The 230,686-nt window shown below is 37.8% G+C and carries 217 protein-coding genes, 3 pseudogenes and 2 riboswitches (2 of these 222 only partly in view); of the genes and pseudogenes, 173 read left to right on the top strand and 47 right to left on the bottom strand.

What is annotated here, in order from left to right; genetic code table 11:
* On the bottom strand, window positions 1-306 hold the 5' end (the start) of the coding sequence (locus tag KHA97_RS13985) for an ABC transporter ATP-binding protein (protein ID WP_213125326.1). Its footprint begins 417 nt before the window's first position; only the first 306 of its 723 coding nucleotides appear in the window; its start codon is at window positions 304-306; its stop codon lies off the left edge, out of view.
* 289 nt (window positions 307-595) lie between these two features.
* Here KHA97_RS13985 and hprK point away from each other — a divergent pair, with 289 nt between their 5' ends.
* Window positions 596-1,510, top strand: a complete 915-nt coding sequence (hprK, locus tag KHA97_RS13980; protein WP_213125325.1) for an HPr(Ser) kinase/phosphatase — start codon at window positions 596-598, stop codon at window positions 1,508-1,510.
* Window positions 1,511-1,552: 42 nt separating this feature from the next.
* On the opposite strand, the gene KHA97_RS13975 is transcribed toward hprK, so the two are convergent.
* On the bottom strand, window positions 1,553-3,409 hold the full coding sequence (locus tag KHA97_RS13975; RefSeq protein ID WP_325167456.1) for an exo-beta-N-acetylmuramidase NamZ family protein: 1,857 nt from the start codon (window positions 3,407-3,409) through the stop codon (window positions 1,553-1,555).
* 176 nt (window positions 3,410-3,585) lie between these two features.
* Between KHA97_RS13975 and KHA97_RS13970 the strand changes: the two genes are divergently transcribed.
* Window positions 3,586-4,203, top strand: coding sequence for a class I SAM-dependent methyltransferase (locus KHA97_RS13970; RefSeq protein WP_213125324.1), 618 nt, complete (start codon window positions 3,586-3,588; stop codon window positions 4,201-4,203).
* Between the two features lie 82 nt (window positions 4,204-4,285).
* Here the strand turns inward: KHA97_RS13970 and KHA97_RS13965 are convergent, their stop codons facing one another.
* On the bottom strand, window positions 4,286-4,996 hold the full coding sequence (locus KHA97_RS13965; protein WP_213125323.1) for an anti-sigma factor domain-containing protein: 711 nt from the start codon (window positions 4,994-4,996) through the stop codon (window positions 4,286-4,288).
* Complete coding sequence (locus KHA97_RS13960; protein WP_213125322.1) at window positions 4,993-5,574, bottom strand: RNA polymerase sigma factor; 582 nt, start codon at window positions 5,572-5,574, stop codon at window positions 4,993-4,995. Before KHA97_RS13960 ends, KHA97_RS13965 begins: the two co-directional genes overlap by 4 nt.
* A 146-nt stretch (window positions 5,575-5,720) precedes the next feature.
* On the opposite strand from KHA97_RS13960, the gene KHA97_RS13955 reads away from it, so the two are divergent.
* From KHA97_RS13955 to KHA97_RS13945, 3 genes are read left to right on the top strand one after another with little or no spacing between them, the layout of a single operon-like run.
* A complete protein-coding gene (locus tag KHA97_RS13955; protein ID WP_213125321.1) occupies window positions 5,721-6,881 on the top strand; it encodes a COG1470 family protein in 1,161 nt (386 codons plus the stop codon).
* A gap of 2 nt (window positions 6,882-6,883) precedes the next feature.
* Window positions 6,884-7,828 carry an ABC transporter ATP-binding protein gene (locus KHA97_RS13950; RefSeq protein WP_213125320.1) on the top strand — a complete coding sequence of 315 codons (945 nt, stop codon included), beginning with the start codon at window positions 6,884-6,886 and terminating at the stop codon, window positions 7,826-7,828.
* Complete coding sequence (locus KHA97_RS13945; protein ID WP_213125319.1) at window positions 7,825-8,820, top strand: ABC transporter permease; 996 nt, start codon at window positions 7,825-7,827, stop codon at window positions 8,818-8,820. Before KHA97_RS13950 ends, KHA97_RS13945 begins: the two co-directional genes overlap by 4 nt.
* A 66-nt stretch (window positions 8,821-8,886) precedes the next feature.
* On the opposite strand, the gene KHA97_RS13940 is transcribed toward KHA97_RS13945, so the two are convergent.
* A complete protein-coding gene (locus KHA97_RS13940; RefSeq protein WP_213125318.1) occupies window positions 8,887-9,609 on the bottom strand; it encodes a YebC/PmpR family DNA-binding transcriptional regulator in 723 nt (240 codons plus the stop codon).
* A gap of 516 nt (window positions 9,610-10,125) precedes the next feature.
* Window positions 10,126-10,227, top strand: a riboswitch (purine riboswitch).
* A gap of 288 nt (window positions 10,228-10,515) precedes the next feature.
* Here KHA97_RS13940 and KHA97_RS13935 point away from each other — a divergent pair.
* The 9 genes from KHA97_RS13935 to KHA97_RS13895 all read left to right on the top strand — a co-directional run bounded on the left by KHA97_RS13935 (window position 10,516) and on the right by KHA97_RS13895 (window position 18,122).
* Window positions 10,516-11,820, top strand: coding sequence for an NCS2 family permease (locus tag KHA97_RS13935; RefSeq protein WP_213125317.1), 1,305 nt, complete (start codon window positions 10,516-10,518; stop codon window positions 11,818-11,820).
* An 89-nt stretch (window positions 11,821-11,909) separates the two neighbouring features.
* Window positions 11,910-13,700, top strand: a complete 1,791-nt coding sequence (gene ade, locus KHA97_RS13930; RefSeq protein ID WP_233713479.1) for an adenine deaminase — start codon at window positions 11,910-11,912, stop codon at window positions 13,698-13,700.
* A gap of 150 nt (window positions 13,701-13,850) precedes the next feature.
* Complete coding sequence (locus KHA97_RS13925) at window positions 13,851-15,047, top strand: trypsin-like peptidase domain-containing protein (protein ID WP_213125316.1); 1,197 nt, start codon at window positions 13,851-13,853, stop codon at window positions 15,045-15,047.
* A gap of 146 nt (window positions 15,048-15,193) precedes the next feature.
* Window positions 15,194-15,724: an RNA polymerase sigma factor SigY gene (gene sigY / locus KHA97_RS13920; protein WP_213125315.1), complete on the top strand. Its 531-nt coding sequence runs from the start codon at window positions 15,194-15,196 to the stop codon at window positions 15,722-15,724.
* Window positions 15,724-16,059: a YxlC family protein gene (locus KHA97_RS13915; RefSeq protein ID WP_213125314.1), complete on the top strand. Its 336-nt coding sequence runs from the start codon at window positions 15,724-15,726 to the stop codon at window positions 16,057-16,059. Before sigY ends, KHA97_RS13915 begins: the two co-directional genes overlap by 1 nt.
* A complete protein-coding gene (locus tag KHA97_RS13910) occupies window positions 16,049-16,258 on the top strand; it encodes a transcriptional regulator (protein WP_233713477.1) in 210 nt (69 codons plus the stop codon). The genes KHA97_RS13915 and KHA97_RS13910 overlap by 11 nt, the downstream gene beginning before the upstream one ends.
* A gap of 1 nt (window position 16,259) precedes the next feature.
* Window positions 16,260-16,448, top strand: a complete 189-nt coding sequence (locus tag KHA97_RS13905) for a PLD nuclease N-terminal domain-containing protein (protein ID WP_213125313.1) — start codon at window positions 16,260-16,262, stop codon at window positions 16,446-16,448.
* Window positions 16,449-16,461: 13 nt separating this feature from the next.
* Window positions 16,462-17,349: an ABC transporter ATP-binding protein gene (locus tag KHA97_RS13900; protein ID WP_213125312.1), complete on the top strand. Its 888-nt coding sequence runs from the start codon at window positions 16,462-16,464 to the stop codon at window positions 17,347-17,349.
* Complete coding sequence (locus tag KHA97_RS13895) at window positions 17,346-18,122, top strand: ABC transporter permease (protein ID WP_213125311.1); 777 nt, start codon at window positions 17,346-17,348, stop codon at window positions 18,120-18,122. The genes KHA97_RS13900 and KHA97_RS13895 overlap by 4 nt, the downstream gene beginning before the upstream one ends.
* Before the next feature lie 377 nt (window positions 18,123-18,499).
* On the opposite strand, the gene KHA97_RS13890 is transcribed toward KHA97_RS13895, so the two are convergent.
* A complete protein-coding gene (locus tag KHA97_RS13890) occupies window positions 18,500-19,420 on the bottom strand; it encodes an aldo/keto reductase (RefSeq protein WP_213125310.1) in 921 nt (306 codons plus the stop codon).
* A 153-nt stretch (window positions 19,421-19,573) separates the two neighbouring features.
* Between KHA97_RS13890 and KHA97_RS13885 the strand changes: the two genes are divergently transcribed.
* A complete protein-coding gene (locus tag KHA97_RS13885; protein WP_213125309.1) occupies window positions 19,574-20,290 on the top strand; it encodes a sulfite exporter TauE/SafE family protein in 717 nt (238 codons plus the stop codon).
* A 30-nt stretch (window positions 20,291-20,320) separates the two neighbouring features.
* Here the strand turns inward: KHA97_RS13885 and KHA97_RS13880 are convergent, their stop codons facing one another.
* On the bottom strand, window positions 20,321-21,850 hold the full coding sequence (locus tag KHA97_RS13880) for an ATP-binding protein (RefSeq protein WP_213125308.1): 1,530 nt from the start codon (window positions 21,848-21,850) through the stop codon (window positions 20,321-20,323).
* 136 nt (window positions 21,851-21,986) lie between these two features.
* Between KHA97_RS13880 and KHA97_RS13875 the strand changes: the two genes are divergently transcribed.
* Window positions 21,987-23,642 carry an FAD-binding dehydrogenase gene (locus KHA97_RS13875; protein ID WP_213125307.1) on the top strand — a complete coding sequence of 552 codons (1,656 nt, stop codon included), beginning with the start codon at window positions 21,987-21,989 and terminating at the stop codon, window positions 23,640-23,642.
* Window positions 23,643-23,823: 181 nt separating this feature from the next.
* Window positions 23,824-24,753 carry a metallophosphoesterase family protein gene (locus tag KHA97_RS13870; protein ID WP_213125306.1) on the top strand — a complete coding sequence of 310 codons (930 nt, stop codon included), beginning with the start codon at window positions 23,824-23,826 and terminating at the stop codon, window positions 24,751-24,753.
* Between the two features lie 50 nt (window positions 24,754-24,803).
* Here the strand turns inward: KHA97_RS13870 and KHA97_RS13865 are convergent, their stop codons facing one another.
* Window positions 24,804-25,130, bottom strand: a complete 327-nt coding sequence (locus KHA97_RS13865; RefSeq protein ID WP_213125305.1) for a DUF192 domain-containing protein — start codon at window positions 25,128-25,130, stop codon at window positions 24,804-24,806.
* Between the two features lie 237 nt (window positions 25,131-25,367).
* On the opposite strand from KHA97_RS13865, the gene KHA97_RS13860 reads away from it, so the two are divergent.
* The 14 genes from KHA97_RS13860 to KHA97_RS13795 all read left to right on the top strand — a co-directional run bounded on the left by KHA97_RS13860 (window position 25,368) and on the right by KHA97_RS13795 (window position 38,656).
* On the top strand, window positions 25,368-25,547 hold the full coding sequence (locus KHA97_RS13860) for a Flp family type IVb pilin (protein ID WP_213125304.1): 180 nt from the start codon (window positions 25,368-25,370) through the stop codon (window positions 25,545-25,547).
* Between the two features lie 81 nt (window positions 25,548-25,628).
* Window positions 25,629-26,135 carry an A24 family peptidase gene (locus tag KHA97_RS13855; protein WP_213125303.1) on the top strand — a complete coding sequence of 169 codons (507 nt, stop codon included), beginning with the start codon at window positions 25,629-25,631 and terminating at the stop codon, window positions 26,133-26,135.
* Window positions 26,132-26,506 carry a TadE/TadG family type IV pilus assembly protein gene (locus KHA97_RS13850; RefSeq protein WP_213125302.1) on the top strand — a complete coding sequence of 125 codons (375 nt, stop codon included), beginning with the start codon at window positions 26,132-26,134 and terminating at the stop codon, window positions 26,504-26,506. Before KHA97_RS13855 ends, KHA97_RS13850 begins: the two co-directional genes overlap by 4 nt.
* Window positions 26,506-27,471: a TadE/TadG family type IV pilus assembly protein gene (locus KHA97_RS13845; protein WP_213125301.1), complete on the top strand. Its 966-nt coding sequence runs from the start codon at window positions 26,506-26,508 to the stop codon at window positions 27,469-27,471. Before KHA97_RS13850 ends, KHA97_RS13845 begins: the two co-directional genes overlap by 1 nt.
* Before the next feature lie 29 nt (window positions 27,472-27,500).
* Window positions 27,501-28,079 (top strand): Flp pilus assembly protein CpaB, encoded by a 579-nt coding sequence (gene cpaB / locus KHA97_RS13840; protein WP_213125300.1) that lies wholly within the window; start codon window positions 27,501-27,503, stop codon window positions 28,077-28,079.
* Window positions 28,079-29,254, top strand: coding sequence for an AAA family ATPase (locus KHA97_RS13835; protein WP_213125299.1), 1,176 nt, complete (start codon window positions 28,079-28,081; stop codon window positions 29,252-29,254). Before cpaB ends, KHA97_RS13835 begins: the two co-directional genes overlap by 1 nt.
* The gene (locus KHA97_RS13830; RefSeq protein ID WP_213125298.1) at window positions 29,254-30,585 is read left to right on the top strand and encodes a CpaF family protein; all 1,332 of its coding nucleotides are present in this window, start codon (window positions 29,254-29,256) and stop codon (window positions 30,583-30,585) included. Before KHA97_RS13835 ends, KHA97_RS13830 begins: the two co-directional genes overlap by 1 nt.
* Complete coding sequence (locus KHA97_RS13825; RefSeq protein ID WP_213125297.1) at window positions 30,586-31,554, top strand: type II secretion system F family protein; 969 nt, start codon at window positions 30,586-30,588, stop codon at window positions 31,552-31,554.
* A 2-nt stretch (window positions 31,555-31,556) separates the two neighbouring features.
* Entirely contained in the window at window positions 31,557-32,486 is a 930-nt protein-coding gene (locus KHA97_RS24470) for a type II secretion system F family protein (protein ID WP_213125296.1), read from the top strand.
* Between the two features lie 261 nt (window positions 32,487-32,747).
* Window positions 32,748-33,200, top strand: coding sequence for a MarR family winged helix-turn-helix transcriptional regulator (locus KHA97_RS13815; RefSeq protein WP_213125295.1), 453 nt, complete (start codon window positions 32,748-32,750; stop codon window positions 33,198-33,200).
* A gap of 44 nt (window positions 33,201-33,244) precedes the next feature.
* Complete coding sequence (locus KHA97_RS13810) at window positions 33,245-34,975, top strand: ABC transporter ATP-binding protein (RefSeq protein ID WP_213125294.1); 1,731 nt, start codon at window positions 33,245-33,247, stop codon at window positions 34,973-34,975.
* A complete protein-coding gene (locus tag KHA97_RS13805; protein WP_213125293.1) occupies window positions 34,968-36,812 on the top strand; it encodes an ABC transporter ATP-binding protein in 1,845 nt (614 codons plus the stop codon). Before KHA97_RS13810 ends, KHA97_RS13805 begins: the two co-directional genes overlap by 8 nt.
* 128 nt (window positions 36,813-36,940) lie before the next feature.
* Window positions 36,941-37,873 carry an aldo/keto reductase gene (locus KHA97_RS13800; RefSeq protein ID WP_213125292.1) on the top strand — a complete coding sequence of 311 codons (933 nt, stop codon included), beginning with the start codon at window positions 36,941-36,943 and terminating at the stop codon, window positions 37,871-37,873.
* Window positions 37,874-38,089: 216 nt separating this feature from the next.
* Window positions 38,090-38,656, top strand: a complete 567-nt coding sequence (locus tag KHA97_RS13795; RefSeq protein WP_213125291.1) for a zinc metalloprotease — start codon at window positions 38,090-38,092, stop codon at window positions 38,654-38,656.
* A 104-nt stretch (window positions 38,657-38,760) separates the two neighbouring features.
* On the opposite strand, the gene KHA97_RS13790 is transcribed toward KHA97_RS13795, so the two are convergent.
* The 3 genes from KHA97_RS13790 to KHA97_RS13780 all read right to left on the bottom strand — a co-directional run bounded on the left by KHA97_RS13790 (window position 38,761) and on the right by KHA97_RS13780 (window position 42,527).
* Window positions 38,761-39,066, bottom strand: a complete 306-nt coding sequence (locus tag KHA97_RS13790; RefSeq protein WP_213125290.1) for a histidine phosphatase family protein — start codon at window positions 39,064-39,066, stop codon at window positions 38,761-38,763.
* An 800-nt stretch (window positions 39,067-39,866) separates the two neighbouring features.
* Window positions 39,867-41,150, bottom strand: coding sequence for an MFS transporter (locus tag KHA97_RS13785; protein WP_213125289.1), 1,284 nt, complete (start codon window positions 41,148-41,150; stop codon window positions 39,867-39,869).
* Window positions 41,151-41,219: 69 nt separating this feature from the next.
* Window positions 41,220-42,527, bottom strand: coding sequence for an alkaline phosphatase family protein (locus KHA97_RS13780; RefSeq protein WP_213125288.1), 1,308 nt, complete (start codon window positions 42,525-42,527; stop codon window positions 41,220-41,222).
* A 304-nt stretch (window positions 42,528-42,831) separates the two neighbouring features.
* On the opposite strand from KHA97_RS13780, the gene KHA97_RS13775 reads away from it, so the two are divergent.
* From KHA97_RS13775 to KHA97_RS13765, 3 genes are read left to right on the top strand one after another with little or no spacing between them, the layout of a single operon-like run.
* Window positions 42,832-43,299, top strand: coding sequence for an RNA polymerase sigma factor (locus tag KHA97_RS13775; protein ID WP_213125287.1), 468 nt, complete (start codon window positions 42,832-42,834; stop codon window positions 43,297-43,299).
* Window positions 43,299-44,510 carry a hypothetical protein gene (locus tag KHA97_RS13770; RefSeq protein WP_213125286.1) on the top strand — a complete coding sequence of 404 codons (1,212 nt, stop codon included), beginning with the start codon at window positions 43,299-43,301 and terminating at the stop codon, window positions 44,508-44,510. The genes KHA97_RS13775 and KHA97_RS13770 overlap by 1 nt, the downstream gene beginning before the upstream one ends.
* A 12-nt stretch (window positions 44,511-44,522) precedes the next feature.
* Window positions 44,523-44,690 (top strand): hypothetical protein, encoded by a 168-nt coding sequence (locus KHA97_RS13765; RefSeq protein ID WP_213125285.1) that lies wholly within the window; start codon window positions 44,523-44,525, stop codon window positions 44,688-44,690.
* Window positions 44,691-44,732: 42 nt separating this feature from the next.
* Here the strand turns inward: KHA97_RS13765 and KHA97_RS13760 are convergent, their stop codons facing one another.
* The gene (locus KHA97_RS13760) at window positions 44,733-44,858 is read right to left on the bottom strand and encodes a small acid-soluble spore protein P (RefSeq protein WP_213125284.1); all 126 of its coding nucleotides are present in this window, start codon (window positions 44,856-44,858) and stop codon (window positions 44,733-44,735) included.
* Between the two features lie 154 nt (window positions 44,859-45,012).
* On the opposite strand from KHA97_RS13760, the gene KHA97_RS13755 reads away from it, so the two are divergent.
* Window positions 45,013-46,011, top strand: coding sequence for an asparaginase (locus KHA97_RS13755; RefSeq protein WP_213125784.1), 999 nt, complete (start codon window positions 45,013-45,015; stop codon window positions 46,009-46,011).
* 46 nt (window positions 46,012-46,057) lie between these two features.
* A complete protein-coding gene (nagA, locus tag KHA97_RS13750; protein WP_213125283.1) occupies window positions 46,058-47,203 on the top strand; it encodes an N-acetylglucosamine-6-phosphate deacetylase in 1,146 nt (381 codons plus the stop codon).
* Between the two features lie 16 nt (window positions 47,204-47,219).
* Here nagA and KHA97_RS24465 read toward each other — a convergent pair whose 3' ends face one another.
* Together KHA97_RS24465 and KHA97_RS13740 are read right to left on the bottom strand one after the other, a co-directional pair.
* Window positions 47,220-47,849, bottom strand: a complete 630-nt coding sequence (locus KHA97_RS24465) for a phosphatase PAP2 family protein (protein WP_213125282.1) — start codon at window positions 47,847-47,849, stop codon at window positions 47,220-47,222.
* 84 nt (window positions 47,850-47,933) lie between these two features.
* Window positions 47,934-48,947 (bottom strand): LLM class flavin-dependent oxidoreductase, encoded by a 1,014-nt coding sequence (locus tag KHA97_RS13740; RefSeq protein ID WP_213125281.1) that lies wholly within the window; start codon window positions 48,945-48,947, stop codon window positions 47,934-47,936.
* A gap of 263 nt (window positions 48,948-49,210) precedes the next feature.
* Between KHA97_RS13740 and KHA97_RS13735 the strand changes: the two genes are divergently transcribed.
* The 9 genes and pseudogenes from KHA97_RS13735 to KHA97_RS13695 all read left to right on the top strand — a co-directional run.
* Entirely contained in the window at window positions 49,211-50,833 is a 1,623-nt protein-coding gene (locus tag KHA97_RS13735) for a Na/Pi cotransporter family protein (protein ID WP_213125280.1), read from the top strand.
* A gap of 250 nt (window positions 50,834-51,083) precedes the next feature.
* Window positions 51,084-51,854, top strand: coding sequence for a gluconate 2-dehydrogenase subunit 3 family protein (locus KHA97_RS13730; RefSeq protein ID WP_213125279.1), 771 nt, complete (start codon window positions 51,084-51,086; stop codon window positions 51,852-51,854).
* A 38-nt stretch (window positions 51,855-51,892) separates the two neighbouring features.
* The gene (locus KHA97_RS13725) at window positions 51,893-53,608 is read left to right on the top strand and encodes a GMC family oxidoreductase (RefSeq protein WP_213125278.1); all 1,716 of its coding nucleotides are present in this window, start codon (window positions 51,893-51,895) and stop codon (window positions 53,606-53,608) included.
* Window positions 53,609-53,623: 15 nt separating this feature from the next.
* Window positions 53,624-53,839: a twin-arginine translocase TatA/TatE family subunit gene (gene tatA, locus KHA97_RS13720; protein ID WP_213125277.1), complete on the top strand. Its 216-nt coding sequence runs from the start codon at window positions 53,624-53,626 to the stop codon at window positions 53,837-53,839.
* A gap of 9 nt (window positions 53,840-53,848) precedes the next feature.
* Entirely contained in the window at window positions 53,849-54,580 is a 732-nt protein-coding gene (gene tatC, locus KHA97_RS13715) for a twin-arginine translocase subunit TatC (protein ID WP_233713476.1), read from the top strand.
* A 21-nt stretch (window positions 54,581-54,601) separates the two neighbouring features.
* A complete protein-coding gene (locus tag KHA97_RS13710) occupies window positions 54,602-55,336 on the top strand; it encodes a polysaccharide deacetylase family protein (protein ID WP_213125275.1) in 735 nt (244 codons plus the stop codon).
* A 67-nt stretch (window positions 55,337-55,403) separates the two neighbouring features.
* A complete protein-coding gene (locus KHA97_RS13705; RefSeq protein ID WP_213125274.1) occupies window positions 55,404-56,111 on the top strand; it encodes a pseudouridine synthase in 708 nt (235 codons plus the stop codon).
* A 213-nt stretch (window positions 56,112-56,324) separates the two neighbouring features.
* The gene (locus tag KHA97_RS13700; RefSeq protein ID WP_213125273.1) at window positions 56,325-56,870 is read left to right on the top strand and encodes an NADPH-dependent FMN reductase; all 546 of its coding nucleotides are present in this window, start codon (window positions 56,325-56,327) and stop codon (window positions 56,868-56,870) included.
* A 464-nt stretch (window positions 56,871-57,334) separates the two neighbouring features.
* A pseudogene (locus KHA97_RS13695) lies at window positions 57,335-57,682 on the top strand (YciI family protein); the annotation flags it as partial.
* Between the two features lie 235 nt (window positions 57,683-57,917).
* Here the strand turns inward: KHA97_RS13695 and KHA97_RS13690 are convergent.
* The gene (locus KHA97_RS13690) at window positions 57,918-59,618 is read right to left on the bottom strand and encodes a M3 family oligoendopeptidase (RefSeq protein WP_213125271.1); all 1,701 of its coding nucleotides are present in this window, start codon (window positions 59,616-59,618) and stop codon (window positions 57,918-57,920) included.
* Between the two features lie 195 nt (window positions 59,619-59,813).
* On the opposite strand from KHA97_RS13690, the gene KHA97_RS13685 reads away from it, so the two are divergent.
* The 10 genes from KHA97_RS13685 (at window position 59,814) to KHA97_RS13640 (ending at window position 71,902) form a co-directional block, all read left to right on the top strand.
* Window positions 59,814-61,580 carry a cache domain-containing sensor histidine kinase gene (locus tag KHA97_RS13685; protein ID WP_213125270.1) on the top strand — a complete coding sequence of 589 codons (1,767 nt, stop codon included), beginning with the start codon at window positions 59,814-59,816 and terminating at the stop codon, window positions 61,578-61,580.
* The gene (locus tag KHA97_RS13680; RefSeq protein WP_213125269.1) at window positions 61,577-63,118 is read left to right on the top strand and encodes a response regulator; all 1,542 of its coding nucleotides are present in this window, start codon (window positions 61,577-61,579) and stop codon (window positions 63,116-63,118) included. Before KHA97_RS13685 ends, KHA97_RS13680 begins: the two co-directional genes overlap by 4 nt.
* A gap of 135 nt (window positions 63,119-63,253) precedes the next feature.
* The gene (locus tag KHA97_RS13675) at window positions 63,254-64,570 is read left to right on the top strand and encodes an extracellular solute-binding protein (protein ID WP_213125268.1); all 1,317 of its coding nucleotides are present in this window, start codon (window positions 63,254-63,256) and stop codon (window positions 64,568-64,570) included.
* Window positions 64,571-64,620: 50 nt separating this feature from the next.
* Window positions 64,621-65,493 (top strand): carbohydrate ABC transporter permease, encoded by an 873-nt coding sequence (locus tag KHA97_RS13670; protein WP_213125783.1) that lies wholly within the window; start codon window positions 64,621-64,623, stop codon window positions 65,491-65,493.
* A gap of 21 nt (window positions 65,494-65,514) precedes the next feature.
* On the top strand, window positions 65,515-66,396 hold the full coding sequence (locus KHA97_RS13665) for a carbohydrate ABC transporter permease (protein ID WP_213125267.1): 882 nt from the start codon (window positions 65,515-65,517) through the stop codon (window positions 66,394-66,396).
* Between the two features lie 160 nt (window positions 66,397-66,556).
* Window positions 66,557-67,645, top strand: a complete 1,089-nt coding sequence (locus tag KHA97_RS13660) for an alanine racemase (RefSeq protein ID WP_213125266.1) — start codon at window positions 66,557-66,559, stop codon at window positions 67,643-67,645.
* A gap of 14 nt (window positions 67,646-67,659) precedes the next feature.
* Window positions 67,660-69,264, top strand: a complete 1,605-nt coding sequence (locus tag KHA97_RS13655; RefSeq protein ID WP_213125265.1) for an N-acyl-D-amino-acid deacylase family protein — start codon at window positions 67,660-67,662, stop codon at window positions 69,262-69,264.
* A 17-nt stretch (window positions 69,265-69,281) separates the two neighbouring features.
* Entirely contained in the window at window positions 69,282-69,746 is a 465-nt protein-coding gene (locus KHA97_RS13650) for a RidA family protein (RefSeq protein ID WP_213125264.1), read from the top strand.
* Between the two features lie 32 nt (window positions 69,747-69,778).
* Entirely contained in the window at window positions 69,779-70,774 is a 996-nt protein-coding gene (locus tag KHA97_RS13645; RefSeq protein WP_213125263.1) for an N-acetylglucosamine kinase, read from the top strand.
* A gap of 30 nt (window positions 70,775-70,804) precedes the next feature.
* On the top strand, window positions 70,805-71,902 hold the full coding sequence (locus tag KHA97_RS13640; RefSeq protein ID WP_213125262.1) for a polysaccharide deacetylase family protein: 1,098 nt from the start codon (window positions 70,805-70,807) through the stop codon (window positions 71,900-71,902).
* A gap of 564 nt (window positions 71,903-72,466) precedes the next feature.
* Here the strand turns inward: KHA97_RS13640 and KHA97_RS13635 are convergent.
* Window positions 72,467-72,841, bottom strand: a complete 375-nt coding sequence (locus KHA97_RS13635) for a VOC family protein (RefSeq protein WP_213125261.1) — start codon at window positions 72,839-72,841, stop codon at window positions 72,467-72,469.
* Window positions 72,842-72,951: 110 nt separating this feature from the next.
* Between KHA97_RS13635 and KHA97_RS13630 the strand changes: the two genes are divergently transcribed.
* Together KHA97_RS13630 and KHA97_RS13625 are read left to right on the top strand one after the other, a co-directional pair.
* The gene (locus KHA97_RS13630; protein WP_213122867.1) at window positions 72,952-73,518 is read left to right on the top strand and encodes a helix-turn-helix domain-containing protein; all 567 of its coding nucleotides are present in this window, start codon (window positions 72,952-72,954) and stop codon (window positions 73,516-73,518) included.
* A complete protein-coding gene (locus KHA97_RS13625) occupies window positions 73,419-74,345 on the top strand; it encodes an IS3 family transposase (RefSeq protein WP_213124256.1) in 927 nt (308 codons plus the stop codon). Before KHA97_RS13630 ends, KHA97_RS13625 begins: the two co-directional genes overlap by 100 nt.
* A 40-nt stretch (window positions 74,346-74,385) precedes the next feature.
* Here the strand turns inward: KHA97_RS13625 and zupT are convergent, their stop codons facing one another.
* Together zupT and KHA97_RS24460 are read right to left on the bottom strand one after the other, a co-directional pair.
* Window positions 74,386-75,195, bottom strand: a complete 810-nt coding sequence (gene zupT, locus KHA97_RS13620; RefSeq protein ID WP_213125260.1) for a zinc transporter ZupT — start codon at window positions 75,193-75,195, stop codon at window positions 74,386-74,388.
* Window positions 75,196-75,585: 390 nt separating this feature from the next.
* Window positions 75,586-75,693, bottom strand: coding sequence for a putative holin-like toxin (locus KHA97_RS24460; RefSeq protein WP_325167455.1), 108 nt, complete (start codon window positions 75,691-75,693; stop codon window positions 75,586-75,588).
* Window positions 75,694-75,854: 161 nt separating this feature from the next.
* On the opposite strand from KHA97_RS24460, the gene KHA97_RS13615 reads away from it, so the two are divergent.
* The 16 genes from KHA97_RS13615 to KHA97_RS13540 all read left to right on the top strand — a co-directional run bounded on the left by KHA97_RS13615 (window position 75,855) and on the right by KHA97_RS13540 (window position 98,299).
* Window positions 75,855-76,319: a hypothetical protein gene (locus KHA97_RS13615; RefSeq protein ID WP_213125259.1), complete on the top strand. Its 465-nt coding sequence runs from the start codon at window positions 75,855-75,857 to the stop codon at window positions 76,317-76,319.
* A 12-nt stretch (window positions 76,320-76,331) separates the two neighbouring features.
* Window positions 76,332-76,976 (top strand): ThuA domain-containing protein, encoded by a 645-nt coding sequence (locus KHA97_RS13610; protein WP_213125258.1) that lies wholly within the window; start codon window positions 76,332-76,334, stop codon window positions 76,974-76,976.
* A gap of 380 nt (window positions 76,977-77,356) precedes the next feature.
* Window positions 77,357-78,328, top strand: a complete 972-nt coding sequence (locus KHA97_RS13605; RefSeq protein ID WP_213125257.1) for a LacI family DNA-binding transcriptional regulator — start codon at window positions 77,357-77,359, stop codon at window positions 78,326-78,328.
* Between the two features lie 60 nt (window positions 78,329-78,388).
* Window positions 78,389-79,768 carry an ABC transporter substrate-binding protein gene (locus KHA97_RS13600; RefSeq protein WP_213125256.1) on the top strand — a complete coding sequence of 460 codons (1,380 nt, stop codon included), beginning with the start codon at window positions 78,389-78,391 and terminating at the stop codon, window positions 79,766-79,768.
* A 26-nt stretch (window positions 79,769-79,794) separates the two neighbouring features.
* A complete protein-coding gene (locus KHA97_RS13595; protein WP_233713474.1) occupies window positions 79,795-82,737 on the top strand; it encodes an extracellular solute-binding protein in 2,943 nt (980 codons plus the stop codon).
* Window positions 82,727-83,620 carry a carbohydrate ABC transporter permease gene (locus KHA97_RS13590; RefSeq protein WP_213125255.1) on the top strand — a complete coding sequence of 298 codons (894 nt, stop codon included), beginning with the start codon at window positions 82,727-82,729 and terminating at the stop codon, window positions 83,618-83,620. Before KHA97_RS13595 ends, KHA97_RS13590 begins: the two co-directional genes overlap by 11 nt.
* 386 nt (window positions 83,621-84,006) lie before the next feature.
* Window positions 84,007-84,888 (top strand): carbohydrate ABC transporter permease, encoded by an 882-nt coding sequence (locus tag KHA97_RS13585; protein ID WP_213125254.1) that lies wholly within the window; start codon window positions 84,007-84,009, stop codon window positions 84,886-84,888.
* Between the two features lie 15 nt (window positions 84,889-84,903).
* Complete coding sequence (locus KHA97_RS13580) at window positions 84,904-86,925, top strand: YIP1 family protein (RefSeq protein WP_213125253.1); 2,022 nt, start codon at window positions 84,904-84,906, stop codon at window positions 86,923-86,925.
* Window positions 86,918-89,182 carry a DUF5696 domain-containing protein gene (locus KHA97_RS13575; protein WP_213125252.1) on the top strand — a complete coding sequence of 755 codons (2,265 nt, stop codon included), beginning with the start codon at window positions 86,918-86,920 and terminating at the stop codon, window positions 89,180-89,182. Before KHA97_RS13580 ends, KHA97_RS13575 begins: the two co-directional genes overlap by 8 nt.
* Entirely contained in the window at window positions 89,179-90,036 is an 858-nt protein-coding gene (locus KHA97_RS13570) for a carbohydrate ABC transporter permease (protein ID WP_213125251.1), read from the top strand. Before KHA97_RS13575 ends, KHA97_RS13570 begins: the two co-directional genes overlap by 4 nt.
* A gap of 362 nt (window positions 90,037-90,398) precedes the next feature.
* Window positions 90,399-91,334 carry a carbohydrate ABC transporter permease gene (locus KHA97_RS13565; RefSeq protein WP_325167454.1) on the top strand — a complete coding sequence of 312 codons (936 nt, stop codon included), beginning with the start codon at window positions 90,399-90,401 and terminating at the stop codon, window positions 91,332-91,334.
* 21 nt (window positions 91,335-91,355) lie between these two features.
* Window positions 91,356-92,558: a glucoamylase family protein gene (locus tag KHA97_RS13560; protein ID WP_213125250.1), complete on the top strand. Its 1,203-nt coding sequence runs from the start codon at window positions 91,356-91,358 to the stop codon at window positions 92,556-92,558.
* A 14-nt stretch (window positions 92,559-92,572) separates the two neighbouring features.
* Complete coding sequence (locus KHA97_RS13555; RefSeq protein WP_213125249.1) at window positions 92,573-94,984, top strand: beta-galactosidase; 2,412 nt, start codon at window positions 92,573-92,575, stop codon at window positions 94,982-94,984.
* 587 nt (window positions 94,985-95,571) lie between these two features.
* A complete protein-coding gene (locus KHA97_RS13550) occupies window positions 95,572-96,057 on the top strand; it encodes a GNAT family N-acetyltransferase (RefSeq protein ID WP_213125248.1) in 486 nt (161 codons plus the stop codon).
* Between the two features lie 22 nt (window positions 96,058-96,079).
* A complete protein-coding gene (locus tag KHA97_RS13545) occupies window positions 96,080-97,453 on the top strand; it encodes a S8 family serine peptidase (protein WP_213125247.1) in 1,374 nt (457 codons plus the stop codon).
* A 120-nt stretch (window positions 97,454-97,573) separates the two neighbouring features.
* Window positions 97,574-98,299, top strand: coding sequence for a YwaF family protein (locus KHA97_RS13540; protein ID WP_213125246.1), 726 nt, complete (start codon window positions 97,574-97,576; stop codon window positions 98,297-98,299).
* A 49-nt stretch (window positions 98,300-98,348) separates the two neighbouring features.
* Here KHA97_RS13540 and KHA97_RS13535 read toward each other — a convergent pair whose 3' ends face one another.
* The gene (locus KHA97_RS13535; protein WP_213125245.1) at window positions 98,349-98,792 is read right to left on the bottom strand and encodes an SRPBCC family protein; all 444 of its coding nucleotides are present in this window, start codon (window positions 98,790-98,792) and stop codon (window positions 98,349-98,351) included.
* 518 nt (window positions 98,793-99,310) lie between these two features.
* On the opposite strand from KHA97_RS13535, the gene KHA97_RS13530 reads away from it, so the two are divergent.
* From KHA97_RS13530 to KHA97_RS13520, 3 genes are all read left to right on the top strand, one after another.
* Complete coding sequence (locus KHA97_RS13530) at window positions 99,311-99,772, top strand: GyrI-like domain-containing protein (RefSeq protein ID WP_213125244.1); 462 nt, start codon at window positions 99,311-99,313, stop codon at window positions 99,770-99,772.
* 100 nt (window positions 99,773-99,872) lie between these two features.
* Entirely contained in the window at window positions 99,873-100,361 is a 489-nt protein-coding gene (locus tag KHA97_RS13525; protein WP_213125243.1) for a sigma-70 family RNA polymerase sigma factor, read from the top strand.
* A complete protein-coding gene (locus KHA97_RS13520) occupies window positions 100,354-101,514 on the top strand; it encodes an anti-sigma factor (protein ID WP_325167453.1) in 1,161 nt (386 codons plus the stop codon). Before KHA97_RS13525 ends, KHA97_RS13520 begins: the two co-directional genes overlap by 8 nt.
* A 40-nt stretch (window positions 101,515-101,554) precedes the next feature.
* On the opposite strand, the gene KHA97_RS13515 is transcribed toward KHA97_RS13520, so the two are convergent.
* Window positions 101,555-102,388 carry an aminoglycoside 6-adenylyltransferase gene (locus tag KHA97_RS13515; protein ID WP_213125242.1) on the bottom strand — a complete coding sequence of 278 codons (834 nt, stop codon included), beginning with the start codon at window positions 102,386-102,388 and terminating at the stop codon, window positions 101,555-101,557.
* Between the two features lie 152 nt (window positions 102,389-102,540).
* On the opposite strand from KHA97_RS13515, the gene KHA97_RS13510 reads away from it, so the two are divergent.
* The 10 genes from KHA97_RS13510 to KHA97_RS13465 all read left to right on the top strand — a co-directional run bounded on the left by KHA97_RS13510 (window position 102,541) and on the right by KHA97_RS13465 (window position 112,059).
* Window positions 102,541-103,314, top strand: a complete 774-nt coding sequence (locus tag KHA97_RS13510) for a class I SAM-dependent DNA methyltransferase (protein WP_213125241.1) — start codon at window positions 102,541-102,543, stop codon at window positions 103,312-103,314.
* Between the two features lie 162 nt (window positions 103,315-103,476).
* Window positions 103,477-104,934: a 4-hydroxyphenylacetate 3-monooxygenase, oxygenase component gene (hpaB, locus tag KHA97_RS13505; protein WP_213125240.1), complete on the top strand. Its 1,458-nt coding sequence runs from the start codon at window positions 103,477-103,479 to the stop codon at window positions 104,932-104,934.
* Window positions 104,935-105,226: 292 nt separating this feature from the next.
* A complete protein-coding gene (locus KHA97_RS13500) occupies window positions 105,227-106,033 on the top strand; it encodes a phosphotransferase family protein (RefSeq protein ID WP_213125239.1) in 807 nt (268 codons plus the stop codon).
* A 134-nt stretch (window positions 106,034-106,167) separates the two neighbouring features.
* Entirely contained in the window at window positions 106,168-107,748 is a 1,581-nt protein-coding gene (locus tag KHA97_RS13495; RefSeq protein WP_213125238.1) for a M3 family oligoendopeptidase, read from the top strand.
* 27 nt (window positions 107,749-107,775) lie between these two features.
* Entirely contained in the window at window positions 107,776-108,240 is a 465-nt protein-coding gene (locus KHA97_RS13490) for a hypothetical protein (protein ID WP_213125237.1), read from the top strand.
* A gap of 91 nt (window positions 108,241-108,331) precedes the next feature.
* The gene (locus KHA97_RS13485; protein ID WP_213125236.1) at window positions 108,332-108,700 is read left to right on the top strand and encodes a cytochrome-c oxidase; all 369 of its coding nucleotides are present in this window, start codon (window positions 108,332-108,334) and stop codon (window positions 108,698-108,700) included.
* A gap of 97 nt (window positions 108,701-108,797) precedes the next feature.
* Window positions 108,798-109,367 carry a histidine phosphatase family protein gene (locus KHA97_RS13480; RefSeq protein ID WP_407658025.1) on the top strand — a complete coding sequence of 190 codons (570 nt, stop codon included), beginning with the start codon at window positions 108,798-108,800 and terminating at the stop codon, window positions 109,365-109,367.
* Window positions 109,368-109,372: 5 nt separating this feature from the next.
* Window positions 109,373-110,089 (top strand): nucleotidyltransferase domain-containing protein, encoded by a 717-nt coding sequence (locus KHA97_RS13475; protein WP_233713558.1) that lies wholly within the window; start codon window positions 109,373-109,375, stop codon window positions 110,087-110,089.
* Between the two features lie 101 nt (window positions 110,090-110,190).
* Entirely contained in the window at window positions 110,191-111,111 is a 921-nt protein-coding gene (locus KHA97_RS13470; RefSeq protein WP_213125233.1) for a helix-turn-helix domain-containing protein, read from the top strand.
* Window positions 111,112-111,555: 444 nt separating this feature from the next.
* Window positions 111,556-112,059, top strand: coding sequence for a hypothetical protein (locus KHA97_RS13465; protein ID WP_213125232.1), 504 nt, complete (start codon window positions 111,556-111,558; stop codon window positions 112,057-112,059).
* Between the two features lie 177 nt (window positions 112,060-112,236).
* Here the strand turns inward: KHA97_RS13465 and KHA97_RS13460 are convergent, their stop codons facing one another.
* Window positions 112,237-112,749, bottom strand: coding sequence for a GNAT family N-acetyltransferase (locus KHA97_RS13460; protein WP_213125231.1), 513 nt, complete (start codon window positions 112,747-112,749; stop codon window positions 112,237-112,239).
* Between the two features lie 159 nt (window positions 112,750-112,908).
* Here KHA97_RS13460 and KHA97_RS13455 point away from each other — a divergent pair, with 159 nt between their 5' ends.
* Window positions 112,909-113,316, top strand: coding sequence for a GNAT family N-acetyltransferase (locus KHA97_RS13455; RefSeq protein ID WP_213125230.1), 408 nt, complete (start codon window positions 112,909-112,911; stop codon window positions 113,314-113,316).
* Window positions 113,317-113,372: 56 nt separating this feature from the next.
* Here the strand turns inward: KHA97_RS13455 and KHA97_RS13450 are convergent, their stop codons facing one another.
* Window positions 113,373-114,341 (bottom strand): LacI family DNA-binding transcriptional regulator, encoded by a 969-nt coding sequence (locus KHA97_RS13450; RefSeq protein ID WP_213125229.1) that lies wholly within the window; start codon window positions 114,339-114,341, stop codon window positions 113,373-113,375.
* 111 nt (window positions 114,342-114,452) lie between these two features.
* Window positions 114,453-117,797: a GH36-type glycosyl hydrolase domain-containing protein gene (locus KHA97_RS13445; RefSeq protein ID WP_213125228.1), complete on the bottom strand. Its 3,345-nt coding sequence runs from the start codon at window positions 117,795-117,797 to the stop codon at window positions 114,453-114,455.
* 281 nt (window positions 117,798-118,078) lie between these two features.
* Between KHA97_RS13445 and KHA97_RS13440 the strand changes: the two genes are divergently transcribed.
* The 15 genes from KHA97_RS13440 (at window position 118,079) to KHA97_RS13370 (ending at window position 134,375) form a co-directional block, all read left to right on the top strand.
* The gene (locus tag KHA97_RS13440; protein ID WP_213125227.1) at window positions 118,079-118,741 is read left to right on the top strand and encodes a carboxylesterase family protein; all 663 of its coding nucleotides are present in this window, start codon (window positions 118,079-118,081) and stop codon (window positions 118,739-118,741) included.
* 107 nt (window positions 118,742-118,848) lie between these two features.
* The gene (locus KHA97_RS13435) at window positions 118,849-119,871 is read left to right on the top strand and encodes a Gfo/Idh/MocA family protein (RefSeq protein ID WP_213125226.1); all 1,023 of its coding nucleotides are present in this window, start codon (window positions 118,849-118,851) and stop codon (window positions 119,869-119,871) included.
* An 89-nt stretch (window positions 119,872-119,960) separates the two neighbouring features.
* A complete protein-coding gene (locus tag KHA97_RS13430) occupies window positions 119,961-120,929 on the top strand; it encodes a sugar phosphate isomerase/epimerase family protein (RefSeq protein WP_213125225.1) in 969 nt (322 codons plus the stop codon).
* A gap of 350 nt (window positions 120,930-121,279) precedes the next feature.
* Window positions 121,280-121,382, top strand: a riboswitch (SAM riboswitch).
* A 223-nt stretch (window positions 121,383-121,605) separates the two neighbouring features.
* On the top strand, window positions 121,606-122,685 hold the full coding sequence (locus tag KHA97_RS13425) for a M42 family metallopeptidase (RefSeq protein ID WP_407658037.1): 1,080 nt from the start codon (window positions 121,606-121,608) through the stop codon (window positions 122,683-122,685).
* 26 nt (window positions 122,686-122,711) lie between these two features.
* The gene (locus tag KHA97_RS13420) at window positions 122,712-123,638 is read left to right on the top strand and encodes an ABC transporter permease (protein ID WP_213125223.1); all 927 of its coding nucleotides are present in this window, start codon (window positions 122,712-122,714) and stop codon (window positions 123,636-123,638) included.
* 1 nt (window position 123,639) lies between these two features.
* Entirely contained in the window at window positions 123,640-124,581 is a 942-nt protein-coding gene (locus KHA97_RS13415; RefSeq protein ID WP_213125222.1) for an ABC transporter permease, read from the top strand.
* Between the two features lie 12 nt (window positions 124,582-124,593).
* The gene (locus KHA97_RS13410; RefSeq protein WP_213125221.1) at window positions 124,594-125,613 is read left to right on the top strand and encodes an ABC transporter ATP-binding protein; all 1,020 of its coding nucleotides are present in this window, start codon (window positions 124,594-124,596) and stop codon (window positions 125,611-125,613) included.
* The gene (locus KHA97_RS13405; protein ID WP_213125220.1) at window positions 125,606-126,562 is read left to right on the top strand and encodes an ABC transporter ATP-binding protein; all 957 of its coding nucleotides are present in this window, start codon (window positions 125,606-125,608) and stop codon (window positions 126,560-126,562) included. Before KHA97_RS13410 ends, KHA97_RS13405 begins: the two co-directional genes overlap by 8 nt.
* A gap of 43 nt (window positions 126,563-126,605) precedes the next feature.
* Entirely contained in the window at window positions 126,606-128,237 is a 1,632-nt protein-coding gene (locus tag KHA97_RS13400; protein WP_213125219.1) for a peptide ABC transporter substrate-binding protein, read from the top strand.
* A gap of 23 nt (window positions 128,238-128,260) precedes the next feature.
* Complete coding sequence (locus tag KHA97_RS13395) at window positions 128,261-128,629, top strand: DUF3899 domain-containing protein (protein WP_213125218.1); 369 nt, start codon at window positions 128,261-128,263, stop codon at window positions 128,627-128,629.
* 322 nt (window positions 128,630-128,951) lie between these two features.
* Window positions 128,952-130,073 carry an NAD(P)/FAD-dependent oxidoreductase gene (locus KHA97_RS13390; protein WP_213125779.1) on the top strand — a complete coding sequence of 374 codons (1,122 nt, stop codon included), beginning with the start codon at window positions 128,952-128,954 and terminating at the stop codon, window positions 130,071-130,073.
* A gap of 105 nt (window positions 130,074-130,178) precedes the next feature.
* Window positions 130,179-131,363, top strand: a complete 1,185-nt coding sequence (locus KHA97_RS13385) for a chromate transporter (protein ID WP_213125217.1) — start codon at window positions 130,179-130,181, stop codon at window positions 131,361-131,363.
* Between the two features lie 67 nt (window positions 131,364-131,430).
* A complete protein-coding gene (locus KHA97_RS13380; RefSeq protein ID WP_213125216.1) occupies window positions 131,431-131,838 on the top strand; it encodes a DUF1259 domain-containing protein in 408 nt (135 codons plus the stop codon).
* 219 nt (window positions 131,839-132,057) lie between these two features.
* A complete protein-coding gene (locus KHA97_RS13375) occupies window positions 132,058-133,212 on the top strand; it encodes a Gfo/Idh/MocA family protein (RefSeq protein ID WP_213125778.1) in 1,155 nt (384 codons plus the stop codon).
* A gap of 59 nt (window positions 133,213-133,271) precedes the next feature.
* The gene (locus KHA97_RS13370) at window positions 133,272-134,375 is read left to right on the top strand and encodes a Gfo/Idh/MocA family protein (protein WP_213125215.1); all 1,104 of its coding nucleotides are present in this window, start codon (window positions 133,272-133,274) and stop codon (window positions 134,373-134,375) included.
* A gap of 250 nt (window positions 134,376-134,625) precedes the next feature.
* Here the strand turns inward: KHA97_RS13370 and KHA97_RS13365 are convergent, their stop codons facing one another.
* Entirely contained in the window at window positions 134,626-136,116 is a 1,491-nt protein-coding gene (locus KHA97_RS13365) for a catalase (protein WP_213125214.1), read from the bottom strand.
* A gap of 142 nt (window positions 136,117-136,258) precedes the next feature.
* Entirely contained in the window at window positions 136,259-136,897 is a 639-nt protein-coding gene (locus KHA97_RS13360) for a bifunctional 4-hydroxy-2-oxoglutarate aldolase/2-dehydro-3-deoxy-phosphogluconate aldolase (RefSeq protein ID WP_213125213.1), read from the bottom strand.
* Window positions 136,898-137,032: 135 nt separating this feature from the next.
* On the opposite strand from KHA97_RS13360, the gene gndA reads away from it, so the two are divergent.
* Window positions 137,033-138,451, top strand: coding sequence for an NADP-dependent phosphogluconate dehydrogenase (gene gndA / locus KHA97_RS13355; protein ID WP_213125212.1), 1,419 nt, complete (start codon window positions 137,033-137,035; stop codon window positions 138,449-138,451).
* A gap of 35 nt (window positions 138,452-138,486) precedes the next feature.
* Here the strand turns inward: gndA and KHA97_RS13350 are convergent, their stop codons facing one another.
* On the bottom strand, window positions 138,487-139,650 hold the full coding sequence (locus KHA97_RS13350; RefSeq protein ID WP_213125211.1) for an ROK family protein: 1,164 nt from the start codon (window positions 139,648-139,650) through the stop codon (window positions 138,487-138,489).
* 343 nt (window positions 139,651-139,993) lie between these two features.
* Here KHA97_RS13350 and KHA97_RS13345 point away from each other — a divergent pair, with 343 nt between their 5' ends.
* The gene (locus KHA97_RS13345; protein ID WP_213125210.1) at window positions 139,994-141,451 is read left to right on the top strand and encodes a gluconokinase; all 1,458 of its coding nucleotides are present in this window, start codon (window positions 139,994-139,996) and stop codon (window positions 141,449-141,451) included.
* 12 nt (window positions 141,452-141,463) lie between these two features.
* On the opposite strand, the gene KHA97_RS13340 is transcribed toward KHA97_RS13345, so the two are convergent.
* Both KHA97_RS13340 and KHA97_RS13335 read right to left on the bottom strand, forming a co-directional pair.
* Window positions 141,464-142,594 carry an ROK family transcriptional regulator gene (locus tag KHA97_RS13340; protein WP_213125209.1) on the bottom strand — a complete coding sequence of 377 codons (1,131 nt, stop codon included), beginning with the start codon at window positions 142,592-142,594 and terminating at the stop codon, window positions 141,464-141,466.
* Window positions 142,595-142,755: 161 nt separating this feature from the next.
* On the bottom strand, window positions 142,756-144,036 hold the full coding sequence (locus KHA97_RS13335) for a DegT/DnrJ/EryC1/StrS family aminotransferase (RefSeq protein ID WP_213125208.1): 1,281 nt from the start codon (window positions 144,034-144,036) through the stop codon (window positions 142,756-142,758).
* Between the two features lie 147 nt (window positions 144,037-144,183).
* Here KHA97_RS13335 and KHA97_RS13330 point away from each other — a divergent pair, with 147 nt between their 5' ends.
* Window positions 144,184-145,005 carry a polysaccharide deacetylase family protein gene (locus KHA97_RS13330; protein WP_213125207.1) on the top strand — a complete coding sequence of 274 codons (822 nt, stop codon included), beginning with the start codon at window positions 144,184-144,186 and terminating at the stop codon, window positions 145,003-145,005.
* Window positions 145,006-145,534: 529 nt separating this feature from the next.
* On the opposite strand, the gene uraA is transcribed toward KHA97_RS13330, so the two are convergent.
* The 3 genes from uraA to KHA97_RS13315 all read right to left on the bottom strand — a co-directional run bounded on the left by uraA (window position 145,535) and on the right by KHA97_RS13315 (window position 148,756).
* Window positions 145,535-146,815, bottom strand: coding sequence for a uracil permease (uraA, locus tag KHA97_RS13325; RefSeq protein WP_213125206.1), 1,281 nt, complete (start codon window positions 146,813-146,815; stop codon window positions 145,535-145,537).
* Window positions 146,816-147,096: 281 nt separating this feature from the next.
* Window positions 147,097-148,332 (bottom strand): peptidase T, encoded by a 1,236-nt coding sequence (gene pepT / locus KHA97_RS13320; protein ID WP_213125205.1) that lies wholly within the window; start codon window positions 148,330-148,332, stop codon window positions 147,097-147,099.
* Between the two features lie 91 nt (window positions 148,333-148,423).
* Complete coding sequence (locus KHA97_RS13315; RefSeq protein WP_213125204.1) at window positions 148,424-148,756, bottom strand: winged helix-turn-helix transcriptional regulator; 333 nt, start codon at window positions 148,754-148,756, stop codon at window positions 148,424-148,426.
* Window positions 148,757-148,887: 131 nt separating this feature from the next.
* Between KHA97_RS13315 and KHA97_RS13310 the strand changes: the two genes are divergently transcribed.
* From KHA97_RS13310 to KHA97_RS13300, 3 genes are all read left to right on the top strand, one after another.
* On the top strand, window positions 148,888-149,727 hold the full coding sequence (locus KHA97_RS13310; RefSeq protein ID WP_213125203.1) for a VOC family protein: 840 nt from the start codon (window positions 148,888-148,890) through the stop codon (window positions 149,725-149,727).
* A gap of 16 nt (window positions 149,728-149,743) precedes the next feature.
* Window positions 149,744-150,352: a nitroreductase family protein gene (locus tag KHA97_RS13305; RefSeq protein ID WP_213125202.1), complete on the top strand. Its 609-nt coding sequence runs from the start codon at window positions 149,744-149,746 to the stop codon at window positions 150,350-150,352.
* Between the two features lie 77 nt (window positions 150,353-150,429).
* Window positions 150,430-151,467 (top strand): lactonase family protein, encoded by a 1,038-nt coding sequence (locus KHA97_RS13300; RefSeq protein ID WP_213125201.1) that lies wholly within the window; start codon window positions 150,430-150,432, stop codon window positions 151,465-151,467.
* A gap of 373 nt (window positions 151,468-151,840) precedes the next feature.
* Here KHA97_RS13300 and KHA97_RS13295 read toward each other — a convergent pair whose 3' ends face one another.
* Genes KHA97_RS13295 through KHA97_RS13280 form a run of 4 tightly spaced genes read right to left on the bottom strand, consistent with a single transcriptional unit; the run spans window position 151,841 to window position 153,861 of the window.
* Entirely contained in the window at window positions 151,841-152,098 is a 258-nt protein-coding gene (locus KHA97_RS13295; RefSeq protein ID WP_213125200.1) for a DUF2651 family protein, read from the bottom strand.
* A 20-nt stretch (window positions 152,099-152,118) separates the two neighbouring features.
* Window positions 152,119-152,841 carry a YfjL-like protein gene (locus tag KHA97_RS13290; RefSeq protein ID WP_213125199.1) on the bottom strand — a complete coding sequence of 241 codons (723 nt, stop codon included), beginning with the start codon at window positions 152,839-152,841 and terminating at the stop codon, window positions 152,119-152,121.
* Window positions 152,838-153,371, bottom strand: a complete 534-nt coding sequence (locus KHA97_RS13285) for a zf-HC2 domain-containing protein (protein ID WP_213125198.1) — start codon at window positions 153,369-153,371, stop codon at window positions 152,838-152,840. The genes KHA97_RS13290 and KHA97_RS13285 overlap by 4 nt, the downstream gene beginning before the upstream one ends.
* Window positions 153,364-153,861 (bottom strand): RNA polymerase sigma factor, encoded by a 498-nt coding sequence (locus tag KHA97_RS13280; RefSeq protein ID WP_213125197.1) that lies wholly within the window; start codon window positions 153,859-153,861, stop codon window positions 153,364-153,366. Before KHA97_RS13280 ends, KHA97_RS13285 begins: the two co-directional genes overlap by 8 nt.
* 151 nt (window positions 153,862-154,012) lie before the next feature.
* Between KHA97_RS13280 and KHA97_RS13275 the strand changes: the two genes are divergently transcribed.
* A complete protein-coding gene (locus tag KHA97_RS13275; RefSeq protein ID WP_213125196.1) occupies window positions 154,013-154,603 on the top strand; it encodes a biotin transporter BioY in 591 nt (196 codons plus the stop codon).
* Window positions 154,604-154,614: 11 nt separating this feature from the next.
* Window positions 154,615-155,622, top strand: a complete 1,008-nt coding sequence (gene bioB / locus KHA97_RS13270) for a biotin synthase BioB (RefSeq protein ID WP_213125195.1) — start codon at window positions 154,615-154,617, stop codon at window positions 155,620-155,622.
* A 111-nt stretch (window positions 155,623-155,733) separates the two neighbouring features.
* On the opposite strand, the gene KHA97_RS13265 is transcribed toward bioB, so the two are convergent.
* Window positions 155,734-156,387, bottom strand: a complete 654-nt coding sequence (locus KHA97_RS13265) for a DUF3995 domain-containing protein (protein ID WP_213125194.1) — start codon at window positions 156,385-156,387, stop codon at window positions 155,734-155,736.
* Window positions 156,388-156,747: 360 nt separating this feature from the next.
* Between KHA97_RS13265 and KHA97_RS13260 the strand changes: the two genes are divergently transcribed.
* The 4 genes from KHA97_RS13260 to KHA97_RS13245 all read left to right on the top strand — a co-directional run bounded on the left by KHA97_RS13260 (window position 156,748) and on the right by KHA97_RS13245 (window position 160,750).
* Window positions 156,748-156,948 carry a cold-shock protein gene (locus KHA97_RS13260; RefSeq protein ID WP_213125193.1) on the top strand — a complete coding sequence of 67 codons (201 nt, stop codon included), beginning with the start codon at window positions 156,748-156,750 and terminating at the stop codon, window positions 156,946-156,948.
* 128 nt (window positions 156,949-157,076) lie between these two features.
* Window positions 157,077-158,444 (top strand): FAD-binding oxidoreductase, encoded by a 1,368-nt coding sequence (locus KHA97_RS13255; RefSeq protein ID WP_213125192.1) that lies wholly within the window; start codon window positions 157,077-157,079, stop codon window positions 158,442-158,444.
* A gap of 33 nt (window positions 158,445-158,477) precedes the next feature.
* Window positions 158,478-159,326 (top strand): polysaccharide deacetylase family protein, encoded by an 849-nt coding sequence (locus tag KHA97_RS13250; RefSeq protein WP_213125191.1) that lies wholly within the window; start codon window positions 158,478-158,480, stop codon window positions 159,324-159,326.
* Window positions 159,323-160,750 (top strand): serine hydrolase domain-containing protein, encoded by a 1,428-nt coding sequence (locus KHA97_RS13245; protein ID WP_233713473.1) that lies wholly within the window; start codon window positions 159,323-159,325, stop codon window positions 160,748-160,750. The genes KHA97_RS13250 and KHA97_RS13245 overlap by 4 nt, the downstream gene beginning before the upstream one ends.
* Window positions 160,751-160,800: 50 nt before the next feature.
* Here KHA97_RS13245 and gdhA read toward each other — a convergent pair whose 3' ends face one another.
* Entirely contained in the window at window positions 160,801-162,183 is a 1,383-nt protein-coding gene (gdhA, locus tag KHA97_RS13240; RefSeq protein WP_407658024.1) for an NADP-specific glutamate dehydrogenase, read from the bottom strand.
* A 167-nt stretch (window positions 162,184-162,350) separates the two neighbouring features.
* On the opposite strand from gdhA, the gene KHA97_RS13235 reads away from it, so the two are divergent.
* The 9 genes and pseudogenes from KHA97_RS13235 (at window position 162,351) to KHA97_RS13195 (ending at window position 172,354) form a co-directional block, all read left to right on the top strand.
* Window positions 162,351-163,250 (top strand): LysR family transcriptional regulator, encoded by a 900-nt coding sequence (locus KHA97_RS13235; protein WP_213125190.1) that lies wholly within the window; start codon window positions 162,351-162,353, stop codon window positions 163,248-163,250.
* Window positions 163,251-163,378: 128 nt separating this feature from the next.
* The gene (locus KHA97_RS13230; RefSeq protein ID WP_213125189.1) at window positions 163,379-164,068 is read left to right on the top strand and encodes a phosphoribosylaminoimidazolesuccinocarboxamide synthase; all 690 of its coding nucleotides are present in this window, start codon (window positions 163,379-163,381) and stop codon (window positions 164,066-164,068) included.
* A gap of 21 nt (window positions 164,069-164,089) precedes the next feature.
* Entirely contained in the window at window positions 164,090-164,539 is a 450-nt protein-coding gene (locus KHA97_RS13225) for a nucleoside deaminase (RefSeq protein ID WP_213125188.1), read from the top strand.
* A gap of 559 nt (window positions 164,540-165,098) precedes the next feature.
* The gene (locus KHA97_RS13220; protein WP_213125187.1) at window positions 165,099-166,136 is read left to right on the top strand and encodes a SepM family pheromone-processing serine protease; all 1,038 of its coding nucleotides are present in this window, start codon (window positions 165,099-165,101) and stop codon (window positions 166,134-166,136) included.
* Window positions 166,137-167,051 (top strand): DUF1002 domain-containing protein, encoded by a 915-nt coding sequence (locus KHA97_RS13215; protein ID WP_213125186.1) that lies wholly within the window; start codon window positions 166,137-166,139, stop codon window positions 167,049-167,051.
* A gap of 487 nt (window positions 167,052-167,538) precedes the next feature.
* Entirely contained in the window at window positions 167,539-168,615 is a 1,077-nt protein-coding gene (locus KHA97_RS13210) for an RNA-guided endonuclease InsQ/TnpB family protein (protein WP_213125185.1), read from the top strand.
* 142 nt (window positions 168,616-168,757) lie between these two features.
* Window positions 168,758-169,787, top strand: a pseudogene (locus KHA97_RS13205) (NAD(P)-dependent alcohol dehydrogenase).
* Window position 169,788: 1 nt separating this feature from the next.
* On the top strand, window positions 169,789-170,961 hold the full coding sequence (locus KHA97_RS13200) for an acyl-CoA dehydrogenase family protein (protein WP_213125184.1): 1,173 nt from the start codon (window positions 169,789-169,791) through the stop codon (window positions 170,959-170,961).
* A gap of 13 nt (window positions 170,962-170,974) precedes the next feature.
* Window positions 170,975-172,354 (top strand): M17 family metallopeptidase, encoded by a 1,380-nt coding sequence (locus KHA97_RS13195; RefSeq protein WP_213125183.1) that lies wholly within the window; start codon window positions 170,975-170,977, stop codon window positions 172,352-172,354.
* 218 nt (window positions 172,355-172,572) lie between these two features.
* Here KHA97_RS13195 and KHA97_RS13190 read toward each other — a convergent pair whose 3' ends face one another.
* A complete protein-coding gene (locus tag KHA97_RS13190) occupies window positions 172,573-173,589 on the bottom strand; it encodes a DUF1646 family protein (protein ID WP_213125182.1) in 1,017 nt (338 codons plus the stop codon).
* A 131-nt stretch (window positions 173,590-173,720) separates the two neighbouring features.
* On the opposite strand from KHA97_RS13190, the gene KHA97_RS13185 reads away from it, so the two are divergent.
* Window positions 173,721-174,278 carry a YybS family protein gene (locus KHA97_RS13185; RefSeq protein ID WP_233713472.1) on the top strand — a complete coding sequence of 186 codons (558 nt, stop codon included), beginning with the start codon at window positions 173,721-173,723 and terminating at the stop codon, window positions 174,276-174,278.
* 131 nt (window positions 174,279-174,409) lie between these two features.
* Here KHA97_RS13185 and KHA97_RS13180 read toward each other — a convergent pair whose 3' ends face one another.
* A complete protein-coding gene (locus KHA97_RS13180; RefSeq protein ID WP_213125180.1) occupies window positions 174,410-176,002 on the bottom strand; it encodes an acetolactate synthase large subunit in 1,593 nt (530 codons plus the stop codon).
* A gap of 156 nt (window positions 176,003-176,158) precedes the next feature.
* Entirely contained in the window at window positions 176,159-176,356 is a 198-nt protein-coding gene (locus KHA97_RS13175; protein WP_213125179.1) for a hypothetical protein, read from the bottom strand.
* A gap of 209 nt (window positions 176,357-176,565) precedes the next feature.
* On the opposite strand from KHA97_RS13175, the gene KHA97_RS13170 reads away from it, so the two are divergent.
* The 3 genes from KHA97_RS13170 (at window position 176,566) to KHA97_RS13160 (ending at window position 181,190) form a co-directional block, all read left to right on the top strand.
* Entirely contained in the window at window positions 176,566-178,368 is a 1,803-nt protein-coding gene (locus KHA97_RS13170) for an ABC transporter substrate-binding protein (RefSeq protein WP_213125178.1), read from the top strand.
* 107 nt (window positions 178,369-178,475) lie between these two features.
* Complete coding sequence (locus KHA97_RS13165; protein ID WP_213125177.1) at window positions 178,476-179,399, top strand: S66 peptidase family protein; 924 nt, start codon at window positions 178,476-178,478, stop codon at window positions 179,397-179,399.
* Window positions 179,400-179,513: 114 nt separating this feature from the next.
* A complete protein-coding gene (locus tag KHA97_RS13160; RefSeq protein WP_213125176.1) occupies window positions 179,514-181,190 on the top strand; it encodes a methyl-accepting chemotaxis protein in 1,677 nt (558 codons plus the stop codon).
* Window positions 181,191-181,430: 240 nt separating this feature from the next.
* On the opposite strand, the gene KHA97_RS13155 is transcribed toward KHA97_RS13160, so the two are convergent.
* Window positions 181,431-181,571 carry a hypothetical protein gene (locus KHA97_RS13155; protein WP_213125175.1) on the bottom strand — a complete coding sequence of 47 codons (141 nt, stop codon included), beginning with the start codon at window positions 181,569-181,571 and terminating at the stop codon, window positions 181,431-181,433.
* A 165-nt stretch (window positions 181,572-181,736) separates the two neighbouring features.
* Here KHA97_RS13155 and KHA97_RS13150 point away from each other — a divergent pair, with 165 nt between their 5' ends.
* The 4 genes from KHA97_RS13150 to KHA97_RS13135 all read left to right on the top strand — a co-directional run bounded on the left by KHA97_RS13150 (window position 181,737) and on the right by KHA97_RS13135 (window position 184,922).
* Window positions 181,737-183,122, top strand: a complete 1,386-nt coding sequence (locus tag KHA97_RS13150) for an L-cystine transporter (RefSeq protein ID WP_213125174.1) — start codon at window positions 181,737-181,739, stop codon at window positions 183,120-183,122.
* Between the two features lie 148 nt (window positions 183,123-183,270).
* Window positions 183,271-183,597, top strand: coding sequence for an ArsR/SmtB family transcription factor (locus KHA97_RS13145; protein ID WP_213125173.1), 327 nt, complete (start codon window positions 183,271-183,273; stop codon window positions 183,595-183,597).
* A complete protein-coding gene (locus tag KHA97_RS13140) occupies window positions 183,584-184,282 on the top strand; it encodes an SRPBCC domain-containing protein (RefSeq protein ID WP_213125172.1) in 699 nt (232 codons plus the stop codon). Before KHA97_RS13145 ends, KHA97_RS13140 begins: the two co-directional genes overlap by 14 nt.
* An 85-nt stretch (window positions 184,283-184,367) precedes the next feature.
* On the top strand, window positions 184,368-184,922 hold the full coding sequence (locus KHA97_RS13135; RefSeq protein ID WP_213125171.1) for a GNAT family N-acetyltransferase: 555 nt from the start codon (window positions 184,368-184,370) through the stop codon (window positions 184,920-184,922).
* An 84-nt stretch (window positions 184,923-185,006) separates the two neighbouring features.
* Here the strand turns inward: KHA97_RS13135 and KHA97_RS13130 are convergent, their stop codons facing one another.
* Genes KHA97_RS13130 through KHA97_RS13120 form a run of 3 tightly spaced genes read right to left on the bottom strand, consistent with a single transcriptional unit; the run spans window position 185,007 to window position 187,824 of the window.
* The gene (locus tag KHA97_RS13130) at window positions 185,007-185,810 is read right to left on the bottom strand and encodes a YihY/virulence factor BrkB family protein (RefSeq protein WP_213125170.1); all 804 of its coding nucleotides are present in this window, start codon (window positions 185,808-185,810) and stop codon (window positions 185,007-185,009) included.
* A gap of 23 nt (window positions 185,811-185,833) precedes the next feature.
* Window positions 185,834-186,811 (bottom strand): NAD(P)H-quinone oxidoreductase, encoded by a 978-nt coding sequence (locus KHA97_RS13125; RefSeq protein ID WP_213125169.1) that lies wholly within the window; start codon window positions 186,809-186,811, stop codon window positions 185,834-185,836.
* A complete protein-coding gene (locus KHA97_RS13120; protein WP_213125168.1) occupies window positions 186,811-187,824 on the bottom strand; it encodes a phosphotransferase in 1,014 nt (337 codons plus the stop codon). The genes KHA97_RS13125 and KHA97_RS13120 overlap by 1 nt, the downstream gene beginning before the upstream one ends.
* Window positions 187,825-187,903: 79 nt before the next feature.
* On the opposite strand from KHA97_RS13120, the gene KHA97_RS13115 reads away from it, so the two are divergent.
* The 28 genes and pseudogenes from KHA97_RS13115 to KHA97_RS12980 all read left to right on the top strand — a co-directional run bounded on the left by KHA97_RS13115 (window position 187,904) and on the right by KHA97_RS12980 (window position 216,644).
* A complete protein-coding gene (locus KHA97_RS13115; RefSeq protein WP_213125167.1) occupies window positions 187,904-188,089 on the top strand; it encodes an SE1832 family protein in 186 nt (61 codons plus the stop codon).
* A gap of 146 nt (window positions 188,090-188,235) precedes the next feature.
* Complete coding sequence (locus KHA97_RS13110; protein ID WP_213125166.1) at window positions 188,236-189,141, top strand: BadF/BadG/BcrA/BcrD ATPase family protein; 906 nt, start codon at window positions 188,236-188,238, stop codon at window positions 189,139-189,141.
* A gap of 1 nt (window position 189,142) precedes the next feature.
* A complete protein-coding gene (gene anmK, locus KHA97_RS13105; protein WP_213125165.1) occupies window positions 189,143-190,315 on the top strand; it encodes an anhydro-N-acetylmuramic acid kinase AnmK in 1,173 nt (390 codons plus the stop codon).
* Complete coding sequence (locus KHA97_RS13100; RefSeq protein ID WP_213125164.1) at window positions 190,312-191,265, top strand: GNAT family N-acetyltransferase; 954 nt, start codon at window positions 190,312-190,314, stop codon at window positions 191,263-191,265. Before anmK ends, KHA97_RS13100 begins: the two co-directional genes overlap by 4 nt.
* Window positions 191,266-191,277: 12 nt before the next feature.
* Window positions 191,278-192,321 (top strand): serine hydrolase domain-containing protein, encoded by a 1,044-nt coding sequence (locus tag KHA97_RS13095; RefSeq protein WP_213125163.1) that lies wholly within the window; start codon window positions 191,278-191,280, stop codon window positions 192,319-192,321.
* 207 nt (window positions 192,322-192,528) lie between these two features.
* Window positions 192,529-193,650, top strand: coding sequence for an ROK family transcriptional regulator (locus KHA97_RS13090; RefSeq protein WP_213125162.1), 1,122 nt, complete (start codon window positions 192,529-192,531; stop codon window positions 193,648-193,650).
* A gap of 120 nt (window positions 193,651-193,770) precedes the next feature.
* A complete protein-coding gene (locus tag KHA97_RS13085) occupies window positions 193,771-194,577 on the top strand; it encodes a sugar phosphate isomerase/epimerase family protein (protein WP_213125161.1) in 807 nt (268 codons plus the stop codon).
* Window positions 194,578-194,609: 32 nt separating this feature from the next.
* Complete coding sequence (locus tag KHA97_RS13080) at window positions 194,610-195,734, top strand: Gfo/Idh/MocA family protein (protein ID WP_213125160.1); 1,125 nt, start codon at window positions 194,610-194,612, stop codon at window positions 195,732-195,734.
* A gap of 87 nt (window positions 195,735-195,821) precedes the next feature.
* Window positions 195,822-196,766, top strand: coding sequence for an ROK family protein (locus KHA97_RS13075; protein WP_213125159.1), 945 nt, complete (start codon window positions 195,822-195,824; stop codon window positions 196,764-196,766).
* A 15-nt stretch (window positions 196,767-196,781) separates the two neighbouring features.
* Window positions 196,782-197,513: a glucosamine-6-phosphate deaminase gene (locus KHA97_RS13070; RefSeq protein WP_213125158.1), complete on the top strand. Its 732-nt coding sequence runs from the start codon at window positions 196,782-196,784 to the stop codon at window positions 197,511-197,513.
* Between the two features lie 15 nt (window positions 197,514-197,528).
* Window positions 197,529-198,593 carry a Gfo/Idh/MocA family protein gene (locus tag KHA97_RS13065; RefSeq protein ID WP_213125157.1) on the top strand — a complete coding sequence of 355 codons (1,065 nt, stop codon included), beginning with the start codon at window positions 197,529-197,531 and terminating at the stop codon, window positions 198,591-198,593.
* Between the two features lie 68 nt (window positions 198,594-198,661).
* Window positions 198,662-199,870, top strand: coding sequence for an MFS transporter (locus KHA97_RS13060; protein ID WP_213125156.1), 1,209 nt, complete (start codon window positions 198,662-198,664; stop codon window positions 199,868-199,870).
* 190 nt (window positions 199,871-200,060) lie between these two features.
* The gene (gene murQ, locus KHA97_RS13055) at window positions 200,061-200,987 is read left to right on the top strand and encodes an N-acetylmuramic acid 6-phosphate etherase (protein WP_213125155.1); all 927 of its coding nucleotides are present in this window, start codon (window positions 200,061-200,063) and stop codon (window positions 200,985-200,987) included.
* A 102-nt stretch (window positions 200,988-201,089) separates the two neighbouring features.
* Complete coding sequence (locus KHA97_RS13050; RefSeq protein ID WP_213125154.1) at window positions 201,090-201,791, top strand: PIG-L deacetylase family protein; 702 nt, start codon at window positions 201,090-201,092, stop codon at window positions 201,789-201,791.
* A 76-nt stretch (window positions 201,792-201,867) separates the two neighbouring features.
* Entirely contained in the window at window positions 201,868-202,842 is a 975-nt protein-coding gene (locus KHA97_RS13045; protein ID WP_213125153.1) for an ABC transporter permease, read from the top strand.
* 13 nt (window positions 202,843-202,855) lie between these two features.
* On the top strand, window positions 202,856-203,749 hold the full coding sequence (locus KHA97_RS13040; RefSeq protein WP_213125152.1) for a carbohydrate ABC transporter permease: 894 nt from the start codon (window positions 202,856-202,858) through the stop codon (window positions 203,747-203,749).
* Window positions 203,750-203,840: 91 nt separating this feature from the next.
* Window positions 203,841-205,439: an extracellular solute-binding protein gene (locus KHA97_RS13035; protein WP_213125151.1), complete on the top strand. Its 1,599-nt coding sequence runs from the start codon at window positions 203,841-203,843 to the stop codon at window positions 205,437-205,439.
* A gap of 72 nt (window positions 205,440-205,511) precedes the next feature.
* The gene (locus KHA97_RS13030) at window positions 205,512-206,660 is read left to right on the top strand and encodes an exo-beta-N-acetylmuramidase NamZ family protein (RefSeq protein WP_213125150.1); all 1,149 of its coding nucleotides are present in this window, start codon (window positions 205,512-205,514) and stop codon (window positions 206,658-206,660) included.
* Window positions 206,661-206,672: 12 nt separating this feature from the next.
* Window positions 206,673-207,626, top strand: a complete 954-nt coding sequence (locus tag KHA97_RS13025) for a GNAT family N-acetyltransferase (RefSeq protein WP_213125149.1) — start codon at window positions 206,673-206,675, stop codon at window positions 207,624-207,626.
* Window positions 207,627-207,638: 12 nt separating this feature from the next.
* Complete coding sequence (locus KHA97_RS13020) at window positions 207,639-208,517, top strand: MurR/RpiR family transcriptional regulator (RefSeq protein WP_213125148.1); 879 nt, start codon at window positions 207,639-207,641, stop codon at window positions 208,515-208,517.
* A 124-nt stretch (window positions 208,518-208,641) separates the two neighbouring features.
* The gene (locus KHA97_RS13015; protein ID WP_213125147.1) at window positions 208,642-209,586 is read left to right on the top strand and encodes a carbohydrate kinase family protein; all 945 of its coding nucleotides are present in this window, start codon (window positions 208,642-208,644) and stop codon (window positions 209,584-209,586) included.
* 325 nt (window positions 209,587-209,911) lie between these two features.
* Window positions 209,912-211,015, top strand: a complete 1,104-nt coding sequence (locus KHA97_RS13010; RefSeq protein ID WP_213125146.1) for a hypothetical protein — start codon at window positions 209,912-209,914, stop codon at window positions 211,013-211,015.
* Between the two features lie 143 nt (window positions 211,016-211,158).
* Window positions 211,159-211,878: a GntR family transcriptional regulator gene (locus tag KHA97_RS13005; RefSeq protein WP_213125145.1), complete on the top strand. Its 720-nt coding sequence runs from the start codon at window positions 211,159-211,161 to the stop codon at window positions 211,876-211,878.
* 18 nt (window positions 211,879-211,896) lie between these two features.
* Complete coding sequence (locus tag KHA97_RS13000) at window positions 211,897-212,127, top strand: hypothetical protein (protein WP_213125144.1); 231 nt, start codon at window positions 211,897-211,899, stop codon at window positions 212,125-212,127.
* Window positions 212,037-213,041: an SIS domain-containing protein gene (locus KHA97_RS24455; RefSeq protein ID WP_325167473.1), complete on the top strand. Its 1,005-nt coding sequence runs from the start codon at window positions 212,037-212,039 to the stop codon at window positions 213,039-213,041. Before KHA97_RS13000 ends, KHA97_RS24455 begins: the two co-directional genes overlap by 91 nt.
* 1 nt (window position 213,042) lies before the next feature.
* Window positions 213,043-213,893 (top strand): annotated as a pseudogene (gene gatY, locus KHA97_RS12990) (tagatose-bisphosphate aldolase subunit GatY).
* Window positions 213,894-214,103: 210 nt separating this feature from the next.
* Window positions 214,104-215,294, top strand: coding sequence for a glycine C-acetyltransferase (locus KHA97_RS12985; protein WP_213125142.1), 1,191 nt, complete (start codon window positions 214,104-214,106; stop codon window positions 215,292-215,294).
* Between the two features lie 381 nt (window positions 215,295-215,675).
* Complete coding sequence (locus KHA97_RS12980; protein ID WP_213125141.1) at window positions 215,676-216,644, top strand: L-threonine 3-dehydrogenase; 969 nt, start codon at window positions 215,676-215,678, stop codon at window positions 216,642-216,644.
* Between the two features lie 46 nt (window positions 216,645-216,690).
* Here the strand turns inward: KHA97_RS12980 and KHA97_RS12975 are convergent, their stop codons facing one another.
* Window positions 216,691-217,446 (bottom strand): hypothetical protein, encoded by a 756-nt coding sequence (locus KHA97_RS12975; RefSeq protein ID WP_213125140.1) that lies wholly within the window; start codon window positions 217,444-217,446, stop codon window positions 216,691-216,693.
* Window positions 217,447-217,521: 75 nt separating this feature from the next.
* Entirely contained in the window at window positions 217,522-218,493 is a 972-nt protein-coding gene (locus tag KHA97_RS12970) for a methyltransferase (RefSeq protein ID WP_213125139.1), read from the bottom strand.
* A gap of 205 nt (window positions 218,494-218,698) precedes the next feature.
* On the opposite strand from KHA97_RS12970, the gene recQ reads away from it, so the two are divergent.
* The 13 genes from recQ to KHA97_RS12910 all read left to right on the top strand — a co-directional run bounded on the left by recQ (window position 218,699) and on the right by KHA97_RS12910 (window position 229,278).
* Complete coding sequence (gene recQ, locus KHA97_RS12965) at window positions 218,699-220,846, top strand: DNA helicase RecQ (RefSeq protein WP_213125138.1); 2,148 nt, start codon at window positions 218,699-218,701, stop codon at window positions 220,844-220,846.
* Window position 220,847: 1 nt separating this feature from the next.
* A complete protein-coding gene (locus tag KHA97_RS12960; RefSeq protein WP_213125775.1) occupies window positions 220,848-221,432 on the top strand; it encodes a histidine phosphatase family protein in 585 nt (194 codons plus the stop codon).
* 269 nt (window positions 221,433-221,701) lie between these two features.
* Window positions 221,702-222,418: an SDR family NAD(P)-dependent oxidoreductase gene (locus KHA97_RS12955; protein WP_213125137.1), complete on the top strand. Its 717-nt coding sequence runs from the start codon at window positions 221,702-221,704 to the stop codon at window positions 222,416-222,418.
* Window positions 222,419-222,428: 10 nt separating this feature from the next.
* On the top strand, window positions 222,429-223,463 hold the full coding sequence (locus KHA97_RS12950) for an S-adenosylmethionine:tRNA ribosyltransferase-isomerase (protein ID WP_213125136.1): 1,035 nt from the start codon (window positions 222,429-222,431) through the stop codon (window positions 223,461-223,463).
* Window positions 223,463-223,828, top strand: coding sequence for a VOC family protein (locus KHA97_RS12945; protein WP_213125135.1), 366 nt, complete (start codon window positions 223,463-223,465; stop codon window positions 223,826-223,828). The genes KHA97_RS12950 and KHA97_RS12945 overlap by 1 nt, the downstream gene beginning before the upstream one ends.
* A gap of 271 nt (window positions 223,829-224,099) precedes the next feature.
* A complete protein-coding gene (locus KHA97_RS12940; protein ID WP_213125134.1) occupies window positions 224,100-224,549 on the top strand; it encodes an NUDIX domain-containing protein in 450 nt (149 codons plus the stop codon).
* Window positions 224,550-224,621: 72 nt separating this feature from the next.
* Entirely contained in the window at window positions 224,622-225,329 is a 708-nt protein-coding gene (locus tag KHA97_RS12935; protein ID WP_213125133.1) for a class I SAM-dependent methyltransferase, read from the top strand.
* A 25-nt stretch (window positions 225,330-225,354) separates the two neighbouring features.
* A complete protein-coding gene (locus tag KHA97_RS12930) occupies window positions 225,355-225,591 on the top strand; it encodes a DUF3977 family protein (RefSeq protein WP_213125132.1) in 237 nt (78 codons plus the stop codon).
* A gap of 131 nt (window positions 225,592-225,722) precedes the next feature.
* On the top strand, window positions 225,723-225,830 hold the full coding sequence (locus tag KHA97_RS24645; RefSeq protein WP_407658022.1) for an HIT domain-containing protein: 108 nt from the start codon (window positions 225,723-225,725) through the stop codon (window positions 225,828-225,830).
* Window positions 225,824-226,369 carry a DUF402 domain-containing protein gene (locus tag KHA97_RS12925; RefSeq protein ID WP_213125131.1) on the top strand — a complete coding sequence of 182 codons (546 nt, stop codon included), beginning with the start codon at window positions 225,824-225,826 and terminating at the stop codon, window positions 226,367-226,369. The genes KHA97_RS24645 and KHA97_RS12925 overlap by 7 nt, the downstream gene beginning before the upstream one ends.
* A 69-nt stretch (window positions 226,370-226,438) precedes the next feature.
* Complete coding sequence (locus tag KHA97_RS12920) at window positions 226,439-226,912, top strand: HIT family protein (RefSeq protein ID WP_213125130.1); 474 nt, start codon at window positions 226,439-226,441, stop codon at window positions 226,910-226,912.
* A 328-nt stretch (window positions 226,913-227,240) separates the two neighbouring features.
* Window positions 227,241-228,173, top strand: a complete 933-nt coding sequence (gene mraY, locus KHA97_RS12915; protein ID WP_213125774.1) for a phospho-N-acetylmuramoyl-pentapeptide-transferase — start codon at window positions 227,241-227,243, stop codon at window positions 228,171-228,173.
* Window positions 228,174-228,552: 379 nt separating this feature from the next.
* Window positions 228,553-229,278, top strand: a complete 726-nt coding sequence (locus KHA97_RS12910) for a class I SAM-dependent methyltransferase (RefSeq protein WP_213125129.1) — start codon at window positions 228,553-228,555, stop codon at window positions 229,276-229,278.
* Between the two features lie 140 nt (window positions 229,279-229,418).
* On the opposite strand, the gene KHA97_RS12905 is transcribed toward KHA97_RS12910, so the two are convergent.
* On the bottom strand, window positions 229,419-230,195 hold the full coding sequence (locus KHA97_RS12905; protein ID WP_213125128.1) for a class I SAM-dependent methyltransferase: 777 nt from the start codon (window positions 230,193-230,195) through the stop codon (window positions 229,419-229,421).
* Window positions 230,196-230,322: 127 nt separating this feature from the next.
* On the opposite strand from KHA97_RS12905, the gene KHA97_RS12900 reads away from it, so the two are divergent.
* Window positions 230,323-230,686, top strand: partial view of a LysR family transcriptional regulator gene (locus tag KHA97_RS12900; RefSeq protein ID WP_213125127.1) — the start only. Its footprint extends 512 nt past the window's final position; the window shows 364 of its 876 coding nt (coding positions 1-364); it begins with the start codon at window positions 230,323-230,325; its stop codon lies beyond the right edge, outside the window.

The raw sequence follows: 230,686 nt of genomic DNA, 5'->3' as shown, positions 1-230,686 counted from the left end.
TAATGAAGCAAAGAATGCAAGATTTTCTTCACCTGTTAAATCACTGTATAAGGCATCGGCTTGGGCCATATAGCCCATTTCCTGCAATAAATTTAAATTTGGTACGGCTGTACCAAGTACGTGAACATTTCCTTCAGTAGGACGATCCATTCCAACGATGATCTTAACTAAAGTTGTTTTTCCTGATCCGGAGGGACCGATTAGTCCGTATATTTGCCCAGGCTCAACGGTTAAATCAATCTTGTTTAAGACTACTTTATTACCAAAGCTTTTGCTTACGGAATCAACAATAATAGTCGATGGCATTTTCAAGTCTCCTTTTAGTGAGTGATTACTCACTTTAATTATAAAGAATCAAATTCTCTTTTTCAATTGTTGAAGAAAATATATTTTTTTGGGGGGAAATAATTTTTTTAAAATAATATTTGACGATTTTGTAAATGCTTCCAAACTTTAGTTGAAATGTGTTATAATTTTGCACTAAGATGCAAGAAAATGTTCGGATCAATGTGTTTTATATTTTTTAGTAGGTTTAAGTTTGTGATGTGTCGAACAAAGTATTGTTTTGATGATATAAGGAATGGGTGTGGGGTATATGAGTGTGATAACGATAGAAAGATTAGTAAGAAAATTTTCATTGAAAGTATTGGCGGGAGAAAATGAACTGCAGCGAACAGTTACGAAACCAAAGGCACATCGTCCAGGTTTGGAATTTGTCGGATATTTTGATTTTTTTCCAATGGAACGAGTACAGATTCTCGGCAGAACAGAAATAACTTACTTACATACTCTTAATAAAAGTGAAAGGAAACTTCGGATTGGGAATATTGTCAAATACCATCCACCTTGCTTTATCGTGACTGCGGGTCAGGAAGGGCTGGAGTATTTAACACGATATTGCTCGGAGGAAGGAATTCCGTTGCTGCATACACAAGAACGAACATCTGAATTTATTGCCAAGCTCGATGCTTTTATGATAAAAGAATTGGCGCAAGAAATGTGTATCCATGGTGTTTGTGTTAATGTGTCAGGGATGGGTATTTTACTCCGTGGGAAATCAGGTGTCGGCAAAAGTGAAACGGCACATACTTTGATTCGGCGTGGGCATCGGCTAATCGCTGATGATATCGTTATGCTTAAGAAACTTAGCCCACAAACTCTTCTTGGAACACATAACGAAAGTAATAAGGAATTTCTTGCCCTCCGCAGCATTGGGCTACTAAATGTAGTCCGCTTATATGGAAGAAGGGCATTCCAAGATGAAACACGCATTGCATTAGATATTGAGCTGACAAAATGGCGGGAGAATTCGTTGTATAATGATTTGGAAGTAGAGCCGAAATTTACTGAATATATGGGAGTCCGCATTCCTCACATTGAAATTCAGCTTCAGCCAGGACGCGATGTCGCTGGACTAATTGAAGCAGCGGCTAATAATTGGTATTTAAGGCAACAAGGGTATAGCCCGATGGAAGAGTTTATGAGCCGATTGGAACCGGATTCGAATTAATTTAGTTAAGCAGGTGAGAACATTCTCACCTGCTTTTTTGGTCTAATTATTCATTAAATCAATGACAATTCGGTTTGAAAAATAGGGATCCTCATATCTTACTTTGTCCACTTTTAAGTGGAAGCGTGCTTCAAATGTATGCCCGTTTACGATATCAAACGTTACCTTAGAAATGATAGGGCTGTTTGCGATTGTAATCGTCTTATTTTCATTGGTCGAGAGGGGAGGGCCAATTTCTGCATAAGGGACAGTTAAAATAAGTAATCCCTTTTCTTCTGAAATTTGGTAATCTGTATTTTTATTTAGGTCGAACACGACCCTTGCATAGCCTGGATTAACGCTATGTCGAATATTGTTAATGATGTTTTGGGCAACGATAACAGATCGTTTGCCTTGTAAATCTTTATAGTTGAGGGTAACTAAGCCTGTGCCTGCTTTCTCCGCGGTAAATGTATTTCCATTAATCGAACCAACATCTCCTTCAACTTTCCATGATAATAAGGAAGGTTCGATATTAATTTTTTTTCCATCTTTATCAAAACTTATCACGGTCAAATCCTTGGACTGCCCGGGCGCCAATTCTAAATCATACGGAAAGATTCCTAACACACCCTTATTTTTATATGGTTGAGCTTTTTCTGGATAAGGACCGTACAATAAATAATGATTTCTAACATTATGAACCCAATCATTCAATTCATCTTTCCATAGATTTGTAATCTCCTCAACAGAACGGTCCTCTAATATCATTGGGCGAACCCTTTTGTCCCCAATTAAAGAATCATAAGAGGAGGTAATTTTGAATTTTTCAGGATGTTGATCCTTCATTGCATCCACTATATGAAGCCCTAATTCAACTAAATTTATAGCGCTTTCATTTTCAATATGAACTTGTACACCACCCAAACGCTGGCCTTGGTAATTGCCAAACATCGGAGTAAAATAAGCGGCTCGGAAAGAAACACCTTTTATTTTTCGTCCATTCAGATCATCTGCTAAATCTTCGCCGTTAATCCAAGGAGCACCCAGTAATTCGAACGGTTTTGTTGTCCCAAGTCCTGTCGATAGAGAGGTATCATCTAGCAATTCAGTACCTGTATATAAAAATGCTGTTTCAGTTGTTGGTATATTAGGGGATGTCAAAACGAAAGGAAGCCCAGTGTCTTCGAAGTGCATCGTTCTTTTCCAACCTTTCATTTTTGCTACCTTTAAATTGACACCAAGGTTATATTCATGATTCCACATCGTTGCGAGTTCTCCAACTGTCATCCCGTGACGAACAGGAAGGAGGAATCTTCCCATGAAGCTAACTGTATCAGGTGTACGAACAGGACCTTCAACACGAACGCCTCCCGTTGGATTTGGCCGATCAAGCACAATGACTTCTTTATCGTACTCGGCCGCTGCTTCCATCACAAATCCAAGAGTATAAATGTATGTATACACATTGGAGCCAACGTCTTGAATATCGAATAAAAGTACATCCACGTTTTCTAGCATTTTTTTCGACGGCTTCCAAGTCGAACCATATAGGCTATAAACAGGCAGTCCTGTGCGTTCATCAATATATGACTCTACATAAGCGCCTGCTGGCTGATCACCACGAATTCCGTGTTCAGGCCCAAACAATGCAGTTAAGTTTATATCAGGGTGTTCATATAATATATCGACCGTACTAACAAGATTGCTGTCAACACCTGTTGGATTCGTAACGAGTCCGACTCGTTTTCCTTTAATCCAATCGAGATGGCTTTCCAATAACACTTCAATTCCTGGCTGAACCTTTGTGGATCCTTCATTTTCTTTTGCTTTTGTAAGATGTGTATTTCCTGGAAGTGAACAAGCTAAAACTACTAAAATGGCAAAAATCATATAAAAGCCCCTTCTAAATCTTTTCACTATTTAACACACCTCCTCGAAATTACAAATATTATAACGAAAAGACTTTGGAAAAAAATGAGACTTATGAACCGTTCTATTAATAATTGATTACAAGGTCCCATCGTTATCTAGGAAAAAGGAATTCTGTCATGTACTATTGAAATTAAATAGAACGAAGAAAGGGAGAGGGAAGGGTGGAAAAGAAAAAACTCGTTCGTATATTTGATAAACAAGCAATTCGGTACGAAAAAAATAGAGAATCAGAGAAACAACAAAAAATGCGAAAAAGTCTCATTAATAAAGCGGAGGGAGAAGTGCTTGAGTTAGCAGTTGGAGCAGGGGCTAATTTTCCGTATTATCCACCTGAGGTAAAAGTGACAGCTGCTGATTTTAGTAAGGCGATGTTAGAAAGGGCAAAGGACGCCGCTAAAATTAATCATGTAAATGCGGAATTCATCTGTTCAGATATAGAAGAACTCCAATTTGAGGATCATTCCTTTGATACGATTGTTTCCACTCTATCATTTTGCAGCTATGAAAATCCTCTGATCATGATGGGGAAAATCCAGCAATGGTGCAAGCCCAGTGGGAAGATTTTGCTTCTGGAGCACGGAATTAGCACTAATCGATTCGTGGCATCCATTCAAAAAATACTTAACCCTATTCTATATCGAACGATTGGGTGTCATCATACGAGAGATATTTTAGAAATGACTAGGGAATCGGGTTTATCCGTTGATCGAATCGAAAGTTATTATTTTAATATGATCCGCGTTATATGGGCTAAGCCAGGTACAAGGAGATTTTCTTGAAGTGACTGTATTTTTTAAAATAAATATAGGACGAGAAATATCTCGTCCGGTTTTTATTAGATGGAATTTAATAGTGCTTCATTTAATAATCGGATTTTTTCGCCTTAACCTTAATGACCTGTAAATATTCCTCCGTAGGGACGCGGCTTCCTCCTTTAGGTTCCACACTTACGATAATATACTCTATTCTTTCTAGCTGTTCACTTTTTCGATACAATTGTCCTCTTTCGCCTAGCAACTGTATAATTCCCGCATCATATAACCCGTTATAAGTTTTCACCCAGGCTTGATAATCTTTATTTTCCAGCGGTGGCAGTCCATCAACAAACAAATAAACTTCTTTTGTTCGGTTGTTTATCCATGCATATCCTTTTGTTGGCGTTGGCTGGCTCATTTGGGGTTGCAATTCATAAATATCTGTATCATCATTCATGACAAACATTGAATGATCTGTAATAGGATCTGTACTTTGTTTTGGAAATACGTCAAATAAAACAACGAATAGTAATGCCATTCCTATGACGGCAATACTTGATACTTTCCAGAAGAGGGATGGTCGAAAACGCAGCTTCTCCTTCGTATTTGATCTATAGCTGTTCATTACTCGCTTCTTCAAAAGTTTAGAAGGCTCTAACAATTCCTCATGAGGAAGAGTATCCTTCCATACCAAATAATTGGCGTGGCATTCTTCACAACCCGTTATTGATTTCTGAATCGCTACTCTATGTTCTTCACTTGACTTACCAAGGATAAAATCAATCATTTGTTCATCGGTCCAATGAGGACAACTCATGATTTATCATCTCCTTTCAAGGAGCTGGGCAGTAATTGTTTGCGCAGATTTTTAATACCGTATCGAACAAGAGACTTAACCGTTCCAAGTGGGACTTTTAAGTACGAAGAAAGTTCCTTTTGTGTGTATTGTTGAAAGTAGCTCCCATAGATAGCGTTTCTCTGAGAGTCTGGCAAACTATTCATTGCGTTTACAATTAGCTGTTTATCTAAATTTTGTATGACTATTTCATCGACGGGAAGATAACTTTCATTAGATGCCTTTTCTTTCTTCGCCTCGACCTCATCTGATAAAACGTCCCTTTTTTTCCTGATTAGATCTACGCAGCGGCTTCGTGTCCTAATTGCGAGCCATGCCTCGACACTTCCTTTCGAAGAGTCATATGTGTGTGCTTTCTGGCTTATTTCTATAAAAATATCATGACACATATCCTCTGCTTCCAGTTTGTCTTGTAAAATTTTATACGCAACTGAATATACAAAGGCATAGTACCGATCGTAGAATAATTCGAACGCGCTGGCTGAGCCATTTGCAATTCCTTCTAACAAATTTCGGCTTTCCACTGATACATCACTCACAATGTCACCGCCATTCTAAAAATATCCTTACCATATATTTAACAAAAATTTTTTAATCTGAGAAGTTATAAAAATGTTAAAAAAGTAAATCCAAAATCGAGAGTTATGCGTACCGAAAATAAAAAGCTAATTAAGGGGGCATAACCATGTTAAAAAAATTATTTTCCATTTTTGCCTTGTTGTTATTGCTAGTACCTTTTTCTCTTCCGACGAAAACGACGTTTGCGGCAGAAGGAATTGAATTGTACACTCCTTACACAGGAATATCGGTGACACCAGGCGAATCCATTTCCTATGCTTTTGACGTGACCAATCATACATCTTCCATCCAGCAAGTGAAAGTATCCTTGGAGGACATTTCAAAAGATTGGAAGTATACTGTCACATCAGAAGGATGGGATCTTAAGGAATTATCCGTTAAGCCCGGTGAAACGAAATCATTAACGATTGAATTATCTGTTCCTTTAAAGGTAGAAAAGGGAGATTATAAATTTAATGCAGTGGCTACGTCATCCAATGGTATAAAGTCTAATCTTCCTATGTTAGTGACAGTGAGCGAACAAGGTACATTTACGACGGAATTTACAACTGAACAGCCGAATTTACAAGGACATTCTGATACTAAATTTGAATATACAGCACAATTAAAAAACCGTACCGGCCATGAGCAAAACTATGCATTAGTTGCAAAAGCTCCTAGAGGATGGGCAGTTGATTTTAAAGCAGATGGAGATAGTGTTTCATCAGTTAAAGTTGAATCAAATGCAACAAAAAGTATAACCATTAGCCTCACACCTCCAACAGAAGTTGAAGCGGATACGTATAAAATCCCTGTAGGAGCCATCAATGATTCAACTTCAGCAGATATGGAGCTTGAAGCTGTTATTACGGGAACATATGGAATTGAATTATCTACCCCTTCGGGTAAACTTAGTGAGAATATTACGGCAGGTCGCGAAAAAACAATCAGCGTTGCTGTGAAAAACACAGGAACAGCACCGTTAAATGACGTTACACTTTCGGCAAATACACCACAAGGCTGGGATGTAAGCTTCTCACCAATGAAAATTTCATCAATAGAGCCAGGAAAAACTGAGACTGTTAAAGCGACGATTCAAGCAAGTGACAAAGCCATTGCTGGAGACTATGTCGTCGAAATGACGGCTTCAGCTCCAGAAAAAAGCTCAAATGCCCAGTTTCGTATTTCTGTAAAAACATCGCTCGTTTGGGGATGGGTTGGTATTTTAATTATTGTTGGAGTAATCGGAGGCATTTTTTATCTAATCCGTAAATATGGGAGGAGATAAAAATGAATGAGATTATTTCCATTCAAGGGTTAACGAAGAAATATGGAGAGAAGATGGCGGTAAATAAACTTGATTTAAAAATTAATAAAGGGGAAGTTTTTGGACTTCTTGGCCCAAATGGGGCAGGAAAATCTACTACGATTTTAATGATTTTAGGACTTGCGGAACCGACTGAAGGGAAAGTCCTCGTTTGTGGGCATAACTCAACAAATGAGCCACTACTCGTAAAAAGAAAGGTAGGATATCTCCCAGATCAAGTTGGTTTTTACGAAAATCGAACTGGATTGGAAAACTTAATGTTTACTGCCGCATTAAATGGAAAGTCACGAAAAGAAGGACGTGAAAAAGCATTATCTCTTCTTGAACAAGTTGGATTATCGTATGCAGCCAATCAAAAGGCAGGCACCTATTCAAGAGGGATGAAGCAAAGACTTGGGCTTGCCGATGTATTAATAAAAGATCCAGAAGTGATTATTTTGGATGAGCCAACACTTGGAATTGACCCTAAAGGTGTGCAGGAATTACTTGATCTCATTAGAACATTGAGCAAGGAGCAGGGGATCACCGTCATGTTATCGTCTCACCAGCTTCATCAAGTACAGCAAATTTGTGATCGGGTAGGCTTATTTGTAAATGGTAATCTTCTTGCTGAAGGAACAGTTGATTCATTGGCGAATCAGCTGTTTGGTGAGGAAGGGCATCAAATCAAATTAAAGGCAACACAGCTTAACTCACTAATTATAGAGGAAATTAAATTAGTCGATGGGGTTCACAGAGTAAGCCTTGATCATGATGAACTGAAAATTTGGACCGAGAAAGAAAGTTCATTACAACATATTTTAGAGATAATCATGGCAAAAGGCTGCAGGCTAACCTCTGTATCCCAAGAGCAGCTTGGCTTAGATGAAATTTATCAGCGCTATTTTGAGGGGGCTGGTGAAAAGTGAAAATAATTGAATCATATAAAAATGGTATAGAGCTGCCTCAAAAGAGAGCAGGAAAATCCTACCCCCATTCTTTTTGGGTGCTTGTTCAAAAGGAAGTTTCTGATCATATTTTGAGCTGGCGTGTGAATATTTTGGTCGTATTACTTGCCTTGACATGTTTTGGCTCACTGTATACGGCGCTCTCTGGAATTCGCGATGCTGCTGAGAGTATTGATGCGAACGATACATTTTTGTTTTTAAAATTATTTACAATCTCGGATGGCTCGTTACCGCCGTTTTTCGTATTCGTCAGTTTTATCGGTCCTTTACTCGGAATCGCTCTTGGCTTTGATGCGGTCAACTCCGAGTATAGTAAAGGGACATTAAGTAGGGTAGTGTCTCAACCAATCCCTCGCGATTATATCATCAATGCAAAATTCGTTGCGGCCATCTTGGTGATTAGTGCTTTATTATTTTCCTTAGGATTTTTAGTCATTGCCCTAGGCGTCTTGATGATTGGAATTCCGCCAACACCAGATGAATTCTTACGGATTATCAGTTTTCTTGTTTTAAGTATTTGTTATATCGCGTTTTGGGTTAATTTATCGATTCTTTTCTCGATTCGCTTTAAGCAGGCAGCTACTTCAGCATTAAGCAGCATAGCGGTTTGGTTATTTTTTTCAATTTTTTATTCCATGATCGTCAATCTTATATCCAAAGTGTCCCAAAGCCAGGATGCACTTGATCCATCAACAACAGAACTGGTCCAAAATTTAATGCGGATTTCACCGAGTCAATTGTTTAGCGAAGCAACGACGATTTTATTGACTCCTTCTATTAGAACACTTGGGCCGATGACAATGGAGCAAGTGGTGGGTGCCATTCCGGGTGCACTTCCATTAAGTCAAAGTCTATTATTGATCACGCCACAACTTATTGCACTTATTGCTGCGACACTAATTTGCTTTGGAATATCATATGCGCTTTTTATGAGGAAAGAAATAAGGAACTAGAAAGCGTTGGTGCAGAAATCAACAAAAAAGCAGACCCTTATTCGTAGCTAGGGTCTGCTTTCATTCTTATTCTTCTGGGAAATCAACATTGTGGTAAACTTGGCTAACATCTTCCAGATTATCTAATGCGTCGATCATTTTTTCGAATTGTGCTTGTGCATCTTCCGGTAAAGTTATATGGTTTTGAGCTAGCATAGTAAGCTCTGCAACTGCAAATTCGGTGATTCCTGCTTCTTTTAAAGCTTCCTGAACTGCATGGAACTGATCTGGCTCAGCATATACAATGACCGTTTCATCTTCTTCAGTAATATCTCTAACATCAATATCTGCTTCCATTAATAGTTCGAGCACTTCATCCGCTGTTTTTCCTTCTATCCCAATGACGGCTGTTGCGTCAAACATATAAGCAACAGATCCACTGACACCCATATTGCCGCCGTTCTTTCCAAAAGCAGCGCGGACTTCAGACGCGGTACGATTTACATTATTGGTCAAAGCATCAACGATGACCATCGACCCGTTTGGTCCAAACCCTTCATAGCGAAGCTCATCATAATTTTCCTCAGATCCGCCTTTTGCTTTTTCAATCGCTCGATCGATAATCGCTCTCGGAACATTATATGTTTTTGCGCGTTCCAGCACGACTTTTAACGCCTGATTCGATTCTGGATCAGGTTCCCCTTGCTTAGCAGCTACATATATTTCACGCCCGAATTTTGCATAAATACGACTTGTATTCGCATCCTTAGACGCTTTCTTTTCTTTAATATTGTTCCATTTACGGCCCATTCTGAACACTCACTTTCAAAATAAAAAGTATACAACATTTTGGATAGGTTCAATTGATGCGTGTTGAACAAATTGCATCATTTTCTAGGTTATTATAACACATGATTTGTAGTGAAAAAATAATTCAGAAGGAAAGGAATGTCAAAAATTTAACATGAAACATATCAATTGTTTCCAGTATTAAGAATATCATATAACAATTGTGCAACATCTGATTGATCTTTTAAATCGTCTAGTAGAATTTCAAAAAATCTAATAGAAGTCATTAAACTTCATTAAAGGCTGATTGTATTTAACTTAAAATAGGATAAAACATTTATTGTTCAATAAAGAATCTATTTCTGTTATCATTTTATTAATCTAGATTTGACATCGTAGTCATCCGACAAATTTCGCTAAGTAATACTAGAAAAATCATATGATTCACGAACATTACCTAATTTAAAAATAAAAATATTCGTCTTTTGTATTGACCAATATAGGACTTTTATGCTATTAATAGAAATATAGAAAACAATTAAATAAAAGTTCATTCAATGTATATGCTTGAGAATATGGCTCAAGTGTCTCTACCAGGTAACCGTAAAATACCGGACTACATGAAGAACAGTGAAAATGATATGTTTGGCTGTTGTCATTATTTTTCTTTTTTAACGTCATTTTCTTCGTTCATCAACGTAGATCGGAACCTGGGTAGACATTGTACCCGGGTTTTTTGTGTTTAGCTATAGCGCCTATCGACTAGCAAACTTCTTGTCCATCTCCCTACGATAAGTCAACATCGACTCGCCTTTTTGGCTCGTCGTGTTTCCTTTATCTCAGTCGATAGCCCTGAAGTTTGTACGTCGATGGGCAAGGCGCTTGCGCTTTTCTTAGCATTTTACATTGGAACTTAGGAGGAAAATCATGGATCGTTATTTTAATTTTAAGGAATTGAACACGAACTACCGTCAAGAATCGGTTGCAGGTCTTACAACATTTCTTGCGATGGCATACATTCTGTTCGTTAATCCATCCATTTTAAGTGCAACAGGTATGGATCAAGGTGCTATTTTCGTAGCAACAGGTCTTGCTTCTGCTCTTGCATGTTTAATCATGGGGTTATGGGCGAAATATCCGGTTGCTCTAGCACCTGGAATGGGAATTAATGCTTTCTTTGCTTTTACAGTTGTATTAGGAATGGGTATTCCTTGGCAAACAGCTTTAGCAGGAACATTTATTTCTGGTCTTATTTTCTTCATTTTAACATTAACAAAAATTCGCGAAACAATTATCAATGCAATTCCTGAACAATTGAAGCTTGCAGTTGCATCTGGTATCGGTTTGTTTATTGCTTTTATCGGTTTTCAAAATGCCGGGATTGTAAAAGAAGCTCAGCCTGGTACAACGATTGTCGCTCTTGGGGACATCACTGCTCCAACAACATTACTAGCTATCTTTGGTTTGATTGTTACTGCATTTTTTATGATTAGACGTTTTAGAGGAGCAATCTTTTACGGAATGATCGTTACTTCCGTTGCAGGTATCATTTTTGGCCTTATCGATTTGCCATCTGGAGTGATTGCGCCAATTCCAAGTCTTGAGCCAACTTTTGGTGCTATGTTCAGTCATTTAGGTGATATATTCACACCTCATATGCTTGTTGTTATTTTTACATTATTGTTTGTAGATTTCTTTGATACAGCAGGTACATTATTAGCTGTTACTCGTCAAGCAGGATTATTAGTCGATGGAAAATTGCCTAGAATCGGACGTGCTTTGTCTGCTGACTCAATTGCAACGATGATTGGTGCTGTTTTAGGAACTTCTACAACTACTTCTTATGTAGAATCAACTTCTGGTGTTGCAGCAGGTGGACGTACTGGTTTTACATCTATCGTAACAGCAGGACTATTCATCTTAGCGTTGTTCTTCTCACCTTTGCTAAGTGTTGTTACGCCGCAAGTTACGGCTCCTGCCTTAATCGTAGTTGGTATCTTGATGTCTTCAGCATTGGCTGAAATCAAATGGAATGAATTTGAATTTGCGATTCCAGCTTTCTTGACTGTCGTTACTATGCCTTTAACTTATAGCATTTCAACGGGTATCGCCCTAGGATTTATCCTTTATCCATTAACAATGGTATTCAGAGGTAAATATAAAGAAGTTCATCCGATTATGTACGTGTTATTTGTAGTATTCATTGCATATCTAGGTTGGGCTGTAGAATAATATAAAGTTTTTTGAGAATCCAAAGAATGGGAATGCACATAATATATGGGCATTCCCTATTTTCTAATATCGATGGGAGAGTGACATCTATGCAAAGCAATAGAAAAAAACTATATGAGGTTAGTCAGCAACTTTCCAAGGTTGCGAGAGGAATAGAAAAGGCTGATTTAGTGATAAAAAATGGTACGTTAGTGAATGTATTCACTGGTGAATTACTTGAAAACATGGATGTCGCTGTCTCTCAAGGAAGAATTGCGTATATAGGGAATGCAGATCATACGATTGGTGATCAAACAAAAGTGATTGATGCTAATCAAAAATACATTGCTCCAGGCTTATTGGATGGTCATATGCACGTGGAAAGTACGATGCTTTCTGTAACGGAATTTGCAAAAGCCGCTTTGCCTAAAGGAACAACGGGTATATTCATGGATCCACATGAAATTGCTAATGTTTTTGGTGTTGAAGGTGTTCGTTTGATGCATGAGGAAGGGCAACAGCTCCCATTAAAAGTGTTCACAACGTTTCCGTCATGTGTTCCAGCAACAACAGACTTTGAAGATACGGGTGCATCACTAAGTGTAGAAGATATAAAAGCTGGTTTACAATGGGAAAATGTAGCTGGGCTTGGTGAGGTAATGAACTTCCCTGGGGTTGTTTTCGGAGATCCACTTATGTGCGGAGAAATTGAGGAAACAATTAAAGCGAATAAAACGGTAACGGGGCATTTTCCTGCAGATGATCCACAAATGCTTCAAGCTTATATTGCAGCAGGAGTCACCTCTGACCATGAAACTGTCACGAGAGAACAGGGACTTGAGAAGGTTAGAATGGGTATGCATCTCATGATCCGTGAAGGTTCTGCTTGGCATGATGTCAAAGAAGTGATCAAAGTAGTCACAGAAGATAAAGTGAACACCGACAATATCAGCTTAGTAACAGATGATGTTTATCCACAAACACTTATTGAAAAAGGGCATTTAAACCATGTCGTCCGCCGCGCGATTGAAGAAGGTGTTGATCCTGTAACAGCAATTCAAATGGCAACAATTAATGTGGCACGATATTATAAATTAGATCAAGATTTAGGGGCGATTGCACCTGGAAAATGCGCAGATATTTTAATCATCGAAGATCTTCATAAAGTCGAGCCGGAGACAGTCATTACGGATGGGGAAGTCGTTTTTAATAACGGAGCACTTGTAAAACAATTCCCTACATTTATTTATCCAGAGCATGTGCGTAATTCAATTAATCTTAAATCAGAACTTAATCCTAATGACTTTTTGTTAAAAAGTAAAACCGAAGGAACAACAGAGGTTAATGTCATAAAAATCATTGAAAACAGCGCTCGTACTGAAAAAATGACATCGAACTTGCAAGTAGTGGATGGTGTAATCCAACCGCATGTAGAAAAAGATATTTTACAGCTTGCTTGTATTGAGCGTCATCATGCGACGGGACAAATTTCACTCGGTTTTGCTCATGGGTTCCAGTTGAAAAAAGGAGCAGTCGCTTCTACAGTTGCCCACGATAGCCATAACTTGCTAGTGATGGGGACGAATCCCGAAGATATGGCATTTGCTGCAAATGAACTTGCTAAAATGGGAGGAGGCATGATTGTAGTAGAAAATCAAAAAGTCCTTGCAAAAGTAAGCATGCGAATTGCAGGTCTCATGTCCGACCAGCCTCTGGAAACTGTTGTTAAAGAGGTTCAAGAGCTCGAACAAGCATGGAAAGAAATTGGTTGCCCGATCCATGCACCATTTATGACATTTTCACTAATTGCACTTCCGGTCATACCAGAAATTCGTATCTCTAATAGAGGAATTGTGGATGTTACGGAATTTAAATTAATAGAAACTGAGATTTTAAAATAAATCCTATTCATTGACAAAATTGATTTTAAATAGCTTCATTCCTTTTAGCTAAGGAGTGAAGCTTTTTTTTATAAATATAATAGAAAAATAGATTGAATGGTCAATGATTTCCAAATAAACTAGTAATAGGTAAATAGTCCTCTGACAGGAGTGGTTAATTTGTATTGCACAAAGTGCGGGGCCTCCCTTGAGCAAAAATCTAAGTATTGTTCCGAATGTGGAAAAAAGGTAAATGGGAAAAATAAAGTATGGGTTCCGCTTATAGCTTTGACAGCTTTACTTTGTATTGGGGTTTTTTATTTTCTTAGTTTGGAATTAAATAAAAATAGGCAAGAGATACGGATAGAACAAGTTAAAAAAGAGGATTCAGAATCTGCCTCAACACAGCTTGTAGAAGTGAAAACTCAAGAAACTTCACCTCCGCCAAAAGAAGTTTCAAAAATTATAGAAGAAGCACAACCAAAAGTGTTTACTATATTCAATGACTTTGGCCAAGGATCGGGATTCCTGATAAATAGGAATGGAGACATTTTGACGAATGCGCATGTTGTGGAAGGTAGTGTAAACGTTTTAATCCGCAATTACGAAGGAAGAGAATTCGATGGAAAGGTTATTGGTTATAGTAATGAAATTGATATTGCTGTTATTCGAGTCGATCATTTGGCGGGAAGGACTCCGCTTGAATTAGAGGAAGGAAATGGAACAAAGTTAGGAGACGAAGTTATTGCTTTAGGAAGTCCGAGAGGTTTTGAAAATACGGCAACGTTAGGAAATATTAGTGGTATAAATCGGAGCTTCGTTATTCCGCCACATACATATGATGGAATTTATCAAATTTCCGCTCCAATTGCACCTGGAAGCAGTGGCGGACCACTCATTGATAAAAAAACCGAAAAAGTAATCGCCATTAATTCAGCCCGTGATAATCGTGAAACAAATATTGCCTTTAGCATCCCAATTATACAAGTAATAGATATTATTAACGGATGGGTTAGTTCTCCAATGAGTTTTGAAGAAATTGCTGCTCTCTTCAACAATGATGCAGGACAATTGTTTTATCAAGATCTATTTGGCAATGACTATTATTTTGACGGTGGAGAATACAGTGATGAATATGAAGATTACCATCAATATGAGTTTCCGTATTGGGGTGAGTATGGAGATAGCTATGAAGATGAGTATGACTGGGATTATACCGATGATTATATAGATGACGAATACCAAGACGATGACGACTACTATGATTACGAAGATTATGAAGATGATGATTACGATTATTATGATGATGAGAGCTATGAAGATGAATACTATTATGATGATGATGAAAATTATAACGACGATTTTTAATTACGATTTATGAGTTGCAAATACGTTTTGGCAACTCTTTTTTGTTAATTATTAAAGAAATAATAAATTTTTAAATCAAAATGAACGATTGCTAAAAATTGAGCGTCAAATGATTAGAAGCGAATAAAGAGGGGGTTCGTCTTTCGTTGGAGCAGGTAGAAGAGAGAAAGTTAATAGCATCAGCGAAAAAGGGGAATGATGAAGCTTTTACATCACTTTTTCAAAATAACTATACGTTCCTATATAAATATTTAATTAAGCTAAGTCTCGATCCTGGACTAACGGAAGATTTAACCCAGGAAACAATGTTGAAAGCTTATATTCATTTACAACATTTTAAAGGTGATTCAAAGTTTTCAACTTGGCTTATATCTATTGCTTCACGGGTTTATATCGATCATCAACGAAAAATAAAACGTGAACGGAAACGTTTAGAAAAGGCAAAAGATGATGTTATTCGCAAGGTAAAGTGGGATGTTTCAATGGGGGGCCATGAGTGGGCAGAATATATGAATCAGTTTGCTGAATTGGATCCGGATATTCGAGCTCCCATATTGCTAAGACATTATTATGGATTTACCTATCCTGAAATTGCTGAAATGCTAAGCATTAAAGAAGGAACGGTTAAGACGCGGGTGCATAATGGAATAAAACGAATTCGAAAGGAGTGGTCGTGATGAAGAATCATAATGAAGATGAATGGTTGAACCGTTTTAAGAAAGATATGGAAAAACTGGAAGATGTATATGAACCGGTAGTTCCGGAGCGCTATCAACTGTTAAATACTTTAAATGAGTTTAAAGCTCAACGAAAAAGGGCATTTATTCGCGAGTTGATTATGTTTTTAGTCACAGCCTTTGTCATCTTAACCTCCTATATCGTATTTACTTTTAAAATGCCGCCTGTTTTTTTGTGGGTCCAGGGGTGCGCGTTTGTTTTTATCCCGATTATGTTAATCGCTGAAAGCAAGCGTAAAAAAAGGGGAAATGGGGTTGAGAATAATGGATTCTGAACTGTCGATTTCCATATTGATTGCAGCTCCGATTTTACTAACACAAAGTATTCTATTATTTATTGATGCCAAGAAAAAGGGGGCACTTGCTTGGCTATGGGGACTATGGGGATTAATACATTGTCCGTCCCCGCTCATTTTTTATTACTTCATCGTGATCCGCCCTTATAGAAAAAAATTAAAAATGGAGGAAGAGTAATATGCCAATTTCATGGGAAGTTATTGCTCCGTTAGTAGTTTTACAATTGATTTTAATGGCTTTTGCACTTACTAGTTGTATCAAAGAAGAGGAAACAAACGGTCCAAAATGGTTATGGATAATAATTATTGTTGCCTTAAATCTTGTGGGGCCGGTTCTTTATTTTATCATCGGAAAGAAAAAATATTGATCGGAGAATCGAAATGCTATTATCAGTAGAAAAATTATCGAAGAAATATAAGAATCACTTAGCAGTCAATGAATTGACATTAAACATTGAGGATAGACAGTGTATTGCACTTTTAGGTCCAAATGGATCAGGTAAAACGACAACGCTGAGCATGCTATCAGGATTGTTAACTCCTACATCTGGAAAGATTGTTTTCCAAGGTAGAACGAGTATTGATCGGCAAGAAATTGGCTTTTTGCCTCAGTATCCTGCATTTTTCTCTTGGATGACAGCAACTGAATATTTGCATTTTGCGGGAAAACTTTCTCATCTTACAAAAAGAGAATTGCAGAAAAAAATTAACGAAATGCTTTCTTTCGTTGGATTAGAGGATGCCAAGAACAAGAAGATTGGTGGGTTTTCTGGAGGGATGAAACAAAGGCTCGGCCTCGCTCAAGCAATGCTCCATGATCCGAAGCTGCTTATTTTGGATGAACCAGTATCCGCTCTCGATCCATCGGGACGACGTGATGTCCTTAATATGATGATGGAACTCAAAAATAAGATGGCCATCTTATTTTCTACTCATGTGTTACATGATGCAGAACAAGTTTGTGATCACATCGTTATGCTGAAAGATGGTACGGTGAGATGGGCCGGAACTCTAGATGCGTTAAGGAAGCGGAACACCGAGGAAACATTTATCCTCTCAACGGAAGAGAAATTGGAAAACTGGATAAAATCGAAAGAGTATATAAAGGAATTTATTCTCACCTCTGAAACGTCGGCAGAAATAAAATTGATTGATGCAAGTCGAAATCACTTGCTTGAAGATTGTATTAAAAACAACATGACGATCAACCGCTTTGAAGTAAAGAATCATACATTAGAAGACGCTTATATGGAGGTGGTAAATCAATGAGTACATTTCTTACGCTATTAAATAAAGAGTTGTTAGAAGCATGGAGAGATAAAAAGTTAATCTGGCTGCCGATTGTACTCAGCGTACTATGTATTTCTCAACCAATAACCTCATATTATATGCCGCAAATTTTGGAGAAGGCTGGAAATCTTCCAGAAGGAGCTGTAATAGAGATCCCTGTTCCAACCGGAGCTGAAGTGTTGGCGGGCACTTTATCACAACTGGGAACGATTGGTACTGCGATTTTCGTTCTAAGTGTAATGGGAAGTATTGTTCAAGAAAGAAATAGCGGAGCACTTTCTTTAGTCATGGCGCGTCCTGTTCAAGCCTATCAATATATCGCCAGCAAATGGGTCGCCAACGCCATTATTCTTTTAGCCTCTTTTATCATTGGTTACGGATTGTCATATTATTATACAAATCTTTTATTCGATAAAGTAGAAATAAGTCATTTCTTCGCTAGTTTAGGAGTATACAGTATATGGATTTTATTTACATTAACGATTACACTGCTAGGGGGAACAATCTTTAAAAAAATTGGTGGTGTGGCAGGGGCTAGCCTTCTTGCCGTAGCGTCTATCTCGTTATGTGGTTCACTTTTGCCAAAGTTTATGGGGTGGAGTCCTTCAAATGCATTGAGTCATGCAAGCTCTTATTTAGCAACAGGAACATGGGGAGATTCTTTTGGGAGTATGATGTTTTCTAGCGTTGCCCTCATACTGTGTATTTTTGTATTAACCGTATACTTGTTTAAAAGATATGAAAGCTATTAACAGGGCAATATTATGAATTAGCCAATAGAATCTCAAAATTGCTAATAGGGCGCCTAAATCCTCTAATAGAATATCAAAACGTCTAATAGGGCTCCCAAATCATCTAATAGAATATCAAAACGTCTAATAGGACGCCGAATCATCTAATAGAATCTCAAAATGGCTAATAGGTGCTTAAATGATCTAATAGAATCGTGAAATGTCTTATGGGCTGTAATAATCATCGAATAGCTTCAGTGAAAGATCCAATAGATTCCGGAAAATTGATAATAATTCGCTTATAATCGATCCTAAACCCTAGATCAACTAACTTACTAAATAAAAGGTCCGTTCCGGAGTAAATAACTCCAAAACGGACTCTTTTCATGTAAGTAAAATTAAGGAACAATATTCCCAGCTGCTTTGTAAATTTGGTACCATTCATCTCTTGTAAGTGGAATCTCAGAACCTTTACAAGCATCACTTAACCGACCCGCATTCGTTGTTCCAAGCACTACTTGGATATTCGCAGGATGGCGTGTAATCCATGCAGTAGCGATTGCGGTGTTGGTCACTTCGTATTTTTCAGCAATTTTATCAATCACTTCATTTAACTCAGGGAAGTTCTCCGTATCGCCCAAGAAAGGCCCTTTAAAGAATCCAGTTTGGTAAGGGGACCATGCTTGAATCGTGATATCATGCAGACGGCAATATTCCAATATGCTGCTGTCGCGATTGATTGATTGATCGACATTCATATTCAACGCTATTCCAGAATCGATCATTGGTGTGTGTGCAATACTGAGTTGTAGTTGGTTCACTACTAGTTTATGTGATACATATTTTTGAAGTAATTCAATCTGAGCAGGATTATGGTTTGAAACCCCAAAATATTTTACTTTCCCGCTGTTATGCAATTCATCAAAAGCTTCCGCCACTTCTTCAGGCTCCATTAGCGGATCAGGACGGTGAAGCAGTAATATATCGAGATAATCCGTTTTTAAACGCTTTAAAATACCATCAACAGATGTAATGATATGCTCTTTTGAAAAGTCGAAGTAGCCTTGTCGAATTCCACATTTGCTTTGTAAAATCATTTTTTCACGAATGCTAGGATTCATTTGAATCGCATCAGCAAACAATTCCTCACATTTTCCTCCACCATAAATATCCGCATGGTCGAAGAAGTTGATTCCCTCATCCATCGCAGTAAGGATTAAACTTTCAATTTCAGATAGAGAAAGTTGCGTTATACGCATATTTCCCATAATGATGTTGGAAACGTTTAAATTTGTGTTCTTAATTGGAAAGTACTTCACGGAAAATCCCCCTTTTAGATGTTCTCACTATTACAATAAGCCACAAGCCAGACATTAGGTCAATTAATATGTACTGAAAATGGAAAAATTCGCAATCATCTATAACTTTATAATATATAATAAGAGAAATGAAATTTAAAAGAAGGTGCTTGTTTGGATACAATTTTAATATTCATCATCATCATCCTAGTGGCTTCTATTTTACAAACTAGCACAGGTTTTGGTTTTTCCATTTTGGCTACACCATTTCTTCTTATGATTTTTGAAGCTAGAGAAGCTATTCAAATCAATCTTATTTTATCTTTAGTTATTTCATGCGCATTAATTTATAAGATTTTTAAAGATATCGATTATGGCGCGTTAAAAAGGTTAATCACAGGAAGCGTTGCTGGACTTCCAATTGGGATAATCATCTTCTTATTATTAGATATGAATAAATTAAAACTCAGTATTAGCATCATTATCCTCATTCTAACGTTGTTATTAATTTTTAATGTAAGGATAAGACAGACAAAAGGAAGAGACATTACGGCGGGGGGTTTATCTGGACTCCTGACAACAAGCATTGGAATGCCAGGGCCTCCACTTTTGCTTTATTTTTCAGGAATTGGTTCCGAAAAAGAAAAATTGCGAGCTACGACATTGGCATTTTATTTGTTTATATACTTGTTTAGTTTATTAATTCAAGTAGTCTTTGCAGGAACGAATAAAACAGTATGGGTATCAAGCGGATATGCATTGCCGTTTGTGATGATAGGTTTATATTTAGGACAACTTTTATTCGTAAAAATAAATCAATATGCGTTCAGAATTTTTACATATATCATCCTACTGTTCACTGGTTTCTATTTGTTAGTTGAGAGTTTTTAAATAAAGGTAGACAAAAAAATAAGGAGTGGATTATTCCAACTCCTTTATCAACTTATGCAATGGTAAGCGAATTTCGATATGAGTTCCTTTATTTTCAATGCTCTGGATAGTAATCGTGCCATCATGGGAATCTATAATTCTTTTACAAACGGTCAATCCTAATCCTGATCCGTCTTCATCCATGGTAAAGAAGGGACTAAATACTTGATCGAGCTTATCTCTAGGAATTCCTTTTCCATTGTCGATGACTTGAATAACGCAATCATCATGTACTTTTTCTAGCTCGATCGTTAACTTTCCTTTCTCCTCCAACTCCATTGCATGTAAAGAGTTTTTAGTGAGATTTAACAGCACTTGTTTAATTTGATCTTTTACACATGATAAAGGAAGCTTTTGTTCAGAGTACTTCACACATAATTCCACATTCGAAAAATTAGCTTCTGATTGTATAATCGGTACGATCTCTTTAACAACGTTGTTAGCATCGCAAATTTCAAATGTATAAGCTGTAGGGCGTCCTAGTAATAGCAATTCACTGACAATCGCATTTATTCGAGTTATTTCATTTTGTATCACGCCAAAATAAAATTGTGACTTTTGGTCATGATTTTCTTCACTCAATAAAGATATAAGGCCTTTAATACCAGTTAAGGGATTTCTAATTTCGTGTGCCGTACTAGCAGCAAGTTTAGCCAACAATTCTAGTTTTTGATGTTCAATTTGCTCTTTTTCTATTTTTTCTTTTTTATGCAATAGAAAATAAAAAACTACTAAATATAATAAGTTTATAATAAACATTACGATTACAAAGTAATAAAAAAAGATGTTCCAGAATGAGTCAGCTTCATCATTTATAACTTTTGCTGTTATTGTCCATGGAATATGTGCAACTTCGGTGCTGTCCTCAATATAATGTTCATTTGGGATAGGTGTACTTGTCTCAATTTCTGTTTTTCCTGTTTCATTTTTAACAATAATAATTTCATCTTTTAATATATTTTTAATTGATTTTTCTACCTCATCCAGTCTAATGCTGACGAGCAGAACACCTTTTGTAAGTGTTTCTCTACTAACAGGAGTGGCTGCCGTTATGATAGCTCGCTTCGAAACTCGCCCTATATGTGTCTGTGAAAAAGTTGTTTCTCCTGTTTTAAGTGATTCTTGAAAATACTCTCTGTCGCTGACATTTACATAATGATTTAATGGGTTCGTGCTTACAACAAAATCCCCATTAAGGTCAACTAGATAAAGGCCAGAAAAGCGATCGTCCTGTTCATGGGTTTCTTTTAAAATTTCATAAATATTATCCAAATCATCGTGCTGGGTGTTGATCAAAGTAGACAGCATTTCTAATCTACCAACTGTTTCGCCGATGAAATTATTTAAATTGCTCGCATGAATTTTAGCACACTGGCTTGCTTTCATATGATACTTAGTTAAAATATTTTGCTTCTCATGCTCGGTCAAAAAATAACTAATAACAATAGAGGGCAACAGTGTAATCAATAAATAAATTGTCCATTTTCTTGCGTGTCTTAAGATGTTTGATTTCTGTACCAAAGGATCTTCCCCTTAATCGTTATGATATCATTCTACCATTTTTCGACAAATAGTAGAATAAAAATACAAATTTTGGTTTTTATCTCTCTACTTAGAAGCCGATAAGACAGTAAATTAAAGAATAGGAGGTTTAAATATGAATCATGATGTTCTCGTAGTAGGTGCGGGGCTTGCGGGATTAACAGCTGCAGCTGAGTTGGCGGATGCGGGAAAAAAAGTCCTGTTATTGGATCAAGAGCCGGAGGCATCATTGGGCGGACAAGCCTGGTGGAGCTTTGGGGGCTTATTTTTGGTCGATTCACCTGAACAGCGAAGGATGGGGATAAAAGATTGCAAGGAATTGGCGTGGCAAGACTGGTTAGGTTCCGCTGGTTTTGATAGGGAAGAAGATGAGGATTTTTGGGGGCGAAAATGGGCTGAAGCGTATGTTGATTTTGCTGCGGGAGAGAAGCGAGCGTGGTTGCACGAGATGGGTGTTCGCTTTTTTCCTATTGTAGGATGGGCAGAACGTGGTGGTTATCTTGCAGAAGGACACGGAAATTCTGTACCAAGATTTCATATCGTATGGGGGACAGGCCCAGGAATTGTTGCCCCGTTTGAAAGAAGAGTCAGAGAACATATGAAAAGTGGACTAGTTGAGTATTTGCCGCGTCATAGAGTGGACCGCATCATTCAGCAGAATGGTAAGTGTGAAGGAGTGGCCGGTTCGATCCTCATACCTAGTTCGATTTCACGGGGTGAAGAAAGTTCTAGAGAGGTTATCGGAGACTTTGAATATCGGGCTGAGGCAATTTTAGTTACAAGTGGAGGAATTGGAGGAAATCATGAGCTTATTCGCAAAAACTGGCCAAAACGACTAGGGAATCCACCTCAACGTATGATTTCTGGTGTGCCTGTCCATGTCGATGGCAGAATGCTTGCTATTACGGAACAAGCGGGTGGCCGAATCGTCAATCGAGACCGAATGTGGCATTATACCGAAGGAATTCAAAATTGGAATCCAATATGGAAAAATCACGGAATTCGAATTCTCCCCGGTCCATCTTCGTTGTGGCTTGACGCAAAAGGTCGTCGCTTCCATGCTCCTAATTTTCCAGGATTTGATACATTGGGAACATTAGAAGCGATACAAAAAACGGGATACGATTATTCATGGTTTATTTTGACGCAAAAAATCATTGAACGAGAATTTGCTTTGTCAGGTTCGGAGCAAAATCCGGATTTAACGGAAAAAAGCATTAGAAAGTTATTTGCAAGAGTTTTGCCGGGAGCACCGCCGCCTGTTCAAGCTTTTATGGATAAAGGTGAGGATTTTGTAGTGGCGAATACGTTAAAAGAGCTTGTAGCTGGGATGAATCAATTAACTGATGAGAAACTATTAAGATATGAAGAAATTGAACGGCAAATAAAAGCGAGAGATCGAGAAATAGATAATGCTTTTACAAAAGATCTACAAATAACGGCTTTAAGGGGAGCCCGCAACTATTTAGGAGATAAGTTAATTCGGGTCGCCAAGCCACATAAAATCCTTGATCCGAAAAATGGTCCTCTCATTGCAGTCAGACTAAATATTCTTAGTAGAAAAACGCTAGGTGGTTTGCAAACGGATTTGTCGGGACGTGTTCTTGATGGTGTTGGAAATCCAATTCCTGGACTTTATGCCGCTGGAGAAGTAGCGGGCTTTGGAGGTGGGGGAGTACATGGCTATCGAGCGTTGGAAGGAACGTTCTTAGGAGGATGCCTTTTTACAGGAAGAGTGGCTGGGCGGGCGGTTGCAGCCGGGTTAGCATGAATATCCAGCCACTTATATTAAGAGCAGTATAGATTGAACAGTTGTAAAAATATCCACCATTAAAAATAGATTACGAGTTTCCTATTAGGCTTTCTTCTTTTTGTTAAAAGAACATCGAAAAGGCGAAGAGCCCATACAATACAATGGCTAGGATTTTGAACATATAATGAGGGGGACAACTATGGCAGAACAATTGAAATTTCGGGAAGATGGTACATTTAAAATTCTTCAGTTGACAGATTTACATATTGGTGGGGATGTAGAAAAAGCGGAGGATATCAAGACATTTAATGTAATTGATAAAGTCATAGAAGCTGAAATGCCAGATTTAATTGCGGTTACTGGTGATTTGATTTGGAGTGAAGGTGTCGATCAGCCTGAAAAATCATATCGAAGAGTACTTGACCATATCGATAAGAGGAATATTCCTTTTGCGATTGTGTACGGGAATCATGACTCTGAAGCCAATATTACGAGGGAAGAATTATTTAAGATTCAAGAGGACTATGCAAATTCATTGGCACAGGCAGGTCCTGCTCACATTCATGGGGTAGGTAATTATTCTTTACCTATTCAATCATCGAAAAATGATATAGTAGAATCTGTTTTATATTTTATGGACTCTGGTGCTTATGCCCCTGCACATATAGGTGGATATGAGTGGATCCACCTTGATCAAGTTCAATGGTTTGTGGAAGAATCTAAAAAGTATTTAAGAGAAAATGAAAATCCTCTTCCAGCATTGGCATTCTTTCATATTCCTTTACCTGAATACAATAATGTTTTTAAATATGGTAAAATGTCCGGGATAAAAAATGAGATGATTTGCTCACCGAAAATCAATAGTGGATTATTTACCGCCATGCTAGAAGCAAGAGATGTTATGGGGACATTTGTCGGACATGACCATGATAACGATTTTTGCGGAGAGCTCTATGGAATCTCCTTATGCTACGGTCGTTCTACTGGGTATAATGTGTATGGTGGACTAGAGCGTGGAGGACGTGTTATCCAATTATATGAAGGAAAACGCGAGTTTGATAGCTGGATTCAATTAGGTGATGGAAAAGTAGTTTCGCATTACAAGCATAAGGGAAAATCGGAAAATTAATATAGAAAGCGGATGTTGAATAATAGCCAACATCCGCTTTTATTGTTCATTTATAACGAAATCGTATCTCCTACAGAAATATGTTGTTTTACAATCGTCCCTGTAGGTAATTCCAAAGTTGTATAGGCGTTGCGAACAGGTGGGATCATTTTCCACGGTTGCAAACTAGAAACCACTTTTACTACTTTGTTCGCCTGATCCAGAAACACCACATCAATGGAAAATCTCATAAAAAACATATGAATTGAATTGCATGGTGTAATAAGAAGACCTTCCTCCTTTATTGGTTCTTTGTAAAATAATAAACCTTTCAAGCGTTTCCACGAAGTATCCGCTCTATGAATCGTTAATGGCAAATGAACTTCTTTTCCTAGCAAATCGCTCACTCCTTTTGATCTATTCTGTGTTTTCATTATAAAGAACATATCGTTCTTTAAAAAATATGAAATAGTGAGGAAAAACGAGAAATATAGAGATAATAAAAGATAAATGTTCATTATATAGAACGAATGGACAAATTTGACTATTTTCATTTATCTTTGTTCACTATATACTACAATTAAGTTCTTAATAGAGAACCAAAACAAAAACTATTTTTTAGGAGGAAGTAAACAATGATGAATCAAGTAATGAGGCTTTTCAAGGAAGAAGAAGGACAAGCTTTGACGGAGTATGGGTTGTTGGTAGGGCTAATTTCGATTGCGGTTATTGCAACTTTGCTTCTTATTGGACCTCAGTTAAAGATAATTTTTGATCAAATTTTAACTGCATTAGGAGGAACAGCACCAAAATAATAAACGAAAATCTGTAATTCTATGAAATATTCAATAGCCCTGCTCCGGCGGGGCTCATTTTCATAATAAAGGAGAATCTATATGTCAAATATAGCACTTATTCTTATCCTCACAATTTCCATCATTACAGATCTACGGAGTAGAAAAATATTAAATATCGTTACTCTGCCAGCCATTCTAGTTGCTCTCATCTATCACACATTTACATCCGGTTTCCAAGGTTTGTCATTCAGCGGTCTAGGGTTCTTAGTAGGGTTAGGGCTGTTACTTATTCCATTTCTAATGGGAGGAGTAGGAGCTGGGGATGTTAAATTGCTTGCCGCTATTGGAGCTTGGAAAGGAACAATGTTCGTTCTATATACAGGTTTATTTGCTGGAGTAATTGGAGGACTTATTTCTATTTTTATATTACTTAAGAACAAGAAGCTCGGTTTTACTCTTAAAAGCATGTTGTTCTCGGTCCTTTTCTTAAAGGGTACGAAAGGATCACTTCAATTTACTAGTGATACAAAATCAGTTTCCATTCCATACGCAATTCCAATTGCTATCGGTTCTTTCTTAACGCTTTTGAAGGTGATCTACATATGAAATCGCAAAAAGGTCAATCTTTGGTAGAAACCGCTTTAATTCTTCCTATATTAATTATGTTACTTTTTGGAATTGTAGATTTTGGAAGGATTTTTCACGCATATTTAACACTCGATCATGCAGGCAGGGAAGCGGCAAGATCTGCAGCAATTGGAAAAGAGGATGGTGAAATAGAGAATAAAATTGCCAGTTCTACTACTAGTCTTGGAAGCGGCGTAAATAGTAATATTTTCCCTTCCAAGGCAATTCGAAAAAGTGGAGATGATGTGACTATTACACTGACTTACACTGTTAATCTAATTACACCGATCCTTGGTCAAACCGTAAAAAACATTGATTTAGAAAATAAAACAGTCATGAGGGTGGAGTAATGAAAAAGGTAGTTCAGATGATTGCAAGGATTTTAAAAGAACAAAGAGGCGTGGCGATGATTCTCGTTGCTCTTGGCATGTTCATGCTCATTGGCTTCACTGCATTTGTCGTTGATGTTGGTAGTCTTTATTATGAAAAAAGTCGTCTTCAGAAGGCACTTGATGCTGGTGTGCTAGGAGGGGCGCAAGTATTAATAGACTCCGAAACAAAAGCAAAAGATATCGCAATTAAAATTACTAATAAAAATGGCGAAAACCCAAAAAGTGGTAAAAGATATTTTACGGTGACAGACGATGATGTGACAACTGAAGAAAGTTTCGTAAAAATAGATAAAACAGTAAATAAACAACTCACCTTTGCAAAACTAATTGGGTTTAATCAAGCAACTGTTTCGGCATCTGCAAAGGCGATTGTTGGTCCATTAAAATCAGCTAAAGGTATAGCACCAATAGCAGTAGAGAAAAATTCAGTTCCTAACGGAACAAAGCTTACATGTACAGGGAATGAACAAAACAATTCAGATAATAATAGCCCTGGAAATTGCGGCTTTCTTAGTGTTGATGGGACTGGAGCACCAGCTGTGAAAAAAGCACTAACAGAGGGAAAGGAATATTCAGTAGACTCGGAGGTTGAGCTGGGAACCGAACCAGGTAAGATGAATGGACCGATTGGACAGGCAATTGATGACCTTATTAAAAGTGATAAAGACAAACCCCATTGTCAATCGGCTTCTACTGCAGACAACTCCTGTAAACGGGTCATATATATAGTCATTATTGATTCCTGGGAAGCTGTTAAAGGGCGGGATAAAGTTAAAGTAGAGGGTTTGGCTTCTTTTTGGGTGGAAGATTATAAGGATAAAAGTATCATAGGACATTTTATCAATACGGTCACTGCGGGAGAAGTTGGAGAACCTGGTAGTGGCTATGAATACGGTCTTTACGGCGTAAAGCTGGTTGATTAGTACATGAAGAGTACAGATGGGAGGTTCTTATGAATACAAAGAAAATTTGGCTGTTTGCGATGGTTTTTGGCGTTCTAGCTACTTTAATGATGTTTATGATGGTCAATGGCGAACCTAAAAAATCGGCACCCCCAGCTTCTACTGAAGTTGCGGATGCAAAGAAAAAGGAAGAGCCGGAAGTTGCAGTGATAGGACAAGAGGAACCTTTTAAGAATGAATTGATTCCGATTACTAGTGGTAATCGGGCAATCAGTATAAAGGTAGAAGATCCACAAGGGGTCGCGGGTTTTATTACCCCCGGTTCTTTTGTAGATGTTGTTGCAGTCATGAAGGTACCAGAGGAATATAAAGAAAGGCAACATGATGCCGCGACCCTTCTTTTACAAAATGTAAAGATCGTAGCAATTGGACATGCTGCAGACGACGAAGAAACGATGAAAAGATACCAAATGGTTACGATTGAAGTGACTCCGAAAGAAGGACTTGCTTTGGGATTCGCTACAAATTATGACTTGTATTTAATGCTTAGAAGTAAGGGCGATGACAAGGTTGAACCTGAACATACACATGTCCATGAGGATGATTTACACGAAGGGGTGTTTAGATAATGGTGAAGATTTTTTCGATGGCTGAAAATGATGAAGTAATTTCAAAGCTAGAAGAGGTTTCTATCAGTCTTGGTTGCGAAGTCGGATGGGCTACAAATGAATACAAGTTATTCGACCTACTGAAATCTTCAGACAATGGGATTGTAGTCTTACCTCCCTCAGATCATTACGATGTTTATGCATTGTGCCGAAATGTTACTCAACGTTTCCCACAATCGACCGTGTTATTCGTGTTTCCTTCAGAACGTGATCCTGATATGAAACAAGTGTTGAGAGCGGGGGCAGCGGATGTTATTTTTCTTACCTCTTCTTTAGCGAAAATCAAAGAAGATATTCAGCTTGCTATTTCGAATAGAGAGTTTAACCGTCCGTTTCCTGTAACCAGAGATGAAAAAAATGCAAAGGTTATTACGGTCGCAAGTACCAAGGGGGGAGTTGGAAAAACGACCGTCGCGGTAAATTTGGCTGCTTCTTTCGGTAAGAAATTCGAAAAAGTAGCAGTCATTGATTTAGACCTGCAATTCGGGGATATCGCCATGTTTATGGATGTGAAGCCGAAACTGACAATCTATGATTGGATAAAAGAAGATCTGGAAGGACTACAAATTGATAACTTTTTGACGCCGTTTAAAAATGGAATTTCTATTTTAGCAGCCCCACAACGTCCGGAGTTTGCGGAAGTCATTACAGGCAACCATGTCAGAAAGGCGATTCATGTATTAAAAAAACAATATGATATCGTTATTATCGATGTGTCATGCCATATGGATGAAAATGTGATTGTCGCATTGGAGAATTCGGATGAAATTCTTGTTATGACGTATTTCGATTTACCAACACTCAAAAATAGTAAAATGCTTATCGAAACATTAGAATCACTTCAATTAGTGGAGCGGACGAAGCTAATATTAAACAGACAAATGAAAGTAAAGGGAATCACGTCAGCGACAGTTGAAAAAGTAGTCGGCAAAAAAATATTCGCTGCTCTCCCTACAATGGAGAAAAAAATGATTGCTTCCGTCAACGAAGGGCAACCACTCTTTTACTTATACCCAAGATCAAAACTTGCAAAGAACTTTCGTAAAATAGCGGAATCTTTAGTAAAACCAGAAGTACGAATTGGAGCGAAGAAGCAAAAGGCAAGAAAACTAGTCCAAGCTGGGGGGCATGCATAATGTCTTTACTGACAAGATTGGGCGGTCCTACTCAGGAGGTTAAAGAACGAAAGGAAAGTTTTATTAAAGCGAGGTCCTTTTCAAAGTTAACTGATTTAGAGGTCAAACTCCATAATCATCTCGTTGATGAAATAAAAAAGCCTGAGAACCAAGATAAGGACATGGATCTTTTAATCGAAGCGCTTGCAAATGATTTTTTAGAAAGAGAAGGGGAACAGCTTACATTTGAGGAAAAAAAGCAATTAATGAGCGATATTTCTCACGAGTTGACTGGTTTTGGCCCGATATCCCCTCTTTTGGCTGATCCAAGGGTTACGGAAGTCATGGTCAACGGACCGAACGACGTTTATATAGAAGTAAACGGAAAAATTGAAAAAACAGAGATTCATTTTCGTGATAATATGCATGTATTGAGAGTAATCGAAAAGATTGTATCGCCACTCGGAAGGCGAATTGATGAAAGTGTTCCAATGGTCGATGCGAGGTTACCTGACGGGTCCCGTGTGAATGCTATTATACCGCCACTGGCTTTGAATGGACCAACAGTTACAATCCGGAAATTTTCGGATACTCCTTTCACGATATACGACTTATTGCGAATGGGCACGCTAAGTGAAAATATGGCCAACTTTTTAAAAACAGCAGTAGAATCAAAGTTAAATATTTTTATAAGTGGAGGAACTGGGTCCGGGAAGACGAGTACGCTAAATGTTCTTTCATCATTCATTCCAAGAAATGAAAGAATCGTAACGATCGAGGATGCTGCAGAATTGAAGCTTTCTCAGGATCATGTTGTATCACTAGAATCTCGTCCTCAAAATATTGAAGGGCAGGGAGAGATTACAATCCGAGATCTTGTGCGAAATTCACTGCGGATGCGGCCAGATCGTATTATCGTCGGAGAAGTTCGAAGTGCGGAAGCGCTCGATATGCTTCAAGCGATGAATACAGGACACGATGGAAGCCTTGGGACGGGCCACGCGAACTCACCTAGGGATATGCTGGCAAGACTTGAAACAATGGTGTTAATGTCAGGATTTGATTTACCAGTAAGAGCGATCCGCGAACAAATATCCGGCGCGCTCAATCTCATCGTCCAACAATCTCGATTAAAAGATGGCTCAAGAAAGATCACTAAAATTACCGAGGTCCAAGGCTTAGAGGGGGACATCATTACGCTCCAGGATATTTTTGTCTATAGTGAACAACACAATCCGAACACTGGAAAAGTTATTGGGAAATTCGTGTCTACAGGAATTATTCCGCATTGTGTGGAACAACTGGAGTTAGCCGGACACAATGTACGGCCTCTGTTTAAGGGGGAATGGTAGATGAAAGATTTACTCCCACTGATCATTGCCATCACTTTCATTATTTGTACAGTCCTCTTTAAACTATTGCTTTCTCTTATTTTTGAAAAAGGAAAATATGAAAAAAGACTAAGAAAATATGTCTTCACACTAAACCAAGCCGAGACAGAGAAGAAAAAAGAGACTCCGAGGCGAAAAAAGAATGCCATAATTATCGCAGCGGCAAAAGGAATTGAGACTGTTTTTAATCTTTCCAAACAAGAACATCTCCTTATACAATCCGGGGTAAAACTGACACCTGGTGAATTAATTATAGGTAGGTTTCTTGTAGGGCTATTATGTATGTTTTTTGGTTATGTCCGCGATTTTCATATGCTCGTCATTTTAGTTTGCGGAATTGTTGGCTTTTACTTGCCTACCATATATATAAAAAATAAACGGAAAAAACGACTGCAAAAATGTTCAGAACAGCTTGGATCAGCCTTAGGCACAATGGCTAATGCGTTACGGGCAGGGTTTAGCTTTATGCAGGCCATGAAGATGGTGGCAAGTGAAATCGAAGATCCGCTGGGTCCAGAATTCACGAAAGCCTTGCAGGATATTAATTATGGGATTCCTATCGAGGACGCTTTTCAAAGTTTATTAGAAAGGCTTCCGGATAAAGAGTTGGATCTCGTCTTAAATACATTGCTTATTCAACGGCAGAGCGGCGGAAATTTGGCATATTTAATGGAGACGATGCAGGAAACAATTATCGACCGTACAAGAGTAAAGGAAGAGGTAAAAACATTAACGGCGCAAGGAAGAATGTCAGCAGTCGTTATTACTATTCTGCCTGTAGCCTTAGCTTTTTATATTAAACTCGTAAATCCAGAGTATTTTCAAATGTTGTTCTCACATCCTTTAGGCTGGGCAATGGTGATTGTCGGATGCCTTAATATATTGCTAGGGTGGTTATTTATAAAAAAGATAGTACACATTGAGGTGTAAATGTGGTTACGATATATTTTATCCTATTTAGTTCTCTATTTTTCACTTTAGTCATTGGGGGCATTCTGAGTCTTTTATTTAAAAAAGAAATCATCGTCTCAAAAAGAATCAATCACTATTTTAGTATTGATACGAAGAAAGAAATGGAAGAAATAAAGCAAAAAAAGCAAAGTGAACCGAAATTTTTATTTTTGAAAACGGTTAGTGATCAAATAAAGAAATTTCTTGACAAAAAAACGGCCTCTTCACGTAAAAAAGACTTGGAAAAAAAGTTAAGGGAGGCGGGATATCCATTAAAACTAACACCAATCGATTTCCGATTTTTGCAGTTCATCATAGGGGGAGTTTTATTCTTTATTATTTACTTATTGCTTACTAAATCAGATGCAAACCCTCTATCTAGCACATTGTTGGCGGGAATTGTAGCTGCACTTGGCATGTATTACCCAGCTTTTTATTTAAGTGTCATCATCAAAAAGCGCAGGCATGATATTCAAAAGAAGATGCCTGATTTCTTTGATATGGTCAATTTATCCATAGAGGCAGGGATGGGATTGGATGCCTCTCTTTTTAAAGTATGTAACCAGATGAAGGGACCGCTGTCGGAAGAATTTTTACAAACATTAGAGGATATGAAACTTGGAAAATCAAGAAGGGAAGCTTTCTCGGATTTAAGAGTCCGTGTTCCTGTTCATCAGTTTCAAGGTGTGATTACTTCCTTGATCCAGGCTGACATGTTAGGTGTAGGGATGGCGAAGGTCCTGCGCACATTAACGGAAAGAATAAGGGAACAACGTACGCAGTTTGCGCGGGAGCAAGCAATGAAGGCGCCTGTAAAAATGGTTTTTCCAATGATGCTCTTTATTTTCCCAGCGATTTTTATTGTTTTAATGGGGCCATTGATTATTTATTTAATACAAAATGTGTTTTAAAGTTTAGTGCCTGGTTTCGTTGTAGCCAGGCACTTTGCCTAGAGATTAAGTGAAAGTTCAGTGTTATGTTAATAACTATGTTGATGGTGAGCAGGCGTTGCCATTGGCCGTGTGCTGAGTTCACCTTTGCTTTTCGGTAAGCCAGAAAGCGAGCGCCAGAGCTAAAATCAACTTCAAAGTTGAACAAGACTCAAGTGAAAGAATACGCTTGCAATTTATTTAGGATAGCTATATAATCTTTTTTAAATGAGGTGAATATAAGTGAAAGAAACTGAAAATTTAGAACGTTTCGTAGATGCAGTTCAATATGTGGGAAGAATGTTAAAGCGAAATGTCCGTGACCAAGCTTCTCCACAAGGGATTACAAAGACACAGTGGTTTATTTTACGCCATCTTTGGAAAAGATCTTGCACGATTGGCGAGTTGGCGGATAAATTAGAAGTCCGCTCGAGTTCAATGTCGCAAATGATTGACCGTATGGAGCTTGCAGGTCTTGTGCAAAGGACGACTGATCCACAAGATGGACGCACGAAGATTGTCATGTTGAGCGAGGCAGGAAAGAATCATTTAGAAATGATTACAAACGCCGGCGTCGAATTGCTTTCCGATCCTTTTTCAAAATTTAGTAAAGAAGAACAGCAAATGTTAGTGGAACTTTTAGAAAGATTCAAGTCTAATCTTTCCGCTGCGTTTGAAGATAAGCATCATAAATAATTAGGTTCGCTATATAAAGAGATTGCAACTGGAGGGAAATAAATGTGAGAAAGTTAAGCCCTTATTTAAAACCGCATTGGTTTTTCGTTTTGCTCGCACCGCTTTTAATGATACTTGAGGTTTATATGGATTTGCTTCAGCCGAGGCTGATGGCTTCTATTATTGATGAAGGGATCATGAAAGGCGATCTCTCGCTTGTACAATCAACAGGGGCTCGGATGCTGCTCATCGCCTTCATGGGGTTACTGGGGGGTGTTGGGTGTACCGTTTTTGCCAGTTTTGCTTCCGTCCATTTTGCCGCAGATTTACGTGAAGACTTATATAAACGTGTCCAAACCTTTACATTTAAGCAGTTAGACCGATTTTCGGGAGGGCAGCTTGTCACAAGACTAACGAATGATGTCACTCAGCTTCAATTATTTGTCGAGATGCTTTTAAAAATATTCGTACGTGCTCCTCTGTTAATCATCGGAAGTACCATCATGGTTATCCTCATTAGTCCGAAGCTGGCGTTGGTACTAGTTGTGTCCATGCCACTGCTTTTTACAGCGTTGTATTTGCTCGTACGCTATGCATTTCCGATGTTTTCAAAAGTACAGGAAAGGCTGGATGGTGTTAATAATGTTTTGCAGGAAAATTTACGCGGGATGAGATTAGTCAAAGCCTTCGTTCGTGGTGATTTTGAACGTAAGAAATTCAGTAAACAAAACACAGAATACACGGATTTTGCGATAAAAGCATTTCGAATTATGGCATTAAATATGCCGGTCATGATGTTGATCATGAATTTATCGATCGTTGCCATCCTGTGGTTTGGTGCTGGGCAAACGTGGGCAGGGCACTTACCGGTTGGCGACCTCGTTGCTTTTATCAATTATGTCACTCAAGTATTGTTTTCTCTTCTAATGGTTGCAATGCTTATGATGTCCATTTCGCGGGCGAAGGCATCTGCCGATCGCGTCAATGAAGTATTGGATATTAAACCTGAAAAACAAATACCGAAGGCTCAACCGCTAAAAAATATTCAAGGCAACATTGAGTTTAGGAATGTTTCCTTCTCATATGAAAAAGATCAGGAACTCATTTTAAAGAATATTAGTTTTGACTCGAAACGCGGTGAAAGAGTTGCTATTTTAGGGGCGGCTGGAACAGGTAAGTCATCACTCATCCATTTGATTCCCGGGCTTTATGAACCGACGGAAGGCTCTGTTTTATTGGACGGAAAAAATGTGTTGGATTTGCCTTTTGAAGAGCTTAGGAAACACATTGGTCTCGTCCTCCAACAGACGATTCTATTCAGCGGAACAATCTATGAAAATATTAGTTTTGGGAAGCCTGATGCTTCAATGGAAGAAGTGGTGGCAGCTGCAAGAGCAGCGCAGGCCCATGAGTTTATTAGCAAGATGCCAAACGGCTACGAAACTGTTTTAGGCCAGCGCGGAGTCAATTTATCCGGAGGACAAAAACAAAGGATCTCGATTGCTCGAGCACTTTTATTAAAGCCTGCCGTTTTAATATTGGATGATAGTACGAGTGCTGTTGATGTTAAAACTGAAATCGCCATCCAGAAAGCATTGCGAACAAATTGGAGCGACTGTACTTGTATTTTCATCGCGCAGCGTATTTCATCTGTTGTCGATGCGGATCGTATTATTGTGTTAGAGAATGGAGAAATTGTGGCCGAAGGTAAACATGATGAATTGCTAGTAAATAGTCCGATATACCAAGAAATCTATGCTTCCCAACAGCGAAAGGAGGAAGTACTCCATGCCTAATTCGAAGGAAAGAAGCCAGCCTGCAGGACCTCCTCCTGGTTTTCATGGCGGTCCAGGCCGCCACATGCCAAGAGGTCCGGTCGTCAAAGCCAAAAATACGAAAGAAACATTGCAACGATTATGGCATTATTTACGCAAACAAAAAGCTGGTTTAATAGCCGTTACAATTTTTACCACCATTAGTGCTGTCCTTATGCTGATGGGTCCATATTTAATTGGAATATCGATTGATAAATATATTATCCCTAGGAATTACAACGGACTTCTTTGGCTGTGCCTCGTTTTACTTTTTGTATATATAGGAAGTTCAGCTTTTTCGTGGTTGCAAATGCATGTCATGGCCTCTGTATCCCAAAATACTGTACGAGAGATGCGCCGAGATTTATTTGATAAATTGCAGAAGCTTCCGATTCCTTATTTTGATAAAACAGCACATGGGGAATTGATGAGCCGTACGACGAATGACATGGATACCGTATCAAATACTCTTAATCAAAGTATGGCGCAGTTTATAAATAGTGTGTTGACATTGGTCGGAGTCGTCATTTTTATGCTTGTGATGGATGTATGGTTAACGATCGTGAGCATGGTCGTTATTCCACTAGTACTCTTGATAACGAAAAATATAGCAAAGTTCACTCGGAAATTTTTCAGCAGTCAACAAAAAGAACTAGGTTCATTAAATGGCTATATTGAAGAAACAGTATCGGGGCAAAAAGTGATAAAAGTATACCGTCGTGAAGAGAAAGCGTTGGAGGAGTTTCGTGAAAAGAACTTGGCTTTAAGGGACGTTGCCAAGAAGGCGCAAATTTTTGCAGGTGTAATGGGACCATCCATGAACTTTGTGAATAACTTAAGCTTTGGACTCATTGCTGGAATTGGCGGCTGGATGGCTCTGAAGGGAATCGTAACGATTGGTATCGTAGTTGCATTTTTGAATTATTCAAGACAGTTTAGTAGACCAATCAACGAGCTTGCCAACCAATTCAATTTATTGCAGGCAGCAATCGCAGGTGCGGAACGGATTTTTGAAGTAATGGATGAGGTAGAAGAAGATAAGGAAGGCGAAAATTTGCCATTACTTCAACATATCAACCATTCTATCTCATTTGAAAATGTTTCCTTTTCTTACTCTAAAGACGATAGAGCAGTACTGAAAAACATCTCTTTTACTGCGGAGAAGGGACAGAATATTGCACTCGTAGGTCCAACTGGTGCGGGAAAAACAACTATCGTCAATTTGCTTACACGCTTTTATGATATTGAAGAAGGTCGGATTAAAGTGGACGGCACAGATATTAAAATGTGGGATCGCAACAGTTTACGCAAACGAATAGGAATCGTTTTACAAGATGCCTTTTTATTCAGTAGTTCAGTTATGGAAAATATTCGTTATGGTCGCTTGGATGCAACTGTTGAAGAAGTGGTAGACGCAGCAAAAATGGCGAATGCGGATAGCTTTATTCGCAGGTTGCCTGAAGGATATCAATCGAAATTATCGGCAGACGGAGGCAATTTAAGCCAAGGCCAACGCCAGCTTATAACGATTGCCCGCGCCATATTGGCAGACCCTGATATTTTAATTCTTGATGAAGCAACGAGCAGCATTGATACGAGGACAGAAAGGCAAATTCAAGAGGCAATGAAAACGTTGATGGTTGGACGTACAAGTTTTGTTATTGCCCACAGGCTCAGCACCATTCGCGAAGCTGACATGATTCTCGTCATTAAAGACGGGGAAATTTTCGAAAGAGGCAACCATGATGAACTTATGGAGCAAAAAGGATTTTATTATGAACTGCAAATGAATGCAGCCACTGCACAGAAGGCAGTATAGAAGAACTCCTCCCAAGATACATTACTTGGGAGGAGTCGAAATATATGAGAGTATTATATAAAGGGAATTTACTTCTCATTGTCGAAACGCTTATATAGGAAAAATATTTAATAAAGGAGTAGATACATATGGCTCAAAAAGTACGTCTTGGAAAAACAGATTTGTATGTGAACCCGATTGGACTTGGGACGAATGCAGTAGGAGCTGCTCGCTTAAATCCAGATTTAGATGGTGAACTAGGAAGAGATATTATTAGAACTGCTGTACAAAATGGTTTGGATTTCCTTGATACAGCCTTTATATATGGTCCGAGAAGATCAGAAGAAATCATTGGGGAAGTATTAAAAGAAACAGGTAAACGAAGTGAAACCATTATCGCTACTAAAGGTGCCCATCGTTTTGAAGGAGAGGATGTCGTCGTTGATAATTCTCCTAACTTTTTGAGAAAATCTGTTGAAGATAGCTTAAACAGACTACAAACGGATTATATTGATTTGTATTACATCCATTTTCCAGATGAAGATACTCCAAAAGCTGAAGCGGTCGGCGTTTTAAAAGAGCTAAAAGATCAAGGGAAAATTCGGGCAATTGGTGTATCCAATTTTTCCATCGAACAATTAAAGGAAGCCAATATCGATGGTTATGTTGATGTGTATCAAGGTGAATACAATCTCCTCAATCGTTCGGCTGAAAAAGAATTGTTTCCTTACATGTTAGAAAATAGCATTTCGTTTGTACCGTATTTCCCGCTAGCTTCCGGCTTACTTACAGGTAAATTTAATCAAGACTCTCAAATTACAGATGCCCGTGCAAGAAAGCCGCATTTCCAAGGGGAAGCATTTATTCAAAATCTAGAAAAAGTGGATCAGCTTAGAAAAATAGCTGATACGAAGGGTGTGGATATAGCGCATATCGTATTAGCGTGGTACTTAACAAGAGACGCCGTTGACACAGTTATCCCCGGCGCTAAAAGACCAGAACAAGTATTAAATAATCTTAAAACATTGGAAGTTAACTTAACTGAAGAAGAAATTCAAGAGATAGACCGAATTTATAGTTAAAAGGGCACTTCTGGTCCCCTCGAATAATGCCAACAAGAACATCTATATTTTTGTGAAACTCGACCTAATTACCCGGTCGAGTTTTTTATTGTTTGGGAGATTATATATTCCGACTTTAATATCACTTATTTTCTCATTTAATCAATCAAAAATGATTTAACCACGTTTGAAAGGGTACTTGGATGATAAAACAGAATATAAATGAAAGGAGTACTCATGTTTGGGTTTAAAGATTTAATTGGACTAATTGTTTCGGCCTTTATTATTCTTCCTGTTGTCCTATTTTTAAGAGAGTTGGGTTATCTCATTACTAGTGGAATATTCGGTGTGAGGAACCCTAGATTAACAATTGGATCAGGACCGAGGATTTTTAAATTTGGTATTTTTGATATTCGAAAATATTACCATATATATAGTTGGTTTTCGTATGATTCTATTAAAAGAGAAAGCAAGCTCGCATATATTAGTATTTATGCGGGGCCGGTTTTAACAAATCTTTGTTTTGCCTTGCTAATTAATGCCCTTTTAGCTAATGGAGTGATACAGTCTTTTCAAATATTTTGGAGTCGATTTATCTTTTATGCTTTTTATTATATACTCTTTGACAGTGTTCCTATGCTCACTGTTAATGGAAAGCCTAATAATGGGATGATCATATATGAGATGATTCGTTATGGTAAACGAGTTGACTATAATACGGAACCCTTTATTCCGACTACAACTAAAGTCGAAAAACAATATCAAAAGATAATGGAGAAAAGAAAGAAAATGAAAAGAAAATAAATACTGGCAAAATTGCAAGGCATCCCCTGACGCAATAATCTCACTCTTAATTAGGACGATCTATAATTTTTAAAAACAGAGATTTGTTTATAAGCGAAATTTGTTTAACATTCACAAATCCTTTCTTCCTCGGTCATTCCTTCGATCTCTCCACAATCAATTTCACGGATTCTCTTATCATGACAAACAGGTAAGTTTAATATATCCCCAATTATTTTGCCGGTTTCATATGCTCGGGATAAATCACTAGAGATAATGAAATCCCAATGCCCTTTTTTTAGTAATCTATTTCCTAATGCCAATGCCTCTTCTTTTCCTATATGATTTAAAGGTATATCCGTAATTCCTTGAGCTTTTCCGAGCATATTCCATTCGGTTATTCCATGTCTAATGAATCCTATAGTTGTCATTAACTATTCTTCTCCTTTCCCAAAATAATAAATGTGTACAGTTGAATTATTTAATAATAGTTTTACAATGAAACGCCATGGCGCCGCTACGTAGGAAGCATTGTATTAATCAAACGTTTGTTTAGAAGAAACTAGAATCTTAAATTTTGATCAAATTAATTTTTCTTTAATGAAATATCTTTCTCATACAGGCATTTTTTTACTTCCTTCTAAACATACTCCTACATAAGGTTTCTCCACTCCCATATAGTTACAATTGAATGTAAGGTAGGGACCAAAATTGCTAAACAAACGATTGATTAAACTGCAAAGGAGGGGAAAAAGTTTAATCAAACGATTGTTTGAATGGGGTAAAAAGACCAAAATTGCTAAACAAACGATTGATTAAACTGTAAAGGAGGGGAAAATGTTTAATCAAACGATTGTTTGAATGGGATAAAAAGACCAAAATTGCTAAACAAACGTTTGATTAAGCTGCACAGGAGGACAAATGTTTAATCAAACGAATGTTTGAATGAGATAAAAGAGACCAAAAGTGTTAACCAAACGATTGATTAAACGGAAAAAGGGGATAAAAGTTTAATCAAACGATTGGTTAGTAGAAAAAGGACTCAAATTGCTAAACAAACAATTGATTTAAATGTAAAAGAGTAAGAATACAATTCTTAATTGATTTCGAGTTGCTTTTCTATGTCATGCCCAATGCCATTTCGTGTGCGATTCTAACGAAGTATAAATTTCTAATTAAAAATATCGTTCCATACAAAAAATAGGGACTAGGAGTCCCTATCTTTATCTAATTAGACAATCTTCGTATTTCCAAGATCCGATGCATTACCTTTAGGTTCAGGGACTCGTGCAAGAATCACTATCCCGATTATAAATAGAATGACGAGACTGAATACTCCGTATGAAGTATGTCCTGTAATTTGTGCAGTGACTCCCAATAAAAGCGGCCCCATAATCGAAGCGAATTTTCCTATAATATTATAAAATCCGAAAAACTCATTCGCTTTTTCTTTCGGAATCATTTGTGCATAGTAGGAGCGGCTCAACGCTTGAATACCACCTTGAGAAGTGGCGACCAACATAGCTAGTATCCAAAAATCAAGAGCTGTTTTCATGAATACGGCATATATGCAAACGATGATATAAACAATGATTCCGACATATAGCATTTTTTTAGCGCCAAATTTATCTGAAAACTTACCATACAAAATGGCAAAAGGGGCAGCCACTACTTGGGTGGCGAATAAGATAATAAGTAGGCTGGTAGAGCTAATTCCCATATCAGTACCATACGCAGTGGCCATAGAAATAATCGTTCCAACCCCATCAATATAGAAAAAGTAGGCGAGTAAAAATAAAAACAGTGTCCGATATTTCCGAATATCTTTAAATGTTCCACCAAGACGCTTAAAGCTATTTACAATGGGATTCGGTTCGCGTTCAATATAATAGCGCTGATGAACATCTTTAAACATGGGAATAGTGAATAGTCCCCACCAAATAGCAGTAATAAGGAAGGAAATTTTACTAGCTAATCCTACTGAAATTGGAATGATCTCATTATCGGCGAGAATAATGATTGCAATACTGATAATAAAAGGTATCGTACTCCCAATATAGCCCAAACCATACCCGCGAGCAGATACACGATTCATTCGATCCTCTGTCGTAACATCTATGAGAAAGGCATCGTAGAAAACGATGGAACCAATAAAACCAACTGTTGAAAACATATAAAATATTAATAATAGCTGCCATTGCTCTCCAGGGATAAATGCGAGTAATGCAGTGGACGCCACTCCCATTACAAAAAAGAAAGTAAAAAACTTTTTCTTAAGTCCTCGATAATCAGCAATTGTTCCTAGAATCGGATTAAGCATAGCTAAAATAAAAGTAGCGATTGCAATCGTATAACCTAAATAAGCTGTCGAATTAACGTCACTGACCCCGGCGGAGGATGCCATTGATTTATAAAAGATTGGAAAGACAGCGGACGTAATAATTATCGAATATGCTGAGTTCGCCCAGTCATACATAATCCAACTATTTTCTTCTTTAGAATACAGCTTTTTCATCCATTTCCCCCCTTGTAATCTTGCATAGCTATATTGTACTAGAAGAATAGATTAGAATGTTAAAAATTTTTAAACATCAAACATTTCCTTTATAATCCTTCCATCTGTATCCCCAAGATCAAGGCCTAGTAATTTTGCAAAAGTGGGGCCTTCATCCACTAGGTGCATAGAAGGAATATTTACTTTTTCACGAATTCCTTTTCCAGATGCGATTAATACAGTCTCGTAGTTTGCTTTTTTAGGCGAATAACCATGAGACGCGACTGTATATCGACGTTCCTCTACATCCTCTTTCGTAATGGAATCAATAAATTCTCCTTCTAATCGCTCGTGAAAATAAAAGCCTCTACGCGCCTCAATCATAAAGGCAGCCTTTTCATCGGCACCTCTTTTTCCCGCTTCATCACCTGTCAGAACGAATTCTATGCCGTTATGCTCATCCTCCTGCAGTCTTTGCAATAGTTCTCCAACGCGTGATTTCGTTTCCTTATCATTTGGATTGTGCAAATATATATAGGCGGAGCCGTCACAGCTTTTACAATATGCTTTCCAGTCCGTAACTTTTCCTTTTTCATTTACATTGATCAACCCTTGTTCCTTCAAGAGCACGTTCACTTTTACAGCCTTCGATTCATCTAAAGCACTATGATCTCCTAGAGCTACAATCGTTGAGTTTTCATAAATTCCTGCATCCTTAAGGGCATGTAGAATTCTACCTAACCGTATATCGTGGCGTTTTAAAGCAGCTTGAGCCTCTTCAGATGAGAAACCGTGATAATGCCGCTGTGTATCAAGATCGGTAAAATGGACAAGCATTAAATTCGGCTTTTTCGTTTCAATCGTATGGACAGCAGACTCCAATACAAAGTCATCTAATTCCGGCTGGCTGATCCCTTTTCGTATATGACCAAAACGATTATTCATATCGATTTGGTAAAAAACGCTCCCATTTGCTAAAGAAACCGCAATTTGATTGAGCCAAGGGCGATTGGCAAAAATTTCGGGCATATTGTAATCGATATTAGCCTTAGCTGTAACAGGCCACAACAACGCTGCCGTTTTCATGCCTGCTTTCTTCGCCTCATCATATAATGTCGTCCCTTTAATATGAAATCGATGCCAGTACCAGTCAGGCGAAGGATTTCCGGGTTGAAGGAATGTATTATTGATAACGCCATGATGGTTAGGGTATTTTCCCGTTACAATAGTTGCATGACATGGGTAAGTGACAGATGGATAAATAGTCTCTACATGTTTGCAATACGATCCTTTATATAACAATTCCTGAAAATTTGGAAGTTCCTCTAACATGGAAAAATCCAATGCTGAGAGACAATCAAATGAAATGACGATTAAATGGTCTGTAAGTCGTGTCATAGGTACCTCCTAGAAAAAATATCTTCTAAATCCATCATAATGGTAGTTTAGGTCCATTGCTATTAAATAATGAAAAAATTATGAATACAATCCGAAATTTGTCCAATAAAAGTTTAAAATAGAACTATATAAGTCACATGTCATCCGCTCTAAAAAAGTAAAAGCATAGCGTGGATATCAGTCCCTGAGTTAACAAAATAATATTTTTAAATTTTTTTATTTTTTCTCCAACACTTTTACAACTCCAAACGTTATCTATACGAAAGCAAATACATCAGTAAAAAATACGAAGTGAGTGAGCCATATGGAAGCGAGTGATCTATATGAAAAGTTAAAAGCCGATCTTTATCGATTTGCCGTTTCGATATCTCGGCATGAGCATGAGGCAAATGACCTTGTTCAAGATGCTTTGATGAAGTCGCTGAAAGAAACTGAACTTTTTATCTTGCCTGAATATAAACAAAAAGCTTGGTTCTACCGAGTAATGAAAAATAAACTCATTGATGAACGAAGAAAAGAAAAGCGGCTCTCTGAATGGGATGAGGAATTCGATATACCGGTTCAAGTATTTGCAGGAAACCATATTGAAATGGCTGAGCTTTTATCACATCTGCCCATAGAATTAAGCGATATTGTTTTTAAACGATACTGGATAGGATTGAACAGCAAGGAAATTGCTGAACAACTTGGACTGCCGGCTTCAACGATAAGATATAAGCTTCATATGGCAATCAAACGCTTGCGACACTTAATAGAAATGGAGGAAGGATAATGACAAAACAACGAATTGGAAATGTAGGATTATTAAATCTAATGAATGCAACAGAAGATAGCATAAAGGGAATTGAAGGAATTGATAATGTAGGGCTTGTTCTTTATAAAAGGGAAAACGCTTATCTTATATCAGCTTTAAATATTGAAAATATCGGAAAGACCGCATTAGTTCCGGATGGATATGCTTTTTTCAATGGAATTTTGCATATTGATCAAGCTTATATAGAGTCAATCCAAGAACCTGTAAAATTATTCATAAATGGTATTGTCATTATTGATAAAAATGTGGAAGCGGATCAAATAAAAAAGGAATTATTCCACTTTATTATGAATGGGAAAGTATACAGTCCAGCACATCTTTCAGGTTCTGTCAGTAACCTTTTTGCGGATGGTGAGCTTAATGTCAGTACTTATTCAGGAGAACCTCCACGCATTGAGAATGGAAAATTTACGCTAACGAATTCATTTCTTCAATCCTTAGATGGTCCCCAATATTTAGTTGTTAATGGAAAACTAACATTTTCCCAAGACCTAAATATGGATTTATTTAATGAAAAAATTAGTAATATAGAAGTTCACGGAAAAATCACTATTCCTGAGGAGCAAGAACCATATTTATATAAAAAAATGACTTCCCTTACAACTTCGCCAGTCGATGTTATTCCGGCTGGTTACGAATTGATCGAGAGCCAGCTTCAATTAAACAATCGTTCCATTCGTCGTTTTAAAAACAAAAAAATCATGGCGAAGAAACCTATCGTCGTCAATGCAGATGTCACTCGAGAAGCTCTTTCGAATGCTTTTTCAAAAATCCATTCTACTTCGTTGATTATATGTCACGAAAGCGTTGAGGATATCGTATACGAATTATGCAGTCTCTTAGATACGGAAGTGCTTGTATACGACAATTCCTTCATCTTAATTGAAAATGAAGAAGAATGGTCAAATGACGAATTTCTTGCTTTAAAGGAAGCAGCTAACTTCATTGTAAGAGGCGAGCTTATGCTAAATGGGGATGTTGACCCTGAGGTACTCCAAGAAAAAATTGCGACAATTGATTTATTGGGCGAAATTATCGTTTCAAACAAAAAATTAAAGGGGAGTTTACAAAACCTTCTCAGATTAAATGATGGAATCATTTCAGAAAGAAACAAAACTAGTGATGAACAATCATCTTATCTAAATAACATAGGAGAGCTCTCCCTATAGGAGGATAAAAAAATGTTCTTTTTCTTAGAAACCGAAGTTAAGCATAGAATTTATGAGCTTCAAAAAGAATCGGAAAAGCAAAGATTGTTGCAAAAGAAAAAAGCATCAATTTCAAATGAGCCCTCTTTAACTACTAGCAAACCTTTAAAAAAACCGACGCCAATCATGTCAACAAAATAAAGGGAAAGCCATGATCTCCACTAGATCATGGCTTTTAGCTTCTTACATATCATGTCCGCCAGCTTTATTTTGCCTAGTATGATTTTTATTTTTGACCTTGTGAGATCCGCTTAGCGGCTTTGGCTGATTAGATTGTTTTTCATGCGAATTTGAAGAATTTTTACCCATTTATAAGCCTCCATATGATCAAACTTTAAAGCACATGCTCCCATAAGTTCCCCCGAAAATTAGAATTTATGTAATTGTAAAATCGTAAACTACATGATGATATAGTAAAATAAAAATTGGAATCGCTTCATTATACTGAAAGGAAGTCATTATGATGCAATATGAAGTGTTAATTGAAGAAACAAGAAACGGTTTAGTTGAAAATATCCATAGTGGAATTATTTGCGGTGTTAATGATCAGTTGCAAACCATTTATCAAGTTGGAGATGAAGAGCAATATGTTTATTTTCGCTCTGCAGCCAAGCCTATTCAAGCTATCCCGATATTTTTATCAAATATTATTTCAAAATACAATATTACTGATGAGGAAGCCGCTTTATTTACTGCCTCACAGCGTGGGGAAGCCTATCATATCTCGGCTTTAGAATCATTATTACAGAAGCTTCCGGCTAAGGAAGAAGAACTTTTTTGCCCGGCTTCTTATCCATTAAATGCTGCTCCTAAAGAAACGATGATTAGGGAGCAAAAAAGTAAAAGAAGATTGTACCACAACTGTGCTGGAAAGCACTTGGGATTTGTGACGATGTGTCGTGAGCTCGGTTTTCCTGTAGAAGGCTATTGGGAAGAAAATCATCCTCTTCAGCAGAAAATATTAAGCATTCTTTCAGAGCTGTCAGAAGTTCCCCAGTCCAATATCAAAATGGGGATTGATGGATGTGGCGTGCCTGTTTTTGCCATCCCACTTAAAAATATGGCAATCGCGTACTTAAAATTAGCTTGTCCAGATTTAATTGCAGATGAAGACATGCGAAATGCTGTAAAAAAAATGACGAACGTCATGAATCTCCATCCGAATATCGTAGCATCTGAAGATTTTGTCTGCTCAGCTTTACTTAGAGACGAAAATATTGTAGCTAAAGGTGGAGCCCAAGGCGTCTATTGCTTCGGCTTGAAAAAAGAAAGAAGAGGTTTTGCTTTAAAAGTTTTGAGTGGCTCCGAAGATGTATGGCCGAATGTTTTAGCTTCGATTCTAGAACAAATCGGCTACAGTAATCAACAAACCATCAATTCTCTTCGTAAAATTAGACCAGCGATTATAAAAAATGATGCAGGAATCGTTGTGGGAGAAGTAAGGGAAAAATTTTCTTTATAAGAGCTAAAAACATAGAAGTTTTTTTGAAAAATTGGGGGAGATAAGGATGAACAATAAAGTCATTATTAATGCGAGAGTTGCGACATCTAATGATATTGCCCAATCATCCGCGGTATGGATTGAAGATGGAAAAATTCAAGTAGTGGAACATAGCATCTTACCTGAGATTCCTAAAGGATACGAAGTAATCGACGCAAATGATCATTTATTAATCCCCGGCATGATTGACGTTCATATTCATGGCGCCAATGGATTTGATATGATGGATGGAACGGAAGAAAGTATTTTAGAAGTATCAAAAACATGTGCTTCAACAGGATGTACATCTTTTCTTGTCACATCGGTTTCATCTTCCATCGAGGACCTCATGCTTATGATTCAAAATGTTAAAAATGTGATTGGTTCGGAACAAGGTGCGAAGATTGCCGGTATTCATTTGGAAGGTCCATATTTAAATGTAAAACGAAAAGGTATGCAAAATGAATTGTATTTGCGTCATCCAAACTTAGAGGAAATGAAAGACATTTTATCTGAAGCTGGAGACCTCGTTAAAATGGTGACAGTTGCACCAGAACTGCCTGGCGGGATTGAAATGGTAGAGTATCTTAAAGAGAAGGGAATCATTGTAGCGGTTGCTCATTCCGATGCAACATATGAAGAAGCAAAAGAAGCTTTTTCAAAAGGAGCAAGCCATGTTACTCATTGCTTTAATGGGATGCGTCCTATCCATCATCGCGACCCAGGCCTTGTTGTAGCCGCTTTTGAAGAAGAACATGTTAGTCTGCAAGCGATTGTCGATCACGTTCATCTTCATCCAGCCATCGTTCGCCTTATGCATCGCATTAAAGGTCCAGAAGGGGTTGTCTTAATTACAGACGCTCTGCAAGCGATGAATATGGGGGATGGAGTGTATGAATTTGGCGGTCATAAAGTGACTGTGGCAAACGGAGAAGCGCGACTAGCGGATGGCACACTCGCTTCGAGTACCGTTACTATGAATGAAGCGTTGCTGAAAACAGTGGAAAGTGGTATTTCATTACAAGATGCCGTTTATATGGCCGCTACGACTCCTGCCGATATTTTAGGATTGCAAAACAAAGGAAGGATTGCCCCGCAAATGGACGCAGACCTTGTCCTTCTTAATACTGACTTCAACGTTTTATGGACAATGATTGAAGGGAAATTAGTATAAGATTATAGGCCGCTCTCTACTTGGTAGAATGCGGCCTTCTTTTAGATGAAAGGTGGTAAAGAAGAATAATAATGTATAAATATACGTATCCGGCACTTAGCCCAGCTATGATATCAGTTGGGTAATGGACTCCTAAATATGCTCTACTCATCGCAATAAAAAGTACGAGCACAATTGTGGCTGTAAGCCATACGTAACGATATTTTTGACCCATTTTCAAAATATGAATAAATAAGTAAAAAAAGAATCCAAAAACTACTATTGCCCCCATGGAATGTCCACTCGGAAAGCTAAATCCACTTTCATGAATCAATGGATTAAGAGAAGGTCGCTCACGATGAATCCATCCTTTTAATAAATGGTTTAACCCAACCTCCCCTAAGAATGCCAACATTAAAAACGAAGCTTCAAAATATTTTTTCTTAACTGCGAGGAAAATTAATGCGACGACCGAAATTGGGATGATAAAATTTTTAGATCCCAGCTCTGTAAAAAAGTAAAAGAACCTATTTAAAAACTTGGTTCTAATTCCTTCAAAAAACTCAAGTGTGTTGATGTCAATGTTTCTAAAGAATTTCAAGTCATATGAAAAGGCAAGTCCAAAAAATAAAAGTAGGCAAATGATGAAAAAAGTCTTTTTTGTCACAAAATAAGCCTCCGTTCTGGATAGTCATTAACACTTTATATTTTTCCTATACACCGTGTCAATTATATCCAAAACGGGGGAGCCTTAATTCGTCATTTCAGCAACGATTTCATAAGAGCGCAATCGATCTTCCTGATAATAGATCTGCGAATTAATAATAATTTCGTCTGCTTCCGTTTCTTGAATAAAGGATTCTAGTTTTGGCTTCACTGTTTCATAACTGCCAACGAAAGTAGAACGAGGATCAAGTGTTTTTTCAATATGAACTCGTTCAATTGGTGACATGACTTCGTCCATATTTTCAACAGGTGGTTGGAGTTGAGTAGGACGATTTCTAATCAAGCTTAAAAACTGTTGCTGCTGTGAAGTCGAAAGCCACATAGCCTTTTCATCAGTATCAGCCGCAATAATATTTATCCCCAGCATGGCATAAGGCTTCTTAAGTGCAGCTGAAGGTTTGAAGTTTTCACGGTATAGCTTTAATGCCTGTAAAAGATAATCAGGTGCAAAATGACTTGCGAAAGAAAACGGCAAGCCTTTTTGGGCTGCTAGCTGTGCACTAAATCCACTAGAACCTAAAAGCCAAATTGGAATATTCAATCCTTCACCAGGAATAGCTCGAACTCTGGCTTCAGGGTTATATTCAAAATACGTTTGCAATTCCTCTACCTGCTGTGGGAATTCCTCCGCTCCTCTACCTAATGAACGTCTTAGAGCATAAGCAGTTGCCTGATCGCTACCAGGAGCACGTCCAAGGCCAAGATCAATTCTCCCAGGGTATAAGGATTCCAACGTTCCAAACTGTTCTGCAATGACAAGTGTTGCATGATTAGGCAGCATAATACCGCCTGCCCCAACACGGATTCTCTTAGTAGCACTTGCAATATGGCCGATGAGAATTGAGGTTGCGGAGCTAGCGATACCTGGCATATTGTGATGCTCAGCCAGCCAATAACGATTAAATCCTAGGGTTTCTACGAGACGAGCTAATTCTACGCTGTTTTTAAATGACTGTCCTGCATTGCTTTCTTTTGTGATAGGAGCTAAATCAAGAACGGATAAGGGAATATTATTAAACAATTTAGATTTGCTAGTCATTATTTCACTCCTTTAATTACTTTTAATTTATGTATTGTTATTGTTGAAATCGCTGCATGAAATGTTAAAGAGATCCAAAAAGTTAGTACCTATTTGTTTAATTAAATGATAGGCTTATTCCTTTATACAGTCCAATCATCAGCTTTTGAATTGTAAATTCACCTTTACATAATCTTTACAATTCCTTAATGTACTTTTAATCATTTCTTCATTAAGATTGTGGGGTAGAAGTATGTCGAATAATAATACTTAGGGGAGAAGACATGGATTTGCAATCATTACTTTTTCTGTTTTTTGGAGGACTAGGTATATTCCTTTATGGAATTAAGTCAATGGGGGATGGCCTTCAAAAGGTTGCTGGAGATGGGTTGAGAGAACTGCTTGACCGTTTTACTACGAGACCGATCATGGGAGTTTTAACCGGTATAGTCGTAACGGTATTAATACAATCTAGTTCAGCGACAACCGTTTTGACGATTGGACTTGTAACGGCCGGCTTTATGACATTAAGACAAGCCATTGGCGTCATTATGGGTGCCAATATTGGAACTACTGTCACAGCATTTATTATCGGGATTAATGTTTCCGAATACTCGCTACCTATTCTTGCTTTTGGTACATTCTTGATTTTCTTCTTTAAAAATCATAAAGTGAACAATATTGGACAAGTATTTTTTGGCTTTGGAGCACTATTCTTTGGGCTTAGCTTGATGGGAGATGCGATGAAGCCTCTCCGCAGTGCACAAGTTTTTATGGATATGATGGTTAATTTAAGTGATCATCCGCTTCTAGGTGTAGGAGTTGGTACACTATTCACTGTCATCATCCAAAGTTCCTCAGCTTCCATAGCGTTGCTGCAAACATTGTATGACCAAGGTGCTATAGATTTGAATGCAGCGTTGCCTATTTTGTTTGGAGATAATATCGGTACAACGATTACTGCAGTTTTAGCTTCCATTGGTGCTTCTATTGCTGCAAGAAGGGCTGCGTTAACACATGTGCTTTTTAATATAATAGGAACGATACTTGTTTTAATTTTGTTCATACCATTTACACATTTAATTGAATTTTTCCAAGCAACATTTGATTTAAATCCAAAAATGACGATTGCATTTGCTCATGGGACTTTTAACGTGACAAATACAATTATTCAATTCCCATTCATAGCGGTTCTTGCATGGATTGTAATTAAATTAGTCCCAGGCGAAGATACTTCTATCGAATATAAAGCCGTTCATTTAGGTGAACAATTTATTCGTCAATCTCCTTCTATCGCACTCGGTCAAGGGAAAAAAGAAGTTCTTCGCATGGCTGAACTGGCAGATAAAGGAATGGAAGAGGTAGGTCAGTACTTTAAAACACAGGGTAAGAAACAAAGAGAGCTTTTGCCACAAATTGAAGATGCCCTAAACAATTTAGATAAAACAATAACAGAATATTTAATTCAAATATCCTATCACTCGCTCACTGATCAAGATTTACACACACACCATACACTTATGAATACCGTCATTAATCTTGAGCGAATTGGTGATCACATAGAAAATCTTATGGAATTAGTTGATAGCCAAATAAAAAATAAAGTGGTATTTTCTGAATCAGCATTAGAAGATTTGGATGAAATGTTTGAGTTAACCGTTTCTACTCTAAGACAAGCTGTATTAGCATTAGAAACCAATGATATCGAACAAGCAAAAGCTGTTCTTGAGAAGGAAAAAATCATTGATAGTATGGAACGCGATCTTCGCAAAAAACACATTAAACGCTTAAATGAAAATCAATGTACGGGAACAGCTGGAATTGTCTATGTAGATATTGTCAGTAATTTAGAAAGAATCGGAGACCATGCCGTAAATATTGCGGATGGGGTTATTAGCGAAGTGTAATATTGATGAAAGAGCCTTACTTTTAGAAAAGTAGGGTTCTTTTTTTTGTGAAAAAACACATTTTTTAAGCCATTGTGTCTTTATTTCTGGTTACGACTTTAAGTTTGTTCGGGATTTCTCTATTTGTTCGTAAAGATTTTTTGCCTTCTCCGAAGTGTTTTTCCTCCTTTTCTTTTTTGTCCCTAAATGTGTGTATAATTCCTTCTTTTGTAAATAATAACATCAACATTTTAGGGAAAGGAGTTATGACATGAGTGAACAAAAAGACAATAAACAAATGACCCGTCGGGAATTCATCCGTAAAGGGAGCTATGTTGCTGGTGGAGTTATTGGTGGTGGAGTATTGGGTGGATTGATTACTCAGCAAGTGCTGAAGCCGAATAATAACAATCAAGGTGCAACTCCTACGGAAAATGGGGAAGTTGAACGTTTTACACAAGCTATGATGTACTTTTCAAATCCTGAGGAATTTAATGTTCTTTCCCAAGCATCAGAACGAATATTTCCAGCAGATGATCTTGGTCCGGGTGCTATCGATTTAGATGTTCCTTATTATATCGATCATCAGTTAGCTGGAGCTTGGGGGCATAATGCACGTGATTATATGATGGGCCCTTTTTATCCCGGACTTGAAACACAAGGCTTTCAATCCCATTTAAGAAGAAATGAAATCTTTAGTCAAGGCATTGGTAAAATCCAAGAATACAGTCAAAAAAAATATAATAAACGATTTACGGAACTATCAGAAGAACAACAAGATGAAGTGTTAGGGGCATTTGAAAAAGGTGATGTGCCTATGGAAGGAGTCACTTCCAAAGATTTCTTTACATTGCTTCGAATGGCGGTTTTGGAAGGTGTCTATGCAGATCCTCTTTACGGGGGAAATCGTGATATGGCTGGATGGAAGATGAAGAACTTCCCAGGCAACCAAATGAGTTATTTAGACAAAATTGAGGCAACAGACTTTTTGGTCATTGAACCAGTCAGTCTCCACGCCCACATGCCTTCGCACGGAAAATAATACAACAACAGTAAATTCAGATGGAAAGGAAGAATAAAGTGGCTAAAACTCTACCGAAAACAGATGTTGTCACAGTTGGAGTTGGTTGGGCCGGGGGGATAATTGCAGCCGAATGTGCAAAAAACGGTTTAAAAGTTGTTGGATTAGAAAGAGGCGGCGGTAATCGAGATACTGTGGATTATTCAATGGTCCATGATGAACTACGTTATGCCATTCGTTACGATCTAATGCAAGATGTGTCAAAAGAGACAATCACGTTTCGAAATAAACTTGATCAACGGGCATTGCCGATGAGGCAACTTGGATCTTTTTTACTTGGTTCCGGAGTGGGCGGGGCAGGGGTTCATTGGAATGGACATACGTTTCGCTTTCTCCCATATGATTTTGAACTAAAAACGAAAACAATTGAGAAGTACGGTCCGAAAAAAATCAAAGACGGTTATTTAATCCAGGACTGGGGCATTACGTATGACGAGCTCGAGCCTTATTACGATAAATTTGAAAAAACGTGCGGTATTTCTGGTGAGCCTAATCCTTTAGGCGGTAAAAGAAGCAGCGACTATCCAACTCCACCGATGAAAAATACAGTTATGACAAATAAGTTTAAGGAAGCGGCAAAAAAATTAAACCTTCATCCTTTTTCTATGCCATCCGCAAATTTATCGGTGGCCTATACAAATCCCGATGGTGAGAAGCTTAATGCTTGTCAATACTGTGCATTTTGTGAACGCTTTGGTTGTGAATATGGAGCAAAGTCTTCTCCTAATGTGACGGTCATTCCAACTGCAACAAAAACAGGGAATTTTGAAATACGGACGCATGCAAATGTTGTTGAAATCCTCCATAAAGGTGGAAAAGCAACGGGTGTGAGGTATATTGACACAGTCAAAGGCGAAGAAGTGATTCAGCCAGCGGATGTTGTAGTATTAACGAGCTATGTATTGAATAACACAAAACTTTTACTCGTTTCTAAATTAGGAAAGCCATATGACCAAAAAACAGGTACAGGTGTGATTGGGAAAAATTACTGTTATCAGCTTAACCCTGGGACAACGGGCTTTTTTGAAAATGAACGCTTTAATTCCTATATGGGTGCAGGTTCTCTTGGTCAAGTAGTTGACGATTTTAACGGTGATAATTTTGACCATAGTGATCTTGATTTTATTCATGGAGGAGCATTTGTCGTTAGCCAATCCGGATATCGGCCAATTGCAAGTAATCCAGTCCCACCTGGAACACCATTATGGGGGAAAGAATTTAAACAGAAATCAATTAAATATTATACAAGAACGATTGATGCATGGTACGAAGCGGCTTCGATGCCTCACCGGAACAATTATCTTGATTTGGATCCAACTTTTAAAGATGCGTATGGTGTCCCTTTGTTGCGCATGACGTATAACTTCACGGATCAAGATCGAAAATTAAATGATTATTTAAATACGCAAAGCGATAAAGTAATGAAAGAAATGGGTGCAGATACGATTATGAATTATGGGGCGCTGCAAGATTATAACATTGTTCCGTATCAAACAACCCATAATGTTGGTGGGGTTGTCATGGGAGCTGATCCAGTAATTTCAGCAGTGAATAACTATTCGCAAATGTGGGACGCTGAAAATGTGTTTGTTGTAGGAGCATCTTCATTCCCTCATAATAGCGGTTATAATCCAACTGGAACATTAGGTGCTCTCGCCTATAGAGCAGCAGAAGGTATTCAAAAATATAGTAAAACGGGTGGACAGCTCGTATAACAAAGGAGAATGTGTATGTTTTTTCAATCAATTGGCGTTCCTGGATTAATTATCATCTTAATTATTACGCTTATCGTATTTGGTCCTAAAAAACTTCCGGAAATAGGGGCTGCCTTCGGAAAAACGTTGTCCGAATTTAAAAAATCCGCAAATGAAATTATGAGTTCCGATGAAACGGAGAAAAAGGCAGAAGAGGTCATTCAGCAAGCCACCGATCCGATTAAAAAGTGAGGTCTTATGATGGATAAAGAAAAAGCGTTAATGGAGCACTTGGGAGATTTGCGGAAAGTGATTATTTATTCTGGTCTCTTTTTTATCATTTGCTTCGCCATTTTTATTATTTTTATCCAGCAGATGATTCCGCTCATTACAAAGAGTCAAAAATTAACGATGCTCGGACCATTAGATGTTATTCGTTTTTACACAGGGGTTGCAGGCAGCTTAAGTTTAGGCGTGTCGGCCCCTTATATTGGTTTTTTGATTTGGCGTTTTATCCAGCCAGCTTTGACAGATAAGGAAAGCAAAAATGCGATTAAATATATTCCAGCTATGCTGCTTAGTTTTATATGCGGACTTTCATTCGGTTACTTCGTAGTATTTCCCTTTGCATATCATTTCCTAATGAGTTTAGGTACTGATAATTTTGAGATGATGATTACGACTCAAAGCTATTTTTCTTTTCTCTTAATGACAACCATTCCAATGGGCTTCCTGTTTGAAGTTCCGTTTGTTTTAATGTTTTTAACCGCAATCGAATTGGTCACACCAAATCATTTATCAAGTTTCAGGAAATATGCATATGTCGTCATGGCGATTGTATCAGCCATCATTACGCCTCCTGATTTTGTATCGCAATTGATTGTCCTATTTCCACTGTTTATTTTATATGAAATCGGCATCGTCCTTTCCAAATTTGTTATTCAAAATAAAGAAAGAAAAGAACTTGCAGAGGAACAAGTTCCGCAAGTTTAACTTCAGGAGTGAAGGATTCCTATGAAGAACCTTGCCTTATTCCTTTTAAGTGTTTTTATATTAATACATCCATCAACGGCATCGGGTGAAACGAAAATTCCAATCTTAATATACCATTCCATCGATGAATTTAAAGGCCACGGTTCCAAAGAGTTATATGTAAGTCCGGAGAATTTTGAGAAACAAATGATGTATTTGAGGGACCATGGCTTTACTTTATTAACATTTGAGCAATGGAATGATACCAAAAACGTAGATAAACCTATTTTTATTACGTTTGATGATGGATATAAAAACAATTTAAATGTCTTTGCTATTTTTAAAAAACTAGAGACGGCCCATTTTAAACCTAGGGGTACCATGTTCGTGATATCCGATTTTGTCGGCCGTTCAAATCGCCTATCAAAATCTGAGCTAAAAATGTTGGCAGATTCCGGATTTTTTTCAATTCAGTCCCATACTGCCACTCGTCCAGATTTAACGAAGGTAAAAGATTATCAGTATGAATTGAAAGAATCGAAAGAAAAAATTCAGCGTATGACTGGCCAGCCCGTAATCGCTCTTGCTTATCCGTATGGAGATTACAATGACAAAGTTTTGGCGGAAACGAAAAAATATTATTCCTTTGGACTGACGACCATTCCAGAATATTTTATTGAAAAAGGAATGAAAGATGAACGGTATCTTTTGCCAAGACTCTATGTAAAGTATTCGACTACAATGGAGGAATTTGTGAATTTGGTTCACGGAAAGTGACATGCTTTGACATTGGCATGTCTTTTCATTTATGATGTTTTCTACCAAGTGTCAACAGGGGGCTTATATGCGGCTGAATAATTATATTAGCTCAACAGGTCTTTGCTCGAGAAGAAAAGCAGACGAATTGATCGCCCAGAAAAAGGTAAAGGTAAACGGAGAAATAGCCGTTCTAGGACTTACCGTCGGGCCGGAAGATAAAGTAGAAGTTGAAGGTAAGCTTTTGAAAAAGAAACACAAAGATGTTTATATCGCCTTGAATAAGCCGGTTGGTATTACCTGTACGACAGAAAGGCATATTGAAGGAAATATTATTGATTTTGTCAATCATCCCGAGCGGATTTTTCCTATTGGAAGGCTTGATAAAGATTCAGAAGGACTCATTTTACTTACGAGTGACGGAAGTATTGTGAATGAAATTTTACGAGAAGAAAATCAACATGAGAAAGATTATATAGTAACAGTAAACAAAAATATTTCCCCAACATTTATCGATGCCTTGGCCAACGGGGTTAGGATATTCAATCCTGTAAAGAAAGCATATACCACAACGAAGAAATGTAAGGTCGTAAAAATCAATGATCGAAGCTTTAAAATTACCCTTTCGCAAGGTCTCAACCGTCAAATTAGAAGAATGTGTTCTCATTTTGGCTACAAAGTTATCAAGCTGAAGCGAGTTCGAATTGCACATATTAGCTTGAACAATCTTCCAATTGGGAAATGGCGGGATTTGACTGAGGAAGAGGTAAGAGAGTTTACATCTAGGAAAAAATAATAAGGTTGATTAAATAAACTAATGAGGGGATATTATGTTCAATAAATGGGCATGTATCCTCTTTTCTATGAATATTAGATTTTTAAATAGATATTTATTATTATATCAACACTACATACCAGCTAATTATCGGAAAATCACCTGAATCTGACAAGGAATTGGAAGAAGGATATAATAAGATATAGAATTTGAAGTTTGATTGGAGGAGGTCTTTTGAGGATTGTCGGTATTTCCGGTGCGCTTTCAGGTCAAAAAACATCACAAATGGTTTACGATTGTTTATATGCTGCGAAGAAAGCCAATTCGGATGTAGAATTTGAGTTAATTGATCTAAAGGATTTTGATATAGAGTTTATGCAAGGCTTGCCGTTATCTTATTATAATGATGAGACCCAAACAGTCGTGAAAAAGATTTTGAAAGCGGATGGTATGGTGATTGGTACGCCGATTTATCAGGCTTCGATTTCTGGGAGCTTAAAAAACTTGTTGGATCTAATGCCAGAGCGAGCTTTTAATGGTAAAGTTGTCGGTTATATTTCCAATGCAGGTTCGGAAAAACATTTTATGGTGGCGCAATACAATTTGGAGCCGATCATTCGTTTTCTTGGTGGGATTATTCCTCCAAAAAATGTATTTGTTAACTTTGACCACTTTGATCCTGAGGATAATATCATCATCGATAAGCGAGTGAAGGAAAGAATTATGGATTTTGGAAAGATGCTTGTCGAGATGACAGAGCGGTTGGGTAGTGATTATTAAGGCTTACGACTCTTTTCTATTGTGAAAAGAGTTTTTTTATGAATATTTTTGGCTATGAACGAGAATTTATGCTCATTTGCTTATATTTACTGGTAAAATTAGGGTGAAAGTGCAATTTGAGGAGTGTAATAGTTATCTTTAAACAATTTATTGTTTTTGACAGTCTTACCAATGTTTGGGGTATCAGTAAACTTGCTAAAGAAACGAAACCAGGTGTTACGCTTGCCAACTATTTGAAGCCAAAATAGGGGGGATTCTGGGGTCAGGAAAATTAATGAGCGAACATGTCAGTAAAGCGGACTAAAATCCGAGTTACCAAGTTGAATAGGATTTAAGGGTAAATTAGCAGCCATTCTTTTAGAATTTCTCTTATTTTTTATCAATATGTCGATTTTGAAGATACCGGATCGTTGTATTTATAAAGAGGTCAATTTTTGCCTCTAAAAAAGAAGGAGGAAATTGTTATGCTGTTTATGTTGATTGTCAAAGCCTCGAAGAATTCGGAAGGCGCAAATCTCCCAAACCCAGAGCTCATGGAAGCTATGGATAAGTACAATGAGGAACTAGTTAAGGCGGGCGTTCGGGTTATGGCTAAAGGACTTCATCCAAGTTCAAATGGGATTCGCATTTCTTTTCCGAAACCAGGGGAAAAGCCGGTGGTTACGGATGGCCCATTTACGGAAACGAAAGAATTGATTGCCGGGTTCATTCTGATTGATGTGAAGTCAAGGGAAGAAGCTATCGAGTGGGCCATGCGGATGCCGGACCCGCAAGGACATGGGGAAGGTCAGATTGAATTGCGTCAAGTATTTTGAGGCGCCGGAGCTGACCGAGGAACTTTTAAGCAAGAACTGAAGCTAATTATTGGTTGGCGGCTCTTGTTTTTAATTCCACGAACTGGTGCTTTACTTTAATAAAGGTAAAAGGGCGCGATTGAATAAGAAAAGGACATTACATATTAGTCATAACTAATATGTAATGTCCTTCAATTTATAAGTCTTTCCTTTTTAGAGGTCTTGATAAAAATCTAAAGAGGGGTTTCTCATTTTATAGTGCTTTATCATCAACTTGATCTAACCAAGTCTGAATCGTCCCAACGACAGATGCCACACAACCTTCTTCGAATGGTGAAATCAGATTAGCCTCTTTCACTAAGCCAGTAAAGGATTTACTGCCACCTTGCTTACAAAGGTGGATATAATCTTTCCAAGCTTCTTCATGGTTCTCTTGTGACTTTTTCCAAAATTGGAATGCACAAATTTGCGCGAGTGTATAATCAATGTAATAAAATGGTGATTCATAAATATGACCTTGTCGCTGCCAAAATCCACCGTTCTCTAAATATTCGTTTCCATCATAATCACGATGCGGTAAATATTTTTCTTCGATTTCTTTCCATGCTTGCTTTCTCTCAGCAGGAGTTGCATCAGGATTTTCATAGACAAAATGCTGAAACTCATCAACTGCAACACCGTATGGTAAAAATAATAGAGCTCCACTAAGGTGCGAGAATTTGTACTTATCTGTTTCCTCTTGAAAGAATAGTTCCATCCACGGCCAAGTGAAAAATTCCATACTCATTGAATGGATTTCACAAGCTTCATAGGTTGGCCAGCTATATTCAGGAATTTCAAATTGACGGCTTGAATAAACTTGGAAAGCATGTCCCGCTTCGTGGGTCAAAACGTCAATATCTCCAGAAGTGCCATTAAAATTAGAGAAAATAAATGGAGCTTTATAGTTTTCTATATACGTACAATAACCGCCGCTTGCTTTTCCTTTTTTAGCTACTAAGTCCATCAAGTCATTTTCATTCATAAAGGAGAAGAATTCGTCTGTCTCCGTTGACAACTCAGAATACATTTTCTTGCCATTATCGATAATCCATTCTGGTGAACCCTTTGGAGTTGCATTACCGGAAACAAATTGAAATCCTTCATCATAAAATTTTAGTTTATCAACACCGATTCGCTCCTGCTGACGTGTACGTAATTTAGACGCAAGTGGTACGATGTATTCTTTTACTTGATTACGGAATGTTGCAACCATTTCTCCATTATAGTCTGTACGAGACAAACGATAGTAGGCAAGTTCAACAAAGTTCTTAAACCCAAGCTTCTTAGCAATTTCTGTTCTAACTTTTACTAACTCATCGTAAATACGGTCGAATTCTTCTTCATGCTCTGCAAAAAATCCAAACTTTGCTTCACTTGCTTTTTTCCTTATTTCACGGTCCTTTGATTCCATAAAAGGGTCAATCAGGGCAAGGGTTCTTTCTTCCCCCTCAAACATGATTTTTGCAGATGCGACAAGCTTTGTGTACTCAGACGAAAGCTTGTTTTCTTTTTGCAAAAGAGGAATGATCTCAGGAGAAAATGTTTTTAGCTGACATTCAGCTAAATCAAACAACTGTTTTCCAAATTTATTTTCTAATTCAGAACGAAACTTTGAAGAAACTAATGCTTCATAGAATTTAGATGTGAAGCCTTCTATAATAGGAGAAATTTCATCCATATAGTCATTTTCATTTTTGTAAAATTCATCATTCGTATCAATCGTGTGTCGAATATAACAAATATTGAACATCGTCCCTAGATCATTGCGAATTTCGTTTATTTTATTCATCGCATCACTTTGCTCTTCAACACTTGCTGCATTTTTAAACTTTTCAAGCTCAGCATTGAAAGCTGCTTCAGCTTCTTCCATGTTTGGCCTTGTATACTTATACTCTTCAAATTTTACTGTCATTAAAAGCACCTCACTAAATTTTCAATCTTTTTACTAGTTCTCTAATAGTCTAGAAAATTCCTTTCGCTTTTCAAAATAAAACGCTTAATAATTTTAAAAGAGTTATATCAAAAAAGTAAATAATATAAACATTGTAACTTTTTCTTATGATAGAATAATACGACAACTAGTATATAACTAAAAAGGATTGAAAAAATGAAGTTTTTAAACCGTTATTCATTAAAACAGAAGCTAACGGCGATGACTCTTGTTTCTATATTAATACCCATTCTTTTTCTTGGAATATATTCTTACAAAATTGCCGCAAAACTTTCAGAAGAAAAAGCAATCATGTCTGGGGCAGATACGTTGCAACTACTAAAAACAAATATGGAATTTATGTTAGTAGATGTTGAGAATATGTCCATATTTCTTATTGGAAATGATCAGATTCAAAGTTACCTATCAAATCCGGAAAAAGGTGTAATAGAAAAATCCTCTATCTCCGGCTTTTTAACAAATTTAACTTTTTCTAAAAAATATATTTCGAATATATACCTAAAATCAACAAACGGTGGTCCTGTCATTACGGCAACCGCCAAAATACAAAATGTTGACCAAAACTTAGTTGAAAAATATATGGATTCCAATCATGTAAATTCTAAATGGTGGTCTTCTCTCGATGAAGGTATGACTCCGGTAGGATATCAAAGGGTACTTACGTTGTCGAGACCAATTCGAACTCTACATAAGTTTGAAAATGTTGGCTATTTATCTATAAGTCTTGATATGAATTATATAACAAAGCAATTACTCAATAATGATTTGGCTAATGATGGAACCGTTTTATTATTAAATGAAAACAATCAAATCATTGCCGGGTCATCGAAAAAGTGGCTAAACCATGATATTAATGAATTATATCCTAGTTTGGGAAGGATGGGTCTTGAGTCGGGTGTAATAAAGATAGGCAAAGGAAAAGAACTTAAGACGATTTTATATTCGAAAATTCCGGATGTTAATTGGAGCATAATTGGTGTGATTCCGGCAAAAGGATATTTAGATCAGAATCATTATTTCCTAGTTTTATCATCAATTGCAGTCGCCTTTGCATTAATATTGGCAGCGGGACTTGTGCTATTTTTATCCCAAAAGGTAATTGGCCCTTTGATAGCTTTAACTAGGGCCCTTAGTAACCCTAATCCCGCCTTGCAAGTATCAAAGCTTAAAGTTACTTCTGAAGATGAAGTAGGTCAGTTGATTAAGAGCTATAACAAACTTAATAATCGTATTCGAAAATTAATGGATCGTGTAAAACAAAATGAAGCTTTGAAAAAAGAAATGGATATGCTTGCATTACAGGCGCAAATAAACCCACATTTTTTATATAATACGTTGTCTTCCATTCAATGGATGGCTCTAATGAATAAAGATCAAAAAACCGCTAAAATGGTGAGCTCGTTAAGTGAGTTTCTAAGATTCAGTCTTAATAGAGGAGAAGAGTTCTGTGCTGTCTCTCAAGAAATTAGTCATGTCAAAAACTACGTAAATATACAGTCATTAAGGTATCCTGATAAAATTGATTTTGAGATTTCTACAGAGCCACACCTTGAAGACAAAATGATGTTAAAACTTCTATTACAACCTATTATTGAAAACGCCATCATGCATGGAATACTAAAAATGAATGGAAAAGGAAAAATCTTGGTTGTTGTGAAATCCGACGAATCAAAAATGAAGTTTTCAGTGACAGATAATGGAATAGGCATGGATGAAGAACAAGTGAAAAAAATTAATAAACAATTATACGAAGAATCAATAAAAAAGATTGCTATTCAAAAAGAGAGTTATGGTTTAAAAAATGTTCACAAGAGATTAGTTCTTTACTATGGACAATCAGCAGGACTGAAAATTAGTAGTAAAAAAAATGAAGGAACAATAATATCATTTGCAATTCCTTTTTTGGAGGGATCCTCACAATGAAAGTATTAATTATCGATGATGAAGTAATCATTCGAGAGGGGATGAGTTCTGTAATCGATTGGGCTGGTAATGGATTTCAACTATTAGAGCCCGCAGCATCTGCGGAAGAGGGACTAGAAATAATTAGAAAAGATTTACCAGATATTATATTTACGGATATTAAAATGAATGGAATGAGTGGCTTAGACATGGCTAGCCAAGTAAAGAGGGAATATCCTGAAATTGAAATAATTATCCTTTCTGGCTACGATGAGTTTACATATGCACAAAAGGCAATCCGTGAAGGAGTTAATGAATATTTGTTAAAAACAAGCGGACCGGAGGAAATTATCCAATCTGCACTTAAGGCAAAGGAACGAATCTTTAAAAAAAGAGAAGAGAATGATCAAAATTTAAAAGGAAAGATTGTAATAAAAAGAAATTTATTAGAAGGTTTAGTTTTAAACCATGCAGATCCTCAAATTTGTACAGCTTTTCCTAATTTAAAATTGGAGAATAGTGATGAAAGACTACAAATTTTATTGATATTTCTCCACGAACAAAACATAAGTGAACCAGATTATATATTATTATATGATCTTTTGAAAAAAGAGTTGGGGGGTACCAGTGAATTTGAAGTTTTGCTTTGGAAAGATTGTGTTTTATTAATAAGGAAAAACAAACAATTACAAAGCGAAATAGAATGGATGAAAAATAAGATAAAATTGATAGAACATGAATTAAATTGTAATTTATTCATTGCTGTTGGTTCTAATGTAAAGAAGATGGAGGATATTCATCAATCATATACAAATGCTAAGCAAGTAGTAAATTATAGATGGATAATGGATTTTAAAGGATATGTTTTTTACGAGCAAATCAGAGAACGAAAAGGTATGAGAAGAGTATGTACGGTTGATGAAGAGGCTGAATTTATAACTATATTAAAATCAGGTAGCAAAGAAAAGGCAAAAAAATGGATCAATCAACTTTTAACACAGTTAAAACAAGATAAAGAAATCACTCCAGAATCATTTGAACTGTATATAAAATCCTTAATTATAGCTGGATATCGTTGGTTAAGTAGAGTAGCTTCATCACTTGGGAAGTTCCCGCCAAACCAGGAGTGGAAGTTAATAGATAATAGTGCTTGGTTGATCAATCCTGAAAAAGTAATGAGAATATATATCGCAAAAATTATAGATAAATTTTTGCAACTCTCTCAAGAAAATAAACATTACACGCAAAAAGCTATTATATACATACAGGATCATCTAGACCGAAATATTACTTTACAGGAAGTTGCCGATTATGTTCACATAAATCCAAATTATTTTAGTGAAGTGTTTAAACGTGAAGTTGGCAAAAGTTATATTGAGTTTGTAAAGAATGCAAGAATGGAAAAAGCAATATCTATTTTGATAGAGACACCAGCTAAAATTAGTGATGTTGCTAGACAAGTTGGTTATGAAGATATTAAATATTTCAGTCAACAGTTTAGGAAATACACAGGATATACTCCGTCAGATTATCGGAAGAGAATGGATAATATAGGTTAATTTTTTAAGTAGAGTTTTTTTATAGTTTGCTATAACCTGAAAATCATCTACCCATAAACTGAGAGTTGTCCCCTTAGCGATATAGTATGTATTTAATATAATTACTAGCAAGAATAACATTAAGGGGGATTAACTTTGAGAAAAAATCTAATATTTGGTTTAGTATTTATACTTGTTTTTTCAATTCTCGCTGCTTGTAGTGGGGATAAGAAAGCTGGGAATAGCAAAGACAAAGGTAATGAAAAGATAAAACTTTCAGTATGGCATAACTTTGCCGGTGATGATTTACGTGCAAAAGCAGTACGTGCTCAGATTGATAAGTTTGAGAAAGATCATCCAGAAGTGGAACTAGATAAACAAGCAATACCAGTTGATGGTTTTAGGCAAAGATTGAAAACGGTTGCTGCAGCTAACGAAATGCCCGATGTATTTTTCTCTTATTCAGGAAGTTTCACTGAGGAGTTTTATGACGGCGGTTTAATTCAACCTATTACTGACCTTTGGGAAGAAAAGCAGGAATGGGCTGAGAAGTTTTTACCGGGATCAAAAGAAATATTTACTTATGATGGTGAAATATACTCTGCTCCGGTAGCAATGTCAGCAACATCTTTCCTCTATTATAATAGTGAATTATTCGAAAAGTATGATGTAAAGGTTCCTACGACATGGGACGAACTTATGACTGCAGTAAAAGTGTTTAATGAAAATGGAATTACTCCTATTTCGTTGGGTAATAAAGCAGCGTGGCCAGCCCAGTCATCTGTTTTTGGTGTAATCGCTGATCATGTAACAGGAACAGATTGGTTTTTAAAAGCGATTAATAACGATGGAGCTAGTTTCACAGATTCTGAATTTATTGAAGCTTTAGGTTATTTTAAACAACTAGTTGATGAAAAAGCGTTTCAAGATGGTGCAAATAGTATAGACAATACGCAAGCTGAACAATATTTTGTACAAGGTAACGCTGCTATGATGATCAACGGCTCTTGGGCAATTACTAATTTAGCTTCTTCTGTTTCAAAAGAGGAATTGGAAAAAATTGAGGTTACTGTTGTTCCTTCTATTGAAGGTGGTAAAGGGAAGCCAAATACAATGACAGGTGGACCTGGTGCTGGATTTGCAATGAGTAGTAAAGTAGAGGGTAAACAACGAGATTTAGCTAAAGAATTAATTTTTGCAATTGCTGGTCCGGAAGGGCAGAAGGCAATCGCTGAAAGTGAATCATTAGTTATGTATGATGTTGATATTGATAAATCAAAAGTATCCGATTTGTATTATAAAGCATTTGAATTAGTTAAAAACGTTAATTTTGCACCTGTTTACGATCTTTATTTATCCTCCGCTGGTGGAGACGCTATTAATCAAGGATTACAAGAATTGATGTTGGGTGGAAAGCCTGAGGATGTTGCAAAAAAACTTCAAGATGCCCAATCTAAAGCAGTTGCTGAATAAGAAACTTGATTATTAGTTCTCTTCATAATTGCAGAGAGGAGGAATTGACCATAGCTACAACAAAACGTTTAAAAGGATTTTTATTAATAGCATTGATACCATCACTGCTAATTTATACGACTTTTGTAATACTTCCTATCTTTTGGTCAGCATACTATGGTTTTTTTGAATGGAGAGGTATGGGAAGTGCGAAGTATCTTGGTCTAGCTAACTATATCGAGGTTGCTCAAGATCCTATCTTTTGGAGAGCATTAAAAAATAATTTTATTATTATTGCTGCATCGGTTTTTGGACAAGTACCGATTGCATTAGTTCTAGCCTTAATACTTTATAAAAATTCTTTTGTTCACCGCTTTGTCCGTTCTGCTGTTTTTATGCCTATGGTGCTATCGACAGTAGTAGTAGGTTTAATATGGGGCTATATGTATCATCCACAATTTGGTGTAGTTAATTTTGTATTGGAGAAAATAGGGCTCGAGTCTTGGACAAGAGCCTGGCTCTCCGATCCAAAAGTAAATATGTATGCAGTTTCTGTTCCAATTATTTGGAACTTTATTGGGCCATACCTTATCATCTTTATTGCTTCATTACAGAATATACCATCCGAAATCAACGATGCAGCAAAACTGGATGGAGCTGTTGCTCATAAAAAATTATTTTACGTTACCCTACCTATGATATGGAATACGATAAAAGTAGTTATTGTTTTATGTATATCTGGAAGTTTGAAAGCTTTTGATCAAGTTTTCGTAATGACTGGAGGGGGCCCAGCTCAAACAACGGAACTCCTTGCCACATATATGTACAATAATACTTTTAATGTGTACCGATATGGTTATGGTTCCGCCATTTCAACCATGATAATTATCATAAGTTTGCTGTTAATTTTGGCAAGCCAAGCTGCTATGAAACGAAAAGACTAGATTTACGCAAGGAGGTGCCAAATGAACACAAATATACAAACTACTGCTAACTCGAATTTATCTACTGATAAAAAGGGTGTTATAAATCTAATTAAAATAGGACTTGCTAATTTAATTCTGTTGGTATTCGCCTTTGCGATGCTGTATCCCTTGTACTGGTTATTTATAAGTGCATTCAAAACAAATCAAGATTTCTTTTCTAATCCGTATTCGTTCCCTACCCACTGGGTGTTAGAAAATATAACAAGAGCCTGGGAGTTGGCTGGATTAGGAAAGGCTATGATTAATTCAACCATTGTAACGTTTGCAGCTTTGATTCTAACAATATTTTTAGGTGCACTAACTGCATTTGTACTTTCTAGATTTAATTTTCGTCTTAAGGGTCCATTAATGGCTTTCTTTGTTCTTGGTATGCTAATTCCGATTCACAGTACATTGGTTCCACTTTTTATCATGATGAATAAAATTGGAATTCTTGATACTTATTGGGCACTAATTCTACCGTATACGGCTTTTGAATTGCCCCTAGCAATATTTATTATTGCAGCTTATATGACTTCACTTCCAAAGGAGATTGAGGAAGCAGCCTTAATTGATGGAACAGGATATTGGGGCACATTCTTCAGAATAATATTACCATTATCGGTTCCAGCTATGGCTACAGTTGCAATATTGGCTTTCCTCCGTTATTGGAATGAATTTGCTTTTGCATTAGTCTTTATTAACGATCAGGCTCTGAAAACTTTACCATTGGCTCTTACTATATTTTCTGATGGATTTGGAACTGACTATAGCTTAACAATGGCAGCAATGGCGGTTGCAGTTATACCAACAATTATTATTTATCTTATCTTTCAAGAGCAAATCATGAAAGGTATGGTTGCAGGATCTGTTAAAGGATAAATGTTAGTTTAGTTTATTACAAAATGCTGTCATTTTTTGATAGCATTCTTTTTTTGATTTTCTTTTAATATTATTCGAAAATTTTTCAATTCATATGCTAAAATAAATATGTTATAACAAATTTAAGGGCTTTCACAAATTGATGATAGGGAGGATCCATATGCTCGATACTCCAAGTTTAATTATTGATGAAGAAAAGATGAAAAAAAATATTAAGAAGTTGGCTGAAATTGCAAAGAAGCATGGTGTAACGCTTCGACCGCATACAAAGACGCATAAAATTCCCGATATTGCTAAGAAGCAAATCGCTACAGGGGCTAAAGGGATTACAGTGGCAAAGGTCGGGGAAGCTGAGGTTATGGCCGAGCATGGCATAAATGATATTTTTATTGCGTATCCGATTGTCACTGAGGCAAAAATTGAAAGGGTTGCCGAGTTGAGCAAGTCTATTAATCTCATTATTGGTGTTGATAGTCTTGAAGGGGCTACTAAAATATCCGAAGTGGCAAAACGGCATCAAATTTCCATTCAAGTAAGGTTGGAAGTGGATATCGGTTTTAGAAGAACGGGTGTCTTATATGATGATGCGATTAAACTCGCTGCAGAGTTGCAAAATATGGACAATATAGAGTTCCAAGGAATTTACACGTATCGTGGATTTTTTATGAATGGCAAACCAACGCTTGAGCTAGAAAAGGCGGGTGTTGAAGAGGGGCAATTAATGGTTGACCTTGCAGAGCGTATGCGTAAGGAAAGAATCCAGGTGCGGGATATAAGCGTGGGGTCTACTCCGACTGCTCCATATGCCGCAATGGTGAAAGGGATTACAGAAGTAAGGCCAGGCACGTATGTTTTCTACGATCGAATGCAGGCAGCATTAGGCTCATGTTCACTTGACGAATGTGCAGCCTATATTCAGGCAACAGTTATAAGCCGTCCTTCTGAAGATTTAATGATCATCGATGGAGGAAGTAAGACGTTTGCAACAGATGTTGGTCCAAATAGTGATCCACTATTTTTAAAAGGATTTGGGCATATTGTTGAAGCTCCTCATGCCATACTCGAACGATTATCAGAGGAGCATGGAATGGTCAAAATCAACAAAGAAGATCCGTTTAAAGTCGGTGATATTGTCCGTGTCATTCCGAATCATATTTGTAGTACTGTCAATTTGCATGACAAGGTTTTCCTAAAGCATGACGATCAATTCGAAGAAAAAATCGTCTATGCTCGCGGAAAACTTTCCTAAAGGTGTGTGAGACGATGCTCGATTGTATCATTAAGAACGGAAAAATAGTGGATGGAACTGGTAACCCTTGGTTTTATGGTGATGTTGGAATTAAGGATGGAATGATTGTAAAGGTTGGGTCCGTCGACCAAGAATCCCGTCAAATAGTAGATGCCAAAAGACAAGTCATCTCTCCTGGTTTCATAGACGGGCATTGCCATTCGGATTTGATGATTTTAAATTATCCAAATAGCGAAATTAAGCTGCAGCAAGGTGTAACGACTGAGGTTGTTGGAAATTGTGGACTGTCTCCCGCTCCTTTTTTCGGAGAATATAGGCATCTGCTTAAGGAATATGTTCAACCTGTCATCGGCTCGTCCCGAAACGAGTGGTCTTGGAATACGGTTGAGGAATATGTCGCTGTGATTCGAAAGGCGCGGCCGGCAGAAAATATTACTACGTATGTTGCCCATGGAACATTAAGGATATTGGTAATGGGCTTTGCCAAAAGGGCCGCAACAAAAGAAGAAATCGAGCGGATGAAAGTCTTGCTTGAAGAAGGGTTAAAGGCTGGGGCAATTGGCTTGTCAATCGGACTTTTATATGCGCCTGGAAGTTATTCGTCCAAAGAAGAAATCGCGGAATTATGTTCTGTTCTTCCAAAGTATAACGGTCTTTTTTCCACTCATATAAGAGGAGAAGGAAACAACTTAATTCCTTCTATTAAAGAAGTAATTTGGATTGCTGAAAAAGCGGGAGTACCGTTGCATGTCAGCCACTTGAAGGCGGCAGGAAAAAGGAATTGGGGATTAGTGCAAGACGCGATGGAACTCATTACCGACGCAAGGGAAAGAGGACTTGATGTCACATGTGATGTGTATCCATATTCGGCAAGCTCCACGATGCTGTTAACGGTCCTTCCTCCATGGGTGTTAGAAGGAGGGGTCCAACAAACGCTAACCCGTTTTAAGGATAAAACAATCCGTGAAAAAATTAAGGACGAATTAAGTAGAGAGCAAGATGAGTGGGATAACTTAGTATGTTCGACTGGCTGGAACAATGTCATGATTTCTTCCGTTCAAACTGAAAAGAATCGTAGTTTAGAAGGAAAAAATATTGCAGAAATAAGCGAGATAAGGGGAGTCCATCCAGTTGACTGCATGCTAGACCTATTGTTAGAGGAAAATGGGAACGTTTCAATTGTTTATTTTCTTATGTCAGACGACGATGTAAGACAAGTCATAAAGTGGGACAATTCTTTGATTGCATCCGACAGTCTACACTGCGATACAGGTAAACCTCATCCTCGTCTTTATGGTTCATTTCCAAGAGTTTTCGCGAAGTATGTTCGCGAGGATGGCGTTTTATCGTTGGAACAAGCTGTACGGAAAATCACATCTTTCCCAGTAAAGCGTTTTAATTTAGGTAAACGTGGATTACTTGTTCCTGACTATGCTGCTGATATTGTTGTTTTTAATCCTGACACCATTCAAGACGAAGCCACGTATGAAAATCCTAAAAACTATCCGAATGGGATTCATTATGTTTGGGTCAATGGAAAAATAACTTTGCAAAACGGGATTCATACGAATGCAAGGGAAGGTGTTTTCATACCATCAAGCAGTTGTTGTAACCATTAATGAAAGGAGATTTATATATGTCAAAAATTGAACAAAGATTACAAGAGTTAGGAATTACATTGCCGATTCCTGGGGAACCGAAATTTTCGTACATCCCATGCAATCAAACGGGAAACTTAGTCTATACATCCGGGCAGGATTGCCGAATCGATGGGGAATTAATGTACACTGGTAAGCTTGGTAAAGAATTAACGATAGAACAAGGTCAGGAAGCAGCTCGCCAAACCATTATTAATTGTTTAGCAGTTTTAAAGGCGTATTTAGGAGATTTGGATCGAGTCGTGAAAATTGTAAAACTACTAGGATTCGTTAATAGTACTCCTGGTTTTGCTGATCAACCATACGTTATGAATGGTGCGTCTGATTTATTAGTAGAAGTATTTGGTGAGAATGGCAAGCATGCACGTTCAGCTATTGGGACTAGCGATCTTCCTTTTCATACACCAGTTGAAATTGAATTGATTGTAGAAGTTCGCGATTAATATAAAGAAAAATAGAAGGGGATAGATACATTATGAGATATGTATTGGGAGTCGATGGGGGAGGAACGAAAACATATACGGTGATTACTGATGAAAACGGCAACAAGCTAGGTGAAGGACTATCTGGTAGAGGTAATCATCAAGGTCACAGTATAGAAAGTACGTTGAAAAATATAAAAGATTCAATAGATCAGGCATTAGAGATGGCTGGACTGCAATATAGCGATATTGCTTTTGCGCAATTTGGGCTAGCAGGGGCTGACCGTCCATATGATTTTTCTATTCTTTTACCTGCGCTTGAAACTTTGCCGTTTAAGTCTTGGGATTTAGTGTGTGACACGTATGAGGGCTTGAGAATTGGAAGTAAGACGAATACAGGTGTCGTACTCGTTTGTGGAACGGGAACAAATTCCGCTGGTAGAAATAAAGAGGGCATGATGGTACAAACAGGTGGGATGGGTTATCTATATGGTGATGGTGCTGGTGGATCCGATATGGCACAGGAAACGTTTCGTGCGGCAGTTAGATCTTGGGAATTCCGAGAAGGTCCTACCATTTTAACGAAAAAAGTACCTGAGTTTTTCGGTTTTGAAAATATGGAACAGCTAGTAAATGATTTTCTCGATCGTGAAATTTATCGAGTAACTGCAAGGTTGACCGTCGTTCTTCATGAAGCTGCTAATGAAGGCGATGAAGTAGCGATTAAAATTTTAAGAGAAACAGGAAAAGAACTAGGAATAGCAGCTAATTCAGTGATCAAAAGGTTAGGCGGCTTTGTAGGTGAAAACGTTCCAATCGTCTTAGTAGGCTCTGTTTTCCAAAAAGGAAGAGATCCGCATTTATTAGATTCATTAAAAACAACGATTGAAAAGGAAAACGCGGATATTACGCTAGTCATTCCTGAAATCGAGCCGGTATATGGTTCCGTACTTCTTGCAATGGATCATCTAGGAATTGAAGTGGGTGACGAAGTTTACGAAAAGTTCGAATCCTATAAAATTGATTATCATAAAGAAATAGAAGCATAAATTAGCAGCTTTAGAAAAGGGGTAGTTTAGATGGTTAGTCAAATTTTTAGAGGGAATACGAATGACCCGCATTTTGCATTGACTTTTGATGATGGCCCTCATCATGTACCGTTGGAAAATTGGTTAGAAGCGTTAGAACAATGTGGCGCTGCAGGAACGTTCTTTTTTACAGGTGAATGGATTGACAGACATCCTGATAAGGCAAGAATGATCATTGAAAGAGGTCATGAGCTTGCTCCGCATTCTTATCACCATAGAAGAATGGCTGAAATACCAAAGGATGTATTCTTAGAAGAAATAAAGTTAGTTGAATTGGCATATCAAGAAGCAACTGGAAAGCCTTGTCCGACATTCATGAGATTTCCGTATTTAAGCTTCAGAGAGGAAAACTTAGATTGTTTGTCTGAACTAGGATACGTAGATATTGAAGGTGACGACTCCGGCGATTGGGCAGGGTTGACATCACAACAAATCGTCGAAAACGTAACACCATTTTTCAAGAACGGAGCAGTCGTTGTTTTCCATGCGAATGATGCGGCGAAAGGGACACCGGGCTCATTAAAAACCTTAATTCGACTTGGACGCGAGAAAGGTTTGAAGCCTGTAAAAGTATCGGAAATATTAAATGGTTTAGGCATGCCACCTTCTGAGAGAACTTGGAAAATCTCCATTGACGTTCCATCTCCGGAAAAGATTACTCATACAATTCAAACTTGGGAAATAATACAAAGTAAAGAGGAGCTTCAAGTTCTAGCACAGCAATCAATGGAATGGGGAATCAGTCAGGCTCCTACAGGCATGGATTCAGAAAATAATTGGCTTATACAATTGTCAGAGCCACTAACAGTAAATGGAATAACTGAGGACCGAAACTTATTCTTTGGTTGGGTAATGGCAGGAGAATATTGGGGCTACGCACGTTTTGCAAGAAAGGATAACGAACTCATTCTTTTAGACTTTGCAACAAGAGAAGCTCAAGCAGATGCAATGGTATATATACTACGTTGGGCAGCAAAGAAGGCAAATGAATTAGGCTGCACTAAAATTTCAGCCACTCGCGAAATGCGCAGACTAGAAAAAATGTGCAACCAACTTGGCTGGGATTCAGTCATTGAGTTAGATCAATAAGATATTGCGCCATTACGGGTAAACAGTGATGGCGTTTTTTCTTGGTGTGGACCGGATTAATAGAATAGCATTTTCCTTATTGGATTGAGTAGTTCTAAAGTGGTTTTTTCGATGAAAAAGAAAAGAAGAAGAGTTTCAACGATAATTATTGTAGTATTCTCGACCAAAAAGAAAAGAAGTGGGCTTTGCTCGAGAATTAGTGGGTTATTCTCGACGAAAAAGAAAAAAAGTGGGCCTTGCTCGAGAATTAGTGGGTTATTCTCGACAAAAAAGAAAAGAAGTGGGTTTTGCTCGAGAATTAGTGTGGTATTCTCGACGAAAAAGAAAAGAAGTGGGCTTTGCTCGAGAATTAGTGTGGTATTCCCTACGAAAAAGAAAAGAAGTGGGTTTTGCTCGAGAATTAGTCGGTTATTCTCGACGAAAAAGAAAAGAGCTGGACTTTCCTCGAGAATCGAGGTGGTATTCGCGAAGAAATCAAAAAAACGCTTAATTTCGTCGCGAATCAGTCCTGTAATCACAATCCTAAAGAAAAATCACAAAGCCCTTCCACCAATCATTTCGGTTTTAAACCTGTACCTCACTCATAATCGCATGCACATTGTCTTCACTATCTTTAAAGAATGCCATCCATGTCTCCATATTATCCATTTTAGCAATTAAGTGAGGTTCATCTATAAACATAACCCCTTTTTCCTTCAACAATGGATATGTATCATGGATATGAGCGACTTGGAAGTAAATAACTGAACTTGGGTGGGCGAATTCTTGATTTTCAGGGAGGCTCAGCATAACTCGTATTCCATCGCATTCGAAGAAAGCCATTGTATCTGTGTTAAAAAGCAACGGTAACCCAAGAGATTCTTTATAAAACGACAGTGCTCTTTCTAGGTCTTTAACAGGGACTCCAATTTGACCAATTTTTTGTATTCCAATGTACATGATTTACTCACCCTCCCATTTTTTTACAATCATAGCGCAAAAAAGAAAGGGGTAGTCCTGTACTGCACCCCAAAAGTTAGAGTGAAATCTGACTTTTGGGGTGTTTGTTTTTGGCTAAATACAGTGAAGAATTTAAACTTATGGTGGTTAAAGAGTATCAGGAAGGAAAACTTGGACATAGATCTCTTGCTGAGAAGCATGGTGTTAAGAGTAAAGCACAAGTTGAACGATGGGTAAAAATCTATGAGAAGTTTGGAGAAATAGGATTAAAGAGGAAGAAGCATTCTGAAAGTTATTCTGTTCAATTTAAGCTAGATGTATTAAGCTTTATGAAAAGAACAGGTTCTTCAGAGACAGAGGCTGCCCTTCGTTTTGGGTTAACAAATCCTCCTATTATAGCCTCATGGAAAAAGTCATTTTTGGAGGGGGGAATTGAAGGCCTGGAGAGACCGAAAGGACGGCCGCCCATGTCTGATAAAGCTAAGAATAGAAAAAGCCAAAAAAGAACAGATGAAAAAGAAATGACATATCAACAAAAATTGGAGAGAGAAAATGAACTTCTTCGTTTAGAAATAGAATACTTAAAAAAGTTGCGAGCTTTTCAGATGGATCCGGAAGGCTATCTCGAAAAGCACAAGCAGCGTTATCATTCGAACTCAAAGAAACCTTCCAATTAAAAGATGTTTTACATAGAGTGGGTATTCCGGAGTCTTCCTACCATTATCATATAAAAGTGATGAAACGGGAAAACCCAGATCAAGAGCTTGAAGAATGTATTCAATTAATTTTTGATGAACATGATGGCAATTACGGTTATCGTCGAATCTACTTGGAATTAAAAAAACGTGGTACTCAAGTAAATCATAAGAAAGTACAGCGCATCATGAAGAAACTTAGACTTAAAGCTACAAAGTTTACAAGAAAATCACGCAAGTATAGTTCTTATAAAGGGACGGTTGGAAATATTGCCAAGAACCGTATTAAACGTCGTTTTTACACAAATGTCTGTCGTCAAAAGTTAACAACGGATATTACAGAATTCAAGTGTTCAGACGGTGTAAAACTTTATCTAAATCCTATTATGGATATGTTCAATGGTGAAATCCTATCTTACGGGGTAAGTATGCGACCAACCTTAGAAATAGCCCTTAAACCACTAGAGAAAGCTCTAGAGATAGTAAAAGAATCAAAGTATAGAACCACCGTACATTCTGATCAGGGTTGGCACTACCAACATAATATGTGGGTAAAAACACTCAAGGAACACAAGGTCTTTCAAAGTATGTCTCGAAAAGGAAACTGTTTAGATAATTCACCTATGGAGAACTTTTTCGGATTAATGAAACAAGAAATGTATTACGGGGAAGCTCTGTGCTCATATGAGGAATTGAAAACGAGAATAGAAGAATACATAAATTATTATAATTATAAACGTATAAAGAAAAAACTGGCAGGCATGAGCCCAGTTGAATACCGGATTCATACCAGCCAATTAGCAGCTTAATATAAAACTCTAACTTTTGGGGGTCACCTCATCCCCTTTCTTAAATAATTAGCAATAAACTTAAAGCCATGACAGCCATGCCGCTAACCAATCCAAAAATAGACGTATGGGCTTCGTCGTATTTTTTAGCTGCGGGTAACAAACCATCAAGAGAGATAAAGACCATAATGCCGGCCACAGCAGAAAAAATAACTCCAAACATTACATCGTTTAGAAAAGGCATTAAAATTAGGAACGCCACAATGGCACCGATTGGTTCGGACAATCCCGATAGAAAAGATAGTTTAAAGGCTTTCTTTCGGCTACCTGTTGCAAAATATACCGGTACCGCAACGGCAATTCCCTCAGGTATATTATGAATGGCGATTGCAATTGCGATAGCGACTCCAAGTGCGGGGTCCTGTAGGGCTGCTGTAAAAGTTGCAATTCCTTCTGGAAAATTATGAATCCCAATGGCTAATGCTGTGAATGCTCCCATTTTCAATAGTGAATAATCATTAAGTCCGCTTCCTTGTTTATCCATCTCTTCAACTTTTTTAAACTCATGTGGGTTTCCTTGTTTTGGGACAAACTGATCAATTAGAGCAATTAATAACATTCCTCCAAAAAATCCGCCAACTGTTGCCCAATTTCCCTTTTCTACCCCAAGAGCGAGCACGAGAGAGTCCTTCGCTTTTACAAAAATTTCGATCATGGATACATAAATCATAACCCCAGCTGAAAATCCTAAAGAGAAAGATAAAAATTTTGTATTGGTCGTGGATGTAAAAAGGGCGAACAGGCTTCCGATGCCCGTCGCTAAACCGGCAAAGAGTGTTAATCCAAATGCAAGTATTACATTCTCTGTCATTTTTCACTTTACTCCCTATAATATATGAGGCAAACGCCTTCTATTCTTCTAATCTATGCACAATTATGAAAATGTTGCTTTAAGGAAAAACTTAAAGTATGAGGCAAGTTATTCTCCTTATATCATACAACATTATGTCACCGTATTAAATGCTGATTAATATAAACAGCAAAATTAATAGATTTTCAGAATTGGATACGATATATGGCTAAAGTCACATGTCTTTCATTGAATTGTAGAAATTCCGAATGTATAATGGAGATAGTAAAGCATATTATGAGGGTGACCAGGTGTGCCAGCACCCGGTCAAGTCATTGCACACCGCAAGAAGAGCGGTTGACCTCAGAAAGAACAAGAATGGCCGTCCAATCCTTTGGTCTAGGGGGACGGTCATTTCTTTTTAGAAATCATGACGACCATCGTAACTATAAATGTAAGGAACGTAATCATCCCAACACAAAGCTGTATCATAAGACTCATGGATTCGAAAATCGTCATTGGCATCACCTCCTATAGGAAAGTGGCCAACCGCCCGCCCTGCATATGCAATTACTATTTTTATCTTAACACAAACGGAACATACGTTCGAGTATTTAGAAAAAATAATTGTAAATAAAATAGAGTATAGAAAAAATCATGAAAAAGAGAGGAAGTAAAAAATGCTCACTTTTGAAGAGAAGCAAGCGATTATAGAATCATTTCCCCAACTATCAAAGAAGGAAGTTTCAATGAAAAGATTGAATTATCATTATGAAGATAGTTTGTACGATAAAACAGTTGTTGTTTATCATCTTCATCCAAATGGAAATGGATTTGTCTATGTTGGTGATTTGCCTGGATATCAATCTGATAACAAGGGTCTTGTAAATATTAGGGAAGCTACTGAAGAGGAACTGCGAAAAATAATAGCCGACTCTATTCATTATTTATCTGAAGAAACAGAATCAAGCGAAGAAATAAATCCACCTGAATTTGAATGGCGCAATGAGGAAGGGCAGATTCTCATTTTAAAATATGAGGACATGCTTTGGAATATTTATGCTGGACTCAATTTAGTGGATAGCTTTGGAGCAAAATCTAATGCTGAGACTTATCTACAGGAAGAAGGTTTTAAGCCAATATAAGGAGGGACTTGAATGACATTAAAAATTTTTGCGGCTTTAGGTGATTTTTATCATGATGAAGCAATGTGCCGCCGAGCTTTAGACACTGCGATAAAAAAATTAGATCAGGACATAATGGTAGAATATATTCATGAAAATGATTTAATCAATCGTCTACAAGATAATCCAGATTTAGTTATTTTGTATAAATTAAATAAACTCAATCCTACAGATCCGCAATCTCCTGTTTGGATGGGGGAGGAAGAAGCTTCTATTATTTCTGCATATGTTGAAAATGGTGGAGCATGGTTCGCATGGCATTCCGGTATGGCATCCTATGAAGTGAAAACATATATAAACATGCTTAGAGGCTATTTTAAATATCATCCAGAGATGTCTACTATTACATACATTGCTGATCATCAAAACGTAGTTACAGATCCGAATGTGTCATATGAAATCGTCGATGAGCACTACTTTATAGACTGCGATGTCAACAATACAAATGTTTTCCTTCTTTCTGAGTCCAAGGACGGGAATTCTATAGCCGGCTGGCACCATCATTACGGAAAAGGGCGAGTTCTTTGCTTCACTCCGGCACATACTTTGGAAGCTCTGCTCCATCCAACAACAATAATGTTAATTGCATACTCTATTAAATGGTGTGTAACAAAATAAATTCCGGGCCTCTATTTGGGGCCCTTTTGTGTTCATCTCCCACTAAATCTAATAGATTTTGAGGAAGAGTCTTCATGCCAATATAAGAGGTTCGTTGGGAGCTAGTATGATTAGCTCCCTTTTTCATGCTTTGCCATATGATCAATTGGTTGGTTATTCCAGTATCTATCAGCAAATTAACCAATTATAATAGTAAAAGAAGTGTCACAAAAAAATTCAATTTATAGTTGTAAACGATAACACATCGTTTTATAATGGTTATCGAAACGTTTCAACCGTAAAAGGAAGGCGCTTCTTTTTTCTTGCTGTCAAATAGAAACGTTTCGAAAGATAGATTTTTGTGTTATATTTGAAACGTTTCAATTAAAGGGGGAGGGTATTTGGTTACTTTAAAAGATGTAGCGAAACGCGCTGGAGTCAGTGTTTCGACGGCATCTTATTCCATAAATAACAGTCCACTAATTACAAATGATACGAAAGAAAAAGTACTTCATGCGGCGAAAGAAATCGGATACCGTCCGAATGGTCTCGCCAAAAATTTAAAAGAGCAGAAAACGAATATTATCGGATTATTTTTAAGTGGTTTTACTGGCCCGTTCTTTAATGACATGGTAGAAGGTATACAAGATGTTGTCATGCAGAATAAGTATGAACTCGTCGTATGCGCCACGGCAGATACACACAGACTTCTTGTCGAAAGGTATGTAGATGGTGCCATTATATTAAATTACCACATGGAGGATGAACTTCTAGATTCATTGGCAAGTGAAAAATTACCTTGCGTAGTGCTCGACCGCGAGCTAGAAAACCCATACATAAAAAATGTTCTCCTGCCAAATGAAGAAGGCTCCGCAATTGCAGTTCAATATTTGACGGGAAAAGGACATAGGCGTATTGGTTTTATCGCTGGATCGCAAGCATCTTATGACGGGGAAACGCGCTTAAAAGGATTTAGAAAAGAAATCGCCAACCAAGGTATAACTTTTTTAGAGAGAGATTTAATTCGAGCTGATTTCACGGAAATGAGCGGTTATACCGAAATGAAAAACTATTTAGAAAAAGTAAATGGCGACTACCCGACAGCTATCGTTTGTGCAAACGATGAAATGGCAATTGGTGCGGTCAAAGCCATTCAAGAAAGTAAAATCAAGGTTCCAGAAGATATAGCTGTCGTTGGATTTGATGATATTTACATTTCACATTTTTTCACCCCATCTTTGACAACGATTAAAGTCCCTCGAAAAAAATGGGGACTAACAGCTGCAAACACATTATTTAAAATGCTGGAACACAATTTTGATTATGAGGCAGAACCGTTAAAAGTCGAATTAATGAGTAGAAATTCAGGTTGATTATAGATGAATTTTATAAGTAGCCATTTTCATTAAAAATTAACATTAGGAGAGATCACCATGAAGAAATTGTTTTCGATTTTAGCAGTGTTGGCACTTGTTTTTACAGTAGCTGCTTGCTCGAACGCGAAAGAAACTGGAAAAGAGAAGGAAAACAAGACTGATAAGAATGCAGAAAAACAAGAAAACGTGACGCTTTCTTATGCAAACTGGGCTAATGGAACAGAAGAAGAGCAAAATTTAGAGCGCCTAATGATTAAGGAGTTCGAAGCTGAAAATCCAAACATTAAAATCAATGTTTTTGAAATAGCAGGTGACTGGAATGAAGCATTATCAACTGCTGCAAGTGCGGGAGAAATGCCGGATGTATTTATGATTCCACAATTACCGCTAGCACTTTCTAATGACTGGCTATTAGATTTATCTGAATTAACTGCAGCTGACACAGATTTTGAAAATGTTCCTGAAGTTGTTCGTCAATCTGTAGAATTTAATGGCAAAGTTGTCGCTGTACCATTCGCACAGCACTTCTTAGGATATTTTGTAAACAAAGATTTATTCAATAAAGCAAACCTTGACTACCCAGAAATGGGAGCATCCATTGAAGAATTTACGAAAGCAGTAAAAGATGTAACGAATGTTAATGAAGGTGCAGTTGGGTTAACAAATCCGTTCTCTATTCCTGATTGGTATCCAGGTGCGGCAAATCCTGATATGGGTTGGTACACATATAAGGATGGCCAATATGCTCTTGATAGCAAAGAGTTCATCGCTGGAGTTAACTTGGCAAAAGAAATTACGACAAACGGCTATGCATATGAAGTTTTAACTGATGATCAAAAAGCGAATTTCAATGGTGAAGATCCTACTCAAGTTTGGGTAAATGGTGGAATCGGTATGCATTGGGATGGTTCTTGGGCGATTTCAAACTTAACTGAAAATGCTAGCTTTGACTTTGACTTCATCGGCATCCCTGGTGGAAAAACAGTTATTACAAATGATTTGCTCGGAATCTCTAAATCTACGAAACATGCTGAAGAAGCATATTTATTTGCTAAATATATGTCATTTGGTAAAGACGGATTTATGAAACGTATGGAAATTGCTGATAAAGAAGGAAAAACAGTTAACACATTGCCTGTAAACACTGATTCAGAAATTCTTGATGAGTACTTCTCAGAACTAAATGTACCTGGTGTTCGCAAAGCGTATGACCATCTTAACGAAGCTATTCTTGAGCCAGTAAAAACAGTTCCTGGATTTGCACAATCTAGATGGGAAGCTCCGACAGGCGTTAAAGTTGGAGAAAATGAAAATGCAACAATTGCACAAATGATTGATAGCTTTGTAAAAGGTGACTTAAAAGTTGAAGACTATGCAACACAATTAAATCAATTGGCAAATGAAAAAAGTAAGGAAGCAGCAGAGGCTTTAAAATAAAGCCATATTACTAGGAGGTAAATAGTATGAAGACGAAAATAATGATAAGTTTGGTTTTAATAGGGCTATTAGTAATTCCGAACGGAATGGCAATGGCTGAAAAGGATGTATCCAAGGACCAAACTGTCGAAAATGTCGTTGAAGAACGCTATCATACCGTCCTAGAACAATGGAAAGAAGCTGGAGTAGAGAACGCCTCAAATTTTGAGGCGTCCATCTCTCCATCTGATTTTAAAGATGTTAAAGAGGATGAACTGCTGTCAGCCGAAGACAGCAAGGGTTATGGGGATCGTGTCTTCTATTGGCATAATCAAGAATTATCATTTGATGTAATAGCTCCAGAAGATGGTTTATATGAAATTTCTTTTGACTATTATCCAATTAGTAAAGAGGTTGTTCCAATAGAGGGTTCAATCCTCGTTAATGGTAAATATCCGTTTTACGAGAGTAGAAGAATTGTATTCCCGCTTAAATGGAAAAGCGTGAAGGATACATTTGATTCAGATCGTTTTGGAAATGAAATTATTCCGAATCAAGAAGCTATTGCAGAATGGAGTAAAATAAGTGCACTAGATGCAAGTAACCTCCAATCTGAACCGTTGAAGTATCAATTGAAAAAAGGTAAGAATACCATTACATTTACACACTTAAACGGTGAAATGTTAATTGGAAATGTATATGTACATTCTCCTTCTGAGTTGATCTCTTATAAAGATTATCTACAAAACAATAAAAATAATAAAAAAGTCCAATCTTTGATTTCCCAAGAAGCGGAAAAAGGATATACGAAAAATAGTTCTTATATTCGCCCCGTTGCAACGACTGGATCTTCCGTTGTTCCGAATAACCCGAAATATTTATTATTAAACACAATTGGCGGCGACTCTTGGCGAGAAAGCGGACAACGCGTCAATTGGAACGTTTCAATAGCAGAAGATGGGTTTTATCATCTTACATTTAAAGTTTTACAAAAGAAAGAGACAGGCGGTCCTGTTTTCAGAAAGCTTTTGATTGATGGAGATATTCCATTTAGCGAAGCGGCATTAATCCCATTTGAATTTAATAAAAAGTGGGTGAATGCAACTCTTAAGGATGAAAAAGAGGATCCTTATTTATTCTATTTTACAAAAGGTGAACACGAGATTTCTCTAGAAGCGGATGCATCTCCAGTAGAGAGATCTATTTTTACGATAAATGAAGTAATCAAGGAAATGCAGAATTTCGCCCTTTCGATAAAGAAACTAACGGGTAATCAAAATGACCGTTCAAGAGGGTGGAAAATTAACGAGTACTTTCCTGACGCCGAAGATAAATTAAATGATTGGGCGAATCGACTTGAAGAAGAAAGTAAATATCTTACTTCCTTAAACAAAGGAAATCAGTCAAAGGATATTGTGTCCATGAACATGGCAGTTAAAAAGCTGCGGACGTTAAATAAGAAACCGAATGAAATTCCGAACAGATTGTCAGAATTAACGGAAGGATCATCATCTGTCGCTCAATTACTCGGAAACTTATTATTGGAACTGCCTAAACAACCGTTACTAATAGACCGCTTTTATATACATGGAGAAAATAAATTACCTGCTCCGACTTCTGGCTTGTTCAAAAACTCCTGGTATGGGATGAAACGATTTGTACAATCATTTTCTGCGGGTAATTATTCTGCATCAAGTGCTGATGATCAAACGCTTGAAATATGGGTGAATCGTCAACGTCAATACGTAGACATTATCCAAAACCTAGCAGATCAGAATTTCACACCAAAGACGGGAATAAAGGTGAAATTTTCGATAATGCCAGATGAAGGGAAATTAATTTTAGCAAGTGCTGCAAATAATCAGCCGGATGTGGCGATTGGAATAAGCAACTGGTTGCCTTATGAATTATCGATTCGTGGAGCGGCTGTTGATTTGCATGAATTTAGTGATTTTGAAGATTACATTAAACAATTCTCACCTGGAGCTTTTTTACCGCTTATGGTTGATGATTCGGTCTATGCCTTACCGGAAACACAGGATTTTTATGTGCAATTTTATCGGAAGGATATTTTGAATGCCTTAAATGTCCCTGTTCCTGATACGTGGGATGATGTAATTAAAATCTTGCCTGAGCTGCAAAGATTTGGAATGAATTACTATACACCGATTGCTGGAGCCGGAGGATTCAAATCGTTTCAGACGACAGCCCCATTTATTTACCAATTCCATGGGGATTTATATGAGGAAGATGGTATGCGGACAGCTATAGGAGAAGAAGATTCGTTAAAAGCGATTGAATTCATGGCTAAGTTAAACACGATTTACAGCATGCCAATGCAAGTTCCTAATTTCTATAATCATTTCCGTTATTCAACATTGCCAATAGGAATTGCAAATTTTTCAACATATGTTCAATTAACTGCAGCTGCCCCAGAAATCGCTGGTTGGTGGGATATTTCTCCCTACCCAGGTGTTAAACAACCTGACGGATCCGTAGAGAGATGGGCAACCGGCTCTGGACAGTCAGCGATAATGTTTAAAGGTACGAAAGACCGTGAAAAATCATGGGAGTTTTTAAAATGGTGGATGTCGACAGATACTCAGGTTGACTTTGCTACAACCTTACAGACATTATATGGACCAGAGTATATGTGGAACTCTGCTAATTTAGAGGCATTTAAACAGCTTCCTTGGCCAGAGGAACATAAAGAAACCATTTTAAAACAATGGGAGTATTTGCAGGAAGTACCAAGAACACCGGGTGCTTATATGGTGGAAAGGGAATTGAGTAATATATGGAACCGAATTGTCTTTGATGGGGAGAATCCACGATCGGCAGTAGATGATTCTGTCATCGCGATTAATCGTGAAATTAGCCGGAAGATGGAGGAGTTTGGCTATATGAAAAATGGAAAGATGGTCAAACCGTATCAGATTCCTTCCATTGAACAAGTAAAGAGTTGGGCAGGCGAAGAACATGAAAATTAAAAAGAAAATAGATTGGTCACATTGGGCCTTCCTTGGACCGTATATTATTTTATTCACCGCGTTCATCATTATCCCGGTTGTCGCGGCAATCTATTTATCGTTTACGTATTTTAACGCCATTGAAGCTCCATCCTTTATTGGCTTGAGCAATTATGTCAGTCTCCTTACTCAGGATGAAGTGTTTATGCAGGTTGTTTTGCCAAACACATTGACATTTGCGTTGATTGTTGGACCTGGTGGATATCTCCTTTCATTTATTCTCGCTTGGGCTCTCGCTCAAGTGCCGAAAACGATGAGAACGATATTAGCTTTAATTATCTATTCCCCATCCATGACAGCGGGCGTCGCAATGGCTGTCGTGTGGACGATCATTTTTAGTGGGGATGAAACAGGTTATTTAAATAGTATTTTAATCACAATGGGAGTACTCTTTGAACCTATTCAGTGGCTGCAATCTCCTCATTTCTTAATGAAGATTATGATTTTCGTAACTTTATGGGGAAGTATGGGAGTAGGGTTCTTGGCGATGTTATCTGGTGTTCTCAACATTGATAGTGAAATTTATGAAGCTGGATATATTGATGGGATTAAAAATCGTTTCCAAGAAGTCATTTATATTACGATTCCATCCATGAAACCGCAAATGTTATTCGGGGCAGTTATGGCTGTTGTTGGAACCTTCCAGGCAGGAGCCATTGGGGTTGCCCTTTCCGGCGCAAACCCAACACCACAATATGCAGGACAGCTCATGGTAAACCATTTGGAGGACTATGGATTTATCCGTTATGAAATGGGATATGCAGCAGCCATTTCAGTCGTATTGTTGATTGTCGTTTATGCATTCTCAAAAGTTGCTTGGAAGTTATTTGGGGAAAAAGATTAAGTAGATTTTTATGTTTAAAAGTTAAGAAAGTATAAGTTTTTTATAGTCTATATTTTGAGTTTAGACTTTTTCTGTCCAGCTCCAGCGCCTATCGACTAGCAAACTTCTTGTTCTTCTCCCTACGGTAAGTCAACATCGACTCGTCCTATCGGACTCATCGTGTTTCCTTTATCTCAGTCGAAGGCAATAAAGGAACGTCGACTAAAAACAGCCACGTCCTATGGCAACGTCGACGGACCCACATCCTGTGGGCCGGTATGTCGATGAGCAAGGCGCTTGCGCTTTTCTTATTTCGAGTGGAAATCAAACAATCCTAAAATATATCAAGCAAACTAATAAACTCTTAAGTTTTTCGTCAAGGCGTCATTGAATAAGGAGGAAACAACATGTCGTCCTTTCAAGGTACAAAGATAAACCCGACAAAGTTTCATAAGAGCCAGTTGAAGTTTTATACATTTTTAGTACCACTGGCGATTTTTATGGCTTTGCCGATCATCTATATTATTTTTCACGCATTCAAACCAATTGATGAGTTGTTTGCCTACCCGCCTCGTTTTTTCGTACAAAAGCCAACATTCCAAAACTTTGTTGACTTGTTTGCACAAACGAATGCATCAGGCATTCCAATCTCACGCTATTTATTTAATAGTATCGTCGTTACGATTATTGTTGTGTTTTTAACGATATTATTTAGCACAATGGCAGGATACGCATTATCGAAGAAAAATTTCTTGTTGAAGAAGACGATTTTTGAAATTAATACACTTGCATTAATGTTCGTACCAGCAGCTGTTGCTATCCCAAGGTATTTATTAATTGAAAAACTTGGATTGATTAATTCGTTTTGGGTTCATATTTTACCTCTTTTGGCGATGCCAATCGGTTTGTTTTTAGTGAAGCAGTTTATTGATCAAATTCCAAATGAACTAGTTGAAGCGGCAAGGATGGATGGGGCATCTGACTTCAGGATTTATACAACCATCATCATCCCGCTTATAAAACCGGCTATTGCCACGGTGGCGATTTTGTCGTTCCAGACGGTTTGGAATAATATCGAAACTTCAACGCTTTATGTGAATGATGAAGGGTTAAAGACGTTCTCATTTTATATGTCTACCCTTGCTTCACAGGTTACAGGGGGTAATACAGTGGCTGGTCAAGGAATTGCAGCCGCAGCTTCTTTAATCATGTTCTTACCAAACTTAATCATTTTTATCATTTTACAAAGTCAAGTCATGAATACAATGGCACACTCAGGAATCAAGTAAGGAAGGGGGAGGCAAATGCAGCAATTTTTCAAAATATTTATATGCGCAGCGATATTCGTCCTTTTTCCCTTTCTGAACGTTGCCTCAGCATCAGCGCCATATAAAACATTGATCGTATCACCAAGTGGAGATTTAATAGAGACACAAACAGCGTATGAACCGCTCGGACGCTTATTTACTAGTGTTGATATCGTTAATCCAGAAGATATTTTCATAGATGATAAAGGCTCCATCTATGTAGTTGACTCAGGAACGAAAAAGGTACTTGTTGCGAATTCCAAAGGGGACGTTGTAGCTGAGATTGGAGCAGGAATTCTTGGGCTGCCTAAAGGGGTATTTGTTGACGAGCAAGGATATATATATGTAGCTGATTATGAAAAGGAAAAGGTCTTTCGCTTTTCAAGTAAAGGTGAGTTAGAAAAAGAATACGGAAAACCTGACTCTCCTTTATTCGGAAGTAAATCTCCATATAAACCTCAAAAAGTAGCGGTCGACCGAAGGGGCAATATTTATGTCATCGGAGAAGGTTCGACGAATGGTATGATGCAGCTAAGCCATGAGGGTGAATTTCTAGGTTATTATGGCGTCAATCGTACAGAGGTTTCTGTCGGGGCAGTTCTTCGTAATCTAATAGCTTCCGAGAAACAAAAGGCCTCTTTATTTATGAAAACACCGCCCGCACCAGACAATTTGGCGATTGATAAAGAAGGTCTCATTTATTCGGTCACACAAGGTACAAAAACGGAAGTCATCAAAAAATTGAATGTAGCTGGGCAAAATATGTTACATCCGTACATTCTTGATGATGCGAATCTAGTAGACATCACAGTCGATGCGAACGGCAATATATTCGTTATGAATGCTTCGGGAAACATCTTTGAATTTGATAGTTACGGGAACTATTTATTCCTCTTTGGTGGGAAAGACGATGGAACCAATCGTCTGGGGTTATTTAAACAACCTAGTGGTATAGCAGTCGATCAATTAGGAAGAATTTATGTATCTGATAAAGAGACGGGAATGATACAGGTTTTTGAACCTACTGCCTTCTCAAACCTAGTCCATGAAGGCATCGCTCTTTATAAGGACGGTCTGTATGTTCAAAGTCAGAAATATTGGGAGTCTGTGCTTTCATTAAATTCTTCCTTTGGACTTGCTCATGCGGCGATGGGAAAAGCGTACTACAAGCAGCAGCAATATGATGAAGCGTTAGCGGAGTTTAGACTGGCTGAAGATGTATGGGGATATTCTGATTCATTTTGGGAAGTTCGTCATGCATGGATGCAGAAGCATCTTGAAAAAATACTTGTCGCTGGGTTTGTTCTGATCGCTTTCTATTATATTGCCAAATTCTTAGATAAAAAGAAAAATATATTCGGTGGTTTACGCCGCTTTTGGGGCAATGTCAAAAAGAGAAAACTTCTATCTGAGCTACTCTTTTTATTCCGTTTCTTCAAGCATCCAATTGATAGTTTTTATGATTTACAGAGGATGGGGAAAGCGTCTGTCTTATCGGCAACCATTTTGTACGTGTTTTTATTTGTTGCGTATTTAATTCATCGCTTTCAAACAGGTTTCATCTTCTCTTCCTATCGAAGCGATGAAACAAATGTGTTATTTGAGTTTGCAATTATCTTTGTTCCTTTGCTTGCTTTTATCATCGTCAACTATTTGGTTAGTACGATAAATGACGGTGAAGGACGATTTAAAGATATATACATTGGAACAATTTATTCACTAGCGCCTTACTTAGTATTTATTCTTCCACTAACATTGTTGTCCAATATACTAAGCGGAAATGAATACTTTGTTTATTTGTTCTCATTACGGATTATTTACGCTTGGTGTTTAGTGATTTTATTTATCATGATTAAAGAGATTCATAACTATTCCATTTCGGAAACGATCCGAAATATTTTAGTAACATTATTCGGAATGGCGATTTTACTATTAGTAGTGTTTATTATTTTCGTCTTAATGGATCAAGTGTATGACTTTGTCTATTCCATCGTAAAGGAGGCCTTGTTGCGTGTATAAAAAATGGATGTTTGCAGTCGTTGTAATGTTATTTCCGGTTTTAATCATTGCAAATCACTCATTTGGCGCTAAATCAGATGATTCTGTTGAAACGCTGGATTTAAGCGATCATACGATAAGGTATTCTTCCGCTCAATTTACTCAACCTGAGCCTGCGGAACAGCAAGAAATCAAGCAAGACTCCTCTTTCGAAGGATATACAAAAGCAGCTGAAAGTGATGAGTTAGTCCTTTTTGTAAATAAAAAATCATTGGCGATTAAACTGCAAAATAAAAAAACAGGTTATACTTGGGGATCAGGTATAGATCATCCGGAAAACTACAGATTGAACAAAACATGGGAACAAATAGTTCAGTCTGCGATTACAGTTGATTTCACCGATCGCCAAGGAAAACTAAGAACCGAGAGCATTTTAACGAATGATTCAACTCCGACAGTAAAACTTTCGGATAATGGTTTTAGTGCAGACGTATTTTTATTTCAATCCAAGCTTAAATTTCAGCTTGATGTACAGCTAAAAGGCAATGAATTAGACATTTCCATTCCGCAAGAGAAACTGAAGGAAGATAAGCGCAATAAGCTCGTGTCGTTGCAAATTTACCCATTTTTAGGTTCGGTGAATGAAAACGACATCCAGGGCTATATGTTTATTCCTGATGGGAGTGGGGCACTCATTCGCTATGACAAGAGTGTGAAATCAAGCGGAACTCCATTTGTAGGATCTATATATGGAGTAGATGAAGGAATAAAAAATAAAACGAGGGCAAGTAAAGATGTCCTGCCTGTCCAACAAATCAAAATGCCCATTTTCGGTGCAGTCCATGGGGTTAAGCAAAATGGATTCATTGCGATTGTAGAAGACGGTTTTTCATATGGGGATATTGTTGCTTATCCTGCAGGAGCATCTACTGATTTCAACCGCGTATCGTCGAAGTTTAATTATCGATATGAGTATTTTCAACCAACAAGTAAAAGTAGTACTGGCATGAACGTCTATCAAAAAGAAATGAATAAAATGGATGTAAAACTGAAGTATATCTTTTTAAGTGATAAAGATGCTGATTATGTTGGAATGGCAAAATCATATCGGAATTATTTGGCCGATCACGATTTGTTAACGAAGCAAGAAGATCAAGCAAATGTCCGCTTAGAATTTTTAGGCGGGGAAATGAAAAAGGGTCTTCTTTGGAATTCTGTTATTCCGATGACCCCAATTGACCGCATTCCTCATTTTACAAATGAATTAAGAAAAAATGGCGTCGAGGATATGTTTGTTGTGTATAAAGGCTGGTCAGATGGCGGCTTAACAGGATCACTGCCTGGGAAATTTCCAATGGAAAGCAAATTAGGCAGCAAAAAGGATGCTAAAGCGACCATCGATACTTTGAAAAATGATAATATCCCAATGTATTTCTACACTGATTACACGAAAGCATATGAAGGGGCATCAGGATTTTCCGGAAGTAAGGATGTCGCTAAAAAAATTAGTTCAGAAACGATTTCCCATAAAGTAAATGATCTCACTTCGTATTATTTATCACCTAAAAAGGCGCTTGATATTGCGAAAAAGGATAGTAAAAACTATGAGTCTTATGGAATGGAAAATCTAGCTGTTGACTCCAGCGGTTTTACGTTATTTTCTGATTTTAGTAAATCAAAAAAACAAACCCGTTTGGAAACTCTGGAAACATATAAAGAAATCTTTTCATTTTTAAATAAAAATGTTGGAAAAACGGCACTTTATGAACCGAATGTGTATGCATGGTCAGATGCGGAAAAGTATTTGGACATCCCGATAAATTCATCGAATTATGTGTTCGAAACAGATACCGTGCCATTTATGCAAATTGTGTTGAAAGGGTCTATCCCATATTACGCGCCGTTTACCAATTTCAATTCCAATCAGGAAGATCAGTTGCTACGCATGATTGAATACGGAGCGTACCCTTCCTTTCTATTGACAGAGGAGCCATCACATTTGCTGGCAAAAACACCTTCTAAAAATGTCTATACGTCAGAGTTTACCGTTTGGAAGGATGACATTATAAAACAATATAAACAAATACAGGAAGTACTTGGACAAGTAGAATCGGCAACTATTGAAAGCAGACACGTCCCGGAAAATGGCATCGTTGAAGTAACTTATTCAAATGGCAAGACGGTAGTCGTCAACTATACAAATTCAATCTACAAGAAAGACGGAGTTGAAGTGAGTGCCAAAGGTTTTTCTGTAGTGGATAAGGGGGGAGAGCAGTGAAACTAAGGGGACTTAGAGCTAGACATAGTATGACTGGATGGTTATTTGTTTCACCTTGGATCATCGGATTTTTGATCTTCACTGCTGTTCCTTTGTTTTACTCTTTATATTTAAGTTTTCAAAAGGTAAAAATTACGACAAGCGGGGTTCAAACGACATTTGTTAAGTTTGAAAACTATAAATATGCGTTTGGTGTCGACGCTGCTTTCGTGGATAAACTAACAACTTATTTAAAGGAACTCGTTATATCCGTACCAATCATAATCGTTTTCTCCTTAATCATTGCTTTGCTATTAAACCAGAAAGTGAAATTACGAGGAATGTTCCGGACGATTTTCTTTCTTCCAGTTATCATATCAAGCGGACCGGTCATTAAGGAACTGATTGATCAAGGGGTTACAACCATTCCTTCCATTGAACAATACGCCATTTACGAAGCGCTAAATGCAAATCCAGATGGTTTTATTAATGGAATATTACTCTATTTGATCAAAAACTTAATCGTCATTCTCTGGTTTTCCGGAGTGCAGATTTTAATCTTCCTTGCTGCTTTGCAAAAAATGGACAGCCAGACATACGAGGCAGCAGCGATTGATGGTGCATCACCATGGGAATCATTCTGGAAACTGACTTTACCTAGTCTAGCACCTATGATTCTCGTAAACATCATTTACACAATTGTGACGTATTCTATCTTTTCATTGAATCCTGTCATCGACCATATACAGAAGAACATGTTTAGGGTAGACACTGGTTTCGGATATGCGTCAGCATTATCGTGGATTTATTTCGTCATTATTACTATTGCACTTGCACTCACAGTTGGCGCCATGACGTTGAAGAGGAAGAAGTAAGAAAAGTGGAAGCGCCTTGCCCATCGACGTACAGGCCCACAGGATGTGGGTCCGTCGACGTCGCCACAGGACGTGGCGGTTTTAGTCGACGTTCCTTTTTCGGCCTATGACTGAGATAAAGGAAACACGACGAGGTTGGAAAAGCGGAAGGCGACTGGTTAGCCCCGACAAGCAAATGTTCTGAGTCAAAAAAGTCCGCACTTTGACTTTTATTGACTCAGGTTATTTGACCTCGAGGGGCTGGTGCCTGCAGCTAGACAAGACGAGCCGATGTTGACTTATCGTAGGGAAGAGGACAAGAAGTTTGCTAGTCGATAGGCGCTGGAACTGGACAGCGAAAACCTAAAAAGGAAGGGTTCAATGTGCAAAAAATAGAAAATCATTATTTAAAAGCAAAAAAATGGCTCTTAGGTATGCGCGGAAATGATGGCTTCCTTTTAAAGATTCTCATATATGGTTTGTTGGTTGGAATCGGATTTGTTTATTTATACCCGCTTTTACACATGGGAGTATACAGCATTAAAAGCTTGGATGACATATTAAATCCACTTGTGAATTGGATTCCGACTCACTTTTACCTAGGGAATTATACGAAAGCGAATCAAGTATTGAACTTTTTCCCAGTATTACTAGAGACTTTGTATGTAACAGTCTTACCATCTGTTGCACAAACCGCTGTGGCTGCGGTTGTTGGATACGGGTTGGCACGATTTTCTTTTCGCGGAAAAAATATTTTATTCGTCCTTGTATTGGCGACATTTATTATTCCGCCTCAAGTTACACTCATTCCAAGATATATATTTTTCAATGAGCTGAATATTTTAGGCAGTTTGAACGCATTTCTCCTTCCTGCTATATCAGGACAAGGAATCAATAGCGCCATTTTCATTCTAATTTTCTATCAGTTTTTTAGAATGATGCCAAAATCATTGGAAGAGGCAGCGCAAATTGATGGAGCGGGTCACTTGCGAATTTTCTTTACGATTGCAATTCCAATGGCTGTTCCAGCAATCATCATTTCATTCCTATTTTCTTTTGTATGGTACTGGAATGAAACATATCTAGCATCGATTTATTTCGGAAAAGAATTGACGACACTTCCATTGCAACTCCAAAAGTTTGTTGCAGCTTATCAAAAAATGTTCCCGGCAGGTATGGAGGGAAGTGCTAATCAAATTAATGAAGGAATTAGGATGGCGGGAACGCTGCTTTCTATCTTGCCGTTATTAATTGTTTATTTTATAACGCAAAGATGGTTTGTCGAAGGAGTAGACCGGACAGGAATTACCGGAGAATAATAGGTTGAAGGGAAGGGCATCATGGAAAAGCCAAATATTTTAGACTTAGAAGCAAAAGGTTGCTTTGACTTCTTTTGGAACGAAGCAAATACAGATAAAAATTCTGATGGATACGGATTGATTCTTGATCAATCGGCAAATAAAGAAGTAGCGAGTATTGCAGCGGTTGGTTTCGGATTAACAGCGATTGTAATCGGAATTGAAAGAGGATGGATTACCCGTGAAGAGGGATATGAGCGTACAAAGGGAACGCTTGAAACCTTTTTGAATCATGTTCAACATGAGAAAGGCTTCTTTTATCACTTTTTGGATATGAATACAGGTAAGGAATATGAGAAATTTAGTGATTGTGCCTCCATTATTGATACGACACTCTTTTTAAATGGGGCCATCACATCTGCGGAGTATTTCGAAGGTGAAATTAAAGAACTATTTGAACAAATTTATGAACGTATTGACTGGACTATTTATTACGACGAAGATGTAAATCAATATTATATGGGATATGACCCTGAAAGGGGAGGCTTCCATCACTGGGAAACGTATGCGGAACAAATGACGCAATATGTGCTCGGTGTTGCTTCACCAACTAAGCCTGTTCCGGTAAAAATATATGATGACTTTGAACGGAAAACAGCGAAATACGGTCCGTATGAATATATCAATGCGCCAGGTGGAGCTTTGTTCGTACACCAGTTTTCTCATGCGTTTATCGATTTTAAAAAGGTTTTGGATAAGGACGGAACGGATTGGTTCGAGAATTCTGTGCAGGCTTCACTAGCAAGCCGTCACTATAGCATCGAGAATCCGAATGGTCGAAAAACATATCATGAAAATGCATGGGGCTTGACAGCATGCGCGTCTCCAAATGGCTATATCGTACCAGGGACTCCGCCATTTTATCCGAATGTTAACCCAAACAATGAAGGAACTGTTCCTCCATGTGGGGCGGCAGGATCGATTGTTTTTACTCCTGAAGAATCAATTGCAGCGTTAGAATATTACTATGAGAACCACCCACAATTATGGGGAGAATACGGGTTCTGGGATGCGTATAACTTGGATGTAGAGCCAGCATGGTATGCGGAGCATGTCATCGGAATCGACAAAGGAATTACGCTTCTTATGATTGAAAACTACAGATCAGGTCTTGTTTGGGATTTATATATGAAAAACAAATATGTTCAGCGCGGGATTGAAATGCTGGGCTGGACGAAAAGATAAGCCTGAGGTGCCATATGATCGAAATTAAAAACAAACAAATTTTAATCGACGGCAAACCACAGCTGATCATGTGTGGTGAAATTCATTATTTTCGCCTTGATCGAGCGGATTGGCAGGATCGAATCGATAAGTTAAAGCTTTCTGGATGTAATGCGGTCGCCACGTATGTGCCATGGGTCATTCACGAGTTCGAGGAAGGGAACATTGATTTAACCGGAGAAACTCGTCCTGAACTGGACCTTAAGGCGTTTGTGGATTTATGCGAAGAAAACGGCCTTTATTTCTTTGTTCGTCCAGGCCCGTTCACTATGGCGGAAATGAAAAATGAAGGATTACCTTTCTGGGTGTACGAAAAGCACCCAGAAATCATTCCAACTGGATGGGACAAGAAGCCAGCGACTACAAAAACAATCGATTATTTGCACCCTGGGTATTTACGTGACGTGAAAAATTGGTATCGTGCCGTCATGGAGATTGTAGAGCCTAAGCTTTATCCAAATGGAAATGTTATTGCATTCCAGCTTGATAATGAAATTGGCATGCTTTCTTGGGTCAGCAATTGTCCAGACTTAACGGATTTTGTGTTGGATGATTTTGCGGCATGGTTGTCGCGTTCTTATGCCGAAGAAACTTTAGCGAAACGCTATCCGTTTAATATAGAGGAAAAAGAAGTTCGTAACGACGCGATTCGTTCACCACAGGAATCATATTCCTTGGAATTAATGAAGGATCTCGGTTATTTTATGAGAAACCGTTTTGCGAGATATATCGCTGTGCTTCGTGATTATGCGGAAGAATTTGGAGCGAAAGATATTCCTTTCGTTGTCAATATTCATGGAACGGGCGGTGGGCGCGGATTCACATTCCCGATTGGAATTAGTCAGCTATACGAAACGTACACTCAAGGTCCTGGATATTTATCCGGCTCTGATATTTATTTTGGCGATTTGACAGTAGAAACATTCCAAGATTTGTATTTGATTAATGGGTTTATGGATTCTGTCCATCTTCCAGATCAGCCGCTCACTTCCGTCGAATTTAATTGTGGCGATGGGAACTTTGGGAATAACTTGAGCGGGCGCTACGATCCTTCGGCAGCAGATTTTAAAACAAGAATGTGTATTGCTCAAGGAAATCGTTTGATCAATTATTATTTATTTGCTGGTGGTCGTAACTATCGTTTTGAATCGTCAAAAGGCGATGGAAATGACCGAATCGCTTTTACAGGTGAGCACCATGGATTTGCTGCACCAGTTGGACCGGAAGGGAAATTGAATTATACGTTCCCACGGATGGCGAGATCTATTAAAACGATGATGGCTGTTTCTGATAAGCTAGCGGCGATGGACGAAGAGCGCGATAATATTTCTTTTGCTTTTATTCCAGATTACTATATGACGGAATATCGCTATCCAACGAGTGAAAAGATGAGGCAAGTGCTGTCAAACATTGAGGCTAACCGTGCATACAGCTCTTGGGAAAGCATGGGACGGGCGTTGTTATTATTGGGCTACCGATTTGGGGCTATAGATATTCAAAACAAACCGCTTTCTGTTGATGATACGGAAGTACTTGCATTGCCTTCTGCAAAGTATATGGCAGCGAACATTCAAAGTAAGTTGGTTGACTTTTTAGAAGCTGGCGGAAGGATTCTTTTATACGGCGAACTTCCACAATTTGATATGGAGGGCAATCCTTGTACAATTTTAGCGGATGCTCTTCGTATTAAAGCGGCTGGAGAAAAGCGTGATAGCTCAGAATATTATTTGTCACTGAACGCTTTGAACTGGGCAGGGGGGCGTCCTGAAACAAGAACCCACTTTGCACAAGTGATGGAGTCGGACACCGCCACACCACTTCTAAGCGTGTATGGTACAGATGAAGTATGCGCATATGATGCTGTCGTAGGAAAGGGCCGAGCGGTTGTAGTAGCCGCTGCGTATCCATGCGATTTAGTCTTTTATAAAAAAGTATTTTCAAAATTGGGTGCAGTAGCTAGGCTTACTCATGACTATGAGGATCATGGCATTTTCAGCACATCAACAGCAAATGCAGCTGGCGAACGCTTTATCCATCTGCTGAATCTTGACGGATTAGATAAAACGTTGAGAGTGTATCATGATGGAGAGGCATTGTTTGGTGGAAGAGAGTTGCTCCTCCAAAGTAAAGAAGGGGCTATGCTCCCTGTGAATGTGCAGCTCGACGGAATCGGAGAAATTGTCTATTCAACGGCGGAAATCATGTACGTTGGCGAAAATGAGATTGAATTCCATTTAACCCAAGCACAAGACGTAATAGCGATTCGAACAGAGAGAGCTATTTCGGATAGTGCTGAATATGATGCTGAGCTTGTTGATGGCGTGACATTCATTCGTTCTAAAAAGCATTCGAAAGTGGATTCGCAGTTGACTGTTAGATTTGAATAAGGTGTAGAAAAATCCTGGGGGAAATGCATTTCTCCCAGGATTTTTATTTAGTTTACATTGTTCCTTAAATCATTTGGATTCTTGGTATAATTAGATGACTGCAAAGGTCACTACTAACGCTATTCGGAATGAAATGATTTTACATCTATTTACGCTGTGGAAACCTGAGGATTCACGATGAAATGATTTATTAATCCGATTTCATTGAGTAAAAGCTGAGAATTCACGTCGAAATCATGTATTAATCCGATTTCATCGAGAAAAAGCTAAGAATTCACGATGAATTCATGTATTAAACCAATTTCATCGAGAAAAAGCTATGAATTCACGATGAAATCATGTATTAAACCAATTTCATCGAGAAAAAGCTGAGAATTCACGACGAAATCATGTATTAATCCAATTTCATCGAGAAAAAGCCGAGAATTCACGACGAAATCATACTATTAAACCAATTCAACTTGAATAAGCTGAGAATTTACGACGAAATCATGTATAAGAGTAATAGTGTAACATTACTTTGAAACAAAGAAGGAAAAATCCCAGATTCTATTGAATAAATAGTAGAGAATCAAAGGGGGATATCCATGTTGAAGATTAGAAACATAAAAGAATCAGAGATTGAATTTTTAAAAGACATGATGTACGAGTCTATCCACATTCCAGAAAATAAGCTGCCTAAAGAAGAATTATTAAATCTTCCTCATCTGAAAAAATATAATGAAAATTGGGGAAGACCGGGGGATCGTGCCTTGTTGGCTGAAGATAGCGATGGCAATGCTATGGGGGCAGCCTGGTATCGATTATTCGACGAACAAAATAAGGGCTATGGGTATATTGATAACTTTACACCAGAATTAGGAATTGCTGTTTCTCCCGAAGCAAGAGGGATGGGTGTAGGTTCATTACTAATGAAGGCATTGATTGAACAGGCGGAGCACGATGGCTTTAAAGGCTTATCCCTAAGTGTAGACCCAAATAACGAGCAGGCGGTTCACGTATACAAAAAACTCGGATTTGAGGAATGCGGGTTATCGGGAACGTCTGTGACAATGGTATATAGTTTAAAATAAAAAAACTGTATGGAGGATATTAGTGAATAATAGAATTCCTGAACCAACATGGGCAAGATTAGGATTTAAAACCCCACCTAATCCTGAAACATCCGGTAAAAACGTAGGGATTGTTATCATTGATCATGTAAATACTGATGGAGAATTTCATTATTTAGGAGACAGATTGCATCAAGTTTCTGTACATGAAGACCTATCTGTTTCTTGTTGTTCATTCCAAACTTATCAAAGTGATTATCACGATATTTCGGAGCATGGGGCGAATGTGTTGAGGCTTTTAGCGCATCCGCCTTTTTCTTATAAAAATCATACATACGTGGGATTAGCCCCCGCTGCAACCTTCTTTATACTATCAGAATATGATCCTGAAAAACTAAGAAAAGGAATAGAATGGCTAGTAGAGAGAAGACAAGAATGGAATATAAAGATCATATTAAACTTGTTAGTTCCTCGAGTGGAGATATTTCAAAATACCTCATTGGATCCTTTTGTAAAAGCTTTTCAACCAGCCCTAGATGCAAATTTACTTGTTGTGGCAGCTAATGGCAACTCGCGTGCACATAATAACTTACATCCAATCGAGTTTTTTGCAATAGGTGGATATGACGATAAAGGAAGTACTGACAAGGATGAATATGAGGCTCATCCGTCTGTCCCTTGGGGAAGAAACGGAGACGGACATATGCGTCCGGATATTTTGGCCCCTTTTTCTAATCTTCCTGTAAAACTCTTAAACAATGAACTCACTTTTTTTGAAGGCTCTTGTGGTACCTCTTCCATGGTAGCTGGTGTATGCGCATATCTATTTTCAAAATATCCAGAGATTGATTCAGATACGGTGAGACATACATTAATTAAAACTGGATTAGCATTAAAAGAGGATAAGATTCCAGCGACGATTATCCAGGTTGATTCTGCGATAGAAGCATTAAATGAAAAAATGATGTTTCCTGGTAGTACAAATAGCGTAAAGATTAGAAGTGCGGACCCAGACGTTTCCATAAAATCTAAAGACCCTGTAAAAAGGGCGCTATCTCTAACACAATATATAATAGAAGGAAAATGTTCCCGTGAAATGCTTTGGACTTTGCTATATGAGGACGAGTCTCCAATCGTCAAAAAGAATGTAATTTGGGCACTAGGTAAATCATTGACTAACTCCGAAAAAGAAAGATTATGGATGCTTTTTCACAATGAAAAAGATACGAATGGTGTAAGAGAAGCAATTGCATATGCCTTATTTGAACATGCTGAACCTTCCGATTTAGATAACTGGATTGCATTGATTGATGAGCAAAGTACGGATATTCGATTATCGGTGAAATTATATCTACAAAAATTTTATAAAGATTCCCCGAATTCACTCACTCCAGTGTCATTGATCCGGAAGAAATAAAAGAAAATGCAGAGGGTATCAAAAGTTGGTACAAAAAAATTTTAAAATAATCTAGTATGTACCAAAGGGGAAGGAAATTGAAGGATTAGTAAATAAAATAAAAGTATAAGGGGGAGGACCATGGCTGAAAAAAACGAACCCGTATTCATAATGTTTTCAGCCGAACACTTTGCGGCTATTATCGTTTTGTTTCTTAGCCTTTTCCTGCTTTTTATGTTTAAAAAGAAATTCAAAATCCATTCAAAAAAACTAGTCCTGTTTGAACGACTTTTTGCACTGTCTCTATTGATAATGGAACTCCTTTACCATGCTTGGCTAATTAGGATTGGGAGATGGAATTTAATAGACTCTCTCCCTCTAGAACTGTGTAGCATTAGTTTGATCATGGCTATTTTTCTACTCTGGACTGCAAATAAGCATATATATGATTTTGTTTTTTACGCTGGAATTGGGGGAGCCCTTCAGGCAATGGCAACTCCAGTTTTGGATCTGAGCTTCCCTCATTTTAGGTATTTTCATTTTTTTTACACCCATATAGGCATTATTATAACTGCCTTATATTTTACGTGGGTCAAAGGCTACATCCCTACATTTAAGGGGATTATAAAAACTCTTGTTATGTTGAACATATTACTCCCTATCGTATTTGCAGTTAATTACATATTCCAAGGAAATTATATGTTCTTAAAAGCAAAGCCCGTAAATGAGAGTTTGCTAGATATTTTGGGTCCTTATCCTTGGTATATTTTATCGCTTGAAGTAGTGGCTATTGTAATATTTGTCGTCCTTTGGTTATTGTTTAGGGACTGGGGGTGGGGGATGATTAGACAAAAATTTAAGGGCTAAATTTCGATTCAAAGAAGTCAAAAGTTCCTTTTTGAATCGAAATGTTTCATTAATGAACTAATGATGCTCTTAAATCATTCACACCATGTTCCAAATAACATTTTAAACAGGATAACATATATACCCATCCTTCTTTTTGCCCTAACAAAATGTTAACCAATTCAGGGTCATCCTCATTAAAACCGGATTCGTTAACTTCAATCATTGAACTTTTTTCATCTAATTCTTTAATTGAGATTGTAACAACTCTTCCAGTGTTATTTTCCTCTCCCCAAGAAAATACAATTTTCTTATTTTCAGTTACTTCTAATACATTTATTACTCCTTCAGCATTATATTCATCATATTTTAACGTTATTGACTCTCCTTGCTCCCATCTTTGAGAACTAGATGAAAACCAATAATTCCCAATTTTTTCTGGATCGACAATGGCTTCGAATACCATATTAGCTGGTTTTAGTATTTTAAATTTCGTGGTTATTTGAGTAATCATTACAAAATCAACTCGCTTTCAGAATATTATTTGAGCTTCGCCTATTTTATTATATACCTCTTAAATTGAAATAATAAGGATAATTAGGAATTCACTTTTACGATTGCAGAAAAAGAATGATCATTGGGGAACGAAAATAGTTCAGATAGCGGGGTACTTAAAGATGAAAAGAATCGAGCGGGAGATAGTTCTTAGTCTCATCAACAAGCTACTATTTCGTAATTGTACAGTGAGCTGTAAAGTCACAGCGATTACGAAGGAGAAATAAAAAAAGCCTGTAAGGCTTCCTAAAGAATATAGAAATGAATCATGAGGAGCAAAAACGATATGCTTACTTTTCTCATCATTTCATTTCACACTCCAATATGAGTAGAATGATACTTCGTACTTAAAGATTACCCAATGGATATTAATTTTCGATTGAAGAAATGTAATATATATGTAAATTTTTTGAAAATAGAGGGATTTCATTATTAAAGAAGAACTATAACAATATTATCTTTCGAGGAGTGGATATGATGACTACATCCCAAGTAGAGATTTTAGAAAAAGATGAAATTCGGTTAGTTGGTTTTTCAGTAAAGGAAAGTCTTAATAATATTCTTGCCAATAGGACAGTAGGGATATTAAGGGAGGATTTGGATGAACGAAAAAATGAAGTTGAAAATCGTGAGGGAGATGGGATATATTTAATTCAGCTTTACTCAGCTGGTGGATGGACTCCAGATACACCTTTTGAAAATATCATTGCCGTCAAAGTTTCTTCATTTGGAGAAATTCCGAGCGATATGATAACTCATGTAGTACCTGCGGGAAGGTATGCGAAATTCGTCCATGTAGGTTTAGAATCGGAAATTAGCAACACATATGAACGTATTAACAATTATGCATTAAGGCCATTTGACATAGAATATTGGGAAGATATCCACTCACTTGAAACGCAAGACAGTGAGATTGATATATACATACCTGTTGAATAGAGCAGGGAATGCACTACTTCTTAATGAAGTGGTGTTTTTTTTAGGATAAGGGTGTAACTTTTTTAATTTTCATCCGTGCTATTAGTGAAGGGAGGAGCAAATGAAGGAATCATTAGAATCGATTTATAATTTTTACTTTCAGGACATCTATCGTTTCCTCCTTTCACTTTGTCGTGATCATCATACGGCGGAAGATTTAGTTCAAGAAACCTTTTTGAGGGCATATTTACATGTGGAAGATTATGAAAATACCAGTATTAAGTCTTGGCTTTTTACAGTAGCTTATCATGCTTTTATTGATCATCATCGGAAACAAAAGCGTATTGAACTGAAACAAGAAGGCTTTTTCTCAAAGTTATTTGATCGAAGGAAAACACCTGAAGAAACGGTAGTCATTCAAGAAGATATTCAGGAAATTATTAGCTTACTAGAGGATTTGCCGGAAAAGCAAAGGCACGCTGTATTGTTGCATGATTTTCATGAACTAAGTTATGCAGAGGCCGCAACGATCATGAACGTATCTTTAGCGAACTATAAAGTCGCGCTATTTCGTGGCAGGCAAGCGATGAGAAGGAAAAAAGGTGAGTGAAAAGATGAGTGATGAATTTAAAAATAAGTTAGAGGCTTATGAGAATGGCGAATTGCAAGGGGAAGAGTTAGCTGAATTTGAAAGGGAATTAGAGAAACTGGAACAGTATCAAGAGCATCTTGATGAAAGAAAGTCGCCGCCAACAATCCCGATCAATGAAAAAAAACAAATAAAGATTCTCAAAAGAAGTAAGTGGAAGGCGCGCTTTCAAACAGCTTTAACAGCATTAGGAATCTTTATTCTTGTCATGATTGTCTCATCCATTTTATCCGCTGTTTATTATTCATGGGGAGAACCGGATCGGGCCGATGTTATTGCAAAAGTTATTGACTACACATTAACTGTTACAGAACCATATGGAGATTCTGGAGGCACAAGTACAAATGTAAAACCGTTTTTTAGAGTTGAGATGGAGAGGGATCTTAGGAAAAGGGTAGGCCATGAAACAATGAAAGTAGGAGAGTTAAAAGTTAATTTCCTTTTTTCATTAATGAGTTTTCCTGAAAGAAATTACATTGGGAATGTATCACAAAATCAACCAATATTTACGTATCCAGGGTTTGAAAGCGGGATGTCGGAGTGGGATAGACTAGAAAAGCTTCCTGAAGGAACGGTTGTATCGGCTTACGTTTCTTTTAACAAGATGGAAAGTACAGATGAGGTTTTTCACCTTTTAGGTGAAAAGGATTTAGATATCTCTTGGTTTGCAGTGGATACAGGAGATAATGATGAAGAATCAAGTATGGATGGTGGTGTCATTTTTGACCCAATTGGTTTCCCGAGTACCCCTATCTGGCATGAGGACGATATGGAACTAGATTCTAGGGAAGAAAAAAAAGGATTTCTATTTGGAAAAATAATCATGGAAGGCCATTCATCCCCAAGTTATCAAGAAGGCGACAGCGAGATGTTGCATAAACAATTTTTAAAAACACTTCGTTTCCTTGAAAAAAATGAAAAAATGGCAAATAAGTTGTATCAAGGCAGGAAATTAGATCTCGAAAATAAACTTCATTATCTTGAGAAAAATGGAATAAAACATTATGGTGTTGTTGTTACTGGTCCTACAAAAGAGATATTGAAGCTGAAAAATGAGAAAGAAATCAGTACTATCGAAGTGGATGAAGTTGGATTTTGGAATTGGGAAAAATAAAGGCAATCAAAGGGCAGTTAAATCTGCCCTTTATTGATATTTATATAACCATTTTAAAAATTTCATCGACCCATTCAGAATTTTCTTCAATCCGGACCTTAACACATAAACTTTCATGCACCTTTATAAATTCAGGGATGATACTTTTAATGACGTTCATTATGTTGTTCGGGTCTCTATTACTATGCCATTTTTCAAGTAGCTCTAGTTGCCAATCAAGCAATTTACTTCTGTCACCTTCTAATTTTGCCCAATCTCCAAAGGTGTTAGGTTGGATTCCGGCATCCATGAACCAGGCTGCTACCATCGATAATCTTAGGTTATCAAGGAAGTGTAGAGCATAGTATATTTCTTTTCTCATTATTCTTCGATAGGCCTCTTGTACGGATGCAAAAAATTTGGTTCTCCAAATTTCTACCTCTTGAACATTAGGTTGATAAGATAGCTTCATTGACTCTTCAAGAATGTCTTTCATCAGATTATCGGTATCATGAACAATTTTAATATTTTGAAGCCATACTGGCGGCTGTAAATCTCGAGTTTTATAATAAAAACTGTCAACTTTAATAAAAGAATGATAATGAGCTATGCTGTGTGAAGCCCAAGGAAAATCTTCAAAAAATAATACTTTTCCCCAATTGGTCGCTCTCTGTTTTTTGTTTAGCCTATACTCTTCAAACACATCATCTTTGACAACAATGCGCAGATCAATATCCGAGTATAAGTCCGTATTTTCATTCCCAATAGAACCTCCATAATATACTGCTAGGACATTAGCATCGTTTTTTAAATCTTTTTGGATTGCATCTAATAATTCCTCACGATGCTTCGGAATTGCTAAGTCTCTTTCATAATGTTTAGTTTCTAATCCCACTCATTTTTTTACCAGCCCCTTCACTTTTCCAAATTATAACAAAAATTTGCACATTAGGGACATCTATAAAGTAATATTTTGATAATTAGGAGGAATAATTAACTTTCTCTAGAATTACGGAATTAAGGATAAGGAAAATAAGGAGGTTAATAATGATAGATTTCGATAATTTAGATGGGTATCGCGATGCTGTTGTTTATGATCAATTGAATGATCTTGATGAACTGGAAGAAAAGTTTTTCTCTGATCTTGCTCACCAATCTGATGGTCCAATTTTAGATATTGCATGTGGGACAGGGAGACTAACAATTCCACTGGCTAAGCAAGGATACGATTTGACTGGTGTTGATATAACGATTGAAATGTTAGAAGTCGCAAGAAGGAAATCATCAGATCAAGATGTTTCGATAAATTGGATTCATGCTGATATAAGAGATTTTGAAATAGAGAAGAAGTACAAGATGATTTATACGACGGGAAACTCTTTTCAACATTTTTTGGACAGAGAATCCCAAGAGGGATTACTTCGGACCGTACATAAACATCTTGATCAAGAAGGGTTATTCGCGTTTGAAACAAGGAATCCAGTTCTTTCACGTTTAGCAGCTGATCAAGATATTGAAAAGGATGCTGGTTCTTATGTAGACAAAGATGGGTTTCATGGGAGCAGTACGTTTCACCGTTCGTATGATCACAAAAATCAATTGGAGCTCTATACGTTTACAAATCGCAAATGGAAGGATCCGACTAATGTGATCGAAACAAAAGAACCTTTCGCCATTCGTTACTTTTTTCCTCAAGAGCTTGAAAGCTTACTTTACTATAATGGATTTACATTAGAAAAGATGTACGGGAATTTTGATTTAAGTCCTTTCAAAGCGGATAGCCCACTCATGGTATGTGTTTGCAGAAAACATCCTAAATGAGTTTGAAAAATAAGATTAAGGTAGAGAAAATCAATTACTTTGAAAAACAGGTTTTCCATTAAAAAAACATAGAACCGACTTACACTCTTTTTAATACAATAAAACATACCAAAGCAGGTCGTTTTTTTTTTTGTATTTTACTTTGGAGAAGGAGTGTTAAAAGTGGGAGCCATTACGGGAAAAGACTTCATAGACCGGCTAAACCAACGGAAAACAGAAATTTGGTTTAACGGGAAAAAAGTCGAGGGGAAAATCTCAGAACATCCAGCCTTTAAAGGGATCATTCATACAAAGGCTTCCCTTTATGACTTGCAGCATAAACCCAATCTTCAAGACGAGATGACATTTTCAATTCCAGGAAAAGCGGAACGAATTGGCATGTCCTATTTGCAGCCTAAAACGAAAGCAGATTTAAAAAGAAGAAGAACGATGATGGAACATTGGGCAAGACATACACATGGAATGATGGGGAGAAGTCCCGACTATATGAACTCTGCGCTAACGAGCTTTGCGGCCTCTGCTGCCATATTAAAGGAAAGAGAAAATTGTTTTCCTGAAAATATTCAAACCTTATACGAAAGAGCGATGGAACAAGACCTTTCGTTTGCTCATACATTTATTACTCCTCAAGTAAACCGTTCACAATTCGTTATGGATTTTTCAAAAGAGCCTATTTCCGCTAAAGTAGTGAAAAAAAATGAAAAGGGCCTCGTTATTAAAGGTGCGCGTCTTCTTGCTACTCAAGGAGGAATAACCGATGAAATAATGGTTTTTTCCGCCCCAAGAATCTTTTTTGAATCTGATGAAGCGTTTGGTTTCTCCATCCCTTCTGATACAAAGGGACTTAAATTTATTTGTAGACAATCTTTTGTAGGAGGCGAGTCCCTATTCAATCACCCACTCAGCGCTAGGTATGAAGAGATGGACTCCATTGTCGTTTTTGATAATGTTTTAGTACCATGGGAGCGGGTCTTTTTTTACGAGAACGGTGATGCTGCAACAGATTTCATCCTCAAAAGTTCTTTTCATTCTTTCTCCTACCATCAAGCTGTCATCAGACAAATCGTAAAGACAGAATTTATTCTTGGTGTGGCGGAACTATTGGTTGAAACAATCAATGTGAAGGAATACCAGCATATACAAGAAAAGCTTTCTGAAGTAATCATTGGACTTGAAACGATGAAAGCCCTATTGGACAAATCGGAAAATGATGCAGAAATCGATGAGTGGGGATATATGAGTCCAAGCATTATACCTTTGAAAGTAGCCGGTACGATTTTTCCTAAGATTTATCCTCGCTTTTGCGAAATCATTCAATTAATTGGCGCTAGCGGGATGGTATCATTGCCAACAGAAAATGATTTTGACTCTCCGATAAGGCCAGAATTGGATAAATATCTGCAAGCTACAAATAGGACCGCTGAGGATCGAGTAAAACTATTCCGCTTGGCATGGGAACTTACAATGAGTCCATTTGGAACGAGAGAAATCCAATATGAGCGATACTTCTTTGGCGACCCCATTCGCTTATCCAGTCAATTGTATAATAGCTATCCGAAACAAAATAATGTGGATGTTGTTAGTCAATTTTTAGAGTTAAAAAATGAAAGTAATGAATAATGGAGGCAAATAGCCTCTTTTTTTGTATAGATCAATGGGACACGCTATCACTTTTAGCATGGGTACTGGAAATTTGAATGCTAAATCGTTTAGTCAACGTGGGTTTTTGAATAAGTATGGGCACTTTAAACGCTCAAATCGGCCAACTAACATGTTTTTCGCATGTTCATTGTACTTGAACCCTCCAACAAAACAACATTTCAAGATTTTGAGGAGGAATCTCTAGAATTTAAGAAGAATAATGTAAGTTGGTTAGGTAAAATATCCAAGAATAATGGAATGTGGTGACGACATGCTTTTAGAGAAAATAATAGGAAAAGGGAATACAGCTGAAGTATATGAATTCGGTAAAAAAGATGTAATCAAGTTATTTTATGATACGATCCCATTGGAATGGGTTAAAAGAGAATTTGAAAATAGTAAATTGATAAATGAATTAGGTATTCCAGCTCCAACTACCAAAAGTATGGAAAAGATAAATGATAGAATTGGGATTGTTTATGAAAGAATAGTAGGGAAAAACTTTACTCAAATGTTAAGCTCGAAGCCCTTACTCGTTTTGAAGCATGCATCAAATTTTGCAAAGTTACAGGCTTTATACCATACTAAAATCGCTGACAATCTACCTTCACAAAAAGAGTATCTTTCAAAAAATATTACATATACTAATCTATTAAATTTAGAAGAAAAGAAAATTATTTTGGAGAAGCTACGAGACTTACCAGATGATAATAAGATTTGTCATGGAGATTATCACAGCGATAACATCACTTTTCAAAATGGTGAAGCAAAAATACTGGATTGGATGACATGTACTTCAGGTAATCCAGCGGGTGATGTAGCGAGAACCCTCATTATTATGAAGTTTTCTTTCCTTCCACAAGACATGCCAAAAGCAACGAAAATATTAATTCAATTAGTGAGAAATGTGTTTGTTAGAGCTTATTTAAATTCATACATAAAGCTTGCCAATATATCAAAAGTGAATATTGCAGAGTGGCTTTTACCAGTAATGGCAGCTAGGTTGACGGAAGGAATTCCGGATGGTGAAAAGCAGTTTTTGTTAAATAGGATAAGAGATTCATTACTAAAAAATTAATCGCCACTTTTTTGTATACTTTAGCTATGCATTATCTCTTGATATTTTGAAGAGAGGATGCATGGCTTATTTTTTTGATGCAAAAAACCTATGTTATAATGTGATAAAACTTGCTGGGATTAGGGGGAGCTTCAATGTCATCCCATAAAGTCGAAGAATTTCTTTATAATCAAAACTATTCTATACAGAATCTATATAAACCCGTTCTATTCAATCACTGGATGGCAGCAACAACAGGCAACAAAGAATGGAGCGACAAACATGAGCAGGCACTAAAGGAATATTTTGCTCATTTTGCGGATCAAGAGGCATATGAAAAAGTTATTGCCTTTAAAAAAGAGCAACATCTTACTCAATTACAGTCACGCCAACTAGACGATTTATATAATAAAATGGTGAAAAATCAACTGGATCAAGGTGAACTGGCCAAAACGTTAGAACTTGAAAAGAATATTTCTCATGTTTTTAATACATACCGTCCAATACTTTCAGGAAAACAAGTAACGAATAATGACCTTTTATCTATTCTTAAAAATAGTAACCAAAATGAAGAAAGAAAAGAAGCTTGGCTCGCTAGTAAGCAAATAGGGAAGAAAATAGAACAAGATCTTTTGAAATTAATACATAAACGGAATGAAGATGCACGAGCATTAGGGTATGGTAATTTTTATGAAATGAGTTTTTCAACGCGGGAACTGGATACTAATACGGTTTTTGAAATTTTTAAGCTACTGAAAAATTTATCGGACGAGCCATTCCGAATAATGAAAGAGGAAATAGACGAAGAACGAGCTAAAATTTTTGGTATAAAGAAAGAGGAACTTCGTCCTTGGCATTATGTAGATCCATTTTTTCAGGAAGCTCCACCTGTGAGTGGTGTAGATGTAGATCAATTTTATGTGGGCAAGGATTTAGAAAAAGTTGTATTGAATACCTTCAAATCAATGGGGTTAGATATTGATGACATTCTTCTAAAAAGCGATTTGTATCCTAGAGAAAATAAAAACCCTTTTGGATTTTGTACTAATATTGATCGAGAAGGTGATATACGGGTTCTCGTCAATATTGATGAAAGCGTTTATTGGGCAACCGCCTTATTGCATGAGTTTGGACATGCAGCATATTTCAAATATATTGATCAAACCCTGCCTTTCATGTTGAGGTTTCATTCGCATTCATTAACAACCGAAGCAATAGCCTTGTTCTTTGGGCGACTTACGAAAAATGTTGAATGGCAAAAACGCTTCTTGGCAGTAAAAGAAGAAAAACTAATGGACAAATTACCAGCAATCGAAAAAATGTTGCAACGTCAAATGCTAGTTTCCGCCAGATGGATGATGACGTTTTCCTTTTTTGAGAAAGAATTGTATGAAAACCCAGATCAAGACTTAAATCAATTATGGTGGGAAATGGTGAAGGACATCCAATATATAAATCCACCTGAAGATACAAGTTACCCTGACTGGGCTTCGAAAATGCACTTTTCACTAGCTCCTGCTACTTATCAGGAATATTTACTTGGCGAATTAATGGCATCTCAGCTGCAAAATTATATGGAGACCAATATTTCATCAGAATTATTTAAGCCAGAAGTCGGAACGTTTTTAAAAGATGATTTTTTCCTATACGGAGCTTCATTGCAGTGGAATGACAAAATCAAAAATGCAACTGGAGAATATTTAAATCCTGTATACTTCATTAAGCAGTTTTTTTGATTAATTGAATTAGAAGGGGATTAAGCGATGGACAACCAAGAAACGCAATTATTTTCTCACAAGCAATTAGCTGCATCCTGTTTCAACAAAGTGTGGGACTTTCTAGATAAAGAAATACTTTCTGCAGAGGAAAAAGAAGAAATGATTCATCTTTGCCATAGTTCATTTTGGCATTGGACTCAAGTTGAAAACCATACTGAACAAAACATTTCTATCGGCTATTGGCAGCTTTCACGTATATATACTGTAGTAGGCCAAGGTGAGAATGCTTTGGGCTATGCGAAACGCTGTATAACAATAGGAAAAGAAGCTTCTCTCGATCCATTTTATATCGGATATGGCTACGAAGCTGCAGCTAGGTCGTATTCTGTTTTGAAGCAGTTTGATATGTGTCAGGAAATGATGCAACAAGCTTATGATTGTGTTGAAAAAATCACGGATATTGAAAATAGAAAGCTTTTATTAAATGATTTAAATACCATTTCAACTTGAGTAATCTGGTTTTAATATTTATTAGATAAAAGAATTCTACTCTGTCTTCCCTCATATAATGTATCGAGTGCATTATATAAGGGGGGGTTTCATGGGAATCAAGTTGATGAAAATTGCGGTTGTTTACTTTTTAATTGGAGTGTCGTTTGGACTTTACATGTCCTTCACCCATGTTTTCAAATTGGCTACGGTACATGTGCACATTAACTTACTTGGTTGGATGTCACTTTCGATTGCTGGTATTTTCTATATATTATTTCCGAAGCTAGCTCAGACATCTACTGCCAAGGTCCATTTTTGGCTTCACAATATCGGTCTCCCTATTATGATGATCAGTATCGCATTGGCGATTTTGGATGTAAGTCCTATCTTTTTCTTGTTTGCAACAATTGGTGGAGTCGCCACGGTGATTGGAATCTTTTGTTTCGGCTACAATGTGCTGAAAAATATAGGTTCTTGATTAATTGAGCATCCTTTGAAAAAAGGGTGCTTTTTTGTATAAAGGATAAATTGCAGTTTTAGAGAATTATTATAGTTAAAAACTTAGTTAGGAGTATATGAAGTTGCCAACAAACTTATATCTTGTAAGACATGCTCATTCTACATACAACCATGACGAACAGGGTAGACCTTTGTCAGAACGAGGATTGAAAGATGCCCAGTTAGTAACGGACATATTAAAGCTTGAGAACATTGACTATGTTATATCAAGCCCATATAAACGAGCGATTCAAACTGTTGGGGGAATAGCAAGTTGGTTACATAACGAGGTAATGATTGAAGAGAACTTTAAAGAAAGAAAGCTTGCTGGAGTTCCTGTGGAGAATTTTAATGAAGCTATAATAAAAGTATGGGACAATCCCGAATTTGCCTGGGAGAGCGGAGAATCAAATGTGGTCGCTCAAAAAAGAGGAGTGCAAATCACATTAGAGATTCTCAAAAAGTATGAAGGTAAGAATGTCGCAATTGGAACCCATGGAAATATCATGGTCCTTATTATGAATTATTTTAATGCCGAATTTGATTTTAGCTTTTGGCAAGAACTCGAAATGCCTGATATTTATAAACTAACTTTTGAAAAAACACAACTAGTTGAGGTGAAGCAAATATGGAGGCAATACAATTGAACAAATTGAATCCAATTCAAGCAGCTACACAATTTATTGCAGAACGTTTTCCAAATTGCCAAGGAGCACTATTGGCGGGGAGTATTGTAAGAGGAGAAGGAACGGAAACATCTGATTTAGATATAGTGATTTTTGATAAAACCTTGGAAACAGCATTTAGAGAATCATTAATAGCGCTTGGCTGGCCAATTGAAATTTTCGTTCACAATTTGAGCTCTTACAAACACTTTTTCCAGATGGATTATGAGAGGGCTAAACCTTCATTACCAAAAATGGTTTCTGAAGGAATAGTCATAAAGGATGAAGGGATTATTCAATCCATTAAAGAAGAAGCAAATGAATTATTACGAAAAGGTCCAGAAAAATGGTCGGATGAAACCATAACCATGAAACGATATTTCATCACAGATACATTGGACGATTTTATAGGTAGCAATAACCGGGAGGAAGATATTTTTATAGCAAATGCATTGGCCGATCTCGTTCATGAGTTTGTCTTGCGGATGAATGGACGCTGGATTGGCACATCTAAATGGGTCATGCGTGCTTTAAAAAAGTATGATGAAAAGTTTGCCGATGAGTTTGTAGTTGCCTTCGATGAATTTTATCGATTAGGAGAGAAAAGTAAAATCATTACATTAGTTGATAATGTGTTGGAACCATATGGCGGAAGACTATTTGACGGTTTTTCGATCGGGAAAAAAGATTCTACAGATAGTTGAATTACTTTATTCAACCAACAGTTGATAGGTGGATAGAGGATAGCATGCTACGATAATGTTGACAGTGCGCGCTGTACTTTTATCCAAATGGAGGAGTTCATATGCTCGATACGAGAAAAATAGGTGCATACATTTCCAAGCTGCGAAAAGATCAAGATATGACACAAATGGAGTTGGCGGAACAACTAAATGTTAGTCATCAAGCTGTTTCCAAATGGGAGCGGGGTGAGTCGCTTCCTGACATCGGAACACTTCCTGTATTAGCCCAACTTTTTGGTCTAACGGTTGATGACATTATGAATGGTGGAGCTGAGGGTGAAAATCGGAAGTTTCAACATGTCGGTAAAATCGTTGAAAAGGTATCAGAGGATCGAACCGATGAGGTGGCAGAATTGATAAATACTGGTGTAGTGGATGTAGAAGAACTCGTTGAGGTTGCTCCAATTGTAAAAACAAGCAAGCTAAAAAAGATTACTGAACATTTAGATGCCAACCGTTTTAATACGGACATGATTGTTAGATTAGCACCTTTCCTTGACTCGGAAACGTTGGATGAACTGGTTAATCATGCAATTGAAGGCGAAGTGCAGTGGGATATTGTTACTAAAATAGCACCGTTCTTAAGTCAAGGTGCATTGAATCAATTAGTTGATAAATCTATTGAAGGAACCATTGACGTACAGGAGATTGTCAGGCTTGCACCGTTTCTTGGAAGGGAGCAACTGGATAAGTTAGTCCATCATGCTGAAGAGGGGAGTTTTAGTTGGAATATTGTCCAGTCACTAGCTCCTTTCATTAGTAAAGAAACACTAGGTCGTCTCGTCGACCAAGTAGTGGATGGAAAGTTAGAAGCTAGCCGGATTGTAAGTCTTGCTCCTTTTCTTGGCAAAGAACACATCGATAAATTAATCAACGAAGTAGGGTTAGAAAATCTTAACCCAGACATTTTGGCAAACCTTGCTCCATTTATAGATCAAGGGACGCTTAGGACTTTGGTGATTAGCTTAATATCGAAGGGGTAATTGAATGAGTGCCTTGGGTGATTAGGTTTCAGGATTTGGAATGGGGATAAAATGAAATACAAAGAAATTATGATGTTAAAAGAATTAGAATCAAACGATAATTGCTTATATTAAATGGTGTCCATTCATATTTGGATACCTTTTTAATTTATTCAAATTACTACAGCACAGCGTTATAAAATTGAGCAGGAATTAAATTGATAATGTCGTATGTTTACTTTAAGAAAAATAATCTGATGATACCAATCTGAACCATATTGGCGGGGAAGTGGCTAGGAGTTTCAAAAGTGGGTAGAGAAGAAGGACTAGTATTTGCAAATATCTGTTTTTGCTCTTATTTGTTGAGTTAACAGGGGAGTAGGGTTCATTAAATTAATGACTGATTCATAAAATTAGATTAAGAAAGTTAATTTTTTCAGGAGTGAAATACTAAGGGGCGATATAGTGAGAAAAATGGTATTTTTTTTGTCATTCTTCCTTATTGTCGGACTGGTTTGGTTGCTTTCTTCCAATCAACCAAAAATGGTAACATCTCCTCAATCAAACCAAAGTGAAGTAAAAGAGATAAGATATTTGGTAGATGATAAGAGTTCTATTGATAAATTAGAAGCAGAAGAAATTCCACCTAATGAAAGATGGCATTATATTAAAGATTTAAAAAATACTACTTCCATCATCGTTCTGTGTTATCCATTTTCATATGAAATCGATAATCGAAACTTGCTGGAGGAAATCGCTGACTCATTTCAAAAATCGATGTACCTTGAAGTAAGTGAGTATCCTAGTCATGAACCAGACGTAAAGTTGTATTTCAAAAACAGAGCTGACTTTATTATGGCCGGTAAGTTTTATTTGAACGAGGGTGTGATTATTTCTCCTGAAGGACCTATTGTAAAAATTGATTTAGAGACTGTACAAAAAATAATGAAACATGCTGATTGTAAATAATTCCGGATATTCAATTTTGGTTATTATTCTCTTAAAATTTTTAATCGATTTCCGTAAGAATTATTATCTTCAAGCGTGGAAGGGTGTAGTTCAACGGTGGGGGACAATAGATGAGTTGTAAAAACTATGGAGGAATAAAAAAAGGAGTTCAATTCATCAGTGAATTGAACTCTTACCTTAAACCCATTCCTCAGCCAATATGGCATAATAATATTCATCCCACCATTTATCTCCATGAGGGATACATTTTTTAAAAAATCCTTCCCTTCGCATACCGATTTTTTCCATGACTCTATAAGAGCCTATGTTTTCAGGTTGGCAAGTAGCTATTATGCGATGTAGTTTCATTGTTTCAAAGCCGTATTTTAACACTGCATATGCAGCTTCAGACGCATATCCTTTATTTTGATATTCAGGGTTGAAAACCCAGCCAATTTCATAAGTATGTTCACCAAAATATTTAAAAAAGACAATATGTCCAATTAACTTATCTTCCTCAAGAAGAATAACAGGGAATTTTTCAGCCCTCACACCAGTATTTTTTTCGATGAAATTTTTTGCGTCCTCCTCAGAAAATACATCTTCTGGAAGGTAGTGCATGACTTCAGGGTTTGAAGTGTACTCATAAAGAGCCTTCCAATCATTCGGTGCAAAGTTTCTAATGACTAATCGATCTGTTTTAATATTCATCTTTGGTCCTCCTGTACTATGTCCAATAAGATATATTCGAGATAGAGGTATTTTTTCCTGCTTAACCCAAAAGAGGAGGATAGCAATTTCCATTTTTGCTTATTAATCCGATTATAATATTAATACTTATAATTAGTAGAGAGTCTAGGAGGGATTAGTTTGGAATGGTTTAAAGATAATTTCACTATAAGTGATGATATTGAAAATATTGATTTAGATGTAGTTTTGCTATTACTATCGAATACATATTGGGCTTCAGACAGAACAAAAGAAACAATTGAAAAAAGCATAAATAACTCAATGGCCTTTGGTGTATACGATAAAGATAAACAAATCGGTTTTGCAAGAGTTGTTACGGATAAAACTGTATTTTCATGGATTCTAGATGTTGTCATTGATGAAAATTATAGGGGGAGGGGTTTAGGTAAATGGTTGATGACATGTATTTTAGAACATCCTGAAATAAAACATACAAGTTTTGCCCTTGCCACATTAGATGCTCATGATTTCTATAAAAAATTTATGTTTAAAGAAAATACATATATGAGGTTAAAGAAGGAAATATAATATATATGTTACTACTTAAAGGGTGTCCGAGTTATGTATTTCGGACACCTTTAATTTTAGTATAACTTCCCCACAGAACCGCCTTTAAGCAATTCAACGCTAATCGTCTGTGGTTCGGATTTCTCATTTTTAATTAACTGAATTAATTGCTCCGCCGCCTTAGATCCCCAGTCTTTTTTCGAATAATGGATAGTCGATAATCTAGGCTGTACATACTGAGCTATTTCAATATCGTCGAATCCGATGATATGGATATGCTCGCCTACTATGTAATCAGTATCAGACAAATAATTATACATTCCGATGGCCATTTCATCGTTAAAACAGAAGACAGCTATTGGATCCTTATAATTTTGAATGATTTGTTGGGCTGCTCGCTCCCCTGATGATTGGTCGAAGTCGCCATGTATAATTTGATAGGAAATAGAGGGGTGCTTATCCATTAGTTCTTGTACAGTGTGTAATCTCTGTTCGGAGTCATAGGAACCTGGTGAACCAGTTACGAACACAATTTGATCGTGTCCATTCGCCAACAAGAAATTCACGGCAAACTTAGCACCCATTTTATTATCGAGCAATACGCGTTCAATATTTGGGTGATCAATTTCCCGATCTAACACAACGAGTTTATGCCCACGGTCGGCATAGCTGATAAGTTCTTCATCGGGGAAAGTAGCATCTAATATGATCGCTCCGTCAATAATCCCCTCAGGTAGAAATCTGTGAGACTCTCTACCCGTGCACACGACCAAATCATAGTCTTGATGATTCAAAGTTTCTCGCATACCGTGTAAAAGCTGCCCGAAGAAGGGGCCGCTATAATCCGTTAAAAAAGCACCGATTATTTTGGTCTTTCGCTTTTTTAACGTTCTGGCTGCTGCGTTCGGTATGTAGTTCAGTTCTTTTGCGATAGCAAGTATTTTTGTACTCGTTTCTTCAGTCACTTTTGGACTTCCGTTCAGTGCATATGAAACAGTAGAAATGGAAACACCTGCTTTTTTCGCTATATCTTTAATACTTACCATTCCGTCCTCTCCATTCTTGCAAATCCACTTACTTCTAATGTAGCGATAGTTCTTGATTTTGACAATGACTAAAAAGAAAAAGCAGCGGTCAATTTGCCGCCGCTTTTATTATTATTTAAAAATATCCACTGTATTTTGTTGCTCGTTTAATCGATTCATCCATTCTTCTTTCGGAATGCGTACTCCGCCTTTACGATATGGATTTTCAACTAGGTCTGTAGTTAATGCTTCTCCGTTTATTTTGACTGACGTTTCAGCGCTACCTGTCAAATGGTAGACAAAGGTAACTGGCATGCTGTCAATTTCAAAATCAAAGCGAAGACCGTTTAGTGTCTCTGGTAACACAGGATCGATGATTAGGTCACCAGCTTGAATTCGTATACCAAGAACGTTTGAAATTAATTGATTCATATAAATCCCTGGGCCGCTTGAATATATGCGCCAGCCGCCTTTTACTGCAACTGAACCAGTTCTTAACTCGTCAAATCGATCTTGTGCTTCATAACGTGTGTTAAATTTACCGTCAGAGCTGCTGAAGTAAGAATTGCTTTGACGTAATTCCGCATTTGGAACAGCTTGTTGAATACTCACAGGGTTAATGATTTCTAAACCTTTCCAAGCATCTTCCACTTTTCCAAGCTTCGCCATCGCTTCAATGTAGCGAATATGGGCATGAACATATTGTAATCCAACTTCTCGTCCAAAATTAGAAGCTTGTTCAGCACGTTTGAAATGGGTGCTCACTCCACCTTCATAATTTGCAGGACGATTCATCAAGCGTACTCCATCCGGGCAGAAGAATGTTTCTTGAATGAGCTGATAATGATTTTCTGCTTGCTCTGGTGTTAAAAGCTCACTGATCATGCTGCGTGTCATTGGAAGGAGACGGTATTGGATACCTGTCTTCGTATCTTCAGGGTGAAGCATTTTTTCTGGCTGATCTGCGTTTTCCATGTATAAGAACCCAGGAATGATATTAGCAGGTTCCATATATTTATGGAAATCAATCTTAATACCAGCTGCTAGTTCATACAATTCTTTTGATTCTTCTGGTTTTACTTTTTCAAGCGCTCTAGCCAATTGTTTGATAGATTGATAAGTTAAAGAAACTGTCCAGCTGCTTGCCATATATTGCTTCAGTTGAGCGTTCGCTGGTTGAAGTGTATCATCCCAGTCGCCATCACCGTATGAAGATAGATACGTATCATGCAAAAAATTGTTTTTAATATAGTCTATTTCTTTCTTAGCATGGTCGTAAATCGTAAAAGTTTCTTCTGTAAACTGGAAGTTGCTTCGATCCATATATGGAACTTCTTCTTCTAGAATTCCGAAATCTTGCGTTACATTTAAATAATCACTCAACACTTTCAGTGGCCAAACAATGATATCTCCGTGACTTTCTCCGGCTTGAATGTTTAGATAGCGATCAAACATGAACCATTGAGGCCAGTTTCCATCGTCTTCGAATTGATGGGAGAATACGGTTTTTACGATATTTTTCACGACATGATATTTTTGTGTCGCCATAAAATATTCAACTGGACCTTGGCAGACATCGCGAGTTCCCCAAGCAGCGCCACCATATTGCTCAAGTCCGTGCGGCACCGAGTAATGCACGAGCATGTTGTGCGTATACCACCAAGCTAGTGTATTGAATTTTTCAACAGACTCCGGTGTAGGGCCATCAAAAGACAACTTAAAACCATTCATTGTCTCTTCGAAAAATTCACGGTACTTTTCAATTTCATCAACCACTTCATAATCAGTGAAAGGTACTACTTTTCCATGGAGAAGACCTTGAATCGTCATGGACCAATCAGCTGACTCATGTACCTCCATAACAACTAGAGAAGCGGAGTTAGCTTCTACATTTTGAGCCAGTAATTGTTCATCAGCTACATCGAATTCTGCACCTGTTACACGTAGACGATATGTTAAGTCAGGGTAGTTATTTTTATTAAAAGCTGCTTGACCAGCCTTAAATGTTAGAACTTCATTGTTTCTTTCCATTACAAATGGTGCTTGAAACTCGTTGCTGTCCATAATAACTTGATTTGTTACTAGATAAGGATAAGCTTTGCTGCTTAATGTTTGGACTTGTAAATGAACTTCAGTAGAATCAACAGTTGTAAAGTTAGTAATCACAAATGTTTCTGTCTCAGTTTTGTAGTACCAACGAGCATAGTTAAAGCCTAATTCAAATAGAGAAGGCATCGTTAATAGTTGATAACGGCCATCTACTTTTACATAAATACGTTGCCCGGAAGTTTTCATAACGTTAAGAGCATTTCTGGCATTCGTATTGAATTTGTTGAAAGAGGTGTTCCCGATTACGAGCTGGCCGTTGAAAATTCCGTACATATAGGATGTCGTTGTAATAACTTCCTCTATATTTTCAACATTATTTCCGCTCATTAAAATATGTCCATGCGGGCGCTCAACCAGCAGTTCTTTTTCCTTTAAGACAATATGTTCATGCGTGTCTGTAAAGAAAGAAAGCAGAGTGTCGCCGTCCCATTCTTCCTGATGACGATTTGGGAAGAGCTGTTGGATCTCTTCAACTGTCATTGATTTTGTTTGCAGTGGTTCACCAATGGAAGGGGAGATCGATACTTTTTCAGTAGATGTAAAATCATTTTGACTAGTTTTTTTAACTAATTCCCATGCATCATTTATTTCTTTTTCAAATTCTAATGTAGTGATTGCTTCTGGATGATTTTCTTTTAATAGGCCATAAAAAACAAACTGTGCCGACCCGGAGAGTTGCACTCTTTCTGATTGAAGTGCTGTGTACGTAAATTCATATTGGTATACTTCATTTGCGAGTGTAGCTTTAGATAATACTTCCGGTTTGTTCGTTTCTTTATAAGACTTTCCGAAAAATTGGAAGCCATCTGTTGAATAACCAACAACTTTAGACAATGCCCCTTGCTGTACATAAGGGAAGCCAGTAGATTGCGGCTGGTTTTGACGAGAGCAAACGATATAGCCTCTCTTTTCATCTTTAAACACTTTATTGTCCACATATTGAGACATATATGCTTCATTGGAACGAACTGCTCCTTGATCTGCAAGCCCGATATCTTGAGCATAAATAACATCTACTTCTACACCATTACCATCTACGTTAACGTCCCAAAACCAGATGTTTTGATTTGTTAATGTAAACGTAACTTTGAAGTTTACTTTATTGTAAGAACCTTCCCAACGAGCTTGATTGTCAGAATATGAGAACTTACTAGTAGATTGCACGCCTAGTAGAGGAACTGCTTCAATTTTTTCACCTTCATGAAAGCGTAAATAAATATTATTTAACGAACCATCAATTGGATTGGCGATCCATTGACTAATCATGAGATGATTAGACGCAGCCACTTGCAAATCTCCACTGTTTAAAAAGGAGAATTGCACATTTCCGGCATTCATTTTAATCGTTGAATCTGTCATAGTAGTCATGATTAACTCCCTTGAATAGTTTATATTTTTATCAACAATCGAAACGTTTCGATTGCTGTGCTAATTGGATTATATACGCAGAGAAAACGTAAGTCAACAAGAGAATCGAAACGTTTTTATTATTTATCCATAATATGCTAAAATAGTGCAAGTAACCTTGTCGAAATTATTCAGATAGATTAAGTGAGTTTTTAAAGAAATAGAAAAGAAAAACATTGATATAATTTTTGGTAGGGGTTACATTTTTGCTAAAGGCGAATTGCGAAGGGGGTTGGTAATAGATGTATGAGCATCGTTTTCAGAAAGAGGTAACTATTACAAAACAAGTGGGGTTATCATTTTTATTATCATTGCCGAAAGACTACGAGGAAAATGATGGAGTAACTTATCCGCTCGTCTTGTTTCTTCATGGGATGGGAGAGCGTGGCGAAGATTTGAATCTAGTAAAAGAACATGGACCACCTAAACTGGCTGAGGAACGCGATTTTCCTTTTATTCTTGTGGCTCCTCAATGTCCAATCGATATACAAAGATATTCGACTTGGCATCTTTACATGGATGATCTTAGTTCACTAATCGATGATATCATTGAACAATATCGAGTAGACAAACAAAGAGTCTATGTGACAGGCCTAAGTATGGGAGGATACGGAACATGGGACTTAGCGAAACGATACCCTGAAAAGTTTGCCGCAGCAGCTCCAATCTGTGGTGGGGGTTCCATAAAACAAATAGAAAAGCTGAAGGAAGTTCCTGTTTGGGCATTTCATGGGGCTAAGGATGACGTAGTTCCTGTTGAAGAAAGTGTACGCATGGTAGAAGCTCTTAGTGAAGTAGGGGGAAATGTAAGGCTAACCGTTTATCCGGATGCCAATCATGATTCTTGGACTGAAACATATAATAACCCTGACTTTTATAAGTGGCTTTTAAGCCATAAAAAATAATGGTTGGTATCGTTTTCAAATATTATAGCTAATTCAATTGTAGTTTCATTGTAAATTTGATAGAATTAAGCGAAAAATGTGTAATTTTTACAAGGGAGAAGATACATATGAGTAAACTTAAGGTAGCGGTTGTCGGCTGCGGAAGTATCGCGAGATATCGCCATTTACCTGAATATGCTGCGAATGACCAGGTAGAAATCGTCGCCGTGTGTGACATCGTTGAAGATAGAGCAAAAGAAATGGCGGAAAAATACGGGGCTAAAGCTTATACAGACTACAAGACAATGCTAGCTGAAGCAGATGCAGATATTGTTTCCGTATGTACACCAAACTACTTGCATGCACCAGTATCAATTGACGCATTAAACGTAGGCAAGCACGTGTTATGTGAAAAGCCGATGGCTACTTCTGAAGAAGATGCACTTGCTATGATTGAAGCGGCTAAAAATAATAATAAAAAATTGATGATCGCTCACAATCAACGTTTCGTACCTTCTCATGAAAAAGCGAGAGAATTAATCGAAAACGGAGAAATCGGTAAGATTTATAGCTTTAGAACAGCTTTTGGACATCCGGGACCAGAAGGATGGAGCATAGATGGGAAAGATAGCTGGTTCTTTAGAAAAGAAGAAGCGTTCATTGGAGCAATGGGGGATCTTGGTGTACACAAAACGGATTTAATGCGCTACATACTTGGCGAAGATTTTGTTGAAGTAGGAGCTTTTGTTGAGTCAGGTGCTAAAGAAGATAGCACAGTTGATGACAATGCAGTATGTGTATTGAAATCTGAAAGTGGCATTATCGGAACATTAGCTGCAAGCTGGGCGTACCAAAAAGAAGATAACTCAACGGTTATTTATGGAGAAAAGGGTGTTATTCGTCTTGAGGATGACCCAGAGTACGCATTGATCGTTCATTATAGAAATGGTGAAACAAAGAATTTTGACCTTGGTAAAATTCAGTCCAATGATGAAGGCGGACAAACTAGCACAAGAGTTATCGAAAATTTCGTAAACAGCATCGTGAATGATACTGTACCGCCAATTGATGGTGAAGAAGGTATGAAATCTTTGAAAGTTGTTCTTGCGGCGCTTAAATCAAGCGAAACAAAACAAATTGTTCAATTTTAATTAAAATGGGTTAAAATTGAGTTGAGGTTATACGTTTAACCTCAATTCAATACATAATAAATTATTTTAGAAGGGATCGGTGTTAAACTATGAAACTTGGTGTTTTTACAGTATTATTCTCAGACAAATCCTTCGAAGAAATGCTAGATCACGTAAAAGCTTCTGGTCTTGACGCAGTAGAAATTGGTACAGGTGGCTACCCTGGTAACGCGCATTGTGATCTTGATGCTTTGCTTGAGAGTGAAGAAAAACGTAAAGACTACTTGCATGAAGTAGAATCTAGAGGGCTTACAATCAGCGCATTCAGCTGTCACGGAAACCCAATCTCTCCTGATAAAGAATTTGCTCAACAATGCCACGATACAATTGTGAAAACAATCAAACTGGCTTCATTAATGAATGTACCAGTAGTAAATACATTCTCAGGCACACCTGGTGACCATGAAGGAGCAAAATATCCGAACTGGCCAGTTGCACCATGGCCAAACGAATATAGCGATATTCTTAATTGGCAATGGGAAGAAAAACTCGTTCCATATTGGAAAGAAGTCGGTAAATTAGCAGAAGAGCACAATGTGAAAATTGGACTAGAGCTACACGGCGGATTCCTAGTTCATACACCATATACGTTATTAAAACTAAGAGAATTAACAAGTGATGCAATCGGTGCAAACCTTGACCCAAGCCATATGTGGTGGCAAGGTATTGATCCAGTAGGAGCAATTAAAATTCTTGGAAAAGCAAATGCGATTCATCATTTCCATGCGAAAGATACATTCATCGACCAAGAAAATGTAAACATGTATGGACTGACAGATATGCAACCATACACTGAGTTAAGAACAAGAGCTTGGAATTTCCGTTCCGTCGGATGTGGCCATGACATGAAAGATTGGTCTGATATGATGAGCGCCCTTCGTACTTACGGCTACGACTATGTCGTCAGCATTGAGCACGAAGACCCAATCATGTCCATCGAAGAAGGCTTCCAACGCGCTGTCACCAACCTACAATCAGTACTAATCAAAGAACAACCTGCAGCTGCTTGGTGGGTATAAAATATTATTAGAGACAAAAAACTCGTTCATTTAGTGGACGAGTTTTTTAGTTTTTCATCTTTTTTTTGTTTCAACTTGTTTTGTTTTGTAAGCGGCGGCATACGATATATTGCTAATCAAACTTAAAATCAGGAAAGGGATTACATAGTAATTGTGGAATATTCAAATAAAAAAGAAATTTTTTATTTCGATTGACGAAGTAATTAATGAAGTCTATCATTACATTAATATTATTTTATGAAATAATTATTTCAATGAGATGACATGAAAATTCTATAAATTTCATTTTTTTCATTTTGAGAAACATCAGTTTTTAATATATCAGTATAGTATTATTCCAACTGAATATATTCTTATCCAGAGAGGTGGAGGGACATGGCCCTTTGAAGCCTCGGCAACAGATTCATTATGAACACTGTGCCAATTCCATCAGGTTTTCCTGATAGATAAGATGAGTTTAAGTAAACAACCTCTTAACTTGTCTTTGTTAAGAGGTTTTTTTATCGCTTAGGAAATTATAATTTTGTAACATTGCGGATAACTAAATAAAGATGGTTTCCGTCTAGCTCCAGCGTCTATCGTCTAGCAAACTTCTTGTCCTTTTCCCTAGGATAAGTCAAAGGCCCCAAAGTTTGTAACTCGATAACCACGCTTGCGCTTTTGTACATTAAATGAGGTGGAAAAATTGGAGAAGTTGATAAAAGAGTTGGCAGAATTACACGGTCCTTCTGGATTCGAACAGCCAGTTATTGAGTATATAACGAAAAAAATAAAGGGATTTGTCGATGAACTCAAGGTTGATTTACATGGCAATATCATTGCGAGAAAAAGAGGCGCAAATCCTGGTCCAAAAGTTATTGTAACCGCGCATATGGATGAAGTAGGTTTTATCGTGAGAAATATCACGGAGCAAGGTTTGCTGAAAGTAGAATCTTTAGGTGGTCATGATGAAAGAAATTTACCTGGCCAAAAAGTACAGGTTCGTACAGAGCGAGGTTTACTAACCGGCATTTTCGGCGGTGTCTCCGCACACTATCGCAAATTCGAGCAAGAATCAAAACTTAAAAAGGTACGGGAGTCTTATATCGATGTAGGTGTCAACTCCAAACAGGAAGCTGAAGCACTTGGAATCACCATTGGTAACCCTGTAACATGGCTCTCCCATGTTGAGCTGCTAGGGGATGAAACAACAGGTCGCCTAGTAGGAAAAGGGTTCGATGATCGTGCAGGCTGTGCGGTTTTAATAAAATTGCTTGAGGAAATGAATGATTTTCGAGGAGAAATCATTGCGGTATTTACTGTTCAAGAAGAGATAGGACTTAGAGGAGCTAGAATTGTTGCTGAGTCGGTCAAGGCCGATATGGCGATAGCTATCGATACAACTGCAGCAAGTGACACTCTGGAGGCAGTCCTTGATGATGTACTTGCCATTGGTAAAGGAACAGGCATCAAAGTAATGGATTTCAGTTTAATCTCTCATCCATCTATAAAAAGAAGATTGATAGATGTAGCGCAAGAGCATGGGATTCCATTTCAGCTTGAAGTTTTCCCAGGTATTGGGACTGACGGAGGGGCGATGCATTTAGCTAATAATGGCATTCCGACGGGCGTATTATCTATTCCTTCGAGGAATGCACATTCTCCAATTGAAGTAATAGATTTAAATGATGTAAAAGCAACTAAAAAGCTGCTTGAACTTTTCATAGCTTCATTGGAAGAAAAGGCTCAATTTAGATTTATGGATGTGACTCAGTGATTTAACAGGCAAAGGCAGGTTACATAATGTACATTTTAAAGCGAATTTTCACAATGCTTGTAACGCTCTGGATCATCGTTACTCTAACATTTGTTATTATGCATAGCATTCCAGGGGATCCGTTTGCAAGTGATGCAAAAGCACTACCGGAAGAAATCGTAAATAATATGCGAGCTAAATATAATTTGGACGAACCACTTCCAGTTCAATATGTTCTCTATTTAAAAAATCTTATTCAATTTGATTTAGGTCCGTCCATCCAATCGAAAACACGAGATGTCAACACTCTAATTGCTGAAGGATTCGGTCCATCAGCCATACTGGGTATTCAATCATTGATCGTAGCAATTTTCTTTGGGATTGTTCTAGGGGTGGTGGCCGCACTATATCATAATCGTTTTCTAGATAATCTTTCCATGCTCGTGGCTATAGTCGGAATATCGATTCCAAGCTTTATCCTCGCCCCATTATTAATAAAATATTTAGCAGTTGAATGGCATTGGTTTCCAGTGGCGTCATGGGGTACGTGGAAACACACAGTATTACCGACAATCGCTCTTTCTGTGGGACCACTTGCAATTATTGCACGGTTTGTAAGGACAAGCATGCTCGAGGTATTAAATCAAAACTATATTAAGATGGCTGAAGCAAAAGGGCTGTCCACCTCTGCAGTCATGATAAAACACGGAATTCGCAATGCGCTGATTCCTGTCCTATCTTTTATTGGCCCATTATTTGCATCGATCATTACAGGCACATTTGTTGTTGAGAAAATTTTCGCCATACCTGGAATCGGAAAATACTTTGTTGATAGCATTTTTAATCGTGATTATCCAGTTATTCTCGGCACTACGATCTTTTACAGCATGATCCTAATACTAACATTATTTATCATTGACCTCTGTTACAGACTCATTGACCCAAGAATTAAACTATCGAGCGGAGGTAACTGATATGACTGAACACATACATGATTCGTTATTTAGAGAGGCCGATAGAAAACAATTTGAATTAAAGGCTAACTCTCGCCCAACGATAGGATACTGGCATGAAGTCATGATTAAATTAGCTAAAAACAAATTGGCTCTAACAGGAGCTATTGTCCTATTTGCTATCGTCTCGCTTGCTTTATTAGGGCCGTATTTAGTCCCATATAGTCCAAGCCATCAATCTTTAACAGAGGGGAATCTAGCTCCATCAGCAGAGCATTGGTTTGGAACAGATGACCTAGGCCGAGATGTATGGGCTAGGGTTTGGGCTGGTGCACGCATTTCCTTGTTAATCGGGATTGTTGCGGCTCTCATTGATTTATTTATTGGTGTATTAGTCGGAGGCATATCTGGATACATGGCAGGGAGAAATAAGCTAGGGGACCGGATAGACAGTTTCTTAATGCGTATAGTTGAAATTTTATACGGTATACCTTACCTATTAGTCGTAATTTTACTCATGGTTGTCATGAGGCCGGGTGTAATGACAATGATTTTGGCATTATCGATAACAGGCTGGGTTGGAATGGCTAGGATCGTAAGAGGTCAAATTTTGCAGCTTAAACAGCAAGAGTATGTGATGGCTGCCGAGAAGCTTGGCACTCCTCATCATAAAATTATTAGAAAAAACCTATTGCCAAATATGATTGGTATTATCATCGTGAACTTGACCTTTACTATTCCGCAAGCTATTTTTGCCGAATCCTTTTTAAGCTTTTTAGGATTAGGGGTACAAGCTCCTACCGCTAGCTGGGGAACAATGGCGAACGACGCACTTGGTGTCATTTTGAGTGGGCAATGGTGGCGTTTGTTTTTTCCGGCAGTAATGATTTCTTTAACGATGTTTGCCTTTAATACTTTTGGCGACGGATTACAAGATGCGCTAGATCCGCGCTCAAAGAATTAAGGAGGAATTCGAATGGAGCGTTTACTGGAAATAAATGATTTACACGTCTCTTTTAAAATGTATAAAGGGGAGATCCAAGCGGTAAGAGGGGTTTCCTTTCATCTTGAAGCAGGAGAGACCCTCGCGATCGTTGGAGAAAGTGGTAGTGGGAAAAGTGTAACAGCCCAGGCAATTATGGGCATGATTCCAAAACCTCACGGTCGAATCAAAAATGGAAATATAATTTTTAAAGATAAAGAGATTACGACTTTATCAAAGAAACAATTACAGAAACTTCGTGGGAAAGAAATAGGAATGGTTTTTCAGGATCCTATGACGTCCCTAAACCCAACGATGAAAATTGGTCATCAAATTGATGAGGTTTTTATAAAAAAACAAAAAGCGACAAAAAAAGAAGCGAAGGAAAAAACAATTGAGTTAATGAAGTCTGTTGGAATAGCAGATGCTGAAACTCGTTATTCGCAGTATCCACATGAGTTTAGCGGTGGAATGAGGCAAAGGATCGTAATTGCAATTGCCTTGGCATGTAATCCAGCGATTATAATCGCGGATGAACCAACAACAGCCTTGGATGTAACGATTCAGGCTCAAATACTTACTCTTTTAAGGAAAATTCAAACTGAGAAGAACTCTTCAATCTTGTTGATTACCCATGATTTAGGTGTTGTAGCGGAAGTGGCGGATCGAGTGGCGGTAATGTATGCAGGTATGGTCATTGAAACTGGTACAGTAACAGAAATTTTTGAACAGCCGAAACATCCGTATACATGGGGGCTGCTGCGCTCAGTACCAAAACCTGATGCAATCGGAAAGGAAAGGCTTATTCCGATAGAAGGGACGCCGCCGGATTTATTCTCTCCACCTAAAGGGTGTCCCTTTGCGGCAAGATGCCCTCATGCGATGGAAGTTTGTGTAGAGCATATGCCAGGGGCTGAAAACTTCTCTGATAGCCATCAAGCAAGGTGTTGGCTGAACGATCCACGGGCTCAAGCCCATTTGCAAGTTGCAGCAGGAGGCGAGAATCTTGTCTGAGCAAGTTTTATCAGTTCATAATCTAAAAAAATACTTTAAAGCGGGTTCTGGGAAAGTTGTAAAATCTGTGGATGGAATCTCATTTTCTATTAAAAAAGGCGAAACACTCGGACTTGTAGGAGAAAGTGGTAGTGGAAAATCAACTCTTGGCCGCACAATCGTTGGATTGTATGAATCCACAGACGGAAAAGTAATTTTTGAAGGTAAAGATATATCCAATTTGGATCGGAAAGCGAAGAGGGAGTTTAATCGGAAAACCCAGATCATTTTTCAAGATCCCGAAGCGTCACTTAACCCTAGGATGAAGGTTGGAGATATCATTGCTGAAGGATTGGACGCGTACGGTTTGGCTAAAGGCAAGGAGAGAAAGGAACGAATTATTAAACTTCTTGAAAAAGTTGGCCTAAATGCTGAACATGCAGAACGTTTTCCACATGAATTCAGTGGTGGACAAAGACAGCGTATTGGTATCGCACGTGCACTTGCTGTAGAACCTTCATTCATTGTCGCGGATGAACCTATTTCAGCCCTTGATGTTTCTATTCAGGCGCAAGTGATCAATTTACTCGAGGATTTACAAAAAGATGAAGGGTTAACGTATCTGTTCATCGCACATGATTTATCGATGGTCAAACATATTAGTGATCGTATTGGTGTGATGTACCTTGGGAAGATGATGGAACTTGGAGAAAGTGATGTGTTATTTCAGGAACCACTTCATCCTTATACGAAAGCATTGCTTTCTGCAATCCCAGTTACTGAACCGAAATTGAGGGGTAGTAAAGAACGAATCTTATTAGGAGGTGATCCACCAAGTCCGTTGAACCCTCCTTCCGGGTGTCCGTTCCGCACAAGATGTCCAGCTGCGATGGATGTATGTGCGAAAGTTGAGCCTGAATGGAAGGAAGTAAAGAAAGATCATCATGTAGCATGCCATCTGTATCAATAGTTCTCAAGATTCAGCAGCATGAGATAACAGGGGGAAGAGAAAAATGAAGAAAGCATTAATCGGTGTTTTAACGTTAATACTGCTTGTAACGGCAGCTCTAGCAGGTTGCGGAAGTAAAAAGTCAGAAACAGCAGGATCTAAAGGATCCGCCAAGGAAATTGAACAAACTTTAACAGCAAATCTAGGGGGAGAACCGTATACATTAGACCCAGCTTTTGCTTCTGACGCTACTTCTTGGTGGGTGATTGACCATCTATATGAAGGTCTTTATGAATATGATGAAAAAGGAAAATTGGCAGAAGGTGCAGCAAGTAAGGTAACCGTTTCAGACGACGGAAAAACATATACATTCACTGTTCGTGATGATGCAAAATGGTCCAATGGTGATCCACTTACTGCAGGAGATTTTGAATATGCTTGGAAACGTGTATTAAATCCAGAAACGGCTGCTTATGATCCATCAAGCTTATATTATATTAAAGGGGCCGAGGAATATAATACTGGCAAAGGTTCAGCTGATGACGTTGGCGTGAAAGCACAAGACGACCACACTCTAATAGTAGAATTAAAAACTCCAATTAAATTTTTCCCAACTGTTTTAATGGGACGTGCTTATTTACCAGTAAATCCAAAGGTTGTTGACGGAAATGAAGATTGGGCTGCAGAAGCAGAAGGGATTGTCTCTAACGGCGCGTATACTCTTACAAGCTGGAAGCATAATGAAGAGTTAACAATTGAAAAGAACGATCATTTTTGGAATAAGGACAAGATTACAATGGGATCTGTCAAATTCAAAATGGTTGCAGATGCTCAAACTGAATATCAAATGTTCAAATCAGGTGAATTGGACTTAGTAAAAGCAATTCCTGCCGAAGCTGTTGATCAAGAGAAAAATAACGAGGAATATGTAAATTCACCGTCATATACCGTATATACTTATTCATTTAATGTTGAAGAAGAACCGTTTACGAACGCAAAAATCCGCCAAGCTTTTTCCTATGCAATTGATAGGGAAGCCATCACAAAAAATATTACTAGAGGTGGGGAAAAACCAGCTTACGGATATGTGGCCTATGGTGTAGATGCTCCGTCAGGCAAGGATTTTAGAGATGAGGTTGCACCGTATTATTCATTCGATGTTGATAAAGCAAAAGAGCTTTTGGCAGAAGGAATGAAAGAAGAAGGCTGGAGTGAGCTTCCTGAAGTTACGTTAAAATATAATTCAGAAGGTGACCATAAAAAGATTGCCGAAGCATTACAGGAAATGTTTAAGCAAAATTTAGGCGTAGAAGCAAAACTTGAAAATCAAGAATGGAAAACATATATTGATACATTCAAGCAAAAAAACTTCCAAATGGCACGTATGGGGTGGATTGGAGATTTCCTAGATCCATATCCAGTATTAAACTTATATAGCACAAAAAGTTCAAGTAACTTTACAAACTATAGCAATTCAGAATTTGATAAAGTTTTACAAGATTCATTAGTCGAACAAGATGATGCAAAACGATTTGAAATGCTACATCAAGCTGAGGAAATTTTAATGACCGATATGCCGATCATTCCAATCTACTTCCAAGCACAAAACTCGCTTGTTAGAAAAGGCATTGAAGGTGTTCATTTTCATGTGTTAAATATCCCTAATCTTCGCTATGCAACAGTCGTATCAAATTAATTAGCGGGTAGGAGGTCCATTAAGTGAAAGTATTTGTATCATCCCTAAGCGTTTCAATGATTATTACATTACTCATGGCAAAGGCATCCATTGTTTCTAAAGCAAACACATCGCATATTAATGCGCTTTTCATGAGTGGGCTCCTGCTTTTATTAATTGGAGCCATCCTATTTGTCATTAAAAGCGGTTTTTTAAGCCTATTCTTTCAAGGTTTTGTTAAGATTCGGGAAACATTTATCCGCCAACCCCATTTCATGAAAGTAGTGAATGATAACATTCAAAATGATATCTCTTTTTCAATATGGAAGGAAAATGTGACAAAACACTCAATGAGTTTAGCTTTTGGCATTGGGTTAGGGATGATTCTTATTTCAACGATATGGGCATTTTAGTTCTAAGCTCTTTTCCAAACATTGTTGCTATAAGATGTAAATCTAAATAACGAGAAATAAATTTTCATATAGGAACTGATGTTTAAATAGGAAAAGAGCTACCAGTTTAATAAGAACCGCTAAACTTTCTTAATGGGCGAAAATGCCGGAAAATGGGCTTTTTCAAAACAAACTTTAAGAAAAATAGCCTAGTCTTAAAAGAAGAAATCACCTGCAATAAGGGGTGATTTCTTTTTTTATGATTAGATTTCCGAATGATATAATTGGTACAATTCAATTCATCAAGCACGATTTGGAGTAGTAAATGAAAGGAATGCTTTCTATGAATCGTTTTATTGTAATAGGTGCTGGAATTTTAGGGGCTTCAACAGCCTATCACTTAGCAAAAACAGGCGCTGAAGTTACCGTCATTGATCGAAAGGATAAAGGGCAGGCTACGGATGCTGCTGCAGGGATTGTATGTCCTTGGATTTCGCAAAGGCGGAACAAAGCATGGTATCAGCTTGCAAAAGGCGGAGCGCGCTTTTATCCGAATCTCATTCAAGAACTGGAAAATGAAGGTGAGTCGAACACTGGTTACGCTCGCGTAGGAGCAATCAGCATACATACGGATTCGAAAAAGCTCATTGAAATGGAAAAAAGAGCGCGGAAAAGACGTGAAGATGCTCCGGAAATTGGTGAAATTCAATTGCTTTCTCCATCGGAAACGAAAGCTTTATTTCCTTTAATTGCAGATGGATACAGCTCGGTTCATGTCAGTGGAGCAGCACGTGTTGATGGCCGGGCTCTTCGTAACGCGTTACTTAGATCGGCGGAGCGGCATGGAGCTAACATTGTTCATGGAGATGCGGAACTCGTATTAAACGGAATGAAAGTAATAGGAGCAAAGACGACTGATGAGTCGTTTGTTGGAGACACTATCATCGTGACGGCAGGTGCTTGGGGTAGTCAACTATTAAAACCATTAGGAGTTCATTTTCAAGTTGATTTTCAAAAAGGCCAGATTTTGCATATGAATCTAAAAGGATTAGAAACAGATCATTGGCCTGTTGTCATGCCACCAGGCAGCCAATACATCGTACCGTTTCAGAAAGGCAAAATTGTGGCGGGTGCAACTCATGAAAAAAATACTGGATTTGACCTGCGCGTCACAGCAGGAAGTATACAAGAAATTTTGACTCAGTCTCTACAATTTGCTCCTGGGCTATCAAACGCTGAGATGATCGAAACAAGAATTGGTTTCCGTCCTTTTACACCAGAGTTTTTACCAGTACTCGGTCCGCTTCCAGGGTATGAGGGAGTTTTAATCGCCAACGGGTTAGGCGCTTCTGGTCTTACGATGGGTCCTTATCTAGGTTTTTTATTGGCAAAATTAGCGTTAAAAGAAGATATTGATATTGATTTAGAAGCATATTCGATTTCTGGGGCACTTGGAAGCATGTAAAGATTTTGTAAAAATCCATTACAATAAAGCATCATATGATAATCTTAATATAGAATTTCGATTCCGAAGTTCTATATTTTTTACCATTTAAGGGAGAAGGTCTGGATGGCAAAGAAAGATTTAAAAACATTATTGGAAATATTATTCGTTTCAACAAGGCTCGGATTAATCTCATTCGGTGGTCCAATCGCCCATTTAGGATATTTTCATGAAGAATATATACGAAGAAGAAAATGGATGGATGAAAAAAGTTATGCGGATTTAGTGGCCTTATGTCAATTTCTTCCTGGCCCAGCCAGTAGCCAAGTTGGGATAGGGATTGGGGTAATGCGTGCAGGGATTTTAGGCGGAATTATCTCATTTCTTGGATTTACACTCCCTTCAGTGATTGCTCTAATCGTATTTGCGCTTATTCTAAAAGGTATGGATATTGGAAATGCAGGTTGGATACATGGATTAAAACTGGTGGCTGTTGCAGTAGTAGGACATGCAATTTTAGGCATGGCTCAAAAGTTAACTCCTGATTTAAAAAGAAAAGCCATAGCATTAATGGCATTAGTGATTATTCTACTATGGCAAACTGCGTTCACACAAGTTGGAGTTATTTTGTTGTCAGCTTTTCTTGGATTTGTTCTTTATAAAAATCATAGGGATGAAGAAAACTCTAACATTCATTTTCCTATTTCTCGTAAAATCGGAATCATATGTTTATCTTTATTTTTTGGCTTATTAATTCTACTACCTATTTTAAGAGAAATTAGTTCATTAGATTGGGTTGAGATGTTCGATAGTTTTTATCGTTCCGGTTCACTTGTGTTTGGAGGAGGGCATGTAGTGTTGCCCTTACTGGAACGTGAATTTGTACCAACCGGATGGTTAAGTGAAGAATCTTTTCTTGCTGGCTATGGAGCGGCTCAAGCAGTACCGGGACCGTTATTTACATTTGCAGCATATTTAGGAGCAGTAATGAATGGTTGGTCAGGTGGCGTGATTGCAACAATTGCCATCTTTTTACCAGCTTTTCTACTTATTCTGGGTACTCTTCCATTTTGGGATCAACTTCGTCGTAACCCAAAAATAAAGGGAGCCTTGATGGGAGTAAATGCTGCAGTAGTTGGGATATTAATAGCTGCTTTTTATCAACCAATCTGGACGAGTTCTATTTTAAAACCAATTGACTTTGCATTTGCAGCAGTATTATTTAGCATGCTTGTTTATTGGAAGCTCTCACCTTGGATTATTGTGGTCACTGGTGCGATTGGTGGGGCACTTCTTACCCTTTTAATATGAATCTCCTTCATATTGTTTGAATAGACAACATAGATTAGAAGGAGTCTATTGGAAGGGGAAGAGGTACATGAACGGTTATTCTAGTCTTTGTGATCAATTTGGCGCTATTTTTAATGCAAAAAGCACGATTGACCAAGGTGTTTGTTCCGTCTCATTGCATCGTAATTTTTCAGTTATGGTTCAAGGGCGGACAAGCAAATCGGTTGTACCTGCAGGTGTTTCTTTTGAAGCTTTAGATCAAAATGGATATGCCCTTAATCTTGCAGAAATAGCCGTTCTTGAGGAAGAAGTGCCATCGTTCATGTATTCGATTGTTCAACAAGGTCTTATTGTGAGTGCTTTGCACAACCATTGGATTTTTGTAAAACCCAATATTCTGTATATGCATATTCAATCAGTAGAGCCGCCTATACAATTTGCTAGGAAGATGGTGCAAGCTTTTACAGCATTAAGTAGTTTTCCGATATCAAAGTAAAAAATATGATTTTGAAAAGGTTTTCAGAGCGCATTTTATATGGTATCTTTATACATAATAGCTATCGGAGGTTGGACATACTTTGTCTATTCGGTATTCAAAGTCTTGGAAACTAGTAAAAGAAGGAGTGAATTAGGAAACTTCTTTTCTGCAAAATCTGCTTATTTATGAAAGGGTTGGTGAGATTTAGTGGGTGAAAAAAAGAAGATTAGAATTGGAATGGTTGGCTATAAGTTCATGGGGAAGGCACATTCGCACGCATATCGCGATCTGCCGTTTTATTTTGATTGTGATGTAGAGCCTGTACTACAAGCTGTAGCGGGTCGTGACGAAGAAGGAGTTAAAGAAGCTGCTGAAAAAATGGGCTTCGCTACATATGAAACGGATTGGAGAAGATTAATTGAGCGAGATGATATCGATTTAATTGATATCGTGACTCCGAACAATACGCATGCGGAAATAGCAATAGCAGCCGCGGAAGCAGGAAAGCATATTCTTTGCGAAAAACCGCTTGCTTTGACGCTGGAAGATGCACAGCGTATGTATAATGCTGTTAAAAAGAATAACGTAGTGCATATGATCTGCCATAATTATCGCTTTGCACCAGCTATACAATTTGCGAAAAAATTGATTCAAGAAGGTAGATTGGGTAAAATTTATCATATGCGCGCGACGTATTTACAAGATTGGATCATGGATCCACAGTTTCCGAGTGTATGGCGCTTGAAAAAAGAAGTCACTGGATCAGGAGCGCTAGGTGACATAGCTGCCCATAGCATTGATATGGCGCGATTTTTAGTGGGTGAATTTGAAGAAGTGACGGGAATGATGGAAACCTTTATTAAGGAACGTCCTGTTGCGGATTCAAGTGGCGGATTAAGTGCAAAATCTGCAAGTACAGTGATGGAAGAAGTCGATGTCGACGATGCTTCTGCATTCTTGGTTCGTTTTGAAAACGGAGCAATGGGAGTTTTTGAAGCGACAAGATTTGCTGGTGGGAACCGGAATGGAAATCGCTTTGAAATTAACGGATCAAAAGGCTCTATCCGTTGGGATATGGAACAGATGAACAATTTGGAAGTTTATTTTGCGGATGATGAAGATGGACTTCAAGGCTTTCGAAATATCACTTGTACCGAAGAGCACCACCCATTTGCGGGTGCCTACTGGCCAGCAGGACATATTATTGGCTACGAACATACTTTTATTAACCTTATGACAGAATTAATGAAGGGTGTTTCGGAAGGAACTAGCCCATCGCCTAATTTTGAGGATGGTATCAGAAATCAGGAAATTTTAGCTGCGATCGAAAAATCGGTTGAAACGCGTGGCTGGGTAAATGTAAAGCAAATGCGTTTAGTAGAAAATGTTTAATGAACTTGTGCCCCGGAAAATCTGGGGCACAAGATAAGTCATCATGTGGAGGATACAAAATGGAAAAAGTAAAAATTGGAATCATCGGTTGTGGGATGATCAGTGAAATATACATAAAAAATACGAAGGAAGTTTTTCAAAATCTTGATGTCATTGCAGTTGCTGACATTAATCTGGATAGCGCGAAAGCACGTGCTGAACAATTTGGGATTCAAAAGGCATATTCACCTGAGGAGCTATTGGCAGATAATGAAATTGAAATGGTCATTAATTTAACTATCCCTACAGCCCATGCTCCAATTTGTTTACAGGCACTTGAAGCGGGCAAACACGTTTTTGTTGAAAAACCACTTGCTGTTACTCGTGAAGATGGAAAGAAAATTTTAGAATTAGCTAAAAGTAGAGGCCTTTATGTTGGTTCTGCACCAGATACATTTTTGGGTGGCGGACTACAAACATGCAGGAAGCTAATCGATGATGGCTGGATTGGCGAACCGATTGCAGCAAGTGCCTTTATGATGGGAAGCGGCCCTGAAAGTTTCCATCCAAACCCTGACTTTTTCTATGTTGAGGGTGGCGGCCCAATGTTTGATATGGGACCATACTATTTAACGGCACTAATTAATTTAATTGGACCAATCAAACGAGTTACTGGTTCCGCAAGAGCGACTTATCCTGAAAGAACAATTAAGTCTGGACCAAGAGCGGGCGAGAAAGTTCCAGTTGAAATTCCTACTCATATTTCAGGTGTCTTTGAATTTGAAAATGGAGCAATTGGTTCCATTACAACTAGCTTCGATGTATGGGGTTCACAGCTTCCAAGAATTGAAATTTACGGAACGACCGGAACTCTAATTGTTCCTGATCCAAATACATTTGGCGGACCAATTTATGTTAAAAGACAAGGGGAAGCACAGTGGACCGAAATCCCACTAACACATAGCTTTAGGGAGAATAGTAGGGGAATCGGAGCTGCTGACATGGCAAATGCCATTCGGACAGGCCGTGCTAACCGCGCAAGTGGAGCATTAGCTTTCCACGTACTTGATGTTATGCATGCCTTTATAGATGCAGCAGAAAAAGGGCAGCACATCGAAATTAGTAGTGGCTGCAGCAGACCAGAAGCACTTCCAATGAATCAACCAACTGATTTTTTAGCATAAATAATAACAACGAGACTCTCAAAATCACGATTATTTTGAGAGTCTTTTTTTTGTACAGGTTACTATTTTTTATAACGTGAACGAACTCTAAAACTTGGATTAACGCCTTAAGTGTTGGGTTCTTCAGTGATGAAGGACCTCAATCGCCGTATTGCCGCATTAAGTACTGTCTTCTTCAGTGATAGAGATCCTCATTCAGTACAATCAAAAAAGAGACAGCTTCAAAAGCCGTCTCTCTTATCTAAAACTATTAAACTTCTGTAACAGCAATGCCAGCTTCGCTAATTGGAATGCCGAGTGCTTTCGCTACACCCTCACCATAGGCGGGATCAGCTTTGTAGCAATGGACGATATGCCTAATTTTAATTTCCTTCGGAGCATCGCCCATAGCGCGAGCGGTATTTCCGAAAAGAACTTCCTTCTGATCATCGTTCATTTTATTAAAGAGAAGACCAGGTTGTGTGAAATATTGATCGTCGTCATCGCGGAAATTCCAGTTAGCCGCGTCGCCGCTTATTTTTAGAGGTGGTTCTGTAAAGTCAGGTTGTGATTCCCACTCACCATAGCTATTAGGCTCGTAATGCATAGTGCTTCCTAAATTGCCATCCACTCTCATTTGTCCATCACGATGGAAACTATGGAATGGACACTTCGGAGCATTTACTGGAATTTGATGGTGGTTTACACCTAAACGATATCGCTGAGCATCCCCATAAGAGAACAATCTTCCTTGCAGCATTTTATCAGGTGAGAAGCCAATCCCTGGAACAACATTAGCTGGAGTAAATGCAGCTTGCTCGACTTCAGCAAAATAGTTTTCAGGATTGCGATTCAACACAAACTCTCCAACTTCAATAAGAGGGAAGTCTTTTTTATACCATACTTTCGTAAGGTCAAATGGATTGTAAGGCATGTTTTCAGCTTCTTCTTCTGTCATCACTTGGATATACATTTTCCATTTCGGGAAGTCGCCATTTTCAATACTATCATATAAATCTCTTTGATGAGATTCGCGATCCTTGCCGATAAGAGCTTCAGCTTCTGCATCTGTTAAGTTCTCAATTCCTTGTTGAGAACGGAAATGGAATTTAACCCAATAGCGTTCGTTCTGAGCATTGATCATGCTGTACGTATGGCTTCCAAATCCATGCATATGACGATATGATTTTGGAATTCCACGATCACTCATTACAATCGTCACCTGATGTAGAGCTTCAGGCAATGAAGTCCAGAAATCCCAGTTATTTTTTGCGCTTCGCATATTTGTTCTAGGATCACGTTTTACAGCGTGGTTTAGATCTGGGAAATTTAAAGGATCTCTAAAGAAGAATACTGGCGTATTATTACCTACAAGATCCCAGTTTCCTTGTTCCGTATAAAACTTTAAAGCAAATCCACGAATGTCACGCTCAGCGTCAGCAGCACCACGCTCACCCGCAACAGTTGAAAAACGAGCAAACATTTCAGTTTGTTTACCAACCTCTGAGAAAATTCTTGCTTTTGTATATTTTGTAATGTCATTTGTGACTGTAAATGTTCCATATGCTCCTGACCCTTTAGCATGCATACGTCTTTCAGGGATGACCTCTCTGTCAAAATGAGCTAGTTTTTCGATCAACCAAACATCTTGCAGTAAAACGGGACCTCTTGGACCTGCTGTCATAGAGTTCTGGTTGTCAATGACTGGAGCACCTGCAGCAGTCGTCAATTTTTTCAATTGCTTCTTCTCATTCTCACTCACGAAACGTGCACCTCCAATAAATTGGTATGTAACTTACAATAATTATTATAACAGAGTAATTTTTACTTTGCTATATGTATTAAGTAAGTTTTTGTATAAAAAGAAAAAGGCTCCCCTTATTAAAAGGAAAACCTTCTTCTTCTTAAGTCTTCGATTCTTCATATGTAATACGGTATTTCTTTGCTTGTTGAACTAATTCCTCAAAGTCAGCTTCCGTTTTTAATTTTTTCGGATCTACTAAATTACTGCCAATTCCAATAGCTGCTGCACCACTTTTTACATATTCCCCTATATTATGATGTGTGATACCACCTGTTACCATTAAAGGAATTTGTGGCAGTGGGCCGTGAATACTTTTTACATAGCTTGGGCCAAATACGTTTGCCGGAAATACTTTAATCATATCTGCACCATGTTCATACGCCGTAAGAATCTCGGTAGGTGTCAAGGCACCTGGAATACTGGTGATTCCATAACGTTTTACAGTTCTAATAGTATCAATATTCAAAGTAGGGGAGACAACGAATCTAGCTCCGGCCGCAATAACGGCTCTTGCTGTTTCCGAATCTAGTACTGTACCTGCACCAACTAAAATTTTGTCCCCAACTGCTGCTGCTGCTTTTTCAATTAATTCTGTGACCCCAGGTGTTTCAGCTGTAATCTCCAATGCATAAATTCCACCTTCGTACAAAGCCTCGCAAATTGGGACAATATTCTCTAAATTGGATTCCCTTACAACTGCAACTAAGCCACTTTTCTGTAATTCGACTATTACACTCATGTATTTCTCCTTTTTCATTGTATTATTAATAATATTAAAATGTTTACCTTTAATAAGCAACTCAGGTTGTTAACGCAATAAAGACATTGTATGATAAAATATATTTATGAATGAGTCTCTAAGGAGGAAGTAAAATTGTCGAAACAACAAATAGGCGTTATTGGTTTGGCAGTTATGGGAAAAAACCTCGCTTTGAATATTGAAAGCCGTGGATATTCCGTTGCCGTTTTTAACCGTTCTTCTGAAAAAACGGAAGAATTTATGAAGAACGAAGCGAAAGGTAAAAATTTTGTCGGTGCCTTAACGATAGAAGAGTTTGTAAATTCATTGGAAAAGCCGCGTAAAATATTATTAATGGTAAAAGCGGGTGCTGCCACTGATGCTACAATTGAATCTTTAAAGCCATACTTAGAACAAGGCGATATTTTAATCGATGGTGGAAATACGTTTTTCCAAGATACCATTCGTCGAAATAAAGAACTAAGTGAAGCAGGTCTTCATTTTATTGGAACAGGGGTTTCCGGTGGTGAAGAAGGAGCACTTACAGGTCCTTCAATTATGCCAGGTGGACAAAAAGAAGCATACGATTTAGTTGAACCTATCTTCCAAGCGATCGCTGCAAAAGTAAATGGAGAAGCATGCAGTACATATATTGGTCCGGATGGAGCAGGTCACTATGTGAAAATGGTTCATAACGGGATTGAATATGGCGACATGCAATTGATTTGTGAAGCCTATTTTATTATGAAACATATTTTAGGCCTAAATGCAGATGAATTGCATGAAGTATTCTCTGAATGGAATAAGGGAGAGCTTGATAGCTACCTTATTGAAATTACAGCTGATATTTTTGCGAAAACGGATGAAGAAACAGGCAAGCCACTAGTTGACGTGATTAAAGATACTGCAGGTCAAAAGGGTACTGGTAAATGGACGAGCCAAAATGCATTAGACTTAGGCGTTCCACTTCCACTTATTACAGAGTCCGTGTTTGCTCGCTTTATTTCCGCGATGAAGGAAGAACGAGTAGCGGCAAGTAAAGTGTTAAACGGTCCTGAAGTATCCGCTTTTGAAGGGGATAAAAAAGAACTAATCGAAGCGGTTCGTAAAGCTTTATATATGAGTAAAATTTGTTCTTATGCACAAGGTTTTGCTCAAATGAAGGCTGCATCAGAAGAATATGGCTGGGATTTAAGATACGGCGATATCGCTATGATTTTTAGAGGCGGTTGTATCATTCGTGCACAATTCTTGCAAAAAATTAAGGATGCTTATGATCGCGATGCAAATTTAGCGAACTTAATGCTTGATCCATATTTTAAAGAAATCGTTGAAAGCTACCAGTCCGCACTTCGTAAAGTAATTGCCATAGCGGTTGAACGTGGCATTGCAGTTCCTTGCTTCTCAAGCGCGATTGCTTATTACGACAGTTATCGTACAGAAACATTGCCTGCCAATTTATTGCAAGCACAGCGTGACTATTTTGGTGCCCATACTTATGAGCGCCTTGATAAAGAAGGTACTTTCCATACTGAATGGATGAATAAGAATTAAATTAGTAAAACCCGGTTGATTTTATCAACCGGGTTTTATAATGTCCTTTTCATTGTGACTTGCAAATTAAGCTCTGATATTTGTAAAAATTTAATTATGGAGAAAGCGCAAGCTCCCATAACACAAGCTTGTTTGCCAAGTTCAGAAACTAGAAGTCTGCCGTAGTGGCTAATATTTGAATTGAGTCGACTTTCAATTTGTTTGACGGCATCTCGGTTTAAACGCAGCAGCTCGGAATTCAGGACAATGATTTCGGGATTGTACATATTAATAATATTATTTAGACCAATAGCGATGTACTTGATGAGTTCATCCATTTGATTCGTGACATCTGGATCCCCAAGTTTTAACCACGAATGGATATCATAATAATCTGCATTGGAGCGGCCAAGCTTATTAAAAAAACTTGATTCCGATGCATATAGTTCCCAGCACCCTTGATTGCCGCATGCACACAATTTCCCATCAGGAACGACAATCATATGTCCAACCTCACCGGCATAACCATGGAATCCTCTATGAATTTCACCATTCATAATCATGCCTAGGCCAATCCCAGAATTCATAGAAATACTGATTAAATTATTACTTTTATTATGTTTAAAAACACTTTCCGCAAAGGCAGTCAAGTTTGCGTTGTTTTCGATGAAAACTGTAACATCCACCATATTCTGAAGGTCTTCTTTAATATTTTTATTACGCCATTGAAGTTGCGGGAAAAAAAGGATTTTTTCATCCTTTGACACAAGTCCGTGAATGCCGATTGTTACGCCGATTAATCCAAATGCACTTCCTTGGCATTTCTTTTTAATGTCTATTATGTACTCAATTAAAATTTCAAGTATCTCGTTATAATCTTTTGTTTGTAGTTGTACAATTTCGATATGGGTAGGAAAACCGAGCAAATCTGACAATGTGAACATAATTTGATTCTTATCAAGGTCAATTCCTAGAGCATATCCGGCTTTTCGGTTTAATGAAAGAAGGATAGGTCTCCTCCCTAAATTATTATGTTCCAGTTGTTCCTCAATAAGTAAATTTTCTTCCAATAAGTCAGCCACTTGAACAGATACGGTTGCTTTATTAAGCCCAGTAACTTTAGATAAATCAGCCCGAGAAATTTTATTATGTTCGATAATCTGACTTAATATTAATCCTCTATTTAACTTCTTTATAAAAGCTGCATCACCAGTAATCATTTTGATCCCCCTAATTAATAAAGGTAAAGCTATTTTTCTCTATTGTATATAATTAACCTCTTAATCTATTATTAATTGACGGTTTGGTGATGGTAATGATATTCTATTTGTAATAATTTGACTGATAAACAAATGTGTTGCCAAAGGATGTAAGTGGTTTCATTACCTCGGTAATAGATTATGAGAATGTTATTGGACATAATTTCTCTTATCATACCATAGACTTGCATCTTTACCACCATATTTCAAAAATAATGTCGATTTTTGACTTTTGTTGTCATGAAGGAAAATTTGGGGAGTGGAGTTTTTGTAATACATAAAAAGAAAAAGGAAGAGGTTAATAATGTCAGGTAACTACGTCATTGGACTAGATTTAGGAACCACAAGCGCAAAAGCAGTAATTTTTCATTTAAATGGTAAGGTAAAATCAGAAGCGGAGTGCTTGATTACAACATATTATCCTGAATCTGGCTGGGTGGAGCAGGATCCGAATGAGATTGAACGTTTCGCGATAAAAGCAATCAAAGATGCAATGGATCAAGCGGGAATTCAAAAAGAAGAAGCATTTGCAATAGGTATCTCTTGCGCAATGCATTCACTTATTTGTGTCGATCAAGAGGGGAATCCTTTATCAAATGCCCTTATTTGGTCAGATGGTAGGAGTAGCCAACAGGCAGAAGGTTTTTCGGAAGAGGAACGTCAAGACTTGTTTTTAAAAACAGGCGTGCCCATTCATCCAATGACTCCTTTTACAAAATTAGTATGGATGAAGGAGACAGAGTTTGAACCCTATAAAAAAGCAGCTTATTTTATGTCGGTAAAAGAATTTATCCTATTTAAATGGTTTGGAGAAAGAGTTGTCGATTATTCAATGGCTTCAGCGACAGGGCTATTCAATCCTAGTATATTAGGGTGGGATGAAAAGGCGTTGGAGTTTGCCCAAATAGAGGAAAATCAATTATCTAAAGTCGTCCCTCCAACATATATTTTGAACAATTTGGATAAAAAAGTCGCAGAAGGAATGGGTCTGCCATCAGACATTCCAGTTATAATTGGTGCTGCTGATGGCCAGCTTGCCAATTTAGGCATCGGAGCGATTTTGCCAGGGGAAGTAGCGATAACAGTAGGAACGAGTGGGGCTGTTCGCCAGTTTTCTAAAGGGGTTCGAATTAACGAAAAGCGGGAAACATTTAGCTATGCGTTTACTGACGAATATAGCATCATTGGAGGGCCGTCCAACAATGGCGGTATTGCGTTGCAGTGGTTGAAGGAGCTTTTAAATAACGAAGATAGCTATAGTGATTTTATCGAGAAGGCCGGGAAAGTGGCACCTGGGGCAGAAGGGATTATTTTTCATCCGTATATTAACGGAGAAAGAGCACCAATCTGGAATCAGCGCGCGACTGGAAATTTTTCTGGCTTGTCTATCACCCATAAGCAAGAGCATTTCATACGGGCTGTACTTGAAGGAATCACCTTTAATTTATATCAAATCGAAAGGGCGCTTTGCAGACTTGCTGGAGAGCCTTCCAGAATATATGTGAATGGCGGATTGGCTCGATCAAATTTATGGCTGCAAATGCTAGCTGATATATTCGGAAAAGAAGTCTATGTAGCGGAAACTCATCATAGTTCAGCATGGGGAGCGGCGTGGACAGCGTTGGTCGCAATCGGAAAGGTACATTCATTCGAGGAAATCAAAGATAACATCCAATTAGGGGCACCGATTGTACCGAATGAAGAAACACATAGGACTTATCAGGAAATTTATAAGGAATATATGAAAAGAAGCCGCATCTAACTGGATGCGGCTTTAGAGTTCTGCAATTAAGTTTGTTTTAGCGAAGATTAACGCTCCCATGATGCCTTGTTGCTGTCCAAAACTATTTTCCTCTAAGCTTAAGGCAAGAGTGGCAAAACGGTTTGCGCGTAAAATAATTGTCCGCTTCGTTTCTTCCAATAGAATAGGAAGGGAGTCAAATATCGGTCCACCAATATAAATGGCACTTGGATTAAATAAATTGACGACATTACTTAGGGCTATTCCTAGGGCTTTTCCCGTATCAATACATATTCCAATGGCAATTTTATCTTTATGCTCATATGCCTCCACAATAGAAGCGTATTGACCATTGCGTTTCTTATATTCGATCTCCAGCATTGGAAATGTAATGATATTTTCCAAGCAGCCATAATTCCCGCATAAACATCGGCCCGCATTTTCATCCGCAGTAATATGACCAAACAGGCTTGAAACATTGCTAGATCCCCTTAGCAATTGGTCATTAATCATAATACCAGATACAATTCCAAACCCAATTTGTACGACGATGAAGTCCCTGATTTCTTTCGCTTTTCCTAATGTTTTTTCGGCGACGGCCATCGTGCGGCCACCTTCATCGAGATAAATAGGGCATGAGAATGCTTGTTGGAAAATAACAATGAGTTGAATATCATCCCAGCCTTTGCGATTAGGGATATTTAAAATGGTCTGTTGTTCTCTATCAACGAGTCCAGTTACTCCAATCCCTATGGCATCAATACTCGTAGGAAGAGTATGTGACCTTTCTAAAAAATGAATGAGTCTGTCTAGAAGGGCTTCACCTTTATTTTGGCTTTCATCTAATTCGGCCATAAAAAACTCTTCTTTATGTAAAACTTCCATACTATTGTTTGATAATGCAAAACGAACGAGATATCCTCCAATATCAATGCCTAAAAAGGTGAACTTTTGAGGATTAGAGTATAATAAAACTTCTTTTCTTCCTAGGCCGCTGCTAATTCGTTCACCCTCTATAATAAATTGATCATCTATTAATTTTTTTGTGATTTTTGTAATACTCGCCCCAGACAAATCAGAAATGTCAGCGAGTTGTTTTCTGGAAATTCCATTATACGAAGTTAAGAAGCTAAGAATGTCCTTTTCAGATGTGGTATATTTCATGGTTAGAAATCCTTTCGATCTATGCTTTCCCTGATTATATCAAATGAAGTGCACGAGCGCCTTGAAGTACTGATGCTGGGAAAAATTATAAAGCGGATGATTGCTTGTACTCAAAAATAAGAAGAACCTCAGTGATACACTAAGCCACTGAGGTTTAAGTTTTACTGATGAATTTCCATGCGTTCGCTCATATGTTTTGCAACCTTTTTTATAGCTTCGATTGCATCCTGGCAATCTTCGTTAGATAAATTTTGATGTAATGAAATACTGATGGAGCGCGCTAGCAAATCCAACGTATTTGGACACATATCTTTTGAATACTGAACATTTCCTTTATAACTTTCACATGTCCATGGGTTGCCTTTTTCAGAGGCTCCTCGTTTGTCCAACACATAATCCCAGTTAACGTAAATATGGCGATCGGCAATTCCGTTGTTATAGATCGTTCCATTCGGAATGCCCTCAGCATTCAGTAAATCGGCGAAGGTTTTTGCTGCTTCTGTATCAGATAAATAGAAGATCAAGCTATATGATACATCACCCTCGGGATCTGGAACCCTTTGCAATTGAATATTTGGAATATCTTTTATTCCATCCACTATCGTTCTTTTAACTTGGCGAAGCTTTGAAATAATGTTATCCAGTTTTTGTGATTGTGCGAGAGCGAGTGCTCCATTAAGTTCACTCATTCGGTAGTTTTCGCCTGGAAAAGATTCTACATTTTCAAAGAGTTTTGTTCCCCAGTAACTTAGTGCAGAGTCATGATAAATACTAGCACGCGTATAGATGACATCATCGTTTGTCGTCACGAGTCCACCTTCGCCAGCAGTAACGACTTTATACTGTTGGAAACTAAAACATCCTGCATCTCCCATAGACCCCAATGGTTTTCCTTTATAAAAACCGCCATTTGCTTGAGCTACATCTTCAATGACGATTAGATCATGCTTTTTAGAAATCTCTAAAATTTTGTCCATGTCACACGGTATCCCTTTCATGTGGACAGGGATAACTGCTTTTGTATGCTCGGTAATTGCCGCTTCAAATGCGTTCGGATCCATCGTTAAACTATCATCGACCTCTACAATAACAGGAACCGCACGTGCGATTAACACGGCAGATGCCGTTGCGATATACGTATATGCAGGGATAATTACTTCATCCCCTGGCCCAATTCCCGCACCTACAATTGCGGATACAAGGGCGGAAGTACCTGAATTCACGGCAAGAGCATGTCTCACGTTTGTACGCTCTTTATATAAATCTTCTAATCGTTTCGTTTCTGAATCCGCAAGTTGATCATGATAAAAACGGAAAACCCTTTTCTTGTCTAAAACTCGAAGGACATATTCTTTTTCTAACTCATCAAATTCCTCGGAGCTAATAAATTCCGGAGCCCACGGCTTCGTTCGAACTGGAGTGCCACCATTTGCAGCTAACATGATTTTTCCTCCTTTTACAATTAATTTCATGTGTAAATTATATGATGGAATAAATTATCTGTAAACTTATTTCTTTTAAAACAAAGATATACATACTTATAAGGATTTTATATAATTTACTAAATAAAATAATAAGGGGAGATTGGAATGCCCAAATTCTTGATTGGTTATGATGTAGAATCTCAAGATGAATCAACTGAAATGTTTTTAAAGGCGGCATCCGAGGTCCATAAAAATCTCGAAGCAAAGGCGAGTATTTTTATAGTAGGAAAAACATTAGAGAGAAACGTGGCTATTGCTCAGGAAGTTTTAGAGTTAGGTGACATGGAATTTCATCAGCATACGTATTCGCATGTCTTATTAAAAACAGTCGTTCAAGAAAACGAGGAGGGTATAACCATTTTTCCGAGCGGCTCTTTTGAAGAGGTATGCGAGGAAATCAGTAAAGGACAAAAGGTGCTTCGAAATCTTTTAGGTGTTGATGGAATTGGATTTACCGCTCCGTATAATTATTATCGTGGCTTAAGTGACCGCCTAGATTTGTTGGAGGTATTACGTGAAAATGGAATCAAGTTTGTCCGTTCAGCCGGTCGAAACGAACGTGACTGGCAGCCTGTTCCATTTGAGTGGCAACCGTATTTTTACGAACCGCAGGGCTTTCCGGAGATCTTGGAATGTCCATTGCACGGCTGGCAAGATTGCATTGCTAGAGAAAAACTCGGTTGGAACAATATTGCTGAATATGTTAAATGGGTAAAAAAGGATATTGATTACGCAAGTGCGAAGCAATTAGATTTTGTCTATTGCAGCCATGATTGGAGCAGCATTCGTCATGATCCGAAACTAGAACATATCGCGGAATTAATTACGTACGCCAGAAAAAAGGGGATGGATGTAACGAATTATTCTACGTACTATGAAGAGAAAGTGGCGGAACATAAGGATAGGGAAAAGGTTTCGAATAATTAACTTAAATCTAGGAAATTTATATTAAAAGCTGAGAATAGAGATCAGTAACGCGCTCCAATTGTAAAAATGCTAATCGAATGTCTGAAATAGCTAATAGAAGCGTAAAACGGCTAATAGAAACAAAAATTAGCTAATAGGATGCCCGAAACATCTAATAGAATAGGCAAAACATTTAATAGAATTCTCTGAACATCAAATAGAAGGTATGAACTATGAAAATAATAGAAGAATGGCAATAATTCAAGCCGATGGCGACGACGAAAAGAGAACCACGATGACGAGTAGAAACACGTCGACGGCGAATAAAGCACCCTCGACCGCGAATAGAGCGACCCCGACGGCGAATAGACCAGCTCCAATGGCGAATAGGATTCCACGAACTCTGATTTGAAACATCCGTGCAGTTCTATACCTACATCGATTAGAGTGAGGATATCGTTAGCGACCAAGAACGGGAATTTAAACAAAAATATAAAATTACCAATCTAAAAACCCCTGAAGTTCAAATTCAACTTCAGGGGTATCTTTATTAGTCATTTGTTAATTTTAGTTTTTCAAGAAGCTTGAAGAACAAGCTTAGTAGAATCGCAACAATTGTTGCAAGTCCCATTCCTTTTAGTTCTACAGAACCGACATGAATTGTAGCGCCACTGATACCAATTGCTAACACAACACAAGTTAAGATAATGTTATGTGAAAGGCTGAAGTCTACTTTCGCTTCAACTAACATACGAAGACCGCTAACCGCGATGATTCCGAATAGTAATAAGGAAATTCCACCCATAACCGGTGTTGGGATTGCTTGAATTAAAGCTGCTAGTTTTCCGAAGAAGGAAAGGAAAATCGCAATAACTGCAGCTCCTCCAATAATCCAAGTAGAGTATACTCTAGTAATCGCAAGAACTCCGATGTTTTCTCCGTATGTTGTGTTAGGTGTTGAACCTGCAAAGCTGGAAATAATGGTTGAAATTCCATTTCCCATAAAGGAACGGTCAAGACCAGGATCCTTGACAAGGTCCTTTTTAACAATATTGCCTGTTACGATTAGGTGCCCTATATGCTCTGGCAGCAGGACCAGTGCAGCAGGTAAAATGATTAACATATCAGACCAATTAAACTTAATTTGATAAAAGGTAGGAAGAGCAATCATGCTTGCCTCTTTAACTCCAGAATAATCTACCAGTCCCACAAAACCTGCAATGATGTAACCTGAAACAATACCAAGTAAGATTGGGATGATTTTTAAGAATCCTCTTAATGTTACCCAATATACGATTGTAAGTCCCAATGTAAGCAAGGAAACCGTGATTACCTTTGGATCTGGCGACCATGTATCAGGTGCACCAGCGGGTTTAAGTAATCCAGACATGTCTGCAGCTACCGGCACTAACTCCAATCCAATAACTGCTACAATTGCGCCCATTGCAGCTGGTGGAAAGATAACATCAATCCATTTTGTTCCGGCTACTTTAATGAGAAGACCAACAAGAAGTAATACAATACCAACGAGTAGGAATCCACCAAGTGCATAACTATAGCCTTCAGTGCCGCTATATTTCTGTAACACAACCATGACAGGCGAGATAAACGCGAAGCTAGAGCCCAGATAAGCTGGTATTTTTCCTTTCGTAATAAAAATATAGATGAGTGTTCCAATCCCATTCATCAACAAACAAATTGCAGGATTTATTCCGAATAATAATGGTACTAATACTGTAGAACCGAACATTGCGAATAAGTGCTGTAAGCTTAAAGGTAAACTTTGTAATAATGGTAAGCGTTCGTGTACTTGGATTTCTCTGTTTTTCATCCGATATCTCTCCCTTTTTATTAATCTTTGATCAGATGCTTATGCCTTGGACAAAATAAAAAGCACCTTGTCCATAGCTTGGCAAGGTGCATAATAATCGGATGTTAATATCATCTGTATGCAGAAATTACGCATAATCATATGCGTATGCAACCTTGTCAGCCTCACAGGACTGTTTTAAAGGCAATCTGATTCTTTTGTCTTATGTATTATTGCAGGAGCGAAAAGATAAGTCAATACCTTTTATGCTTTAATCTGCAATAATTTTACAAAAATATTTACTACTCAGCACGTTCCTCAAATAATTTGCAAATTTCTACAATGACTTGAACGGCTTTTTCCATATTATCAACGGAAATAAATTCATAAGGTCCATGGAAGTTCTCTCCTCCGGTAAAAATGTTTGGAGTAGGGAGTCCCATGTATGATAATTGCGAACCGTCCGTACCGCCGCGAATAGGGGAGACAATCGGTTCAATGTCGAGACTTTTCATCGCGTCAGATGCAATGTCGACAATTTCCTTCACAGGTTCAATCTTTTCTTTCATGTTGTAGTATTGATCATTCATGTCAATCGAAATTCGATCTTTTCCATATTTTTCGCGAAGATCAGCAACGATTTTTTCAACAAGTGCTTTTCTTGCTTCAAAATTTTTACGATCAAAATCCCTAATAATGTATGCGAGCTTCGTTTCTTCTACATCTCCGTGAAACGAAAGCAAGTGATAGAAGCCTTCATAGTCTTCAGTCAATTCAGGAGCTTCGTCCGCAGGCAATGCGTTATGGAATTCCATCGCGATTTTGGCCGCATTCACCATTGTTCCTTTTGCTGTTCCTGGGTGGATATTCGTTCCGCGGAAAGTAAGCTTTAACCCCGCCGCATTAAAGCTTTCATATTGTAATTCACCAATAGGTCCGCCATCCATCGTATAAGCAAAATCTGCATTGAATTTTTCAACATCAAACTTGTGTGGTCCACGTCCAATTTCTTCATCAGGTGTAAAAGCAACACGAATGTTTCCGTGCTTGATTTCAGGATGTTTTATTAAAAAATCCATAGCTGTCATGATTTCAGCAATTCCCGCTTTGTTGTCCGCACCTAAAAGAGTTGTTCCATCTGTTGTAATAAGCGTGTGGCCCTTGTAATTAGCAAGCGCTGGAAAGTCTTTGTTTGAAAGAACAACCTTCGCCGCTTCATTTAACATAAGATCGCTACCGTCATAATGTTCAACAATTTGTGGGTTAACCCCTTCGCCTGTAAAATCAGTCGCGGTATCTACGTGAGCAAGAAAGCCAATTGTCGGTACTTTTTTCTCTGTGTTTGCTGGAAGTGTCGCCGTTACATAGCCATTTTCATCAATAGAGACCTCATCCATTCCAATCGCCTTTAATTCTTCAACGAGTTTATTGGCCAAAGTCAGCTGACCAGCAGTTGAAGGGCATGTAGGACTATTTTCATCTGATTGGGTATTAATTTTTACATATGAGACAAAACGTTTAGTAATATCGTTTTTCATTTTTATTACCTCCTACATTTAATAATTACATATTACGAAAATTAAAAGCCAAAATAAAGAAGCCGGCATTCCCATTTTAGGGAAGTCGGCTTTATAACTCAATATTTTCTTCTTGTTCAATTTCTAGCCAATTCTCGCCCCATTTTTCTATTTCCTTCATCAAAGGGGCTAGAGCCAATCCTTTATCCGTTAAGGAATATTCAATCCTTACTGGTGTTTCAGGATATACTTGGCGTTTGACGATTCCTTCTTGCTCTAGGTCTTTTAATCTCTCTGATAAAACACGTGCACTGATAGGCATTGCTGCTTCAACTGTACAAAAACGCTGGGGTCCATTTAAAAGCTGGTGAATAATTAACCCTGTCCAGCGCTGTCCTAGTATACTCATTGCCTTTTCAAACTTTGGGCATAACGGATTATTCATAATACTCACCTCGCTAGTTAAATTATATCATTTGCCCACTAAAATACCTATCATTTATTTCGCCTTACTTGACATTATATCATAATTATAATAAAGTCGCTTACATAAAGTAAGTATAAGGAGGATTGAAAATGACACAACCATCTGTTATAAAACAAGCTGTGTTAACAGTCCAAAATCTTGAGAGATCAGTTGACTTTTATGAAAAAGTTCTTGGGTTCAAAGTAATTGAGCGAACAAATGAAAAAGCATCAATTTCAGCAGACGGTAAAACTGCATTATTATCACTGGAACAACGTAAAGATGCAACACCTCGGGATCCTAGGACTAGTGGTCTATATCATATTGCCTTCTTAATGCCTAATCGTTCACATCTTGCAGATATTGTTCATTATTTTATTCAAACTCGCTATCCATTGCAAGGGGCTTCTGACCACCATGTCAGTGAGGCACTTTATTTAGCCGATCCAGAAGGAAATGGAATCGAAATATATATTGATCGAGATCCAGAAAAATGGATATGGCAAGGAGATCAAGTATACATGACGACAGAGCCACTCGATGTTGAAAATCTCTTGCAGGAAGCTACTGAAACTGGTTGGAAAGGCATGCCCGAAAAAACAATCATTGGACATATCCATCTCCAAGTAGCGGAATTGGAAAAAACTCGCGAATTTTATTATGATGGACTAGGGTTTGATCTCATTCTTCGTTACGGCTCGCAAGCACTATTTATGTCAAAAAATAAATATCACCATCATATCGGGTTGAATACATGGAACAGTAAAGGGGTAGCTGCACCATCAGAAAATAGCACCGGTTTAAAATACTTTACGATTGCGTTGCCTAACAATGAAGAAAAGCAAAAGATCATGGAGCAATTGAAAAAAATAAATGCTCCAATGACAGAGGAGAATGGGAAAATTCTTACGACAGACCCATCTGGAATAAATATTGTTTTAGAAGTGTAAGGGGAGAGAAATGATCATGATTGAAACAAAGCAAAACTTTTATTCAGCTGTTGAAAATAGACGCTCCATATATGGGATAAGTAAAGACACAGTCATAACAGACGAACGTATAGAGGAAATAGTGGCTCAAGCGATTAAACATTCTCCATCAGCATATAATTCACAAAGTGGACGAGCAGTAATCTTGCTTGGTCAAAACCACGATAAGTTATGGAATATTACTGAGGCGGCTTTGAGGGAAAAAGTATCTGCGGATAAATTTAAACTAACGGAAGAAAAAATGGCAGCCTTTCGAAATGGCTATGGCACCATTTTATTTTTCGAAGATCAAACGGTAGTGAAAGGCTTGCAAGAAAAATTTCCATCCTATGCTGAGAAAATGCCTGAGTACTCAATGCAATCATCCGGGATGCTTCAATATATCGTATGGACAGCATTAGAATTGGAAGGATTCGGAGTATCATTGCAGCATTATAATCCAATTATAGACGAAGCTGTTCAACAAATTTGGGACATTCCTGAAAATTGGAAGCTTATTTCACAAATGCCATTTGGAAAACCGACAGTTGGCCCACGTGAAAAACAATATAATAGTGTAGAAGATAGAATGATAGTTTTTAAATAAAGAGCGTCCTCGAAAGGGCGCTTTTGCCATTTTCGATGTTATAATAGTAACAGAAAATTTAGAAAGGGAGTCAGATCATGGGAGAAAAATACATAGGATATGCAGGTACATACACTAGGCAAACGAGTGAAGGAATTTACCGCTTTATTCTGGATACAGAAAAAGCAGAGCTGACGAATGTTGAAGTAGCAGCAAAAGTTGGCAGTCCGACCTATTTAACTATCAGCGAGGGAAACAGGTATTTGTATTCTGTTGCTCAACAAGACAAGTCAGGTGGCGTGGCAGCATTTTCTATTGATTCCGAAACAGGAGAATTGAGTTCTTTAAATACGGAAGTACATGAAGGGGCACCACCATGTCATTTAGATGTGTATCAAAATGACCTAGTAACTGGGAATTATCATGAAGGAACTGTTGAATTATACAAAACGAAAATTGATGGTGTAAATCCAGTATCCTCTGTTTATAAGCACGAAGGAACAGGTCCGCACGCTCGACAAGAAAAACCGCACGTCCATTATACAGCTTTTACTCCAGACAAACAGTATGTTGTTGTTGCCGATCTTGGTACGAACGAAGTCGTTACATATAAAGTTAATAATGGCTCTCTCGACAAAGTGAATACTTTAGTAGTACGAGCAGGGAGCGGCCCACGCCATCTTGCTTTTCACCCAAATGGAAAAGTTGCATATTTACTCACTGAGCTAAGTTCAGAAGTGGTTGTTCTAGATTATAATGCGGAGGACGGAAGCTTCGCTGAAAAACAATACATTAAAGCAATCCCAGCAGATTTTACCGAGACAAATGATGCAAGTGCCATCCATATTCCTTCCGACGGCCGCTTCGTTTATACGGGAAATCGTGGACATAATAGCATTGCTGTGTTTAGCGTCGACGCCGATTCCGGAGAACTTACTTTCGTTGAACATACACCATCAGGCGGGGAGTGGCCGCGTGATTTCGTATTAGACCCAAGTGAAGCTTTCTTGATTGCATCTAATCAACATACGGGAAATCTTGTTCTTTTTGCAAGGGATAAAGAAACTGGAAAATTGACGAAGCTTGATTCTGAAGTTTCTGTTCCTGAAGTAGTTTGTGTGAAATTCTTAAGATAACGAACAAAAGCGGAAGCGCCTGTCCATCGACGTACAAACTTCAGGGCCTTCGACTGAGATAAAGGAAACACGGCGAGGTTGGAAAAGCGGAAGGTGCCTGGTTAGCCCCGACAAGCAAATGTTCTGAGTCAAAAAAGTCCGGTCTTTGACTTTTATTGACTCAGGTTATTTGACCTCGAGCGGCTGGCGCCTGCAGCTAGACAGGACGAGCCGATGTTGACTTATCGTAGGGAGAAGGACAAGAAGTTTGCTAGTCGATAGGCGCTGGATCTTGACGAAAACTTCCCGCCTTGAAAGTTGTCCACAATGTTCAATTTTATAATTTCCTAAGAAGAGAAAGGGCATCGGTTTTTGGACCGATGCATTTTTCCTTTTATGCAGCTGCTTTTGTTTTAGCAAATTTTACAATTATAGAAATAAGTAGTGATACTACCGTATAAAAGGTTGCCCAACCGAATAATGCCGTCCAACCAACGTTTTGGACCATTGGTAAAACAATGGTTAATACATTTAGACCGACAAAAATAATTAATGGAGCCAGATAATAATTTTTCAGCTTCATCGCACCAAATAATGAAAGTACTACTGTAATGATTGGCATTAGAATTGCGTAAAATGGAATTTCCCACATAAATAACATCTCCTTTATTATTATTGATTGTATTCCTCAACATCGTTCAACTCGATGTTTGAATCTTTTTCGAATAAAACTGAGTATTTTACATATCCACGATCATCTTTTTGAATCATTTCATTATCGAATAAATTGCCATTAAAGCTGAATCCGAGGTATGAATAATGTTCTGAGTTAAGCGTCTGTTGAATGGAACGAACGGTTTTTAACACGTCTTCCTTGTTCATATTGGTAGCATCTGCGATCAGGTAGAGATACATTGGTTTTTCAAGCTTTAAATCTTTGCTCCACTTAGTATCCGGGCTATACGTTCCTTGCAAAACTTCCACTTGCACACCCATTTCCACAATTCTATCGACTTTATCTTTCAATAGTTCCGTTATCTCTGCAGCAGCTTCTTTTTCCAATTTTTCCATGAGAGGGAGATCGAGATTGTCATAATAAATTCCGTCATAGGTGACAGTTGGCTTCCAAAAACCAGTCACCGTAAATTCGTAGTCCTTTTGGTGTTCATCCCCAACTTTCCTTACGGTATATGAATAGCCACTAACTTTAAAATTGTAGATAGCATCACGAATAACGAACTCGTCTCCAGGGTATTTGACTTCTAGGTAATGCTTCACTGCCTTATTTGAAAAATACTTCCACGTTGGATTCCCATTAAATGCGTTGTAGAAAAATAAAATAGGGACGACGAGAATAATAATTAAAATTAAATAAATCCATTTCTTCATAGTCATGATGCTGGACCTCTTTCTCTCAGTTTTAAAATGAGTAAGCCGATTACACTGCCAACTAAAGCTAGAATGAGATGTATACCAGCAAGGAAGATTGAGCCAATGTTTGCGTTAACCGACATTGATGCTATATCAATCAATGACCAAATAAAATTCGGTAAAAAAGCGATTACTGCTACGATTAAAAATCGTTTATAAAACAAAAATGTAATCAAACCTAGAATAGGGTAAGTGAGAATAAACCCAAAGCTTTCATGCAACAATGAAGTTTTTATCGCAATAATAAACGAAATCGCAACAAAAATAATTTGATAAATAGATAGCTTCAAATTTATTTTTTTAATCATGTTTTCTGTATCAATCGTAGAAGTAATGTTCTCTGTTTCAATAGGTTCTTTTGATAGAAGGGCCAGTTCCCGGCAGCTCTCACAATGTTCAAGATGCGCCTCCACCCATTCTGTTGTTTCATCTTGAAGCAATCCTTCGTTATAAAGGGGTAGCAGATCTTCTACTATCGAGCATTCTTTATTCATGGTTCAACCCCATTTCTTTTTGAAGTCGCAGTTTCGCTCGATGAAATGTGACTCGAACGTAATTTTCACTTTTATTTATGAGCTCACCAATTTCTTTAAAAGATAGATCTCCATATAGTCGCAGCGATACGATTTCTTGCTGAACTTCGTCTAAGCTGCTAATTCTTTGCAACAAGTTTACATGTCCTTCCTTGACCATATATACATCCTCGGGGGAACTAGGATGTTCAGGGACATCAAGGGTAAGCCTTTTATGAAGGCTAGACACATATTTTTTTGAACGATAATGTTTTCTTAATACATTTTTAGCAATGGAAAATATCCAAGTTTGCACCGTGGATTTTCCAGAGAAAGAATGAATTCCTTTAATTGCCTCATAAAAAACATCATGTGTTAAATCTTCTGCAGCAGATTTATCAGATGTTTTTATATAGAAAAAAGCATATATTTTTGGCTGAATCTCTGTATATAGTCTTTCAAGCTCGTTCATGTTGCCCTCCCCCTTAAGCTCTTCAATACATTAGTACCATGAAAAACGAATTCGTTACAAAAAAATATATGTTAACCATAAAATATTTTAGGTTGACATATAATAGTCATACCACTATTCTCTTATTATAGTAAAAATTTGAGGTGAAAAAATGAGTACAGCAACAGTAAGAACAAAAAATAAGCTAAGAACGCTCGATATGGTCTATGTGAGTATGTTCTCAGCACTAATGATGATAGGAGCAAATATTACATCCTTTATTCCGTTCATGACAATTGGGGGAGTGCCAATTACATTGCAAGCCTTCTTCGCAGTGTTGGCAGGGGCGTTTTTAGGAAGCCGTCTCGGGGCCATTTCCATGGCTGTTTATATGTTTATCGGTCTTTCGGGTGCACCGGTATTTGCGAAATTTATGGGTGGACCAACACAAATTCTTAACCCGACATTCGGATTTATTTTATCTTTTATTGTAACGGCATACGTAACTGGGAAAATCATTGAAAAGAATAACAAACTACATTCATATATTATCGCGGCTTTAATCGGAACTCTCTTAAGCTATTTAATCGGTACTAATTTGATGTATGTTGCTTATAAAGTATGGGCCGCAGCACCAGCTGCATTTTCTTATAAGGTGGCATGGTTGTGGATGGCTGTTCCATTTCCAAAAGATATTTTTCTGGCTGTATTGGCAGGGATGTTCGCCCATAGAATGCAAAAGATTGTGAAAAGATCAAGATAGGTGGTTTGAACATGTTTGATTACGATAAATTAGCAGAAAAAGTATTGGCAGGTAAAGAATTGACGAATGAGGAAGCCCTTGCTGTCTTGCAATGTCCTGATGATGAGTTACTGCTGTTGCTGCATGCAGCCTACCGCGTTCGTAGACATTTTTATGGCAATAAAGTGAAATTGAATATGATCATCAATACAAAATCAGGTTTATGTCCTGAAAATTGTGGTTATTGTGCACAATCGATCGTTTCGAAGGCCCCGATAGAAAAGTATTCGATGATGAAAAAAGATGAAATTGTTGCGGGAGCTAAAAGAGCGGCTGAGTTGAATGCTGGAACGTATTGTATTGTAGCGAGTGGTAGGGGACCAGCTAGCCGAGAATTAGATATTGTCGCTAGCGCAGTGAAGGAAATAAAAGAGCAGCATCAACATATGACGGTGTGCGCCTGTCTTGGGATTTTGAAGCCCGAGCAAGCTGAGAGATTGAAAGAGGCAGGTGTAGACCGCTACAATCACAACATAAATACATCAAGCCAGCATCATTCCAATATTACAACATCACATACATACGAAGACCGCGTGAATACTGTAGGCATTGTTAAAAATTCTGGTATTTCGCTATGTTCGGGCGTCATTGTTGGTATGAAAGAAACACTGGAAGATGTCATTGATATGGCTCGCAGTTTGAGAATATTGGATGCAGACTCTATTCCGGTGAATTTTTTACACGCGATTGATGGGACTCCACTCGAAGGTACGGATGAATTAAATCCACGCTATTGCCTAAAAGTTTTATGCTTGTTCCGTTTTATTAATCCGACAAAAGAAATCCGTATTTCTGGCGGGCGTGAAGTCAATTTAAGAAGCTTGCAGCCACTTGGATTATACCCGGCCAACTCGATCTTTATCGGAGATTACTTAACGACAGAAGGACAGGAAGGTTTAGTGGATAAGCAAATGTTAGAGGATATGGGCTTTGAAGTCGATCTTGAACCGCTAGATAGTGAAATTGCCAAAGCGTTGTAGTAAAAGAGGAAAAGGTACATGCAGATGCCTAAAGAAAAGCAGAAGAGCCTTGTTAATCGACGAACAGATGACATCCTGCGTGTCTGTTCGTCGATTTTGTTTAGACAAATACTAGCTAAATTTAATAATAGTCCCAATCACAAAAAGTATTGTTAAGAGTAAAATAAACAACAAATAGTAGATTGTAAATCTCCTAATTACTATAAGCCGAATGGTAGAAGTAAACGCGTAATGGGCTGCCGCTAATCCGGCGAGCAAGCCCATTATGAGAAACCACGGTTCGTAAAAGAATAGATCCCATAACGCCAAGCTGTGAGGATTCAGTTCTGCCCAGCCTGGAAAGTTAATCGTAATGACCCCAGCCAAAAAGAGTGATTTTGTCAGCATTCCACTAATAGCATGGGCTAGTAAAAATGCGGTACCAGAAAGGGTAGGGATAAGTAAGACGAGCGGATGGATGTTTCTTCCGCTAATCAACGGAATCCACCGAGGTACAATTTTCCCCCATGGTTTGACTAGCCCCAGCAAGCAAAAACCACAGAGCATAATAACAACTCCAGCGATGTAGCTAGCCATATATAATGCTTCGGGATCTTCAGCTCGACCGTAAGTGGTAATTATTCCGCCACCTGCAGCTTCTAAAAATCGAACAAAGATGGCATACAGGACAGCCCACATACATCCTGCGTAAGCGGGCCATGCAGATTTTTTTGTAAAGCGTTCAAACCCATTTAAATATGGTGATTCACCGTTATTATTGTACATTTACGAAGTCACCTCAAAATTAAATTTTTGGTAAAAAAATCTTTCTTTTTTATTACGGATAGTGAGAACAGCAACAGTTTCTTTTATTAATATTTATATTTTATCTTTTTTAAAATCTGAGTTTCAAGAATTGAATAAAAAGGTAGTTGGTTAACTAATTCCTGAAATTATTAAAAATGCTTTTTAAAAACCTTGTTATTTTAACTTAAAGATGGTAATATTAGTCTTAAGCTTAATATATATTAAATCTTATAATTCACATGTTTTTACGGATTATATTGTTGATAATATTACCCGTAAAAGCATGTGAATTTTTGTTTATATCGCTATTAAGTAACAAATTTTTGGAGGTTTTTTATTATGAACCAAGGTACAGTAAAATGGTTTAACGCAGAAAAAGGTTTTGGGTTTATCGAAGTTGAAGGTGGAGAAGACGTATTCGTACATTTCTCAGCAATCACTGGCGATGGCTTCAAATCTCTTGACGAAGGTCAAAAAGTAAGCTTTGACATTACTCAAGGTAACCGTGGAGACCAAGCAGCTAACGTTGTAAAATTATAATTATTAAAAAGCATTGGGGATCATTCTCCAATGCTTTTTTTTGTCTTTTGTTTCTGGGAAAATTTTCTCGGTTAAACTCTTATATGCTATTATTTAATTAGTCTCATTTTTCAAAAAGGGGGTATTTAATGAACCTATATGAAAGTCTATGCGATCTGGTTGGAAAGGATAAAGCGACCATCAATGAAACAATTCTCAGGCATCATTCAGGTGATGAATCCCATCATCTTAAAGTGGAACCTGATGTAGTTGCTTTTCCGGAATCAACAGAAGATGTGATGAAAATTGTCACCTTTGCTAATGAACATAAAATCCCGATCGTTCCTTATGGTGCTGGTTCTGGACTTGAAGGACAGGCCATTCCGATAAAAAAGGGAATTTCAATGAGTCTTGTGCGGATGTCAAGCATCGTAGAAATAAAACCAGAGGATTTAACAGTCACAGTACAACCAGGGATCACTCGCCTAAAACTAAATGACGAATTAAAGAAATACGGCTTATTTTTCCCGGTTGATCCAGGAGCGGATGCTTCTATCGGGGGAATGGCTGCGACTAATGCCAGTGGTACTCTAGCTGTTAGGTACGGAGTGATGCGTGATCAGATTTTAAATATGGAGGTTGTCCTAGCGGATGGACGCGTTATCGAGACTGGGAGCATGGCAAAAAAGTCATCATCTGGATATCATTTAAATAGTCTATTCATCGGTTCAGAAGGGACCCTCGGCATTTTCACAAAAATTACACTTAAGCTTCACGGCATTCCTGAAAACATAATAGCTGCACGTTGTACTTTTCCGTCAATCCGAAGCTGTGTAGATTCAGCGGCTGCCATACTGACAGCAGGAATTCCAATCGCAAGAATAGAATTAGTAGATGCAAGAAGTATCAAGCAGGTTAACCATTTTAGTGAAACAGACTTTCCGGAAGAGCATTCATTGTTTATTGAATTTCATGGCAATCAATCAGGTAATGAAGAGGATGTTGATTTTGTAAAAGCAATTGTAGAAGATATGGGATCCAGTCATTTCGTATTTGAAACGGATTCTTTAAAACGTGCCCATTTATGGAAAGCGCGCCATGATCTCCATTATGCTTTTAGTCATAGCTACCCTAATCTTTCCATTTTAAGCACAGATGTATGTGTGCCAATCTCCAAATTGCCGGAAATTGTGGAATATACACGTAATCAACTAGATACATATGGATTGGATGGAGGAGTCCTTGGACATGTTGGGGATGGAAATTTTCACACTGCCTTGCTGTACAATCCTCAGGACCCAGATGATATCGCAAAAGCAAACCAATTTAATAGAGAATTAGTTTCGTATGCTTTGAAAGTAGGCGGAACTTGCACAGGTGAGCATGGTGTAGGAATTGGAAAGATTCAATTTCAAAAGGAAGAACACGGTACTGCTCTAGATGTGATGACCTCTATTAAAAAATTGTTTGATCCAAGTGATATATTGAATCCAGGAAAAATTTTTCCGAATAGTTGAAAGCGAATACAAATGAAAGCGAGATGTTGATGAATGAATAAAAATGATCGTCTTTTAATCTTGCATGCTGATGATTTTGGAATGTGCCATGCTACGAATCAAGCAATTATCAAACTTTTGGAAGAAGGTTCTATTTCCTCCACAACTTTAATGGTTAATTGTCCTTGGTCGATGGAAGCCGCAACGGCAGCGAAAAATAACCCGAATTTTGACGTAGGCGTTCATCTTACGTTGACAAGTGAGTGGGACCATTATAAATGGGGACCTGTTAATATTAACGGAAATGTAGATACGTTAGTGAATGAACTAGGCTATTTCCCTCCTAATCTTGAAAAGATAGCCGAAGCGGACCGTGAGCAAGTAAGAGAAGAAATTACCGCACAGATTGAAAAGGCTATTCAAATGGGGGTAGATCCTACTCATCTTGATAGTCATATGGGCGCCTATTTATTTTTTATGGATATTCATATTGAGGCTGCAGCGAAATACAATTTGCCACTTCGCTTTACGAAAAATCCACCGCCTGGTTTTCACGTTGAGACTTTAGAAGAACTAATTAAATTAGCAGACAGTAAAGGCGTTTTATATCCGGATCATCTCATAGGGCTTCCTTTTTGGCTAAATGAAGGGGATGGATATGAGACATCAAGACAGAACGCTATTGATATTTTGAAAAACTTGCAGCCTGGTATCACGGAATTATTCCTCCATCCTTCCTATGAATCAGAAGAATTAAAAGGAATTACGGAAACATGGCAAGCGAGACAATATGAGTTTGATATTTTTAGAGATCCAGAAGTCAAAAAAGTTCTTGAAGAAGAAAATATTAAAGTAATTGGATGGAAGGAACTTAGAGATAGACAGAGGGGGAATCAGGCATGATTCAAACAACATTACCTAGAAGTAAACCTTTAGAACAAAACGTTTCTCCCAAAGCGATTCTTGATTTTGTAAATGCATTAGAAACAGAAGAACTTGAAGTCCATAGTTTTATCGTATTAAGACATGGTCAAGTCATTGCGGAAGGAACATGGTCACCTTATGACGAGGAGCATCCGCATATTCTTAATTCCTTGAGTAAAAGTTTTACCTCTACCGCAATTGGTCTAGCAATTGAGGAAGGAAAACTTTCGCTTGATGATGCTGTCATTTCATTTTTTCCAGAATATATGACGGAAGAAATTGAAAAAAACATGGCTAATTTAAAAGTGCGTCATTTGCTGTCAATGTCAACAGGACATGATGAGGATACAACTCCATATTTAAGAAGAAGCAACGATTGGGTGAGGGAGTTTTTAAGCATTCCAATTGTTCATGAACCAGGTACTCACTTTTTGTATAACACAGGAGCCACATATATGTTGTCCGCTATTTTAACAAAGGTGACAGGTATGAAGCTATTGGATTATTTACAACCGCGTTTATTCGAGCCATTAGGAATGAGCGATATAACGACTACTACCTGTCCAAAGGGGATTCATTTTGGCGGTGCAGGGATGAGTGTAAAAATTGAGGATATCGCCAAATTTGGATTACTGTATTTGCAAAAAGGAGTATGGGAAGGAAAACAAATTATACCATCCCATTGGGTGGAAGAGGCAACGAGTAAGCAAATATCTAATGGCAATGATGTAAATAATGATTGGGCACAAGGGTATGGATATCAATTTTGGCGTTGTCGCCACGGGGCTTATCGAGGGGACGGGGCGTTTGGCCAGTATTGTATCGTCATGCCAGAACAGGATGCGGTCGTGGCTATAACAGCTGGTGTGATGGATATGGGGGATATTCTCAACCTAGTGTGGATTCATTTGCTTCCTGGTATGACGGAGCCTATAGAAGGTCAACAAGCCGACCTTGATCAAAAATTAGCTTCGTTAACATATGAGCCGCCAAGATTGTTAACGACATCGCCCAATATTTATAAATGGTCCGGAAAACAATTTGAAGCTCAAGCTAACGATGCAGGAATTACAGCATTATCCTTTCGCTTTGGAGAAGAAAATGCGGCATTTGTTTTTCAAGATTCCGAAGGCGAGCATGAAATACAAATAGGCTACGGAGAATGGAATGAAAGTGAATACAGCATAGCTGGTCAAAAGGTGAAGGCGGCTGTCAGTGGTATATGGAGGAATCGTAATACTTTTGAAATGACAGTTCGCTTACTCGGAACTCCATTTTGCGATACGTGGACGTGTGATTTTATCAATGGTGGTGTAAGAATCAACGTTTCTAGGAATATATGGACTGTTCCAGGATTATCTGATATGGCGTTAGTGCCAACGATAACCGGTTATATTCAGTAGTATGGCAAATAAAAAAGCGGTTCTTTCATTATGAAAGAATCGCTTTTCAATTAAATAATCCCTTGCATTAGCATAGCCTCTGCTACTTTCTTAAATCCTGCAATGTTCGAACCAACAACAAGATTACCCGCATGACCGTAATCTTCTGCCGCTTTAATGCTATCTCGATAAATTTCAGTCATAATCTTTTTCAATTTAGAATCAACTTTTTCAAAAGACCATGGAACACGAGAGCTATTTTGGGCCATTTCTAATGCTGAAACTGCAACACCACCAGCATTCGCTGCCTTACCAGGTCCAAATGACACTTCACTATCAAGGAAAATATCAATCGCCTCAAGAGTGGATGGCATATTTGCTCCTTCTCCGATGGCTTTTACGCCATTTGCGACAAGAATTTTGGCTGAGTTTTCATCAATTTCATTTTGTGTAGCACACGGAAGAGCGATATCACATGGAATGGTCCAAATACCTGTGCTTCCTTCCACATATTGAGCATGAGGATGTTCTTTTACATACTCTGAAATTCTGACTCTTTCAACCTCTTTGAGCCTTTTTACAGTATCAAGGCAAATTCCTTTTGAGTCGTAAATATAGCCATTTGAATCACTACATGCAACTACTTTTGCACCGTATTCCTGAGCTTTTTCAATAGCATAGATGGAAACATTTCCTGAACCGGACACAACAACAGTACTTCCTGCAAATGAAAGTCCACGATCTTTTAGCATTTCTTCAACAAAATATACTGTTCCGTAACCAGTAGCTTCCGTTCTTCCAAGACTTCCACCGTATCCGACACCTTTACCTGTGAATACGCCAGCCTCGAAATTACCGCGAAGCCTTTTATATTGACCGAACATATAGCCGATTTCTCGTGCGCCAACTCCAATGTCTCCAGCTGGAACATCAACATCAGCACCGATATATCTAGATAATTCTGTCATAAAACTTTGGCAAAATCTCATGATTTCCATGTCTGATTTGCCTTTAGGATCAAAGTCAGATCCGCCTTTTCCGCCACCAATGGATTGACCTGTCAAAGCATTTTTAAAAATTTGTTCAAATCCAAGGAATTTAATGATACTTTGATTGACTGAAGGATGGAAGCGTAAGCCTCCTTTATACGGTCCAATTGCACTGTTATATTGAACACGATATCCACGGTTCACTCTTACTTTACCTTTGTCGTCTACCCATGGAACACGGAATGAAATCAATCTTTCGGGTTCTACAATCATTTCCAAAATGCCTGCTTCAATATATTCCGGATGTTCTGCAAACACTGGAGTAAGTGAGTGAAATATTTCTTTTACTGCTTGAAGAAATTCAGATTCATTAGCATTGCGTTGCACTACCGTTTCATACACACTATTCACATAATTTTTTGCTTTTATCATACTTTCCTCTTTCAAATTCATCACCATCGCCATCTTTTCCACTCCTTTACTTCATTTTCTCTAGGCGTAATAAACGAAAAATCAACCGACACGAATTGTTCTTGTTAAAAAATATTTTATCTTCTACAATTAATCTAAACAATATGGATATTAGATAATATTAATGCCTTTATGAGATGAATGTGAAGAAGGTGGATATTTTGGAATTAAGACAAATACAATATTTCATTGAAGTTGCCAAGCGTGAACATATGACAGATGCGGCTGAAGCCTTACATGTCGCGCAATCTGCCGTTAGTAGACAAATTGTCAATCTAGAAGCTGAGCTCGGTGTGGACCTTTTCATTAGGGAAGGAAGAAATATTCGTTTGACACCAATTGGACACATGTTCTTAGAAAAAATGCATCAAGCGATGGACGTAATTGAACAGGCAAAAAGGGAAATTGAAGAAAACCTCGATCCCGAAAAAGGTACAGTTCGAATTGGCTTTCCAAGTAGCCTTGCTGCCCATTTACTTCCTACCGTTGTGTCGGCTTTTCGCAAGCAATACCCCTATGTAAAATTTCAACTTCACCAAGACTCCTATCATCATTTAATTGATTCCGTCATTAAAGGTGAAATCGATATGGCTCTTTTAGGGCCTATGCCAACAGAAGAACGCCGAGTTAAAAGCGAAATTTTATTTATGGAAAATCTCGTTGCACTTTTGTCATCAAACCATCCATTAGCAAAGAAAACGTCTATCACTTTAGATGATCTACGGAGCGATTCTTTTATTTTGTCTCCAAGAGGATATATTCTTAGAGACATTGTTATCAAAGCATGTAAGCAGCGTGGATTTGATCCTGCTGTATCCTTTGAAGGAAAAGATATTGATGCCATTAAAGGTTTGGTTTCCGCGGGACTTGGGGTTACATTGCTTCCAGAAATAACCTTGGTTGACAGTTTACCCCGTTCTACAGTAAAAATTCAAATAGAGCCCAGGGTTACCCGTGCAGTTGGAGTGATCATTCCTAGAGATCGCGAACTTATGCCGACAGAAGGACTATTTCATGAGTTTTTGAAAAATTTCTTCCACACATTATCTGGATATCAATGATAATGATAGAGATTGCTATACCCATTTTTTATATTAGTTAAACTACATTTTAGTTGATGTCGCAACTGTCCTTATATTTTTGCTATACTATTTATGCAATATCACTTCATAGAGAGAGGGAATGCTATATGAAATTTGTTTACCAGGGAAAGACAAAGGATGTATATTCTCTAGAAGATGGCAATTATTTATTGAAGTTTAAAGATGATGTCACTGGTGAGGATGGCATTTTTGATCCAGGGGCTAATACAGTCGGCCTGCAGATTGAAGGTGCTGGAAAAGCGGGTCTTCGTTTGACGAAATTCTTTTTTGAAATTTTACAAGAAAAAGGAATACCAACTCATTATGTGAGTGCGAATGTAGATGCCGCGGAAATGATTGTAAAACCAGCAAAAATTTTTGGGCATGGTCTTGAGGTTATATGCCGCTATCGAGCGGTTGGAAGCTTTTTGCGCAGATATGGCAAGTACACTGTAGAAGGTCAGGAATTGGACGCATTTGTTGAAGTGACTCTTAAAGATGACGAGCGCCAAGACCCACCAATAAGCGCAGATGCACTCAATATGCTCGGAATATTATCCCTTTCAGAATATGAAGAATTAAAAAATTTAACCCAGATAATTAGCGGTATAGTAAAAGATGAATTGAAAAAAAGAAATATAGATTTATATGATATAAAGCTAGAATTCGGAAGAACTGAACAGAGTAATGAAATTATGTTGATAGATGAAATCTCTGGTGGGAATATGCGCGCATATAAAGATGGCGTTTATATAGAGCCATTGGAATTGGAGAAAATGCTAGTAGAACAAATGTAATTTTTTTGCGGAGGCGATTAAATGGATCGATTTATGGAAAGAGCTATTGAACTTGCCGTTAACAACGTAAAAGAAGGCGGAAGCCCGTTTGGTGCAATTCTCGTAAAAGATAATGAAATTATTGCGGAAGGTGTAAATGAACTCCACTTAAAATATGATGTTAGTGGGCATGCCGAACTACTTGCAATCCGTAAAGCACAGGAAAAATTACAAACGTTAGACTTAAACGGCTACACAATGTATGCAAGTGGAGAGCCGTGTCCGATGTGTATGACGGCTATCTATTACTCAGGTATTAAGAATGTATACTATTGCGCATCAATAGAAGATGCGAAGGAAGCTGGACTAGGTGCATCTACTTTCATATACGAAGAATTGGCACTGCCTAGGGAACAACGGTCGATTGACATTATACATATACCTCTAGAGTCCGGAATGGTTAATCCATTGTCAGAATGGGTTAATAAGTAATAATATGGTCAGTCCTTATCCAGACTTTTGGAGAGGGGCTGGCCTTTTTGTTTTTAAGCAAAAATCTTTGAATGTTTTACATTAGGTTTTTGAATAAGAGTCTGCTCGAGGTAATTCTGCTTGAACGTGGCAGAACTGAGATAATTCTGTAATAAATGCGGCGTATCCCGTTCAATCGCGGCAGAATCATGTTAAATCTGTAAGAAGTGCTGCGTATCCTGCTCAATCGCGGCAGAATCGTGGTAAATCTGTAAGAAGTGCGGTGCATCCCGTTCAATTGCGGCAGAATGGTAGTAAATCTGTAAGATATGCTGCGCATCCCGCTCAATCGCGGCAGAACCGTGGTAAATCTGGAAGATGTGCGGTGCATCCTGCCCAATACCAGGGAAAACCGTGACAAAAACCAAATTTCATTTGGAGTATCTCTATCCAGATTTCTCATTAACACTCGTTGTATGTATACTATTATGATAAGAATGAAACTTATTAACTGCTTTCTACGTCTATAAAATTTGAAAATATCTTTTTATAGATATTTAAAGAAAGAAAGGGACCAGATATGGCAATTTTTAAGCAACGAAAAAATAAGGTATTTGCAGTGATATGTGTTTTGCTTGTCATCATGTTTTTTATTCCAACGCCATACTACCTCTTTCAACCTGGTTCTGTTGAAGAACTTGGATCTAAGGTAACTGTAGAGGGTGGAGATAAAACGTCCAAGGGAAATTTATATTTAACGACGGTTCTTTCTTTAAGGGCGAGTAATATTTATTATTTAGCCTACGGAATGATGGCTCCTCATACAGATTTGCGAAAAGTAAAAGAAGTCAGGGGTAACATGACGGACGAAGAGTATAACAAAATCTTGGATCATATGATGACAACATCCCAACAGCATGCTCTTGTAGCAGGGCTTCGAGCTGCTGGTGAAGAGGTAGATGTGAAGCCAAATGGTATCTTTGTCGCTGGAATACTCGACAACTCTTATGCAAAAGGAAAGCTTAAAATTGGCGATATTATTACACAGGTCGATGATCAGCCCATCTCAAAAGCTGCAGATTTTCTTGATTACCTTTCAAACAAAAAAGCTGGGGATACTGTAAAATTGGCATTTAATCGTGATAGTACTGTAAAAACAGAAAGTGTAGAGCTTATTCCTATTAACAATAGTCCAAATAAAGCAGGAGTTGGGATTGGGCCTGAAGATCAATTTAAAGTTGAAACAGCCCGCTCTGTTAAAATTAATGCGGAAGATATAGGTGGGCCATCCGCTGGTCTCATGTTTTCACTTGAAGTTTATAACCAGCTGACACCTGGTGACCTAACGAAAGGGTATGAAATAGCGGGTACCGGTACGATTGATATGGATGGAAATGTTGGCCAAATTGGTGGAATCCGTGAAAAAATAACTGCCGTTGAAAAAGCTGGAATGGACATTTTCTTTTGTCCCGCTGACCTTTTGGACGGAGATACAAATGAAAAAGATGTAAAAGACGAAGTACAAAAAGAAGGATATAAAGTAAAAATCGTTCCTGTTAAAACAATACAAGAGGCGATTGACTACTTAGAAAAGCTGCCGCCTAAGGAGGGAAAATAGTTGAAACAATGGAGTAAAATTTTCATAGCATTGCTATTAAGCATAGGTTTTATCGTAAGTGGTATTGGATCCGCTTCAGCAGATCAGAACACGGATAATGATGATGCGATTAATGAAAAATTTGGTCTTCCGATCGTGGTTTACGGCGAGACGTTAACAGCTGAACAAAAAGACGAAGTGAGAAAGCTTTTAAAAGTAAATGATCCTTCTAAGGTGGAAGAAATTACTGTCACTGCGAAGGATCTGGCAAGGCTAATAGATGGAAATCCGAATTCAAGAATGTTTTCATCCGCGAAAATTACGTTGAAAGAAAAAGGAAATGGCCTCGTTGTAACGCGTGTAACACCAGAAAATATTACAGAAGTTACGGAAGAAATGTATGCGAACGCTATGTTAACGGCTGGAATTGAAAATGCTACAGTTGATGTGGCATCTCCCGTGAAAGTAACGGGCCATTCAGCACTTGTTGGAATTTATAAAGCGTATGAAAGCCGCGGAGAAACGTTGGATAAAGATAGGATGGAAGTGGCGAATGAAGAGCTTGATTTAGCCACAGACTTAGCAGGAAAAGATGGACTTGATGATGAAAAAGTCAGTGAACTTTTAACGGAAATTAAAAAGGCGATCGCCGACCAAAATCCTGCCTCGAGAGAAGATGTGGAAAAAATAGTACAAGACCAGCTAAGCAAGATGAAGATTGAATTAAGTCCTGAAGATAGACAATTACTAATCGATTTATTCGATAAAATGCGTTCAATCAATATTGACTTTAGTAATGTTAAAAATCAACTCGAAGACATCTCTAAAGACATAAAGAAAAAGTTAGAAAATGTGATTGGTGATGAAGGCTTCTGGGACAGCGTCAGCAATTTTTTCAAAAAGCTCTTCGAATCAATCGCTAATTTATTTAAATAGTTTAGAAGCAGAGGACAGCATAAACATTTTTAAAATGTTTGACTGTCCTTTTTTCTATAATTTTTTAGTTTAAAAGAGTTATAATGATGAAAAGGTTTTCTAGGGGGAGAAGAAATTGTCGGCTGTAATGAATGCAGCAATATTATCTAAACCGTTACATATCTTCCGAACGAGAAAGCCCGGTGCGACAGCACCCTCTTTAGGGATGGGATGATAGTTCGGTCAAATGCGGAGTACCACATAAAACCGTAAGGAGTTGGTACTGCAAGCATTTGAAGATATCACTTCACTTTTTACGAACGTATGTTGCTGTTTCGAACAAGAACTAATACAATATTGGTATAGACTAATTAAGATGAACAGACCACTGTATCATTTAATAACGATTATTTTTCTTGATTGAAAGTTAGAATAAATGTTGCCGGATATGTATCCAGCCAAACAACCGAACATTATGTTGAACAACAAAAAACAAGGGGGTGAAATCATGTCTCAAACAATCACGGTGAAAATCAAACTGCTGCCAACAAAGGAGCAGGCTTTGGTCTTGACTAAAATGTGTAAAACATATATCTCAACGATTAATGATCTTGTATCTGAGATGGTGGAGGAAAAGAAAAACACAAAGAAATCAAGCAAACATATTGATGTTGCCCTGCCAAGCGCGGTGAAAAACCAAGCAATCAAAGACGCTAAAAGTGTTTTTAAAAAGGCAAAGAAAAGTAATTATAAAGTGGTTCCGGCTTTAAAGAAACCCATTTGTATATGGAACAACCAAAACTATTCTTTTGATTTCACCCATATTTCAATGCCTCTCATGGTTGACGGAAAAGCAAGGAAGACGGCTATTCATGCCTTATTGGTTGATAAAGACAACCGAATCCTTGATTTGCTTAAACATAAATTAGGTACACTCCGCATCACCAAAAAATCAGGCAAATGGATCGCCCAAATTTCCGTCACCATTCCAATCGTTCAAGGAACAGGCGTGAAAGTTATGGGAGTAGACCTGGGTCTAAAAGTACCCGCTGTTGCTGTAACAGACGATGAAAAGGTACGGTTCTTTGGCAATGGTAGACAAAATAAGTTTAAAAAGAGAAAATTTCGTTCAGATCGTAAAGCATTGGGTAAAAAGAAAAAGTTAAATGCTATTCGTAGTTCAAAAGACAAAGAACAGCGTTGGATGAAAGATCAAGATCATAAAGTCAGTCGTGCTATTGTCAATTTTGCTAAAAACAATAAAATATCTGTTATTCGCCTGGAACAATTGGCGAATATTAGACAGACGACACGCACAAGTCGTAAAAACGAAAAAAATTTGCACACATGGTCATTCTATCGTTTATCCCAGTTTATTAAATACAAAGCAAATTTAGTAGGGATTAAAGTGGAATACGTGAATCCTGCATACACAAGTCAAACATGTCCAAAATGCTCTGATAAGAATAAAACACAAGACAGAAAATACAAGTGTAAATGCGGATTCCGGATACATCGTGATATCCTCGGTGCAATGAATATTCGATATGTACCTGTGGTTGATGGTAATAGTCAATCAGCGTAGGGAACTATATGTTCTGCCCTATGAGGGGTAATGAGATACCCTAACCTTGCAGGCTGTTCAAAGCAGAAATGAATTGAGAACGTTTAGTCATGCAAGAATCCCACCCGTTTCACCGTATGGTGTAGGGCTTGCGACTTTAGTCGTGGGAGTCTCAAATATTGAGGTAAAACAAGTAGCTGTTCCTGTTCCGAAAAAAGATGAAGCGCTAGTAAAAGTATACTGCATCGGAGTCTGTGGTTCTGACGTTCATTATTATGAGCATGGAAAAATTGGTAGATACGAAGTGAAGGAGCCGATTATACTAGACCATGAACTGGCAGGAGAGGTAGTCGATGTCGGTGAAGATGTAAAAAATGTTACGGTTGGAGACCGTGTTGCTGTTGAACCTGGTGTCACTTGTGGAAGATGTGAATACTGCAAATCCGGAAGGTATAACCTATGTCCAGATGTTGTTTTTATGGCCACCCCTCCAGTTGATGGGGCGTGGGCGGAATATGTGACAATCCGAAGCGATTTCCTTTTCAAACTCCCAGACGAGATGTCTTATGAAGAAGGAGCTATACTTGAGCCACTATCCGTAGGAATTCATGCGCTGAAGCGCGGAAAGGCATCGATGGCAGACCGACTTTTTGTCAGCGGACTTGGTCCGATTGGGCTGCTTGCCATTCAAGCGGCGAAAATGTTTGGGATTACTGAAATATACGCGAGCGATGTAGTCCCATATAGACGAGAACTGGCAAAGAAATTGGAAGTCACGGCTATTTTCGACCCTATACATGACGATATCAATGAGCATATATCAACATTAACCTTATAAAAAGGTGTAAATTTGGTAGTAGAGACTTCTGGTAATAGTAAGGCTATTTTCTGATACGCTAAAAATAGTAAATAGATGAGGCCGCATTGTTCTTATTGGACTTCCAACTTCAGATTCCATCCCTATTGATGTAAACCAATTAATTGATGGGGAAATCGATGTATATGGCGTTTTTCGTTATGCAAATACATATCCTGACGCCATTCAGGCGCTTAGTAATTCGAAAATCGATATTGAAAAAATCATCACACACAAATATTCTTTACACGATATTAAAGAGGCCGTTGAACTTGAAAGAACACAAAAGGACACGAGTGTAAAGGTGATGATTTATCCTACAAAAGCGAGGTGCTAGTATGAAATACAAAGATTATTTTATCCGAAACGAAAGAGAACAGAAATTTGCCGAAATGGCTGATCAGCTGGCAGTGAACTTTGCCAAAAGGGCTCATATTCATGATGAAGAAGGATCTTTCCCATTTGAAAACTTTGAGGATATGAAAGAAGCGGGTTATTTAAAAACGACAGTTCCGAAAGAATACAGTGGAGACGGGGCGTCTTTATATGAAATGGTCCTCATGCAAGAGAGAATTGCAAAAGGGGATGGCTCTACTGCACTTGGCGTCGGCTGGCATGTAGGCATGATGCTTAGTTTGAGGGAAAGCAGAGAATGGCCGGAAGAATTATTCAAGGATTTTTGCAAAAAAGTAGTGGAAGACGGTGAAATGATCAACTCTTTTGCGAGCGAACGCGCTACTGGAAGTCCAGCACGAGGCGGGAGACCCCAGACAACAGCAGAGAAAACGGAAGATGGTTGGGTCATTTCTGGGCGAAAAACATTCAGTACGTTAAGCCCGATATTAAATTATTTCACGGTTAGTGCGGGAATCAAGGATGAAAATAAAATTGGTCGTTTTTTAGTTCAAAAATCGGAAAACGTAAAAATCGAAGAAACTTGGAATACGATGAGCATGAGAGCAACCGGGAGCCACGACGTTATTTTGGACAATGTGTTTGTACCCGATTCAGCGCTGATTGAAGTAGAAGTTCCGGGAGAGAAAACACATCACCAAAGCGACTCTGGCTGGATGTTGCATATTCCCGCTTGTTATATTGGAATCGCACATGCAGCGCGGGATTTTGCTGTAAATTTTGCCCTTAATTATCGACCTAATAGTTTGCCTGGTCCGATTGCTGAAGTAGACCATATCCAGCAAAAAATCGGAAAAATTGAAGCGGAGTTGAAAACAGCTAGAATGTTTCTTTATTCTGTGGCTGATCGTTGGGATAAAAATCCTGAAGAACGACTCGGGCTCAAATCTGAACTTGGTTTAGCAAAATATGTTGCAACGAATTCCGCATTATCTATCGTCGATCAAGCGATGCGTATAGTGGGAGGGGGAAGTTTGTCGAGAAAACTTCCACTAGAAAGAATGTATCGCGATGTTCGAGCAGGCTTACATAATCCTCCGATGGATGACGTGGTATTAAAGGGACTGGCAACGGCTGCATTTTGGGCAAAAAATTAAAGGAGAGAGAGTTATGACATCAAAGGCATATATTACTTTTTCAAACAATTCACTCGTAGAAAATGATCCCCAATTAAAAGAATTTATTCAAAATCATCAAGGGACGTTCATTACGTTATTATTAGATGGCAATGTTTATGCAGTGATTAAAGAAACAGACTGTACATATGAAGATGTTAGAAACATTGCAGGATCCATTTCCAGAGAATTGAGTGGCAGGAAAGTTCCTTCCGTTATTTTGGAAGGCCCCGTTTTAGAAAATGGCTTTTCAAAATTGAATAAAGGGAAGGCTGTTTGTGCGTTTATTGAAGGATGGGAATTAGGTTCTTATCAATTTTTAACATATAAATCTGATAAAAAATCTATTAAAACAAAATTGGAATTAATAGATTGCGAAGATGTTCAATCTTTTGTTAAAGAAGGTGAAGCTCGAGCCAGGGCGGTATCTTTTTCAAGAGATTTAATGAATGAAATTCCGAGCGCGCTAAATCCTGAAACATATCCTGAGCTCCTTGCGAAAGAATTTAGTAATACCGACGCAAAAGTACAAATTATTCGTGGAAAACAACTGGAAGAACTTCAAATGAACGGTGTTTTGGCTGTTTGCAAGGGGAGTAAGTACAAGCCTGCTTTCGTGGAAATTTCCTATTGCACGGACAAAACAAAGCCTCATGTTGTCCTTGTAGGAAAAGGGGTAACTTTTGATACAGGTGGCATTAGCTTGAAAAGAGGCGCGGATATTAGTGATATGAAAATGGATATGGGAGGATCCGCGGCGGTTGCGGGTGCAATGAAATTCCTCGTTGATATGAAAGCACCTGTAAATGTAACTGCACTAATTCCAATGGTGGAAAATATGCCTGATCGTCATTCCTTCCTGCCGTCCGAAGTCATTCAATATAAAAATGGGTTAACAGTGCAAGTTGGGAATACAGATGCTGAGGGAAGACTTATTTTAGCAGATGGTTTAATTCGTGCAGGAGAATTACAAGCTGATTACATAGTAGATATCGCTACTTTGACAGGTGCAATTGGAAACGCCCTTGGATCGAAAATTGCTGGTGTATTTGGTGATGAAGAGTTGTCAGATGAAATGAAAAAGATCGGCCGTGAAAATGGCGATTACGTATGGCCAATGCCGTTGGTTGACGCCTACGACTCTTATCTCAACAGCGATTATGGAGATCTTTGCAACATCAGTGCAAAGGCTGAGGCCGGTTCGATTACGGCAGGTTTATTCTTGCGCCGATTCGTTCCAAAATCAAGTAAATGGCTTCATATCGATATGGCGGGTGTCATGGCTAGCAACCGTGCAACTGGCTACTATCCGAAAGCAGCAACAGGCTTCGGTGCCCGTCTTTTAGCTGATTTTACGATTCATGTATCTAAGTAAACACCTAATAAAATTCTTAGGAAAAAACGGTTGGATGTTAAAAAATCCAACCGTTTTTTGTGGTGGTTTGGAAACCAATTGTGGTAAAACCGGATTCATTAGAGAATTATAGAAATGCGAGTATTAACAATGCCAAAATACAGATCTAGACGAAAAAAACCCCGCCTTATCCGAAGGAAAGGTGGGGTTTAATATTGAAGTCATTAAGTTTTTGTGTTTTATCCAAAAATCAAAATAACAATAAAATACACGACCATTGCAATTAAGCCTACAGGTACTCCGAAACGAGCCCATTCACGGCTTGTAATGTTTAGCTTACCGGCGGCAATGATGTTAGGGATGTTTCCTGGTATAAGCATTCCTCCACTAATTAAAAGACCGAGCAAGATCGCTTTAATGGTAGGCTCGTCCATCGCAGGACTTATTTCTGCTGCAGCTAATGTTGCGTTATCTAAAATGGCGGAAATCATGTTGATCCAATATAGCAACAACGGGCTGAGTCCAAGTAAATACTTTTCAATAAAAGGTTCAAAACCTGCACCTAGTAAAGTTAATCCCATTACGAATAAATAGATTTTTACAGCGCGTATGATAATTTCTGAGTAGCTTTCTGCAGTTTGTTGAGCCGCTAATCCAGTTTCCGATTGGTTTGGACTGACAAGAATTGCAGCCAAAATTCCAAATAACGTTACCGCTGGTATGACATCCATGCCGATTAGTTCAAGCAAATAAAAGAAATCCTCATTTAATTTGCTGATTGCGATAGTAGACAATGGTTCGCCAATAGGTGTCAATGCCGCACCTAAACCAATTGAAAAACAGGCAAGAACGACAAGTCGCAATTCTGACCCGCGATCGAGTTTTAGTACGCTGACAATCACTACTAGCACAATAGCAGCAATAATCGCCGTGATCACGCTTGAAATAAGACCGAGAAGAATAACTGTTAACGCGATGAATAATCGAAAAGGAATCGCTTTGCTAACACCTAAAATGCTTTTTTCTATGGGTGTTTGCAGCCACTTGAATAATAAGCCAGCTATAAGAACGGCTAATGTAATATGTATAGGATCTTCTAATGCTTTCATAAATAATTTTGCGTCCATTACATGGCTAATGAAAGCGGCAGCCAGTCCCATGACAAATAAGAAAGCCTCTAAATTGTGTTCAACTTTTTTCACAGTAAAAGGTAAAAATAAAACGAGTATTAAGATGATTGTTAATCCAAGTATCATATTCTCTTCCTTTACTTTTTTTTCTCATTATAACATGAATTAATTTCAGTGATAGTTTCTAGCAATTAAATGTGATGAAGGTCATACAATGATTGGAACTTATATGAAAAATGCAGAGGGAGAGAATCAAATTGTTTTCTAAAACTATATCTAATGATGCAAAAAAGATTCATGATACTTTCAATCAGCACTCTCCAACGAAAAAATTAGTTTTATTTTCTTTATTAAGCTGCCTAGCTGCGGTATTCCAAGCAGCGGGTGGATTTATTCCGGTAATCGGATTATTTATAAGCCCATTATCAACAGCGCCCATTATCGTGTGTACGATTTTATCATTACGCTATGGTCTACTCTCCTATTTATTAACGATCTTACTATTATTTTTTTTTCAACCGACCGAGCTCATCGTCTTTCCGTTTACCACAGGCTTACTCGGTCTAGGAATAGGATTTTCATTTTTATTTTTCAAAAAAAGATTCAGCATTCTTTTTGGGGGGACTGCTTCATTATTTATAGGGATCTTAGCCGTTTTATATATTTTCAAATTTCCACTGCTTGGTCCGGTGGCCTCAACTTCTTTTAACGTATTTACGACAGGCAGCATCCTTTTGTTTTCTTTATTTTATAGCTGGATATGGATTGAAATCAGTGTGACGAGCTTCAAACGTATTAAAAAGCTTGTTTTGTGATTTTCCAAATGACGCCAGTGTTTTGATAAAAACCACCTGAAGGACTATTAATACATTTCATTTCGACTACCAAACACTACATCAATTGGTCTTTCAAATCCTCTCCTGCCTGTCTAAGGTTTGTTCTATGTTCATTGGGAAAGTGGAATCTCGAATAAGATAAGCTCATTAGAAGAAATGGCAGATTTCAATAATTCCTCAAATTCGCCAATAGTTTGCGGCCTTACACCTTTAATTCCGAAACTCATCGCTAATTGAACAAAATCGGGATTTCCGAAGTTAACACCAAAGCTAGTACCGAATTTCTTATTCATCATTTGCTTTTCAAGCTCTAATACATAATCGTTCAAAACAATGATGATGAAGGAGAGGCCAAGGCGTTTCGCAGTCTCAATTTCTGCAAAATTCATCAACGCACCACCGTCACCTGTAATGCAAATGATGGTGTCATTTGGACGAGCTAATTTTACTCCGATTGAACTGGGGATGGCCATTCCCATTGATGCAAACCCGTTTGAGATAAGAAGACCTCCAGCTTGCTGTGGTTGGTAGGTCCGTGCAATGGATATTTTGTGTGCGCCAACATCTGATATTAAAATCGTATGTTCAGTTGATACTTTTTCGATGATGTGCAAAATATTTTCTGTAGTTAAAGACAAATGAGAAATTTCTTTTTGACTAAAGTTAATTTGATAAGTTTGCTCGATTTTCTTTTTTAAATTTCCTGAAGGCGTCCAATTTTTTGGTTGGATATGTTGTCCATTCATTTCTTTTAAAGACCTGTGAATATTACCAATCAATTCCACTTTGGCTGGATAAAATTCATCCACAAGGGCTGGTTGTGCATGAATGTGAAGCACCGGTATTTTGTTTTTGTTCCAATCCTTTGGAAGTTTTTCAACCACGTCAAAGCCAATGACAATTAACAAATCTGCTTCACTTATTCCAGATAAAACAAGATCATTCTCTTCGAATCCAAAAGTATAGTAATTAAGGGGGCAGTTTTTTGGTACAATCCCTTTCGCTGAAAAAGAGTGGGTGACAGGTGCTTGGAGATTTTCAATAAAAGTAATAAATTGTTCGATTCCTTTTTGACGTATAACTCCATTTCCAACGATTACAAATGGTTTCTGGCATTCGTTAAGGATCTTACCTGCTTCAGCAATTGATGAATGATCTGGTTGGGTACTTGGCTGTGGATTAATGGGAATTACCTTAGGTGGAGCAGCTTCCATTGCCAAATTTTCAGGAATAATTAAAAGAGCTGGTCCTGGCTTCTCCATTTTTGAAGTACGAAAGGTATGTCGTATCAATTCTGAAATCGATTGATTGTCTAAAACTTGAATTGCACACTTTGTAATTGGTTCAAATAATTTTATTAAATCAATGAGCTGGTGGTAGTACTTATGCTGTTTGTCGAGTCCTGCTTGTCCTGAGATTGCAACAACAGGGGAATAGTCTAGATAGGCACTTGCTATCCCGGTTAATAAATTCGTTGCCCCTGGACCTAAGGTAGAAGTGCAAACACCCGAATTACCGGAGAATTTTCCATACGCGCTTGCCATAAATGCTGCACCTTGTTCGTGTCTGACGGGAATAAAGGTGATTTGCTTAGATTTTGAAAGAGATTCTATAAAGTCCAAAGTTTCTTTCCCAACAATGCCAAAGACGTATTCGACGTCTTCATTTTCCAAACATTGTACAATTACGTCTGTTGCTTTCATTCATATCCTCCTGAAATTTGATATTGCTAAATAGTTTTTGATAAAAAATAAAAAAAATGCTTCTATAGTCAGAAGCATTTTTCATCATAAAGGCAATAAATATGTTGTTTCGTCATATTTCCCCGGAAATATTCGATAAATTTCTCCCGTGTTACGCTAAGAATCAAATATTTTTCGGGAATGCTTTTTGAAAGTAAAGTTTTTTAATCTCGATAAATCAAATAATGCTTTAAAAGTACTTTTTAAATGTCGGTTATGTTTTTTCTTAGAATGCATCCATGCTTGATTTGCGATACGTCGTCTTTCCCTTTCTTCTTGCTCCATTCTTTTTTCTTCAGAATATAAGTTAATCATTTTTATTCTCCTCCATTGTTTTGTTAATTCAATTGTAATAAGAATGGCAGAGGTTAAAAATGGTATACATTCTAAATGTATTTTCCACTTAAAGACGAAAAATACCTATTCCACGATTTATTTTCCATGGTATATTGGATTAAACATAAAAAAGGCGAAAGGGAAAGGAATTGTTTTTCACCTTATAGCTCATAAAAGGGGGTGTACATATGTTGGCAAATGATTTTATTGCTTTATGGAGATCGTTTACAGATACAAGAGAGAATGAACCATATCCAATTTCAATGGATACCCTTTCTGAATTGTGGTTCTGTACGACTCGAAATGCAAAATTAATCGTTACCAAAATGGTGCAGTTAGGTTGGGTAGAATTTATCCCTGGGAGAGGGAGAGGAAACCGTTCTACATTAACTTTCAAAAAATCGCTCCAAGATATCTTGTATGACAAAGCTGTCCAGCTTGTTAAAGACGGAGAGTTAAAGGAAGCTCTTGAACAAATTCAACTATATGGAGAAGGAACGAATGTAAAAGAACGGATTATGGCATGGTTATCTGATTACTTTGGTTATAACGTTGAAGATAACGAAGATGACCGAATTGAAATTCTCCGTTTCCCTATTTTTCGGCCGATTACGACACTTGACCCTGCATGCATTTATTATGAATTAGATGCCCATATGGCAAGCCAAATATACAACACATTGCTTGATTACGATCGATCTTCTAATCAATTAAAAGGAATGCTCGCACATCATTGGGAGACTAATAAAGATCAAACGAAATGGGTGTTTTATTTACGGAAAGGCGTATTATTTCATCATGGGAAAGAACTTAAAGCTGAAGATGTTGTTTATACCTTTAATCGTTTACGTAACACACCTCATAAATGGTTAGTACGTCAAATAAAAGATATGATCATTCATAGTGACTTTACGGTACAGATTAACTTAAATAGTCCCAATTATCTGTTTTTAAGTAATTTGACTTATACCCCAATGTCTATTCTTCCTGCGGATATGCCGAATGAAGCATTTCCTATTTGCCCTAGTGGTACAGGTCCATTTAAAGTGGTAGAAAATACATCGAAAACTTGTATCCTTGAAGCCTTTTCTTCTCACTTTTTCGGAAGACCGCAATTAGACAGGATAGAAATTTCTAGAATGCCTAATAACGAAAAAATATTAAATTTGGAAAAACAAGATATTGAAAAACTGCTAGTTAATCATGATGAAGGCGCTAATTACGAAGATGATTCATGGAAGGTACAGGAAGAAATCTATGCAGGCAGCAGTTTATTAACGATGAATCTATTGAAAAATGGCCCGCAAAAAAGTCTATATTTTCGGAAAGCTTTCCATCGGTTAATCGATAGATCGAAAATGATTTCGGTATTAGGTGAGCCACGGCTGTATCCGTCAAATGGATTTCAATTAAGAGGACTTCCTTCTGTAATCGATCGAGAACATAATTCATCTGAAGTTGAACCTCTTCTCCAAAAGTCGGGTTATGCAGGAGAACCGATTCAATTATATTGTTATGAAAGGCATGAACTGGATGCGAATTGGTTAAAGGATGAATGCTTGAAATTCGGAATTAACTTAGTGGTGAACGTCGTTAACTGGGATGAAATGGCGCAGATTGAGTTGATTAAACGTGCGGATTGTATATTATTTGAGGTGCTGTTGGGAGATGAAGTAATTTCACAAATTCATGATTTTCAGTATGCCAACAGTTTTTTGCGCATTCATTTAGGAGATGAATTAGCGGAAAAAGTAGATCTAAAAATAGACGAAGTACTCCAAGAACCGGAAGCAAGCTTGAGAGAAAATAAGTTATTAGAAATTGAACACATTATTAAAGAACATTATGCAGTCATATTCCTCGTCCATAAGAAACTCGGAACTGCTTTTCACCCTTCTGTACAAGGTGTTCACATGAATTCAAGAGGCTGGGTCGACTTCAAAGATATTTGGTTCAAGCCGGAGGGAGTAAAAGCGTCATTGGTCGAATAAATATTAAGAGAAGCCATATGGTGGCTTCTTTTTTAGATTGAGCTATGTGACGGGAACGGAAAACAACATATAAGGGCCATTTATTATTAACAAAGGAGTGCATAACATTGGCATTACAACAGATCCATGCTCTCAAACAGGGGGATACAATCGGGCTCACTGCTCCAGCGGGACCTGTGACCAAGGAACGGCTGCAACTAGCGGTTTCTAAAATAAAAGAGATGGGCTTTGATGTAGAAATTGGCGATACATGCTACGAATATTATGGAGGGTATTTAGCGGGAACTCCTGAACAACGGGCAAATGAACTGAATTCAATGTTTGTTAATCAAAACATTTTAGCTATATTTTGTCTTCGAGGCGGCTATGGGTCCTTGCATTTACTTCCGCTTCTAGACTATGAAACAATCTCAAAGAATCCCAAATTATTTGTTGGATATAGTGACATCACTGCTCTACATATTGCTTTTCAACAAAAATGCCACTTACCAACTATTCATGGGCCGATGCCAGCATCCGATTTAATTGATGCAGAAGATTTTACCATACAATCTTTGTATTCTGCTTTGACAAAATTCCCTTTTGAATGGAGATTAGAGAATCCTGAAAGTGAGCCAGCTTGTTGTCTAGTACCGGGGTTTGCAAATGGTATGATGACAGGTGGAAATTTATCTGTAATAGTGAGTACACTTGGAACTCCTTTTGAAATAGATACGAAGGGAAAAATATTATTTTTAGAGGATGTTGGAGAAGAGCCGTATCGCATTGATAGAATGCTGACGCAGCTTGTCTTGGCGGGGAAAGTATCTGACGCTTCAGGAATCGTTTTAGGTACATGGACGGAATGTTCCTCGGAACGATATGCAGATGGTTTTCAAATAGAAGATCTTTTTGAAAAAATAATTGCTCCGATAGGAAAACCAACCATCTTTAATGTAAAAGCTGGTCATTGCAAACCTTCCTTAAGTCTACCATTAGGTCTTTCTGCTCATCTTGATGCAGTAAATGGAACTCTTCTAATTGGAAATTGACGAAATTATAAACAAATTTTAGCAAAATAGGAAAATAGTATTAAAATATTTTGAATTATTGCCGATAATAGAAAATATACAGTAGATATAAGAGAGCAGAAAGACGGTGGGGATATGAAGAGCTTAAAAGGGAAAATATTAAGAGGCTTTTTAATTGTAAACGCTATTGTATTAATTATAAGCGGTTCCAATTATTTTTTTTCAACCCAAACGAATAAGCAAACAACTCAAGTAATTGAAGAACAATTGCCTGTACTCGTTTTGGCGGAAAAATTGAGTGTAAACATTGCGGAGAGGACATCTCATTTAAGTATTTATCTTTTACTTGGTCAAGTACCTTACATGCGTGCATTTGAAGATTCAACTACCGAAAGTACAGAGTTAGAAAAGCAATTATTAGCTGTTTCTTCTACAAAAGAAACGAAAGAACTTATAGACAGACTTAATAATTGGGAAACTGCCATCAATGATATGATCTTTAATGAGTTTATGGCTGATCGTGAAAAAGCCCGGGATAATTTTAAAAACACAATCGAGCCATTAAGTGTTTTGTTAAGGGATTCATTCCAAGAACTATCCAAAAAACAAGAAAAGAATATAACAGACAATGCTAAGCAAGTGATAAGTGCAGGAGATAGAAATTCACTAATCAGTGCGGGTATTGGTATAGTGGCTCTCATACTTGGAATCGTTATCGCAATTATGACAGCAAATTCTATATCTAGACCGATCGTCAGAGTTGCAAATCGTATGCGCCTAATCGCTGAAGGTGATTTAAGCAACGATGAGCTAAAGACGAGATCGAAGGATGAAGTGGGAGTTTTGATTCATTCTGTAAACGATATGAATGTTCAAATTCGGTCGATGGTACAGGAGCTTGGCAACGTTTCTCAGACCGTCATGAGACGCAGCGAAGAACTCAGCCATTCTGCAATGGAAGTAAATTCCGGCAGTCAACAAGTAGCAACAACAATGGAAGAGCTTTCCATTGCCTCTGAAACACAAGCACAATCTGCTTCTGATTTAGTGGAATCAATGGGATCGCTCACTGCTAATATCCATAATGCTAATGAGAGCGGGCAAAGGGCAAGCCAAGTTTCTAATCAAGTATTAGAGTTAACAGAAAAAGGGAATGAAGCGATGACAGAATCAATTTCTAAAATGAAATTGATTGATGAAAATGTAAAAGACGCTGTTGGAAAGGTTCAAAGTCTTGAAGGCCATTCCAAAGAAATCTCTCAACTTGTAAAAGTTATATCTGACATTGCTGAACAAACAAACTTATTGGCTTTAAATGCTGCGATTGAAGCTGCACGTGCAGGTGAACACGGAAAAGGCTTTGCTGTAGTGGCAGGGGAAGTGAAGAAGCTCGCTGAACAAGTTGCAAGTTCAGTTTCGGACATTACAGGAATTGTTTCTACGATTCAAAAAGAAACCGGTGAAGTTGTTCACTCATTAAATGAGAGCTTTGTTCAAGTCGAACTTGGAACTGATCAAATTAGAACAACTGGCAGCACGTTTGAAGTGATTACAGATTCCATTAAGCAAGTCGTTAATCAAATCCACATTATTTCACAGGATCTGAATAACATCGCAAGCAGTACAGATGTAATGAATGCTTCAATATCTAATATCGCTTCGATATCAGAAGAAGCATCAGCAGGTGTTGAAGAAACAGCAGCATCCGCTGAACAAACAACTAGTTCGATGCAGGAAATTGCGGCAAATGCCGAATCGCTTTCTACCATCGCTGTTGACTTAGATAAATTGATTAGACAATTTAAAGTATAAGTACAAAAGCGCAAGCGCCTGTTTAGCGACGTACAAACTTTTTAGGGTTCTGACGAGATAAAGGAATCACGGTGAGCCGTGGCGAGCCGATGTTGACTTATCGTAGGAAGAAACCGAAAGTTTGCTAGGCGCTAGGCGCTGTAGCTAGACGGGAACTGTCTTCTTAAAATTTATCTGCAAAGTTCCAATTTATAATTACCTAAGCAAAAACAAATGAGACCAAAGTGTGGATAACTTTTTCTACACTAACTGGTCTCTTTTTTTGTTGTTTACGCTTTTACTGCTTTTTTGTTCTTTTCTTTTCTTTAATAATTCCTTCGCTAGAGGATACACGACAGGAGCGGCTTTAATCGCAAAGCGTATTAGTTTAGAAAAGCGCATAAATTAACATCCTTTCACTATTTTCTATACTTTCCCCATATCTGATTGGTAATAAACCAATAACATAGTTTTACAATTGTCAGGTTATGATAACCATATTAAGGGAATATCATAAAAGTAAGGTTTTCTAGACCGCAATGGAATCTATTAATAGGGGGATTCTTGATGAATACACTTTTGATTATTATTAATATCGCCATTTTTTTATTGCTATTATTTCTCTTGTTTAGAATGCAAAAGAAGCATATTTCCTTTTCAAAACGAGTATTTACAGCATTGGGTATCGGGATTGTTTTAGGTCTAGCCATACACTTAGCTTATGGAACGGATTCCGATGTTACTAAAGGGACCTTGGATTGGTTCAATATCGTAGGTAGCGGTTATATTTCCTTATTAAAAATGATCGTCATGCCATTGGTTTTTATTTCAATCGTCTCAGCTTTTACAAAATTGAAGCTAACGAGTAATCTTGGAAAAATTAGTGCTCTTGTTATAGGAATTTTAATTGGAACAACAGCAATAGCAGCTTCGATTGGAATTGCCACTGCTTTAGGTTTTCACCTTGAAGGAATTCAGCTTGAAGAAGGTGAAGCGGAGATAACAAGAAATACGCAGCTTCAAGAATCTGTCGGTGATGTAAAAGATATGACGATTCCACAACAAATCATCACTTTATTTCCGCAAAATCCATTTATGGAATTGACGGGGGCGCGTCCAACCTCAACAATTGCAGTTGTTATTTTTGCTGCGATTATTGGGATTGCTTATTTAGGGATCCGGAGAAAAGACCCTGAGCACGCTGATTTTTTTTCGAAGATTATAGAAACGATTTACACCGTAGTTATGCGTGTGGTCACATTAATTTTAAGATTGACTCCATATGGTGTTCTTGCGTTGATGGCTAAAGTAACGGCAACGAGTGATTATTCTGCGATTGTGAAGCTTGGAAAGTTTGTCATCGCTTCTTATGTAGCGCTGATTATTATGTTTCTTATCCATCTTTTACTATTGGCACTTGCTAAGCAAAATCCAGTCACGTACGTCAAAAAAGCTATGCCGGCACTTGCCTTTGCGTTTACATCACGTTCAAGTGCAGGGACTTTGCCACTCAATATAAAAACACAGCACCAGGAATTTGGAGTATCTGAAGGAATTGCGAACTTTGCCGGCTCATTCGGTCTTTCTATAGGGCAAAACGGATGTGCGGGTATATATCCAGCAATGCTTGCTATTATGGTTGCTCCTACAGCAGGAATTGACCCATTAAACCCGGCATTCATCTTTACGTTAATTGTGATCGTTGCGATTAGTTCATTTGGAGTTGCTGGAGTTGGTGGGGGAGCCACATTTGCTGCCTTGCTCGTTTTATCCGCACTCAATTTGCCGATTGCGATTGTCGGATTATTAATATCAGTTGAACCATTAATTGACATGGGAAGAACAGCCTTAAATGTAAGTGGAAGTATGACGGCTGGAGTATTGACAGGGAAAATTACCGGAGAATTGGATGAAGAGGTTTATAAACAACCGAAACAGAACTTGCAAGTTTAAAAAAACGGGTCGGGGAATCCTCGACCTTTTTTTAAATTAGTTGAAGGATATTCAACTATATTATTTTCAGAATAGTCTTGACGACACAATTGCAAATGTATATACTACATATAACTAATAGGTTATATGTTGAAGTGAGGGAATGACAATGCCAGATTTTTATCGGGCTTTTGGTGATTCTACCCGCCGTCGAATATTAAGTATGCTTAAGCAAGGAAACAAAACCCAAAAGGAGATAGTTGAAGCATTTGATATCTCTCAACCAGCGATAAAGAAGCATTTGGATATTCTATTGGAGGAAAAAATGATTTCAGAGAGAATACAAGGGAAGTATCGTATCTATTCGCTTAATCCTAATTCTCTCCAAATAGCTTACAAGGAAATGCTTCAATACATCGGAGAACTACTTGATGATCAACTCGTAAGTCTAAAAGATTATGTAGAAAGAGGAGAATATCGAGATGAACAAGACTGAGGATTCCGTTAAAAGAGAAATTGTTGTTCAAGCCCCCTTAAAGGAAGTATGGGATGCTTTGACTAAGCCTGAGCTTTTAAACTGTTGGTATACAAAAAATGCGGAATTAGATTTTCGTGTAGGTGGAAGAGGTTATATGAATCATGGCTGGGGAGCAACATCGGAGGGTATCTTTACAGAAATTGATTCCATGAAACGCTTCGTACTCCAAAGCCTTGATGGGAACTTCACGACTATTACCTCATTATGGGAAGTTGAAAATGGTATTAAGGTGAGCATTGAATATCAGGCTTCCTTTTTGGGTGAAATGTCTCAAGCTACAAAGGAAAATATGTTGTTTGGTACAGGTCAATTCTTAGAAAATCTGAAGAGTGTCTATGAAACTGGTCAAGATATTCGTGCAAAGTTGTGGAAAGCATGGATTGGTATTACACATACAACTAATGAGGGGGCTAGAGGAACCAGAGTTTTACAGGTGAAGAAAGGTTCAGTAGCTGCAGCTGCCGGGATTGAACCTAAAGACATTATAATGGAATTCGATAAAGAAGAAGTTGTAGGGTATGAATCATTTGAAAGAATATTAAACAAAAAAGCTGTTAATCAGACTGTTACCTTAACGATTGAAAGAAATAGTGAAAAGTTACAGGTAAACTGCCTTGTAGATGCTTATCCTGTACCTTATTAACATTCCATGAAGATTATAGATAAATTTCTTTTTCAAAATTTTATAGAGAGTAGAGCCTTTTTAAAAATTACTGTGGGGTGTTTGTTTGAGTAAGTTTAACTACAATACAGAGACAGAAAGATTAATAATAAGACCATATACCAGAGAAGATTATTTAAATTGGTTAACTCAATATAATAATAGATTGCTTTCACAGAACAAATATGATGACGGTAAATTAGATATGAGCATTTGTACTGAAGAATGGTTTGGAGAATTGGTAGATAACCATCAACAGATGGCATCAGATGACAAAGTATATGTATTTGGCGTTTTTCGAAAAGAAGATAATGCTCATTTGGGTGCAATAGATTTCTCTACGATAATAAGGGATAATTTTCAATGGGCAAGATTTGGTTATACGATTCATAACCAATTTTGGAGACAAGGTTATGGGAAGGAAGCTGTAAAAGCAGCAATAATTCTTGCTTTTAAAAAGCTAAATTTTCATCGTATAGAAGCACACATTAATCTCGATAATACTCCTTCGATAAAATTAGCAGAAAGCGTTGGAATGCAATTTGAATGTATTAGAAAAGGTTTTATTTATGAATTTGATGAATGGACTGATAATCTAATTTACTATATTAATTCAAAATAGTTCACGTTAATCGAAGAAGGATTTCCACGCTTTTTTTTGTTGAAGTTATTAAGCTGCAGCCCTGTAGGTCGATGAGAAAGGCGCTTACACTTTTTTATTTATCCAAGAAGCATTCAATAAACCACCAATAAGAAGAACCGCCGCCGTAAAATAAAACCATATCATCAGGATAATAATATTTCCCAATTGTCCATAGAGCTTTGTATAGCTTGCAGCAAACGACACGTAATAGGAGAAGGCAATGGATACACTTTGCCATCCGACTGTTGCGAATACAGCTCCGGGAATAATATTTTTCAAGCTGACTTTAGTACTTGGAACGACTTTATAAAGAAACAGAAAAAAGAAGAATAAATAAATGGAACCGATGACCCATTTTGATAGTAACCACCATCTATAAAAAGAGGGGGGCAATTCAACATGTGTCGCCAGAAACACTCGGCCAATTTCTTCAGCAATCGGGACGAGTAAGGAAAACGTCAATGTGATCATTAGGCTTAATGTTAAAATTAAATCCTTTCCTAATGCAAGTAAAAATCCTTCTTTTCGAACGATTTGGTAAGCATCATTCATGGCGCGCACGAGCGATTGCACTGCCATGGAAGCAATCCAAAAAGCTGCTAATAAACTGAATGACGCAATTTTCGTTTGTTGCTGGCCAATGATACTCAAGATGTTAGATTTTATTAAATAAAAACTTCCTTTAGGGGCGAATGGCTCAATTGCACTAAGAACATCTTCCTCACGTATAGGTAGAAAACTAACGAGTGATAGGGCAAATATAAGGAAAGGGAAAATGGACAGCATAAAATAATAAGCCATCTGGGCGGACTGGTCATGAAATCGCTCGATGAAAAAACGTTTAATGATTTTGGTTATTCTGTCCATTTCTCCATCCCTTTTAGAAAGTTTTACGAAATTCGCAGCACGATTTTACCTGCATTTTTATTCTGCTCCATATACGAGTGTGCTTCATTCACTTTTTCCCAATCCCAGATGCGATCGATAATTGGCTTTAAACGAGCATTTTCAAATTTTGCCAAAGCGAATTCTGCAAGATCTTTTGTTAAGGCTATTTTTTTCTCGACAGGCTGTGAACGCAAGGCAGTGCCAATGACTTGAATTCTCTTAAAAAGCAGCTTTCCAAGGTTGACGTCTTCAAGCTTTGAGCCTCCCATTGTACCAATCAATATTAATTTGCCATTGGCGGCAAGGGAATCGATGTTTTGATCCCAGTATGGAGCTCCGATAAAATCAAAAATTACATTGACTCCCTTGCCTGATGTCGCATCCATCACTTTTTCATGAAAAGGACCTTCTTTATAGTCAATGGCTACTTCGGCTCCTAAGGAGAGGCATAATGATCTTTTTTCCTCTGTTCCAGCCGTTACAATTACTCTCGCTCCAATTTCTCGCGCCAATTGAATGGCTGCAGTTCCAACTCCGCTAGCTCCAGCGTGAATTAAGATTGTCTCTCCTTTTTTTAGTTTTCCCAACCAAAACATATTTAAAAAGGCTGTTAAAAATACTTCCGGAATAGCTGCTGCTTCTTCAAAAGAAAGGTTTTCTGGAATTCTTATCGCCATTCCAGCGGGGATCACTGCATATTCAGCGTATCCTCCCCCAGGAAGAAGTGCACATACACGATCTCCTTTTTGCCAACCTGTAACATCTTCGCCTACTTCTTCAATCATTCCACTCATTTCAAGGCCAAGGATAGGAGAAGCACCTGGTGGAGGAGGATATAGACCACGCTTTTGCAATAGGTCAGCTCTATTTAACGCGGTGGCTTTTACTTTGACGAGCAACTCATTTTTATTCAAATGAGGCATGTCTGCTTTTCCGATAAAAAGATTTTTTGAGTTTTCTTCCACTAATATTGCTTTCATCATTCTCCCTCTTTCTGATTAAAATGGAATTCGAGTGATTGTAATCCTTCTTCAAGGCCTTCCCAACGATTTAAGCAATGGTTTTTAATCATATCGATATCATTCATTTGTTGTTCCTTGTCCAACTCATAAATGAGCAGGTTTTTTAACCAACTATATAGGTTGTGAAGTTGAGATCGAAAAGAAAAGAAACGGAGCAAATCTATATTGGGTTTGATTCTACTTCCGATTTTTTCTGAATAAGCATCCATAAAGACGAATGGCATTTGTGTTATATATCCAGCCAATTCTCGTTCCATTGGAGCTGAAATAACTGATTCCCAATCAATTATCCGTAGGCCGGATGAAGACTGGATGAGATTTCCACCCCATAAATCGCCGTGGCATACGACAAATTTGAAATGACTGGTTTCAAAGGTGCTGGCTAACTGTTTTATTTTTTCAATGAGCGAAATGATCTCTGTTTCTTTTGTGGTAATAATCGCTTTAAGCTCTAGTGATGCGGATTTTTGCGGAAGTATCTTTATATAAGTATAGAGTTCATCTAAAAAATTTACATTAAATGACTCTCTAGGAAGTTGGGTGTTAGTTGTTATCATATGCAGTTCTGCAGATAGTTTTGCAATTTCACGTATATAGCTTTCATTTAAAGGATAAGAATCAGCCAATGAAGAGCCATCAATCCATGGAAATAAGATTAAAACAATCTCGTCCAACTCTACTTTAGCTCGTCCATCTTTCGTTAAAATCGGATAAATGGCGGGAGGATACAAACTTCTTTCATGTAATTCCGTCAACAACGGTAAATAATATTCAGTTTGCGCAATTGCCTCTTTCTGTAGCTTTTTGTCTAAAAGTTTTAAATAAAAGGTATTCCCGTTGAGACAGCGAATTTTATAACTATAAGATTTGTCACCAAAAGGAATAAAGGATATTGAGTCGCCATGCAAACCATAATAAGGAAGAATTAGTTGCAAAATTTCATTAAAGGTAATGGGATGTGGTTTATTCATGATATACCTCCAGTTTCTTCGATAACTTTCCGTATGTATGTTATGATTTTACCATTCTGGATGTAAGAAGGTGATAAACATGACCAAAAAGGAAATTCAATATAAGATAGAGGATCTCAAAGCGGATTATGTGAGACTACAGCACGATTTGGAAAAACTTGAATTTGTTAAAGGCAATCTTCATCCATTAGAAAAACAATTGGAAGGAATCGAACGTGAACTCCAGAATCTTAACCGCAGGCTGTCCGAATTAGAAAATAAATAATCATACAATACAAGGCGCAATCTTTGTGCCTTATTTTAATTTTCTGTTGATTCATGCATTATTCGAAGATAAAATTATGTGTGAAATTTAACTTTATACTAAAAATACATTTCGAGAAATAATATTTCATTGCAAGGGGGATGGGAATGTCCTATACAATTGGAATTGATGCAGGCGGTACCAAGACGACTGGATTAATCATGGATTCTAATAAAAATATATTATTCCAAATTGAAACGGGTTATGGTAATCCAAATGTGAATTTTAGTGAAGCATTGGATAACGTTTGGGAAGCAGCCTCAGCATGTTTGTATAACGAATTTGGAAATAAATGTGCAGCCATAGTTGCTGGAGTGGCAGGAATTGAAGCAGAGGGTAATCGTAAACGGTTTGAAGCTTTTTTTTCTGATAAAACGAACATCCCTGTAATTTTTGTCAATGATGCTGTCCTTGCTTATCACGCCCTATTGGATGATCAAAACGGCATTTTAACGATTGCTGGGACGGGCTCCATATCTTATGGAAGAAATGGAGAAAAAGAAGGCTACTCGGGTGGTTGGGGGCATATTTTAGGAGACTATGGAAGCGCCTACGATATTGCCATTCAAGCTTTTCGGAAAATAACGAAAGAAGCCGATGAGGGACTGCCATATTCTCCACTTTCTCATAGGCTAATGCGAGAATTAGGAATCACTTCGGCAGATGGGCTAAAAGGTTTCATCTATAATGCTCCTAAAGGGGAGATTGCTTCTGTCTCGTCTTTCCTATTTACGGAAGCTGAGAGGGGAGATGAAAACGCCAAAAGATATTTCCTTGATGCTGGCGTTGAACTCGCAAAGCAGACTTACTCTCTATTTAATAAATTAGAACTGGAACTGCCTTTGAAAGTTGGGTGCAAGGGCTCTTTATTAGAAAAAAACCCATACGTCAAAGCGGAATTTGAAGGAACTCTACAAAAACTTGTTGGCAATGTGGAATACATAAGAAATGACGCTACGCCTGCTATTGGAGCTTTGTCGGCTGCAAAATTATATTTAAAAGAGGGAATATAGTATGGAAAAGCTCGCCGTCGGTTTAATGTCAGGGACATCTGTTGACGGAATTGATGCAGCACTAGTGAGATTAAGAGGATTTGGCTTAAATACCAAAGTCGATTTGCTAGAGTTTACTACATTGCCCTTTGCTGCGGATGTAGCGAGAGAAATATTACAATGCATGGATGTGAAGGATTCTAATTCAGCTTTAGTTTGTAGCTTAAATTTTAAACTAGGCTATTTATTCGCAGATGCTGTAAAAGCAGTATGCAAAAAATCTAATGTGTCGCTAAGGGATATTGATTTCATTGCTTCACACGGGCAGACGATCTATCATATACCAAAACAAGATGGAAGTCTTGTAAAATCGACATTGCAAATAGGTGAACCTGCTATTATTGCCTATGAAATTGGCACTACAGTCATGTCGAATTTCAGATCGATGGATATGGCTGCTGGTGGAGAGGGGGCACCCCTTGTTCCTTATGCAGATTATCTATTATACCGCAGCAATTCAAAGGGACGAGCGCTGCAAAACATCGGTGGGATTGGAAATGTAACCGTTATCCCGAAACAAGCAACTTTGGATGATATTGTCGCTTTTGACACAGGGCCAGGGAATATGGTGATAGATGAGCTTTGTAAAATATTGAAGGGCGAACCTTTTGATCAAGATGGGATTTGGGCATCTAAAGGAAATGTACATAAAGATATTGCACAATCGTGGTTGAATATTGATTTTTTCAAAATGACACCACCGAAATCGACAGGCCGCGAACTATTTGGCTCGCAATTTACAAAGCAAATTCTTCAGACTTACGGCCATTTACCTACTGATGATCTGATTGCAACGGCTACCTATTTTACAGCACTATCGATTACGGATTCTTATAAGCAGTTTATTTTTCCGAAAACAGAAGTCGATGAGATGATTGTTGGTGGTGGAGGCGGATATAACAAAACATTATTACAGATGATTAGAGAAATAATGCCGAATATCACCGTATTAACACAAGAAGACATCGGCTTTTCATCTGAAGCAAAGGAAGCGATTGCATTTGCGATCTTAGGTAATGAAACAATGAATGGAGAATCGGCAAACGTTCCAAAGGCAACAGGAGCTAAACGGGCGGTCATTCTTGGTTCAATCACACTTCCGCCTAACGGAGGAAAATTTGGAGGTAGTTTATGAGGATTATTCCAATTAATATTAATAGATTAAATGAATTAGTAGATTTATGGAACCGTGAATTTTCAGCAGAATTTCCAATGCGGAAAGAGTTATTTAAGCAAAATAGCTTCGAAGATGAAAATGTGTTTCTTCCAGGCTCATGGATGGCGGTTAATGACGACGATGACGTAATTGGTTTTATCATTAGTAAACGTTGGCAAGATCCTATGCCAGTACCAATGCCTACTGATGTTGGCTGGATTCAAGTTTTAGTCGTTAATAAGAATGAACGAAATAAGGGAATAGGTTCTTTGCTGGTAGAAAAAGCGGAATCGGCATTAAAGGCGGATGGTGCAAAGGAAATCCAACTGGGAGGAGATCCACTGCACTATTTTCCGAGTGTTCCAGCTGAATATGAAAAAAGCGGAAAATGGTTCGAACAAAAAGGTTATGAGTATGTAGGAAATGAATATGATTTGCTTGCAAATTATGATCCATCGGTGAAATCAGAAATGCCTGCGCTTGATGGAGTAGAAATAGAGGTTTTAACATTAGAAGATAAAGGTGAAATGTTAACGTTTATGAATCGCGTTTTTCCAGGCAGATGGGAGTATGAAACGATTCGCTATTTTCAAAAGGGCGGTACAGGGAGAGAATTTGTTGTTTTAAAGAAAGCAGGAAGAATCATTGGTTCTTGTCGGATTAGTGATGAACATTCTCCAGTCATCTATAACAATGTGTACTGGGCGCCGTTGTTTTCCGAACCTCTTGGGGGAATCGGGTCGGTAGGTGTAGATTCCGCAGAGCGAGGGAATGGATATGGCTTAGCTGCTGTGTTGGCAGGTATTGCGATTTTGCGCAGCCGAGGAATCAATAAGATTGTTATTGATTGGACGACTATTGTTGATTTTTATGGAAAAATGGGTTATCAAATTTGGAAAGAATATCGGAAATATCGAAAACAGCTTTAAGGTGGTGTTGAAATGAAAGAAAAAGTCATTCGTTTCTTACAAAAAGAAATTGATTTAGAAAATATTCCAGGAGCTGCGATATACATATCTTATAAAGGCAATCCAGTTTTAGAAGAGGCTGTTGGGTATCGAACTCTCGCTCCCTCGAAGGAACCAATGCAAATGGATACGGTTTTCGACCTTGCTTCATTAACGAAAATTGTAACAACCATGACGGCCACATTGCAATTATTGGATAAAGGGGAGATACGGCTGGATGACTCCATTTCCTATTTTTTCTCTTCGTTCAGTAAAAATGGCAAAGAGGAGGTAAGAATACGTCATTTGCTGACGCATACATCTGGTTTGCCTGCGCATAGGCCATTTTACAAAGATGAATTATATACGGAACAAATCATTGAAAAAATTTGTGACGAGGAACTTGAAAATCCCATTGGTGAAAGAGTGGTTTATAGTGATTTAGGCTTTATTTTACTTGCCTCATTAATTGAAAAAGTAGTAGGCGAACCATTTGCGAATTATGTTTCAAGAGAAATTCTAACTCCATTAGAAATGCATGAAACAGGATTTAACCTCAATCTTAATCGTAAGCGATTTGCGGCGACGGAATTCTGTGAAAAACAAAATGATTACAAATATGGCATCGTTCATGATGAAAACGCCGAATCAATGGGTGGAGTAAGTGGACACGCCGGATTATTTTCTACGGTGAAAGATTTAGCCAATTTTGCCGAGATGATTGAAGATGGCGGAAAGTTTAAAGGAAAGCAGATTATATCACCAGCGGCTTTGGCGCTTTCTAAACGGAATTTTACACCATTTGATGAAGAGGGAAGAGGCTTAGGCTGGCAAATGAAAAGTCCAAAATTATCTTGTGGGGACCTGTTCTCTGATTCATCATATGGGCATACTGGTTTTACCGGAACTAGCATATGGTTCGATCCAGAAATTCAGCTTCACGTCATTTTATTAACAAACCGAGTGCATGCCAAAAATCAGCAGGGAATCCTAAGATTGAGACCGAGGCTGCATAACTTAATACGAGCGGAGTTTTAAAGCAGACTCATGTGGGTCTGTTTTTTTAAGCTTTCATCAATTCCTGTTCCGATTTCAACTTTATTCACGAATTCCACAAACTAATTACCATTGTTACTATTCCACTCCAAACGAAGAAGTTAATATTTCCCTGTTTCATGTATAATAAGAGTACAAACTCCCATAATCATAATAATTTTACATAAAATATTTTAGAAGGTGTGTAGTATGAAAATCAGGGGAAATCAGCAGATGTTAAGGGAGATCAATAAATCCCTTTTATTAAATCTTATTTATTTACATGGTCCGATTTCAAGAGTGGAGCTAGCGAGGCTTACAAAGCTAAGTCCAACTACTGTCTCTGTATTAGTAGAGGAAATCATGAATGAGGGATTCGTTCACGAAACAGGTACGTCTGGTTCCGGAGTTGGACGGAAAATGACAATGCTAGATATTAACGCCAATAACGGTTTTGTTGTGGGCGTTGATGTATCAAAAGCATCTTCAAGGTTTGTTCTGCTGAATTTGCGCGGAGAAGTTATTTCAATGAATAAGCTCGATAGTTTTATCGGGGAAGAATCTTTGCGTAAGAAGCTCCCAAAGACAATAGAAGCATTCATTAAAAAACAAGGTGTGGATCGTAGTTTAATTAAGTGGATCGGTATTTCCGTTCCTGGAATACTTGATGAAATCCAAGAAACAGTATTGGGGTCAAAATACTTACAGATTAGAGATTTTCCGTTAAAATCATTGCTGACTGAGAAGTTTGATATCCCAATCCATCTAGTAAACGATATTGAAGCAGCAAGTTTTGCGGAACGATTCAGTGGAGCGGCAAAAGGAAAGCAAACAATTGCTTACATTCTCGTTGATTATGGTATAGGAGCGGGTTTCGTTATTAATAATCAAATTTATCGAGGTGCTACAAATCAGGCTGGAAAAATCGGAGACTTTTATCATTATGGTATCGACAAATTGGCCCAAAGGTTGAAAACGCAATATCCAAAAGATCTTAAACATGATGAACCAGAAGCCGTTATCGATAAATATGTTCAGCTTGCTTTGGAAGGGAAAGAGCCATTTAAGGAAGATTTAGATAAGGTAATGCAGAATATAGCTAAATATTGCGGCAATGTTCTTCAATTGATGAACCCTGAGCAATTGATCATTAGTGGTTGGGTTGCTTCTAATGAGAAACTCTCTAACCTTTTGATTACACTTATTGATCAATATGAAGAAGCGGAGGAGCCAACGACTGTCAAAGTTTCTTTTTGGAAGGACTATGGACCAGCCATCGGAGCTGCAACACTTGGTCTTCATCAAATGTTTAGAACAAAAACAATCCAGTGATTTTTGGTTGTTTCAATTCTCGTAATATATTGATTAATTCGACCATAATGATATAATATGGTTAATTATTTCATCCACTGGAATAATTAATTCAAGCAAAGTCTAGGGAGGTTTTTAAAAGTGAAGATTTCAATTGGTGGTTATTCTTTCTTCAACACGTTTCTAGAGGGGAAAATGGATATTTTCGGGTATTTGGAGTCAGTGAAATATCGTTATGGATTAGACACAGTGGATATTTGGAACGGGCAATTTACTATTGGTGAACCAGATTTTTCAAGAGTGCCTGATGAAGAATTCTTGAAAAAAGTACGCGAAGCTATGGATGAAAAAGGTCTTACATTAATCAACTATGCAGTTGATGGTGCACATATTTGGGATGCCGATCCAGACAAGCGTGAACAACTTTACCAAAATGCTCTTGGCCATCTTAATGCTGCGGAAATTCTCGGCGCCAAAACCGTGCGTATTGACACTGGTGGCGTATTCGGCAATGATCCTGCGTTTGATATGAATATGACTGATGAGCAGTTCGAATATATCGTGAAACACTACCGAGAATATTGCGAGCGCGGAGCACAAAATGGCTATATGGTTGGACCTGAAAATCATATTGGACCTTCGTTGAGCCCTGTCCAAATGAAGAAAATCGCTGAAGCGGTGGATCATCCGAACTTTGGAATCCTCCTTCATATTGGCAGATGGAGAGAAGAGGCTGAAAAAGGCGATGAAATGGTAGCTCCATGGGTATGTCATACGCATTTTGATGCAAGAACGGCCGTAGCGGAGGATGCGCAAGATAAAATTCGTATGCTGCAAGAAAATGGCTTTGATGGGTATTGGGGCATTGAATATAATGCTGATAAGAATCAATATGTTGAGATGGAATGGATATTAGGAACGGTAAAACGTCTTTTAGCAACTCTATAAGATTGATTGATGAATAAAATTGGAGGGATATGATGAGAAAGATACGAATTGGAGTTATTGGTGTAGGTCAAATTGGAAAATCACACTTAAGTAACTATGCAAGCATTCCAGATGCGGAAATTGTAGCAGTATGTGACGTAAATGAGCAAGAAGCGCGAAGAGTAGCCGAACAATACAATATTCCAAGTGTGTACACTGATTATCGTGAGCTTTTAAGTCGAGATGATATTGAAGCTGTGGATGTATGCTTACATAATAATTTCCACGCTCCAATGACGATTGCTGCATTAGAAGCAGGAAAACATGTATATTGTGAAAAGCCAATTGCCGGTACATATTTTGATGGGAAAAGAATGGTCGAAACGGCAAAAGAAACTGGAAACATGCTTCATATTCAGTTAGGAACTATTTATCGCAAAGAAACAAAAGCGGCAAAAGCCTTGATTGATGGAGGAAAACTAGGGAATATTTATCATGCTCGCTCAACTGGCTTTAGAAGAAGAAATCGTCCGTTTGTTGACGGCTATGGTACGAAATTTTTCACGAAAAAAGAAACTGCTACCGGCGGCGCACTTATTGATATGGGAGTCTATCATATTGCGCAAATGCTTTACTTGCTAGATTTACCGACCCCAACTCGCATTTCCGGAAAAGTGTACCAAGAGATGGATATGGATCCAAAAAGACGTGAGGAGAGCGGCTTTGATGTCGAAGAGTTGGCATTAGGATTCGTTAAATTCAAAAATAACCTTACGCTTGATATAATCGAGTCTTGGTCTGTTCATTTAGGCGGTTTTGAAGGTCCTAGCATTTTAGGTTCAAAGGGAGGAATTCGCTTACCTGTATTTGGTGAGGGTCCGCAAAATCAATTTAGCTTCCATTCTACTATTTCTGATATAGATATGGATAGTACGGTAAACTTAGATTTAATGGATTATCGTTGGCATAATCTAAGAGAAAATGAGGACGCTTACGATTCATCTCAGCATCATTGGATTGCAGCACTTCAAGGCAGGGTGGAGTTATTGCCAACTGCAGAAATTGCCTTGCAAACAATGTTGATTAGTGATGGAATCTATCTTTCTGATAAACGCGGAGAAGAGGTTTCAGCTGAAGAACTTGATACTTTAGCGACATCCACTTCTGTAACTTTATAAAACATCATCCAAGACTAAAGAAAGCCCTGAAATTATTGAAACATAATTTTGGGGCGATTTTATTAATTGGGAAAGGTACGGTTTTACATGAATAAAGCGGTCCTCGGGGTAGATGTAGGTGGAACAAATATACAAATAGGGATAGTTTCTGAAACTGGGACAATTGTAAATAGCAAAAAATATCGGATGAATATTGATTCTCAGGAAAAGGCGATTACTGCCATCATTGAATCAATTGATGACTTTACTCAAAATGCTGATAGTTTAATAGCAATCGGAATTGGTTTAGTTGGCCACGTCAATGCTGAAAAAGGAGTTTGGGAAAGTGCCATCAATATCCCAATATCTACACCAGTTCCTCTTGCCAACCTACTATCCGAAAAGATGAATATGCCTGTATATTTGGACAATGATGTCAATGCCGCTACATTAGCCGAAATGAACTGGGGGATAGGCAGGCAAACAACAAACTTCATTTATGTCAATGTAGGTACAGGAATTGGTATGGGAATCGTAGAAAAATCCGAGTTGTTTAGAGGGAGTACAAATTATGCAGGCGAAGTGGGGCATATGTATATCGGGCAGATTAAAGAAGGATTTGGAGATGGTTATTTAGAAACGATATGCTCTGGCGGCGGGATGATCAAGCAGGCTTTGGAAGGCTTGAAAATGTATCCTAATTCTATTTTAAGTTCTTATCATCAAGAAGGACATTTGCATTCAAGTACTATTTTTCACGCGGCCGAAAATGGAGACCCTTTAGCAACTATCATTGCAGATCAGGCTATTGAAGGGTTAGCAATTGGAATGACCAATATTGTCAATTTATTTAACCCAGAGCATTTAGTCTTTGGCGGCGGAATGTTTAATAATAAGTCCTTAATTGAAAACATTCGACAGTATGTGAATGAACATGCCCTGCCAGTAGCTCGGAACAGCTTGAAAGGCATTACGATCACAAATTTGAATCATAATGATGTCGGATTGCTAGGAGCGGCAAGTATTGCTTGGCTAAATCAAGAATGTTTATAAGAAAGGCGGAAAACGATGGAAGTTCTAATACTCGAAGAAAATGTATTTGACGATACAGCTGCGGATATCGCCTTCGCCCAATTAAAAAAGAAACCTCATTCAACGATTGGATTTGCTACTGGAAACACGACAGTTGGCTTCCATAAAAGCCTTGTAAAAAAAATACTAGACGAAAAAATCGATAAAACGAAGTTCTCGACCTTTAACTTAGATGAGTATGTTGGAGTTTCTAGTAAAGATCCAGCAAGCTGTTATTTTCGAATGGAAGAACAGTTTTTCAAACCACTTCAATTAGGGAAAGATCAAATAAATTTTTTAAATGATATTTCTGAACAAGAGGATCTACAACTAAGATGTACTCAGTTTGATCAAAGGATTGAGGAATGCGGTGGGATTGACCTTCAATTTCTCGGGATTGGGTTGAATGGACATATCGGTTTTAATGAACCGGGAACAGCTTTTGAGACAAATACTCATGTGGTCGATATCGCTTTACATACAAGAGAGTCGAAAATATCTGTGTTTGGTTCATTGGATAAAGTTCCGAAGCAGGGCGTTACGATGGGAATTAAATCGATTATGATGGCTAAGAAAATTGTGTTGCTCGCAAAAGGAGAAAGCAAAGCCGATATTATTGTTAAAGCATTAGCAGGACCTGTAACGAAAGATGTTCCAGCATCCGTTTTGCAACTGCATCCGAATCTTGTCGTCGTGTTGGATCAAGCTGCTGCTCAAATATTACCTTAATAAAGGAGTGATACAATGAGTAAAAAAGATGTAAAGGTTGGAATCATCGGAACTGGCTTTATGGGAAAAGGACATGCGATAGGTTACCAAATGTTTGACATCGAAATTGGAATGTTTGCATCGAGAAGCATCGAAAATGCGAAGACGGTAGCTGAAGAATTCGGTGTTGAAAGATGGACGGACGATTGGCGTAAATTAGTTTCAGATCCCGATATTGATTGTGTCGATATCACAGCTCCTAACCATCTGCATTACGAAATGGCGATGGCATGCATCGAAGCTAAAAAGCCCTTTTTAATCGAAAAACCTTTGGCCATGAATACGAAAGAAGCGAAAGAAATCGTAGATGCTGCCAATAAAAACGGCGTCATGGCTGTTTACGGTGAAAACATGAGATATAAACCTGCATTAGTCCGAGTGAAAAAAATAATTGATGAAGGCGGTTTGGGAGACATTATAATGCTCCGATCAAATGAAATCCATAATGGTCCATTCCATAGTGATTGGTTCTGGGATGCAGAACTAGCAGGCGGCGGTGCTACAATTGATATGGGAATTCACGGCTTATATACATTAGAATGGATTATGGGATCCAAGGTTAAAAGGGTGTACGCCGAAATGGGTGTATTGAAATGGGACGAATACTGCAAAAATGGTTCAGAGGATACAGCTGCTGTTATTTTGCGTTTTGAAAATGGTGGTATTGCTGAACTATTAATTAGTTGGGCGATAACTGGTGGAATGGATGTCCGTTTAGAGGTATTCGGAAAACAAGGAACAGCTTATGTAAGTATGACGCATGATGCTGGTGGACTTCGTGTCCACAGTCACCCGGGCTATGGAAAGTCAGTTGAAGAATTATCAAGCTTAAAACCACATGTAGTATCGACGAAAGGCTGGAGTTTTCCTGCCCCTGATGATGAGTTGCAACAAGGACATGCATATGAAGTAAAACATTTTATTGATTGTGTAAAAGGGAAAGATGAGCCTAAGAGCACATTAGAAGATGGGCTTAGAGCACTAGTATTGGTTGAGGCAATTTATGAGTCTGCTAGAACAGGAAAAGCAGTGGAAATTTGATGTAAGAAACTGACAATCTATGAGAAAACACCTTTGATATAGAGGTAAGAAAGGACATCGTATGGTAAATGGCTAAAGATAAATCTTTATTAGTAGTAAAACTTTTTAATTTTTCCCTTTACGGAGCGCTTGCTGTTTTAATGTCGTATTTTCCATTGTATTTTCAAGAGGTAGGCTTTAGTGCAGTAACGATTGGGATGTTGCTGGCAGGAGGACCCTTCATTTCAATTTTTGCCAATCCTTTTTGGGGTTATTGGAGTGATCGCCTGCAAAATATAAAGCGGATCCTCATCATCATGTTAATTGGAAATATCATTGTAGTCCAAATTGTTTTCCAATTTAGTACCCTGCCTCTTGTGTTTTTAGCTATGCTGCTTTTCTTTAATTTTCAAACGCCATTGTTTTCGCAAAGCAATAGTTTGATTTTAAACACGATTGAAGGAACGCCATATAAGTTTGGTACGTTCCGTCTTTGGGGTTCACTCGGTTGGGCATTGATGGCAGTGGCAGCCGGACCTCTTATAGGTATAGTAGGAATTAAAAACCTGTGGATTTTGTATAGTGTCATGATTATTGTGACGATCTTAATCGGATTGAAATTACCTAGGGGTAAAGTGGAAGGGACGAAATCAATCCAAAAAGGCGGGTATGGAAAAGCACTATTAGGAAATAAATACTTTTTAGTTTTTGTACTTTTGGGTGTATTGATTTCAGTTCCAAACTCTATCAATCATACATTTTTATCTCTTTATATTAACCAATTAGGCGGATCCGTTGTCCTTGTTGGCTGGTCGGCATTTTTGACCGCTATTTTTGAAGTACCTGTCTTTTTATTATTCGATCGATATTTAAAAAGGCATACTCCGACGATGTTCGGCTGTTTAGTATTAGTTAGTTTATTATTTGTCATCCGTTGGTACTTAATGTCGATTGCGACTGGACCAATGCAAGTTGTTTTCTTTCAAATGCTTCATTGCATCACCTTTGGTGGTTATTACTATATAGGGACCACATTAACCGCAAAACTTGTTCCTGTGGAATTGAGGGCGAGCGGGCAAGCAATTTATGCACTTACATGGGGAGGCATCTCTGGAATCATCGCCGGAGTTTTTGGAGGTTGGATGTTCCAGGAGTTAGGACCAAATACAATGTACCTTGTAAGTACATTGATTTCTTTAGGTGGGGTTATTGGATTTGGAGTGTTGTGGCTCCGAATAAGCAAGGCTGAGAAACAAAATATTTCCATTGATGGAAGAAGTGAAAATTTACCTTCATAGAAAAGAATCCCAGTAGTTTTTAGCTGTTTTTAAGCATAACTATTGGGATTCTTTTTGTAAGGAGTTGAAATAAAAATTCATTTAAATTTTAATATTTTTAAATTTATATTTCATAATAGGGCGATTGTGGTGTATAATGAAATCAACATATAAGAGTTGTTCATGGACAACATTAGAAAGGCGGGTATGAATGCAAGAAAACCTTTCACACTTAACAACGGAACAAATAAATCAAAATACAATTAGTATCGATCAAATGTCTTCTTTAGAAATTATAAAACTTATGAATTCCGAAGATCGTTCTGTTGCGGAGGCAGTAGGTAAAGAATTGCCACGTATTGCAGCAGTAATTGATGTAATACATCAATCATTTAAAAATGGAGGCCGTCTTTTTTACATAGGTGCTGGAACGAGTGGCAGGCTAGGAATTTTGGATGCATCAGAATGCCCCCCTACTTTTTGCACACCCCCTGAAATGGTTCAAGGTATTATTGCGGGTGGTGATACAGCAATAAAAACAGCTATTGAAGGAGCTGAAGATCGTAATGACGAGGGAGAGAACGATTTAAAAGCAAGAGGATTGTGCGAAGCAGATGTTGTTGTTGGGATAGCAGCAAGCGGCAGAACACCTTACGTAATAGGGGCACTAGAATATGCCCGTAACTTAGGTGCTGCAACAGTAGCTCTTTCATGTAATAATGATGCGGAAATAAGCCGATATGCTGATTATAAAATTGAAGTGATTGTAGGGCCGGAGGTGTTAACCGGTTCGACAAGACTAAAGGCAGCGACGGCTCAAAAAATGGTGTTAAATATGCTGTCTACCGCTTCAATGATTAAACTTGGTAAGGTGTATAACAACCTTATGGTTGATCTTCATGCAAGTAATAAAAAATTAATGGAGAGAGCATGTAACATGGTCATAAATGTTACTGGAGTTTCAATGAAGGAAGCCGAAAGGATTTTAAAAATTACTAATCAAAAGGTAAAACCAGCCATTTTGATGATTTTAGGTGAGGTATCCTTTAACGAAGCAGATAAATTGCTACAAGAAACGGATGGATTTTTAAGAGAAGCAATCTTAAAAGCACAAAAAAGTCAGCTTGGCGGGGAATAGCAGCTAAGCAAGTCTTTTTCAATTTGTTGTAAGCGTTGACAATACGGTCGATTAATCTTACTAGATTAATATAAAAAAAAGGTATTTGAGGAGGATAAGAGGATGAATTTAGTCGTAGTTGGAGCTCATTGTGGGGATGCAGAAATTCAAGCGGGGGCAATCGCCCATAAATATGCAAAGGCAGGACATAATGTCACCTTTTTACATTTGACTGCTGGAGAAAAAGGGAATCCTCCCGGGGTTTCAGTAGAAGAATACCGTGAGCAGAAAATTAGAGAGTCAGAAAAAGTTGCTGAAGTACTCGGTGTTAACACGATCACATTGGACTATAAAGATGCTGAACTTACTTTTAACGACGAAATCATTACACATGTTGCTACTTTAATGAGAAAGCTAAGGCCGAATGTTGTCATTACTCACTGGGAAAATAGCATCCATTCTGACCATATCATGTGCTATAGAATCGTCCAGGCAGCACAATTAAAGGCCGGACTTCCTGGATTTGATTTAGAAGGTCTTCCAGCTCATTATTATAGCTTTTATCACAGTGAGAACTGGGAAGACATGGAGGGCTATGATCCCGATTTATTCATTGATGTATCAGATGAATTCGATACTTATTTGGAGGCCCTATCACATTATTGGTTCATCATGAACTCTTCTTCCTTCCGATATTACGATTATTATAAAGCGCTTGGAACGGTAAGAGGTTGTGTCAATCGTACAAAATATGCTCAGACTTTAAAATTCCCTAGAGGAACGAATGTGAGGAAAGGTGGGGCATTGCCGGGGTATGAGCTTTAATACCCTAATTGGATCGAGAATGAGGGGATTGTGGCTTTCATAGTCTCCTCATTGAAAAGGAGGTTGTTTTCATAAAATGGCCACGCAAAATACGTCTGCGGCACATGGTTCCAATGATATTGTAGCCAATAGGGTGAAGCATGTTAAAATTAAAAATCAGAAGATTAGGAAAATTAAGAAAGATTGGCAATATTATATCCTGCTCTTACCTGCTTTAGTTTATTTTCTTGTTTTTAAATATTATCCGATGTATGGTGTGCAAATTGCTTTCAAAAACTTTATTGCGGTTAAAGGGATTTTTGGAAGCGATTGGGTTGGATTTACGCATTTTCAACGATTTTTCGATTCCTATTATTTTTGGGACTTAATTTTAAATACCCTTGGCATTAACTTGTATCAACTCGTTTTGTTTCCAGTTTCCATTATCGTGGCCCTTTCACTGAACGAGCTGCGTGATGGTCGTTTTAAAAAGACTGCCCAAACGATTACCTATGCGCCGCATTTTATTTCAGTCGTTGTATTTGTCGGTATGATTATTGCTTTCTTAGATCCGCAAACGGGGATTATTAATAATTTTCTCAAGCTATTAGGTTTTGAACCTATTAATTTTATGACAAGTCCAGCTTGGTTTAAAACGATTTATGTATTTTCTGGAGAATGGCAAAACCTTGGATGGGGCGCGATTATTTACTTAGCTGCCCTTGCCGGAATCGATCCTCAGCTTCATGAAGCGGCAAAGGTCGATGGTGCTACAAGGCTTCAGCGAATTTGGCATATTAATCTTCCAGGGATCCTTCCTACGATTGTCATTCTATTAATCTTAAATATGGGAAATTTTATGTCTGTGGGGTTTGAAAAAATATTATTAATGCAAAATCCTCTAAATTTAGAGTCTTCTCAAGTCATACAAACTTATGTATATGAAATTGGTATTTTAAACGGACAATTTAGTTATTCCACAGCGGTAGGTCTATTTAATTCAGTCGTTAATTTGATTATTCTGATCATTTTTAACAGACTCGCTAGAAGAACAGGTACAAGTTTATGGTAAAGGAGGGATTGTCATGATAAACGAAGTAAAATCTGATCGTATATTCGATCTGTGTAACAAGCTGGTAGTATGGTTTTTTATCATCATTATTTCTTACCCTTTACTTTATATTCTTAGTGCCTCCATCAGTGATCCAAGCTATGTCAACTCGGGGAAAATGTGGTTGATTCCTAGAGATATTACCTTTGAAGGCTTTAAACGTGTATTTGAAAGTAAGGATATTTGGATAGGTTATCGCAATACGATTTTTTATACAGTTCTAGGGACTTTCATAAATTTGGCTGTAACCCTTCCGTGTGCATACGCACTCTCGCGTTCAAACTTAGTAGGAAAAGGAATCATCATGGGATTATTGATTTTCACGATGTTTTTTGATGGTGGTTTAATTCCTACTTATCTCCTTGTAAGAGATTTGGGAATGATCAATACCATTTGGTCAATGGTCATCCCGAATGCTGCCTCTGTATGGAATATTATTGTCACGATGACTTTTTTTAAAGTGACAATTCCGAAAGGATTGGTGGAAGCGGCCGAGGTAGACGGTGCTTCAGTATTTAGGATCTTTTTCCAAATTGTATTACCATTATCAGCTCCTATCATTGCGGTCATGGCGCTGTTTTATGGAGTAGGGCATTGGAATTCGTATTTTAATGCTCTCATTTATATATCAGATAAAGATATTTATCCATTACAGTTATTTTTAAGAGATATCCTCATACAGCAAGAAATGACAGCGGAACTTATGATTCAAGGTGGTAATCCTGAAGCGATAGGGGAACAGGCTAAAATTGCCAGTATTATCAAATATGCAATTATGATTGTTTCGGCAGCCCCTCTATTAATTATCTATCCATTTTTGCAAAAGTATTTTCTAAAAGGCGTGATGATTGGGTCTATTAAAGAATAAAGCTACTTTTTGTTGGAGAGTGAGGTGAACTTTATTCTTATTGCAAGGTAGGAAGTTCAAATTAACATTTTTCTTTGGGAGGAGAAGCGAATTGAATAAAAATCGATCCATCATGTTTATCTTTACAATATTCTTGTTGCTAGGGACGCTTTTAGCAGGCTGTAAGTCCGGAGAAAAAACTGGTACAAAAAAGGATGCACCACCCGAAAATTTCAATAATACAGGCTATCCAATTGTCAATGAACCTATTACTTTAACAATGATGGGGCAAAGTTCACCACTACAACCTGAGTGGAGTGAAATGGGCTTCTTTAAAGAAATGAATAAAATGACAAATATGGATTTTAAATTTAAAACTTCTACTTCTGATCAATTTCAGCAGCAGAAGCAATTAGCCTTTGCCAGCCAAGAGCTCCCAGACGTTTTCTTTGGAGGAATGTTTACACCAGCAGAAGAGGTAGACTATGGTTCACAAGGATTGCTTATCCCACTTGAAGATTTGATCGACCAATATGCGCCAAACTTAAAAAAGATCATGGAGCAATTTCCAGATTTAAAAGCCTCTATTACGGCGCCAGATGGGCATATTTATACATTGCCGGGCCTTGATAATTTAAGCCATTCGATGACTCCATTAATGTGGATGAATGGATATTGGCTTGAAAATTTAGGTGTAGAACGACCACAAACAACCGGTGAATTTTATGAGTTATTAAAAACATTTAAAGAAAAAGATGCTAATAAAAATGGGGAAGATGATGAGATTCCTTTATCTGCTTCAAGCATTGCGGAGCTGCGATATAATTTATTGCCAGCATTTGGAATAAACCAATCAAATGGGTTAATGGTAGATAACGACAAAGTGGAATTTGCTTTTATCCAAGACGGGTATAAAGAGTATCTCGAATATTTAAAGCGCTTATATGATGAAAAATTACTGGATCCTCAAGTTTTCTCACATACTTGGGAGCAATATGTTGCAAAAGGAGCTGAAAATAAGGTTGGAGTATTTCCAACGTGGCCAATTGTCATGATTGGTTTTGCAGATGTAACAGAAGCTGCAAAATATCCATTGCTACCTCCATTAACAAGTCCAAATTTTGATAAAAAAGTAGTGACTCAGTTTTCTGAAATAAAAAGAGGAAGATTTGCCATTACGAATAAAAACAAATATCCAGAAGCAACGATGCGCTGGGTAGATTATATGTACTCACCAGAAGGATCCATTTTGGCTCGTTTAGGTGTTGAAGGGAAGAACTGGGAATGGGTGGATGATTCTCAATCAGCTTGGCAATTGCTCGCTCCGGAAGGCATGAATACGACACAAGCAAATGCCCAGGATGCACCTGGTGCAGGATCAGCAGTTCCGATGGTCATTGATAAGGAGTTCTTCTTAAAAGAAGACAATCCGACAATCCATACGATTGCAGGTTGGGTTGAGGACGAATATTTACCACATGCAGAACTTCCATTTCCTCAAGTATATTTAACAGTAGAAGAACAAGAACGGATCAATACACTAAGGCCGGATATCGATAGTTATATCGAGCAAATGGAAGCAAAATTTGTATCAGGTGAAACACCTTTCAGAGATTGGGATAAAGCGGTAAGTACCTTAAATAAAATGGGTGTAGAGGAATTAGTAAAAATAAATCAAGCTGCATATGATCGTTGGGCTGAATCAAAATAATATTTGCGGTCTAATGAAGGGGTTGCCATAGTTTGGGGACCCCTTCCATTAATCAAGAAATGAGGTGCTAGTTTGCGTTTAGGTCTTGATATTTTTCTTGAAAAGAATTATCGGCATTTTGAAGGGAAGCGGATTGGACTTCTGACGAATATGACAGGCGTTAATGAAAAGCTGATCCCGACGATCGACTTGTTTTTTGAACATCCTCATATTCATTTGACTGCACTTTACGGCCCTGAACACGGGATTCGAGGGGACGCGAAAGAAGGGGAAGCGGTCGAATCAACGGTCGATCCATATACGGGGATTCCTGTTTTTAGTTTATATGGGGCTTCCAAAAAACCGTCAAAGGATATGTTGGATCCCGTTGATGTGGTCGTTTTTGATTTACAAGATATTGGAGCTAGGTATTATACGTTTATTTACACAATGGCCTATGTGATGGAAGCATGTGCTGAGCATGGTAAAGAGTTTGTTGTGTTAGATCGCCCTAATCCGATTTCTGGAACATCGATGGAAGGAAATTTAGTCGAAGAAGAGGTGCGTTCCTTTGTGGGGCTTTATCCACTTCCAAATCGTCACGGCATGACAGTCGGGGAGATTGCTCTGTTGTATAAACATGAATTTGGAATTGATTGCGAATTGACGGTGGTCCCGATGGAAGGCTGGGAGCGTCGTATGTATTATGACGAAACAAACCTTTTTTGGGTCCCGCCTTCACCTAATACAACAGGTCTCGATATGAGTATTTTGTATCCCGGAACATGTCTAGTGGAGGGAACGAATTTATCAGAAGGAAGAGGAACAACGAGACCATTTGAATATGTTGGCGCACAATTCGTAGATGGATACAAGCTAGCAAAAGCTTTTAATCAAAAAAATTTACCTGGTGTATTGGCAAGACCAGTTTCATTTGTTCCAACTTATCAAAAACATAAAGATTCAGTATGTGAAGGAATTCAAATCCATGTAGTGGACCGGCATAAAATACATGCCTTAAAAACAGGGCTGACTTTATTGGAAATAATTGCTGAAATGTATCCAAATGATTTTCAATTTAATGAATATCCGAACGGGAAGTTTTTCTTTGATTTATTAGCTGGGACAAAAAGGCTCCGCAGCTTAATTTTAAATGGAAGAGCAAATGTTTTCTTGGAATCTTGCGAGGAGCAAGTAGTCCAATTTCAAAAGCAAAAGGAACCATATTTATTATACAAGTAGGGAGTGTGCTTAATGCCTTTATATCGTTATTATCAATCAGGGGACGAAATCGAAATCGTTCGCTTATGGAATGAGAGTCTACATAAAGATCCGATTAATCAAAAAAGATTCCGTAATCTCGTATTATTAGACGCCAATTTTGACTCTAGAGGGATGCGATTAGCATTTGAAGACAATCAATTAGTCGGTTGTGTTTATGCTGTTAGAAGATTGTTGCCGATGTACGGTACAGACTTAGAACCCGATAATGGCTGGATTCCATTCTTTTTTGTTCATCCTGACCATCGTAGGTCTGGTATTGGCAGTCAATTGATGAAAGAAGCTGTCGAGTTTTTACAATCTGAAGGAAGAAGCAATATATTCTTCGCTTCCTATGCACCTAACTACATATTGCCTGGTATTGACGAAGAAGCATATCCTGGTGCTTATGAATTTTTACAAAAACAAGGATTTGAAAAACTATATTCTCCAGTTGCGATGGACCGCAGTCTTGTAGGTTATCAAGTTCCCGAAGATGTCATAGCATTGAAGAATCAAAGAATGGAAGAGGGCTATACATTTTCTAAAGCAGAAGATAAAGATTTATACGAGGTCATTCGATTTGCTAATGAAGTATTCAATCCTGATTGGGGAAGGGCTATACGCGAGGGAATCATCCAAGGATTGCCGATGGAGCGAATTTTTGTTGCTAGAGATGGGGAAAAAATGGTAGGCTTTTGTTTATATGGCGGATATGAAGGAATCCCAGAACGTTTTGGTCCATTTGGAGTAGACCCAGAGCAACAAGGAAAAGGGTTGGGAAAAATTCTCTTGCATGAAGCTCTTCAAAGCATGAGAGCAGAAGGTCTCCACGGAGCTTGGTTCTTATGGACTGGAGAGAAAACATCGGCAGGATATCTTTATAAAAAGACGGGATTTACAATTACTCGCCAATTCCATGTAATGAAAAAAACGGTTGATAAGTGAGCTGAGTAAATAATGGCAATTGCAACGGGCGGTTTGGTCATGCTTTCTGAAATGTTGGAAAAACTCCCACCTTCAGAAAAGAAAATTGCAGCGTATATTTTGGAAAACCCGAGAGATGCACTATCTCTTACTGCAAGTGAATTAGGAAAAAGAAGCGAAACTAGTGGAGCTGCAGTCATTCGATTATGTAAATCGCTTGATTTAAAGGGCTTTCAAGAACTAAAACTAAGAATTGCAGGCGATTTACAAAAGACCCCGCAACAAGAAATACGAGATATTGAACCGAATGAATCCAAATATACGATTATTGAAAAAATGACGACGAACAGCATTCAAACGATAAAAGAAACAGCGGAATTACTAAGCGTAGAAGAACTGACTAAGGCCATTCATGTGTTAGAAAATGCGAATTCTATCCACTTTTTTGGAGTTGGAGCATCCTACATCATTGCCCAAGATGCACAGCAAAAATTTTTGCGGATTAATAAACATGCTACAGCATTTAATGACATTCATATGGCTGCGACCGTTGTAGGGAATTTTGGTAAAGATGATGTAGTCTTAGGCATTTCTTTTTCCGGGAACACGGTAGAGGTAGCGAATATTTTAGAATTGGCAAATAAAGTAGGGGCAAATACAATTAGCTTAACGAAGTACGGATCATCCATCGTTTCCGAGCAGGCGGATATTCGTCTCTATACATCAGCTACGCGGGAACCTACTTTCAGAAGCGGCGCTACATCATCGCGTATCGCCCAATTGCATGCCATTGATATACTTTTTATGTGTGTCGCATCACAACAGTACGAAGAAACCGTAAAGCACATTGATGAGACGAGAGAAGCAATTGATTTTATAAGAAAAAGCATGTCTCCACGTTCTAAAAAATAGCGATTCAAAGAGGATTATTTAACCTAAGAGGCGAGCATATAAATTAATCGTTTGATTAATAAAAGTCCCTTCCAATTTTTATTCAATTGGGGGTCTTTTTTATAAATGTTTAGGGGGAAAGAACATGACAAAAAAGAAAGTATTTGTTATCGGAGAAATTAATGTAGATTTGATCATGACTGGCGAAAATGTGGAGCCTCAATGGAACCAAGAGAAATTAGTGGATTCGTTTGATTTAGCATTAGGATCGTCATCCTGTATTACTGCTGCTGGATTAGCTGGCTTGGGGATGGACGTTTATTTTGTAGGTATGGTTGGTAATGATGTATTTGGACTTTTTTGTGTAGAGGAATTAAAGAAAAAAGGAATTAATACAAGCTATGTAAAATTTGCTCCTCATATCCAAACAGGGGTTACGTTCTCGCTATCGACTTCTAAAGATCGGGCGCTCCTTACATATATGGGAACCATTTCCGAGCTTGGACCAGATGATATTCCGGAAGAAATATTTGACCAGGCCGACCACATCCACTTCGGATCATATTTTTTACAGACGAACATGAAGCAGCATTGGAAGGATGTATTAATAAAAGCCCGTTCCAAAAATGTAACGACTTCATTTGATACGGGTTGGGATCCAAATGAAAAATGGGATCGAGACGAAATTCTCTCCTTAATAGAGGATGTAACCCTGTTTATTCCAAGTGAAGTGGAAATAATCAATATTTTTGATTTAGACAATGTGAGTCAGGTAGAAGAGATTTTACCTGAAAAACACGAAAATGTAGTTGTAAAGCTTGGTGCAAAGGGATCTACGATGATTGATGCCCATAGAAATGCTACAAAGGCAAGTGGATATAAAATTAAGCCAATTGACACTACAGGTGCGGGAGATTCTTTCAATGCTGGCCTTATTTATGGATTTTTGCATGGAATGGAAAACACTGACCTATTAGAATTTGCTAATGCATGTGGAGCTCTTGCTACACTTAGAATCGGAGGAGCAAGCACTGTTCCGAGCGTAGCGGACGTCATGGCGTTTCAAGCGGAACATAAAATTGTTAAATAAGGATAAAAAACTAAACAAACGTTTGATTAAAGTGTCATATATTTAATCAAACGTTTGTTTAGTTGGGTAAGGGTTTAATTAAACGTTTGATTAGATAGTGAAAGGGTGAGCAAGCGTCTGAATAAACGCTTTGCAAGAAATGCAAATATGCGCAACTCGATCAAACTCCTGATGAATAGAAAAATATAAACTTTCTGTATACTTCTCTTCAAACTTCAAATAATGAAGAAGATGGAAAAAATGGGTATTTGTAATGGAATGGACTTTGCCAAGCTAGTTGGCATAGGCTAAATAGGAACGATTCTTCAACGGGAGTTGACGATAGATGGGCGCGAAAATTTTGAGGTACTTTGCCGGGGGAAATACCGCAAAAGGATTTTATAGTTTATACGATAGCAATTTAGCAGACCTGGAAAGAGTGTTTATTTTATCAGGAAAGTCGAAAAAGGAAAAATCTAATATCATTCATCATTTTATAAATAAATGGAATGAATATGACTATCCAATGGAAATCATTCATAGGGCAAGTAATCCAGATGATGTTGAGGGATTGATCATTAGAAATCTCAATTTCGCCATCGTGGATGGTGACCATCCTAGGGAAATAGGGAAAGAACAGATTTGTTCTCAGTGGGAAACCATTGATTTGGACCAATCGGATAGAACCGCGCATTTAGAAGACGAATTAAATGAGGTTATTGATCTAAAGTTGAAAATCGAACAATCGTATCTTAAAGCATATAAGGCGTATGAAAGCGGACTTAAGGTTCATGATGAATGGGAGCGGATTTATATAGATCACATGAATTTCGATCTAGCGGATAATGTTGCGAAGTCTTTAATTTCTACTTTATTTAAAAAGCCGGTTGCTCCAGCTAATAAAGATTCGGATGTTAAGCGTCGTTTTCTCGGTGCGGCTACGCCCATTGGACCGGTCGATTTTGTAGATAATATTACAGAAGGATTAGGTGCCAGATACTTTATAAAAGGTCGGGCTGGTACGGGTAAGTCTACATTATTGAAAAAAATTGCTGCTGAAGCTGAGAATAATGGCTATGATGTTGAAATTTACCATTGTGGTTTTGACCCAAATAGCCTTGATATGGTCGTTGTAAGAGAGCTAGGCTGGGCTGTATTTGACAGCACGCAGCCACATGAATATTTTCCAACGAGAGCTGGTGATGAAGTCGTTGATATGTATGAATTGACTGTTGCTCCTGGTACTGATGAAGCTTTTGCAGAAGAAATAGCCAATATTGAAGCGCGGTATCGAGAGCAAATGAAATTAGGGAAGCTTTATTTAGCTGAGGCTAAAAAATATGAAGATGAACTAGAGGAAATTTATGGCAAGGTCTCTGATCTTAGCCAAACCAATCTTATGATCGAAGAACTAGAACATTTATTGGTGAATCACTCAAGTCATTCTTAATTGCATGCCTTCTTGCTATTGCAAGAAGGTTTAATTTTTAAAGAAAATCCCTTCAATTTTTAATTTCTCATGATATAATAAAGACAACTGGTAATGACAACATGACAAGATTATTTATTTTATTTTAAGGAGACAACATAAAGATGGTTGAAAAAGACAACCGTTTGCCTCTCTATTATCAATTAATGGACGTAATTATCGGCAAAATTGAATCAGGGGAGCTTAAAGATCATGATAGGCTTCCTTCCGAACGAGAATTATGTGAAATGTATAATGTAAGCCGTACAACCGTAAGGCAGACGATGCAGGAACTTGAAAAAGAAAAACTGATTTATAAGCAACACGGAAAAGGGACATTCGTTTCCCCAAAAGTCATTAATCAAAGTCTTCTCAAATTTTATAGTTTTACCGAAGAAATGAAGAAGATTAATAAGGTCCCATCATCGCAAGTATTAGATTTTGAAGAAGTAGAAAGTGACATTCAACTCGCGAAAAAAATGGAAATAAGCGAAGGGACGAAAGTTTATAAAATCACAAGGCTTAGGTTCGCAGATGATGAACCGATGATGTATGAAACATCTTATCTTCCTCAAAGCCGGTTTCCCGATTTACATGGAGATGATTTAGAACGAGTGCCAATGTATACTCTTTTTCGTGATAAATATGAAGCGATCATCACTAAAGCTACCGAAAGATTCTCAGCAATTCCAACATCCAAAAAGGAAGCTGAACTTTTAAACATCCGAGAAGGAGAGCCGAGTCTCTTAATTAACCGAATAAGCTTTGAAGGTGACGCAATAATTGAGTACACAGTCACGATTGCAAGGGGAGATAAGTTTACTTACTCAGTTGAATTAAACTAATAGGAAGGTTGGTTAAAAATGGAGAAATCTCACACGATAAGGGAAATTGAACAACAACCATCTTTATGGGTAAAAGCAATTGAGCAATTTTCCTCAGAAAAAGAAAAGATAGAACAATTTTTACAGGCGATCAAGCAAAGCATGAACACACTCGCGTTATTTTTACAGGTGCTGGAACAAGTGCTTTTATTGGAGAAACGATTTATCCTTATATTCGCAGAGAAATTAGAGATAGGGGCTGGGAGGTAGAAACTATTTCGACGACTAATCTTACGTCCTCGCCATTTTCTTTTTTAGATAAAAATATCCCAACAATTATTGTATCCTTCGCTCGTTCCGGAAATAGCCCTGAAAGTGTGGCGGCTGTTGAACTAGCGGAAAAGCTGGTCGATGATTTTTATGAAATTACGATTACGTGCAATCGTGAAGGAGAACTTGCAAAACGGAAACGCGGATCAGATGAGCAACTCGTGTTAATTTTACCTGAAGAAGCAAATGATAAAGGGTTGGCGATGACGAGCAGCTATTCGACCATGATGCTCACAGCTTTATATTTGTTTAGTAAGAATAAAGATGCATTTGCACATAAAATTCGGAATATTGCTAATGCAGGAGAAGAAGTGCTTACTGCATGCAAAAATGTAATTCCGCAGCTTGTAAAGTTGCCGATCCAAAAATTAGTGTATTTGGGATCTGGAGTCTTTGAAGGTCTATCAAGGGAATCGGCGTTAAAATTTTTGGAATTAACATCCGGAAAATTCCCAACGATGTTTGATACAACACTTGGTTTCCGTCACGGTCCTAAATCAATTCTTGATAAGAACACTATGATCATTTTGTATTTATCAAATCATGAATATACAAGAAAATATGACCTTGATATGTTAAGAGAATTATTTACTGAACAAGAGCGTGGACCGCTTGTGGCGATTTCAGGCATAGAAGATCCTGAAGTGGAAAATTACAGCGATTACCAAATAAATGTTCCTTTATCTAAGGAAGAAGATATTATGCTTACATTCCCAAATATCATTTTTGCGCAAACTTTAGCATATGAAAAATCTCTTTCCAGCGGTCTATCACCTGATAATCCATCTCCAACTGGGGTTATCAATCGCGTTGTTCAAGGTGTAAAAATCTATCCTTTCCAGGGGGAAAACTAATATGGGAAATGCCTCAAAGAATCTATTACAACTAGCTCAAGCTGGAAATTACGCGGTTCCAGCCTTCAATATCCATAACTTAGAAATCGCAAAAGCTGTTCTAGAAACGGCTGAGGAAATGAAATCTCCCGTTCTTCTTGCTGCAACACCGGGAACGGTAAAATATATGGGAGAAGAATTTTTAATCGGTATTATGGAAGCTGCTAGAAAAACATATGACATCCCATTCGATGTCCATTTAGATCACCATGAAAATATTGATGACATTAAGCGAATGATTGATATGGGTGTAGGTTCAGTCATGATCGATGCTAGCCATCATCCGTTTGAAGAAAATATCGCCATTTAAGGGAAGTAGTGGAATATGCTTCAAATTATGGAGTGTTTGTTGAAGCAGAGTTAGGGCGTCTCAGTGGGATTGAAGATGATATGAGTGTCGATGAAAAAGATGCCATTTACACAAATCCTGCTCAGGCAAAGGAATTTGTAGAGCGGACAGGAATTCATTCGTTGGCAGTTGCCATTGGTACAGCCCATGGATTATATAAAGGTGAGCCAAAGCTGGACTTGGAACGATTGAAAGAAATTCGTGAAGTAGTCGATATTCCGCTTGTCCTTCATGGCGGTTCCGGCCTTCCTGATGCATTAGTTCAAGAAACAATTCGAATGGGAATTTGCAAAGTTAACATCGCAACGGAATTGAAAAATGCTTTTGTCGCCGGCTTGAGTAAATATTTAATTGATCACCCTGACCAAAACGATCCGCGTAAATATTTTAGTGATGCGATTACAAATCTGAAAAAAGTAGCCGCAGATAAAATTAATATGTGTCAAAGTGCAGGTAGAGCATAATTAGTAATGAGTAAACGGAATTTAACATAGAGTTAAATTCCGTTTATTTTTTTTGTTTATTTTTTGTCTTTTTCATATGAACATATTTTGTGTTATGTGGTATATTATAAATAACAACAGTATTTCAAATATAGATGTGTATTTCCACTGTGGACACATGTATATAAGGCGCTTACATGGATAAACTTTAACCATAACGGAGGGATGTAAATGTCGAGTCAAACATTGGATCAATTTTTATCGGAAAATCTGCATCAATTACGAGATCAAGGTCTTTATAATGAAATTGAAACAGTCGAAAGCGCGAACGGTCCCATCATTACATTGAATGGAAAAAAACAAATAAACTTATCTTCAAACAATTACTTAGGGCTTGCAACAGATGAGCGGTTAAAAAAAGCAGCCATTAATGCTGTAAAGGAATGGGGCGTTGGAGCGGGTGCCGTTCGAACGATTAATGGTACGTTAAAGCTTCACGATAAGCTTGAAGAAAAACTAGCTGAATTCAAGGGAACAGAAGCAGCAATATCCTATCAATCTGGTTTTAATTGTAATATGGCGGCAATTTCAGCTGTTATGGATAAAAACGATGCCATTTTATCTGATGAACTAAACCATGCATCCATCATTGACGGCTGTCGTTTATCGAAAGCTAAAATTATCCGTGTTAATCATTCGGATATGGAGGATCTTCGCAAAAAAGCAAAGGAAGCAAAAGAATCCGGCCATTTTAATAAAATCATGGTCATCACAGACGGGGTTTTTTCGATGGATGGAGACATTGCAAAGCTGCCTGAAATCATTGAGATTGCTGAAGAATTTGACTTGATTACGTATGTTGATGATGCTCACGGTTCAGGTGTCCTAGGAAAAGGTGCTGGCACTGTAAAGCATTTCGGCCTTCAAGATAAGGTTGATTTTCAAATAGGTACTTTATCAAAAGCAATTGGTGTCGTTGGAGGATATGTTGCAGGGAAAAAGGAATTAATTGACTGGTTGAAGGTAAGATCCCGTCCATTCCTATTTTCTACTGCTGTTACCCCTGCGGATGCTGCGGCTGCAACGAAAGCAATTGAAATTTTAATTGAAAGTACGGAACTCAATGAACGTTTATGGGAGAATGGTGACTATTTGAAAAAGGGCCTTAGCAAGCTTGGATTTAATATCGGTCATAGTGAAACACCAATTACACCTGTAATCATTGGAGACGAAAAAACAACGCAAATGTTTAGCAAACGCCTGTATGAAGAAGGCGTGTACGCAAAATCAATTGTATTTCCGACTGTACCAAAAGGAACGGGGCGTGTCCGTAATATGCCGACAGCCGCGCATACGAAAGAAATGCTTGATGAAGCTATTACCATATACGAAAAGGTTGGCAAGGAATTAGGAATTATTTAAATTTTTGTCTGGCTAAAGCGCCTATCGACTAGCAAGTTTCTTATCCATTTCCCTGCGATAAGTAAGAGGCTAAAAAGAAACGTCGACTAAAACCACCGCATCCTGTGGGCCTGTCGATGAGCAAGGCGCTTTCACTTTTCTTTGTCTAGCTTCAGCGCCTATCGACTAGCAAACTTCTTGTCCTTTTCCCTACGATAAGTCAACATCGATTCGTCCTATCGGACTCATCGTGTTTCCTTTATCTCAGTCAAAGGCCAAAAAGGAATGTCGACTAAAACCGCCACGTCCTGTGGCGACGTCGACGACCCGCATCCTGCGGGCCTGTACGTCGATGAACAGGCGCCTACGCTTTTCTAATAACCTACATCTGGAGGAAGTCTCATGAAAAAGATTATGGTAACGGGAGCATTGGGTCAGATTGGAACAGAACTAGTTATAAAACTTCGCAGTTTATATGGAGCGGATTATGTTCTCGCGACGGATATCCGTAAAAATCAGTCTGTTGCAGCCACCTCAGGTCCCTTTGAAATTCTAGATGTGACAGACGGCAAAAGAATGTTGGAATTAGCAAAAAAATATGAAGTTGATACGATTATGCATTTGGCAGCAATGTTATCAGCCGTAGCAGAGGCTAAGCCACTGGTTGCTTGGAATGTAAATATGGGAGGGCTAGTGAACGCCCTTGAAACCTCGAGAGAATTAGGATTACAAATGTTTACACCAAGTTCGATTGGGGCATTCGGTCCCTCCACTCCGAAAGACCACACACCACAAGTGACCATCGAACGCCCGACAACGATGTATGGAGTGAATAAGGTTTCTGGGGAACTTTTATGCGATTACTATTTTACGAAATTCGGAGTTGATACGAGAGGAGTCCGTTTTCCAGGATTAATTTCATACATGGCACCGCCGGGCGGAGGAACGACCGACTACGCCGTTGAAATTTATTATGATGCGGTTGAAAAGGGCAGATATACTTCCTTTATTGATAGAGGAACATATATGGATATGATGTATATGCCGGACGCATTACAGGCGATCGTCCAGTTGATGGAAGCAGATCCTGCACGCTTGAAGCATCGCAATGCCTATAATATTACGGCAATGAGTATAGAACCAGAAGACCTTGCAAAAGAAATTAGACTTCACCTGCCTAATTTTAAACTAGATTATGCCGTTGACCCCGTTCGCCAGTCGATTGCAGAGAGCTGGCCAAATTCCATTGATGATACAGCAGCTAGGGAAGACTGGGGATTTAAACCAAGTTATGATTTAGAAAAAATGACTACAGATATGTTAGGAAAGATAGAACAGAAATTAGAAAATAAGGGCAAATTGGCTCAGTAATATTGACAAAAATCCACTCTAGAAAGAACTAGAGTGGATTAATTTTCTATAAATCTTCTATTTTCCAATCAACAAAAAAACTTCCCCTTAAATTATCACCTGTTATAACGACATTATAAACGCCGGTCGATTCAGCTTTAAATCTTATATAATCATCAGTGGATTCATACATTGGAAGCAATTTTCCTTTTTCATTTAAAACGTGCTGGCCATGCCCGCCCCCATTTTCATTGTTAATGTCCACTGCAACAGAAATTGTTTGCCCTTCTTTTGCATTAATAGGTATTTTTTGCTCCCCATTAAAAAGGTCAAAGCTTGCAGAGTAGGAAGTATCGTTTTTTACTTCGGACCATTGCTGCTTTTCCGTAAAATCAACATTGATGATGGTTAAAAATAGAATCGGCATTGCAAAGGCAAAGATATATTTAAATACAGGCGTTTTGTTCGCAATCATTGTTCCAAAATAAAAGAGGAGCGCAGCAAAAGCACCAATTGTGCCAGCGATAATCGTAAAGATACTAAATCCAAAAATGAAAAAAATCGAAAATCCAGCAACCAAATATAGAATTACTTTTGTAGAATTGCCTTTATTGGAGACTTTATTAACGATAAGATCAATCACAATTGAACATATTAACCCATATCCAAAAAATGCAACCCAATAAAGAGGACTAGATACATTCTTGGAGAATTGATACATATCAAATATGGATCCATTTAACATATTGAACAAATTGAAGATAGAAAAAGAGAACCCTGCACCAGCGAGTTTGCCGATTAAATATGAAATTATTTTTTTCATGATTAACACCTTAAAATAAATGATTTATTATAATGATAAACGAGTATGGTTTTGATTACCATACTCGTTTATTTTTTAGACTGGCTGACACTCGACTAAAAAGCCGCCGTGCTGCTGTGTTGAAGTTATCTCCAGACCGACTTCACGAGCCATATCGCGGAATTCAGATAATGCGATTGGCTTCCCGCCAACCAGCACCATTTCAATACTTAATTGATGTTTTTCTTCATCAGGCGTAACTCCACCCATAATGACGATTCTACTAGAGGGATGAGCAGCTTCAGCACAACGACGCAATATTTCCTTTTTCTCTTTGTCCGGCCAGTTCCCAAGTACCTTTTTTAATAGATAAATATCAGCACCAGCAGGAAGGGGATCAAAAAAACTTTGCCCAGCCACTGTAACTCGATCACTTACTCCTGCATCCTGGAAAACCTCAGCTGACCTGGAAGCAGTCCCGGGGAGATCAACCAACGTACCATGGATGTGAGGTCTGGTACGAAGAATTTCCGCTAGCATCGCTCCAGTTCCTCCACCGACATCAACAACGGTTTGGACGGCATCCCAATCTCCTGTAATTGGAAAATGAGGATCAGGAACTCCGTGTCCAGCTATCCCCATTAGGTCGTCGAAGCTCTTTCCAACATCGGGATTAGCTGCGAGATCTTCCCAAAAAGGAAGGCCGAACTGTTCATGATATCCGGATGCTCCAGTTTTTACGTATGTAGGAAGCGTTCCCCATGCATAAGCCATTCTACCAAAAATACCAGTTAAGTCAGGCCTAAAACCAGGTTCAAGTAATCCTCTCGATACTTCGTTAAGTGCAAATCTACTAGGTTCCGTTTCTTCAAAAACACCTTTATTTACGAGATGACGCATTACATTCTGAAGCGTATAAGCATCACTCCCACTTGCTTTTGCGAGATCATCAATATGACTGATTCCTTCAGAAATATAATCTGCAATTCGAAGGGTACCGACAGTATGTAAACACCAAGGAGTACAAAGATCACTTAATGCTTGAAGCTTTTCGTAGTTAATCGACATAAAGCTACCTCCAGTTTCATTAGATAAGATATGTCAATGCTACCATGAAAACGCTTTTTTAAACAATGAAACTTTTAAAAACTCCCAAAAATAAACATAAATATATTTTCTATCAATCTAAAGCTGTCATAATTAAATGTTATTCAATTCATTCACCTAGTATATTTGCTATAATGAAACTATCTCTAATTTGGAGGTTCTTTCGTTGTTAAATAAAGCAAAAAACGTATTGCAAACATATTTTGGTTATGATCAATTTCGTGATGGGCAGGAAGAAATCATACAGAAAGTATCAGAGGGAAAAGATACTCTAACCATCATGCCAACAGGAGGCGGAAAATCGCTTTGTTATCAGATTCCGGCGATGATTTTCCCCGGAATAACAATCGTTATTTCCCCACTTATTTCATTAATGAAAGATCAAGTAGATGCACTTGAAAAAACAGGGATTCCTTCTACGTATATAAACAGCACACTTCCGAGCGAGGAAATCAATGAACGTCTTCGAGGAATTTACAACGGAAATTATAAACTAGTCTACATTGCTCCCGAACGATTGGAAGTACCTTCGTTTTTAAGACTTCTGAAAGAAATTCATATATCCTTCCTTGCTATTGATGAAGCACACTGTATTTCCCAATGGGGGCATGATTTCCGTCCCAGTTACTTGCAAACCAAAAATTTAGTCAATCAAATAAAGCCTAAACCAGTTATTCTAGCACTTACCGCAACGGCTACTCCACAAGTACAAAATGATATTTGCGATCTCCTTCATATTGATAAAGAAAATGTAGTCATGACAGGATTTGAAAGAGAAAATTTACATTTCCAAGTCGTGAAAGGGGAGGATAGAGACCGCTTTTTATTGAATTATATAGAAAAAAATAGATCGCAAGCGGGCATCATTTATGCAGCGACAAGAAAAGAAGTGGACCGAATTCATCTTTTATTAGAGAGAAAAGGATGGTCCGCGGGAAAATATCATGCTGGAATGTCAGAAGCTGAACGCAACCAGCAGCAGGAACGATTTTTATTTGATGATTTATCGATTATGGTGGCCACAAATGCATTTGGGATGGGTATAAATAAATCGAATGTGCGTTTCGTCATTCATTATCAAATCCCCCGGAATATGGAATCGTATTATCAGGAAGCTGGAAGAGCGGGAAGAGATGGCGAAGAAAGTGCCTGTATTTTATTATTCGCTCCTCAAGATTCACAAATCCAATCCTTTTTAATCGAACAATCGGAGATGGACGAAGGACGAAAAGAACATGAGTATGCAAAGCTACGGAAAATGGTTGCCTATGGGCATACGGAATCATGCCTGCAACAATTTATTTTGCATTATTTTGGAGAAGAAAACCCGCCTGAATGCGGCAAATGTGGAAATTGCACGGATTCCCGAGAGCAAGTGGATGTAACAATCGATGCACAAAAAGTTCTTTCTTGCATAAGACGAATGAATGAGCGCTTTGGAAAAACGATGATCACAAAAGTACTAACTGGATCAGCGGATAAAAAAATAAAAAGTTTTGGTTTTGACCAGCTTTCGACATTCGGTATTATGAAAGAACGAACACAAAAAGAAGTTAGTGAATTTATTGATTTTTTAACGGCAGAAGGTTATTTGCAGCCGACAGACGGACAATATCCTATCTTAATGTTGACCGAAAGTGCAGGGAATGTTTTACGTGGAAACGAACCTGTGATGCGCAAAGAAAAAGTACGCATTGCTCAAATTGTTGCGGACAATGACCTCTTCGAACGTCTACGGGAATTGAGAAGAGAATTCGCCGAAAAAGAAAAAGTACCTCCGTACGTTATTTTCTCTGATGCGACATTGAGAGAGATGAGTGCTGTGTTGCCGCAAACTGAAAATGAACTTTTACAAATAAAAGGAATTGGTGAAAGAAAACTGGAAGCGTATGGGGCCGATTTCTTGTCTATCATTAACGCCTATTGTAAAGAAAAAGGGTTTGAAAGAAAACCGATTGTCACGATGAAAGTAGAGAGGAAAACTGCTTCTAAGAGTACGAAAGAATCGAGTCATCTTGTTACATATCAAATGCTGCAGGATGGAATGGGTATCGACGAAATTGCCCAGGAACGTGAACTTTCCGAAAGAACGGTGGAATCCCATTTAATCAAATGTGATGAAGAAGGGCATGAGATTGATTGGGATCAATTTATCCCAAGCCAATATGAAGAAATAATCCAACAGGCGGTTGAAGAAGCGGAATCTACAAGACTGACACCCATTAAAGAATTGCTGCCAGATGAAGTCAGCTTTTTCATGATACGTGCTTTTTTACAAAGAAATAATGAGAAGGTAGCGAAGGGAGAAGTTTAAAATAACGACCATTTGTTTAATTCGGCATGGTGAAACAGATTGGAACGATTTAGGTAAACTTCAAGGAAGAACGGATATTCCTTTAAATTCAACTGGCATACATCAAGCGGAGGAATGTAGAGATTTTTTAAAAAACGATCACTGGGATCTCATCGTTACGAGTCCACTCCAACGAGCAAAGCGTACGGCTAAAATTATTAATGAAGGATTGCAAATTCCTCTTATTGAAATGGAAGAATTTGCAGAGCGATCCTTTGGTGACGCGGAAGGGATGACTCGGGAAGAGATTGAAACAAAGTATCCAGACAGGGATATCCCCAATCAAGAAGAAAGATCAGCACTTAATGAGCGTGTAATGGCAGGTATTGAAAAAATCAATCGAAAGTACGGCAATAAAAAAGTCCTCCTTGTAGCGCATGGAGGAGTAATAAACGCTATTTTATCGATTTTGTCAGATGGAGAAATAGGTTCGGGTAAGACGAGGTTAATCAATGCTTGTATTAGTAATATTAACTTTCAGGAAGAGAAATGGTTGATTAATGATTATAACCAGGTGGGGCATCTTTCAAAATATAAGGAACTGTAATTGTGGATAAAGCCTGTATAGCTGAACTATATAGGCTTTTCTTTTTTAATCATCAATGATCTAGGTTAATAAGTGTCAATATTTTGGGTAATTAAGGTGGTTGAACTATCGAATTTTAGTTCTACCACCTTTTTCTTCTTGTCTCGGTCGTAAGTACTATGTCTTTTACCTTCGATATTAGTATGAAAATCTACCCCGTTTTCTGGATTAAAAAAATCCCTTCATTTTTTATAATAAAGTCATCATAAGGTATGAAAGGGGATTATCAAATGGGAAATAAACGTGTCGTTATGATAACGGGAGCATCAAAGGGGTTAGGAAAAGCCCTTACGCATGCGTTTGCAAAAACTGGAGTAAGACTCGCAATTTGTTCTAGAGGTGAGGAGGAACTAATAAAGGTAAAAGAAGAAGTGGAAAGCCTTGGAGCAGAGGTACTGGCGGTGGCTGCTGATGTGTCACTAGAAAGAGACGTAGAAAGGTTTGTCTCAATTGTTGAAAATGTATACGGGCGAGTTGATGTTTTAATAAATAATGCATCTATATTTGGACCAGGACCAACTTTGCTTCTTGATTATCCAAATGATGATTTTACAGAAGTGCTAAAAGTAAACATTATGAACCCCTTTTTACTAACAAAACGGGTGTTACCTGGAATGCTTGAGAGGAATGAAGGATCGATTATAAATGTTACATCTGAAGCGGGTCGTACTGGTTTTGCTGAATGGGGAGCTTACGGTATTTCAAAATTTGCACTTGAAGGATTGACACAAACATGGGCAGATGAATTACAGGAAACAGGTGTCCGAATAAACATGGTGGATCCTGGAGAAATGGATACTGACATGCATGACAAGGCTGTTCCTGACTGCGATTATGATCTTGCTAACCCGGATGATGTTGTCGATGTCTTTCTCTATCTCGCTTCAAATGATTCCAAATCGATAAATGGACAGCGTTTTGAAGCACAATCCTTTAAGGATGAGTGAGGGGGACACGATGAACGTGGATGCTACAGATTTTCATATTCCTTCGAATTTAAATGCATCAATTCCAGCTGAAAAAAGAGGTGCATCACGGGATGGAGTCAGACTTATGGTGTTGGATCGCGTATCCGGAAAAACGATTCACGGACAATTTAAAGATCTCGCTTCATATCTAAAGCCCGGTGATTTACTTGTCATGAACAACAGTCGGACAATTCCTTCCGTTTTAAGAGGAAGACAAGGTGGACGGAACGTTGAGGTCCGGCTTTCACGACAACTTTCTGATCAACAATGGGATGCTCTTGTGTTAAATGGGCTTTGTAAAATTGGAGAGAAGCTTATATTTGAAAGTGGTATTACAGCTACAATCATTGGTAATGGGAGTGAGCGTCCGTTAGTTAGACTTTTATTTTCAAAGGGCGGAGTCGAATTATATAACATGATCTTTCAATTTGGCGAACCTATTCGCTACGAATATATCGAAACCTCCTGGCCGCTGGAAGCATATCAAACCGTGTATGCTACAGTCCCTGGTTCAGTTGAAATGGCTTCTGCAGGTAGGGCGTTTTCCTGGGCTCTTATAAATCATTTAAAGAAAGAGGGAATACAAACGACGTTTTTACAGCTACATGCAGGACTTAGCTATTATGGCGATGATCACTGGCCAACCCCCAGTAAGCATCCTGAACAATTTCATATATCTGAACAAACTGCGAAAATAGTGAATAGGACGCGAAAGGATGGTGGCCGAGTAATAGCAGTTGGGACGACAGTCGTAAGAGCTCTAGAATCAGCATCGGATTATAAAGGTCAAGTGACACCACAAGATCGACTTACGGATTTATTCATTAAAGAAGGATACCCTTTAAAGGTGGTGGATGGTCTATTGACTGGATTCCACGAGCCTGAAGCTAGCCATTTGCATTTGCTAACAGCATTCATTAAAAAGGATTATTTACTAAAATCTTATCATGAAGCACTTGAACAAGAGTATTTATGGCATGAATTTGGGGATATGAACTTAATCTTGCCAATGGAGAATGAATGATGAAGTGGCATCATGTTGGCATACAAGTACAGGACTTAGAAAAATCGGAGAAATTTTACGAAGAGGTATTTGGTTTTTCAATTGAGCAACGTCTCGAGCTTGTAGGTGAAAAGATCACATTTTTAAAAAGAGATTCTATAAGAATTGAATTAATCCAATCGGAAGAGAAAGAAGAATATCACAAAGATAACATGCATATTTCATGGGAAGTTAATGATCTTTCTGATTGGAACATTCATCTTCAAAGAAATGGGATTATTCCAACTGAGGGGCCAATTAAACTAAAAAATGGCTGGTCAACGGTCTTTTATGAAGGTCCAAATCAAGAAATTATCGAATTAATCGAAGTAGCAAATGATACCTAGAATGGTAATAGTGCCTGACACCATTGTGGATAATGTGGATAATTGTATTTGCACCATTTCGGTGAGAAACATAAAACCCCACTGTTAAATCGGTGGGGTTTAAGTGAGGCTTTAAATAAGATAAGGCTTAAAAAATATTCTAATTAAGTTGTAATAGTTTGAGGTGGATTATGAATCATTCCCTTTGACGACGATTTTAAAAGAATAAAAGGTATTCTTTAATAGTAAACAGAAATATAGTTTATAACGATCTTAAAATGTGGTGATTCATGTGATATCCCTTAAAAATAATGGGTTACAATTTCTAGAATTCATACATGCATATGAAAATGAAATTTATAGTTATCAACCTCTTGCAGGATCATTTGCGGTTGTTAAGTGTGATGAAAAATACATTCTCTGTTACAACATTTGGCGAAAACAATGGGAAGTGCCTGCAGGGAAAAGAGAGAAGAATGAGTCTCCAAAAGCATGTGCAATCAGAGAATTATATGAAGAAACTGGACAACTAGTTACTGATATGGAGTTTAAAGGTTTATTGAAAGTCCAAGACACTAAGCTCGGTCATATAAAATATAATCCAATCTACTTCGCAGAAATACATAAGCTTCAACCCTTTAGAAAAAATGAAGAAACGTCTGCAATAAAACTATGGGATCGTGAAGAAGAAATCGGCTTTATAGATGAGGTTGATATCCATATATTCGATTATGTACGTTAAACGTTTTTAAGCTTGTTTTTTCTGTTTGTGGGATTTTATATGGGGATATCAAGATAGTAAAGGAAGGTAGACATGAACATAATCAAAAAAATACGACAAGAGGAAAAAGAATATCACGACTACTGCTATGATAACTATAAACTATTCGAGGAAGGATCTTGGTTGCATAAACCTGTCGAGACCGTAATGGAGGTCATTCCTTTATTAGAGAAAGAAACCAACATTAATATACTCGATTTGGGATCAGGTGTAGGAAGAAATAGCATTCCTATTGCCAAGTTACTACAAGAAAGCGAATGCAAGATTGTATGTGTTGATTTACTTGAATCTGCTTTACAAAAATTAAAACAATATAGCGAAGAACATGATGTTCAAGGGATTATTCAAGATGTGCAAGCGGATATAGGAAACTATTCAATTTCGCCGAATAACTTTGATTTGATCATTGCTGTATCAAGTTTGGAACATGTTGAATCTGAATCTGTCTTCGAAGATGTTATACATCATATGGCGGAAGGAACAAAGAAGAGAGGAATTAATTGTATTATCGTAAATTCAGAGGTACAAGAAATAGATTTAGAAACGAATGAACACTTAATACCGATGATGGAAATAAACATTCCAACTGAAGAAATGATGAATAAATTAAATGAAGCCTATAAGGGCTGGGAAATATTAAAGGTGCTTGTAAAACCATTGGAGTATACAATAAAACGCCAGCAACGTCCCGTCTTATTAAAAACGAATGCGATTACGTTTGTAGTGCGGAAAGTTAAATGAAGATCTCTTTAAAGGGGAAACAGATTTGAAATTTGTCGAATTCGGACTAGGAAATAAGTGGTTTATAAGGACGGAAACTGAATTAAAAGATGGTACTGAATTTGAGGAAAAAGGAATAATAAGGCCAATTAAAATTCAATCCATATATTTAAGAATCTGGCTAGGAAAAACTGCTTTTATCTTAGATTCAAAAGATGGTTTCAAAAAGACAAAAAAGAACCGCAATGAAATCAAATTGTTATTCGGGATTAAGAGCTTATGATTATTATGCTTTAAACAATAATGGTTAACGTATAAAGCTAATTTTTCGAAGAAAATTTATAGGAATATTTAACAATTCAAATTGAAAGTTTTGGATGTTATATTTGCCGTGTATTTTTTGCAATATAGAAAATGATTTTTGAAAATAAGCTAGCTAAATGTTTTTATGATAAATTTCCTGTGAATCAGGGACATATATTAATAGTGCCAAAAAGCAATAAGGGAGGATCGAATTGTTAAAACGAAAATATGGTGACAGATCAGAATGGAAGCGAGTACTTAAAAGGGAATATATCCAATCATTTCTTAATACAGAGGAGTTTAAAGGATATGTCTCTTTACTACATATTGAAAAGGTTAAAGATCCATTATCTGTTAACTATGACGGAAAAAAAGTATGTATAGCTGATGATGGGTACATATGGCTTCAGCATTTTCCTATTGAAGAACACTATTCTTTAACGACAATGTTTGATCCTCAAGGGAATATCGTTCAATGGTATGTTGACATTTGTTTACAATGTGGGATTGAAAATAATGTACCTTGGATGGATGATCTATTTTTAGATATTGTTATATTACCGACTGGGGAAATAATTGAAAAAGATGCTGATGAAATAGATGAGGCATTATCGAAAGGCATAATTGATAAGTTACAATACAAAATGGCTTGGAAAGAAGCAAATAAATTATATAAATTAATTTCTAATAATGAGTTTGATTTGATGAAGTTTTCTAAAAACCATAAGGAGATTTTACTTAAAAAAGTAAATCAATAAGTATTCAATTAGCTATATTCAAGGAAACGCCAACACTTAGTTTCAATATATTTTGGAGGGGCTGCAGAGATGAAAAAATATTCACATAAACCCGATGGATACGAATGTCCATTTTGTCGGATTGTTTCAGGAGTTGATAGACCTAATCAAGGTACAAAACAAAGAGATATCATTTATCAAAACGAATATGTAACCGCTTTTATAGCAAGCAAGTGGTGGCCCAACAACAAAGGGCATGTGTTAGTTATCCCTAATCACCATTTTGAGAACATATTTGAGCTTCCTGTTGAATACGCAGCTGAAATTCATAGAGCTGCTCAAATAGCTGCTTTTGCAATGAAAGATACATATAAGTGTGATGGGATTTCAACACGACAACATAATGAACCTGCTGGCAATCAAGACGTATGGCATTATCATCTTCACGTTTATCCAAGGTATGAAAATGATAATCTTTACCGTACAAAAGGTTTTCAAACTGATCCAAATGAACGTCCTTTTTATGCTGAAAAGTTACGTTTATGGATAAGGGAAAACTTATAATCTTCTTATGAAGCACCCCGAATATGACCCTAGTATTATCTTACTTCTAAAGAGGGTATTGTGCACCTTAATGGGCTTTCTCGTTCGTTAAATCTGTAACTAATCTTAAAAATCCTGAATATAAATAAGACTGTACTCTATTTTACTTATACAATCCGCTTTATGAAATATTCACTGATAGTTGTTATAGACTGTCACGAATATTTTAATTGTCTTATCTGTTTTGGGGCATACCAACATCCTTTTACTGCTGAAAAGAGTCAACGAATTAAATGATGATTATTAGAAAGGGCGTATTTGAATAGTGAGTGAACAAATAATCCCAGCGATGATTTCATTTCTAATTGTCGCGGCATTATCCCCGCTATTAATAGCAGTTTTAAAGAAATTAGGATTTATTCAACCGATAAGAAAGGAGCTTCCTTCGGATCATCAGTTGAAAAAAGGGACTCCATTGATGTTCGGAATGATTCTATTTATAGGTGTTATCGTTGCCACACTATATTCCCCAACTCCATTAATGTTCTTCTTAGCCATTACATATATCCTGTTTAGTTTTGTTGGGTTTTTAGATGATTTTTGGAAAGCTTCCCGGCAAGACCCAGGAGGAGTATCGGGTAAGACAAAACTGGTATTTCAATTTTCGTTTACAGGTATTTTACTTTTTTACGTGGTTAATGAACTTGGAATAGATACAATTATTCATATTTCTAAAAATATTACGATCGATCTCCCAATCTTTTTTTATGTCATTGTGATCGCATTATTTGTAGTAGGTTCCGCAAATGCCATAAATTTTACCGACGGATTGGATGGTCTTTTAGGTGTAGTAGCCATTCCAACTTACTTCTTCTTTTTCATGATTTCAGAAAGAACAGAGGTCCAACTTTTTAGTTTAATTATGATTGGTTGTTTGCTTGGATTTCTGATATATAATATTTATCCAGCAAAAGCATTTATGGGTGATACAGGATCATTGGCTATAGGAGGATCTCTTTCATTTCTAGCTGTCCTTGAAAAAGTTGAAATACTAATTCCAATTTTATTTATCATTTATTTTGCAGAGCAGCTGTCGGTTATATTACAAGTTTCATCGTTCAAACTTACTCGTAAACGAATATTTAGAATGACGCCGATCCATTATCACTTTTCTTTAAAATATGGGTGGTCAGAAACGACGATTGTGGCAGTTTTTGGATTTGTATCTTGGATAGGCACTTTCATGTGTTTAGCCTACTGGAGATTTCTTCTACATCTATGAATGGTACGATCGTCATCCCGACGCATAAGAGAGGTAACCAAGCAACGAACAATATAAGAAAAAGAAGTAGGGGGCGGAAATCTGCAACTACATAAATTGATGAACTAATCAATATTCCGATCATTAAATAAAGAGCGAAGACCATTTATCATCAACTCCTTTTTAATATTATAAAAAAAGGAGTTGTATTTTGATTGGGCTCTTTATCATTTCGGTAATCAGGTATGATATTTATCCTTTATTGACTTGTTAATGAAGGAGTAGGCAACTTTTTATAGAATAAATACTTAATTAATACTGGAGATGAAAAATACGAAACTCTCAAAGAAATAATTCACTCCAATTAGAAAAATAATAACCACTACAAGGAGTGAACAATTTGAGTAGGGATGAAAAAAATACAAAATTAGATTTAGAGAGAATTGTTTTTATCGGTAGAACCTTTGAAGAGTACCTCGATATGTTTTCTCTTTCAGAAGAATCTCTTAAAGGAAAAAGAATACTAGATTGTCCAGGTGGGGCTTGTTCGTTTACTGCTGTGGGCAACAAGTTAGGATTAGACATAACAGCATGTGATATTGCCTATTATCACTCAGGTGAAGATCTGAAGAATAAAGGTTTCCAAGACATTGAACACGCGATGGAGCATATGGGAAAAGCAAAGAATAATTATATTTGGGATTATTTTAAGGATGTAGAAGATCTAAGAAAATATCGTCTGAATGCCTTGGAAGATTGCACAAATGATATGGAGGAATCGAGTGAACGCTATGTAGCCGTTACTTTACCTTCACTGCCTTTTGAAGATGAAGAATTCGATCTTCTTCTTTCTGCACATTTTTTGTTTATGTACGCTGACCGCCTAGATTATGAATTTCATATAAAGAGCATTAAAGAGTTATTGAGGGTTTCAAAAGAGGAGATCCGTATTTTTCCGTTAGTCGATTTGGAAGGTAAACGATATGAACATCTAGATAAAGTAATAGGCTATCTTAATGCTGCTGGATATTCTGTCGAAGAAGTGAATGTTCCATATGAATTTCAAGGAAACGCTAATTCGATGTTGAGAATAATAAAGGATAATAAAATTAGTGACGAAGTCTAACATTAACGAGCAGAATCTTTATTGATAATGAGTAAATAGCACATCGGAGGTTATTAGGGATAAGAATATGTGGTTATTAGTTCCTTAATTTGATATAAAGGGACCAAGTTGGCCCCAGTTGGCCCCAGTTGGCCCCAGTATTATTCTTTTATCCCCATAACTCGAATTCTTTTATAATCAGCTATCCAAGTACCATTATGATATAAAATATCCCTTAAATTATTCTCAACTATTGTTATGATAAGGTCTTTTTTGTCTCTGGGAATACCTTCAAACATATCGTTTGCAAACATCTCTATCCAATTCCTTAATCCTTGATCTCCATCAAGCGGGGTTGGTCTGTTAAAGTGTTGAGCAAAGGTAACTCTAAATCCTGTTTCCTCCATTAAAGCCGAATACTCTCCAATGCTAGGAAAATACCAAGGGAATTTCTTTATATTATTTTCAAATCCAAGAAGTTTAAATTGATTTATAATCTCATCCGTTATTAATTGAACATTGCCTTTTCCGCCAAATTCAGCTATAAATCTTCCACCTTGAATTAAACTCTGATAACTACATTGAAGTGCCTGCTTTGGCGGTTTTACCCAATGAAGTGTAGCGTTTGAAAATACCGCGTCATACTCGTTCCTGTAGTTTAAGTCTGTTGCATCCTGAACGGCAAAATGAATGTTTGGATACTTATTTTGAGCTTGCCTAACCATATTTTCAGACTTATCAACAGCTATGACATCTACACCACAATCGTATAAATTTTTTGCTAAATCCCCAGTTCCACAACCAAGATCAAGAATTTTTTCCCCTTTTTTTGGATCTAACAATTCAATGAGGTTATTACCAAACGTTGAAACAAATGCATGTTTATTATCGTACAAATTGGCGTTCCAAAAATCATTCGTATGTTTCACATCCTCCATACATATCAATCCTCCAAATAGGCTGTATTTTCTGGTTCATTCCATTATACTTATTAAAAAAGATTATGAATATTAACAAAAATTATAAATTTTAATAACAAACTGTTATTAATTGGAGAGAACCTATATGGATATGAAATGGCTGAAAACATTCATTATTGCAGCTAAGTACGAAAATTTTCGTAAAACCTCAGAAGAATTATTTTTAACTCAGCCAGCTGTCACAAAGCATATTAGGAGACTTGAGGAAAATCTTAACAGCAAGCTTTTTGAGAGAACCGGGAAAAACATTGTACTTACAGCTGCTGGACATAAATTTCTTCCTTATGCAAGAGAAATGATGGCTGTTTATGAACAAGGGTTGGAGGATTTTGAATCGTGGAAGCAAGGATTTAATCGTAAATTGACCATTGCAACAGCACCGCAAATTGCGTCATCTTTTCTACCTGCTATATTGCGAAGCTTTACTGAGCAACACCCAGATATAGAGG

Source organism: Lederbergia citri (assembly GCF_018343625.1).
GTDB classification, from domain to species: domain Bacteria; phylum Bacillota; class Bacilli; order Bacillales; family Bacillaceae_C; genus Lederbergia; species Lederbergia citri.
The sequence above is the reverse complement of the archived record's forward strand: the minus strand, read 5'-3'. Positions and strand labels throughout refer to the sequence as shown.

Coding starts and splice junctions, on each gene's coding strand:
- hprK (WP_213125325.1), top strand. CDS start 596: ATGAGTGTGATAACGATAGAAAGATTAGTAAGAAAATTTTCATTGAAA.
- KHA97_RS13965 (WP_213125323.1), bottom strand. CDS start 4,996: ATGAGTTGTCCTCATTGGACCGATGAACAAATGATTGATTTTATCCTT.
- KHA97_RS13955 (WP_213125321.1), top strand. CDS start 5,721: ATGTTAAAAAAATTATTTTCCATTTTTGCCTTGTTGTTATTGCTAGTA.
- KHA97_RS13950 (WP_213125320.1), top strand. CDS start 6,884: ATGAATGAGATTATTTCCATTCAAGGGTTAACGAAGAAATATGGAGAG.
- KHA97_RS13940 (WP_213125318.1), bottom strand. CDS start 9,609: ATGGGCCGTAAATGGAACAATATTAAAGAAAAGAAAGCGTCTAAGGAT.
- KHA97_RS13935 (WP_213125317.1), top strand. CDS start 10,516: ATGGATCGTTATTTTAATTTTAAGGAATTGAACACGAACTACCGTCAA.
- ade (WP_233713479.1), top strand. CDS start 11,910: ATGCAAAGCAATAGAAAAAAACTATATGAGGTTAGTCAGCAACTTTCC.
- KHA97_RS13915 (WP_213125314.1), top strand. CDS start 15,724: ATGAAGAATCATAATGAAGATGAATGGTTGAACCGTTTTAAGAAAGAT.
- KHA97_RS13910 (WP_233713477.1), top strand. CDS start 16,049: ATGGATTCTGAACTGTCGATTTCCATATTGATTGCAGCTCCGATTTTA.
- KHA97_RS13905 (WP_213125313.1), top strand. CDS start 16,260: ATGCCAATTTCATGGGAAGTTATTGCTCCGTTAGTAGTTTTACAATTG.
- KHA97_RS13900 (WP_213125312.1), top strand. CDS start 16,462: ATGCTATTATCAGTAGAAAAATTATCGAAGAAATATAAGAATCACTTA.
- KHA97_RS13895 (WP_213125311.1), top strand. CDS start 17,346: ATGAGTACATTTCTTACGCTATTAAATAAAGAGTTGTTAGAAGCATGG.
- KHA97_RS13875 (WP_213125307.1), top strand. CDS start 21,987: ATGAATCATGATGTTCTCGTAGTAGGTGCGGGGCTTGCGGGATTAACA.
- KHA97_RS13870 (WP_213125306.1), top strand. CDS start 23,824: ATGGCAGAACAATTGAAATTTCGGGAAGATGGTACATTTAAAATTCTT.
- KHA97_RS13860 (WP_213125304.1), top strand. CDS start 25,368: ATGATGAATCAAGTAATGAGGCTTTTCAAGGAAGAAGAAGGACAAGCT.
- KHA97_RS13855 (WP_213125303.1), top strand. CDS start 25,629: ATGTCAAATATAGCACTTATTCTTATCCTCACAATTTCCATCATTACA.
- KHA97_RS13850 (WP_213125302.1), top strand. CDS start 26,132: ATGAAATCGCAAAAAGGTCAATCTTTGGTAGAAACCGCTTTAATTCTT.
- KHA97_RS13845 (WP_213125301.1), top strand. CDS start 26,506: ATGAAAAAGGTAGTTCAGATGATTGCAAGGATTTTAAAAGAACAAAGA.
- cpaB (WP_213125300.1), top strand. CDS start 27,501: ATGAATACAAAGAAAATTTGGCTGTTTGCGATGGTTTTTGGCGTTCTA.
- KHA97_RS13835 (WP_213125299.1), top strand. CDS start 28,079: ATGGTGAAGATTTTTTCGATGGCTGAAAATGATGAAGTAATTTCAAAG.
- KHA97_RS13830 (WP_213125298.1), top strand. CDS start 29,254: ATGTCTTTACTGACAAGATTGGGCGGTCCTACTCAGGAGGTTAAAGAA.
- KHA97_RS13825 (WP_213125297.1), top strand. CDS start 30,586: ATGAAAGATTTACTCCCACTGATCATTGCCATCACTTTCATTATTTGT.
- KHA97_RS13805 (WP_213125293.1), top strand. CDS start 34,968: ATGCCTAATTCGAAGGAAAGAAGCCAGCCTGCAGGACCTCCTCCTGGT.
- KHA97_RS13800 (WP_213125292.1), top strand. CDS start 36,941: ATGGCTCAAAAAGTACGTCTTGGAAAAACAGATTTGTATGTGAACCCG.
- KHA97_RS13795 (WP_213125291.1), top strand. CDS start 38,090: ATGTTTGGGTTTAAAGATTTAATTGGACTAATTGTTTCGGCCTTTATT.
- KHA97_RS13790 (WP_213125290.1), bottom strand. CDS start 39,066: ATGACAACTATAGGATTCATTAGACATGGAATAACCGAATGGAATATG.
- KHA97_RS13785 (WP_213125289.1), bottom strand. CDS start 41,150: ATGAAAAAGCTGTATTCTAAAGAAGAAAATAGTTGGATTATGTATGAC.
- KHA97_RS13780 (WP_213125288.1), bottom strand. CDS start 42,527: ATGACACGACTTACAGACCATTTAATCGTCATTTCATTTGATTGTCTC.
- KHA97_RS13775 (WP_213125287.1), top strand. CDS start 42,832: ATGGAAGCGAGTGATCTATATGAAAAGTTAAAAGCCGATCTTTATCGA.
- KHA97_RS13770 (WP_213125286.1), top strand. CDS start 43,299: ATGACAAAACAACGAATTGGAAATGTAGGATTATTAAATCTAATGAAT.
- KHA97_RS13765 (WP_213125285.1), top strand. CDS start 44,523: ATGTTCTTTTTCTTAGAAACCGAAGTTAAGCATAGAATTTATGAGCTT.
- KHA97_RS13760 (WP_213125284.1), bottom strand. CDS start 44,858: ATGGGTAAAAATTCTTCAAATTCGCATGAAAAACAATCTAATCAGCCA.
- KHA97_RS13755 (WP_213125784.1), top strand. CDS start 45,013: ATGCAATATGAAGTGTTAATTGAAGAAACAAGAAACGGTTTAGTTGAA.
- nagA (WP_213125283.1), top strand. CDS start 46,058: ATGAACAATAAAGTCATTATTAATGCGAGAGTTGCGACATCTAATGAT.
- KHA97_RS13740 (WP_213125281.1), bottom strand. CDS start 48,947: ATGACTAGCAAATCTAAATTGTTTAATAATATTCCCTTATCCGTTCTT.
- KHA97_RS13735 (WP_213125280.1), top strand. CDS start 49,211: ATGGATTTGCAATCATTACTTTTTCTGTTTTTTGGAGGACTAGGTATA.
- KHA97_RS13730 (WP_213125279.1), top strand. CDS start 51,084: ATGAGTGAACAAAAAGACAATAAACAAATGACCCGTCGGGAATTCATC.
- tatA (WP_213125277.1), top strand. CDS start 53,624: ATGTTTTTTCAATCAATTGGCGTTCCTGGATTAATTATCATCTTAATT.
- tatC (WP_233713476.1), top strand. CDS start 53,849: ATGGATAAAGAAAAAGCGTTAATGGAGCACTTGGGAGATTTGCGGAAA.
- KHA97_RS13710 (WP_213125275.1), top strand. CDS start 54,602: ATGAAGAACCTTGCCTTATTCCTTTTAAGTGTTTTTATATTAATACAT.
- KHA97_RS13705 (WP_213125274.1), top strand. CDS start 55,404: ATGCGGCTGAATAATTATATTAGCTCAACAGGTCTTTGCTCGAGAAGA.
- KHA97_RS13690 (WP_213125271.1), bottom strand. CDS start 59,618: ATGACAGTAAAATTTGAAGAGTATAAGTATACAAGGCCAAACATGGAA.
- KHA97_RS13685 (WP_213125270.1), top strand. CDS start 59,814: ATGAAGTTTTTAAACCGTTATTCATTAAAACAGAAGCTAACGGCGATG.
- KHA97_RS13680 (WP_213125269.1), top strand. CDS start 61,577: ATGAAAGTATTAATTATCGATGATGAAGTAATCATTCGAGAGGGGATG.
- KHA97_RS13665 (WP_213125267.1), top strand. CDS start 65,515: ATGAACACAAATATACAAACTACTGCTAACTCGAATTTATCTACTGAT.
- KHA97_RS13660 (WP_213125266.1), top strand. CDS start 66,557: ATGCTCGATACTCCAAGTTTAATTATTGATGAAGAAAAGATGAAAAAA.
- KHA97_RS13655 (WP_213125265.1), top strand. CDS start 67,660: ATGCTCGATTGTATCATTAAGAACGGAAAAATAGTGGATGGAACTGGT.
- KHA97_RS13650 (WP_213125264.1), top strand. CDS start 69,282: ATGTCAAAAATTGAACAAAGATTACAAGAGTTAGGAATTACATTGCCG.
- KHA97_RS13645 (WP_213125263.1), top strand. CDS start 69,779: ATGAGATATGTATTGGGAGTCGATGGGGGAGGAACGAAAACATATACG.
- KHA97_RS13640 (WP_213125262.1), top strand. CDS start 70,805: ATGGTTAGTCAAATTTTTAGAGGGAATACGAATGACCCGCATTTTGCA.
- KHA97_RS13635 (WP_213125261.1), bottom strand. CDS start 72,841: ATGTACATTGGAATACAAAAAATTGGTCAAATTGGAGTCCCTGTTAAA.
- zupT (WP_213125260.1), bottom strand. CDS start 75,195: ATGACAGAGAATGTAATACTTGCATTTGGATTAACACTCTTTGCCGGT.
- KHA97_RS24460 (WP_325167455.1), bottom strand. CDS start 75,693: ATGACGATTTTCGAATCCATGAGTCTTATGATACAGCTTTGTGTTGGG.
- KHA97_RS13615 (WP_213125259.1), top strand. CDS start 75,855: ATGCTCACTTTTGAAGAGAAGCAAGCGATTATAGAATCATTTCCCCAA.
- KHA97_RS13610 (WP_213125258.1), top strand. CDS start 76,332: ATGACATTAAAAATTTTTGCGGCTTTAGGTGATTTTTATCATGATGAA.
- KHA97_RS13600 (WP_213125256.1), top strand. CDS start 78,389: ATGAAGAAATTGTTTTCGATTTTAGCAGTGTTGGCACTTGTTTTTACA.
- KHA97_RS13595 (WP_233713474.1), top strand. CDS start 79,795: ATGAAGACGAAAATAATGATAAGTTTGGTTTTAATAGGGCTATTAGTA.
- KHA97_RS13590 (WP_213125255.1), top strand. CDS start 82,727: ATGAAAATTAAAAAGAAAATAGATTGGTCACATTGGGCCTTCCTTGGA.
- KHA97_RS13585 (WP_213125254.1), top strand. CDS start 84,007: ATGTCGTCCTTTCAAGGTACAAAGATAAACCCGACAAAGTTTCATAAG.
- KHA97_RS13580 (WP_213125253.1), top strand. CDS start 84,904: ATGCAGCAATTTTTCAAAATATTTATATGCGCAGCGATATTCGTCCTT.
- KHA97_RS13560 (WP_213125250.1), top strand. CDS start 91,356: ATGGAAAAGCCAAATATTTTAGACTTAGAAGCAAAAGGTTGCTTTGAC.
- KHA97_RS13555 (WP_213125249.1), top strand. CDS start 92,573: ATGATCGAAATTAAAAACAAACAAATTTTAATCGACGGCAAACCACAG.
- KHA97_RS13550 (WP_213125248.1), top strand. CDS start 95,572: ATGTTGAAGATTAGAAACATAAAAGAATCAGAGATTGAATTTTTAAAA.
- KHA97_RS13540 (WP_213125246.1), top strand. CDS start 97,574: ATGGCTGAAAAAAACGAACCCGTATTCATAATGTTTTCAGCCGAACAC.
- KHA97_RS13535 (WP_213125245.1), bottom strand. CDS start 98,792: ATGATTACTCAAATAACCACGAAATTTAAAATACTAAAACCAGCTAAT.
- KHA97_RS13530 (WP_213125244.1), top strand. CDS start 99,311: ATGACTACATCCCAAGTAGAGATTTTAGAAAAAGATGAAATTCGGTTA.
- KHA97_RS13525 (WP_213125243.1), top strand. CDS start 99,873: ATGAAGGAATCATTAGAATCGATTTATAATTTTTACTTTCAGGACATC.
- KHA97_RS13510 (WP_213125241.1), top strand. CDS start 102,541: ATGATAGATTTCGATAATTTAGATGGGTATCGCGATGCTGTTGTTTAT.
- KHA97_RS13500 (WP_213125239.1), top strand. CDS start 105,227: ATGCTTTTAGAGAAAATAATAGGAAAAGGGAATACAGCTGAAGTATAT.
- KHA97_RS13495 (WP_213125238.1), top strand. CDS start 106,168: ATGTCATCCCATAAAGTCGAAGAATTTCTTTATAATCAAAACTATTCT.
- KHA97_RS13490 (WP_213125237.1), top strand. CDS start 107,776: ATGGACAACCAAGAAACGCAATTATTTTCTCACAAGCAATTAGCTGCA.
- KHA97_RS13485 (WP_213125236.1), top strand. CDS start 108,332: ATGGGAATCAAGTTGATGAAAATTGCGGTTGTTTACTTTTTAATTGGA.
- KHA97_RS13480 (WP_407658025.1), top strand. CDS start 108,798: ATGAAGTTGCCAACAAACTTATATCTTGTAAGACATGCTCATTCTACA.
- KHA97_RS13470 (WP_213125233.1), top strand. CDS start 110,191: ATGCTCGATACGAGAAAAATAGGTGCATACATTTCCAAGCTGCGAAAA.
- KHA97_RS13460 (WP_213125231.1), bottom strand. CDS start 112,749: ATGAATATTAAAACAGATCGATTAGTCATTAGAAACTTTGCACCGAAT.
- KHA97_RS13450 (WP_213125229.1), bottom strand. CDS start 114,341: ATGGTAAGTATTAAAGATATAGCGAAAAAAGCAGGTGTTTCCATTTCT.
- KHA97_RS13445 (WP_213125228.1), bottom strand. CDS start 117,797: ATGACTACTATGACAGATTCAACGATTAAAATGAATGCCGGAAATGTG.
- KHA97_RS13440 (WP_213125227.1), top strand. CDS start 118,079: ATGTATGAGCATCGTTTTCAGAAAGAGGTAACTATTACAAAACAAGTG.
- KHA97_RS13435 (WP_213125226.1), top strand. CDS start 118,849: ATGAGTAAACTTAAGGTAGCGGTTGTCGGCTGCGGAAGTATCGCGAGA.
- KHA97_RS13430 (WP_213125225.1), top strand. CDS start 119,961: ATGAAACTTGGTGTTTTTACAGTATTATTCTCAGACAAATCCTTCGAA.
- KHA97_RS13420 (WP_213125223.1), top strand. CDS start 122,712: ATGTACATTTTAAAGCGAATTTTCACAATGCTTGTAACGCTCTGGATC.
- KHA97_RS13415 (WP_213125222.1), top strand. CDS start 123,640: ATGACTGAACACATACATGATTCGTTATTTAGAGAGGCCGATAGAAAA.
- KHA97_RS13410 (WP_213125221.1), top strand. CDS start 124,594: ATGGAGCGTTTACTGGAAATAAATGATTTACACGTCTCTTTTAAAATG.
- KHA97_RS13400 (WP_213125219.1), top strand. CDS start 126,606: ATGAAGAAAGCATTAATCGGTGTTTTAACGTTAATACTGCTTGTAACG.
- KHA97_RS13390 (WP_213125779.1), top strand. CDS start 128,952: ATGAATCGTTTTATTGTAATAGGTGCTGGAATTTTAGGGGCTTCAACA.
- KHA97_RS13385 (WP_213125217.1), top strand. CDS start 130,179: ATGGCAAAGAAAGATTTAAAAACATTATTGGAAATATTATTCGTTTCA.
- KHA97_RS13380 (WP_213125216.1), top strand. CDS start 131,431: ATGAACGGTTATTCTAGTCTTTGTGATCAATTTGGCGCTATTTTTAAT.
- KHA97_RS13375 (WP_213125778.1), top strand. CDS start 132,058: ATGGTTGGCTATAAGTTCATGGGGAAGGCACATTCGCACGCATATCGC.
- KHA97_RS13370 (WP_213125215.1), top strand. CDS start 133,272: ATGGAAAAAGTAAAAATTGGAATCATCGGTTGTGGGATGATCAGTGAA.
- KHA97_RS13360 (WP_213125213.1), bottom strand. CDS start 136,897: ATGAGTGTAATAGTCGAATTACAGAAAAGTGGCTTAGTTGCAGTTGTA.
- KHA97_RS13350 (WP_213125211.1), bottom strand. CDS start 139,650: ATGATTACTGGTGATGCAGCTTTTATAAAGAAGTTAAATAGAGGATTA.
- KHA97_RS13345 (WP_213125210.1), top strand. CDS start 139,994: ATGTCAGGTAACTACGTCATTGGACTAGATTTAGGAACCACAAGCGCA.
- KHA97_RS13340 (WP_213125209.1), bottom strand. CDS start 142,594: ATGAAATATACCACATCTGAAAAGGACATTCTTAGCTTCTTAACTTCG.
- KHA97_RS13335 (WP_213125208.1), bottom strand. CDS start 144,036: ATGTTAGCTGCAAATGGTGGCACTCCAGTTCGAACGAAGCCGTGGGCT.
- KHA97_RS13330 (WP_213125207.1), top strand. CDS start 144,184: ATGCCCAAATTCTTGATTGGTTATGATGTAGAATCTCAAGATGAATCA.
- uraA (WP_213125206.1), bottom strand. CDS start 146,815: ATGAAAAACAGAGAAATCCAAGTACACGAACGCTTACCATTATTACAA.
- pepT (WP_213125205.1), bottom strand. CDS start 148,332: ATGAAAAACGATATTACTAAACGTTTTGTCTCATATGTAAAAATTAAT.
- KHA97_RS13315 (WP_213125204.1), bottom strand. CDS start 148,756: ATGAATAATCCGTTATGCCCAAAGTTTGAAAAGGCAATGAGTATACTA.
- KHA97_RS13310 (WP_213125203.1), top strand. CDS start 148,888: ATGACACAACCATCTGTTATAAAACAAGCTGTGTTAACAGTCCAAAAT.
- KHA97_RS13305 (WP_213125202.1), top strand. CDS start 149,744: ATGATTGAAACAAAGCAAAACTTTTATTCAGCTGTTGAAAATAGACGC.
- KHA97_RS13300 (WP_213125201.1), top strand. CDS start 150,430: ATGGGAGAAAAATACATAGGATATGCAGGTACATACACTAGGCAAACG.
- KHA97_RS13295 (WP_213125200.1), bottom strand. CDS start 152,098: ATGTGGGAAATTCCATTTTACGCAATTCTAATGCCAATCATTACAGTA.
- KHA97_RS13290 (WP_213125199.1), bottom strand. CDS start 152,841: ATGACTATGAAGAAATGGATTTATTTAATTTTAATTATTATTCTCGTC.
- KHA97_RS13285 (WP_213125198.1), bottom strand. CDS start 153,371: ATGAATAAAGAATGCTCGATAGTAGAAGATCTGCTACCCCTTTATAAC.
- KHA97_RS13280 (WP_213125197.1), bottom strand. CDS start 153,861: ATGAACGAGCTTGAAAGACTATATACAGAGATTCAGCCAAAAATATAT.
- KHA97_RS13275 (WP_213125196.1), top strand. CDS start 154,013: ATGAGTACAGCAACAGTAAGAACAAAAAATAAGCTAAGAACGCTCGAT.
- bioB (WP_213125195.1), top strand. CDS start 154,615: ATGTTTGATTACGATAAATTAGCAGAAAAAGTATTGGCAGGTAAAGAA.
- KHA97_RS13265 (WP_213125194.1), bottom strand. CDS start 156,387: ATGTACAATAATAACGGTGAATCACCATATTTAAATGGGTTTGAACGC.
- KHA97_RS13260 (WP_213125193.1), top strand. CDS start 156,748: ATGAACCAAGGTACAGTAAAATGGTTTAACGCAGAAAAAGGTTTTGGG.
- KHA97_RS13255 (WP_213125192.1), top strand. CDS start 157,077: ATGAACCTATATGAAAGTCTATGCGATCTGGTTGGAAAGGATAAAGCG.
- KHA97_RS13250 (WP_213125191.1), top strand. CDS start 158,478: ATGAATAAAAATGATCGTCTTTTAATCTTGCATGCTGATGATTTTGGA.
- KHA97_RS13245 (WP_233713473.1), top strand. CDS start 159,323: ATGATTCAAACAACATTACCTAGAAGTAAACCTTTAGAACAAAACGTT.
- gdhA (WP_407658024.1), bottom strand. CDS start 162,183: ATGGCGATGGTGATGAATTTGAAAGAGGAAAGTATGATAAAAGCAAAA.
- KHA97_RS13230 (WP_213125189.1), top strand. CDS start 163,379: ATGAAATTTGTTTACCAGGGAAAGACAAAGGATGTATATTCTCTAGAA.
- KHA97_RS13225 (WP_213125188.1), top strand. CDS start 164,090: ATGGATCGATTTATGGAAAGAGCTATTGAACTTGCCGTTAACAACGTA.
- KHA97_RS13220 (WP_213125187.1), top strand. CDS start 165,099: ATGGCAATTTTTAAGCAACGAAAAAATAAGGTATTTGCAGTGATATGT.
- KHA97_RS13210 (WP_213125185.1), top strand. CDS start 167,539: ATGTCTCAAACAATCACGGTGAAAATCAAACTGCTGCCAACAAAGGAG.
- KHA97_RS13200 (WP_213125184.1), top strand. CDS start 169,789: ATGAAATACAAAGATTATTTTATCCGAAACGAAAGAGAACAGAAATTT.
- KHA97_RS13195 (WP_213125183.1), top strand. CDS start 170,975: ATGACATCAAAGGCATATATTACTTTTTCAAACAATTCACTCGTAGAA.
- KHA97_RS13190 (WP_213125182.1), bottom strand. CDS start 173,589: ATGATACTTGGATTAACAATCATCTTAATACTCGTTTTATTTTTACCT.
- KHA97_RS13180 (WP_213125180.1), bottom strand. CDS start 176,002: ATGAAAGCAACAGACGTAATTGTACAATGTTTGGAAAATGAAGACGTC.
- KHA97_RS13175 (WP_213125179.1), bottom strand. CDS start 176,356: ATGATTAACTTATATTCTGAAGAAAAAAGAATGGAGCAAGAAGAAAGG.
- KHA97_RS13170 (WP_213125178.1), top strand. CDS start 176,566: ATGTTGGCAAATGATTTTATTGCTTTATGGAGATCGTTTACAGATACA.
- KHA97_RS13160 (WP_213125176.1), top strand. CDS start 179,514: ATGAAGAGCTTAAAAGGGAAAATATTAAGAGGCTTTTTAATTGTAAAC.
- KHA97_RS13155 (WP_213125175.1), bottom strand. CDS start 181,571: ATGCGCTTTTCTAAACTAATACGCTTTGCGATTAAAGCCGCTCCTGTC.
- KHA97_RS13150 (WP_213125174.1), top strand. CDS start 181,737: ATGAATACACTTTTGATTATTATTAATATCGCCATTTTTTTATTGCTA.
- KHA97_RS13145 (WP_213125173.1), top strand. CDS start 183,271: ATGCCAGATTTTTATCGGGCTTTTGGTGATTCTACCCGCCGTCGAATA.
- KHA97_RS13140 (WP_213125172.1), top strand. CDS start 183,584: ATGAACAAGACTGAGGATTCCGTTAAAAGAGAAATTGTTGTTCAAGCC.
- KHA97_RS13130 (WP_213125170.1), bottom strand. CDS start 185,810: ATGGACAGAATAACCAAAATCATTAAACGTTTTTTCATCGAGCGATTT.
- KHA97_RS13125 (WP_213125169.1), bottom strand. CDS start 186,811: ATGAAAGCAATATTAGTGGAAGAAAACTCAAAAAATCTTTTTATCGGA.
- KHA97_RS13120 (WP_213125168.1), bottom strand. CDS start 187,824: ATGAATAAACCACATCCCATTACCTTTAATGAAATTTTGCAACTAATT.
- KHA97_RS13115 (WP_213125167.1), top strand. CDS start 187,904: ATGACCAAAAAGGAAATTCAATATAAGATAGAGGATCTCAAAGCGGAT.
- KHA97_RS13110 (WP_213125166.1), top strand. CDS start 188,236: ATGTCCTATACAATTGGAATTGATGCAGGCGGTACCAAGACGACTGGA.
- anmK (WP_213125165.1), top strand. CDS start 189,143: ATGGAAAAGCTCGCCGTCGGTTTAATGTCAGGGACATCTGTTGACGGA.
- KHA97_RS13100 (WP_213125164.1), top strand. CDS start 190,312: ATGAGGATTATTCCAATTAATATTAATAGATTAAATGAATTAGTAGAT.
- KHA97_RS13095 (WP_213125163.1), top strand. CDS start 191,278: ATGAAAGAAAAAGTCATTCGTTTCTTACAAAAAGAAATTGATTTAGAA.
- KHA97_RS13090 (WP_213125162.1), top strand. CDS start 192,529: ATGAAAATCAGGGGAAATCAGCAGATGTTAAGGGAGATCAATAAATCC.
- KHA97_RS13080 (WP_213125160.1), top strand. CDS start 194,610: ATGAGAAAGATACGAATTGGAGTTATTGGTGTAGGTCAAATTGGAAAA.
- KHA97_RS13075 (WP_213125159.1), top strand. CDS start 195,822: ATGAATAAAGCGGTCCTCGGGGTAGATGTAGGTGGAACAAATATACAA.
- KHA97_RS13070 (WP_213125158.1), top strand. CDS start 196,782: ATGGAAGTTCTAATACTCGAAGAAAATGTATTTGACGATACAGCTGCG.
- KHA97_RS13065 (WP_213125157.1), top strand. CDS start 197,529: ATGAGTAAAAAAGATGTAAAGGTTGGAATCATCGGAACTGGCTTTATG.
- KHA97_RS13060 (WP_213125156.1), top strand. CDS start 198,662: ATGGCTAAAGATAAATCTTTATTAGTAGTAAAACTTTTTAATTTTTCC.
- murQ (WP_213125155.1), top strand. CDS start 200,061: ATGCAAGAAAACCTTTCACACTTAACAACGGAACAAATAAATCAAAAT.
- KHA97_RS13050 (WP_213125154.1), top strand. CDS start 201,090: ATGAATTTAGTCGTAGTTGGAGCTCATTGTGGGGATGCAGAAATTCAA.
- KHA97_RS13045 (WP_213125153.1), top strand. CDS start 201,868: ATGGCCACGCAAAATACGTCTGCGGCACATGGTTCCAATGATATTGTA.
- KHA97_RS13040 (WP_213125152.1), top strand. CDS start 202,856: ATGATAAACGAAGTAAAATCTGATCGTATATTCGATCTGTGTAACAAG.
- KHA97_RS13025 (WP_213125149.1), top strand. CDS start 206,673: ATGCCTTTATATCGTTATTATCAATCAGGGGACGAAATCGAAATCGTT.
- KHA97_RS13020 (WP_213125148.1), top strand. CDS start 207,639: ATGGCAATTGCAACGGGCGGTTTGGTCATGCTTTCTGAAATGTTGGAA.
- KHA97_RS13015 (WP_213125147.1), top strand. CDS start 208,642: ATGACAAAAAAGAAAGTATTTGTTATCGGAGAAATTAATGTAGATTTG.
- KHA97_RS13010 (WP_213125146.1), top strand. CDS start 209,912: ATGGGCGCGAAAATTTTGAGGTACTTTGCCGGGGGAAATACCGCAAAA.
- KHA97_RS13005 (WP_213125145.1), top strand. CDS start 211,159: ATGGTTGAAAAAGACAACCGTTTGCCTCTCTATTATCAATTAATGGAC.
- KHA97_RS13000 (WP_213125144.1), top strand. CDS start 211,897: ATGGAGAAATCTCACACGATAAGGGAAATTGAACAACAACCATCTTTA.
- KHA97_RS12985 (WP_213125142.1), top strand. CDS start 214,104: ATGTCGAGTCAAACATTGGATCAATTTTTATCGGAAAATCTGCATCAA.
- KHA97_RS12980 (WP_213125141.1), top strand. CDS start 215,676: ATGAAAAAGATTATGGTAACGGGAGCATTGGGTCAGATTGGAACAGAA.
- KHA97_RS12975 (WP_213125140.1), bottom strand. CDS start 217,446: ATGAAAAAAATAATTTCATATTTAATCGGCAAACTCGCTGGTGCAGGG.
- KHA97_RS12970 (WP_213125139.1), bottom strand. CDS start 218,493: ATGTCGATTAACTACGAAAAGCTTCAAGCATTAAGTGATCTTTGTACT.
- KHA97_RS12955 (WP_213125137.1), top strand. CDS start 221,702: ATGGGAAATAAACGTGTCGTTATGATAACGGGAGCATCAAAGGGGTTA.
- KHA97_RS12950 (WP_213125136.1), top strand. CDS start 222,429: ATGAACGTGGATGCTACAGATTTTCATATTCCTTCGAATTTAAATGCA.
- KHA97_RS12945 (WP_213125135.1), top strand. CDS start 223,463: ATGAAGTGGCATCATGTTGGCATACAAGTACAGGACTTAGAAAAATCG.
- KHA97_RS12935 (WP_213125133.1), top strand. CDS start 224,622: ATGAACATAATCAAAAAAATACGACAAGAGGAAAAAGAATATCACGAC.
- KHA97_RS24645 (WP_407658022.1), top strand. CDS start 225,723: ATGATTTTTGAAAATAAGCTAGCTAAATGTTTTTATGATAAATTTCCT.
- KHA97_RS12920 (WP_213125130.1), top strand. CDS start 226,439: ATGAAAAAATATTCACATAAACCCGATGGATACGAATGTCCATTTTGT.
- mraY (WP_213125774.1), top strand. CDS start 227,241: ATGATTTCATTTCTAATTGTCGCGGCATTATCCCCGCTATTAATAGCA.
- KHA97_RS12905 (WP_213125128.1), bottom strand. CDS start 230,195: ATGGAGGATGTGAAACATACGAATGATTTTTGGAACGCCAATTTGTAC.